The organism is Pseudofrankia inefficax, from assembly GCF_000166135.1.
GTDB classification, from domain to species: domain Bacteria; phylum Actinomycetota; class Actinomycetes; order Frankiales; family Frankiaceae; genus Pseudofrankia; species Pseudofrankia inefficax.
Map to the genome: position 1 here is coordinate 1035289 of NC_014666.1, position 230686 is coordinate 1265974.

The 230686-nt window shown below is 71.6% G+C and carries 175 protein-coding genes, 1 tRNA gene, 3 rRNA genes and 1 pseudogene (2 of these 180 running past the window's edge); 107 read left to right on the forward strand and 73 right to left on the reverse strand.

Annotated features, from left to right (window positions below):
• Positions 1-732, reverse strand: the 5' end (the start) of a protein-coding gene (locus FRAEUI1C_RS04145; RefSeq protein ID WP_013422025.1) for a PDDEXK-like endonuclease domain-containing protein. It extends 4413 nt beyond the left edge of the window; 732 of the gene's 5145 nt are visible here — the first part of the coding sequence; the start codon lies at positions 730-732; the stop codon falls past the left edge of the window.
• A gap of 313 nt (positions 733-1045) precedes the next feature.
• On the opposite strand from FRAEUI1C_RS04145, the gene FRAEUI1C_RS04150 reads away from it, so the two are divergent.
• The 3 genes from FRAEUI1C_RS04150 (at position 1046) to FRAEUI1C_RS04160 (ending at position 10655) form a co-directional block, all read left to right on the forward strand.
• Entirely contained in the window at positions 1046-4624 is a 3579-nt protein-coding gene (locus FRAEUI1C_RS04150; protein WP_049807106.1) for a UvrD-helicase domain-containing protein, read from the forward strand.
• Positions 4625-4932: 308 nt separating this feature from the next.
• Positions 4933-9036, forward strand: a complete 4104-nt coding sequence (locus FRAEUI1C_RS04155; protein WP_013422027.1) for an alpha-(1->3)-arabinofuranosyltransferase domain-containing protein — start codon at positions 4933-4935, stop codon at positions 9034-9036.
• Positions 9033-10655, forward strand: a complete 1623-nt coding sequence (locus FRAEUI1C_RS04160) for an SMP-30/gluconolactonase/LRE family protein (protein ID WP_013422028.1) — start codon at positions 9033-9035, stop codon at positions 10653-10655. Before FRAEUI1C_RS04155 ends, FRAEUI1C_RS04160 begins: the two co-directional genes overlap by 4 nt.
• A 30-nt stretch (positions 10656-10685) precedes the next feature.
• On the opposite strand, the gene FRAEUI1C_RS04165 is transcribed toward FRAEUI1C_RS04160, so the two are convergent.
• The 3 genes from FRAEUI1C_RS04165 to FRAEUI1C_RS04175 form a co-directional block, all read right to left on the reverse strand.
• Positions 10686-11534 (reverse strand): class I SAM-dependent methyltransferase, encoded by an 849-nt coding sequence (locus FRAEUI1C_RS04165; RefSeq protein ID WP_157734810.1) that lies wholly within the window; start codon positions 11532-11534, stop codon positions 10686-10688.
• A 95-nt stretch (positions 11535-11629) separates the two neighbouring features.
• A complete protein-coding gene (aat, locus tag FRAEUI1C_RS04170; RefSeq protein ID WP_013422030.1) occupies positions 11630-12421 on the reverse strand; it encodes a leucyl/phenylalanyl-tRNA--protein transferase in 792 nt (263 codons plus the stop codon).
• On the reverse strand, positions 12418-14703 hold the full coding sequence (locus FRAEUI1C_RS04175) for a putative bifunctional diguanylate cyclase/phosphodiesterase (RefSeq protein ID WP_013422031.1): 2286 nt from the start codon (positions 14701-14703) through the stop codon (positions 12418-12420). The genes aat and FRAEUI1C_RS04175 overlap by 4 nt, the downstream gene beginning before the upstream one ends.
• Positions 14704-15339: 636 nt before the next feature.
• Between FRAEUI1C_RS04175 and FRAEUI1C_RS04180 the strand changes: the two genes are divergently transcribed.
• The 6 genes from FRAEUI1C_RS04180 (at position 15340) to FRAEUI1C_RS04205 (ending at position 23428) form a co-directional block, all read left to right on the forward strand.
• On the forward strand, positions 15340-16212 hold the full coding sequence (locus FRAEUI1C_RS04180) for an LLM class F420-dependent oxidoreductase (RefSeq protein ID WP_013422032.1): 873 nt from the start codon (positions 15340-15342) through the stop codon (positions 16210-16212).
• 254 nt (positions 16213-16466) lie between these two features.
• On the forward strand, positions 16467-17894 hold the full coding sequence (locus FRAEUI1C_RS04185) for an MFS transporter (protein WP_232425292.1): 1428 nt from the start codon (positions 16467-16469) through the stop codon (positions 17892-17894).
• 249 nt (positions 17895-18143) lie between these two features.
• The gene (locus tag FRAEUI1C_RS04190) at positions 18144-19049 is read left to right on the forward strand and encodes a response regulator transcription factor (RefSeq protein ID WP_013422034.1); all 906 of its coding nucleotides are present in this window, start codon (positions 18144-18146) and stop codon (positions 19047-19049) included.
• A 7-nt stretch (positions 19050-19056) separates the two neighbouring features.
• Positions 19057-20475: a sensor histidine kinase gene (locus FRAEUI1C_RS04195; RefSeq protein ID WP_013422035.1), complete on the forward strand. Its 1419-nt coding sequence runs from the start codon at positions 19057-19059 to the stop codon at positions 20473-20475.
• Positions 20476-20661: 186 nt separating this feature from the next.
• A complete protein-coding gene (locus tag FRAEUI1C_RS04200) occupies positions 20662-22299 on the forward strand; it encodes an esterase-like activity of phytase family protein (protein ID WP_013422036.1) in 1638 nt (545 codons plus the stop codon).
• Positions 22300-22405: 106 nt separating this feature from the next.
• Positions 22406-23428, forward strand: coding sequence for a TAXI family TRAP transporter solute-binding subunit (locus FRAEUI1C_RS04205; RefSeq protein WP_013422037.1), 1023 nt, complete (start codon positions 22406-22408; stop codon positions 23426-23428).
• A gap of 24 nt (positions 23429-23452) precedes the next feature.
• Here FRAEUI1C_RS04205 and FRAEUI1C_RS04210 read toward each other — a convergent pair whose 3' ends face one another.
• The 5 genes from FRAEUI1C_RS04210 to FRAEUI1C_RS04230 all read right to left on the reverse strand — a co-directional run bounded on the left by FRAEUI1C_RS04210 (position 23453) and on the right by FRAEUI1C_RS04230 (position 32817).
• Complete coding sequence (locus FRAEUI1C_RS04210) at positions 23453-24703, reverse strand: multidrug effflux MFS transporter (RefSeq protein ID WP_013422038.1); 1251 nt, start codon at positions 24701-24703, stop codon at positions 23453-23455.
• Between the two features lie 342 nt (positions 24704-25045).
• Positions 25046-26266, reverse strand: a complete 1221-nt coding sequence (locus FRAEUI1C_RS38060; protein ID WP_013422039.1) for a hypothetical protein — start codon at positions 26264-26266, stop codon at positions 25046-25048.
• Positions 26263-29610 (reverse strand): AAA family ATPase, encoded by a 3348-nt coding sequence (locus FRAEUI1C_RS04220; protein ID WP_013422040.1) that lies wholly within the window; start codon positions 29608-29610, stop codon positions 26263-26265. The genes FRAEUI1C_RS38060 and FRAEUI1C_RS04220 overlap by 4 nt, the downstream gene beginning before the upstream one ends.
• A 107-nt stretch (positions 29611-29717) precedes the next feature.
• A complete protein-coding gene (locus FRAEUI1C_RS04225) occupies positions 29718-30902 on the reverse strand; it encodes an exonuclease SbcCD subunit D (RefSeq protein WP_013422041.1) in 1185 nt (394 codons plus the stop codon).
• Positions 30903-30987: 85 nt separating this feature from the next.
• The gene (locus tag FRAEUI1C_RS04230; RefSeq protein WP_013422042.1) at positions 30988-32817 is read right to left on the reverse strand and encodes an ATP-binding protein; all 1830 of its coding nucleotides are present in this window, start codon (positions 32815-32817) and stop codon (positions 30988-30990) included.
• Between the two features lie 297 nt (positions 32818-33114).
• On the opposite strand from FRAEUI1C_RS04230, the gene FRAEUI1C_RS04235 reads away from it, so the two are divergent.
• Positions 33115-34896, forward strand: a complete 1782-nt coding sequence (locus tag FRAEUI1C_RS04235) for an N-acyl-D-amino-acid deacylase family protein (RefSeq protein ID WP_013422043.1) — start codon at positions 33115-33117, stop codon at positions 34894-34896.
• Positions 34897-35064: 168 nt separating this feature from the next.
• Here the strand turns inward: FRAEUI1C_RS04235 and FRAEUI1C_RS04240 are convergent, their stop codons facing one another.
• Positions 35065-36072: a polysaccharide deacetylase family protein gene (locus FRAEUI1C_RS04240; RefSeq protein WP_071587927.1), complete on the reverse strand. Its 1008-nt coding sequence runs from the start codon at positions 36070-36072 to the stop codon at positions 35065-35067.
• Positions 36073-36253: 181 nt separating this feature from the next.
• Here FRAEUI1C_RS04240 and FRAEUI1C_RS04245 point away from each other — a divergent pair, with 181 nt between their 5' ends.
• The gene (locus FRAEUI1C_RS04245; protein WP_013422045.1) at positions 36254-36571 is read left to right on the forward strand and encodes a PadR family transcriptional regulator; all 318 of its coding nucleotides are present in this window, start codon (positions 36254-36256) and stop codon (positions 36569-36571) included.
• The gene (locus FRAEUI1C_RS04250) at positions 36568-37470 is read left to right on the forward strand and encodes a hypothetical protein (protein ID WP_013422046.1); all 903 of its coding nucleotides are present in this window, start codon (positions 36568-36570) and stop codon (positions 37468-37470) included. Before FRAEUI1C_RS04245 ends, FRAEUI1C_RS04250 begins: the two co-directional genes overlap by 4 nt.
• A gap of 152 nt (positions 37471-37622) precedes the next feature.
• On the opposite strand, the gene FRAEUI1C_RS04255 is transcribed toward FRAEUI1C_RS04250, so the two are convergent.
• The 8 genes from FRAEUI1C_RS04255 to FRAEUI1C_RS04290 form a co-directional block, all read right to left on the reverse strand.
• Positions 37623-38810, reverse strand: coding sequence for an NAD(P)/FAD-dependent oxidoreductase (locus FRAEUI1C_RS04255; protein ID WP_013422047.1), 1188 nt, complete (start codon positions 38808-38810; stop codon positions 37623-37625).
• Between the two features lie 49 nt (positions 38811-38859).
• Positions 38860-39519 (reverse strand): peroxiredoxin, encoded by a 660-nt coding sequence (locus FRAEUI1C_RS04260; protein WP_013422048.1) that lies wholly within the window; start codon positions 39517-39519, stop codon positions 38860-38862.
• Positions 39520-39610: 91 nt separating this feature from the next.
• The gene (locus tag FRAEUI1C_RS04265; RefSeq protein WP_013422049.1) at positions 39611-41596 is read right to left on the reverse strand and encodes a BTAD domain-containing putative transcriptional regulator; all 1986 of its coding nucleotides are present in this window, start codon (positions 41594-41596) and stop codon (positions 39611-39613) included.
• A 129-nt stretch (positions 41597-41725) separates the two neighbouring features.
• Positions 41726-42283 (reverse strand): hypothetical protein, encoded by a 558-nt coding sequence (locus FRAEUI1C_RS04270; protein WP_013422050.1) that lies wholly within the window; start codon positions 42281-42283, stop codon positions 41726-41728.
• Between the two features lie 181 nt (positions 42284-42464).
• On the reverse strand, positions 42465-43052 hold the full coding sequence (locus FRAEUI1C_RS04275; RefSeq protein ID WP_013422051.1) for a hypothetical protein: 588 nt from the start codon (positions 43050-43052) through the stop codon (positions 42465-42467).
• 261 nt (positions 43053-43313) lie between these two features.
• Entirely contained in the window at positions 43314-43766 is a 453-nt protein-coding gene (locus FRAEUI1C_RS04280; protein ID WP_013422052.1) for a group III truncated hemoglobin, read from the reverse strand.
• Positions 43766-44200 (reverse strand): hypothetical protein, encoded by a 435-nt coding sequence (locus FRAEUI1C_RS04285; protein WP_013422053.1) that lies wholly within the window; start codon positions 44198-44200, stop codon positions 43766-43768. The genes FRAEUI1C_RS04280 and FRAEUI1C_RS04285 overlap by 1 nt, the downstream gene beginning before the upstream one ends.
• Complete coding sequence (locus FRAEUI1C_RS04290) at positions 44193-44906, reverse strand: helix-turn-helix transcriptional regulator (protein ID WP_063748047.1); 714 nt, start codon at positions 44904-44906, stop codon at positions 44193-44195. The genes FRAEUI1C_RS04285 and FRAEUI1C_RS04290 overlap by 8 nt, the downstream gene beginning before the upstream one ends.
• Positions 44907-46363: 1457 nt before the next feature.
• Between FRAEUI1C_RS04290 and FRAEUI1C_RS04295 the strand changes: the two genes are divergently transcribed.
• From FRAEUI1C_RS04295 to FRAEUI1C_RS40075, 4 genes are all read left to right on the forward strand, one after another.
• The gene (locus FRAEUI1C_RS04295; protein ID WP_013422055.1) at positions 46364-47305 is read left to right on the forward strand and encodes a hypothetical protein; all 942 of its coding nucleotides are present in this window, start codon (positions 46364-46366) and stop codon (positions 47303-47305) included.
• A gap of 182 nt (positions 47306-47487) precedes the next feature.
• On the forward strand, positions 47488-48528 hold the full coding sequence (locus FRAEUI1C_RS04300; RefSeq protein ID WP_013422056.1) for a replication-relaxation family protein: 1041 nt from the start codon (positions 47488-47490) through the stop codon (positions 48526-48528).
• A gap of 1339 nt (positions 48529-49867) precedes the next feature.
• Positions 49868-50524 carry a hypothetical protein gene (locus FRAEUI1C_RS39305; RefSeq protein ID WP_157734811.1) on the forward strand — a complete coding sequence of 219 codons (657 nt, stop codon included), beginning with the start codon at positions 49868-49870 and terminating at the stop codon, positions 50522-50524.
• Between the two features lie 795 nt (positions 50525-51319).
• On the forward strand, positions 51320-51832 hold the full coding sequence (locus FRAEUI1C_RS40075) for a hypothetical protein (protein ID WP_049806812.1): 513 nt from the start codon (positions 51320-51322) through the stop codon (positions 51830-51832).
• A 382-nt stretch (positions 51833-52214) separates the two neighbouring features.
• On the opposite strand, the gene FRAEUI1C_RS04315 is transcribed toward FRAEUI1C_RS40075, so the two are convergent.
• Positions 52215-53810, reverse strand: coding sequence for a toll/interleukin-1 receptor domain-containing protein (locus tag FRAEUI1C_RS04315; RefSeq protein ID WP_013422059.1), 1596 nt, complete (start codon positions 53808-53810; stop codon positions 52215-52217).
• Between the two features lie 419 nt (positions 53811-54229).
• Here FRAEUI1C_RS04315 and FRAEUI1C_RS04320 point away from each other — a divergent pair, with 419 nt between their 5' ends.
• From FRAEUI1C_RS04320 to FRAEUI1C_RS04330, 3 genes are all read left to right on the forward strand, one after another.
• The gene (locus tag FRAEUI1C_RS04320; protein WP_013422060.1) at positions 54230-54565 is read left to right on the forward strand and encodes a trypco2 family protein; all 336 of its coding nucleotides are present in this window, start codon (positions 54230-54232) and stop codon (positions 54563-54565) included.
• 3 nt (positions 54566-54568) lie between these two features.
• The gene (locus FRAEUI1C_RS04325) at positions 54569-58402 is read left to right on the forward strand and encodes a trypsin-like peptidase domain-containing protein (RefSeq protein WP_013422061.1); all 3834 of its coding nucleotides are present in this window, start codon (positions 54569-54571) and stop codon (positions 58400-58402) included.
• Between the two features lie 151 nt (positions 58403-58553).
• Positions 58554-59750 (forward strand): MFS transporter, encoded by a 1197-nt coding sequence (locus FRAEUI1C_RS04330; protein ID WP_013422063.1) that lies wholly within the window; start codon positions 58554-58556, stop codon positions 59748-59750.
• 95 nt (positions 59751-59845) lie between these two features.
• Here the strand turns inward: FRAEUI1C_RS04330 and FRAEUI1C_RS04335 are convergent, their stop codons facing one another.
• The 4 genes from FRAEUI1C_RS04335 to FRAEUI1C_RS04350 form a co-directional block, all read right to left on the reverse strand.
• Complete coding sequence (locus FRAEUI1C_RS04335) at positions 59846-60505, reverse strand: class I SAM-dependent methyltransferase (RefSeq protein WP_041260125.1); 660 nt, start codon at positions 60503-60505, stop codon at positions 59846-59848.
• A gap of 120 nt (positions 60506-60625) precedes the next feature.
• A complete protein-coding gene (locus FRAEUI1C_RS04340; protein ID WP_013422065.1) occupies positions 60626-61051 on the reverse strand; it encodes an SRPBCC family protein in 426 nt (141 codons plus the stop codon).
• A complete protein-coding gene (locus tag FRAEUI1C_RS04345; protein ID WP_013422066.1) occupies positions 61044-61406 on the reverse strand; it encodes an ArsR/SmtB family transcription factor in 363 nt (120 codons plus the stop codon). The genes FRAEUI1C_RS04340 and FRAEUI1C_RS04345 overlap by 8 nt, the downstream gene beginning before the upstream one ends.
• Positions 61403-61975 carry a TIGR03086 family metal-binding protein gene (locus FRAEUI1C_RS04350; RefSeq protein ID WP_013422067.1) on the reverse strand — a complete coding sequence of 191 codons (573 nt, stop codon included), beginning with the start codon at positions 61973-61975 and terminating at the stop codon, positions 61403-61405. The genes FRAEUI1C_RS04345 and FRAEUI1C_RS04350 overlap by 4 nt, the downstream gene beginning before the upstream one ends.
• Before the next feature lie 138 nt (positions 61976-62113).
• On the opposite strand from FRAEUI1C_RS04350, the gene FRAEUI1C_RS04355 reads away from it, so the two are divergent.
• Positions 62114-62302, forward strand: a complete 189-nt coding sequence (locus FRAEUI1C_RS04355; protein WP_013422068.1) for a hypothetical protein — start codon at positions 62114-62116, stop codon at positions 62300-62302.
• Positions 62303-62756: 454 nt separating this feature from the next.
• Here FRAEUI1C_RS04355 and FRAEUI1C_RS04360 read toward each other — a convergent pair whose 3' ends face one another.
• Together FRAEUI1C_RS04360 and FRAEUI1C_RS39310 are read right to left on the reverse strand one after the other, a co-directional pair.
• Positions 62757-63185, reverse strand: coding sequence for an ester cyclase (locus tag FRAEUI1C_RS04360; protein ID WP_013422069.1), 429 nt, complete (start codon positions 63183-63185; stop codon positions 62757-62759).
• Between the two features lie 697 nt (positions 63186-63882).
• Complete coding sequence (locus tag FRAEUI1C_RS39310) at positions 63883-64167, reverse strand: DUF6042 family protein (protein ID WP_269724409.1); 285 nt, start codon at positions 64165-64167, stop codon at positions 63883-63885.
• Between the two features lie 28 nt (positions 64168-64195).
• Here FRAEUI1C_RS39310 and FRAEUI1C_RS04370 point away from each other — a divergent pair, with 28 nt between their 5' ends.
• Positions 64196-64420, forward strand: a complete 225-nt coding sequence (locus FRAEUI1C_RS04370; protein WP_041258840.1) for a hypothetical protein — start codon at positions 64196-64198, stop codon at positions 64418-64420.
• 665 nt (positions 64421-65085) lie between these two features.
• Complete coding sequence (locus FRAEUI1C_RS04380; protein WP_013422071.1) at positions 65086-65595, forward strand: hypothetical protein; 510 nt, start codon at positions 65086-65088, stop codon at positions 65593-65595.
• A gap of 64 nt (positions 65596-65659) precedes the next feature.
• On the opposite strand, the gene FRAEUI1C_RS04385 is transcribed toward FRAEUI1C_RS04380, so the two are convergent.
• The 3 genes from FRAEUI1C_RS04385 to FRAEUI1C_RS04395 all read right to left on the reverse strand — a co-directional run bounded on the left by FRAEUI1C_RS04385 (position 65660) and on the right by FRAEUI1C_RS04395 (position 68469).
• On the reverse strand, positions 65660-66466 hold the full coding sequence (locus tag FRAEUI1C_RS04385) for a DNA-directed RNA polymerase subunit alpha C-terminal domain-containing protein (protein WP_041258845.1): 807 nt from the start codon (positions 66464-66466) through the stop codon (positions 65660-65662).
• 123 nt (positions 66467-66589) lie between these two features.
• Positions 66590-67117, reverse strand: coding sequence for an NUDIX domain-containing protein (locus FRAEUI1C_RS04390; RefSeq protein ID WP_013422073.1), 528 nt, complete (start codon positions 67115-67117; stop codon positions 66590-66592).
• Positions 67114-68469, reverse strand: a complete 1356-nt coding sequence (locus FRAEUI1C_RS04395) for an NsdA family TPR-like regulatory protein (RefSeq protein ID WP_013422074.1) — start codon at positions 68467-68469, stop codon at positions 67114-67116. Before FRAEUI1C_RS04395 ends, FRAEUI1C_RS04390 begins: the two co-directional genes overlap by 4 nt.
• A gap of 233 nt (positions 68470-68702) precedes the next feature.
• Between FRAEUI1C_RS04395 and FRAEUI1C_RS04400 the strand changes: the two genes are divergently transcribed.
• The 3 genes from FRAEUI1C_RS04400 to fxlM all read left to right on the forward strand — a co-directional run bounded on the left by FRAEUI1C_RS04400 (position 68703) and on the right by fxlM (position 71216).
• Positions 68703-69119, forward strand: a complete 417-nt coding sequence (locus FRAEUI1C_RS04400; protein WP_013422075.1) for a serine integrase family protein — start codon at positions 68703-68705, stop codon at positions 69117-69119.
• Between the two features lie 101 nt (positions 69120-69220).
• Positions 69221-69796, forward strand: coding sequence for an ATP-binding protein (locus tag FRAEUI1C_RS04405; RefSeq protein ID WP_232425293.1), 576 nt, complete (start codon positions 69221-69223; stop codon positions 69794-69796).
• Between the two features lie 184 nt (positions 69797-69980).
• Positions 69981-71216, forward strand: a complete 1236-nt coding sequence (gene fxlM, locus FRAEUI1C_RS04410; protein ID WP_269724410.1) for a methyltransferase, FxLD system — start codon at positions 69981-69983, stop codon at positions 71214-71216.
• A 20-nt stretch (positions 71217-71236) separates the two neighbouring features.
• Here the strand turns inward: fxlM and FRAEUI1C_RS04415 are convergent, their stop codons facing one another.
• A complete protein-coding gene (locus FRAEUI1C_RS04415) occupies positions 71237-72508 on the reverse strand; it encodes a lanthionine synthetase C family protein (RefSeq protein ID WP_013422078.1) in 1272 nt (423 codons plus the stop codon).
• Positions 72505-75309 carry a lantibiotic dehydratase gene (locus FRAEUI1C_RS04420; RefSeq protein ID WP_013422079.1) on the reverse strand — a complete coding sequence of 935 codons (2805 nt, stop codon included), beginning with the start codon at positions 75307-75309 and terminating at the stop codon, positions 72505-72507. The genes FRAEUI1C_RS04415 and FRAEUI1C_RS04420 overlap by 4 nt, the downstream gene beginning before the upstream one ends.
• A gap of 763 nt (positions 75310-76072) precedes the next feature.
• Between FRAEUI1C_RS04420 and FRAEUI1C_RS04430 the strand changes: the two genes are divergently transcribed.
• The 7 genes from FRAEUI1C_RS04430 to FRAEUI1C_RS04460 all read left to right on the forward strand — a co-directional run bounded on the left by FRAEUI1C_RS04430 (position 76073) and on the right by FRAEUI1C_RS04460 (position 83473).
• Positions 76073-76924, forward strand: a complete 852-nt coding sequence (locus FRAEUI1C_RS04430) for an SAM-dependent methyltransferase (protein ID WP_013422080.1) — start codon at positions 76073-76075, stop codon at positions 76922-76924.
• A gap of 54 nt (positions 76925-76978) precedes the next feature.
• Complete coding sequence (locus FRAEUI1C_RS04435; protein ID WP_013422081.1) at positions 76979-77845, forward strand: SAM-dependent methyltransferase; 867 nt, start codon at positions 76979-76981, stop codon at positions 77843-77845.
• Positions 77846-77936: 91 nt separating this feature from the next.
• A complete protein-coding gene (locus FRAEUI1C_RS04440) occupies positions 77937-78389 on the forward strand; it encodes a hypothetical protein (RefSeq protein WP_049806816.1) in 453 nt (150 codons plus the stop codon).
• Complete coding sequence (locus FRAEUI1C_RS04445) at positions 78386-79315, forward strand: thiopeptide-type bacteriocin biosynthesis protein (RefSeq protein ID WP_013422083.1); 930 nt, start codon at positions 78386-78388, stop codon at positions 79313-79315. Before FRAEUI1C_RS04440 ends, FRAEUI1C_RS04445 begins: the two co-directional genes overlap by 4 nt.
• 1044 nt (positions 79316-80359) lie before the next feature.
• Complete coding sequence (locus FRAEUI1C_RS04450; RefSeq protein WP_232425294.1) at positions 80360-80758, forward strand: hypothetical protein; 399 nt, start codon at positions 80360-80362, stop codon at positions 80756-80758.
• Positions 80752-81687: a hypothetical protein gene (locus FRAEUI1C_RS38910; protein WP_013422085.1), complete on the forward strand. Its 936-nt coding sequence runs from the start codon at positions 80752-80754 to the stop codon at positions 81685-81687. Before FRAEUI1C_RS04450 ends, FRAEUI1C_RS38910 begins: the two co-directional genes overlap by 7 nt.
• A gap of 973 nt (positions 81688-82660) precedes the next feature.
• Positions 82661-83473, forward strand: coding sequence for a hypothetical protein (locus tag FRAEUI1C_RS04460; protein ID WP_013422086.1), 813 nt, complete (start codon positions 82661-82663; stop codon positions 83471-83473).
• 1122 nt (positions 83474-84595) lie between these two features.
• On the opposite strand, the gene FRAEUI1C_RS04465 is transcribed toward FRAEUI1C_RS04460, so the two are convergent.
• The 3 genes from FRAEUI1C_RS04465 to FRAEUI1C_RS37115 all read right to left on the reverse strand — a co-directional run bounded on the left by FRAEUI1C_RS04465 (position 84596) and on the right by FRAEUI1C_RS37115 (position 86151).
• The gene (locus FRAEUI1C_RS04465) at positions 84596-84943 is read right to left on the reverse strand and encodes a hypothetical protein (RefSeq protein WP_013422087.1); all 348 of its coding nucleotides are present in this window, start codon (positions 84941-84943) and stop codon (positions 84596-84598) included.
• 224 nt (positions 84944-85167) lie between these two features.
• On the reverse strand, positions 85168-85872 hold the full coding sequence (locus FRAEUI1C_RS39315; RefSeq protein ID WP_157734814.1) for a hypothetical protein: 705 nt from the start codon (positions 85870-85872) through the stop codon (positions 85168-85170).
• Positions 85873-85956: 84 nt separating this feature from the next.
• A complete protein-coding gene (locus FRAEUI1C_RS37115; RefSeq protein WP_013422088.1) occupies positions 85957-86151 on the reverse strand; it encodes a hypothetical protein in 195 nt (64 codons plus the stop codon).
• A gap of 346 nt (positions 86152-86497) precedes the next feature.
• Here FRAEUI1C_RS37115 and FRAEUI1C_RS04475 point away from each other — a divergent pair, with 346 nt between their 5' ends.
• Together FRAEUI1C_RS04475 and FRAEUI1C_RS04480 are read left to right on the forward strand one after the other, a co-directional pair.
• Entirely contained in the window at positions 86498-86761 is a 264-nt protein-coding gene (locus tag FRAEUI1C_RS04475; protein WP_049806817.1) for a hypothetical protein, read from the forward strand.
• A gap of 530 nt (positions 86762-87291) precedes the next feature.
• Positions 87292-88488 (forward strand): DUF6236 family protein, encoded by a 1197-nt coding sequence (locus tag FRAEUI1C_RS04480; RefSeq protein ID WP_013422089.1) that lies wholly within the window; start codon positions 87292-87294, stop codon positions 88486-88488.
• Positions 88489-89094: 606 nt separating this feature from the next.
• Here FRAEUI1C_RS04480 and FRAEUI1C_RS35920 read toward each other — a convergent pair.
• The 3 genes from FRAEUI1C_RS35920 to FRAEUI1C_RS04495 all read right to left on the reverse strand — a co-directional run bounded on the left by FRAEUI1C_RS35920 (position 89095) and on the right by FRAEUI1C_RS04495 (position 91236).
• Positions 89095-89499, reverse strand: coding sequence for a hypothetical protein (locus tag FRAEUI1C_RS35920; RefSeq protein ID WP_049806818.1), 405 nt, complete (start codon positions 89497-89499; stop codon positions 89095-89097).
• 164 nt (positions 89500-89663) lie between these two features.
• Positions 89664-90611, reverse strand: coding sequence for a hypothetical protein (locus FRAEUI1C_RS04490; RefSeq protein ID WP_157734815.1), 948 nt, complete (start codon positions 90609-90611; stop codon positions 89664-89666).
• Positions 90612-90888: 277 nt separating this feature from the next.
• Entirely contained in the window at positions 90889-91236 is a 348-nt protein-coding gene (locus FRAEUI1C_RS04495) for a P-loop NTPase family protein (protein WP_157734816.1), read from the reverse strand.
• Positions 91237-91543: 307 nt separating this feature from the next.
• On the opposite strand from FRAEUI1C_RS04495, the gene FRAEUI1C_RS04500 reads away from it, so the two are divergent.
• Positions 91544-93220 carry a hypothetical protein gene (locus FRAEUI1C_RS04500; RefSeq protein ID WP_157734817.1) on the forward strand — a complete coding sequence of 559 codons (1677 nt, stop codon included), beginning with the start codon at positions 91544-91546 and terminating at the stop codon, positions 93218-93220.
• A gap of 72 nt (positions 93221-93292) precedes the next feature.
• Complete coding sequence (locus tag FRAEUI1C_RS04505; protein ID WP_013422093.1) at positions 93293-93514, forward strand: hypothetical protein; 222 nt, start codon at positions 93293-93295, stop codon at positions 93512-93514.
• Between the two features lie 32 nt (positions 93515-93546).
• On the opposite strand, the gene FRAEUI1C_RS04510 is transcribed toward FRAEUI1C_RS04505, so the two are convergent.
• The 3 genes from FRAEUI1C_RS04510 to FRAEUI1C_RS04520 all read right to left on the reverse strand — a co-directional run bounded on the left by FRAEUI1C_RS04510 (position 93547) and on the right by FRAEUI1C_RS04520 (position 96396).
• A complete protein-coding gene (locus FRAEUI1C_RS04510; protein WP_157734818.1) occupies positions 93547-94302 on the reverse strand; it encodes an ankyrin repeat domain-containing protein in 756 nt (251 codons plus the stop codon).
• Positions 94303-94779: 477 nt separating this feature from the next.
• Complete coding sequence (locus FRAEUI1C_RS04515; RefSeq protein WP_013422095.1) at positions 94780-94980, reverse strand: hypothetical protein; 201 nt, start codon at positions 94978-94980, stop codon at positions 94780-94782.
• A gap of 822 nt (positions 94981-95802) precedes the next feature.
• Entirely contained in the window at positions 95803-96396 is a 594-nt protein-coding gene (locus FRAEUI1C_RS04520) for a YceI family protein (RefSeq protein WP_013422096.1), read from the reverse strand.
• Positions 96397-96497: 101 nt separating this feature from the next.
• Between FRAEUI1C_RS04520 and FRAEUI1C_RS04525 the strand changes: the two genes are divergently transcribed.
• Entirely contained in the window at positions 96498-96872 is a 375-nt protein-coding gene (locus FRAEUI1C_RS04525) for a winged helix-turn-helix transcriptional regulator (protein ID WP_013422097.1), read from the forward strand.
• 166 nt (positions 96873-97038) lie between these two features.
• On the opposite strand, the gene FRAEUI1C_RS04530 is transcribed toward FRAEUI1C_RS04525, so the two are convergent.
• Complete coding sequence (locus FRAEUI1C_RS04530; protein WP_013422098.1) at positions 97039-97722, reverse strand: SDR family NAD(P)-dependent oxidoreductase; 684 nt, start codon at positions 97720-97722, stop codon at positions 97039-97041.
• Positions 97723-97849: 127 nt separating this feature from the next.
• Between FRAEUI1C_RS04530 and FRAEUI1C_RS04535 the strand changes: the two genes are divergently transcribed.
• A complete protein-coding gene (locus FRAEUI1C_RS04535) occupies positions 97850-98554 on the forward strand; it encodes a TetR/AcrR family transcriptional regulator (RefSeq protein WP_013422099.1) in 705 nt (234 codons plus the stop codon).
• 615 nt (positions 98555-99169) lie between these two features.
• Here FRAEUI1C_RS04535 and FRAEUI1C_RS04540 read toward each other — a convergent pair.
• On the reverse strand, positions 99170-99943 hold the full coding sequence (locus tag FRAEUI1C_RS04540) for an SAM-dependent methyltransferase (RefSeq protein WP_049806820.1): 774 nt from the start codon (positions 99941-99943) through the stop codon (positions 99170-99172).
• A gap of 461 nt (positions 99944-100404) precedes the next feature.
• Here FRAEUI1C_RS04540 and FRAEUI1C_RS04545 point away from each other — a divergent pair, with 461 nt between their 5' ends.
• From FRAEUI1C_RS04545 to FRAEUI1C_RS42275, 3 genes are all read left to right on the forward strand, one after another.
• Positions 100405-101265, forward strand: a complete 861-nt coding sequence (locus tag FRAEUI1C_RS04545) for a Sco1979 family transcriptional regulator (RefSeq protein WP_013422101.1) — start codon at positions 100405-100407, stop codon at positions 101263-101265.
• A gap of 237 nt (positions 101266-101502) precedes the next feature.
• The gene (locus FRAEUI1C_RS04550) at positions 101503-102036 is read left to right on the forward strand and encodes an NHL repeat-containing protein (protein ID WP_013422102.1); all 534 of its coding nucleotides are present in this window, start codon (positions 101503-101505) and stop codon (positions 102034-102036) included.
• A 457-nt stretch (positions 102037-102493) separates the two neighbouring features.
• On the forward strand, positions 102494-103129 hold the full coding sequence (locus FRAEUI1C_RS42275; RefSeq protein WP_497006518.1) for a DUF6941 family protein: 636 nt from the start codon (positions 102494-102496) through the stop codon (positions 103127-103129).
• On the opposite strand, the gene FRAEUI1C_RS39320 is transcribed toward FRAEUI1C_RS42275, so the two are convergent.
• Positions 103122-103472 (reverse strand): hypothetical protein, encoded by a 351-nt coding sequence (locus tag FRAEUI1C_RS39320; protein ID WP_013422104.1) that lies wholly within the window; start codon positions 103470-103472, stop codon positions 103122-103124. The two genes, FRAEUI1C_RS42275 and FRAEUI1C_RS39320, sit on opposite strands and share 8 nt — an antisense overlap.
• Before the next feature lie 542 nt (positions 103473-104014).
• Positions 104015-104848 (reverse strand): SAM-dependent methyltransferase, encoded by an 834-nt coding sequence (locus FRAEUI1C_RS04555; RefSeq protein ID WP_071587984.1) that lies wholly within the window; start codon positions 104846-104848, stop codon positions 104015-104017.
• A 391-nt stretch (positions 104849-105239) separates the two neighbouring features.
• Between FRAEUI1C_RS04555 and FRAEUI1C_RS04560 the strand changes: the two genes are divergently transcribed.
• A complete protein-coding gene (locus tag FRAEUI1C_RS04560) occupies positions 105240-105914 on the forward strand; it encodes a response regulator (RefSeq protein ID WP_049807109.1) in 675 nt (224 codons plus the stop codon).
• A gap of 1428 nt (positions 105915-107342) precedes the next feature.
• On the opposite strand, the gene FRAEUI1C_RS04565 is transcribed toward FRAEUI1C_RS04560, so the two are convergent.
• A complete protein-coding gene (locus FRAEUI1C_RS04565) occupies positions 107343-107681 on the reverse strand; it encodes a MerR family transcriptional regulator (protein ID WP_013422109.1) in 339 nt (112 codons plus the stop codon).
• A gap of 151 nt (positions 107682-107832) precedes the next feature.
• Here FRAEUI1C_RS04565 and FRAEUI1C_RS04570 point away from each other — a divergent pair, with 151 nt between their 5' ends.
• Together FRAEUI1C_RS04570 and FRAEUI1C_RS40740 are read left to right on the forward strand one after the other, a co-directional pair.
• The gene (locus tag FRAEUI1C_RS04570; RefSeq protein ID WP_013422110.1) at positions 107833-108264 is read left to right on the forward strand and encodes an Hsp20/alpha crystallin family protein; all 432 of its coding nucleotides are present in this window, start codon (positions 107833-107835) and stop codon (positions 108262-108264) included.
• A gap of 500 nt (positions 108265-108764) precedes the next feature.
• Complete coding sequence (locus FRAEUI1C_RS40740) at positions 108765-108929, forward strand: universal stress protein (protein WP_269724390.1); 165 nt, start codon at positions 108765-108767, stop codon at positions 108927-108929.
• 248 nt (positions 108930-109177) lie between these two features.
• Here the strand turns inward: FRAEUI1C_RS40740 and FRAEUI1C_RS04580 are convergent, their stop codons facing one another.
• Positions 109178-110512, reverse strand: a complete 1335-nt coding sequence (locus tag FRAEUI1C_RS04580; protein WP_013422111.1) for an EAL domain-containing protein — start codon at positions 110510-110512, stop codon at positions 109178-109180.
• Between the two features lie 2307 nt (positions 110513-112819).
• On the opposite strand from FRAEUI1C_RS04580, the gene FRAEUI1C_RS04585 reads away from it, so the two are divergent.
• Together FRAEUI1C_RS04585 and FRAEUI1C_RS41815 are read left to right on the forward strand one after the other, a co-directional pair.
• On the forward strand, positions 112820-113200 hold the full coding sequence (locus FRAEUI1C_RS04585) for a hypothetical protein (protein ID WP_013422112.1): 381 nt from the start codon (positions 112820-112822) through the stop codon (positions 113198-113200).
• Positions 113201-113325: 125 nt separating this feature from the next.
• A pseudogene (locus FRAEUI1C_RS41815) lies at positions 113326-114489 on the forward strand (recombinase family protein); the annotation flags it as partial.
• A 620-nt stretch (positions 114490-115109) separates the two neighbouring features.
• Here FRAEUI1C_RS41815 and FRAEUI1C_RS04600 read toward each other — a convergent pair.
• Positions 115110-115181: transfer RNA gene (locus FRAEUI1C_RS04600), tRNA-Arg, on the reverse strand.
• Between the two features lie 118 nt (positions 115182-115299).
• Here FRAEUI1C_RS04600 and FRAEUI1C_RS04605 point away from each other — a divergent pair.
• From FRAEUI1C_RS04605 to FRAEUI1C_RS04710, 22 genes are all read left to right on the forward strand, one after another.
• Positions 115300-115686: a response regulator gene (locus FRAEUI1C_RS04605; RefSeq protein ID WP_013422114.1), complete on the forward strand. Its 387-nt coding sequence runs from the start codon at positions 115300-115302 to the stop codon at positions 115684-115686.
• Between the two features lie 254 nt (positions 115687-115940).
• Complete coding sequence (argS, locus tag FRAEUI1C_RS04610) at positions 115941-117617, forward strand: arginine--tRNA ligase (protein WP_013422115.1); 1677 nt, start codon at positions 115941-115943, stop codon at positions 117615-117617.
• Positions 117618-117690: 73 nt separating this feature from the next.
• A complete protein-coding gene (lysA, locus tag FRAEUI1C_RS04615; RefSeq protein ID WP_013422116.1) occupies positions 117691-119100 on the forward strand; it encodes a diaminopimelate decarboxylase in 1410 nt (469 codons plus the stop codon).
• The gene (locus FRAEUI1C_RS04620; RefSeq protein WP_013422117.1) at positions 119097-120380 is read left to right on the forward strand and encodes a homoserine dehydrogenase; all 1284 of its coding nucleotides are present in this window, start codon (positions 119097-119099) and stop codon (positions 120378-120380) included. The genes lysA and FRAEUI1C_RS04620 overlap by 4 nt, the downstream gene beginning before the upstream one ends.
• Entirely contained in the window at positions 120377-121561 is a 1185-nt protein-coding gene (thrC, locus tag FRAEUI1C_RS04625; RefSeq protein ID WP_013422118.1) for a threonine synthase, read from the forward strand. Before FRAEUI1C_RS04620 ends, thrC begins: the two co-directional genes overlap by 4 nt.
• Before the next feature lie 70 nt (positions 121562-121631).
• Positions 121632-122843, forward strand: coding sequence for a homoserine kinase (locus FRAEUI1C_RS04630; RefSeq protein WP_013422119.1), 1212 nt, complete (start codon positions 121632-121634; stop codon positions 122841-122843).
• 846 nt (positions 122844-123689) lie between these two features.
• Positions 123690-125855 (forward strand): transcription termination factor Rho, encoded by a 2166-nt coding sequence (rho, locus tag FRAEUI1C_RS04635; RefSeq protein ID WP_013422120.1) that lies wholly within the window; start codon positions 123690-123692, stop codon positions 125853-125855.
• 214 nt (positions 125856-126069) lie between these two features.
• Complete coding sequence (rpmE, locus tag FRAEUI1C_RS04640; protein WP_013422121.1) at positions 126070-126306, forward strand: 50S ribosomal protein L31; 237 nt, start codon at positions 126070-126072, stop codon at positions 126304-126306.
• A gap of 87 nt (positions 126307-126393) precedes the next feature.
• Positions 126394-127476, forward strand: a complete 1083-nt coding sequence (gene prfA / locus FRAEUI1C_RS04645; protein WP_013422122.1) for a peptide chain release factor 1 — start codon at positions 126394-126396, stop codon at positions 127474-127476.
• A complete protein-coding gene (prmC, locus tag FRAEUI1C_RS04650) occupies positions 127424-128398 on the forward strand; it encodes a peptide chain release factor N(5)-glutamine methyltransferase (RefSeq protein ID WP_013422123.1) in 975 nt (324 codons plus the stop codon). Before prfA ends, prmC begins: the two co-directional genes overlap by 53 nt.
• Before the next feature lie 208 nt (positions 128399-128606).
• Complete coding sequence (locus FRAEUI1C_RS04655) at positions 128607-129263, forward strand: L-threonylcarbamoyladenylate synthase (protein WP_013422124.1); 657 nt, start codon at positions 128607-128609, stop codon at positions 129261-129263.
• 12 nt (positions 129264-129275) lie between these two features.
• Entirely contained in the window at positions 129276-130421 is a 1146-nt protein-coding gene (locus tag FRAEUI1C_RS04660; RefSeq protein ID WP_013422125.1) for an MraY family glycosyltransferase, read from the forward strand.
• A 133-nt stretch (positions 130422-130554) separates the two neighbouring features.
• Positions 130555-131082: a Cg1360 family ATP-synthase-associated protein gene (locus tag FRAEUI1C_RS04665; RefSeq protein WP_013422126.1), complete on the forward strand. Its 528-nt coding sequence runs from the start codon at positions 130555-130557 to the stop codon at positions 131080-131082.
• A 10-nt stretch (positions 131083-131092) separates the two neighbouring features.
• Positions 131093-131425, forward strand: coding sequence for an AtpZ/AtpI family protein (locus FRAEUI1C_RS40745; protein WP_013422127.1), 333 nt, complete (start codon positions 131093-131095; stop codon positions 131423-131425).
• Between the two features lie 759 nt (positions 131426-132184).
• On the forward strand, positions 132185-133075 hold the full coding sequence (gene atpB / locus FRAEUI1C_RS04675; RefSeq protein ID WP_013422128.1) for a F0F1 ATP synthase subunit A: 891 nt from the start codon (positions 132185-132187) through the stop codon (positions 133073-133075).
• Positions 133076-133140: 65 nt separating this feature from the next.
• On the forward strand, positions 133141-133395 hold the full coding sequence (locus tag FRAEUI1C_RS04680) for an ATP synthase subunit C-like protein (protein WP_013422129.1): 255 nt from the start codon (positions 133141-133143) through the stop codon (positions 133393-133395).
• 3 nt (positions 133396-133398) lie between these two features.
• Positions 133399-133983 carry a F0F1 ATP synthase subunit B gene (locus FRAEUI1C_RS04685; protein ID WP_013422130.1) on the forward strand — a complete coding sequence of 195 codons (585 nt, stop codon included), beginning with the start codon at positions 133399-133401 and terminating at the stop codon, positions 133981-133983.
• Between the two features lie 2 nt (positions 133984-133985).
• On the forward strand, positions 133986-134834 hold the full coding sequence (locus FRAEUI1C_RS04690) for a F0F1 ATP synthase subunit delta (RefSeq protein ID WP_013422131.1): 849 nt from the start codon (positions 133986-133988) through the stop codon (positions 134832-134834).
• Positions 134835-135058: 224 nt separating this feature from the next.
• A complete protein-coding gene (gene atpA, locus FRAEUI1C_RS04695; RefSeq protein WP_013422132.1) occupies positions 135059-136717 on the forward strand; it encodes a F0F1 ATP synthase subunit alpha in 1659 nt (552 codons plus the stop codon).
• A 4-nt stretch (positions 136718-136721) separates the two neighbouring features.
• Positions 136722-137618: a F0F1 ATP synthase subunit gamma gene (locus tag FRAEUI1C_RS04700; protein ID WP_013422133.1), complete on the forward strand. Its 897-nt coding sequence runs from the start codon at positions 136722-136724 to the stop codon at positions 137616-137618.
• 437 nt (positions 137619-138055) lie between these two features.
• Positions 138056-139495: a F0F1 ATP synthase subunit beta gene (gene atpD, locus FRAEUI1C_RS04705; RefSeq protein WP_013422134.1), complete on the forward strand. Its 1440-nt coding sequence runs from the start codon at positions 138056-138058 to the stop codon at positions 139493-139495.
• Entirely contained in the window at positions 139495-139758 is a 264-nt protein-coding gene (locus tag FRAEUI1C_RS04710) for a F0F1 ATP synthase subunit epsilon (RefSeq protein ID WP_013422135.1), read from the forward strand. The genes atpD and FRAEUI1C_RS04710 overlap by 1 nt, the downstream gene beginning before the upstream one ends.
• Positions 139759-140048: 290 nt before the next feature.
• Here the strand turns inward: FRAEUI1C_RS04710 and FRAEUI1C_RS04715 are convergent, their stop codons facing one another.
• The 3 genes from FRAEUI1C_RS04715 to FRAEUI1C_RS04725 all read right to left on the reverse strand — a co-directional run bounded on the left by FRAEUI1C_RS04715 (position 140049) and on the right by FRAEUI1C_RS04725 (position 142509).
• A complete protein-coding gene (locus FRAEUI1C_RS04715; RefSeq protein ID WP_013422136.1) occupies positions 140049-140621 on the reverse strand; it encodes a cob(I)yrinic acid a,c-diamide adenosyltransferase in 573 nt (190 codons plus the stop codon).
• Between the two features lie 95 nt (positions 140622-140716).
• A complete protein-coding gene (locus FRAEUI1C_RS04720; protein ID WP_013422137.1) occupies positions 140717-141538 on the reverse strand; it encodes a protein phosphatase 2C domain-containing protein in 822 nt (273 codons plus the stop codon).
• Between the two features lie 11 nt (positions 141539-141549).
• Positions 141550-142509: a hypothetical protein gene (locus FRAEUI1C_RS04725; protein WP_041260143.1), complete on the reverse strand. Its 960-nt coding sequence runs from the start codon at positions 142507-142509 to the stop codon at positions 141550-141552.
• Between the two features lie 61 nt (positions 142510-142570).
• Between FRAEUI1C_RS04725 and FRAEUI1C_RS04730 the strand changes: the two genes are divergently transcribed.
• Positions 142571-143029 (forward strand): NUDIX hydrolase, encoded by a 459-nt coding sequence (locus tag FRAEUI1C_RS04730; protein ID WP_041258869.1) that lies wholly within the window; start codon positions 142571-142573, stop codon positions 143027-143029.
• A gap of 20 nt (positions 143030-143049) precedes the next feature.
• On the opposite strand, the gene FRAEUI1C_RS04735 is transcribed toward FRAEUI1C_RS04730, so the two are convergent.
• The 3 genes from FRAEUI1C_RS04735 to FRAEUI1C_RS04745 form a co-directional block, all read right to left on the reverse strand.
• Entirely contained in the window at positions 143050-145113 is a 2064-nt protein-coding gene (locus FRAEUI1C_RS04735) for a protein meaA (RefSeq protein WP_013422140.1), read from the reverse strand.
• A 190-nt stretch (positions 145114-145303) separates the two neighbouring features.
• Positions 145304-145966 (reverse strand): endonuclease NucS, encoded by a 663-nt coding sequence (gene nucS, locus FRAEUI1C_RS04740; RefSeq protein WP_013422141.1) that lies wholly within the window; start codon positions 145964-145966, stop codon positions 145304-145306.
• Between the two features lie 141 nt (positions 145967-146107).
• Positions 146108-146617: an HD domain-containing protein gene (locus FRAEUI1C_RS04745; RefSeq protein ID WP_049806823.1), complete on the reverse strand. Its 510-nt coding sequence runs from the start codon at positions 146615-146617 to the stop codon at positions 146108-146110.
• A 227-nt stretch (positions 146618-146844) separates the two neighbouring features.
• Here FRAEUI1C_RS04745 and murA point away from each other — a divergent pair, with 227 nt between their 5' ends.
• Both murA and FRAEUI1C_RS04755 read left to right on the forward strand, forming a co-directional pair.
• Positions 146845-148119: a UDP-N-acetylglucosamine 1-carboxyvinyltransferase gene (gene murA / locus FRAEUI1C_RS04750; RefSeq protein WP_232425295.1), complete on the forward strand. Its 1275-nt coding sequence runs from the start codon at positions 146845-146847 to the stop codon at positions 148117-148119.
• Between the two features lie 354 nt (positions 148120-148473).
• Complete coding sequence (locus FRAEUI1C_RS04755; protein WP_157734821.1) at positions 148474-149160, forward strand: hypothetical protein; 687 nt, start codon at positions 148474-148476, stop codon at positions 149158-149160.
• 20 nt (positions 149161-149180) lie between these two features.
• Here the strand turns inward: FRAEUI1C_RS04755 and FRAEUI1C_RS04760 are convergent, their stop codons facing one another.
• Positions 149181-149654 (reverse strand): hypothetical protein, encoded by a 474-nt coding sequence (locus tag FRAEUI1C_RS04760; protein WP_013422145.1) that lies wholly within the window; start codon positions 149652-149654, stop codon positions 149181-149183.
• 127 nt (positions 149655-149781) lie between these two features.
• On the reverse strand, positions 149782-151554 hold the full coding sequence (locus FRAEUI1C_RS04765; protein WP_013422146.1) for a 3-hydroxyacyl-CoA dehydrogenase family protein: 1773 nt from the start codon (positions 151552-151554) through the stop codon (positions 149782-149784).
• Between the two features lie 499 nt (positions 151555-152053).
• Between FRAEUI1C_RS04765 and FRAEUI1C_RS04770 the strand changes: the two genes are divergently transcribed.
• Positions 152054-152587, forward strand: coding sequence for a YkvA family protein (locus FRAEUI1C_RS04770; RefSeq protein WP_013422147.1), 534 nt, complete (start codon positions 152054-152056; stop codon positions 152585-152587).
• An 82-nt stretch (positions 152588-152669) separates the two neighbouring features.
• On the forward strand, positions 152670-152981 hold the full coding sequence (locus FRAEUI1C_RS04775; RefSeq protein WP_013422148.1) for an Rv1322 family protein: 312 nt from the start codon (positions 152670-152672) through the stop codon (positions 152979-152981).
• Positions 152982-153138: 157 nt separating this feature from the next.
• Here the strand turns inward: FRAEUI1C_RS04775 and FRAEUI1C_RS04780 are convergent, their stop codons facing one another.
• Both FRAEUI1C_RS04780 and ccrA read right to left on the reverse strand, forming a co-directional pair.
• Positions 153139-153822, reverse strand: a complete 684-nt coding sequence (locus tag FRAEUI1C_RS04780; protein WP_041258876.1) for a F0F1 ATP synthase subunit B family protein — start codon at positions 153820-153822, stop codon at positions 153139-153141.
• Between the two features lie 191 nt (positions 153823-154013).
• Complete coding sequence (gene ccrA / locus FRAEUI1C_RS04785; RefSeq protein WP_013422150.1) at positions 154014-155363, reverse strand: crotonyl-CoA carboxylase/reductase; 1350 nt, start codon at positions 155361-155363, stop codon at positions 154014-154016.
• A gap of 668 nt (positions 155364-156031) precedes the next feature.
• On the opposite strand from ccrA, the gene FRAEUI1C_RS04790 reads away from it, so the two are divergent.
• From FRAEUI1C_RS04790 to FRAEUI1C_RS04810, 5 genes are all read left to right on the forward strand, one after another.
• Complete coding sequence (locus FRAEUI1C_RS04790; protein ID WP_013422151.1) at positions 156032-156589, forward strand: SigE family RNA polymerase sigma factor; 558 nt, start codon at positions 156032-156034, stop codon at positions 156587-156589.
• The gene (locus FRAEUI1C_RS04795; protein ID WP_013422152.1) at positions 156586-157566 is read left to right on the forward strand and encodes an FG-GAP repeat domain-containing protein; all 981 of its coding nucleotides are present in this window, start codon (positions 156586-156588) and stop codon (positions 157564-157566) included. The genes FRAEUI1C_RS04790 and FRAEUI1C_RS04795 overlap by 4 nt, the downstream gene beginning before the upstream one ends.
• Before the next feature lie 270 nt (positions 157567-157836).
• Positions 157837-159027 carry an acetyl-CoA C-acetyltransferase gene (locus FRAEUI1C_RS04800; RefSeq protein ID WP_013422153.1) on the forward strand — a complete coding sequence of 397 codons (1191 nt, stop codon included), beginning with the start codon at positions 157837-157839 and terminating at the stop codon, positions 159025-159027.
• A 5-nt stretch (positions 159028-159032) separates the two neighbouring features.
• A complete protein-coding gene (gene meaB / locus FRAEUI1C_RS04805; protein WP_157734822.1) occupies positions 159033-160073 on the forward strand; it encodes a methylmalonyl Co-A mutase-associated GTPase MeaB in 1041 nt (346 codons plus the stop codon).
• Positions 160070-160564: a cupin domain-containing protein gene (locus tag FRAEUI1C_RS04810; protein ID WP_013422155.1), complete on the forward strand. Its 495-nt coding sequence runs from the start codon at positions 160070-160072 to the stop codon at positions 160562-160564. The genes meaB and FRAEUI1C_RS04810 overlap by 4 nt, the downstream gene beginning before the upstream one ends.
• A gap of 16 nt (positions 160565-160580) precedes the next feature.
• On the opposite strand, the gene FRAEUI1C_RS04815 is transcribed toward FRAEUI1C_RS04810, so the two are convergent.
• Positions 160581-162218, reverse strand: coding sequence for an ATP-binding response regulator (locus tag FRAEUI1C_RS04815; RefSeq protein WP_013422156.1), 1638 nt, complete (start codon positions 162216-162218; stop codon positions 160581-160583).
• 352 nt (positions 162219-162570) lie between these two features.
• Between FRAEUI1C_RS04815 and FRAEUI1C_RS04820 the strand changes: the two genes are divergently transcribed.
• Together FRAEUI1C_RS04820 and FRAEUI1C_RS04825 are read left to right on the forward strand one after the other, a co-directional pair.
• Positions 162571-162876: an MTH1187 family thiamine-binding protein gene (locus FRAEUI1C_RS04820; protein WP_013422157.1), complete on the forward strand. Its 306-nt coding sequence runs from the start codon at positions 162571-162573 to the stop codon at positions 162874-162876.
• Between the two features lie 91 nt (positions 162877-162967).
• A complete protein-coding gene (locus FRAEUI1C_RS04825) occupies positions 162968-164002 on the forward strand; it encodes a tetratricopeptide repeat protein (protein ID WP_013422158.1) in 1035 nt (344 codons plus the stop codon).
• Between the two features lie 62 nt (positions 164003-164064).
• Here the strand turns inward: FRAEUI1C_RS04825 and glgB are convergent, their stop codons facing one another.
• From glgB to FRAEUI1C_RS04845, 4 genes are all read right to left on the reverse strand, one after another.
• A complete protein-coding gene (gene glgB, locus FRAEUI1C_RS04830) occupies positions 164065-166347 on the reverse strand; it encodes a 1,4-alpha-glucan branching protein GlgB (protein ID WP_013422159.1) in 2283 nt (760 codons plus the stop codon).
• Positions 166348-166442: 95 nt separating this feature from the next.
• A complete protein-coding gene (locus FRAEUI1C_RS04835; protein WP_013422160.1) occupies positions 166443-167840 on the reverse strand; it encodes a maltokinase N-terminal cap-like domain-containing protein in 1398 nt (465 codons plus the stop codon).
• Positions 167841-168393: 553 nt separating this feature from the next.
• Positions 168394-170085, reverse strand: a complete 1692-nt coding sequence (gene treS, locus FRAEUI1C_RS04840; protein WP_198318709.1) for a maltose alpha-D-glucosyltransferase — start codon at positions 170083-170085, stop codon at positions 168394-168396.
• A gap of 59 nt (positions 170086-170144) precedes the next feature.
• The gene (locus FRAEUI1C_RS04845) at positions 170145-172130 is read right to left on the reverse strand and encodes an alpha-1,4-glucan--maltose-1-phosphate maltosyltransferase (RefSeq protein ID WP_013422162.1); all 1986 of its coding nucleotides are present in this window, start codon (positions 172128-172130) and stop codon (positions 170145-170147) included.
• A gap of 962 nt (positions 172131-173092) precedes the next feature.
• On the opposite strand from FRAEUI1C_RS04845, the gene FRAEUI1C_RS04850 reads away from it, so the two are divergent.
• The 10 genes from FRAEUI1C_RS04850 (at position 173093) to FRAEUI1C_RS04895 (ending at position 189536) form a co-directional block, all read left to right on the forward strand.
• The gene (locus tag FRAEUI1C_RS04850) at positions 173093-173668 is read left to right on the forward strand and encodes a TerD family protein (RefSeq protein ID WP_013422163.1); all 576 of its coding nucleotides are present in this window, start codon (positions 173093-173095) and stop codon (positions 173666-173668) included.
• Positions 173669-174062: 394 nt separating this feature from the next.
• Positions 174063-175184: a DUF475 domain-containing protein gene (locus FRAEUI1C_RS04855; RefSeq protein ID WP_013422164.1), complete on the forward strand. Its 1122-nt coding sequence runs from the start codon at positions 174063-174065 to the stop codon at positions 175182-175184.
• Between the two features lie 304 nt (positions 175185-175488).
• Entirely contained in the window at positions 175489-176163 is a 675-nt protein-coding gene (locus FRAEUI1C_RS04860; RefSeq protein WP_013422165.1) for a TerD family protein, read from the forward strand.
• Complete coding sequence (locus FRAEUI1C_RS04865; protein ID WP_013422166.1) at positions 176160-177260, forward strand: co-chaperone GrpE; 1101 nt, start codon at positions 176160-176162, stop codon at positions 177258-177260. Before FRAEUI1C_RS04860 ends, FRAEUI1C_RS04865 begins: the two co-directional genes overlap by 4 nt.
• A 187-nt stretch (positions 177261-177447) precedes the next feature.
• The gene (locus FRAEUI1C_RS04870; RefSeq protein WP_013422167.1) at positions 177448-179334 is read left to right on the forward strand and encodes an Hsp70 family protein; all 1887 of its coding nucleotides are present in this window, start codon (positions 177448-177450) and stop codon (positions 179332-179334) included.
• Positions 179335-179544: 210 nt separating this feature from the next.
• A complete protein-coding gene (locus tag FRAEUI1C_RS04875; protein ID WP_013422168.1) occupies positions 179545-184068 on the forward strand; it encodes a zinc ribbon domain-containing protein in 4524 nt (1507 codons plus the stop codon).
• A 482-nt stretch (positions 184069-184550) separates the two neighbouring features.
• Complete coding sequence (locus FRAEUI1C_RS04880) at positions 184551-185744, forward strand: HpcH/HpaI aldolase/citrate lyase family protein (RefSeq protein ID WP_013422169.1); 1194 nt, start codon at positions 184551-184553, stop codon at positions 185742-185744.
• Positions 185745-186055: 311 nt separating this feature from the next.
• Positions 186056-187375: a phosphoribosyltransferase family protein gene (locus FRAEUI1C_RS04885; RefSeq protein WP_013422170.1), complete on the forward strand. Its 1320-nt coding sequence runs from the start codon at positions 186056-186058 to the stop codon at positions 187373-187375.
• Positions 187372-188694: a cysteine protease StiP family protein gene (locus FRAEUI1C_RS04890; protein WP_013422171.1), complete on the forward strand. Its 1323-nt coding sequence runs from the start codon at positions 187372-187374 to the stop codon at positions 188692-188694. Before FRAEUI1C_RS04885 ends, FRAEUI1C_RS04890 begins: the two co-directional genes overlap by 4 nt.
• Complete coding sequence (locus tag FRAEUI1C_RS04895; protein WP_013422172.1) at positions 188691-189536, forward strand: HAD family hydrolase; 846 nt, start codon at positions 188691-188693, stop codon at positions 189534-189536. Before FRAEUI1C_RS04890 ends, FRAEUI1C_RS04895 begins: the two co-directional genes overlap by 4 nt.
• A 432-nt stretch (positions 189537-189968) precedes the next feature.
• Here FRAEUI1C_RS04895 and FRAEUI1C_RS04900 read toward each other — a convergent pair whose 3' ends face one another.
• Positions 189969-191279 (reverse strand): HNH endonuclease signature motif containing protein, encoded by a 1311-nt coding sequence (locus FRAEUI1C_RS04900; protein WP_013422173.1) that lies wholly within the window; start codon positions 191277-191279, stop codon positions 189969-189971.
• Between the two features lie 1257 nt (positions 191280-192536).
• On the opposite strand from FRAEUI1C_RS04900, the gene acs reads away from it, so the two are divergent.
• Entirely contained in the window at positions 192537-194543 is a 2007-nt protein-coding gene (gene acs, locus FRAEUI1C_RS04905; RefSeq protein ID WP_013422174.1) for an acetate--CoA ligase, read from the forward strand.
• 219 nt (positions 194544-194762) lie between these two features.
• Entirely contained in the window at positions 194763-197318 is a 2556-nt protein-coding gene (gene glgP / locus FRAEUI1C_RS04910; RefSeq protein WP_013422175.1) for an alpha-glucan family phosphorylase, read from the forward strand.
• Between the two features lie 177 nt (positions 197319-197495).
• Here the strand turns inward: glgP and FRAEUI1C_RS04915 are convergent, their stop codons facing one another.
• Positions 197496-198449, reverse strand: a complete 954-nt coding sequence (locus FRAEUI1C_RS04915) for a pirin family protein (protein ID WP_013422176.1) — start codon at positions 198447-198449, stop codon at positions 197496-197498.
• A gap of 109 nt (positions 198450-198558) precedes the next feature.
• On the reverse strand, positions 198559-199335 hold the full coding sequence (locus FRAEUI1C_RS04920; protein ID WP_013422177.1) for an enoyl-CoA hydratase/isomerase family protein: 777 nt from the start codon (positions 199333-199335) through the stop codon (positions 198559-198561).
• Between the two features lie 219 nt (positions 199336-199554).
• Here FRAEUI1C_RS04920 and glgX point away from each other — a divergent pair, with 219 nt between their 5' ends.
• Entirely contained in the window at positions 199555-201939 is a 2385-nt protein-coding gene (glgX, locus tag FRAEUI1C_RS04925; protein ID WP_049806825.1) for a glycogen debranching protein GlgX, read from the forward strand.
• Between the two features lie 27 nt (positions 201940-201966).
• Here the strand turns inward: glgX and FRAEUI1C_RS04930 are convergent, their stop codons facing one another.
• Together FRAEUI1C_RS04930 and FRAEUI1C_RS04935 are read right to left on the reverse strand one after the other, a co-directional pair.
• Complete coding sequence (locus FRAEUI1C_RS04930; RefSeq protein WP_368411156.1) at positions 201967-203037, reverse strand: endonuclease/exonuclease/phosphatase family protein; 1071 nt, start codon at positions 203035-203037, stop codon at positions 201967-201969.
• A gap of 110 nt (positions 203038-203147) precedes the next feature.
• Positions 203148-204488, reverse strand: a complete 1341-nt coding sequence (locus FRAEUI1C_RS04935; protein WP_438270015.1) for an NsdA family TPR-like regulatory protein — start codon at positions 204486-204488, stop codon at positions 203148-203150.
• Between the two features lie 685 nt (positions 204489-205173).
• Here FRAEUI1C_RS04935 and FRAEUI1C_RS04940 point away from each other — a divergent pair.
• The 4 genes from FRAEUI1C_RS04940 to FRAEUI1C_RS04955 all read left to right on the forward strand — a co-directional run bounded on the left by FRAEUI1C_RS04940 (position 205174) and on the right by FRAEUI1C_RS04955 (position 208723).
• Positions 205174-205959, forward strand: a complete 786-nt coding sequence (locus tag FRAEUI1C_RS04940) for an electron transfer flavoprotein subunit beta/FixA family protein (RefSeq protein ID WP_013422181.1) — start codon at positions 205174-205176, stop codon at positions 205957-205959.
• Between the two features lie 15 nt (positions 205960-205974).
• Positions 205975-206934: an electron transfer flavoprotein subunit alpha/FixB family protein gene (locus FRAEUI1C_RS04945; RefSeq protein WP_013422182.1), complete on the forward strand. Its 960-nt coding sequence runs from the start codon at positions 205975-205977 to the stop codon at positions 206932-206934.
• Positions 206935-207189: 255 nt separating this feature from the next.
• A complete protein-coding gene (locus FRAEUI1C_RS04950; RefSeq protein ID WP_013422183.1) occupies positions 207190-207384 on the forward strand; it encodes a hypothetical protein in 195 nt (64 codons plus the stop codon).
• 115 nt (positions 207385-207499) lie between these two features.
• Positions 207500-208723: an ROK family protein gene (locus FRAEUI1C_RS04955; protein ID WP_013422184.1), complete on the forward strand. Its 1224-nt coding sequence runs from the start codon at positions 207500-207502 to the stop codon at positions 208721-208723.
• Between the two features lie 63 nt (positions 208724-208786).
• On the opposite strand, the gene FRAEUI1C_RS04960 is transcribed toward FRAEUI1C_RS04955, so the two are convergent.
• The 4 genes from FRAEUI1C_RS04960 to mftE form a co-directional block, all read right to left on the reverse strand.
• Positions 208787-208993, reverse strand: coding sequence for an RNA-binding S4 domain-containing protein (locus tag FRAEUI1C_RS04960; RefSeq protein ID WP_013422185.1), 207 nt, complete (start codon positions 208991-208993; stop codon positions 208787-208789).
• A gap of 79 nt (positions 208994-209072) precedes the next feature.
• Complete coding sequence (locus tag FRAEUI1C_RS04965) at positions 209073-209387, reverse strand: hypothetical protein (protein WP_013422186.1); 315 nt, start codon at positions 209385-209387, stop codon at positions 209073-209075.
• 74 nt (positions 209388-209461) lie between these two features.
• Entirely contained in the window at positions 209462-210376 is a 915-nt protein-coding gene (locus FRAEUI1C_RS04970; RefSeq protein WP_013422187.1) for an SDR family oxidoreductase, read from the reverse strand.
• Positions 210373-211122 carry a mycofactocin biosynthesis peptidyl-dipeptidase MftE gene (mftE, locus tag FRAEUI1C_RS04975; protein ID WP_049807112.1) on the reverse strand — a complete coding sequence of 250 codons (750 nt, stop codon included), beginning with the start codon at positions 211120-211122 and terminating at the stop codon, positions 210373-210375. The genes FRAEUI1C_RS04970 and mftE overlap by 4 nt, the downstream gene beginning before the upstream one ends.
• A 963-nt stretch (positions 211123-212085) precedes the next feature.
• On the opposite strand from mftE, the gene FRAEUI1C_RS04980 reads away from it, so the two are divergent.
• The 5 genes from FRAEUI1C_RS04980 (at position 212086) to FRAEUI1C_RS05000 (ending at position 222299) form a co-directional block, all read left to right on the forward strand.
• A 16S ribosomal RNA gene (locus tag FRAEUI1C_RS04980) occupies positions 212086-213591 on the forward strand.
• Between the two features lie 372 nt (positions 213592-213963).
• Positions 213964-217074 (forward strand): 23S ribosomal RNA (locus FRAEUI1C_RS04985).
• A gap of 109 nt (positions 217075-217183) precedes the next feature.
• Positions 217184-217300: ribosomal RNA gene (gene rrf, locus FRAEUI1C_RS04990) — 5S ribosomal RNA — on the forward strand.
• Together the 16S, 23S and 5S rRNA genes form the textbook arrangement of a ribosomal RNA operon.
• 967 nt (positions 217301-218267) lie before the next feature.
• Positions 218268-221528 carry a fused isobutyryl-CoA mutase/GTPase IcmF gene (icmF, locus tag FRAEUI1C_RS04995; protein ID WP_013422189.1) on the forward strand — a complete coding sequence of 1087 codons (3261 nt, stop codon included), beginning with the start codon at positions 218268-218270 and terminating at the stop codon, positions 221526-221528.
• Positions 221529-221792: 264 nt separating this feature from the next.
• Positions 221793-222299 (forward strand): MarR family winged helix-turn-helix transcriptional regulator, encoded by a 507-nt coding sequence (locus FRAEUI1C_RS05000; RefSeq protein WP_013422190.1) that lies wholly within the window; start codon positions 221793-221795, stop codon positions 222297-222299.
• Positions 222300-222324: 25 nt separating this feature from the next.
• Here the strand turns inward: FRAEUI1C_RS05000 and mftC are convergent, their stop codons facing one another.
• The 3 genes from mftC to mftA form a co-directional block, all read right to left on the reverse strand.
• Positions 222325-223485, reverse strand: a complete 1161-nt coding sequence (mftC, locus tag FRAEUI1C_RS05005) for a mycofactocin radical SAM maturase (RefSeq protein ID WP_013422191.1) — start codon at positions 223483-223485, stop codon at positions 222325-222327.
• Positions 223486-223556: 71 nt separating this feature from the next.
• Positions 223557-223835, reverse strand: coding sequence for a mycofactocin biosynthesis chaperone MftB (gene mftB / locus FRAEUI1C_RS05010; RefSeq protein ID WP_232425297.1), 279 nt, complete (start codon positions 223833-223835; stop codon positions 223557-223559).
• 94 nt (positions 223836-223929) lie between these two features.
• Positions 223930-224061 (reverse strand): mycofactocin precursor MftA, encoded by a 132-nt coding sequence (gene mftA / locus FRAEUI1C_RS37125; protein ID WP_013422193.1) that lies wholly within the window; start codon positions 224059-224061, stop codon positions 223930-223932.
• Between the two features lie 312 nt (positions 224062-224373).
• On the opposite strand from mftA, the gene mftF reads away from it, so the two are divergent.
• The 5 genes from mftF to ligA all read left to right on the forward strand — a co-directional run.
• Positions 224374-225906, forward strand: a complete 1533-nt coding sequence (gene mftF, locus FRAEUI1C_RS05015; protein ID WP_049806826.1) for a mycofactocin biosynthesis glycosyltransferase MftF — start codon at positions 224374-224376, stop codon at positions 225904-225906.
• Positions 225907-225938: 32 nt separating this feature from the next.
• A complete protein-coding gene (locus FRAEUI1C_RS05020; RefSeq protein ID WP_013422195.1) occupies positions 225939-227132 on the forward strand; it encodes a cysteine desulfurase family protein in 1194 nt (397 codons plus the stop codon).
• A gap of 66 nt (positions 227133-227198) precedes the next feature.
• Entirely contained in the window at positions 227199-228278 is a 1080-nt protein-coding gene (gene mnmA, locus FRAEUI1C_RS05025; protein WP_013422196.1) for a tRNA 2-thiouridine(34) synthase MnmA, read from the forward strand.
• Between the two features lie 66 nt (positions 228279-228344).
• Positions 228345-229568, forward strand: coding sequence for a methionine synthase (locus FRAEUI1C_RS05030; RefSeq protein WP_013422197.1), 1224 nt, complete (start codon positions 228345-228347; stop codon positions 229566-229568).
• On the forward strand, positions 229565-230686 hold the 5' portion of the coding sequence (gene ligA / locus FRAEUI1C_RS05035; protein ID WP_013422198.1) for an NAD-dependent DNA ligase LigA. The gene runs 1146 nt beyond the window's last position; 1122 of the gene's 2268 nt are visible here — the first part of the coding sequence; its start codon is at positions 229565-229567; the stop codon falls past the right edge of the window. The genes FRAEUI1C_RS05030 and ligA overlap by 4 nt, the downstream gene beginning before the upstream one ends.

Below are 230686 nucleotides of genomic sequence, written 5' to 3' on the forward strand. Positions count from 1 at the left end.
GATCGCCGAGCTCACCGGGTCGATCTCGACGGCCAGCCGGGTGGTCAGCAGGTGGCGCCGCAGCGTCCGGCCGTCCGGGGCGCGCCAGGACAGCAGGCCGGTGGCGAGCACCAGCTCCAGCCCGTCGCCCTCCTGGGCGAGCCGGCCGGCGACGCTGTGCAGCGTGCCGTGCAGGGTGCGCCTGTCGGCGTCGGCCCGGGCTCGGCCGGCCCAGATCTGCCAGGTCGGCAGCCAGTCCTGGTAGGCCTCCGGCACCTCCGGGCGGTCGACCAGGCGGACCGGCTCGGCGAACCCGTCGGTGACCGGCTGGCCGCCGGGGCGCAGCGGGATGCCGTCCGGCCAGACCCCGTCCGGCCAGCCGCCCGGGTCCCCGCCGGACCAGCGCAGCTGGTCGGGGGCTCGCGCGCTCGTCTCGCGCAGCGGCGGCGAGTCGGACGGGAGGTCACCCGGCTCGGGCAGCACCACCCAGCCGGCGAGCGCGTCCGGCAGCGGCGGCGGCGAGGGCAGCACGGCCGCGGCCGGCGCCTCCAGCACGACCTCGCCGGCCGTCGCGTGCTCGAACAGCGACAGGCCGCCGGGCAGCTCGGCGAGCCACAGGGCCAGCGGGTTGTCCTCGACCCGCGTCACCTGGTCAGCCTGGGACTGCGCCACCTCGTGCAGGAACCGCACCATCCGGTGACACCGGTTGGTAAGCATCGCGAAGCGTTCCCGCTCAGCCGCCGCCGTCTCCATCCACCCCTCCCGCCTGGATCCCCGAATCATCCTCTACGTCGCCGTCGTCCTCGCCGGCCACCGGGTCGGGCGGCCGTCCGGCGTGCCACCGGTGGGACGGCTTGGGTCGGTCTTGGCCGGCGCGGGCGGGCCGGCCGGCTGGCGTCGTCCTCGGGTGGCCCGGGCCGGGGGCGGGACCGTCGGCTGATCGAGGTCACGGGAGAATGGGGCCGCCCGGGTGGCGATGGCGCCGCGCGTGGGCGGGTGACCCCGGTCGGGCGGCGTGGTGGGAGGCGTGGCGGGCGTGGCGGATGACGGCGGCGAGCTGGACGGGATGCCCGCCGAGAGCGGCCCGGCGGGCGCTTCGTCGGCGCCGTTCTACGTCGACCTGCACGTGCACTCGAAGTACTCGCGGGCGTGCAGCCGCGACTGCGACCTGGAGCATCTGGCCTGGTGGGCGGCCCGCAAGGGGATCCGGGTCGTCGGAACAGGGGACTTCACCCACCCGGCGTGGGCCCAGGAGCTCGAGGACAAGCTGGTGGCGGCCGAGCCTGGGCTGTTCCGGCTGAGGCCCGACCTGGAGCAGGACGTGCTGCGGCGGCTGCCCGCGTCCTGCCGGACCGCGACCCGGTTCCTGCTGTCCACCGAGATCTCGACGATCTACAAGAAGGGCGACAGGACCCGGAAGGTCCACCATCTGCTCTACGCCCCGGACCGGGAGGCGGCCGGCCGGATCACCGCGGCCCTCGCCCGGATCGGCAACCTCGCCGCCGACGGCCGACCGATCCTCGGGCTCGACTCCCGGCACCTGCTCGAGATCACCCTCCAGTCCGACCCGGGCAGCTACCTCGTCCCCGCGCACGTCTGGACCCCGTGGTTCGCGGTCCTCGGCTCGAAGTCCGGGTTCGACGCCGTCGACGACTGCTACGACGACCTCGCGCACGAGGTCTTCGCCCTGGAGACCGGGCTGTCCGCCGACCCGGAGATGTTCTGGCGGATCTCCGGGCTCGACCGGTACCGGCTCGTGTCCAACTCGGACGCGCACTCGCCGCCCATGCTCGGCCGCGAGGCCACCGCGCTGTCCTGCGACCTGGACTATTTCGCGATCAAGGATGCGCTCCGGACCGGGGCCGGCTACACGGGGACCGTCGAGTTCTTCCCGGAGGAGGGGAAGTACCACCACGACGGCCACCGGGCCTGCGGCGTGCGCTTCACGCCCGAGGAGACCAAGGCGTCCGGCGGTGCCTGCCCGGCCTGTGGCAAGCCGCTGACCGTCGGCGTGCTGCACCGCGTCGACGCGCTCGCCGACCGGGAGACGCTCCACGTGCCGGCGACGGCCGGGCAGGTGCGCTCGTTCGTCGCGCTGCCGGAGATCGTCGGCGAGATCCTCGGGGTCGGGCCGAAGAGCAAGGCGGTGGCGACGCAGGTCGGCTCGCTCGTCGAACGGCTCGGCCCGGAGCTGGGCATCCTCGGCGACGTCGAGCTCGCCGCGATCGGTGAGGCAGGCTCGGCGGAGCTGGTCGAGGCGGTTGGCCGGCTGCGCCGTGGCGAGGTGCTGCGGGAGGCCGGCTTCGACGGCGAGTACGGCGTGATCCGGATGTTCGCCCCCGGCGAGCTCGGCGGCGAGGCGGCGACCCTGTTCGACCTGGCGCCGACCGTTCCGGCCGCGAAGCCCAGGCGAGCGGCCGTGCCAAGCCCGCGCCAGCCACCGAGTCCGGCCTCGGCTGAACGGGCCTCGTCTGAGCCGGCCTCGTCTGAGCCGGCCCTGGTCGAGCCAGCGGTGGCGGAGCCCGTCACGGTGAACCCCGCCGTGGCGGAGCCTGCCGGCGAGCCGGGGACGCTGGAGACGGCCGGGCTGGCCTCCGCCGGCGGGTCGGCGTCCGTCCTGGACGGCCTGGACGCCGACCAGCGCGCGGCGGCGGCCGTCACCGCTGGTCCGCTGGTGATCCTGGCCGGGCCCGGCACGGGCAAGACGCGGACGCTGGTACACGCGATCGCGCACCGGGTGCGGGAACGGGGCGTCCCGGCCGGGGAGTGCCTCGCCGTCACGTTCACCCGGCGGGCGGCCGACGAGCTGGTGGAACGCCTCGACCAGCTGCTCGCCGCGCCGCGGGCCGGTGGCGGGGACGGCCGGCCGGACCAGCGCGTCACGGCCACGACGTTCCACGGCCTTGGCCTGCTGGTCATCCGCGAGCAGCACATCCGGCTCGCCCGGGGCCCGCACGTCCAGGTCGCCGACGACGCGGTCCGGGCCGAGCTGCTGGCCGAGGCGCTCGGGGACGCCGCCGGCACGGTCGCCGCCCGGGCCGCGGCCGCGCGGCGGATCGGCGAGCTCAAGCGACGCCGTTCGCTGGGGGACCAGGTACGCGGCGACGAGCTGGCCGGCGTCCTCGCCCGCTACGACGCCGCGCTGCGCGAGCGCGACCTGGTGGACCTCGACGACCTGTTGGCGCTGCCGCTCGCCCTGCTGACCGCCGAGCCGGAGCTGGCCGAGGGCTACCGGCGCCGGTTCCGGCACGTCTGGGTCGACGAGTACCAGGACGTCGACGAGACCCAGTACCGGCTGCTGCGGGCACTGTGCCCGCCGGACGGGAACCTGACCGTGATCGGCGACCCGGACCAGGCGATCTACTCCTTCCGGGGCGCCGACGTCGGCTTCTTCCTGCGCTTCGAGCAGGACTTCCCGGCCGCCCGGAGTGCCGCGCTGACCCGCAACTACCGCTCGACCGGGACGATCGTCGCCGCGGCCCGGCGCGCTATCGCGCCGGCCAGCTTCGTCCCCGGCCGCGAGCTGGTCGCGGTCCACCCGGACGGCCCGGACGCGCCGCGGTCGCCGGCCGGGCAGCCGGCCCCGGCCGGGCCGGGCGGGGCGCCGGTGCTGGTACGGGCCTGCGCTAGCGAGGCGGAGGAGGCGCTCGCCGTCGTCGACACGATCGAGGCGGCCCTCGGTGGAACCTCCTTCCACGCGCTCGACAGCTTCGCACCCGCCCAGCTGGAGGCGGGCCGGCTCGCCGCCGGCGGCCACCTGTCGTTCGCCGACATCGCCGTGCTGTACCGGACCGCCCGGCAGGCCGAACCGGTCATGGCTGCGCTGGCCAGGCGCGGCTTCCCCTTCCAGCGGCGTTCGCACGGGCCGCTCGCCGACGCGCCTGGCGTCGCCGCGCTGCTCGCCGAGCTGCGGGCCGAGCGCCGGGACGGCGCGGCCCGCTCGGTGTCCGCCGCGCTGCGCGACGCGGCGGCCCGGGCCGCCGAGCGGGCCACCGCCCGCGGCACGGTGCTCGCCACGGTCCTGGGCGCGGGCCAGCCCGAGCGGCCTGGGCCGCCGCACGAGCAGACTGATCCGCCGGGCGCCTCGTCCGAGGCGGAGATCCGGCTGGGCGTCGAGCTGCTGGCGCCGGCCGCGGCCTCGGCGGGGGACGACCTGGCCGGGTTCCTCACGGCGGTCTCGCTGGCCACCGAGGCCGACACCCTCGACCCACGTGCCGACCGGATCTCGCTGCTCACCCTGCACGCCGCCAAGGGCCTGGAGTTCGGCCTGGTCCTCATCGTCGGCTGCGAGGACGGCCTGCTCCCGATGACCTGGGGCCGGCCGTCGCGCCTGGGCGACAGGGCCGAGCCCGGCCAGGCCGCGACGGCTGGACCGGACACGGCCGTCGACGGTCGGGCCGGCGCGGCGACCGATCCGGCCCGCGGCCCACTGGCCGAGGAACGGCGGCTGTTCTTCGTCGGAATCACCCGGGCCCGCGGCCGGCTCATCCTGAGCCATGTGACCGTCGGCGCCGGCGGCACCGTCAGGCGGGCCCCGTCGCCGTTCCTGGCCGACCTCGACCCGCGTCTGCTCGACCGCGTGACGGGCCGTCCCGGCCAGCTCCCGCGGCAACGGCCGGCCGGCAAACAACTCCGGCTGCTCTGACCTCGGCGAACGGGCCGGCGCAGGAAACTCACGTTACGGGTGGGTTGGCTCAACCCGTCCCCCACGAGGGCCGGGGCCGGCCTCCCCGACCGGGCCCGCGCGAGTCGCGCGAGGTATGAAGGTTGGCGACACCAGGGCGCATCCCCCCAAAGAGCCCGCGAACCGCCCGGAAGGGCGAACGAGATCTACGGAGTGCTGCGATCCTGAACCGACCGACCGGACCGTCGAGCGCCGCACCGTCGCGGGCCGGGCAGGACGCCCGCCCCGCCGGCGACGTCATGGTCGAACGGGTCCCAAGAGACGTACCGATGACTGAGCCCGCGATCGCGCCGGCCGACGGCGTCGAGGGCGAACCGCCGGCCGACCGGACGCCGCGGTGGCCGCTCGGGGCCATCGCTGCCGGCCTGGTCACGCTGTTCATGCTCCAGGCGCCCGGTCGCCTGGTCGCCGATACCAAGATGAACGTGCCGCTCGACCCGCTGCGGTTCATGGAGTGGGCGACCCACCTGTGGAACTCGTCGGCCGACTTCGGTTTCCTGCCGAACCAGTACATCGGCTACCTGTTCCCGATGGGCCCGTTCTTCCTGCTCGGGAAGGTCCTGGGCGTTCCCGCCTGGATCACCCAGCGGCTGTGGATGGCGCTGATCCTCACGGTCGCGGCCTGGGGCCTGGTCCGGCTCGCCGACGCGTTGCGGATCGGGCGGCCGTGGACCAGGGTCCTCGCGGGTGTCGCGTACGCCCTCTCGCCCGTGTTCATCGGGAAGGTCGGCGCCTCGTCGGTCGCGCTGACCGGTGCGGCGATGCTGCCCTGGATCACGCTGCCGCTCGTGCTCGCGCTGCGCCCGGACGGCGCCGGCGGCATCGACACCGGCACCGCGGCCGGAACCGGTCCGGACGCCGAGGCCGCCGTGGCGCGCCGGCTGTCACCGCGCCGGGCCGCGGCGCTGTCGGGCCTGGCGATCGTCTGCACCGGCGGGGTCAACGCCAGCGTCACGCTGTGCGTCCTGGTCTGCCCCGCGGTCCTGCTGGTGTTCGCCGGCGGGTCGCGACGCGCCTGGGCGCTGCGCGGGTGGTGGGTGCTCGCCGTCTTCCTGGCGACCGCGTGGTGGCTGCTCGCCCTGATGACGCAGAGCCGTTACGGGCTGAACTTCCTGCCGTACACCGAGACCGCCGCGACCACGACGTCGCCGACGTCGGTCGCGGAGGCGCTGCGCGGCACCACGGACTGGCTGGCCTACCTGCGGGTGCCGGCGCCGTGGCTGCCGGCCGCCTCGGTGGACGTGACGAACCCGGTCGCCGTGGTCGGCTCCGCCGTGGCCACCGCCATCGGGCTGTGGGGGCTCGCGCGCCGGGACCTGCCCGCGCGGCGCTTCCTCGTCGTCAGCCTCGCCGCCGGCATCGTCGCCGTGTCGGCCGCCTACCCGGGCCAGCCGGGCAGCCCACTGGCCGACGGCGTCCGCCACCTGCTCTCCGGGCAACTGGCCTTCCTGCGCAACGTCTACAAGTTCGAGGCGGTCTCCCACGTTCCGCTGGCGCTGGGGATCGCGCACGCCCTGCACGTCGTGTGCGCGCCGCGCGGGCGGGCGAGGGCCGACGCCGTGCGCGAGGTCCCAGCCTGGCGCCGCCGCCTCGCCGCGGCCGGCGGCCGGCTGCGCCCGGCCGGGCTCGACGCCGCGCTGCCGCGGCTGCGCCCGCGTTCGGCCATCGCCGGGGTGCTGGTGCTCGCGGCCGTGGGGACAGGCGTCATGCCGGCCTTCGACGGCCAGATGTTCCAGGCCGGCACGTTCAAGGAGGTGCCCGGCTACTGGCACCAGGCGGCGGACTGGCTCGCGAGCAACCCGTCCGGCGGTACCACGCTGGTCCTGCCCGCCAAGCCGTTTGGGGAGTACGACTGGGGGCGCCCACTCGACGAGCCGATGGCCTTCCTGGCCAGCACCCCCTGGGCGGCCCGTTCGCTGATCCCGCTGGGGAACGCCGGGATGACCCGGTGGCTGGACGGCATCGAGCAGGAACTGGCCCTCGGGTCGGCCTCGGGGCTCGCCGACGCGCTCGCCCGCGAGGGCGTCGGCCAGGTCCTGATCCGCAACGACATCTCCGACGAGGACTGGGACAACCCGCCGTCGACGAGTGAGATCTACCGTGCGCTTGCCAACTCGGGCCTGCGCCGTGCCGCGACGTTCGGGCCGATGAAGACGGCCAGGCCGAGCGCCCGGGACCGACTGATCGCGGGGAAGGCGAAGCCCACCCAGAAGGTCCCCGCACTGGACGTCTGGGTTGTGCCGAACGGCGCCACCCAGGTCACCGCCTACCCGGCCGCCACCGCCATGGTCGTGTCCGGCGGTTCCGAGGCCACGGTGCAGATGGCCGCGCACGGGGTGCTCGGCACCGACCGCGCCGTGGTGCTCGCCAACGATCTCTCGGGCCTGCCCGGCGCCCCGGATGACACCACCGCGCCGTCGGGAGGCCTGGTCCCGCCCGTGCCGGCCAGCGACATCATCGGGCCCACAACGGCGTTGGTCACCACGGACACCTACACCCGCCGTGAGACCGACTACGGCGTGATCCACAACGCGAGCTCCTACCTGCTCGGCCCGGACGAGAACGCCGCGGGCGAGACCGGGCCGCCGCACCAGTGGCTGGACGAGCCGGCCGACGGTCACCAGACCGTCGCCGCCTACGAGAACGGGGTCCAGGTCCGGGCCTCCTCCTACGGGTCGAAGCTGGTCGCCAGACCAGACGTCTCACCCGCGCAGGCCGTCGACGGGCTGCCCTTCACCTCCTGGTCCGTCGTCGCCGACCCGTCGAAGGGCTCCGTCGGCGGCTGGATCGAGGTGGACGTCCCCAAGGCGACCTCGGTGCCGTACATCGACGTGCAGCTGCTGGAGGAGGGGTCCTGGCGTCCGGCGGTCCAGGCCCTGCGGGTGACGACGAGCACGGGTTCGGTCGTCACCCCCGTGCGCCCGGACGAGACGACCCAGCGCCTGGCCGTCCCCGCCGGGGCGAGCACGTCGTTCCGGGTCACGTTCGAGAAGGTCACCCAGAAGCCGGGCTCGACCTACGGCGCCGGCATCCGCGAGCTCAGCCTCCCCGGCGTGCAGATCCAGCGCTACGTCCAGACCCCGTCGGACGCCGCCGGCCTGTTCACCGCCGGCGTCGGGCAGGTCGCGTACGCGTTCGACCGCGAGGCGGTGGACGTCACCGAGCCGTTCGGCGGCTCGGAGGAGCTCAGCCTGCACCGCCGGTTCGACGTGCCGCGGCCGATGAGCTTCGCCGTCCTGGGCACCATGACGGGCGTTCCGTCCCTGACGGTCCAGTCGGCCGTCCCCGCTCCGGCGTTCCAGCTGCCGTGCGGGAAGGGCCCGGCGATGATCGTCGACGGGACCCGCTACGAGCTGCGGGTCGAGGGCCAGCAGTCCGACATCGCCGCCGCGAAACCGCTGGGGATCGGGGTCTGCACCCCGGACGGGACGATCCCGCTGTCGGCGGGCCAGCACGACCTTCAGCTCGACGAGGCGGGCACCGGCCTGCTGATGTCGTCGTTGACCCTCGTCGGCGCGGGTGGCCAGATCAGCGCGGACACGGCGCGCACCACGAAGGTCACCAGCTGGGGGTCCGAGCGCCGGACGGTCCAGATCGGGTCCGGCACGAGGGCGCTGCTGGCGGTCCACGAGAACGCCAACGCGTCGTGGACCGCGACGCTCAACGGGCAGAAGCTGACCCCGCTGCGGCTGGACGGCTGGCAGCAGGGGTGGATCGTGCCGGCCGGGTCCGGCGGCACCATCGTGATCGAGAACCTGCCCGGCTACTCCTACCGGACCAGGCTGCTCGTCGGTGGACTCCTGGCACTGCTCCTGCTCGCGCTGGTGCTCATACCCGCCCGCTGGCGGCTGCGGCGCTCGGTGGATCCCGACGGCTACCCGCGCTTCCTGAACCCGTGGGCGATGCCCGTGGTCGGGCGCCTGGCGCGGGTGCCCGGCTGGATCGCCGGTGGCCTGCTCGGGACGCTCGCCGTGTTCCTCGTCGCCGGCCCGGTCGCGCTCGCCGTCCCGGTCCTGGTGCTGGTCGGGCGGCGTTACCCGTGGGTGCTGGGAACGACCGGCCTGCTGTTCATGATCGCCTCGGGAGTGGGCGTCGCGGTGCGGTCGGACGCCGTTCCCACCTCGCACGCGGGCGCGTTCGGCCCGTTCGTCCAGACCTGCGGCGCGATCGCCCTGGCGGCCGTCGTGGCCGCTCTGGCGCTGCGCGGCGGTGCCCCACCCGGCGAGCCGGCGAACCCGGCTCCGCCGAGCGAGCCGGCGGATCCGATCCCGACGCAGGTGGCCGCGTCGCCGGAGGGCCCGCCGCCGGCCGCTCCCGTGGTCACCGACACGGCGGACGCGAGTGACACGCAGTGGATTCGGCGGCGAACGTGATCCAGACGACGTCGCGGCGCCGGGGCCTGACCCGCCGGCAGCTCATCGGCGCCGCCGGCCTCACGGTCGCGTCGGTCGGCGCGGTGGCGGCCTGCCACGAGCCGGGCAGCCCACCCGAGCCGCCGCCGAGCGGGGGGCCGCCGCTGACGACCGTGTTCGGCGCGCCGGGCTCGCTCGACGGGCTCAAGGGCTATCCGTCGACCGACCTCGTCGAGGTGCCCGAGCTCCGTTTCGGGGCCGGCCAGGCGGCCTTCATGTCGACCGTCGCGAGTGACGGCTCGGTCATCGTCGGCACCACCCCGTTCAGCGACGACCAGGCGCGCCCCACCAGCAACGACATGGAGATCGGGGTCTTCGCCCCGCCCACGCGGACGTTCACCCGGCTGGTCGTCCCGACGACCACGGGCCAGACCAGGACGGTGAGCACCGACCGGAACCTGCGGGGGATCGGCGGCGCCGACGTCAGCGACGTGCTCGCCGTCACCGACCCCGGGGGCGGCCAGCGGGTGCTCTTCGTCTCCGCGCTGCCGTTCCACGGCTGGGACTCCCGGACCTCGGGCCAGTACCCGTCGGTCGGCCAGCTCGTGCCGGGCCAGGACGGGTGGCGCTACGAACGGACGCTGTCCTGGACCGCCGACGAGCTCGCCGGCCGCGCCGAGCCGTGGACCGCGTCCCAGGCCTACCCCCAGGTCCCCCCGGCACCGCGGACGCCCCGGGGGCCCGTCTCGATCGCCCGACTTCCCCGCTCCGGGCACGTCGTGGTCGCCCAGTACTTCGGTGACCCCCGCGACGGCACCGACTCCGGCGCGCTGGCCGTGCTGGACCTGGACGGCCGGCTGAAGGCCTGGTGGCAGTACCCGCCGACGAAGCCGCTGGGCGTCCCGGTGGTGGTGAACCCCCGCGAGGTAGCGGCCGACCCGTCCAGCGAGCTGGACGACGAGCGGTTCGTGCTGATCAGCGACTGCCGGGACGGCGACCACAAGACCCAGCCGTTCCCGATCCAGGAGTTCTCGTACTCGGCGACGGCCGGCCAGATCGTGCCGCGCAGCGGGGCCGTGCGCGCGGCGCAGGACGGCTCCCGGATGGAGACCGCCTGCTTCGACGCGGCCGGGAACCTGTACGTGGCGCGGACGAAGGCCGACGGGCTGAGCGCGGCCACGATGGCCGTGTATCCCAAGCTGGGCAGCGAGCGCGGCCTGGTGCGCCGGGCGCCCGCCGTCGGCGACTGGACCCAGACCTTCGGCGTCGAGTGCGCCCCGGACTACCTGGTGTCCGGGACGGACCGCGGCGGCCTGGTACGCAGCCTGACCATCGACCCGGCGACGGGCGTCGTCCTCGCCGTCGCGGTCGGCGGGCTGCTGCAGGCGGTACGCCCGGCCGGCTCGGGCGCCCAGATGACGTTCACGGTGGCGGCCTCGGTCGACCTCGGCCTCGGCAAGCTGCGCGAGTCGTCGAAGCGGTACGTCGGGGTGCGCCGCGGCGCGGTCGACTCCGACCGCCGGCTGCTCTGGCTGCCGATCAACCAGCTGGTCCTCGACGGCATGAAGTGGCCCTACAAGCCGTTCGCGCTCGACCAGTGGCTGGCCCAGGTGGACCTGCGCACCCTGCTCGGTTCCTGAGCCCCGAGCAGGGTGACGCGCGGCGCCAGGCTACTTCTTGCGCAGGATCATCGCCAGGTTCCAGGTGACGATCTCACGCAGGCCCGGGATCCGCAGGATCGCCCGGCCCCAGTCGGGCAGGTAGCGCGGCATCGCGTCGACGATCTCGACGTCCATCCGGGTCTTCGCCCACGCCAGGGCGTCGGTGACGTAGACCGGGAAGAGGCTGCTGCCGTAGACGTTCTTCGGCGGGTGCCCGCGCAGGCGCTCGAACCGGGCCGCGGCGCGGTGGCCGCCGAGGTAGTGCCAGGGCGCGGTCTCGTGCCCGCCCCAGGGCGACAGCCACGAGGTGTAGCTCAGGAAGATCAGCCCGCCCGGCTTGGTGATCCGGACCAGCTCGCCGCACATCTTCCACGGGTCCGGCACGTGCTCCAGCACGTTGGACGTGTAGGTCAGGTCGATCGAGCCGGTGCGGAACGGCATCTCCAGCGCGCTGCCGCGGACCCGGCCCGGGACCTCGATGCCGGCCGCGCCCATCTCCGAGACGTCGGGCTCGACCCAGTAGTAGCTGGCACCGGCGGCCCTGAAGGCCGACCGGAAGTAGCCAGGGCCGCCGCCGACGTCGAGGACGAGCTTGCCGGCGATCGACGTGTAGCGCTCCAGCTGGCGGACCGAGTCGGCCGCGATCAGCGAGTAGAAGCCGGCCGGGTCCACCGGCTCCTTGCGGTGGGCCAGCAGGAGCTTGGCCGACCGCTGCAGCCCCCAGCCGGGGTAGGGCAGGGCGACGACCGGCGGGTCCTCCGGCGTGACCTGGGGCTTCAGCTCGGCGGCGGCGCCGGCCTCCTCGACCGGGGCGGCCGAAGCCGCGCCGGACCATGCAACGGGCACCGTCTCAGGCATGCGGGCGACGATAACACCGCTTCTGTGTACGGTTCCTGGCCGGTTACCCCAGGGCGCCGACATGATCGTCTCCGTGGTCGCCGCGCGGGAGGGCGTCAGCCGTCGGCGGCGGTGGCGGGCGCCAGCCGGCTGACGGGGAGCCGGTCGGTGACCAGCCGGACGTCGTCGTCCCGGACGGTGCGCAGGGCCGCGAGGTAGTCGGCGCGGGCGATCTCGACGGCGCCGAGGGTGCGCAGGTGGTCGGTGGCCAGCTGGACGTCGTGCAGCCGCCCGCCCGCGGCGGCGAACCGCGCGTCCAGGTCCAGCAGTGCCACCTTGGACGCGTCGGTGCGGGCGTGGAACATCGACTCACCGACGTAGACGCCGCCGACGAGGATGCCGAACACCCCGCCGGCGAGCTCGTCGCCGTCCCAGACCTCCAGGCTGTGCGCCCAGCCAAGCGCATGGAGCCGGGCGTAGCCGGCCCGCAGCTCGTCGGTGATCCAGACCTCGGTGCCGGTCCGCCGGCAGCGTTCGACCACCTCGTCGAACCGCAGGTCCAGCGTGGTCGTCCAGCCGCAGGACCGGACCCGCCGGCGCAGCGAGCGGCTCGCCCGCACCGCCCCGGCGGGGATCACGGCCCGCGGGTCGGGGCACCACCACGGCAGCTCGGACATCCGGTGGCGCCGGCGCAGCAGCTGCGCGAGCCGGGGCGGCACCCCGGGGGGCAGGTCCTCGCTCGGCGGGGGGAGCGGCCACGGGAAGACGCCGGCCCGGTACGCGCCGATCAGCGCCGCCGGAGTGGGCCCACCGCCGACCACGACCGGGCCGTCCGGCGGGCCCGTGGCCAGCGGCAGCGTGTCCCACCAGCTCGGGGCGGGCGGGCTCGGGCGCGCGGTCAGGCTCACCGGTGCGCGGCCGCCGGCCCACGGCCCGGGACGTCCGAGAGCAGCGGGGTGATGTCGACGGCCGGGCTCGGCTCGCCGATCAGGAAGCCCTGCGCCAGGTCGCAGCCGAACTCGCGCAGGAGGTCCAGCGCCCGCCCGGTCTCGACGCCCTCGGCCACCACCCGCAGCCCGAGCTGGTGCGCGAGGTCGATCGTCGAGCTGACGATCTTGCGGGCCACGTCGTCGCACTCCAGCCGGCTGACGAACGACCGGTCGAGCTTGAGCACGTCGACGGGGAAGTCGCCGCCCAGGTAGCCGAGCGTCGAGTAGCCGGTGCCGTAGTCGTCCAGCGCGATGCCGACGCCCTGGTCGTGCAGCTGGCGCAGGACGGCGGCGGCCCGGCTCCGGTCGAGCATCAGCGTCGTCTCGGTCAGCTCCAGCTCCAGGGCGTCGGCGGCCAGCCCGTGGCGGGCGAGCACGCCTTCGACGTGACGCGGGAACGTGGCGTCGAGCAGGTCGGTGGCGGAGATGTTCACCGCCGCGGTGACGTCCAGGCCGACCTCCCGCCAGCACGCCAGCTGGGTGCAGGCCCGCTCCAGCACCGCGGTGGTCAGCGAGCTCATCAGCCCCGCGTGCTCGGCCAGTGGCACGAACGACGCCGGGGTGAGCAGGCCGCGCTCTGGGTGCCGCCAGCGGGCCAGCGCCTCCACCGAACGGACCCGGCCGGTGGCGATCTCCACCTTCGGCTGATAGTGCGCCTCGATCTGGTGCTCCCCGATCCCGACCCGCAGCGACTCGGTCATGGTGAACTCAAGCAGCGGGTCGAGGGCTTCCCGGGGGTCGAAGTGCTCGACGCCGGTGTGGTGGCGCTTCGCCGTGTACATCGCGATGTCGGCCCGGGCGAGCAGCTCGTCGGCGTTCGCCGCCTGTTCCGGGTAGATGGCCGTGCCGATGCTGGCCGTGACCGCCACCGTCAGCACGTCGACCTGGAAGACGTCGGCCAGCGCGGCGCGCACCCGGTCGGCGACCAGCTGGGCGCCCACGCAGTCGGTCCGTTCCAGCAGCACGGCGAACTCGTCGCCGCCGAGCCGGGCCAGCGTGTCCCCGGGCCGCAGCGCCGTGGCGATCCGGGCGCTCACCTCGGCGAGCAGCTGGTCGCCGACCCGGTGGCCGAGCGAGTCGTTCACCAGCTTGAACCGGTCGAGGTCGAGCAGCAGCAGGGCGAGCGGGTGACCCGTGGTGTCGGCCGCGGCGATCGCCGCGCGCAGCCGTTCGTCCAGGCCGCGCCGGTTGAGCTGGTGGGTCAGGTGGTCGGTGTGGGCCTGTTCCTTGGACTCGGCCAGCCGCTGGACCTCCAGGATGCTGAACCCCGCGCGCCCGAGGCCGGTCACGAGCGTCGCGGCCGCGAGAACCACCGTGTACAGCGGCAGCCGCTCGGTCGCGCCCGCCACCAGGATGCCGATCGCGGTGAGCGTGAGGACCGACGGGACGATCATGACGGGCCAGCCGTTGGCCCGCACCCTGGGCGCCCGCGGCTGGCGCTGCCAGGCCGCGAAGGTCAGCATCAGCGCGGACAGCGCCCAGAAGGTGTCGGGCGGCCCGCCAGGGGAGAAGCCGCCGGAGCCCGTCGCGCTCGACGCCATCGTCGCGTCGGCGGCGACGAAGCACAGCAGGCCGCAGCCGAGCAGCCACCACACCCGCCCCGCCCGCCGGCCCAGCACGCCGAAGACGCTCACGACCATCAGCACCAGCAGCAGGTCCGCGAGCGGGTAGACCAGCGCGAGCACGACCTGGCCAGGGCTGAGCGCCGGGTCGTGGTGCTCGACCGCCTCCTTGAGCGCGCCGGCGAGCGCGGCGAACCCGAGCAGCCCGATGGCGCTGTCGAACAGCACGCTCAGCGGCAGCCGCAGCACCCGGTGGCGCAGCAGGAGCAGGACCGAGGCGTAGCAGGCGGGGTAGAAGGCCAGCCAGCCGACGTCGGCGACCGAGGGGGACATCGCCACCTGCTGGCCGGCGCGCAGGTGCTCGGTGAGGCTGTACGCCAGCGTCGCGGCGCCGTAGCAGGCGAGGCCGCCGCCGAGGACGGCCCAGGGCAGCCGGTCGCCCCGGACGAGGACCGCCCGCGCGACGCAGAACCCGGCGGCGGCCAGGGTGAACGTGTCGCGCAGCGGCCACGCGACCGCCGTCAGGGTGGAGGACCCGGCGAAGGAGGCGACGGCCAGCAGCCCGACCGCGAGGACCATGAGGAGCTGGGCGACCCGGATCAGCCGGTACCGGCGCGACGGGGGCCCGACGGGAATCATTCGGGGTGCCCGCCGTCGTCCGTGCTCCGGTCGCGCCGACAGCCGGCGCGCCGCGGACAGCGCGGGTTGGGTGCGCCGGGCCGGCGGCCCGTCCCGGAGGCACCGGACCTCGGGCCGGCGCCCGACACGTGGCGCTGGACCTGCTGGCGGACCCGGTTCGACATGCCCTAATTGTCGCCCATTCCGATTCGTTCCAAGCCGCTGGTGTTTCTCTGGCGACGCCGGTCTGTGCCGGTGTTGGGATCGGCCTTCTTCGGCTGAACCGGGCGTCCTTCAGCCGTCGCGCCGGGCGTCGTCGCGTCGCCGCATCGGTCGCGCCCGAGGCATAGGTTGGGAGCGGAGACCACGTAACGCGGCCGGACCGTTCCGTCTCGACACCCGCCTCACCACGACACCTGCCTCGCAGGACGTCCGGCGTGCCGCGGCACCGCCGCGCGACGACGCCCGTCGTCGCGACACAGCGCGGTGTGGGCGGTGCGGACCGCCGGCCCCGGCGCGTGGGAATTCCGCGGCTTGTTCATGGTGTTCTTTGCCGAGTACCCCGAGTAACCGATTTCGTTTTGCTTGTGAGTACTTGGTGAGGTGCGTTACTCAACCAGCGACTTAGGTCGCAACCGATGGGAAGGGCCACGCGCGGTGCGAATTGGACTCCAGATTCCCGACTTCACCTGGCCCGGCGGCCCGGCGCGCCTCGGCGCCGACCTCGCCGAGATCGCCAGGACGGCCGACGCGGCCGGCTTCGACAAGCTCGCCGTGATGGATCACTTCTTCCAGATCGCGTTCGTCGGCCCGCCGGAGAACGACATGCTCGAGGCCTACACCACGCTGGGCTACCTGGCCGCGATCACCGAGCGGGTCAAGCTGCTCACCCTGGTGACCGGCGCCGTCTACCGGCATCCGGGCGTGCTGGCGAAGACGATCACGACGCTGGACGTGCTGTCCGGGGGCCGGGCCTGGCTCGGCGTCGGCGCTGCCTGGAACGACGAGGAGTCCGTGGCCCTCGGCATCCCGTTCCCACCGGTCGCCGAGCGGTTCGAGCGGCTGGAGGAGACCCTCCAGATCTGCCTGAAGATGTGGTCGGACGACGACAGCCCCTACACCGGCACGCACTTCCAGCTGACCCGGCCGCTGAACTCCCCGCAGAACCTCACCCGCCCGCACCCGCCGATCATGATCGGGGGTGGCGGCGAGAAGAAGACGCTGCGGCTGGTGGCCAAGTACGCCCAGGCCTGCAACCTGTTCGCCGGTCCCGACCTGGCCCACAAGCTGGACGTCCTGCGCGAGCACTGCGAGCGCGAGGGCCGGGACTACGACGAGATCACCAAGACCTCCTACTTCGAGTTCGACCCGGGCGAGGACGGCAAGAACGTCGGTGCGATCCTCGCCGAGCTGGAGCGGCTCGCGTCCCTCGGGATCCAGGAGGTCATCGGCCGGGTCGTCGACGTCTCGAAGATCCGCCCCCTGGAGATCGTCGGCTCCCAGGTGATCCCGCAGGTCGCCGATCTCTAGGGCGTAGCGGCCGGAACGGGCGCTAAGCGCCCGCCGGCCGCTCCGCCGCTTCGGGCGCCAAGCGCCCTCACCAAGCTGGTTCGAGGTGGGCGACGAGAGCGGGGGCGGCGCTGGTCCAGGGTCGGGATCTTGGCCGAGTTTTGGTCAGGTGCTCGTCTGCCTGGTGCCGGTCCGCTCGGTTACGTGGCTGGTTTGGTGGGGGACGTGGCCGGAAGGGACGGTTCCGCGGCGCAGGGGTCCGGCATGCTGGAATCGTGACCTCGGTGCCCGGAGAGACCCAGGAAGCGCGGGACCAGCAGCCGCGGGCGCCGGCGTCGGCGGAGCTGGCCGGCGGGTGGCGGGGCCGGCTGCCGCATCGGGCCTGGCTGGTGGCCGCGGTGACGTTCGTGGCGCTGGTCGGCGCCGCGGGCTTCCGGGCGGTGCCCAGCGTCTTCATCCTTCCGCTGCAGGACGAGTTCGGCTGGTCCCGGGCGACCATCTCGTCGGCCGTGTCGGTCAACCTCGTGCTGTACGGCCTGACCGCTCCGTTCGCCGCCGCGCTGATGGAGCGGTTCGGCATCCGGCGGGTGGTTTCGGTCGCGCTGCTGCTCGTCGCCACCGGCAGCGGGCTGACGGTGTTCATGACGTCCACCTGGCAGCTGATCGCCTGCTGGGGTGTGCTGGTCGGGCTCGGTACCGGCTCGATGGCGCTCGTGTTCGCCGCGACCGTGGCCGGCCGCTGGTTCGAGCGGCGGCGCGGCCTCGTCGTCGGCGTGCTCACGGCGGGTGGCGCGACCGGGCAGCTGATCTTCCTGCCGGGCCTGGCCGCGCTCGTCGACCGGTACGGCTGGCGGACGGCGGCGCTGGTGGTGACGGTGGCCGCCGCCGCCGTCGTGCCGCTCGTGCTGGTCGGCATCCGGGACTATCCCGGCGACGTCGGTCTTCGGCCCTACGGCGCCCGGCCGGAACCGGACGGGGCCCAGCTGGCCGCCGTCCGCCCGCCGGACGGAGCGCGTGAGGCCTCGGCCGCCGCGGCGGCGGGCGCGGCGGTGTCCGGGCTTCTCGGGGTGCTGCGCGACCGGGCGTTCTGGGCACTCGCCGGCGGTTTCTTCATCTGCGGCCTCAGTACCAACGGGCTGGTGGGCACCCACTTCGTCCCGGCCGCGCACGACCACGGGCTGCCCGAGGTCACGGCGGCCAGCCTGCTCGCCGTCGTCGGCGTGTTCGACATCGTCGGGACGGTCGCCTCGGGCTGGCTCACCGACCGCTTCGACAGCCGCCACCTGCTCGTCATGTACTACGCGCTGCGTGGCTGTGGGCTCGCCGGGCTCCCGTTGCTGCTCTCGTCCCGGCTGCACCCGAGCATGATCGCCTTTGTCGTCGTCTACGGGCTGGACTGGGTGGCGACGGTGCCGCCGACGATCTCGCTGTGCCGGTCGGCGTTCGGGGAGCGCGCGCCGGTGGTGTTCGGCTGGGTGTTCGCGTCCCACCAGCTCGGCGCGGCGGTCGCGGCCATCGCGGCCGGCTGGGTGCGCGGCGCGACCGGCACCTACACCGCGGCCTGGTACGGCGCGGCCTTCCTGTGCCTGCTGGCGGCCTTCCTGTCGGCGACCGTCCCCGACTCCCGCTCGACCTCCACCCCTGGCCGCCGGCGCGGGCGCCGGATCGCCGTCGACGCGCCGCTGCCCGCCCCCGGTACCTAGCCGACAGGCCTGGTGGAGCAGTTGCCGGTGTGTGGCGGCGCCCGGTGGGCAGGTAATCCTGGGTTCGCCCCGATCTGGGCCGGTTGCCGGCTTGCGGTGGGGCGCGATCTGTGGGAGATCCAGAGCGGACCGGGCCGGAGTGCTAGCTTGTCGGGCGAGACGGGCGGCGCGACGGTGGGCCGGTCGGTGGGGTGATGCCAGGAGGTTGACCGCGCCACGACGGCGCGTCGCAGCCGGACGGGAGTGCCCATGCGGCTGTTGATCGTGGAGGACGACGACCGGGTCGCCGCGGCCCTGTCGGGCGTGCTGGGCCGCCACGGCTTCGACATCGTGCGAGCCAGGACGGCCGCCCGCGCGCTGGACCTGATGCACACCCGGCCCGACCTGGTGCTGCTCGACCTGGGCCTGCCCGACCGGGACGGCTTCGAGGTGTGCAGCCGGATCCGCAAGGTCTCCAACACTCCGGTGATCATGGTGACGGCGCGTTCCGACCTGTCGGCGCGCATCCATGGCCTCTACCTCGGGGCCGACGACTACATCGTCAAGCCCTACGACCTGCGGGAGCTGATCGCCCGCATCCACGCGGTCGTCCGCCGCTCCCGGCCCGACCCGCTCGCCTCCGCCGACGGCGAGGCCGGTGCGCCGGCCGCTGGCGGAGGCCGGGCCGACGGGCTCGCGGGAGAGAACGCCGGCGACGTCCCCGGCGCCGCGGCGGTCGGCCGGGTGGTCGAGACCCGTGGCCTGCGCATCCACCTGGACGGCCGCGAGGTGACGGCAGGGGACGGGCGGGTCCTCGCGCTGACCCGCAAGGAGTTCGACCTGCTCGCCGAGCTGGCCCGGGCGCCGGGTGTGGTGTTCCGGCGGGAGCAGCTGATCAGCGAGGTGTGGGGCTCGTCGGTCCAGTCGGCCTCGCGCACCCTGGAGGTGCACGTCGCGTCGCTGCGGGCGAAGCTCGGCGATCCGTTCGTCGTCCAGACGGTGCGCGGGGTCGGGTATCGGCTCTCGGCGGCGGGGGCTCCCGCGCCGCCGCCGCTCGGCGGCGACGGTGCCGCGGTGGGCGACGCGGCCGCGGTGCATGACGGCGCGGACGACGACGGCGTGGACGCGAGCGTGACCGAGCTCGCCACCGCGGCGAAACGACGACGGCGAGCCTGAGCGAGCGGTGCGTGCCCGGCTGCTCGTGATCCTCCTGGCGCTGATGGCGACGGCGTTGGTCGTGCTCGGCGTGCCACTCGCGCGCAGCATGGCCGAGGGCCTGCAGCAGGACATGTTCTTCGACCGGCTCGGTGACACGAGCCGGTTCGCCGGTCTGGCCGGCCAGAACCCCGGTCCGGACGGCAACCGGACGCTGACCGACGAGCTGGTGCGCTACGACCAGGTGTACGGCATCACGGCCGTCGTCTACGGCCGCGACTCCTCCGTCCGGGCCGCGTCCCGCCAGACCGTCCCGGCCACCGACCCGCGGGTGCGCCAGCAGCTGAACGCGGCGCTGCGCGGGCGCGGCGGCGAGGATCCCGCGCAGATCTGGCCCTGGCAGGACCGGCCGCTGGTGATCGCCGAGCCGGTGCTGTCCGGCGGCGACGTGATCGGTGCCGCGCTGACCGTCTCACCGACCGGCCGGCTGCGCGGCGAGGAGCTGCGCCGCTGGCTGCTGCTCGGGCTGGGGGAGCTGGCGGCGCTGCTGCTGTGCGTCGCGGTCGCGCTGCGGCTGACCCGCTGGGTGCTGGCCCCGATCAACAGCCTGGACGCGGTGACGCACGCCATCGCCACGGGCCAGCTGTCGACCCGCGTCTCCGAGCGGGTCGGACCGCCGGAGCTGCGCCGGCTGGCGACGGCGTTCAACGAGATGGCCGACCACGTCCAGGAGGTCATCTCCCAGCAGCGGGCGTTCGTCGCGGACGCGTCCCACCAGCTGCGCAACCCGCTGTCCGCGCTGCTGCTGCGGATCGAGAACATCGGCCTGGGCCTGCCGGCCGAATGGCTCGACGAGCTGGAGGAGACCCGGACGGAGGGACGGCGGCTGACCGAGGTGCTGGACGAGCTGCTCGCGCTGGCCCAGGCCGAGCACGCGGCGGCCCGCCCGGCGGCGTTCGACGTGGTCGCGATGACCAGGGAGCGGCTCGCCGCCTGGCGGCTGGTCGCGGCGACCCGGCAGATCGCGCTCGCCCAGGCCGGGCTGTCCGAGGCGATGGGCTACGCCGACCGGACGGCGCTCGGCAGCGCGCTGGACGCCGTCGTCGACAACGCGATCAAGTTCTCGCCGACGGCGTCGACCGTCGAGGTGATCGTCACCCGGGCCGCCGACGCGATCCGGATCGTCCTCCGCGACCAGGGTCCCGGCGTCGCGGAGGACGAGCTGCCCGTCGTCGGTCGCCGGTTCTGGCGAAGTCCCCGCAACGTGAACGTCGGCGGCTCCGGCCTGGGTCTCAGCATCGCCAGCACGCTGCTGGGCGCCTCCGGTGGCGCCCTCTCGGTGGCCCTCGCCGAGCCCACCGGCCTCGCGGTGACACTGAGCGTGCCGCGGCGCCCGGCCGCTGACCTCGCCACGCCGCCCCAGCCGGCCAAGGTGCCGGCCTCCTGAGCCGGCCGCCTCAGCCCGCGCCCTGAGCCGGCCACCTGAGCCGGCCTCCGGGCGGTCGCCGCGGGGAGACTCGTGGGGCCGGGTTCACTGCCGCTCCATGTCCGCGACCGGAGACCGCCATCGGCGCGATGAAGGCTGCCCTACGGCGTGCCGCCCGGCACGCGTCGGGGACATTTGGGGGTCCTTGTGAACCGCCTTCGCATCATCTCGGCCGCGGCCGGGGCGATCGCCCTCACGCTGCTGGGCGCGGGAACCGCCCAGGCCGGCGGGCGTGGCCCAGCTCTGTCGGCCCGTGGCGACAGCTACGGCGTCCAGAGCGGCGGCACGCTCACCGTCCACGGCGGCGCCGGCGTGCTCCGCAACGACAGCGGCAGCCCACTGACGATCGTCGCGAACACCCGGCCGGCGAACGGCACGGTCTCGCTGCGCCGCGACGGCACGTTCGACTACAAGCCGAACGCCGGCTTCACCGGCACGGACACCTTCACCTACACGATCAGCGACGCCGTCCAGGAATGGGACACGACGCTGAAGCCGCTGGCGACGATCGGCGGAGTGACGATCACGGGTGGCGCCTACGGCTCGTCGCTCTACCCCGCGCCAGGCCAGAAGAACGAGTTCTACGGCCTCACCGACCGCGGCCCCAACGTCGACGGGCCGAACGGCACCAAGGTCGAGCCGATCACGACGTTCGACCCGGCGATCGGCCTGTTCAGGTTCGCGGCCGACGGCACGGCGCAGCTGCTGCGCTCCATCCCGCTCAGGGCCGGCGACGGGACCCCGTACAACGGTCAGGTCAACTGCGAGGCCAACACCGGTGAGACCGTCACCGACCTCAACGGCACCGCGCTGCCGTGCAGCGCGACCGGGTACGACTCCGAGGGCCTGGTCGCGCTGCCTGACGGGACGTTCTGGGTCTCCGACGAGTACGGCCCGTACATCACGCATTTCGACCGTAACGGCAAGCAGATCGGCCGGATCTCGCCGTTCGACGGCTCGCTGCCGAGTGAGCTGAAGTTCCGGGTCCCGAACAAGGGCATGGAGGGCCTGACGATCACCCCCGACGGCTCGACGCTCGTGGGCGTCATGCAGTCGGCCCTGCAGACCCCCGACCTGACCGCCAAGCCGGCGAACGTGCCGACCCTGCGCATCGTGACCTACAACCTGCGGACCAGGGCCACCCACGAGTACCTCTACCTGCTCGACGACCCGGCGACCACGGGCAGCGCCGTCAGCGAGATCACCGCGTTGTCGAACAGCACGTTCCTCGTCGACGAGCGAGACGGGAAGGTCGAGCCCGGCGCCTTCAAGAAGCTCTTCAAGATCGACCTGGCCGGCGCCACCGACGTCGGCCCGCACTCGACCGTCGCGGGCGCGACCTATGACGCGGCCAAGGGCGGCCTGCTCGTCGGCACGGCCCAGCGCAGCATCGACGCCACGGTCGGCAAGGCCACCACCGCCGAGGCGGTCACGACGCTCGCCGGCGTCGGCGTCACCCCGGTGGCCAAGGCGCTTGACGTCGACCTCGGCGGCCTGGTCAGCACCCTCGACCCGACCGGCGGCTTCTTCGGCCACGACAAGGTCGAGGGCGTCGCGACCACCGACCACGGCAGAACCGTCGTCGTCAGCAACGACAGCGACTTCGGCATCTCGGGCCTGACGCAGACCGCGACCACGCCGTTCACCCTGCAGGCCAAGATCCTCCCGAACGGCCAGCAGGACGACGGCGGCTTCCTCGCGATCGACACCACCAGGCTGACCGGCACCTACACCAGCACCGCGACGGTCACCATCAAGGTCACGAGCGGCAAGCCGACCAGGTAGGACCCCGCCGGCCCGGGCGAGCTTCCCTCGCCCGGGCCGCGCGGCCGCCGGGCGAGACGGGATCGCGCACCCGGCAAACCTGGACAGCGGGTATGGTCGGGCGGTCATGCGGCGGTTGCGACGCCCGAGCCCGGGCGGCTGGTGGTCGCGCCGCCGTCTGCTCGTCGGCCTGTCGGCGGCCCTCGTGGTGATCGTGGCCATCACCCTCGGGTCCGTGGCCGTGACCCGCAACGGCCAGCAGCGCCAGTACCGTCACGGCACGATCGTCATCCTGACCGGCGCGACCAAGGGCATCTACTACTCCTACGGCGTCGCGCTCGCTGCCGCGATCAACCACCGGCTCGCCGGTGTCGACGCCGAGGCGATGGCGACCACCGCGTCCGTCGACAATGTCCGGCAGGTCGCGTTGTCGCCCAACGTGTTCGCCTTTACGGCGGCCGACGCGGCCTCCGCCGCGGTCGCCGGGCGCGCCCCGTTCGACCGGCCCGAGCCGATCCGGGCGCTGGCCCGGATCTACGACGACTACATGCACCTGGTCGTCCGCGCCGACGGCCCGATCCACACCCTGGCCGACCTGCGGGGCCGGCGCGTCTCGATCGGCTCCGACGGCTCCGGCACCGAGCTCATCTCCGAGCGGATGCTCTCCGTCGCGGGCATCCCGGAGAAGTCGATGACCGTCAGCCGGCTCGGTATCAACGAATCGGTGGCCGCGCTGGAGAACGGTGACCTCGACGCGTTCTTCTGGTCGGGCGGCCTGCCGACCGGCGGGATCACCGACCTGGCCGACGCCACCTCGATCCGCCTGGTCCCGCTCGGCTCGCTGGCCGCGCAGCTGCATGCCCGGTCCGACCCCGCGTACCGCCCCGGCACCATCCTCGCCGACACCTACCGGCTGGCCGGCCCGCCGACCGACACGACCACCGTCGCCGTCCCCGACCTGCTGGTCACCCGGGCCGACACCGACCCTGGCCTCGTCGAGGAGGTCACCCGCGTCCTGTTCGACGCCCGGGCCGAGATCGCCGCGCAGATCCCGGTCGCCAACGCGCTGGACCGTCGCAGCGCCATCGCGACCTTCCCGATCCCGCTGGCCGAGGGCGCCCTGCGGTACTACCGCTCCACCAAGACCTGAGCCACGCCGGCCCGCGCCCGCGCCTCACGAGGCCGAGCGGCCGAGCCCGCCCGCGGGCAGGACCGGCGGCGCGGGGTCGGCCTCCACGGCCTCCTGGGCCGGGACCCGGGCGACGGCGTGGCGGACCAGCAGCGCGGCCGACGCGGTCGCGGCCATCGTCGCGGCCATCGTCAGCGTGGTCACCCCGCCCAGGGAGACCAGCGGGCCGATCAGGCCGCCGAGGCCGAACTGGGACAGGCCCAGCAGGCCGGACACCGCGCCGGCCCGAGTGCCGTGCTTCTCCATCGCCAGCGCGGTCGTGTTCGGCATGATCATCGAAACCGAGGCGACGGTGATCCCCAGCAGTGCCAGCAGCACGGCCAGGGGCAGCCGCAGCGAGGCGGCGAGCGTCATCGCCCAGGTGCTGGCCACCGCGATCGCGAGCCCGATCGAGAGCATCCGGGCCGGCCCGAGCCGCCCGACCAGCAGCATGTTCAGCCGGCTCGCGGCCGCGAGCCCGAGCGCATTGGCCGCGAAGACGAACGAGAACCCCTGCGGCGACAGCCCGTGCCCGTTCTGCATCACGAACGGGCCCATGGAGATGTAGGTGAACAGCATGCCGCCGCCGAGGCCGAGCACGGCGGCGTAGCCGACGGCCCGCCGGTCGCGCAGCACGGTTACCAGCTGGCCGGCGGTGGCCCGGGCCCCGCTGTGCACCCGGCGCGCGGGCGGCAGCGTCTCGGAGATCCCCAACGCCGCGGCCGCGAGCAGGGCGCAGCCGATGAGCGTCAACGCGAGAAAGAGCCCTCGCCACGACGTCACGTGCATCAGCTGCCCCCCGAGCAGCGGCGCCACCACCGGCGCCATCGCCATGACCAGCAGCAGCAGCGAGAACACCCGGGCCGCGGCCGCGGTGTCGAACAGGTCCCGTACGACGGCCCGGGCCACCACGACACCCGCGCCCCCGGCCAGCCCCTGCACCAGCCGCAGCCCGGCCAGCGTCCCGACATCCGGCGCGAACGCGCACGCGACCGACATCACAGCCCAGCAGGCGACACCGGCCAGCAGCGGCCGGCGCCGCCCGAACGCGTCGCTGACGGGCCCGGCGACCAGCTGCCCGACGGCGAGCCCGACCATGCAGGACGTCATCGTCAACTGCCCGAGCGACGCGCTGACGCCCAGGTCCCGGGTCAGGGCGGGCAGGGCCGGCAGGTAGAGGTCCATCGACAGCGGCCCGAACGCGGTCAGCGCGCCGAGGATGACCAGGGTGCGCAGCGGGACGGTACGGTCGGCCATTCTGGGCACCCTTCGGCGCGGGCTGGAATGGTTGGGCGTCTCAGCCTCACCCGCCCCGCGCGTCCCCGCGACCCGTTCCCGCCCGCACCGCGTTCGCCCCAATCGCGCCCGCCGCCGGCACCACGCCCACGCCGACGCCCAGGCAGCCGGCGACGCCGGCACCGCGGCGGCCGCCAAGTCGGCACCGCGGCGGCCAAGCCGACGGTCCGTGATCGCCGTCTTGGCCCTCGACTGGTCGCAATCAGCCGCTCGTAACGACCAGTTCAGGGCGAAAACGACGATCATGAGCCGTCAGCCGTCAGCCGTCAGCCGTCAGCCGTCAGCCACCAGCCGCCAGCCGCGTCAGCCGGTCGGCGCGCCCAGGGCGGCGCGGCGCAGCGAGCGGTAGAGGAGCTGGTGGTCGCCCAGGCGGCGGCGCAGGGATCGTTCGAGGCCGGCGATCGGGTAGAGGTTCTGCGGGGCTCGGCCGTCCTTGAACTCGTGCGAGGCGAAGCGCGGCAGCACCACCTGGCTGAGGTCGGCCAGCCCGATCGCGTCGGCCGCGGGCAGGCTCGCCGGGCACTCGACCCGGGCGACCCCGGCCCAGGGCGCCCCGGGCCGGCTCGGTAGGCGCAGGTACCAGGTGAAGCGGTCCCAGTTGGTGCCCATCATGAAGACCGGTGTGCGTTCGCCCGGTTCGAGCCGGCCGACCACCTCATGCTGGGGTGCTTCCAGGTACCGCGAGTGGTGCGTCTTGATGAACCCGAGCGTGCGTGGCATGTGCGTCCTGCCCCGCAACGGCCCGTCGACGACAAGCAGGGCGCTCCGATCCTGGGCCGCGTCGCCGGGCTGGTCCGTCGGGTGCTCGGCGAGCCGCTGCCGGGGCCACGGCCCGGTCGGCCCGGCCGCGAACGGGTCGCCCGGTCTCTCGGTGTCGGAAGGCCACGTCGGCACGTCGGCGAAGGAGCCATCCGGTGCCGGCCCGGCGCCGCCGTCCGGGCCGGGCCACGCTTGTCCGCCCGCGCCCGCGCCCGTGGCGTGGCCATGGCGCGCGCCGGCGGCGGTGGCGATCTCCAAGGTCGTCATGGCCTGTTGGATGGCGAGGTTCAGGCCGTTGGGGCCGTCGTCGGTGACCGGCCTGAACCGGTAGGTGCCACCCTGCGTGGCGATGTCACCGGCGTGGCGCGCCGGGGTGAACAGGCCACGTTCCACCCGCGCGGTCAGCAGATGGGCCCCGAGCGCGCAGCTGCAGACGACGCCGCTGGCGAACGACGCGCAGACCGCCGGGACGGCCGAGGTCGCCCGGGTGTCGGCCGGCGCCAGGTCATCGATCCAGCCGCGGGCGTCCTCCCGGCGGACCCCGTCGACGAACAACACCGCCTCGGGCGCCGCGACGAGCCGGCCCCGAGCGGCCGGGAGTGGCACCGGCCGCCACGCGGACGGAGCCTCCTCGACCCCGGCCTCGATCTTCGCCGTCGACTCCTTGAAGCCGTCGTCGGCGACAGAGGTGCCGTAGCTCGGGTCCCAGGGGTCGATGCTGAACCGCATCCCACCCGTGGCCGCGACCGCCGCGGGGGTGCTCATGCCGTCTCCCGGACGACGGTGGACGTGCGTTCGTCGCGGCTCACGGCGAACCGGACGGGGACCCGTTCGGCCAGTGCCTGGACGTGGGTCACGATCCCGACCATCCGGCCACCGCCGACACCGCCTCCGCCCGCGAGGTTCTCCAGCGTGCTCGCGACGGTGTCGAGGGTCGCGTCGTCGAGGGTGCCGAAGCCCTCGTCCAGGAAGATCGAGTCGAGCCGGGCGGCGCCGGTCGCGGCCATCGTCGTGAGCTGGGCGGACAGCGCCAGCGCGAGCGCGAGGCTCGCCTGGAAGGTCTCGCCGCCGGAAAGCGTGCGCACCGGGCGCTGGGAGTCGGCGTCGGCGTGGTCGATGACGATGAAGTCCCCGTCGTCGTGGGTGAGCTCGAACTGGCCGTTGGACAGCTCCAGGAGCGTCCGCGACGCGTCCTCGACGAGCAGGTCGAGCGCGGCGGCCACCAGCCAGCGCTGGAAGCGGTCCGAACGCAGCAGCACGCCGAGCTGGTGGGCGACCTGCTCGGCCTCGCGGGTCTTCACGAGCTCGGCGCGCACCCCGGCGGCCTCGGCGCGCCGCTCGGCGACCCGGTCCCGCTGCGCGCGGGCCCGTTCGAGCGCCGCCGACGCGGCCCGCGCCGCCGTCTCGCTGACGAGGCCGTCCGTCGGGATGCCGTGCGCGGTGAGCAGCTCGACCAGGGCCTGGGCCGTCTCGTCCCTGGCCTGCCCGGCGTGGGTGACGGCGTCACCGAGGGCGGGCAGCCGCCCGTCCCGGGCGGTCGCCTCGGTGGCCGCCCAGCGGGTGAGCGCCGTCCAGTCGGCCAACAGGTCCTGGCCGCCGAGCGCCGGTGCGCCGAGCGCGACGACGGTGTCCCGGGTGCTGGCGAACGCCGACTGGGCGGCGCGCAGCGCGTCCTGGGCGGCGTGCAGCGCGGCGTCGGCGGCGTCAGCCTCGGCCCGGGCGGCGCGCAGGCCCTCGTCGGCGGCCTTGGCGTTCTCGGCGAGCCGGTCCAGCTCGGTGAGCGTGGCCGTCACGTCCGCGGCCGAGGGCAGCCCGGTGAGGACCGCGCGCAGCTGGGTGACCCGGGTGTTGAGCGATTCCAGCCGGTTCGCGGCGGTGCGCTCGTCGTGCAGGGCCGCCACCTGGTCGCGTTCCGCCCGCTCCGCGGTGCTCGCGGCCTGGGCGTGGGCGGCGGTCGCGGCGCTCAGCGCGTCGCGGGCGGCGGCGTCGCGGGCCGCGGCCGCGCCCAGCTCGGCGGATCGCCGCCCGGCGAGCTCGCCGGCCCAGCCGACGAGCCGGGCCCAGCTCGCGGCCAGGTCGACGCCGAGGCCGTCCCCGCCCTCGGCCGGTTCGCCGTCGACCAGGCCGGGCGCGCCCAGGCCGACCAGCGGGTCCCGGGCTTCGACCAGCTGGGCGCGAGCCCGGGAGCCGGCCGTCACCAGGGCGGCCGCGGCGCGGCCGGCGGCGTCCGCGTCGACCCGGGTGGCCGCCAGCTCGCGCGCCGCCCTGGCCGCGACCTGCTCGCACCGGGTGAGCTCGGCGAGCCGCGCGGCCACACCGGCGGCGTCCTGGCCCGCGAGCGAGCGGTGCAGCTCGTCGGCCCGGTCCACCAGGTTCCGCTGGCGCAGGCGGGTCTCGTACTCGGCGCGGCCCGCGTCCGCGGCCCGCCGCTCCCGCGCTTCGAGGTCCTTGGCGGCGCGGTCCAGCGCGGATCGCGCGGCGGCGAGCGCCACCGGCTGGCCCACGGCCGCGGGCAGCGTGGCGACCGCCTGCTCACATACCGGGCAGGGCTCGCCCGCGACGAGGTGGGGACGCAGCGCGGCCGCCAGGTCGGCGGTCTGTGCCCGCTCCAGCGCGGCCGCCGCCGCGTCGCGGGCGTGGCGGGCCGCCTCGACGCCGGCCACCGCCGCGTCCAGCCCGCGCCGGGCGTCGGCGTGCGCGGTGTCGGCCGCGACCCGGGCCGGCGCGAGGCGGGCGAGCTCGTCGTGACCGTCGCGGGCGCGTTCCAGGGCCGCCCGGTTCGGTGCCGCGTCGAGGGCGGCTCTGGCGTCGATGTCGGCCTGCTCCGCGGCTCGCCGCAGCGCGCCGGACTCGGCGGCGGCGCGCTGGGCGGCGCGCAGCCGCGAGGCCAGCTCGACGACGCCCTGTGGGGTGCGGACCGCGGCCAGCCGGTCGCGCTCGGCGCGCAGCCGCGCGACCTCGTCGGCGACGGCCTGCGCCGCGCGGGCCGCCTCGTCGCGAGCGGCGACGCCCGCGTCCCGGGCCGCCCGGGTATCGGTGACGGCCGCGGTGAGCCGGTCGAGGGTGGTCCGCGCGGCGGCATGGGTCGCCTGTGCCCCCGGCTGGGCCGCCTCCAGCTTGCCCAGCTCGGCGTGGTCGCGGCGGGCCTGCTCCAGCGGGGCGCGGTCGGGGGCCGCCGCCAGGGCCGAGCGGGCCGCGCTGTCGACCCGCTCGGCGGCCAGGCGGGCCGCGGCCACCGTGGCGGCGGCCGCGGCGGTGGCGGCCAGCCTGGCCGTCAGCGTGACCACATCAGCCGGCATCCGGACCGTCGCGAGCAGGTCCCGCTCGCGCTGGACACGGGACAGCTCTGTCGTCGCACGCTCGGCGGCCGCGGCCTTGGTGGTGATCTCGCCGAGCGCGGCGTCGACGCGGGTCACCACCTCGGCCAACGTCTCCACCCGGGCGGCGGCGGTCCGCGCGGCCTCCTCGGTGGCGTCCTCGTAACCGGCGAGCTGCTTGTCCAGCGCCTCGACGCCGTGCTGGCTCGTCTTGGCCTGCTCGTTCGCCGCGGCCCGGATCTCGTCGTAGACGCCGAGGCCGAGCAGCCTGGTGAGGATCTTCTGCCGGTCGGCCGGCTTGGCGTGCAGGAACTCGGCGAACTCGCCCTGCGGGAGCACGACGCAGGCGCAGAAGTGCTCGAAGCTGAGCCCCAGCAGGGTCTCGACCGCCCGGCTCACCTCGGAGTCCGCCGCCACGACCTCGGTCGGCGCTCCGGGCGCGGCCAGGCCGGCGGGGTCGGCCAGCCGCTCCAGCCGGGCGTTGCGGACCGTCACGCTGCCGTTGCCGAGCCGGCGTAGCTCCCGGGCGACGACATACCGGTTGCCGGCCGCGTCGAAGACCAGCCGGACGGTGCCCCGGGCGACCGTCGGGGCCAGCGCCAGCGAGACCAGGCCGCGATGGTTCCACCGCGGCACGGACCCGAACAGCGCGAACGTCATCGCGTCGAAGACCGTCGACTTCCCCGACCCGGTCGGCCCGACGAGCGCGAAGTAGTCGGCGTCCGCGAAGTCCACCGTCGCCGCGTCCCGGAACGAGCCGAACCCGGCCATCTCCAGCAGCACCGGCCGCATCAGCCCACCACCCCGTGAAGAACAGAACCTCCCGGCCAGGAACCACCCAGCGAGCCCCGTTCGCGGCGGAGGGCCGCGCCCGGACGCCGCGAACCAATCAACACGGCCTAACCATCCCGCTCGGCTCCGACAATTTCGTCGTGCAGCCGGGCGAACAGCCGCTCGACCCGGTCGTCGGCCACGTTCTGGCTGCCCAGGTACTCGTGGAACAGCTCGCCCGGGCCGCGCTGGCCGGTGGACGGGCGGCTCGGCCGGTCGCCGGCGGCGGCGGCCGCCGCGGCGGCGGCGAACTCGGGGTCGATCCGGACCTCGAGGGCGTTCGGAAGGACCTCCTGGACCTGTTCGCGCAGCCCGGCCCGAGCCGGCTCACGCACCCAGACCCGCAGGTAGGCGTCGCCGTACTCGGCGGCCCCGTCGGCCAGCTCGGCCACCGTCCCGCGCACGGTCCGCAGCCGCCGGCCGGTCGTCACCGGAATGTCGACGCCGCTCGCGGGCGTGCCCGGCGAGGCGGTGACGACGCGGACGACGGGGGTGTTGTCCTGCTCGCCGAAGTCGACCGCGAGCGGTGAGCCGCAGTACTCGACCGGGCAGGGCGCCGGCAGCGTCTGGCGGCGGTGCAGGTGGCCGAGCGCGACGTAGTGCGCGTCGGCGGGGAACGCGGTCGCCGGCACGTAGTAGTCGAAGATCGACTGCGCCAGCCGTTCGCCGCCGCCGAGCTGCCCGCCGGTGACGGTCAGATGCGCGAGGACCAGGTTCACGGCCTCGTCCGAGAACCCGGACCGCAGTGCGGTGAGCAGGTCGCGGACCACCTGGTCGTAGCGGGCCGCGTTCTGGGCCGGGGTCTGGGTGACGAGCTCGGCGGCCCGGATCGCGAAGCGCTGCGAGAGGAACGGCAGCACCGCCACCCGGACCGGTTCGCCGGTGCCGCGGGCGTTGAACGCGATCACGCCGCCCTTGTCCGCCCGCCGGGGCGTGCCGACCATCGTGATCCCGGCCGCCCCCATCAGCGGCCGGTAGGCCTCGAACGAGCGTGGATGGTCGTGGTTCCCGGCGATCACGATGACCTCGGCGCCGGTGCGCTGGAAACCGAGCAGCGTCTGGACGGCGAGCCGCTGGGCCTCGGCCGACGGCGCGGCCGAGTCGTACACGTCGCCCGCGACCAGCACCGCGTCGACCTCGTTGTCCCGGGCGATGCCGACGACCTCCCGCAGCACCGCCTCCTGGTCGTCGAGCCGGCTGCGGCCCTTGAGCGACTTCCCGATATGCCAGTCGGACGTGTGCAGGAACTTCATGGCGACCGGTCCTTCGTGGCGCGGCTCAGAACGGTGCTAGTCAGAACGGTGCTAGTCAGAACGGTGCTAGTCGGATCGGTGCTGGTCAGAACGGCGGCGGGTCGTCGTCGGGGTCGGGCAGCAGGGTGAACGGGTCGGGCCGGGGCGGTGTCGCCGGGCTCGCCGATCCGGTCACCGCCGGGGCGGCGCCACCGTCCGCGCTCTCCGAGGGCCGGGTCGCCCACGCGGGGAAGGGGAAGGTGACCGCCAGCGGTACCGGGATCTCCGGCTGCGTGACGAACATCGTCCCAGGTTTCGCCAGTGTCGCCCTGGCCCGCTGCCCGGGCGGCAGGAAGCCGTACTCCGGCCGGGACGCCTCCGCCGGGTCCAGTCGGCCGACCACCCTGATCGCGCTGTTGGCGATGATCCGGCGCTCCACCTCGCTCGCCGTCTGCTGCGCGCCGACCAGGATGATGCCGAGCGACCGGCCGCGTTCCGCGATGTCGAGCAGCACCTCCTTGATGGGGCTCGTCCCGTCGCGGGGCGCGTACTTGTTCAGCTCGTCCAGCATCGTGAACAGCAGGCCGCCCGGCCCGGCCTCCTCCTTGCGCCGGGTCTCCGCGGCCAGCACGACGCCGACGACGAACCGCTGGGCCCGTTCGGGCAGGTTGTGCAGGTCGACGACCGTCACCTGGTGGTCGGCGGTGCTCACCCGCCGGCCCGGCGCGTCCGGGATGTCGGCCCGGATCAGCGGCCGCAGCGCCCGCAGCGACGAGCGCAGCCGGCGCACGAACGCGTTCACCGTTCCGGCGCCGGTCGCCGGACCGGCCCAGCGGGAGCGGGCGTCCTCGTCGTTGACGCGCTCGATGATGAAGTCGACGAGGTTCTCGTACGTCTTGAGGACCTCGCCCTCCAGCTTGACCGCCCCGTCGACGCCGTACGGGACGACGTCCTGGCGCAGCCGGTTCGTCACCTGGTGCACGACCATCGTGTACTGCTGGCGGTCGTCCTCCGCGTCGGCGAAGACGTAGGGGAGCAGCTCGCCCTGGCAGAACTCCAGCGGGGTCCACCAGAAGGCGCTCACCCCCGAGGTGCGGCTCGCGACGTTGGGCCGGCCGGTCGTGTCCCCGGGCAGCGGCGGGGCGAAGAAGCCGGCGGACGCGAACGGCTCGGCCGGCAGCCCGAGCCGGTCGTAGACGTTGCGGATCTCGTCGGTCAGCCGGTTGTTCGCGTGGTCGAGGAAGAGCAGGTCCTCGCCCTTGACCGAGAAGACCAGCGCCTTCGCGTTCACGGCGGCCCGGCCGAGCACCCCGCACCGGAAGATCGAGTAGAGCAGGAACAGCGCGAAGCTCGTCTTCGTCGCGACGCCGGAGATCCCGCTGATCGAGACGTGCGCGCCGCGGGTGCCGTCGAGGAACTCCAGGTTGACGTAGATCGGCGTGCCGTCCCGGCCGAGGCCGACGGGGACGCGCCGGTCCATCTGGTCGAAGTACAGCGCGGTCGCCCGTTCGTCACCGGTCGCGCGGCGCACCAGCGCGCCGGGCCGCGGCGGGACGTAGATCTCCGGCTCGACCCGGGTCGTCGTCACCTCGGCGATCTCCTGCACCTGCGCGGGCAGCACGCCGTCGGCGATCAGGAAGACGTCCGAGTCGAAGCTCGCGCCCTCGTGCCGCGCCTCCACCTGGGTCACGACGCCGGCCGTCATCACCGGACCGATGCCGGGGACCTGGCGGACCGTGACGACGACGTCGTCGAGCTGCAGGTAGCTGTCCTCGTCGAGCGCGACGTGGAACAGCAGCGGGGTGGCCTCCTCGGTGCCCATCACCCGCCCGACCGGCGGGCTCGTCAGCGTGCCCGGGCTGGCCGGCGCGGCGGCGCCAGGCGCGGTCCCGTTCGGCGTGACGCCGCCCCGACCGCCGGTCTCTGTCACCGTCACCGGGACCGCACCTCCACCCTGCTAGCTGGCGACGCCCTGCTCGGGCCGCACCGGCCGAATTATCCGGCTCGCGGGAAGGCGCGCCCGATCTGCCTCGCTTCGGCGTGTCTCGGGCGCCCGGCGCGGGGTCGGCACACCCTATGTCGCGTTCGCTCCCTGCTGTCTGGCGTGACGGGTCGGGCCGCGGCCGCCGAATGACTTCCGTTTGCCCTGTGACGCGGGTCATACTGCGGATAATGTATAAATCCGCGCCGTGACGCCGCTGCGTCGCCGACCGGGCCGAATGAGGGATGCCGGATGCTGGATTCGAAGATCGTCGGCGGCCTGGTCGTGGATGGCACCGGGGCCGCGCCGTTCCGGGCCGACGTCGGCATCAAGGACGGGATGATCGTCGACGTCCGCAGGACCGGGGAGTTACCCGGTTCGAGCGGCATCGAGACCGAAGCCGTCGAGACCATCGACGCGACCGGGAAGCACGTCCTGCCAGGCTTCGTCGACATCCACACCCACTACGACGGCCAGGTCACCTGGGACACCCTGCTTGAGCCGTCCAGCGGCCATGGCGTGACGACGGTGGTCTCGGGCAACTGCGGCGTCGGCTTCGCCCCGGTGACGCCCGGCCGCGAGGAATGGCTGATCAAGCTGATGGAGGGCGTCGAGGACATCCCCGGCACGGCGCTCACCGAGGGGATGACCTGGGGCTGGGAGTCTTTCCCCGGCTATCTGGACCGGCTCGCCGACCGGGGGCTGGCCGTCGACTTCGGCGTCCAGATCGGGCACGGCCCGCTGCGCGCCTACGTCATGGGCGACCGGGGTGCCCGCAACGAGCCGGCCACGCCCGACGACATCGAGGCGATGGCGCGCCTCGTCCAGGAGGCCGTCGAGGCCGGGGCACTCGGCTTCTCCACCTCGCGGACGCTCGCCCACCGGGCCATCGGCGGCGAGCCCGTCCCGGGCACCTTCGCCGCCGAGGACGAGCTCTTCGGCCTCGGCCGGGCGATGGCCCGGGGCGGCCGGGCGGTCTTCGAGCTCGCCCCGACGGGCGCCGCGGGGGAGGACATCCTTGCGCCAGCCCGGGAGCTGGACTGGATGCGCCGGCTTGCCGAGGAGATCGACCGGCCGGTCTCGTATGCCCTGTTGCAGGTGGACGCCGCGCCCAACCTGTGGCGTGAGCTCATGGAGACCTCCGCCGCCGCGTTCGAGGCCGGTGCACCCCTCTACCCGCAGGTGGCCGCCCGCCCCTTCGGCCTGCTGATCGGATTCGCCGGCCTGCACGCCTTCTCCCATCGGCAGACGTTCCGCTCGCTGAGCCACCTCACGCCACGAGAACGCGGCTTCGAGCTGGCCAGGCCCGCGGTCCGGACGGCGATCCTCGCCGAGCAGGACCTGCCCGTCGACCGGTCGGTGCAGTTCGACGGCATCAAGGACCTGATCGCGGTCGCCCTCGACCGGCTCTACGCGATCGGCGACCCGCCCGACTACGAGCCGACCCGCGAGCGCACCGTCGCGGCCATCGCCGAGCAGCGCGGAGTGCCCGGCCTGGAAGCCCTCTACGACCTGATGCTGGAGTCCGCGGCCGGAACCGATCACCCGGCGACGTCGATGCTGATGATCCCGTTCTTCAACTACTCGGACGCCAACCACGACGCCATCCGCGAGATGCTCACCCACCCGGCGGGCGTCTCGGGCCTCTCCGACGGCGGCGCCCACTGCGGCACGATCTGCGACGCGTCCTACCCGACATTCCTGCTCACCCACTGGGCCCGCGACCGTACCCGGGGTGAGCGGCTCCCGCTCGAGTTCCTGGTCAAGAAGCAGAGCGCGGACACGGCGGCCCTGTTCGGCCTCGGCGACCGGGGCGTCGTGGAGGCGGGCAAGCGCGCCGACCTGAACGTCGTCGACCTCGACCGCCTGACCCTGCACACCCCCCGGATGGCATACGACCTGCCCGCCGGCGGCCGGCGCCTCATCCAGGACGCCTCGGGCTACGACCTCACGATGGTCGCCGGCACCGTCACCCGCCGGGGCGGCAAGGACACCGGAGCCCGCCCCGGCCGCCTCCTGCGCGGCGCCCGCTGACCGCGCGTCGCCCGACGACGACCTAGCCACCTCCGCCAGGGCTCGCCCGGTTCGGCCTCCCATGATCGCCGTTTCGACCCTCCGGTGGTCGTATCTGGCGCTGTTCCGTAGCCACCCGAGGGCGAAAACGGCGATCAAGGCGGCGGGCAGACGTCGACGGTCACGGCGCTACGCCAGCAGGCTGGCGAGGGTGACGAAGCCGTAGCCGCGGTCGCGCAGGGCCTTGATGATCTCAGGAAGCGCGTCCGCGTCGAGCGTCGAGTGGTCCCGCGGGTGCGAGCCCAGGTGCATCAGGACGATCTCGCCCGGTGTCAGCGCGGCCACCACCCGACTGGTGACCGACTCCGCGCTACCCCCGCCCGAGGTGCCCTGCCACCCGAGGGTGTCGACCGTCCAACGGACTGTGACGTAGCCGAGCGTGTTCACGGCTGCGATGGTCCGCTGGTCGCGGTCGCCGAACGGGAACCGGAACAGCGGCCGCGGGTCGCCGCCGGTCGCCACCCGGATGTCGTGCTCGGCGCCGAGGACCTGGTCGCGGATCGCCGAGTCGGTCAGCGTCGTGAAGGACGGGTGGGTGGCCGAGTAGTTGCCCAGCCGGAAACCGCCGACCGCGATGTTCCGTGCCTGCGCCGGATAGTCGTCGGCGAAGTCCCCGGTGAGAAAGAACGTCGCCGGCACGTGTTCGCGCGTCAGCGTCGCGAGGATCTGCCCGACGCCGTCGGCGTTCGCCCCGGCGTCGAAGGTAAGCGCGACGACCTTGCGGTCCGTGGGAATCCGGTCCCAGTCCCGCCCGAACAGCCGTCCCGGTATACCGGCGCCGGGCGTCGGCGGTGGGCCGATCGGTGGCACCGGAACCGGCGGCAGCGAGACCGTCGGCAAGGAAACCGTCGGCAAGGAAACGGTCGGCAGGGAGACCGCCGCCATCGCCGCGGGCAGCGCCGTCGCGGTCGGGGTCGGGACCTGGGACGGCGGTTCGGTGGCCGGGGCCTGCGGGGTCGGGGCGACCGGCGAGGCCTCGGCGACGACCGGGCCGGGGGAGAGCACCCGGTCGGTGGACCGGGTGGGCGAGGTTCCGGCGGCCCACGGCCGGCCGGACCCGTTCTCGCAGGCGGCGACGGTGACCACCGCCAGGCCCACGAGCACGCCGAGGGTGGCGGCGCGACGTCTGCGTCTCACGGTGGATCTGACGTCGCCCCGCTGGGGCGGGTTGCCCGGCCTCCGGCGCGTCGCCTCCCGCGTGTCGAGCCCGCCCGGCCCGCCATCCGCGAGGCGAGCGCCCCCCTGCTCGCCCGGGTCGGGCGTTGACGGCCGCGCCGACGTCTTCTACGTTTCACGTAGTACGTGAGACGGAGGGCATATGAGGCGCAGGGATGACGTGGGCTGGGCGGATCCGGCGGTGCTGATCCTGACCAGCCTGGCCGACGGGCCGAAACACGGGTACGCCATGACGGCGGACATCGCCGAGCAGGCCGGGGTGACGCTCGGGCCCGGCACCCTGTACGGGGCGCTTTCTCGGCTGGAGGAACGCGGGTTCATCCAGGCGATGCCGGGCGAGCAGCGGCGCCGGCCCTATCGGATCACCGCGGCGGGCGCGACGGTGCTGCGCGAGCGGCTGACGGCGATGCGGTCGCTGGCCAGGACGGGCCTGTCCCGGCTCGACGCGGTAACGGCGTGAACGCGCCCCGGCGGGTCGCCCTGCTGGTGCTCTCCTGCTATCCGCCGTCGTTTCGCGAACGGTACGGAGCGGAGGTCCGCGGTCTGCTGGAGGACACCGAGGTCCGCACCCGGACCGTTCTCGACCTGATCGTGAATGGCGCTCGCGCGTGGAGTCGTGCCGTCGTCGCGACCGACGGCACGGAGCGGGTTCGCCGGCGGCTGCAGGCGACAATCGCCACCACCTGGGTCTGTTGGTGCGCGGGATTCCTGGTGACGCCGGCCGTCAACCGGGCGTTGCTGGATCCGGAACCCGCGCACGTGCCGTCGGGTGTCATCCCGTTGTTGAACACTTCCCTGGTCGCCATCGCGGTGAGCGCCGCGCTGATCCTGATCGCCTCGATTCCCCTGCTGCGGGTCTTCCTGCTGGCCGCCCGCCGGGGTGAATGGCCGATCGTCCGGCCGTTGCTGATCGCGGCAGTCGCGGTCGTCGTGGATCTGCTGGGTCTTGCCGGGCTCGTCGCCTGGCGGCGGACGTATCCGCCGATCGCGCAGAACCCGCACTTCTCAGGCCTGTTCGTCGGTGCGCTGGTTGTCTGGACGCTTGGCTTCGTCTGCGCGCTGGTCGCGGCCGGCGTGGGCCCGGCGCTCGCCACCACCCGAGCCGCGCCGCCAGCCAGTGCGCTGCGCCTGCCCGGACTACTGGCCGTTCCGGTCGCCGCCCTGCTGATCGTCGCGACCGCGGCGTCCACGGCAGCGGTGGTCCTGATGCTGCGGACCGCCCATGGCGAGGGCGTCGGCGTCGTCGGGCTCGCCTTCGTCGGCCTGGCGCTGGTGACTGCCATCGGTGCCTCGGCCGGGGCTCTTACCACCGCGTGCCGGGGTTTGCGTCCCGCGCTTCGGGCGTACGGCGCGTCCTGAGGCCGCCAGCCGCTCCATCGTGATCACTTGATGGACCTGGCTGTGCGGTTCCGGTACGTCGGCGCCGTGTGCCGGAACCTGGCCCGCGACCGCCCGGCCGGCCAACCCAGTGCCCCCAGCCACTGGGTTGGCCGGCCACGCGGCGCGGGCCGTTACGGAACCGGCTCGGCCGATCCCGGCACGAGCGTGGTCCAGCCGCGGCCGAACCATCGCTGGATCCGGCTGGACCCGAATTCCGCCTTGTCAGCCGCATACAGCGCCGACGGGTCGTCGAAGCTCCCACGAGGCTTTTCCCCCGCACGGAAGGTGACATCGACACGCGCCACCCGATGGCCGCCGAACTCGATGTAGCAGACCCCTCGTCCGTCATAGGCCGACGGATCCCCGTGACCGCGGTACCGCGCGATGATCTCCTCGGCCACGACGGCGGCCTGGCCCTCGGCGAAGACCCCTGCCTTGGGCGTGCCGACGCTCGTGACGTCGCCGACCGCGTACACGTTCGCGAACCGCGTCTCGAGGGTGCGCGGGTCGACCGGGACCCAGCCGTCGACGCACATCCCCGAGTCCCGCACGACCGCCGGTGCCCGGTGCACCGGTACGCCGAGGAAGAGGTCGAAGGGCAGCTCGTCACCGTCCGAGAGCAACGCGACCTTCCGTCCTGGGTCGAGCGCGCGCACCAGCCGTTCCGGATGCCAGGCGATCCCGCGTTCCGCGAACGCCGCCAACAGCGCCTTCGACGCCGCCGGCGACGGCGGGATGGGAACGCCCAACGGCATCACCAGCGCGACCTCGCTCGACTCACGCAGGCCACGGCTGACCAGGAGGTCGTGGACGAGCAACGCGGTCTCGCTGGGAGCCGGCGGGCACTTGAACGGTGTCGAGGTGACGGCGACGACCACCCGACCACCGTCGAAGCTGTCGAGCACCCTTCGCGTGGCGAACGCGCCGGCCACGGTGTAGAACTCGTGGCCGGCCTCGACGAGGCCCGGCGTCGCCGACGGCTGCAGGTCGGCGCCGAGCGCCACCACCAGGATGTCGCCCTCGAACGGGCCGGCGTCCGTCTCGACCCGCCGAGCCTCGGGGTCGATCGCGCGGACCGTGGTCCGCACGAAACGCACGCCGGGCCTGACCAGGTCGCGATACGGATGCGTCACCGCCTCCTCGGTGGTGCGCCCGAACATCACGTCGAGCTTGGAGAAGCCGAACACGAAGCCGTCCGCCTGGTCGATCAGGACGATCTCGATCTCGTCGCCCAGCTCCTCGGACAGCCGTGCCGTGAGTTCCAGGCCACCGAACCCGGCTCCCAGCACCAGCACGCGCGTTCTTCCGCTGACGGTCATGATCGCTGTTCCGCGTTCACTGAGCTCCGGCCGTGACCGTGCCGGCCGGTCAGGCGCTGGGCTGGGGGACGATGCGCAGGTAGGGCTTCGGTGCCTGCCAGGTGCCGAAGAGTTCCTTGGCCTGCTCGTTGTTGACCGAGCCGGCGATGACGACGTCTTCGCCCTGCTTCCAGTTCACCGGGGTGGCGACCTTGTGCTTGGCGGTGAGCTGCAGGGAGTCGATGACCCGCAGGACCTCGTCGAAGTTGCGGCCGGTCGTCATCGGGTAGACGAGGATCAGTTTGATCTTCTTGTCGGGGCCGATCACGAACACGTTGCGCACGGTCTGGTTGTCGGCCGCGGTGCGGTCCGACGGGTCACCGGAGACGTCGGCGCCGAGCATGCCGTAGGCCTTGGAGATCGTGAAGTCGGAGTCGCCGATCAGGGGGTAGTTCGGCGCGGTGCCCTGGGTCTCGGCGATGTCCTTGGCCCAGTCCTCGTGCAGCTCGACCGGGTCCACGGACAGGCCGATGATCTTCACGCCGCGGCGGTCGAACTCGGGCTTGATCGAGGCGACGTAGCCGAGCTCGGTGGTGCAGATCGGCGTGAAGTTCTTGGGGTGCGAGAAGAGCACCGCCCACGAGTCACCAATCCACTCATGGAAGCTGATCGCCCCCTCGGTGGTCGCGGCCACGAAGTCAGGCGCGGTGTCGCCAATCGTCAGAGTCATCGGTATCTCCGTCATCTCACGGCCCGGCGCCAGCCGCCGGTTCCTGGGGACACGGACGACACTACGAACGGGCCGTTCCCTGGGCGTTCCCTCACGCCAGGCCGGCCGCCAGCCGCCGCGACCGGGCCGCCCAGAACGGCTGCTCGGCCTTCTCGTACAGCGCCGCCGCGGCCTCGAAGCGGGCTTGTGCCAGCGTCTGGTCGCCGTCGGCGGTCGCGGCGCTGCCGTCGGCGGACGCTGCCATCGCGCGGAAGGCGGTGCTTTCGAAGGACGCCGCGGTCCTCGCCGCGGCGGCGGCGAAGGCGGCCGCGCCCGCGCTGTCACCGATCCGCGCGAACGTCTCGGCGCCGATCGGGTTCAGCAACGCGCCGCAGGTCGCGCACTCGCCGTACCGTTCCGCGGTGCGCTGCGCGGCGCGCACCGCCCGCAGCGCGCCGTCCGGATCACCCCGCTCCAGTGCCGCGAGCGCCGCGGTCGCGTGCAGCCGGGCCCAGGCGTGCCGCGAGAGCGGGGTCACCGCGGCGATGGCGGCGGCCCGCTTGAGCCGCGGCGCGACCTGGTCGAGCTCGCCGGTACACACGGCGAGCTCAGCGAGGCGAAGCCACGGCAGCGCGACCGACCGGCTGCCCATGGGCGCGTACAGCTCACAGCTGCGTTCCAGGCAGGCGGCGGCCTCGTCCCAATGGCCTCGCAGCAGGAGCGACTCGCCGAGCAGGCACCAGGCGAAAGCCTGCGCGCCGACCGCGTCGGCGCGTTCCGCGAGCACCAGCGTCTGGCGCGCGTAGTCGTCGACGTCGCCCGCGAACTTGTCGCTGTAGAGCTGGTTCTGCCCGATGCAGTGGTTGATCTCGTAGAACCGGCTGACGCGGTCGCCCAGATCGTCGGAGGCGATCCGGTGGATCTGGTCCTGCAGCCCCGAGCGCCAGGTGCCCTCGATGTGCGAGATGATCGCGAGCGCCTCCAGCGCATCGGTGACGTCGTCCCGCTCGCCGTGCGTGACCGCGAGCTCGTGCGCCCGCGTGGCCAGCCGCCGTGCCGTCTCGAGGTCGCCCCGCTCCCAGCTGATGTTCGCGCGCAGGCAGACCAGCCGGCCCTGTTCGGCCGCGTCCGGGCCGAGCCTGTCTGCGGCGTCGAGATGCGGCTCGGCCGAGTCGGGCAGGTGCAGCATCAGCAACGCGGTGGCGATCTTGCGGTGCAGCCGCCCGGCCGTCGCCGTGTCCGCCGACGCCATCAGCGCCTGCTCGTAGGCCTTGGCGGTCGCGTCGGCGTCTCCCGACTGAGCGCGCAGGTCGCCGACCCGCTCCCACAGGGCGACGGGCAGCTCGGGCGCGGAGACCTGGTCCATCCGGATTTCCTCGTACAGACGCTGCGTGCGCGCGCTCGGCTCGGTGCCCAGCTCGGCGGCGAGCGACTCGCGCAGCCGGTCGTACTGGCGCCGCGCGTCCTCGCGTCGCCCGGCCAGCGCGTACAGCCGCATCAGCCACGCCTGGTTGTCCTCGTGCGATGGGTCGGCGGCGACCAGCCGAGCCACCGCGTGCGCGGCCTTCGCGAGCTCGCCGCGAGCCTCCATGAGCCCGGCGAGCTCCGCGGCGAGCGCGGTCCAGTCGGCGAGCAGCTCGTCCCGGGGGCCGTCGGCCCATTCCTCGTAGACGTCCTCGGGCAGCAGACCGTCGCGATGGAGCTCCATGGCCTGGACGTAGGCGTCCGCGTCCTGCGCCCGGCGCGCCGCGGCGGCGGCCGTCCAGTAGTCGTCCACGTCGACGCGCAGGTGATCCGCCGGGAGCGCGAGGAGGTCGCCGATCGAGACGATGAGATCCGCTCCGTCCGCGCCCTCCCCGGCGAGCGCCCGCCGCGCCTCGAGCAACGCCTTGCGCAGGTTCGCGGCCGCGGCCGCGGCGTCGAGGTCGGGCCAGAGCTGGTCCATCACCTTTTCGCGCCGCAGACGATGTCCCGGTGCCAGCGCCAGGAGCTTGACCAGCGCGGCCGGCTTACGGCGAGACCACGAGCTGTCCGGGACGACCCGGTCGCCCACCGCGACCCGGAACCGTCCGAACAGCTCAATCCCAAGCTCCTGCACCCCACACCCCCACCTGGCTCACCCGTCATCGTGCCAGGAGTCGCCGCGCGCGCCGATGGCTGGCGCAGGGGGTGGGCCGGCCCGGTCCGGCCTGGGAGTCAAGATCAGTGGTCGGGCTCCGAGTCGTCGCTACGGCGTAGCGTCCTGTGCGGCTATCTCGGCCTTTATCCGCACGAAGTGCTGCTCGAACCCGTCGCGCCGCCCGTACGAGGCGACATAGAGCAGGACGAGCGCGGCCACGTACATTGCGCCCGAGGCGCCGACCATGCTCCAGCCATACCAGGGCTGTCCGCGCTCGTTCGCCGAGGCGAGCGGAACCACGAGCGCGGCGACGCCCAACGCCAGGTAGATATTGGCCAGCATTGCGTTGAGATTGCTGAACCTGCCCTGAGGGAACTCGCCGCGGATGCTCTCCCAGTCTCCTCGATCGTCCTCCAGGAAAACCTTGATGTATGCCCCGATCCGGGAGCTCTTCTCGGCGCCGTAGTAGGTGTAGATGATCGACGCGGCGAGCAGGACCAGAATTGTGGACGTCAGGGCGGTCCACAGGAAGTTTTTCGCCAGAGACGTGACCAGGCCCAGGATCGTCGCTTCGGCGGTGGCTATCTGCATGGCGACCGTGGTCCGGTTGGACTGCCAGGCAATGATCTCCGCCCGAAGCGCTTCGTACTGAACCTGTCTCTCCACAGTTCCCCTCGGCCGGTCGGGGCGGACCCGGAGGCCGCGCCAGGGTCAGTTCCTCACCATGATCGCTGTTTCACGCTCTGGTGGCTACGAAACGGCCCTGGCTACGAGGATTCGAGGGCTGAACCGGCGATCGTTCGGCCGCGGGGAGGGGTTGCGGCACGGGCCGACCGCGACGGGCCGGCTAGGTGGCAGGCTGCGGAGTGGGCTTGTGGCCGAAGGTGAGTTCCTCGGCCGGGCCGGTGCGCCGTAGGTGTAGCAGACCGAGGCTGGTCAGCAGCAGCATCACGCCACCGAGCACGAAGCTGGCGATCGCGGCGATGAGCGCGATCTGGCCGAGCTTCCAGAACCCGTAGGCCTCCAGCAGCAGGCCCCGCAGTGTCTCGCCCCGGAACAGCGTCTCCACCTGGCCGGCGAGCTTGGCGTTGTTCGGGTCTGCCTGGGCCTTCTGGCTGACCTGCGCATAGGTCTGTCCGCCGGCGGCCTCGCTCAGGTGCACCTTGATGAAGTGGTCCGCATAGGCTTCGGCCTGCGGGCCGGTGACCAACTGCTGGCCGGCGTATTTGTTCAGGTACGGCCCGATGCGCGGGTCGGCCAGCGCCTTACTGCCCTTGGCTGGGAAATAGATCTGCTCGGCGGCCAGTTGGTTGCGCACGTTGTCGTTCGCGAAACTGTGACCCCACAGCAGCAGCCCGCCCGCGATGAACAGCACCACCGCGACGACGAGCCCGCCCGTCGACAGCAGAAAATCGAATGTCCTGCGACGCATCATGCCCTGCCTTCTGGGTCCGCCGGCGGCGCCGGCCGCTACTGAGACAGATTCTCAGCACGACGGGCATCCCGATCAGGAGCGACCGGCCCTGATCCGACGTATCCGTTGGCCTACGACGGCCGGTAACACCCGGCCGCTCGCGCTGGTGCGTTCGGCCCGCGGACCGGGGGACCGATCGGCCCGCGGCGACAGGCCTCGTTATTCGCCAGTGATCCGATCCAGGTCCTGATTGGGGACGGAATTCGACCCGGACGGTGTCCGTCAGGAGCGCTCAGCCTGGCGGGGATGACGCGAGATGGTGACGAGCTCGCTGGCCGGCTCGCCGGCGAGGCGTCGGCACAGCGAGCCCGCGATGCGGGTGGCCTGTAGCTTGGCCCGTTCGGCGCGTTCGCCCTGGTACAGGTCGTCGATCGTGCCGGCCCACAGCTCGAGCCAGCGGGCGAAATGTTGCGGGCCCAGCGGGGCTTTTGCGTGAATCGCGGCGTGGACGTGCAGCGCGTTCCGGTGGTAGGCGCCGGCCTGAAAGAGGACGGTTTCCCAGAAGTCGCACATGATTGGCAGGTGTGCGGCCAGGTCGAGACGCGCGACGTCGATAAAGATCGGGCCGAGCAGCGGGTCGGCGAACGCCCTGCCGTAGAACGCGGTGATCAGCGCGGCGATGTCGTCTCGGCCCGTGATGTCCCGGACCGGCCCTTGCTCCGTGCTGGCGGTCATCAGAGAAGAACTTGGGCGAGCAGGACCCCGAGAATCGGCAGCAGGATCACTTTGACGGCCTCCAGGACGATGTAGGCGACGTGCCGGTGGGAAGGTGGCGGCGGGTTTCCCGCGATGATCTGCTCGGCCCGCCGGTCGAGCGCGGGGCGCAGGACCGCGAGCTGGACGGCGAGAACGCCGAGGACCGCGGCGGTCACCCCCCACGCCGGGGCAGTCGGTGTGTGAAGGGCCAGGGCGACGAGAAGGACGGCGGCCAGGACGACCTCCAGCCGGTTGACCGCGCGGAACACCAACCGGCCGATGCCCAGGCCCAACGGGATCGTGATGCCCGGCGCGCGGAACTTCAGCGGCGCCTCGAGAAACGAGATCCCGGCTACGAGCCCGAACCAGACGAACGGGATGGCCACCTGAAGGACCACGGCGGTGTCACGCACGGGATCTCCCGCGAGCAGGTCCGGACGGCGTCGTCAGGTGCGCCACGCACAGGCCGGGCTCGGCGAAGGGCACGAGGCGGGTGTCGAGGGGCGGCGCCCCGAGGTGTTCCAGCGTTCCGCGCAGGAGTCCGAGGTGCAGGGTGCAGACCACGTCGGGATGAGCCTTGGCGACGCCAAGAAACGGGCAGGCGTGCAGCAAAAGGCGCTGGCCGCCGGGTTCGCCGTCGAGTTCCGGGTCGAAGCCCACCTCGGTGAACAACGCCATGACCTCCTGCAGGACGTCGCCAAGCGCTCGAAGCTCGCGGCCCGGCGGCCCGTCGACGTCGCGGGACCGCGCTGAGTAGCGTTCGTCGGCCCAGGCTCGGCCGGCTCGCTCCGCCCGCGCGGCCTTGTCCGCGGCGCTGTCGGCCAGGTTCGCCGCGAGCGCGCCGGCGAGCTGCTCGTAGGCGCCTCGGTCGTCGCCTGGGCTGGTGGACGTGTAGGTGACCCGCGGGCGACCGGGCGTCGAACGCGGCCGTGGCTCGGAGACGACGAGGCCGGCGGCGGCCAGCCGGTCCAGATGGAAGCGGACCGTCGACACGGCCAGGCCACTCTCCTGGGCGAGCTGGTGGGCGTCGAGCGGTCCCGGGGCCGCTCGCAGGAGACGGAGCAGGTCAAGGCGGCTGGCCACGGCCAGCGCGCCGTGGCGGCGGCTACGGTCGGCCACCGGATCGCTTTCCGGGCCGACGCGCGGGCCGCCACCATTCGGCGCAGGGCGCCCGCCGGAGTCGGCCGGGCCCGGGCGGCTGGTCATGCGCGCGCAGGGTGGCCGGCGACCAGCGGGGTGGCGGCGCCGCCCCCGCGCTCGTCGACACACGCCCGATCCAGGACGTCGACGCACGGCTCGACGATCACACGTGTCACGGCGCACTCCTCGATCGGCGGCCATCTCCCGACCGAGTTTACACGGCAAGCATCGTTTTTATTAGCGACTGCCCTCTGAGACCCACCCGCCGACGTGCGGTGTTGCCGACCCTGAACGGTGAAGGTGTCGTCTTGCCAGGTCTCCATGGGTGAAGGATCAAGATGGCGATGGATCCAGCCGATCGCCCTGCTCTGGCTGCACCGGTCCTACCTGGTCCGCTTCGCGCTCCATTTCGCGACCGAGTGCCCGCGGGGCGAGACGATCGTGATCGGGCCGCTCGGCGTCGCGCCCGAACTTTCGGCGGCGGCGTTCGCGGTGGGTCGTGGTCTTGGTGGGCGTCGTCAGCCGGGAGGGCCGCCGCTGGTCACATGCCCGGTCCGTCCGCCCATGAGGCGAACTCGACCGGCTGTCCAACACGAGGTCACGGCTGACGTGAACGACCGGACCCTCGAAGTGATCGTGTGGGGGCTGGTTGTTCCAGCAGCGGCTCGGCCGGCGGTGGCGACTGCCCGCTCCGAAGCGACGCAGGCTGCTGCGTGATAGCCACGCGCCTGGCAGGCCCAGCGGCGCCGAGACGCCAAATGAAACTGCGACAGTGACATTTCGAATTGCATTTCCGGGCGATCATGAGCCGTGGTTGCGCCATGCGGCCTGGGCTAGGCCGTTCCTCGTAGATCTTCAGGTCCGGCGCCGCGTCCGGCCGAGGCGCCCGGGCCGGATGTCTGCCGATCTTGGCCGCGCCGGTCGTTCGCCGGCACGTTCGTGCCCATGATCGCCGTTTCGGCCCTGTGGTGGTCGTGGAGACGCCCAGGTCACGACCATGCCAGGGCCAAAACGGCGATCAACCGCCGGCGGCCGAGGCCGCGGAGGGCGACGATCTCGGACGAGATCGGCTCAGGACGAGGCCGACACCTGACCGACCTGCGTCCTCGCCACTCGAAGATCCCCGGACACGCCAGACGCCGTCGCCGGCTGGGCTGTGCTCCGCAGGATGTCTGGTGACCGCGCCGCTCGAACCGATGGGCTGACCGCAAAGGTGGCTAGACGGTGATCAAGATCGCGACCGCCAACGAGGCCGCCGCTGGAATCGCGCCTACGACCTGGGCTTTCGTGGGTGCCCCCGGGGAGGCTCGGACAGCATCATCGCATATTCAGGCGAGGGCCGCCCTGGTCGTGTCGGCCCGTGTACCGGTGCCTATTACGCCGGGTAACGCGTCGGATCTGGTGGGTGCGCGGGCGGTCGGCGGGGGTGGCGTCTGATGGCCCGCGATGGTGCGACCGCGACGGGACAGCGGCCGGTCGGCGGTGATGTGACGGTCACCCTCGTCACGGTGATCATGGTTGTGGTTGTGGGCCTCACTTTCGCTTTTGGGTTCGGCAACGTGTTCCAGCTGGGGTTGCGGTTGGGGGTGCCGGTGTGGGTGGCGCCGCTGGTGGCTCCGGCGGTGGACCTGTCGGTGGTGGGCCTTTTGTTGGGGACGCGGCAGCTGGCGGTGCAGGGTGCGCCGGTGGAGTTGCTGCGTCCGGCGCGCAGGTTGCTGGTGTTTTCGAGCCTGGTGACGTTGGCGTTGAACGTCGCCGAGCCGGTGATCGCGGGGGAGTACGGGAAGGCGGCGTTCGACGCGGTCGGTCCGGCTTTGCTGTTCGGGTGGAGCGAGGTCGGCCCGGGGTTGTTGCGCGCGATGCGCCACCCTGGGCCGCTTCCCGCCGCCATGGCCGAGTCCGATCGGCGGCCGGTGGAGGTTGGCACACCGGCGCAGGCCGCTGTCGTGCCGGCGGTCCCGCCGGTTCGGGTGGTCCGGGAGGCGGCGCCGGTGGCGGCTGTGCCGGCGCAGCGCGCGCCGGACGGGTCCGGTCCGCTGGTGGATGGTGGGCTGTTGGAGCGGGCGCGGCGCGAGGATGCCCGTTACTGGGAGGAACACCGCCGGCCGATCTCCTCGGACGAGCTACGCCGACGGCTGAAGGTCGGCTCGAAACGCGCGCGGGCGCTGGTCAAGGAGCTACGCGCCGACGCCCACCGGGTCTTCGGCGAACACGCTGCGAGCGACCCGCCCTCGATCGCCACGGCTTCGTTCCCGCCACCTGCGCACAGCCAGCCCGCGGACGGGGACGCGGCGGAGATCGTCTCAGACGATCTCGACCTGGTGGACCTCGGTCCGGTCGAGCGGGCCACGTCCGGCCTGCTCGCCACGGTCGGGTAACGGGCCCCGCCGGAGGGGACAGGTACGCATCCCGCGTGCCAGCGGGCGGCGCATCCGGACACGGACCCGCGCCGGTCCGCTCACCCCGACCGGCCCCAGCTTCCCGTTCTTCCCCGCCTGTCTGTGCGATCCGCCCCACCCACCCTCACCTGCCTGACCAACCCATAAGGAGACCCCCACTCATGATCACGAATCCGCCGCAGCAGACCTACCTCGGCCGCCGTACCTACAACCGTCCCGCCGCCCGCGTCGTGTCCTCCGGTGAGCACCAACTGTGGCTGGCCCGCCACCTCACACCACGGGACCGCTGGATCGTCCGGATGATCCACGAACACCGGGTGTTGACGACCCACCAGATCGTCGAACTCGGCTGGGAGACCCGCCGCTCGGCGAACATCCGCCTCCTGGAGCTCTACCGCTGGCGGGTCCTCGACCGCTTCCAACCTTTGGCGGTCAGCGGCCTGTCGCCCATGCACTACGTCCTGGACGTCGCCGGCGCCGCGGTGCTGGCGCATGAGGACGGCCTGGACCCGAAGAAGATCGGCTACCAGCACGACCGGGCCATCGGTATCGCCCACTCCCTGCACCTGGCCCACCGGGTCGCGGTCAACGGGATGTTCACCCGGCTGATCCACCACGCCCGCCAGCCCCAGGCCCCCGGCCGGCTCACCGCCTGGTGGTCGGAGGAACGGTGCGCCCGGTCGTTCGGGGACATCGTGCGCCCGGATGCCTATGGCCGCTGGAAGCAGGGCCGCGGCGAGGTCGAGTGGTTCCTCGAGCTGGACTTCGGCACCGAGACGCTCCGCCGCCTCACCTTCAAGATCAACGCCTACGATCGGCTCGCGGAGGCTACCAACATCCACACGCCGATCCTGATCTGGACCACCACCGTGCGCCGCGAAGCGCGTCTGCGCGAGGTGCTCACTGAGGCGCTGCGCGGCCTCGACCATCCGGCGCGGGTGCCGATCGCGACGACCGCCGCGGACCTCGCCGAACCCGACGAGCACCTGGACGCCACCCTCACCCGCTGGCTGCCCCTCGCCCGACCCGGGACCGGGCGCCTCAGCCTGGTCCAGCTCGCCAGCCTCTGGCCTCCCACAGCCAGGCCCCTCACGAGACCGGACAGGACCGAAACCGATCTCGACGTCGAGCCGCCGAAACGGCTGCATCCACCCCAGCCCATGCCACCCACCGGGCTCGACGGCGAGCAGGTCGCGGCCTGAGGCCGTTCTCGCATCGCCGCTGATCGGTGAGCAGGGCGTATCGCCCGGCTCACCGATCAGCGGCACCCGTCTTCGGGGAGTGGCAGGTACCAGGGCCTGTCTCGCTCGCCGAAGGTCGCGCCGCAGGCGCGCACCACCGTGATCGGGCGGTTCCGCGCCGGGGGCCAGCGTTTCGGGCCTCGCCGGTCGCCGCATGGCGCCGTCGCGCGCTGCTATCGGTCGTCTTTGCACATGAAGTCGTCGCCGCCGCCCAAGACGGTGTTCCACATCGCCTGCAGGACTTCGTTGTTCGCCAGCTCGGCCGCCTCCGGAGACGAGTTCCAGGCCCTGGCTCGGTCGGCGTCGCTGTGCGCTTGGCGACGTCGCCGTTCCTCCCTCCGGCAGACCCGCCCACCGCCGGGCTTTGGCCCTGGCGTTCTCACTCTGCGACTGCCGGCGGCGCCGCTCTGTTGATCGTGATCCGGGCCCGGTCGCAGCCGAGTGGCTGGAGTACCGGCGACTCCGACCTGTCTCCGCTGGATCGTGGCGCCGCCCTAAGGCTGGCGGGAGCCTCGGCGCTGCAACGCCAGGTCGGTGTTCCCCGCCCCCAACCCCAGTTGATCACCGGGGCGCCCGGCCGGACCAAAGGATCACGCCGCGTCGATATCGTGGCGACGTGGGTAACACGGGCGGTCTGGTGCCGCTATGCATCGGCTTGCGCGATCCGAAGACGGCCGTACCGGTCAGGTCGACGATCTCGCTGGGGAGTCCACCGCCGCCCCCGGCCCAGCCCGCGTCTCCCCTGTCTGACCGAAACTTCGATTGGCGGGCCCGCCATGTCGACCCAAGGTGGCTGGGCTGGGAGACGAGCGACTGCGCCGCCGCGCTCGCGCCGGGTATCCACAGCACGGCCGAGCTGAACCGCTTCTTCGAGGGCGCGAAGCGACGCGACGAGCCCGCGCTGGTCGTCGCGATGCTCGGACGCGGCGACGTCGACACCGTCCGCAACGGCCCACCCACTGACATGCTCCCGACCGTCAATCTCACTGATGTCGTCTCGGTCCGTGGCCGGCTCCTTGGCAACGGTGCACAGCCGCGCCTGGCGCCGGGCCTGGGACACGCAGATCATGATCTCGGGACGCGGCTGAAGGACGACCGTCGTGGCGCGAGGTGGTGGTCCCTCGCGCTCGGCTCCGGGCCCGCCCAGTGGGCACGCAGAGGGACCAGCCCGGCGCCACCCCCTCAAGGGGATCTTGTTCCGCTGCTCCTCGGTCCTCTGGACGAGACGGTTGTCGGTGTCTGGGTCGCCCCTGACGGGAGCCAGCGGTGGTACATCGTCCCGTACGGCACGGACTGGAACATGCTGCTTGACTGGCTCATCGGCCACGCGTTGCCTGAGTTCGTGATCGGCGCGCTGCACCGCGCGCGTTCGCCGCTGCACGTCCACCCCGCCCTGCAGACACCGGCGGAGCTGGCGGCACAGAAGGCGCTGGATCAGATGTCTGCCAGGCACGCCGCGGAGAAGACCAGCCGACAGGCGGCGCTCACGCAGGCGCGAACCGCGGCCGAAGGGATCCGCGGTGGACTGCTGGACGGGACGGGCGCGGAACTAGAGGCCGCCGTCGGCAAGGTACTCGCAGACGCCGGTTTCACCGTCGTCGACCTTGACCGCTACCTCGGCGGCACGCTGTCGGCCGACCTGCTGGTCACCCGCGGTCCGGAGCGCCGCCTCGTCGAGGTCAAGTCTACGAGCGGAGCCGCGCCACAATCGCTCGCGGGCAAGCTCACCACGCACCTCCAGAAGTGGCCAGCCCTGCGACCGAACGAGCCAGTCGGCGGCGGCGTCCTGATCGTCAATCACGAACACGGGAAGCTGCCGGCCCAGAGATCTCCCAAGGTTTACACCGATCAAGCGTTCGTAGGCACGCTGCGATTTCCCGTCCTCGCCGCCCGAGACCTGTTCGACTGGTGGCGCGCAGGGAACTGGACAGCGATCCAGCAGGCCGTGCTCGCCTAACGCCGCGGCCAGCGATCCGGCCCACAGAAGCCAAGAAAGTCCTCCCGATACGACGCCCCTCGTGCCTTCGACCGGCGAGGACGGCTGGAGCGAGATCAGCCCGGCTGCGCTGGGAGCCGGTGGATGCGCGGGAGGGCTCGCCCCTGGCCCGTGGTGACAGTGCTGCGGCGACCCGGGGGCCCGCCTGGGCCGCCCCGAGGTCGCTGGGGAGGTTCGGTCGATGAACGCCGTGGGGACCGCGCGAACGTCGGAGGCCGAGGTCGGGTCGCGCCGGCCGCATGCTGCACCGGCTGTCGCGCAGCGATCGACGCACGGGACTCAGCCGGGACCGGCCTCCGAGCAACCGGTACCCGCACCGGCAGGCGAGGGTAAGTCATCGCGCGGCACCTTGCGGGAGGCTCCGGCCTGCCCGCTACCTCCATCGGCCGAGGAAGGTCGTCATCTCGTAGTGAAGATCATGGCCGCCCTCCCGGTTGCCGTCTGCCCGTCCGGGCGGAACGGGCCCCACCGGTCCTGGCGAGCGCGCGATTCCGGAGACACGGTCGTGCGAGTGGCGCAATACTTTTCTGGTACGGGTGGCGAGCCGGTTTGGCCCGGGAGACGAGGCGAATGGCAGGCAAACGATCCTATCCGCCGGGTGTCGTTGCAGCTCTCACCTCACTGTGTCGCGGATCCTGTTACTGGCCTGATTGCGCCGAGCCAGTAGTCATATTCATCAAAGGGATGCCGGTCACCAATCTTCAGACCGCACACATCGCGGCATTGAGCCCTGGCGGACCGCGCTATGACGCTCGCATGAGCATCGAGGAACGAAACGCGTTCGGGAACCTGATTCTCCTGTGCACGCCGCATCACAAGGTCGTCGACAAGACCAGCCCGGATGAGTATCCGGTCCAACTGCTCAGGAGCTGGAAGGCGCAGCGAGAAGCGGCGGGCCAGACCGCCCTGGCCGGTCTGCGCCAGGTGACCGAGGCGCGCCTGGAGGAGATGATCCTCGACGTGCTCCATCAGCGGGACCGGGAGCTGAACGCGGCCATTGCCCGCTTCGAGGAGGTCGACTCCCAAGCGGCGGCGGTGCTTCGGGACCTGCTGCGGCAACTTGAAGAGGCAAACCTGGCGAGTTCCGCCTTGAACCAGGACTCCGTCACGACCCTCGACCGAGCGGCGAGGAAGTTGCAGTCTTCCGTCAACCTGGACGTGGTCACCATGCTTGACCGGGCGGCGAGAAAGCTTGAAAAGCTTCCCTCGGTCGTCGACCAACTGACCTCGGCGGCCTGGGACCTACAGAACAAACTGCCCGACAGGTAGACGGCCAGCCGTCTCGCGCCTGGGAGGGTTTCCTACGGTGCGAGGGCCCCAGTCCACGACCGCTGCATGTCATGCCGGAGCAGGATCGCCAGCCGATGCCTCCGACCGGACCCGACGACCAGCAACGCGCAGCCTGACCTCGTCCCCTTCCGCTGGTGAACGTGCCGGCTCGGCACGTCGCCCAGCCGGCACGGCGGCCGGCGTGGTTCAGGGAGCGGGCTCGCGGAGGCATGGTGGTAGGGGCCGATGCCGGCCATCGCGGCTGGTCCGCTGGGCCTCGGCGCGACGGTGGCGACGCGCATTTCGGCAGACCTGACGCATTTGTGGAGGTTTGGTTGAGGTGACCTGAGCTGACCGGCAACCTCCGTGAAGCAATGGCTGATCAGAGTCTCCATAGTCGGACCGTGCTGTCGGTGCTGGCGCTGGCCAGGATTCGTCCGTCCGGGGCGAAAGCCACGGACTGCACCCCGTCGGTGTGGCCGGTGAGAGGCTCACCGAGTGCCTGTGAGCGGGCCGGGTCGGTCACGTCCCATAGTCGGAGCGTGTTGTCGATACTGGCGCTGGCCAGGGTTCGTCCGTCCGGGGCGAAGGCCACGGACCGCACGTCATCGGTGTGGCCGGTGAGCGGCTGACCGAGTGCCTGTGGGCGGGCCGGGTCGGTCACGTCCCATAGCCACACCGCCCTGTCGCCGCCGGCAGTCGCCAAGGCGCGCCCGTCTGGGGAGAAGGCTACGGACGACACCCAGGCCTTCTCCTCGGTGAGACGCGCGCCGAGCCGCCGTCGGCGGGTCGGTTCGGTCACGAGAAGCGTGCCGAGCCGTTGAGGGCGGGCCGGGTCGCTCAGGTCCCACAGCTGGGTCTTGTTGTCGTCGCCGGTGGCCAGGGTCTTGCCGTCCGGGGAGAACGCCACAGCCAACATGGGGGCCTTGTCGCTGGTGAGGGGTTTGCCGAGCCGCCGTCGCCCGGCGACGTCCCACAGTCGAACCGTCTTGTCGTCGCTGGCGGTCGCCAGGATCTGTCCGTCGGGCGAGAACGCCACCGACCAGACCCAATCGGAATGCCCGGTGAGGGGCTGGCCGAGCGGTCCGGGGTCGGCTGGGTCGGTGAGGTCCCACAGTTGCACCGTCGTGTCGTCGCTGGTGGTGGCCAAGGTCTGACCGTCTGGGGAGAACGCCACTGACAACAGCCGAGCGTTTCCGTCGAGGGGTTGGCCGAGCGGCTCGGGGTCGGCTGGGTCGGTGACGTTCCACAGCCGGACCGTTGTGTCGGCGCTGGCGGTGGCCAGGAGCTGCCCGTCTGGGGAAAAAGCCAAGGACTGCACTCCGGCGGTGTGGCCGGTGAGCGGATCGCCAAGTGGCCGTGGGCCGGCAGGATCTGCGGGAGCCGGCCGCCGGGTGGCGCGTCTGCCCTTGCTGCTGGACCAGGTCGCGTTGAGGGCGCGGGTCACGGCCGGGCTTTGCGTGGTCGGGAAGTCCGGTCGCCTGGCCGGCGGAGCCTCGCGCGGGGGCGTCGGGAAGCTCGGCGCCACAGGGGGCTTGATACGGCCATCGATCGCGCCACGGACGTGCTCAAGAAGCCGTCGGCGGGCGTCCTCCGGCGTCAGGCCGAACAGGTCAATGGACACGATCGTGCGAAGCAGACCGGGGCGCGGGCAGTCCTCAATGCGGATCGGTAGCAACTTTCGAGCGAACCCTCCCGGGTCGGCTACCTGCGCCGAGCGCCACTCCTGGGCGCCGTAGACCGAACCGAGGTAGGCGTCCGACAACACGGCGATTGTCCGCCGGGCCAACCGGATGCCCTGGTCCATCCGCGCCGCCCAGTCGGAACCCGCGACGAAGTCCCACGCCTGGATCAGAACGCTGTGTCCGGCGTCCTCCAGTTGCCAGGCCAGCCATTCGGCCCATGCTCGGTCCTTGCCCGTGTACGAGACGAAGAAGTCCCACCCTTCCGGATCAACGGGACCCCCCGTGAGCGTCACACCTCAATCTTCGCACTTCCCACTGTTCGCCCGGGATCGTCCTGTCCGGCGGTGGTGGACGATTCGGCAGCCACGCTGGCCGTATCTGAGTGAGGGCGAAGGGGCCGGAACCACGTCAAGCGAGCAGCGCCCCCACGTTTCGGCGGCGGTCCCGGACGCTCAGCGCACCGCATCAAAAGCGGCGGGCCGACATCGACCCTGGTGGCGCTCCGGCCGGGCCGCCGACGGGAGCGCCAGGTACCAGAGCCCGTCTCGTTCGTCGCGCCGTGGGCGTGCTTCGGCCTCCGCGAGATCCGCCCTGCGATCGTGTGCCGGCAGCGGATGCGTGGGGTGGTGCGGTCGTATTCTCTGGGCCAACGGGGCCGGGTCTTGCCTGCGCTGTGTGAGATGCCCCGCCGTGCGACGTGGGGAGGCCACGGGTGGGTGAGCGGAACGCCGGGTCGGTGGACGGCTTGGGGTTGGCGGACGCGATCGGGGTGCTCCGTGACGAGCTGTTGAAGGCTCGCGCGGCGGGTGCCGGCGCGGATATTCAGCTGCCGGTGGAGTCGATGACGGTGGAGTTGACGGTTACGGCGACGAGGTCCGCGGACGGTAAGGCGGGTTTCAAGGTCCCGGTGGTCGACCTTGAGTTGGGTGGGGGTGCCAGCCGGGAGCGCGGGACGCAACAGACGGTGACGGTGGTGTTCGGGGCGCCGGTGGATCGTGCGGGTAACTCGGTGAAGGTCGCCGCGGCCGATGACGTGTTGAAGGGGTAGCCGATGGCGATCGTGCCGCTGGCTGTCCGGGTGGTGGAGGTGATCGCCGATCGTGGTGCGGAGATGAGTCCTCGGTACCGGTACGGGTCGGGCTGCGTGGTGGCGGGCGGGTGGGTGCTGACGGCGGCGCACGTCGTGGCGGCGGCGCTCGGTGTCGTCGTGCGCACTTCTGACAAGGTGGTGCGTGCGGCGGCGCTGGATCCGAGGTTTATCGGGGATGTGGACGGGCCGGGCCCGGACCTCGCGCTGGTGAGTGTCGTGGGGCTGGACCTGCCGCCGATGGGCCTGGCCAAGGTGGACCGGGACAGTCCGACGGGTGATCCGGTGGAGCGGTGTCACGCGATCGGGTATCCGGCGTTTATGGAGCGGGCCGGGCCGGACGGTGTCCCGGTCCGGGACACCGTCGACGCGTTCGGCCACATTCCCGCGCTGTCGCTGCTGGCGGGCGGTCTGTTGTCGTTGCAGGTGTCCAGCACTCCCCGGCCGTTGCCGCCGGAGCGGGTCGCGGTGGGCGAATCGGAGTGGTCGGGGATGTCCGGCGGCCCGGTCGTCGCCGAGGGCTTTCTGGTCGGAGTGGTCACCGAGCATGCGCCGCGGGCGGGTTCCTCGGCCCTCACCCTGACCCCCCTGACCGCGTTGCAGGCCGATTCTGACCATCCGGGGTGGAGTCGCGGGGTCACCGAACCGGCCGGGTGGTGGGCGCGGCTGGGAGTGTCCGGTCCAGGCGCGCTGCGCTGGTTGCCAATCGGGCCGGTCGGGTCGGCGCGGCCGGCGTATCAGGCGACCGTGCGAGAGATCCACCGGCGGACGTCGCCGCTGGTCGGCCGGCAACGGGAGCTGGCCGACATCGCCTCCTTCGCGGTCGGATCCGAGGGCTACCGGTGTCTGGTCGGTGGGGCGTGGGCGGGCAAGACGTCGCTGCTCGCCGAGGCGGTGGTCGCGGCGCTGCCCCCGCAGGTCGACGTGGTCAGCTACTTCCTGTCCCGGCGGGAAGCCGACGCGGACAGCGCCCGGTTCCTGGCCGCCGTGGTCCCTCAGCTGGCGTACCTGGTGGGTGACCAGGAGCCGCCCACGGCGGATCTGCACCAGTTGCGGGCGCTGTGGCAGCGGGCGGTGGACCGTGCTGCCGCGCAGGACCGTCACCTGCTGCTCGTCGTCGACGGCCTCGACGAGGACCTGCGACCGCCTGGGCTGCCCAGCGTCGCCGCGGTGCTGCCGGCTGGGGTGGGCGGACGTGCCCACGTGCTGGTCGCGAGTCGGCCTTATCCTGCTCTCCCGGGCGACGTGCCGGTCGGCCATCCGCTGCCTGCCGTACAGCCGGTGGAGGTGGAGCCGTTTGCCGGCGCGCAGGAACTGGCCGCGCTGGCACGCCAGGAGATCGACGAGCTGACTCGCGACGATGAGACTGGACTGGCGGCCGACGTGTTGGGGCTGCTCGCGGCGGCGGCCGGGCCGTTGGCCATCGAAGACCTGACCGCCCTGGCTGAGGTGGCGCCGCGCTCGGCCGCCCTGACCCGCAAGGTGCGAAGGCTGCTGTCCGACCGGGCGGCCCGCAGCGTGCAGCCGGTCGGGCCAACCGGCGCCCGGCGCTGGCAGTTCGCCCACGAATCCCTGCTCGCCCACGCCCGCACCCACGACGATCTGGCCGACCCCGACTTCCGCCGCCGCATTGACCGGTGGGCCGATGGCTGGCGGGACGCCGGCTGGCCTGCCCCGACCGATGGCGGGGACGGGACACCGCGCTACCTGCTGGACTCCTACGCGTGCACGTTAGCCCGGCAGCCGCAGCGGTTGTCGGGACTGGCCGGCGATGCCGGCTGGGTCGTGGCGGCCATCGAGACGGCGGGCGCGGACTGGGTCCTGGCCGACCTGCGCCGGGCCGCCGCGGCAGACCCGACCCATCCGGCGGTCGCGGCGACCCTGGCGACCGTCACCGGCCAGGCCCACCAGCTGCGGCTCTCCCCACTACTGCACCAGCCTGGCTATGTGGCACGGCAGCTGTGCCTGCAAGCCGCGGAACTCGCCGAGGACCGCCTCGCCGCCGACCTGCGCACCCGGCTACGCGCCCAACCCGGCCCCGGCCTGGTACCGCTCTGGACTACACGCCGAGCCAGCCCCGCTCTGGCCGCCGAACTCGGCCGCCACGACGGCCCGGTGCGGACGATGACGGCGTTGCCCGACGGGCGGGTCGCCACCGCAGTCACGGGTGGGCGGCTGCTGGCCTGGGACCCGGCAGCGCCGGACGCCGACCCGACCGAACTGGGCCGCAACGGCCGCAGCGCGTTTCCGGCAGCAGTGCGGGCGATGGCAGTGCTGCCCGACGGCCGGCTCGCCACCGCGGGCACGGGTGGGCGGCTGCTGGCCTGGGACCCGGCAGCGCCGGGCACCCCCCCGACCGAGCTAGGCCGCCACGACCATGTGTCGGCGATGGCAGTGCTGCCCGACGGCCGGCTCGCCACCAACGAGTACTACGGACGCCTGCTGCTATGGGACCCGACCCAGCCCGACGCCGCCCCTACCCAGCTAGGCCGCCACGGCAACGCGGTAGCCGCGCTGCCCGACGGCCGGCTCGTCACAAGCGGCAGCCTCGTCGACGGGCAGTTGCTGGTGTGGGACCCGGCCACGCCGGGAACTGGCCCGATCGAACTGGGCTACGGCACGCTGCAGGCGCCAGTCGTGCTGCTCGACGGCAGGGTGGCGGCGCCAGGCTTCGATGGACGGCCGCTGCTCTGGGACCCCGCGGCGCCTGGTGCCGACCCTACTGAATTGGGCGGGGTCAACAACGCGATCAAGGTAGCCGCGGCGCTGCCCGACGGCCGGCTCGCCACCGGCAGCCACGACGGACGGGTGCTGGTGTGGGACCCGACCCTGCCCGGCACCGACCCGACGGAACTTGGCCGCCACGACGACGAGGTGCTGGCGATGGCCGTGCTGCCCGACGGCCGGCTCGCTACCGGCGGCGGCGACGGGCGGGTGCTGCTGTGGGACCCGACCCTGCCCGACATCGGCCCCACCGAATTGGGCCGCCACGACCAATGGGTGTTGGCGGTGACCACACTGCTAGACGGTCGGCTCGCCAGCGGCGGAGCCGACGGCCGCATACTGAGGTGGGACCCGGCCAGGCCCAGCGCGGGCCCGACTGAACTGGGTCACGGCGTGGTGCAGGCGGCGGCCGTGCTGCCCGACGGCAGGCTCGCCACCGGCAATCTCAACGGGCCTATGCTGCTATGGGAACCGGCGGCGCCGGGCGCCGGCCCGACCGAACTGGGTCGCGACGACACCAGTGTGCTGGCCATGGCAGTGCTACCCGACGGCCGGCTCGCCACCGGCGGCGGCGACCCGCGGGTGCTGCTGTGGGACCCGGCGACACCGGGTATCGACCCGACCGAACTGGGCCGCCACGACGGCCCGGTGCCGGCGATGTACACATTGGCAACGGGTAACGGCCCCCCGATCGAAGTGGGCCGCGGCAATATCTCGGTTGAGGCGGTGGCCGTCCTGCCCGACGGCAGGATTGTCACAGGCGGCACCGATGGGCAGGTGCTGCTCTGGGACCTGACCCAGCCCGAAGCGGGACCGATCGAACTGGGCCGCCACGACGGCCCGGTGAGGGCGGTGGCCGTGCTGCCCGACGGCAGGATCGTCACAGGCGGCACCGACCGGCGAGTGCTGCTCTGGGACCCGACGGCACCGGGCACCGAGATGGCCCAGCTGAGTTGCTCGGTGACCACACTGGCGACGGGGCCGCTAGGCCAAGACCGGTCCAGTCTGCTTGTCGTCGCGCACCAGGGCAGCGGCATCTCGTTCTGGTCTGTCATCGGCGACCAGGAGATATGAGCCTTGATTTCGCGCCGGCGCTGGCATCGCGACCTGACGGCGTGCGACTGTTCGGCGCTCCGGAGTCGACCGAGGCTAGCCGACAGCTGATGGGGTGCGTCGCGGTGCGCGAGGTCTACGCCGAGGGCGTCTTCCGCGCGCCGCGTGACCGATGACCGGGTCAGCGGCGGCGCCCGCGGCGCCGGCCGGGCAGATGTGGCCGCTGTACGCGGCCGGGTTCACCACCGCGTTCGGCGCGCATGGCATCGCCGCGAGCCTCGGCGCGGCCTCCGGGCACGCTGTCACCTCGCTTCTGGTGCTCGGTGGGCTGCTGGCCCTGTATGACGGGGCTGAGGTGCTGCTCAAACCGGTGTTCGGTGGTCTCGCTGACCGCGTCGGTGCCCGGCCGGTGCTGCTCGGTGGGCTGACGGCCTTTGCTCTGGCGTCTGCGCTGTATGCGGTGGCGGACAGTCCGGGCTGGCTGTGGGCCGCGCGTCTTGGCCAGGGCGCCGCGGCGTCGGCTTTCTCCCCGTCGGCCTCAGCGCTGGTCGCCCGGCTGAATCCGGCGGCGAAACACGGGCGGGCGTTCGGCTCCTACGGGTTCTACAAGTCGATCGGTTACACCCTGGGCCCGCTGCTGGGCGGGGTGCTGGTCTGGGCCGGGGGTATGCGACTGCTGTTCACGGTGCTGGCCTTGCTTGGCGTCACGGTCGCGCTGTGGGCGGCGCTGGCCGTGCCGGTCGTGGCGCCGCTACCCAGGTCCCGCCAGACCGTGGCGGATCTGGCCCGGCGGTTGGCTGACACGGACTTCCTCGCCCCGACCGCCGCGCTGGCCGGCGCGACAGCGGCTCTTTCCGTCGGGGTCGGTTTCCTGCCGGTCTCAGGCCGGGTGGCCGGGCTGGGCGCGCCGGCGACCGGGGCGGCCGTCTCTGTCCTCGCCGCGTGCGCGGCCGTCGTTCAGCCATGGGCAGGACGTGCCCTCGATCAGCGGCGCCTGACGACTCGTTCTGGTCTGGCCGCGGGCCTGGCGGTCACCGCCGCGGGTCTGGCCGGCGCGATGCTGCCCAGCCTCGCCGGCGTGCTTATCGGCGCCGCGGTGATCGGCGTGGGGGTAGGTCTGATCACCCCGCTGGGCTTCGCGGCGCTCGCCGCGAGCACCCCTACCGAACGCCTGGGCCAGACCATGGGCGCCGCCGAGCTCGGCCGCGAACTCGGCGACGCGGGCGGCCCGCTGCTCGTCGCCACCGTCGCCTCGATCACCACACTTACCTACGGCTTCGCGGCGCTCGCGGCCCTCCTCGCCGCCGGTGCGGCTCTCGCGTTCGTGCGCCGCGCCAGTGCGCCGGGCGAGTCCGGCTGGGGTGACTGACCGCTCCCACCTGGCCCCTTGTAGCCGTCGTACGTGCCCTGCCGGTGTCCGTTCTGCGCGGTCGAGCTCCAGAAGCTCCGGGGGTGGCGTGGGCGCTATCGGGGCAGGGTCTGGGTGATGCGCCATAGCCGCCGGGGTAGGGCGCCTTCCTCGAAGGCGTGCACCTCGTTCAGCGTCCAGCCGGTGGCGAGGTCGTCGATCAGCTCGCGCGCGAAAAAGTGGACGGCGAAACCGCCGTGCTCCCAGATGTCGTCGCCGTGGCTGGTCCCGGCCCGGTAGTGGGCGTCGCCGGTATGGCGCACGGTGTAGACGAAGACGCCGCCCGGTCGCAGCACCCGGCGCACCTGCGCGACCACCGCGTGGATCTCCGCGGTGGCCAGGGCCATGCTCAGCAGCATGTGTGCGAACACCGCGTCCACGGATCCGTCCCTCAGTGGCAATGGCTCGCGGACGTCATGGGCGGCCGTGACGATCCGCTCCGCCGTGCCCTGATTACCAGCAGCCGAGCGCAACTGCTCCAGGCCCACCACACTGAAATCGGTAGCCACCACGGTGAAGCCCGCGCGGGCGAAATACAGCGCGTCGCGGCCGTGGCCGGCGCCCAGCTCCAGCACCCTACGGCCGTCGGCCGCGCGGAACGCTTTGGCCGCGTGGACGGCCGGCTGCGATGGTTCCTGACCGTACATGGCGGGGTTCTCGCCGTAGGTCCGCTGCCAGTGCTCGCGCTGGGCCTCGGCCAACTCCCGCTCCGCCACCGCGGACGCCCTTCTCACCACCCAGCCAACGCTGGGCACCTTGGAGGCCAGCTTAGAGAGTCCCGCCATGTGCCGTCGTCGCGCCGTTCCTTACGCGGTCCGGGGCGGGCGGGCCGTCTGTTACTGCCAGGGGTCGGGGCCTGGGTCGTGGCCGGTGGCGGCGTGTTGGAGGCGGTCCAGGAAGTGGTTCCAGCCGGTGGCGTGGGCGGAGGTCTGGGTGTCGGGCAGGTTGCGGTGTTCGAGGCGCAGGCGGGTGCCGGTGGGGGTGGCGTTGAGCGTGAACTCGACCTCGGTGGTGCCGGGTGGTAGGTCGGTGCTGCCGGCGACGCCCCAGGTCACGACGATGCGGTGGGGCGGTTCGACGATCCGGTAGTGCCCGCGGACGGCGACGCCGTTGATGTCGAGGTGGAAGGTGCCGCCGGGGGTGGGGTCGAGGGTGGCGTGCTGGCCCATCCAGCGGATCATGTGGGCGGGGTCGGTGAGGTGGCGGAACACATCCTCGACGGGGGCGTCGATATCGATCTCGGTCGCGTAGAGGTCAGCCATCGCGGCGCCCCCCTGGCTCGGAAGCGTCCGGCGCGGGCTCGGTTGGCTGCTGCTCGGCGGGGCGTTCGAGGGCGGTTTTGAGTTGGCCGAGGTGGTGGGTCCAGAAGTCGTCGAGGAAGTTCTGGACGGCGGCGAAGCCGTCGGGGCGGACGAGGAAGAGGTGACGTGTGCCCTCGCGGCGCTCGTCGACCAGGCCGGCTTCGTGCAGCACCTTCAGGTGTCGGGAGACGGCCTGGGAGGTGATGGCGAGGTGACCGGCGATCTCGCCGACGGACCGGGGTGTGGTCGAGACCAGCCGCAGGATGTCGCGCCGGTTCGGTTCGGCGAGCGCTTTGAGGGCCACGTCGGGGTTCACGGCTGGCGGCCGAGGAATCCCACGAGCCGGTCGGTGACCGGGGCGGTCGCGGCCACCGGGAGCGCCGGCCCGATCGCGGTGCCGCGGAAGTCGTCGGTGATGGCCTGGCCGGCGAACGCGAGAACGTGGCTGGCCAGATCCTCGTCGAGGACTGTCGGCTGGCCGGTGGCGGTGGCGAGGTCCCAGCCATGCACGAGGATGTCGAGCGTGGTCAGCCCGGCGAGCGCCGGGCCGGGCATGTCTCCCAGCGGCGTCGTGTGCAGGCGGGTGAGCGTGTCACCGACGCGGGCCGCGGCCAGCAGCGCGGCGGACGCGGTCGCATACGCCGTCGCCGGGTCGTCGCCGACCAGGTCGGTGCCGGGCAGGCCACCGGGCGGCATCGGGTGGCGCGGCGCACTGTCGGTGAACAGGGCCTCGCCGAGCCACAGCGTGCCGACAAGGTGGTTGAGCAGCGTCCGGACGTCCCACTGGGTGCACGGCGTGGTCGCATCCAGCTGGTCGGGGCGCACGGTCTTGATGATGCCAGCGGTCGAGGTGACCGCACCGTCGAGCGCGTCGAAGATCTCCATACCGCGACTCCCATCTGCAATCATATTGTTGTGCAACCATACGTTAGCGCAACGGGTAGGTTGTGGATATCGCGGGTGGGGACGTCGCCGGCTGCCGGCCGGTCGGCCAGTCCAGGCCATGCAAGGAAGGGGACGATCATGGCGTACGACGAGGGGCTCGCCGTCCGCGTGCGCGACCTGCTGAGCGACATCGGTCCCATGGTCACGGAGAAGCAGATGTTCGGCGGTGGCGATCTTGGACGCTGCCTTCGTGGGTCAACCCGCGTTGAGTGGCTGGCCGGTTTCGAGCAGGGTTTTGAGGCCGGACAGGCGTGGACGCGGCGTTGAGCAACGAGACCGCGTGGGCGAGCCGGTAGGCCGAATCGGTGGCGGCGAGAGCCTGGCAGATCGCGGCGGCCCGCCACCGAGGCGGGCACCCGCGACCCGGTGACGCCCGTCAGCAGGGCCCCGACCTCGGTCTCGGTCAGGCCCACCAACCGCAGCCGCGTCACCGACGACTCCCGGGCCAGCGCCGGCCGCCACCGCGACACCCCTGACGGCCCACGGTCCAGATGCAGCCCCGCCAAGCCCTCATCCACGTCGGCGGACGCGACCAAAACCCAGCCGAGTGGCGCGGCGACGGACCTCGGGCCGAAAGATCCACTACACCTTCGGCGTTCGGTTCGGCGCATTCCAAAATTTCAGCGCCCGGCTCACGGCCCCGCCCGACGACGCGACACTCAGTGGGCATCAAAAGGGCAAATTCCAGCGATCAGTGCACCACCTGTTCGCCGACCGGCGCTCAGCGCGGCGGAGGCTTCAGCGCACCGAGCTGCAACAGCATCGCCAAGTCGTCGCGTACAGCCCAGCGTTCGGAGATCCGCCCGTCGACCAGCCGGTAGGCGAAGGCGACGTCTCTCCGGTAGGTCCCGCTCGGCACGTCGAAGCCTCGGAACGTTCCTCCGGGCCACTCGTGCTCCCGCACGCCGAACTGGACGACCAGGTCGCCCTCCGCGACGATGTGCGACTCCACCCAGCGAGCCGGATGCTGATCACGGCGGGCCCGCAGCAAGAACTGCCGCGTGCCCTCGATCCCCGTCGGCATGTTGGGTGCCAATGCATGGTTGACCATGTCGGGCGTGCACAACGCATCTAGCCGACCAAGATCGCCACTGCCGTTGCTCAGCTCGTCCAACTCGCGAACGACCGCCTTGTTGCGCTCTGTATCCACTCTGCCGAGTGTTCAGTAGTCCCCCGCCGAGCACAACGCGACCGCCCAGATGTCGCGGGCCGCGAGAGCGGGCCGAGAAGGGGCATCATCGGACGCTGGCGACGGTGGTCGGCACGGTGACGGTGCCCCCCGCTGCGCGATCCGAACGCGTGGCTTCGCCACGGCTGTTGCAGGAGTGGGAGAACGTCCCCCGCTGTTGAGTGCCGCGGCACTGCGCGCCCGGCTCGCTCGCGGCCGACGGTCCTCGTCTCCCTAGAACCGGCGCTAAGGCTCCGAACGAGACCGGCACGTCGGCGGCAATGATCAGACGCGCGAGCCCCGGCCCGACCGCGGTCGGATCCCAATAGCAGCCGGCGCGCTGGTGGGTCCGACGGCTGTTGCACGAGGCAGTCCTTCACCGGGTCGACGCCGCGATCGCGGTGGGTGTCGACCATCCGATCGAGCCGGCACTCGCCGCCGACGGGATCTCGGAGTGGCTCGACCTGCTGGTCGCGCTGCCCGGCGCCGCGATGCTGCGAGACGGGTCGACGATGCACCTGCACGCCACGGACGAGGGTCTCGGTGCCGATGGGGAGTGGATATCCGCGGCCCGCGGTCGCCGTATCCGGGGTGACAGCACAGAAGGCGACACCGCATCGCCCCCGCGACGCGTTTCGCCGGCTAAATGGCCTGGCATTACGGCCACGCGGCGGGTTGCTTACGGCACGGTTGGGTCGGGTGGTGCGTCGTCCGGGTTGGCTGCGGTCGTGGCCAGCTGGGCGACGAGGGCGGTGGTCGGAGCGAAGATGTGGGTGTGCGCGGCGTCGTAGCTGGCCCAGTCGATGGCGAGCACGAACCGGTCGTGGGCCCCAGCGCGGGCGAGGTCGGTGTCGCTGGAGGCGTAGGGCTCGTCGAGCAGGAGGAGCATCCTCTCCCGGACGTCGTAGACGTCGATCTCCCATCGGCGCGCGATCTGGGCGAGAGAGGTCTCGAGGCAGGTCAGGCGCTGGTCGCCCTCGGCGGGTCGCGAGTTGGAAGACCCCGATGTCGCGGGCCAGGTGCTCCAGTCGGGTGAGCATGACCGCGCGTTCGGCTTTCTCCCGAATCAGCTCCTCGGACAGCGCCGCCGGGAGTTCGCCGCCGTTCAGCGCGTCGAGGGCTTCTTGCTCGGCGTCGAGGGCTTGTTGTTCGGCGACGTAGGCGAGAGTGTCGTGCTCGGGTCGGGGGCCGTGGCTGGCGGCGCTGTTCCTCGATAGGTACGGCCGGGTCAGGGTCCACGCACGTCACGCTAGACCTTGTGTGAAGCCGTCGCCCCCTGGTTTGTCCCTGGATTTGTGAATCGGCTGGTGGGGCTTCGCCGAAGGCGAGCAACGAGCATCGCGCCGGGCGGCGCGCAGCCTCGATAGCGACGCGGCCCAACCTCTTGGCGACCAGAGCTGCCAGTCCGCGTCCGGGTGCTGTCCCTGGCCGGTTCGCCAGCGTTCGGCGGGCGTCGATCACTGATCGGCGCCATGAGACCGTCCGGATCCTCGTCGTCACTGATGAGGATCTCGCCGTTGGGGGCGCAGGCCCATCAGCGTGGGCTGCGGAGCCGCCCCCTGTTGGACCTGCTGTGGCGGCGGACGGTTGGGCGGTCCTGCGCCCGTATCAGGGGCGAGGGCGAAAACATCTTCTGGCCCCACACGTGGGCGGGCCGCCGGCGGGGGATGGCGGACGGTTCGGCGTCACGGTCGCCGTATCTGAGGTGAGGGCGCACAGGCCGCCACCGTGCCCCGAGTGGGCAGCGACGCCAGGTTTCCGGGCCGGTCGCGGACGGTCGGGTCGGCCGGTGTGCCGCATCGAAAGTGACGGGTCGACATCGGCCTGGCGGCGGTCCGCCCCGGACCGCCGACCGGCAGGGACAGAAGGGAAGGGCCGGGTTATGAACAGCGAGACCGCGGAGCTGGTCGAGGACATCACTGGCCGGGTGCAGCGTGCCGTGTGCGCGGGTGACTATCCGGCGATCGTGGGTTTGCAGGGTGAGCGGACGCTGGTCGTCAGCGACTACGACTACCTGTTCAACTGGGCGACGGCCCTGGAGTTCGAGATCCGGACTGCCGCACGGGCGCAGGCCAACGCCACCTATCGGTGGGTGTTCGCGGTCGCGCAGGTCTGGTTCAACGACGGGGAGACGATCCTGGCTCGGCCGCTGCATACCGCGCCGTTGCAGCCGGAGGAGACCGAGGTGATCAGCTGGATGAGCTACGACGCCGACGACGGCGTCGACTACGGCCGGGTCCTGTTCGCCCGCCGCCCCAACGGCCAGCCCGTCTTCGATGACGCCGAATACTTCGACACCCCGATGCACCCCCTCCACCGGCTTCCGGGCTCCGCGATGCACCGGCTGCTCATGGCCGGTATTCCCGACCTCGCCGCCGCCCTGCCACGCTAACCCCGGCCCGACGACGAACCGACGGTTTCGGCCCTGCGGTGATCCAACGGCGGTTGTTCCTGCGCTATCTAACCTGTCGGGCTAGCCGCGCGGCGGTCGAAGGGAGCGCGGGAAGGAACGGCTCCGAGGTCGCCAGGGCGGCCTGGTCGTGGGTCTCGTCGTAGGCGTCGAGAAGCTCGTCGGCGCCCGCGTAGAGGAGGATGTCCCTCACTACCGGGTCCGCTGCCGGGACCGGTTCGCCGTCGAGTGAGCCGAGGATCTTCTCGATCCGCTCGGCTGGGAGCCCGACCGCGGCCAGCCCACGCAGGAAGTCCCGGTAACGCGCCTGATGCTCGGGCCGCAGCCGGGACGCGAGGTCCTCGGGGAGGTCCTCGCTGGATGCGTCGGACTCGGGCGAGGCCAGATCGATCCGGAAGTTTGCCAGTGCCGGATCGGCCAGGGCGGCGCGGATCTCCGCGAGCACGCGCGGGCCCAGGCCGCGGAACTCCCGAAGCACCTCGTCCGGGAGCGCGGCCACCTCCTGGGCGAACAGGAACGGCGCCCGCTTCAGGATGTTCGCCGTCCGGACCGACAGCAGCGCGTACAACGCCGAAACCGGCGCCCGCTCGGCCGGCAACTCATGCAGCCCCCAGCCAGGTACCTGACCAGCCCGCAGGACCTCGCGGACCTGGTCCGCGAACTGGCTCTGACCGAGCACGAGGACTTCACGCGCCCGCACCAGGCCATACAACGTCACCTCGTCGCCGGCCCGGTCCGCGTACTGCTCCCGAATCACCGACAAGCACGACCGGCTGTGCAGGAACTGCGGCGCGACGACCATCAACGCCTCCCGCGCCGACCGGCCCGCCCACCCGGCCGCGGAATCCGTCATGTGAAACAGCCGACGATCAGACCCAACGGTTCCCGGGCTCATACAGGAACACCTCCAGATCTTCAGGACGCACGCCAGATTCGGGACATAGACCCGGGGCTCTGGGGCACTTGATGGCTGAGGTCAGACGTGGCCGTCCTGAAGGTATGAGGCCACGCCACGTTCGAGTGCGGTGAGGGCGGCTTGGGCGCGGCGCCATACGTAGGGGCGCAGTAGCCGCGCGGCTTCGTTCGGTGCGCAGAAGCGGACGGCGGCGAGTTCTGGGTCGCAGGGATGGAGCGCGTGGGCTCGGTCGGCGGGCAGAGTGCCGCCGTCGAAGACGAAGGCCAACAGGTCGTCCCAGGGGCCGTGTGGGGAGACCCAGTCCACGCACAGCAGTTCGCCCACGGGTAGGTCGAGGTCCAGTTCTTCTTTCAGTTCGCGGCGCAGCGCGTCACGGGGTGGTTCGTTGGCTTCGGCCATGCCGCCGGGGAGGTCCCAGTCGGGTTTGTAGGTCGGGTCGACTAGCAGGATGCGTCCGTTTTCGTCGCGGACGAGGGCGTCTGCGGAGACTCGTTTGCGGGCTTGTCGGGCGTTGCCGTCGGCGAGGCGGGCGAACTCAGCGGCGTCCCGGCCCCGTTGGCTGCCCTCCCACTCCTGCGCGGTGCTCATGCCAGCTGGCCGGCTGGCAGCGCCGTGGCGACGCGGCCGAGGAGATCGTCGACGACCGGTAGGCCGAGGTGCGGTTCGAGTCGGCGGCCCAGCGTCCGCAGGTGGTCGACGACGCGGTCGGAGTCCAGACGCGTCGCGGCGTCGAGCACGCGGTTACCGGCCTCGCAGGTCGCGTCGAGGTCGCCGCGCCCGAGGTGGACGGTCGCGAGGGTGAGGTTGGTGAAAGCGCGGCTTCGGACTCGGTCTGGTGTGCGCAACTCCAGGACGCGCAGGGCCTCGCGTTCGGCCGCCGTCCAGTCGTTGAGATCGCGCAGGCAGATCGCGGCTTCGGCGGCGAGCGCCGCTTCGTCGAATGGGCTCAGCCATTCGTCGCCGGTGGGGATCGCGCGAGCCAGTTCTTGTTCGGCGTCCCGCAACGCGGCAAGGCTGGCGGCCGATGAGCCCGCCAGGGCGTTTCCTCGGGCCGTCATCACGTGCAACCGGCTTCGCAGCGCCCCGCACTGCGGATCATCCGGCGTCAGCGCGAGTCCCGCCATGGCGAGGCGGACGGCGTCGTCCGGGCGGTCATTTTCCAAGGCTAGCTGGCTCTGGCTGACGAGGGTTTGTGCGCTGAGTGCCTGGTCGCCGGCCGCGGTAGCGAGGCCGAACGCCTGGACGAAGTGCTGGGCGGCGAGGTCGCCGCGGTTGTCGTCGTAGGCTAGCCATCCCGCCATGTCCGTCAGCGACGCCGCGGCTGAGAAGATCGCCGATGGTGGGTATTGGTCGCCGACCAGGTGCGGAGCGACCTCCGTCTGGAGGAACCTGACGACCACGGGGTACAGCCGGCCGCTACCGAGTTGGCGATCGGCGGCCCGGAAGGCGAGCGCAGCGGACCGGATCATATCGAGTGTTCCTCCGGCCACGGGGACCGGCCGCGACGGCTCGGCGCTGGCCACCATGACCGCCGCCGGCGTCGATCTCGGTTGCCCGGGGAGGTCGAACCACAGCAGGCGTGGCGGTATGCGCAGCGTGCGTGCCCAGTGCGCCAGCCGGTCGAGATCGCGGACAGGTGGCCCGGTCTCGATCCTGCTGACCTGAGCCTGCGTCATGCTGAGCCACCGGGCCAGCCGCTCCTGGCTGATGATCCGGGGATGGTGGGGGTTCAGGCGATAAGCCACGGAGACCCGCCCGATGTGTTGGGCAGTGAACGCATCCCGCAGGTGGTCGGTGTGCCAGAACTGCTCCGGCACTGCGGGCGCGGTGTCAGGCGCTAGCCGGCTTTGACGGTCGCATCGGGCGCACACGGGGTTGGTGTTGTCGCGTGCCAGCCGATTCCCGCACGAGCGGCAGTAGCGGCTCGACGCGGTGTCCATGATGGTGCCCTGCTCCTCGTTGCGACCGTCCGGGTGCGATTCGCCTGCAGTGTAAATCCATGGCGCCCTGACGGGTGTGGGTTTAGTCGCGCCGCGTATGAGGGTCATACATGAACCGGCATAGCCCGTCTCGTCTGGTCTGCGCACGCTTACGGCACGCTCTCGGGGCCGAGCCGAGGACGACTCCTCGGCCTCGGGCGCTAGCCAGCGGCCGAACCCGGACGGAGGTAGCTGTGGACACCGGGCCGATCCCGAACCATCCGACGAGCGAACCAGTACGAACGGTGTACGGCTACATCAGCGTCGAACACACCGACGAAGCCGTCATCGAACGTCTGCGCACCCGGCTCACCGAGCACGCCCGCGCGGTAGGCATGAGCCTCACCGAGATTTTCATCGATCGCTGCGTACCCCCGGGGCGTGTCGTGCGACCTGGCCTCAACGTTCTGCTCGACACCATCCTGCGATCGGGTGGTGATGTCCTCGTGATCGAGGTCGATCACCTTTCCTCGCTGCCTGCGGTGCGCCGAGCGATCGAGGTCGAGATCGAGGTGCTCGGAGCGCGCCTCCATACCGCCACCGCCCCCAAGGCTGGCGAACATCAGGTTGGGCCGCAGACGCGGCCCGTTGCGCGTCGGACGATCGCATGAGCCTCCCGCGAACGGCGCCTCCACGGTCCGTGCCCCGTAAGCCGGTGACGAGTACGGGCTTCCATGCGCCTGCCGGGCGGCCCGCGACCGAGCTTGTCGCGGTGGCTCGATTGTCGCCGTGCGACGCGGCGGTACCCGTGGTCCGTGCGCAGGCCGTCGCGACGCTGACGGCCTGGTCGGTCGACAGCCAGGCGGTCGAGGTCGCCGAGTTGGTCGTGTCCGAGCTGGTGACCAATTCCGTGCGCGCTAGCCGTCCCCGGGACGAGTTCGTCGCGGTCCGGCTGTCCACCACCAGCGGTTGCGTGCTGGTCGAGGTGTGGAGTCGACCCGACACCACCTTGCCCACGGCGCAGCACCCAGACGGGGACAGCGAATCGGGCCGAGGCCTGTGCCTCGTCGAGGCGCTCACCGACCGGTGGGGCTCCTACCGTGCGACCTCGGGCGGGATTGTCGTCTGGGCACAGTTCCCCGGCGCTGTGGTGCCTGTGCAGCGCCTCCACGACGAGCAACCGCTGCCCGCGCGTACCGCGCGACCAGTACCGGAACCGAGGGTCGCTCCGGCGCGCGCACCCGGCCTGCCAGACATCACCTTCAGTACCGATCCCGCGGTCCTGGCACGGACTGCCGAGCGCCTGCGTGCGCTCGATGCCTGGCACCACCACCCAGTCCCGTGTTGACCGGCCCGTGGCGAATGCCGGCCGTAGCCTTCCTTGCCGAGCATGACGACAGTCTGGAGGCCGGCTGGGCCGCGCTCTATCTGCCTGCCACACCTCACTTGGGAGCTCGCGGTGATGGGGGCAAGCGTGACACGAGAGAAACGGTCAGTGACCGACGAACTACGCTGAGAGGGTGATCCTAGAGGTGGGAACTGCCGACGCAGACAGACTGAGAAACGCGATGGTCGACGGCCTGCGGCCGTGGGGCGCGGCGCTGAGCGGCCCGGTAGACGCGGCGATGCGGACCGTGCCACGGCACGTGTTCGTGCCCGGCGTCTCGCTGGAACGCGCCTATGGGCCGGACCCGGTGGTGACCCATCGCGACGGCGAGGGAGTGCCGGTCAGCTCGGCCTCCGCCCCGGGCACGGTCGCCGGGATGCTTGAAAAGCTCGACGTGCGTCCTGGCCAGCGGGTTCTGGAAATCGGTGCTGGGACTGGGTACAACGCGGCGCTGCTCGCCCAGCTGGTTGGCCCGACGGGTTCTGTGACCACGATCGAGTACGACGAGGCCGTGGCGTCCGCTGCGCGTGCCGCGTTGAGCGGCCTGGGCGTGGCTGTGACGGTGGTGCACGGGGACGGCATGCTCGGCGCGCCTGGACAGCCGACGTTCGACCGGATCGTGGTCACCGCGGGTGCCTGGGATATCCCGCGTGCCTGGTGGCAGCAGTTGGCCGAGGACGGGCGTCTGGTGGTGCCGCTGCGGATACTCGGACTGACCCGGACGGTGGTCTTCGAGCGGGCCGGGGCGGTGCTGCGTAGCCGATCGGTCATGGAGGACGGGTTCATGCCGATGCGCGGCGTCGGTGCGGTTCGTGAGCAGAACATCTCGGTCGGTCCCGGCCCGGACCTGGTGGTCCGGCTCGATGACGAGCGCGCGGTGGATGCCTCGGCGCTGCAGGACGCGTTGGATCATCCTGCGGCGGTGTGCTGGACCGGTGTCGCGGTTGCGTGGGGTTGGACGGAGCATCTCGATTTCTGGCTGGCCACGCTGGAGGGCTTCTGTCGACTCTTGGTGTCGCGGGCTGCGGTCGATGACGGCCGGCTGATGACGCCGAAGGGCCCGTGGGGAAGCATGGGCCTTGTCGAGGGTGGGACGTTGGCGTATCTGACGACGCGTCCGGGTCCGACCGAGGACGCCGCGATGCCGACCTATGAGATCGGTGCCTGCGGCTACGGGCCGCGGGGCGCCGATCTGGCGGCCCGGCTCGCCGAGCGGGTACGCGACTGGGATCGTGATGGTGGCCAGGGTGTCCAGTTGTGGATCGAGGCGCACCCCGGGAGCGCCGGACGTCCTGAGGTGTCGGGCGTGCTGCTCGCGGTCGACAAGCGCGACAGCCGGGTTCTTGTCCTCGTAGCGGAACAGGCAGCCGCCGCGGTCTGACCGGCGGTGTCGGGGCCGTGTTAGGACAAGAGCAGCAGGGCGTCCCAGGCCGTGTGCAGGTCATGGGAAACGGGGAACGCGGCGTGCTCGGCGAGCGCGAGCGCCGTTCCGGCAGCGCCGGTGAGGAAACCGGGCCGGTCGGTGGCCGTGCTGCCGGCGACGTGTGCGAAGCAGAAACGGTGCGTCGGGTCGAACGCGTCGGCAACTGCGGTCGCCGCTTGCCTGGCAAGAACTGGGTGGTGCATGGCATGGGCGGTGCGTAGGACACCGGCGTGCCCATGGCACAGCGTCGGCCCGTCGACATCCCAGCGGCCCGGCCGGTCCGCGAGCGCGCGCAGCGCGTCGCGCGTGGCGTCCTGCGTCGTGGATTCCTGGCCGGCCTGGCCGGCGAGCGTGAGCGCGCGGCTGATGCCAGGGATGCCGTAGCACCAGGCGTCGGCGCGTCCGACTGGCGGGTCGGCGCGGCCGGCATCGAGTTCGTCGCCGGTGATATGCGGCGGCCAGGTCCCTGTTCGTTCGTCGCGCCAGCGCAGCAGCCAGGCGGCGGCCTGGGTGATGGCGTCGCGCTGCCCCGGGACGGTGCATCCGGCCTGGTGCCCGATGGCGAGTAGCGCGAGCGGTCCCGCGATGCCGTGGGCCATGCCGGTGGTCGCCGCGCCGGAAGGATGCGCGTTGACGGCGGCTGGGTGGCGGTCTGCGGGCAGCCACCAGCCGGGCCGGCTTCCGGCCGGTTGGTTGATCAGTCGGGCGAGCGTCGTCAGGGCAGCCAGGAGACCGGGTTCGGCGGCAGCGTGTCCTGACTGGTGGGCGGCGAGCAGGACCCGGCCTGCCCCGGCGAGGCCGGTGATGACGTCGTAGATGTGCCAGGGCGTGCTCACCGACCCGTGGACGAGGGCCGCGCGGTGGTGCTCGGCGAGGGCGACGGCCTGTGCGGACAGCCAATGAGTGGCTCTGGTGGTGCTCGTGGCGTAGCTGGCCGGGTCTGGGAGATAAGGAACGCCGATGATCAGCGACGCGGCAAGGCCAGCGCCAGCGTGGAAGACCCCGAGGTGGTTTGCGTCTCGCGGCGTCTGGCGGGCTGCGTGAGTCCAATGGTCCGCCGCCGCCGAGGTGAAATCTGGGTGGAGAACTGCCAGCCGGGCGTGTAGCAGCGCAGTTCCAGGCAGGCCGTCGGCAAGACTGCCAGCGGCCCCGGCCGCGAGAGCCTCCGTCACGGTCTCGGGACGTAGCAGCCGTTCGGCGACGGCGAGGCATTGCCGCTCCGCGTCGCCCCTCAGCGCGTCGTCGGTCATCGTGACGCCGTCTCGCGGGCGAGGAGGCCGGCCGCCAGAGCCCTGGCGATGCGTTCTTGGGCGGTGTCGCCGAGGAGCCGGTTGGCATGCATGTGGATCACAGAGGAGGCGCAGTCCGCGCGCCGCCCGGCAGCCAGACGGTCGTGATAGGCGCGCAGCGCGTCTGACTGCCTCTCCCACGCGGGGTGAGACAAAGGGAGGGCGATTGTGCCGTCGCGGACCGCGTCGGTTACGAGGCGGCGCAGCTCGGCGAGACGGCGGTGGGAGGCCCGGTCGAGGCGAGGGCGGCCGAGCGCGGCGGGATCACCGTCGGCGACGGTGCGCGCCACCGTCGCTGCGGTCAGCGCGGCCACGACGAGCCGCTGGTCGGGCTCATCGGTCGCGGCCAACGCCGCGAGCACCAGGTCGCTGTCGACCGCAAAAACCTCCTCGGCTGCCTCGATCGTCGACGGGCCGCCGTAGCGCTCGATCTCCTGGTCGTAGGGCTCGACGCTGAATCCCCGGGCGAGGGCGTCCGCCACCAGTCGCGCCCCCCATTCGGAGACCGCGGGCAGCAGCTGGCCGCCGAGTATTGCCGGCGCGCCGTGGAATCGGACCCGCAGATGAGGGCCGATGGCCGGGCTGCGGTAGCGCAGCCAGAACCAGCGGTCGAACAGTCCCCGCAGGCCCGGGAGGAGCGCCGCGAGGCCGGTGAGGATCTCGTCATGCTGATCTGTCGGTGCGCCGATCGTGAGCGACAGCCAGGGGCCGCCCGGCAGGTGAAGCCCTGCGCCGGCCGGCCGGGGTAGCGCGCTGATCGGACGAGGTGGGGCTGGCAGCGGTTTCGTGGCGGCGAGCGGGATGACGAGTTCGAGCAGATGGCGGCCGGAGGGGCCGGTGACGACGTCCTGGATGGTGCCGTCGCCGCCGGGCTGTTCGGTGACGGCACGAAGCCCGCGCCGTACGTAGCGGCGTAGCAGCTCCGCGTCCCGCGGGTCGTCGAGGTCGAGGGGGAGCTGTCGTTCGCCATCGTCGGTGACGACCACATTGGGCAGGGGTGGGACAGTGGACAGCCGCCAGGAGGTCAGCTGCGCCGCCCACACCGACGGTTCGCTGGCGGCGTCCGTCAGCAGCCTCGGCAAGCGCCACCGGGCGGGCGCGACAATCGTCGACCGGTACCGCACCCGTGGCTGGAAAGCGGTGTCACGTAGCGACCCCCAGGAAAACAGGCACCACGGCCGGGATCCTGATCGGCCCAGCAACGCCAGGAGCCGGGCCTCCGCCGGTAGGTAACGCGGCCCGATCCGGGAGTTCAGTACCGGCACGACCTGACACCCGCGTTCCTGTGACCACAGGGTGAGGCGGTCAGTGTCGGCCACGACCAGCAAGTCGTCGAGTCGCAGATCACCGTGTCGGGTAGGGACCCCGACAGGGATACGAAGCTGGGCCACACCGGTCGGAGGGGCGACCGTCGCAAGCACCGGAATGCGGGGGCGGACTACGACTTCGGCGACGAGCGCGCCCGCCGGAGGGTCGGGAACCCGCGGCTGGCTGCCCGGCAGCAGTGAGGTGAACCGGCCGGCGCTCGACCCGGCGTCCTGGGTGCCACCGACGTAGAGCGCGAGGTGTAGCCGGCCGGCCGCCAGGTCCTGTTCCGAGGAGGCGAGCACGCGGGCGTACGCCTCCGCACCCGGCGGCGGTGGCTCGGCGCCGGGCGCCCCGAGCGCGGCAATGGTCGCCTCGTCCAGGACAACCTCAGCCTGGCCGCGAACGGTTGCGTCGCCGAGGACAGCGGCGAGGACCGCGAGGCGTTCCGGAGATGCCTGCGCTGACTGGATGCTGGTCTCGATGCCTTCGTCGCCCAGGCCGAGGACCGGGTCGACGACCTCCAGGAACGGGACGAACCGGCCGTGCCCCCAGCGTTCGACGAAATGGGCGTGGTAAGCGGCGAGCGTCGGCATCGCGCAGCTCATCGTCCACAGCACGCTGACGGCCTCGGCGGCGTCCTGAAGCAGCCTGCGCGGCACGGTGATGGCCGCGTCGGCGGCGACGTCCACACACAGCGGGTTGTCCTGGCCGCAGACGTGGGCGGAGGACTCTCGCGCGGAGGTGAGAGCCGCGAGCCGACGTGCTGACCCCAGCGGGAGTTCGTCAGCGGCGCGCAGCTGGTCCCGCAGACCCGCCAACGGTCCGTCGACGTCGCAGCCGTCGGGCAGCCGGCCGAGCAGGTGCCGGATTGGATCGTCTCCCAGATCGTCGGGCAGCAGGTCGGTCAGCAGGAACCCTTGGCGAGTCATCTCGACGACCATGCCGCGCATCACGGCTTCCGGGACGGCCGGCCAGCGGTCAATCACTGCGGCCCTGATGGCGTCGTAGCCGGCCCCCTGCTCGCAGGAACGCAGGACGAGGGTGGTCGCCGCGGTCGCTCGGATGGACACGAGTTCCGGCGCGCCGGAACCGAGCGCCGGCCGCTCTCGCTCGAACCGCTGGCCGCGGCGGCGGACCAGGTTGTTCGTCGTCAACGTGAGTCGCTCGACGACGCCGGGAGCGTCCAACAGTTTCTCGGCGAGGACGGTCAGCGAAACCGGGCTCGGGGCGCTGCGAGAGCGATGATCGCCGCCGAGACGCAGCGCGCAGCCACGTTCGGCGACGACCACCGTCTGGACGCCCGCGAACACGGCTCGCGGAGTCGGGCGTAGCCGCGCGCGACGGTCGAAGGCGCGGACCGTTGCCGCGAGGCGGCCGTCGCCGCATGCGCCGAGGACCGAGGGAACGGCCGTCCGTGAGGTAAGCGTGATCCCCTCGGCCAGGACCGGGTCCAAGACCCCGCCTTCCCCATCACCGCCACCCGCCGGAAGCATCGGGATGCGCGCCAACACCGCGGCGCCCGGCAAAGGCGCGAACAGCCGTGAACGCACTGGTGGTCCCGCTAGTCGCAGTTCCTGCACGTGGCCGAGCAACCCACACTCGGGCAGGTGGCGGAGCAGCCGTCGTCCGTGCAGTCCGTTGTCGTGTTCGAGTCGACGATGTCGGGTACCGGCGCCACCCGAGTACCGAGGTCGAACAAGTCCGCGGTGAGGCGGTCAAGAACTGCCGTGTCCTCTGACATGGGAACTCCCCTCATTTGGGCCGTCGCCGCCGGCGGCCAGGACGAAGTCAACTGGGCCGGCCCCCGGACCCCGTGGCGAGGGAGCGACAGCACCCAGTCAACTGTGACAGCCAGAAGGCACACCGATCCGCCAATCCGGCGTTTGCAGCTACTGAGCCCGGCCTGCGGTCAGGAAACCGCCCAAGACGGCCGGTCTAGTTCTGAAACACCCTGAGCGTCGGCTCTTCGGGAGAAAGATCGCCATACCAGAGATCGCATAGCAGGCATACATAACACGCATAGACAGCTCCGCGAGGAGTCCTAGTCTGCCCCGATAGCGGCGCGCGTGAACCAGGATGCGAGGGGGTGGAGGTGGTGAGGTCCGGGTTCGGCGGCGGCCTTCGACGGCATCAACGCCGGGACGGAGAAACCCCAGGACGCCACTGTCTCTTCGCTGCACGAACAACATCTGATACGGGCGGGGGACATCGGCAGCCATGACCTTGGACTATCCCGAGCGCCAGCTTGGTGGTATCGATCTGCGCACGGATGTGCCGCACTCCGCGCGCATGTACGACTACTATCTGGATGGGAAGAACAACTTTCCGCCAGATCGGAAAGCTGCTGAGCTTGTGTTGGCGGAGTTTCCGCAGGCGAGGACCGTCGCACGCCAGAACAGGGATTTCCTGCGCCGCGCTACCCGGTTCCTCGCCGCCCACGTGGGTATTCGACAGTTCCTCGACGTCGGTACCGGGATTCCGACATCGCCTAATCTCCACGAGGTCGCCCAGGCGGTTAGCCCGGCTGCGCGGGTCGTCTACGCGGACAATGATCCGATCGTGTTAGCCCATGCCCGCGCACTGCTGACGAGTCATCCGGAAGGCGCGACCGCCTACCTGGACGCGAACCTTCTCGACCCCGCGCGGATCCTCGGCTCCGACGAGGTTCGGGACACGTTGGACCTGACCCACCCGGTCGGCCTGTCGCTGATCGCGGTCCTGCATTTCCTGCCCGACGATGTCGACCCGCACGGCATCGTCGTGGCGCTGCTGGACGGCCTACCCGCGGGCAGCTATCTGACGCTCACCCACGCCACCGGCGACTTCGCCCGCGCCCAGGCCGACCAGGCCGCCGCCGTCTACCGGGCCCGCGGCATCCCCGCCCAGACGCGCAGCCGCGCCGAGGTCGAATGTTTCTTCGACGGCCTGGAACCGGTGGCCCCAGGTGTCACAGTGGCGCACCGCTGGCGCCCCGACGCCGCAGGTGCCGCTAAAGCGCCGGGCCGAGACGGCGGCACGTTGACGGACGCCGAGGTTTCCTGCTACGCGGGCGTCGGGCGTAAACCGTGATCCGCCCGCGCGGCTTAGTCCATTTCCTTTTCTTTCTGCTAGGGAGCGCACGTCATGCCCTCGGTCGACCCCGACGATCGGCTGCCGTGGCAGGCTTCCGAATTCATGTTCGGGCTGGGTGGGTTGGATGTGGGTCGGGCGCAGTCCGCCCGGATCTTCAACTATCTGCTGGGTGGGAAGGACAACTTCCCGGTCGACCGGGAAGTCGGTGACAGCGCGCTGTCGGTGTTTCCGAGCCTGGGCGTGCTGGCGTGGGAGAGCCAGGCGTTCATGCGCCGCGCGGTTGCCTATCTGGCCCGTGCGGGGTTTCGGCAGTTCCTGGAGATAGGCGTCGGCCTTCCCGTCCGCCGCAATCTGCATGACGTGGCTCAGCGGATCAACCCGGCCGCAACGGTCGTCTACGTCGATCACGACCCGATGGTGGTCCTGCATGCCCGCGCGTTGCTGACGTGTCGGCCGCCGGGCTGGACCGGCGTCGCGCAGGGCGACCTGCGTGACCCGTCGGGCATCCTCGCCCAGCCGGCGCTGGCGTGTTTCGCCCCTGACGAGCCGGTTGTCCTGAGCCTGATCGGGGTCCTGCCGTTCCTCGCCGACGCCCACGACCCGTACGGCGTGGTCGCGACGCTTCTCGCGGGGCTGCCGGCGGGCAGCGCGGTGATGCTGACGCATCTGACCGGCGACCAGGCGCCCGAACCCGTCGGCCAGTTGGTGGGCGTCTACGAGGCGGCGGGCATTCCTGTCCAGGCGCGTAGCCGTGCCGAGGTCGCCGGTTTCCTCGGCGGTCTGGAGTTGCTCGGCCCGGGTCTGGTCTCCTGCCAGCGCTGGCACCCGGCCCCGGCCGACCTCGCCGAGCTCACCGACCTCGTCGCTTCGCCGACCGACGGGGAGGTCAGCTGCTATGGCGTCGTCGCCCGCGCCTAGACGCCCGGCCTCCCGCGACGGAGGTACACGGACGGCCAGTCGACCTCCATCGACCGCGCGGCTGCGCGGCGACGATGGCGGGGCTGGCGGTGTGGCGCGGGTGCCCTGGCTGCGGCTGCCCGTGGGAACGGGCAGGTTACTGATCCGCCGCTGGCCCGGCCACACCGGCGATGACGGGCAGGACCCGGTCGCGGACCTGATCAGCGACGCCGCCGGCGTGACGTTCCGCCCGGTACGACCGGCGGAGGCGGCGCGAGCGGCGATCGCGCTCGCCCGCCTCGACCACGTGCGCCACGTGGTGATCTGCCCGGTCAACGGAGCGCCTGGGCAGATGGCGCTGGCGCTCGCGGTCGGTGATCTGCTCACCCCGCCGTCGCAGCGCGGGCTGCCGGCGACGGTGACCTGCGGGACCCAGCCGCCGCTGGACGGCGGCCTGATCACCGTCGAGCACGACGTGGTCCTGACGGCCCCGGGTGGGCGTAGCGACCGGGTCGTCTGGCAGATCTTCGTCACCCACCCGGGGTGTTCTGGAGGGGTCCTGTGATCGAGCGACCTGTGTCGGCGGTGTCAGTGGGGCGGATGGTCGACGCGGTGCGCGCGGCGCTGGCCGGTGGTGATCTGTGTGAGGTCGCGGCGACGCATGGTCTGACGGCCGACCGCCTTTCTGCGGCGATCGCGGCGTATCACGAGGCCGGCAGCGTGGCGTTGGCGCGGCCGGGGGACCGTTGGTACGCCAGCCGGCTGATGTTCCCCACCCAGGCCTATCCCGAGACAGTCATGGCCCAGGTCGTGGGCCCGGTCCTGGACAGCCTGGAGTCCTGGGGCACAACGGTCGACTGGTGGTTCCTGCGGCGGGAGAGCGACTGGCGGGTCCAGCTGCGCTACCCGGACCCGGCCGTCCTCGGGGAGTTCCTCCACGACCTCGGCAAGAGACGGCCGGTCGCGGCGACGCAGCCGCAGATCCACGAACCGGACGTGGCGGCGTTCGGCGGAATGACCGGGACCACGATCGCCTACGAGCTGTTCGTCGCGGACAGCCGCGGCATCCTCGACCACGCCCGGCGGATCGACCCGCCGCTGGGACGGCGCGACCTGGCGATCGCCCTCGGAGACCTGCTCCTTGCCGGGGCCGGCCTGACCTGGACAGCCCGGGGCGGGGTCTACGCCGGTCTCGCGGCCGGCTCGCCTCCCGGTGAGGCGGCGGGGCCGGCAGGGGCCGGGCCGGTGGGTGCCCACCTGTACTCGTTTGTGACCGACGCGGCCACCCGTGCGGCGATCAACGGGCGGTGGGCCGCCGCCGCCATGACCGCCGGGGAGCGCCTGGCCGACGCCGCCCACGACGGCCTGCTGACCCGCCCGATCACCGACATCCTCGCCGTCCTGCTCCGCGCTCACTGGGCCCGCCTCGGACTATCCGCCCCCGCCCGCGCGGACCTCATCCGCACCGCGACCGACGCCTACCACCAGTGACACCACTGCCGCGTCGACCCGACGATCCCTGGCCGTCGAGGTCGGGGGCGCCGCCGGTCCGAGCGGCACCGTGTTGGCGGGCGCGGCGTCAGCGACGGGCAACCGTGGAGGCGGGCGGCATCGTAATGGTGAGGATCAACCACACGACCGGAGGGGAGAACGAGAACCACGTCCCCTACGAACGCGACCTGACAGCCTTCAAGGTCACCCGCGCGGACGCCCTCCGGCGGCTGCCCATGACCTGTCCGGCGCGCCCGCGCAACGCTGCCGCCGGCACTCTGCGACCTGCTGCTCAAGTTGACGGTCGGTCACCAGTCGGCTTGCTCGGCTAACGGCGTGGTCGAGACGGCAGGAACTGCGAACATCGGGTGACTCGCCGTCCTTGGGGCATATCGACGGTCACTTAGGTGCCATCTGGGTTTTGCTCGTAAGCGAACGCCTTGACGGTGTGCGGGTGCCCGCGAGGCGCTATCCGGGCTACGGACGGGAACGGTCCGCTGCGCCGCACCTGAGCAGTGGTCCGAGACCCGTGCCGGCCGCGAGCCACCGTTGCCCGACAGCGGCGCCCATCTCGGCCCGACCGTGACGCCGGATCCGCTGTCTCGATCCCAGGTAGGCAGCCCGCACCGGACCTCAGCCTGCCGTGCGTGCAGACCAGTGCGGCTCGTGGCGGAGCCGCCCGCTTCCGATCATCCTCGGTGGTTACTTTTAGTCAAGAGGCGCTACAGTGCGGCGTATTCTAGGGGTGGGCTGCCTGGGTGTCGTCGTGACCTTTGTCGCCTTGTCGGGAAGCATGCCGGCCGCCGATAACGATGCCGTTCGGTGTGCGCGGTCGGCGATGGGGCGGTCATCATGGGTCACGCAGCGGCCGGTCGCAGTGGCCCTTACCGGCTGTGTATCGCTGTGGTGTGCGCGGTGGCGCTGCTCGCGGGCTGCGGCGGCGGATCGCATGCTGGGCCGCCCGCAGATTCCCCAGCCGCCGTCGGGTCCGCTGTGGCCGGTGGGCCTTCGGGGACGCCGAGCACGGCAGCCGACCAGCGGGCGGTGGACGAGGCGCTGGCCGCCTACCGTGCGATGTTCGAGGACTGGATCGCGGTCTCCGCCACGTCGGACTACCAGAATCCGCGGCTGACCGAGCATGTCAGCGGGCGGGCGCTGTCGCTGCTCTACCAGTCGGTGTACCTGGACAAGCAGCATGGCCTGGTCGTGAAGGGCCGGCCTGTGCTCGTGCCAAGCGTCACGGCGCTGGGCCCCGAGCCCGACCCGAGCCGGGCGACGATCGTCGACTGCGCCGACGACACGAACTGGCTGGACTACCGGCTGGACGGCCAGCTGCAGGACGACACTCCTGGCGGCCGGCACTTCGTCCAGGCACTCGCGCTACGGACAGACAGCACCTGGAAGATCGATCAGCTCGTCATCAAGGACCGCGGCACATGCTGACCGCCCGGCGCGTCGCCGCCCTGGTCGTCGTGCTGGTCGTGACGCTCGGACTCGGGGCTGGCCAGGCGCGGGCCGGCGGTCACTTCGACGGTTCGGCGAACTGCGACAACCAACTCCACGGCTGCGACCTATGGGCGTCCGTCGCCGGCGCCCCCCAAATGGCGGCCTCCGTCCCGACGGCCGCGGCGAAGGCCCCGTCAGGCGGGCAGGTCTGCCGCCCGCCGGGTGCGCAGGCGCCGGTGCCGTGCGTGGACCCGGAGTTCGGCTGGCTGGGTAGCGATGGCTGCTACTACAAGCCGGCCACGGACTTCACCCCCGCCACCACGATGCTCGCCGCCGTGACACCCGGCGTCGAAGGCGGCTGGTATGAGTGGAACTGCCTCGGGGTCAGCACAGGAGGCGGCGTCCGCTGGCTGCCGAACACCGCAGCCGACCAGTTCATCCCCGTCACCCCCCAGATCCTCGCCCAGCGGGCAGAACGCCGCCTCGGACTGCCGGTCCTGCGGATCGTGATGAACCCGGTGGCCGATCAGCTGGTGGGTCTGCCGACCTGGCTGTGGGTCGACACCGCCGGCTGGGCACCAGTGTCGGCGACGGCGACGGCGGGCGGGGTCGCGGTCACCGCGGTGGCCAGGCCGGTGTCGGTGACCTGGTCGATGGGGGATGGCGCGATCGTGACGTGTGCCGGCCCGGGGACGCCGTACACGCAAGGCCTGGACCCGAAAAGCGCGTCACCGGACTGCGGCTACACCTACCGCCACCGGTCTCTCGACGAGCTCGGTGGGACGTTCACGGTGACCGCGACGATTCGCTGGGATGCCTCCTGGGCCGGCGCCGGCCAAGGCGGGCAGTTCCCAGGGCTGACGACGGTGTCGGCGCGGCAGACCCGGGTCATTGATATTCCCGCGCTCACCACCGGTGGCGGCTGAGAAACCACCGCGGATCGCCCTGGCTGGGCGCGGCCCGTGCTCGGACTACCGGAACCGCCCCGGCGTGCCGACGGAATTTCAGCCGGTGTGGAGTAGTGCGCATCAGGTGCGTCCGGGCATGGCGAATTCCCCCCAACGCGTCAGCGGAGTTGGTGACCGCCGTAACCGTGGGAATCGCGGTTCGGCCGTCGTGAGATATTTTCTCCAGCGAACCGAGCGAACCGCTCGCCGTGTTCACCGCAGCGGGCAGGCCTGCCACGGCGGCGGCTCCTCGCCGCCCGAAGAACCCGCGGACGGGCTCCCGACACCGCGCTGTCGGGCTTGCACCCGCAAGCCTGCCATCGGCCGGACCGGCCGGGACAGCTGACCGTAACCCGCGGCGCCTAGCGATCTTGCCAGCGGTGAGTATCGGCTGGTCACGCGCCCTGCGTGGCTCGTCCTGGGACCGGCCCGTCGCATCGGCTCGGCGCCAACGGCCCCGAGCGGGCCAGCCTCGGCAACCCTCCACCCCATCGCACCCCCTGTCCGTTAGCCAATACGGTCGCCCGTTTGATGGGCTACCCCACGGGCCGGGGTTCCCGCAGGTCAGCGGCCCGCTGGCACTACCGGAGTACAGCCAGACTGGGTTAGCGACAGCGTTCCTTTATTAGTCGCGCCGGGGGGCGGGCGCGCTGGAGGCGCGGGTCCCGTGTGGTCGGGTGGCTGTTTCACTGCTCCACTCTCCCCATTTAAATCTCTTTGTGTATGACTGCCGATGCAGGAATCCGAACTCCATTTCCTTTCCCCTCCCCATTCTTTTCTCTCCCCCCGAAAAGGTCTCTGGCCTGCGGAAACGCGGCCGGAAGAATCATGGGAAATGCGCGAGAAGGGCGCCGATTGGTATTGAATTCCGCGCGCGCGGGAGGGACTATTAGATATCGGCGCGTCGCGCTCGGCGTGCGGCGCTAAATCCCTCTCTTGCATGGAGCCTTCCATGTCGCATTCCTTCATTCCGCCTGTCTTCTCTCGGGACATTCCTTCGACTGTTGCCGGTGAGGCGGCGACGGCTGAGGACATGGCGCGGGTCACTGAAGCGGACTGGGCTGAGATCGTCGGCCACGCCCGTCGGTACTGTCGGAAGATCGACGCCACCCGGTCACGGAAGCGTGCGGACGGTTCGGCCACGATCGCGCGAGACGGCTACGGGAGCTACGGCAGTGACGACGTGGCCGACGACGTCGCCCAGGACGCCGTCCTGATCTTCGCCCGCCGGCTCGGTGTGATCATGAGCCGGTGTGTGGTCGCGTCCGTCAACGTGGCCACCCGCGAACCCGACCAGTGGCAGTACCAGCCGAAGGTGGGGGAGATGTTCCTCGCGGATCGTGCCCTGATCCGGGCGTGGGCCGTGCCGGAAGCGGCCAAGCGCAACGGCTACCGCCCGGTCAAGCCCACGGACGCCACCTCGCCGGAAGTGGTCGACCAGCGTGCCCGGTATCTGGCCACCGTCACGTTCCTCGCGGGCATGTCCGAAGCGATCTTCGCGGAAGCGTGGGCCGACGGAAGCGACTTCCCGATTCTCAGCAAGGTCATGGACGTGGCGAGCCGCGCCGATGACCTCGGCCGGACCGGTGTGTTCTCGGGCGTGGCCCAGCAGATGTACGGCGGCAAATACGGCTCGGGACGTCCCGTGCGCAAGGTCCGGGACGCTGCCCGCGCGGAAGCACACGAACTCACCGAACGCTGTGACGCCATCCGCGACCGACTCACCTACCAAGAACAGCCCAAAGACCACCCCCCGACCGACTGACACCCCAGCACCGACCAGGGAGCCTCCGAGCACAGCTCGGAGGCTCCTCCCCTTTTCACCGTGCCGGGCTCCGCCGGCCGTGCCGGGCTCCGCCGGCCGTGCCGGGCTCCGCCGGCCGTGCCGGGCTCCGCCGGCCGTGCCGGGCTCCGCCGGCCGTGCCGGGCTCCGCCGGCCGTGCCGGGCTCCGCCGGCCGTGCCGGGCTCCGCCGGCCGTGCCGGGCTCCGCCGGCCGTGCCGGGCTCCGCCGGCCGTGCCGGGCTCCGCCGGCCGTGCCGGGCTCCGCCGGCCGTGCCGGGCTCCGCCGGCCGTGCCGGGCTCCGCCGGCCGTGCCGGGCTCCGCCGGCCGTGCCGGGCTCCGCCGGCCGTGCCGGGCTCCGCCGGCCGTGCCGGGCTCCGCCGGCCGTGCCGGGCTCCGCCGGCCGTGCCGGGCTCCGCCGGCCGTGCCGGGCTCCGCCGGCCGTGCCGGGCTCCGCCGGCCGTGCCGGGCTCCGCCGGCCGTGCCGGGCTCCGCCGGCCGTGCCGGGCTCCGCCGGCCGTGCCGGGCTCCGCCGGCCGTGCCGGGCTCCGCCGGCCGTGCCGGGCTCCGCCGGCCGTGCCGGGCTCCGCCGGCCGTGCCGGGCTCCGCCGGCCGTGCCGGGCTCCGCCGGCCGTGCCGGGCTCCGCCGGCCGTGCCGGGCTCCGCCGGCCGTGCCGGGCTCCGCCGGCCGTGCCGGGCTCCGCCGGCCGTGCCGGGCTCCGCCGGCCGTGCCGGGCTCCGCCGGCCGTGCCGGGCTCCGCCGGCCGTGCCGGGCTCCGCCGGCCGTGCCGGGCTCCGCCGGCCGTGCAGTTGCTGAGGCGGGGTGTGATGGCCCTGCTGCCGCGTGGTTTTTGCTTCGCCTGGCAGGTCGGCGCTGCTTCCTCCTCGCCGTCCTGCCTGCCCACCGGCCTTCTCGCTCGTCTTCCCACCTGCTTGTGCCTGATCGCGTCGTGGGCTGGGAAGATGGCGTTGCGCTGAGCCGCGCTGACCGGTAGTCCGTGCTGGGTCGGCATTGCGCCGTTCGTTGGATCCGTGCGGATGGTGCCCGGGTGGAGCCGTGTCTGCCGGTGGTGGCTTCCTGCCTACTTGTGAGCGGCACCGTGGACCTATGCGACCACCTGGCCGAGTTCGCGGGCGGGCAGCCGTGTGAGGTAGAGCCGCGTGGGGCGCATCGGCAGCCAGTGGATGATCGCCCAGTTCTCCTCTCGTTCGTGGAGCCGTAGGCCGGCGACGCCGAGGAGCGTCCCGTCGGAGAGGGTCGGTAGGAGGAGTTCGAGTACGTGCGTGAGTGTCGGGCCGCCTGCCCACTCGAACCGCGCCGTCGTGCCTGCGGTCCACCCGTCGGTCCAGTCGGACGAACCCAGCGAGGTACGCAGTTCCGCGGTGACGAGGCCGAGTAGCTCGTTGGCTGGGGTGCGGTCGCGGCCGAACGAACTCCATTCGGCTTCGGACATGAAGGGCCCGCAGAGAGGCGAGCTCGCTGCCTCGGGCTCGCCCCCGTCGGCTGCACGTAGCTCGGGACGCTCGTTCGCTGGCCGGGATGGGTCCTGTTCGTCATGTGGCATGGCGGCGACCATACGGCCACGGACGACCGAGCCCAGGGACCTATGGTCGAAGACTACGCCAGGGGCAACATTGTGGCATGTCCGCATTGCGCGCCGTGCCGCGTGCCTCCGATCTAGTCGGCGAGTGATGTCTCGGCCGTGGAGACTGCGATCATTGTTTGTAGCCAGCGGTGTGCCGTGACACTGGCGGCTTTGTTTCGAGCGGCTTGCTGTGCCTTTCTCAACGCCTGAGAATGGGCCAGTCCCTGCGATTTCTCGCGCTCGTAGACGGCTTTCTCGTGATCGTCGAGGTGGCGCTCGCATCCGGATGCCCATCGCCCTTCGATGCTCTGCACACGGTTGCGGCACGGCAGACCTGTTTGCGTCTCTTTACCGCACTGTGGCCGCTCCCCTTCTGGCAGGGGTGGCAGCGGCGGTGGCGAGATATCCTGCGGCCCGATCTGTGCGGCTGGATCGGGTCGTCCGAGGCGGTAGACGATATAGTCGTCGCACGGTTCGGGACGTGAGCCGGAAGCCATTGCTTCTGTGCGTCTCGCGAGAATCACGTGAGCTTCGGTCGCCGACGCGACTGCGCGGGGCGGGGCTAACTCCACTCCGGCCGCGGACACGGCGAGTGCCTCATGCGCGGCGCGGGCCTGGTCAAGAACCGGCCAGAAGCTTTGCTGTAGACGGCTGAACCGGAGGCCGGTGGTTGCTTCGAGGTGTTGGACGATGTCGCTTGATTCGGCGAGCAACGTGCGGAGCAGGACGATCAGGCGGTTCGCGTCGTCCCGGGTGCGGTCATCGTCGCTTTGGTCTACCGACGTATCTGTGGTCATAGATAGCTGTTCCCTGTGTCCGGGCCAATGGGGGCCGAGCTGATCTTCTCCCGTCGGCGTCCAGCGGGTGGAAGACTGGCGATGCTACAGAATCCCCACCGCCGCGAGCACACCGAGCGCCAGGCCCAGCGCGCCGCCGAACGCAGCCCCGCCGCGCAGGACGGCGGCAGGCAGGCTTGGAGCCATCGCGCGGCTGAGAATGCCAGCCACCAGAGCAACGATAACGGCCGTTGTCGCGCTCAGCGCGACAACGAGCACCTTCAGAAGAACTGTGTTCACGTCTATTCCCGCCCGGCGCCCCGTCCCCTGGCCCGGCGGGGCGCTGGAGGCAGCGCGAAGCGGACCCTACGATTTCCGGGAGCTGCGCTGCGGAGAAGGCGACTGAGAGGGAAGTGAGAGTGAGAGTGAGATGCGTGGCGGGTCGAGTGTGTGTGGCGACGGGCCCGGCGCGGCCAGGACCCGCTACGGGCCAAGGCTCCCAAACGCGGCGAACCACCAGAAGCGGGATTGCGCCGCGACTACCACCCTACTGGTCGCCTGGGTGCGAGCCACCGGCGGTCGAGCAGAGCGCCCGACGGCTGGCGTCGGCCACCTACCTCGCCGGCATGTCAGGTGCGATCTTTCCGTGTGGGGTGACGGCAGCGACTTCCCGATCCTGAGCAAGGTCATGGACGTGGCGAACCGGGCCGATGACCTCGGTCGGGCCGGTCTGTTCTCCGAGGCCGCCCGGCAGATGTACGGCGGCAAACGCGCATCCGGCCGGCCCATGCGCACGGTCCGCGACGGTGCCCTCGCCGAAGCCCGCGAACTGTCCGCCAGCTGCGACGCCGTCCGCGACGATCTCGCGCAGCGCAACCGACTCACCAAGCACACCCGGCCCGAGGACTAAACGCAGCCCTACCACCCCCACAGAACCTCTGAGCACCACGCTCGGAGGCTCCGCCCATCTCCCCGCCGTTTCAGCCCGTGCCCGCAGCGCCGGCCGTGCCGGCCACGGGGCGGCGCGGTGGCGTGCTGCCGTGCCGGGCGGTGCCGTGCCCGCAATGTCGGTCCGGCCCGCCCCGGCCTACCCGGCCCGCACCGGCCCGGCGGCCGGAGCTGCGGGTGTGGGTCGAGCGGTCGTGGGTGTGTCCGGTCGGCGGCCGGACCGGTCGGTGGGGTGACCGGGGCGGGTCCGGGTCCGGACCCGGACCTCGCGATCGGGCTGATGGTCCGATTCATGTCTCGGTGGACGGTCGGGGTTGGTTGCCGTGCGGTTGAGGGGGACCCGCGATGGGGGAGGCGGACCTGGCCAGCCGGGTGCCGGTCGCGCCGGGCCCTTGATCGCTCCGGTACTGGAGGAAGTACCGAAGAGTGCACGCACGGTTCCCCTGTGGATGGGATCATGGCGATGGGGAGACCAGTGTGACGAGGAGTGGCATGCGGGACATCGCGTTGTACTACCCATGGACGCGGGTCCGTGATGACACATGGCTGAAGGCCGCGGCGCTGTACTGGCCTCGGCTCGCGGTGCTGACCCCGTACGACTACCCGCGGGGGCAGGAGTCCGTGACCACCCGGGTGTTGCGCGACGAGCTGGACTTCCTCGTCGAGGCGAACCCGGCGCCGCGAGCCAACCAGCTCGCCGATGACTTCCTGGCACTGATCAGCCAGCAGGGTGACGCCCTGGTTCGACGCTACGGATGGTTGCGGGAGTTCCCCGGCGACCCGGGGAACGTTCTCGATCACTGCTTCGAGGAGAATCCGCTCGATGATGATCGAGTCGGATGGGTGCACCTCGGCAAGCTGCGCCCGGAGCTTGCCGATCGCCTGACCGCCACCGGACTCGGCGTTTTGAGCGACAACAGGTTCTGGGTCGGGCTGCACCCCCGACTCGCCCAGGTGTATCTGACCGCGCTCGCCGATCGAGTGGCGCGGGCCAACGACCTGGCCACGGTCACCGATCAGCCCTCCAGCTACGGGGCCCTCAATGGCTGGACCCTGGAGACGCTCGCCCGGGTGCTGCTCACCGACGACGCCGATGAACGTCCCGCTACCACGGTCGAGGACGTCGCCGCGATGTACGCGGCGGTAGCGATCGCCACGGTGGTCCCCGCAGGGCTCGGCGATGTCCCGGTCGAGCGGATCGTGCGGGCGCGCCGCACGCTCGCGGTCGAGTTCGACGCTTTCCGCGATCATGTGGAGACGTTGACCGACCAGCTTGGCGCGATGACGTCGAACGAGGGCCCGGAGTTCGTGCGGGCCCGGCTCAAGCTGCTCGTCGAACGTGACCTTCGCCGGTCGACCGCCGATCTGGAACGGGGACTGCGCCAGCTGGGCCTGGAACCGGCCCGCGCCGTGCTCGGGATGACGTCCCTGGAGCTCCCCGCCGCGGCTGCCGCCGTCGCCTCGGGTGCGGGTCTTCCCCTCGCCGCTGGACAGGCAGGGCTGGTCGCCGCCCAACTCATCGCCTCCAGCGCGCACGCCCACCAGCAAGCTCGCGACCAGCGCCGCGGCGCCGCCGGCTACCTGCTGGGACTACAGGAGGAACTGAACCCCACCAGCGTCGTAGACCGCGTCCGTCGCATGTTCCGTCGCGTGTCCGATCCGGCGCTGCCGGCGACCCGGAGCGCCTGAAGGCCCGATGACGTGGAAGGCCGGTCCCGAGGTTCATGCTGATCCGCCGCTGGCGGCGACGCGGCGCAGCGGCAGAGAGACGAGAACGCCGCGCAACGCGCGTCCCGGAGCGGGCGGGGCGCTGATCGTCCCCATCGGAGCGGGCCGGGTTTGTGTTTCGGGCGGACGGTCGGGGGCCCCGGACCGGCGTCTGTTGAGGGTGGGGACCGAGCGGCCGAAGCGGCTCGCCGGACGTCGAGCCGCGCAGCATCCGTGGGCGGGGCTGCGGGCCTCGGTCCTGGCAGTCATCGGCGTTTCTGCCCTTGTCAGGTGAGCGGTCTCTCTTGCCGGGAAACGGGCCACGCCCGCTGGCCGGGCCCTTCTGGAGGGCGTGCATAGCCGATTGTCTTGTCGCTGCGCACAGGCCTAGTACGGTCGAGTCGTTGATCGCTGGCATGCGCGGCAGGCGTCCTGGCGGACGCCTCGAAATCTTTTCAAGATTTTTCGCCGGGCGTCTGGAGGGCCGGGCGTGCGACCCGCTGGCACGAGCCCGCCGGTACCCGTGGACCGCTGGCAGCGATACCGGTCGAGTGTGGCTTGTGCTCGCGAGTAGCACCGGTCGGATGATCAGCTTTTTCTCTCTGGCTCGTCGGGGTCGAACCTCGTTCGGCGCGAACCGTCCGGGAGGAGGTAGTCGCCGCTGTCCGCGTCGTAGATGGGCTGACCGGAGCGCGAGGCTTCGGCGTGGAGTGTGGTCTCGCGGTCTTTGGATTCTCCGCCGGGAAGGAACGAGACTTCGTGTGGTACGTCTTCGCGTTGACCTGGGCACACCGCTTTCTTACCCTTGAGGAGCGGGAGGTGAATTTCGGAGAGCCACGGAGCGAGGTAGCCAAGGATGAAGCCGGTCTGAAGCTCCATCATGTCGTGGTCGTATCCACCGGCGCTGTTCCGATGGCCTTCGATGTCGAGGAACAGCCCCCGGCGGACCCCGGGTTGGGCTTCGGCTGCCTTCCGAACGAGTTCCAGCAGCATCCTCGCCGCGGTTTCGAAATCTTCACCAGGTCGCACCACGTGGTAGAGCGCTATTCCTGCGGATCCGGAACGGCGGGCCGAACCGTCGGGAGTCTCCTTGCCAGACAATGATGTAACCTCCGAGGCTCTCACGAGGGGGCGGAGTAGTCGACCTGTCCAGTGCGTCAATCGAAGATGTAGTGTTCGGCGGCGTCGTTGATGAGCCACTGGCACACCGAGTCCGGGAGTTCCCACGGCTTCGTGAGCATCTTCTTCCTGACGTCCACGAGGTTCACCCCGTCGGGCGGGGGTGGTATCGGACGATTCTGCCAGGTCCGATGACCGGGGTCGGCGAGTACCGCGAACACGCGGTCAACGTGGGAGGGGTAGTCCGGCAGGCCCCACCAGCGGCGGGCCCACACGGTGGCGAAAAGCGCCGGGCTGTAGAGCACCGAACGCGGGTCGTACTCGTCCATGGACTCCAACAGATAACCTGCGGCGCCCGCGACTTGGTTGTCGTAATCCTCAAGTTCGGTCTCGGTCGTGACGTTGTCTGGTACGTCACAGTCGGGATGCGTCCGCGCGTTGCTCAGCGTCTGAGCAACCACGTCGCGAAGGGTGGTCCCGATGATCAGCGTCCGGTTTGGGTTCGTGAACCAGCGATAAAGGTTGTAGAAGACCCTGTTCAACGGTGCTGGGTCGGCGTCTGCCACGTCGACCATCGTGTGAAGACCCTGCTCCCGCCGCCACCGCCGCAGCCGTTCCCGCACCTTGGCGGTGGTGTGGGTATTGATTCGATACATATCGACGTCAGACAAGGCGCCGATCGCGGAACCGGCGTGCCAGTCCTCGACCTTGGTGTTCCGCCACCACCTCGCCGTGATACCGACCGCCGCGACGTCCACCATCTGATCGACATCGTCAGGTGCGAGTCCGCGTTCGGCCAGTAACTCATGTAGATCATCCGGTGAGGGGCGACGGTCGTCCTCAGCCGCCTCGTCGCCGGCGTCCGCCGAGGCGCTGGCCGCCGGATGGGCGGGAACCCCGCCCGGCTCGGACGTGTCCTGTCCTTTCACCACGACCATCCCGCTCGCCGACTGTTCATGCTCCGCCTCGTAGCGTAACGCACCCAAGGGCGCGAACTACTCCAGATGCCTCCCACCTCGGAGAAGAATGGTCGATGAGCCGAGGAGGCTCCTGAGCCCGAACCTGCCCTCGGCGCGAACGTCACCACAAGGCGGCCCCGCCGGCTCCAGAACGCCGAGCAACGCCCAGAGCCGGTCCGCGTTCGGCGGACTCCAAGTGTTCTCCCAGAACCGCCGCGTGATCTACACGACGGCACCATCCTGAACCGCGCCTACGGGGCCAGGCCGCCGAACCGGGCGCGGCCTGAATCCGACATCCTCATGATCAGATCGAAGGTGGGTTACCAGGCCGGGTGCGGGCTGGGAGGGCTTCGGCGACGATGCGTGCCACGATCTCGTCCTGGCTCTCACTCGCACTGATGATCTTTTCGTCGAGGATGTTGAGCAGGTCATCGGGGACGTGCCAGTCGGCGAGCTCACGGGCGCCGTAGTCGCTGGCATCGGCCTTCGTCGCGTGCCGGCGCAGCGTCTCCTCCAACGACAGGGCGAAGTAGTAGGTGTGGGTCGGGCCTGAATGCGCGGCGATGACCGCCCGCTGTGCGTCGCCGTAGCGGGAGGCGTCGAGGATGCCTTCGAGGATCACGTCGTAGCCGGCCGCAAGGCACCGCCTCACGATCAGCGAGATCAGGTCGTACAGCTTGCGTACGGCAGTGCCCGCCGCGCGCGAAGTGCTCGACCGCTGGCGGCTCTGACACCAACTCCCGTCACATGAGGAACCGGCGCAGTCCCATTAGCGGGACACCGCGACCTGACCCGTCGAGCGCGGCGTCTGATGCGGCACGTGTGGCAACCGAACAGTCCGCCACGGTGCTGGCAGTCGGATGGAACTCGCGTAAGGTTGTGATCCTCCAGCGGCATTCAGCGGGTCGCGACAGCTCGTTCCGGCGAGCGCAAGTGGCTCCAACCTTGGATCGCCGAAGGTGGAGCAGATCGGACACAGAGGCGTAGAGGATCTTGGGGCGGCTTGGGTGAGCTTTATCCAATGGAAAGACAAAGATCCGAATCTTATCGAGCAAGCCATCAAGACTCTGCTACTCTCACTATTCCCTGGCGCAAGGCCGATCGACGGCCGGGGCGGAGATGATGGACGAGATCTCCGATGGGATTCCAGTGGCGGTCTTGTGATTTTCGAGATCAAGTCTTTTGCGCGCGTCCGTCTAACGGCTAGCCAGCGGAGAGAGGTCGAGCGCTCGCTGAAAAGGGCCGTCAAGCACAATCCAGTGCGTTGGATTCTCATTCTTCCGTTGGATCATTCGCCCAGCGAGGAGCGCTGGTTCGACAGGTTGAAGGAGCAGAACCGGGGCATCGAACTGGAGTGGTGGGGCCTCACGTGGCTCAATCTCTCCTTTGCTCCCAGAGATGATTTGAGGCGCCTCGTCGAGAGCGAGGATTATGAACTTCTGCGGCGCGCCCACGAAGTCGACATCGAAGGGCGAGTTCCAGCCAACCTAACGGCCTCTGTCGGCCGCCTCAATGTCTTGATGAACCGCACCCAGGAGCTTTCTCCCTACTGGCGAGCGGATTTCTCGACCGCGCCAGACGGCATCACTGTCACCTACAACGAGCGTTTTCCTGGCGCAGCTGACCTCGACCCGGTCCAGCTACGCGCCATCTTCAGATTTCCTACCTCCGATGGTCGGGCCGCTGCGGCGGAGCGTCGCCTGAAGGATGCGCTCGACTACGGCGGCGATATTGAGGTCGACGGCCGCTATGTGGAAAACTTCGAGATTATGTCCTCGCTCGCGAGCCGAGCGATGTTTGAGGCGCCGGGCCCCCTGGAACGGTTCGCGCTTTCCTCTCTCGACAGCCCGAAAGATCGAGGATTTACCCTGCAGATGGCCGTCGTGGCGACGACTGGCGAGGTCAAGTATCGCCTCCCCATGCAGGTCGACCAGCACACGGCTGGTGTCAGGGGCGTGAGGATCCGAGCGCGCGACGCAACAGAGAGCCTTGAGGCAGAGCTCAAGGTTGATCGCAAGGATCAGGGCGGCCGCCTGTCCGCTCGAATCACATGGCGAGGTGTCACAGGAAAATTCCCGTACAAAATACGTCCCGGGTTCGAGATCTTCACGCGTGTCGAGCGGGATGACCACATCGAGTTGAGAATAGACAACCAAAGCGTGGCCAGGCATCACGCCGGAACGGCTCGGTTCCTTGTCGAGGCACGGCTGTGCGCCGATATGATCGTCGCCCTGGAAAAGCTACAGGATCATTGTAAGCAGACCTTCCCGATCCCGGATGACATCACCTGGAAGGATGCTCACGATATCATCGCCGCCGCTCAAGTGCTGTCCGGACAGTCGATTCGGACCGGGCGAACCGGAATCGAGCTCTCCATAAAGCCCGGACACGTCGCGAGCTTCTTGAAGACTGCGAGGCCCCTCGGCATCACCCATCTCAGGGGAGAGATGATCTACGGCATCACGTGCGGCGGCCATCAAATGAATATCGGCCGAGTTTTCATCACGACTCCACGCGTTCGCTTGACGAATCTCGCCGAACTGGAGGCGATAGCAGACATCGCGTCCGAACCGGTTGCCCGCTACGTGTGCGTGGACGATGACAGCATCGATATGCAGCTCGTGGCGCCAAACTGATCGTCCGATTTGGCGCGGTCACCGTCTGCGGGCAGGCTCCCGTGGCGCCCGTTCACTGTTCAAGCATCCCACATGGGCACGAACCGTCACCAGACCCGCCGCTGCCCGACCAGCAGAGGCGCCAGCGCCGACGTTCGTGCGCCTTGCCACGTCGACGACGAGCAACTCGTCAACGGCGACTACTACATCGACCGCCGCCCGGCGCCGCTCGTCCCGCTGGTCGAGAACGGGGCGTTCCGCCGGGCGCTGTGGCTGCGCTCCGCCGAGCTCGTCGGCGTCAGCGCGACGGCGTGACCGCGCCGCCGCGCGGGCCACCTGGCGGCGGGTTATTCGTCTGGCTTTGATGAGCGTGCGCCCTGTTCCTGGAGCCAGGTGATGACGTTTTCCTGCCGGGTGCCCAGGCCTTTGGCGGTGTCCAGTGGCGTTCCCTGGGCGTAGTCGGGGACCCAGTGGAGATCGGCTCCACGGGTCAGCAGGTATTCCGCGGCGCGGCGCTGGCCGCCCGCACACGCGTGCCAGAACGCCTGCGACACCTTGTCGGCGGCTGGTTGATCGCCGAGCAGTTCATCGAGTCGACCGAGCATTCCCAGCGCGGCTGCCTCCCACGGCTGGCTGACCTCGGCGCCGCGGGCCACCATCAGCCTGGCGACGTGCCAGCAGGCGTACCCGACCGCGTTGGCCAGTGGAGTGCCGATCGATCCATCCGGCGCATTGATGTCCGCGCCCCCATCGATCAGTGCTGCTGCGACGTCGACGTCGTCGCTGCTGGCTGCATAGTGCAGTGGGGTTTCCCCGGGTTCCCCCGCCCGGTCGGTCGTCCGGGCGTTCGGATCGGCGCCCGCTTCGATCAGAAGACGGACGATCTCTGGGCCATTACGGAAGTAGCCGGGCCAGTCGGTGACTACCAGCAGCGGAGTACTCGTGCCCCCACGCCTGGCGAGGATCCGAGCTGACGCAAGACTCGGGTCCTCCGCGAGGAGCCGCCTGACCGCATCCACATCGCCACCGTGAACCGCGAGCACCAGCTCCGCCGCGATCGGGTCATCCTCGGGGATCAGCCTGCCCATCGGCTCCGCCGTCACGACTCCAGATCGTGGCATCTCCCACCCCCGCCGTCACACGCCACCCTCCCGCCGGTTTGAGGCAGCCGTCCCCGTGATCCGTCGGCCGCCGCGCGGTCGTGGTAGCGGGACCATTCCGGGAATAGTGGTCTAGGCGCGGGATCCCCTGCGTACTATGCGTCGCCTCGACCGTCGCGGGGGTGCCGGTGCCGGCGATGAGGGCCGTCGACCTGCCGGCGCCGAGGCGCCCGCCGTCGAACTACACCGGCTCGGACACCCTGCCGTGCATCGCCGAGGCGTGCCGGCGTCGCGACGAGACCGGCACGATTCCCAGTCTGAGCGCCCCGGTCTCAGCGGCGCGGACCTGTGCCGGAAGGTCTACGAGGACCCAGAAGAGCGGCGCCGTATGGCCAAGATCGTGCGGAACTGGCTGCCGAGGATGCCCTGTCTGAGTGGGCAGACCAGTGCTCCGAGCCCAGCGCGGCGACCGAGGAGTTTTTACAGCAAGCCCAGCTTCTCGGCGACCGTCAGCGTGACCGGCAGTACGAGGACGAACGCGGCGCCGCCCGCGAGGAACGCGGCCACGAGGTCGGCGCCACCGGCGTAGGCAAGGACGCCGGCCGTCTGGCCGCCGAGGGCAGCGAGCGCCGCGCACAACCCGACGGCGAGGACGCGCACGAGGACACGATCGGGGTTCACGTCTGGCTCCAGTCGTGCGCCCCGCCCCCTGGCCGGCGGAGCGCTGGAGGCAGCGCGAAGCGGACCTTGCGTGATCCCCGGGTTTGCCGTCGGCAGATGAGTTCGGTTCGTCGCGCCGCGCGGCTTCGGCCCGAGGCGGCCAGGGGAAGGACGCGCCGGACATGGGAAACCCCGAGTTCGGCGCCGGGCCACACGACAGACCAGGCACCGCACTGATCACTTTGCAGGCCGCCCGCGGCCGGCCTGTCGAGGCCGGTGGCCTCTCTGTGGCGAGATCGAATCCGTCGACTCCTCGCGGGCGGAAACACCCGCCGCGACCAGCCGGCTCCGCCCTGGGCAACGGCCCACCCTGTCCGTCGTCAATACCGGTCCGGACGTCCCGGCTGCCGATGTGGTCCGACTGCTCCAGCCCTTCCAACGTCTTGCCGCGGAGACGGAATCGGCCTTGGGCTCTCCATCGTGGACGCGGTCGCGACCGCACACGGCGCCCGGCCGACCGTCGAGCCACGGGCAGGCGGCGGGCTGGAAGTCACCGTGTCCTTTCCGCCGGCCAGCACGTAGCCACGCTGGTCACGCCGGGTGACGGCACGTTGGGCGCAGCCAGGGATGGGGCCGGCTAGCCACAAGGCCGTGATCAAGCTGGCTCTCCGAGCCCGCCAACCTCGCCGCGTGGCGACCCGCAAAGCCCGACACCACCACAGCTACCGGCGGCGCCTGCGGCCCGCCTCCTGCTGAGCGGACCGCGCGCGGCCCGCGGGTGAAGACGTGCGGTGAGCGGGTACCGGGCGTGTGGTCTGGATCTCCGCGCGGGTGTTGGCGTTGTCAGGGTGCGATGAACTGAAGGTCGAGGTCGATTTTGATCTTGTCGCTGAGGGCGAGTTTCCCGGCGCCGAGGGGCATGTTGAAGTCGATGCCGTAGTCGCTGCGGCGGATTTCGGTGGTGGCGGCGAAGCCGGCTCTGGTTCGGCCGTCTGCGGGGTGGACGTCGACGCCGTTGAACTCGACCGTGAGGGTCACTGGTTGGGTGGTCCCGTTGATGGTCAGTTCGCCGTCGACTTGGTAGCCGTCCTCGCTTTCGGTGACGGATAGTGACCGGTAGTACATGGTGGGGTGGTGTTCGACGTCGAAGAAGTCGGTGGAGCGTAGGTGGGCGTCTCGGTCGGGCTGGTTGGTGTTGACCGAGGCCATGTCGATGGTCGCGTCGATGGCGACGTCCGCGAGGGTCTCGCCGATGGTGAGTGTGCCGTTGAACAGGTCGAATCGGCCGCGGACGTTGGTCAGGCCGAGGTGGCGGACCTGGAAGTAGACCCCGGAGTGTGCGGGGTCGATGGGCCAGACGCCGGCAGACAGCGGCAGGGCGCTTCCTGTCGTGGGGAGTGCTGGCGTCGACGGGTTGGACACGGATGGAGTCGTCACGACCGACCTTCCTCGAAGAACATCATGGGTTACAAAAGGTTAGTTGCCGCCTAAAATATAGCAACAGTCGGCGGTGGGGTGGCTGTCGGTACCATCGGTGGATGGGGCCGGGCGAGCGGGACGGGGTGAGCTGTCATGCGCTCACGCCGGTCTTTGCGTTGCTCGGGAAGAGGTGGAGCGGTCTGATCATCGGCACGCTGTTGGCTGGGCCGGCGCGTTTCTCGGAGATCTCCAGGCTGGTGCCCGGTGTCAGCGAGCGGATGTTGTCGGGGCGGTTGAACGAACTCGTTGCGGCCGGTCTGGTGGCCCGTGAGGTGATCGAGGGCCCGCCGGTCGGCGTCCGGTACAGGCTCACGGTCCGCGGTGAGGCGCTGCGCCCCGCGCTGGCTGAACTTGAACGCTGGGCGACCGAACACCTGATCACCGACGCCGTCGACGTCCCGCCCAGCGATCGGACCGCGCCGGTGGAGATGTAGACGCTCGCGAACCAGCTGCTTGCGGACGGGCTCTCGGTAGCCCGGTCAGGATGTGCTGGAGTGCGAGTAGTCATCGGAGTAGGAACCGGCTGGCCTGATCGCGCCGCTGCCCCGCTGGGCTGCGGCGCGATCAGGCGTCGGCGAGTCGCGTCTAGCCGGTGTGGTGTCAGGGGCGGAACACGCGCTCGGCCTCGTCACGCTGGGTGGTGTGTAGCTCCCAGTAGAGCGGAGCGATCTGCTCGGGTTGGGCTGTCGGCAGGCCGGGGATGACGGAGACACCGATCGAGGAGTCGATGCCGACGTGCGCGGCCTGGATGCCGGTGTCGGCGTCGGCGAGTTCCTTGTGCAGGTTCATCGCCCAGTTGCGTAGCGCTGCGGCGGCGGCGTTGACGTTCGCGACCCGCGGGTCTGGCCAGATCGAGCCGGCGCCGGTCGTGTAGAGCAGGGTGCCGGCGCCGGTTTCGCGCATCGTGGGCAGGACCGCTTTCGTGGCGGCGATCGCGCCGTACAGCTGGAAGTTCATCTCGAACTCCACCTCCGACGGGTCGGTCTCGGCTGGGGCGGTCAACGTGGTGATCCCGAATGTTCCGACTGGGGAGTACTCCAGGACATCGATCCCGCCGAAGTGGGTGGCGGCCTCCTTGAGCGCTTGGGTGAGCCCGGCGCGGTCGAGCACGTTCGCGGGGAACGCGGCGGCGGTGATGCCCTCGGCGCCGAGCGTGTCGACGAGCTCGTCGAGCTTGGTGCGGTTGCGGGCGATCAGGGCGACGTCGAAGCCGTGGGAGCCGAAGGTGCGGGCGATGGCCAGGCCCAGCTGGGGTCCGGCTCCGACGATGGCGAGGACAGGCATGACGAACCTTCCGAGAGAGCGATGTGGATAGGCCTATCCGATTCGCAGATCTGGATAGGCCTTTCCGGTTTGCTCGGCCAGCGTAGCACGAACCGGATAGGCCTATCCGGTTCGCTAGGATGGGGGCATGAACCCCGGAGGTCAGCCGACTGGCGGCACCGCCGAGCCCCCCGGCCAGCCGTTGCGCAGCGACGCCGAGCGCAACCGGGAGCGGATCCTCGCCGCTGCGCGGAAGGTGTTCGGACGCGACGGCCTGCACGCCTCGATGGCCTCGGTAGCCCGCGAAGCGGGCGTGGGCATCGCGACCATGTTCCGCCGCTTCCCCACGAAGGAGGAACTGGTCGCCGCGGTGTTCGCCGACCGGATGGACGCCTACGTCGCCGCTGTCGCCGCTGCCCTGGATCACCCCGACCCTTGGGACGGGTTCGCCGGGTTCATCGAGACCGTCTGCGCCATGCAGGCCGCCGACCGCGGTTTTGCTGACATCCTGACCATGACCTTCCCTGCCGCCGAAGCCCTCGAAGCCCGCCGCGCCGAGGCCTACCACGGCTTCCTCGCCCTGATCGCCCGAGCGCACGACAGCGGACACCTGCGCGAGGACTTCACCAGCCGCGATCTCGTCCTGCTGCTCATGGCCAACGCCGGCGTCGTCAACGCCACCGCGGACGCCGCCCCCGACGCCTGGCGCCGCCTCGTCGCCCTCATGATCCAGTCGTTCCGAGCCCCCTCCCGCGGCCCGCTACCTGACCCACCCGCAGAAGCCGCGCTCTACCAGGCCATGCTCCTCGCGAGCCGCGGCATCAGCGCACCAGAAGCAGTACAAGGCAACTGATCACCTGGCCGAGCATGCCGCTGACCGGCCACGCGCAGAACGGCGAGCCGCGGGTCGCCGCCGCCGGCGACACCCACAGATGGCCTGGGTCGCGGGAGATCGGAGTGGTCCCGGTGGGTCCTTCCCACGCGGAGAGCCGGGCCAGGCAGCGCGGGCACCCCGCCAGCGGCTGGGACCGGCGGGTCCGGCTTGATGGGCGCGTGGCTATGACCGCGAAAAGTGACCGCGAATGCTCGCCGGTTTGAGCCGCAGTCGAGAACTCGGGACCATGATTAATGACTTGCGGGAAGTGACCGCGCTCCTGCGCAGGAACGCGCTCGACCGAGGTCGGTGGCCGGGATCTCATCGACCAGGCGGGTGCGTGCCCAGAGCGCGAGGCTTCCAGTCCTGCGCCCAGCGGAAGGTCGGCTCCGCCGACGGCGAACTCCCCAATGACCACGTGCAGCTCGTCAGTTGGCCGTGGCACCTGGGCCGGCTCGGTCTGGCATGCATGCGCCCTCTGGCTGGAGGCCGCCCCGCCGGGGGCGCCATGTCCGCCACCGGACAGACCTGCCGTCACGTTCGTACTCGCGGTGGAAGCGCATTCCCCGCTTGGCCCCGTGCGGGAAGGGCGTGTCAGGTGCGGGCGACTCCGCAGTAGCTGCCGACGGCGGTGGGGGTGGTGTCGGGTGCGGGTCGCCACAGCGAGGTGGAGACGACGCCCGGTGCGACGAGGTGCAGGCCGTCGAAGAACCGGGCGATCTGTTCGGGGGTGCGTGCGTAGTACGGGTCGCCGGCTTCCTCGCGGCGGCGGGAAGCCTCGCGGGCCGCGGCGGCGGCCTCGTCGGTGCGGCTCGTGCCGTCGTTGACGACGAGGTAGCTTCCGGCCGGCACGGCGTCGACGAGTCGTTTGACGATGCTGTGGGCCTCGTCGGTGTCGGCGACGTTGCCGAGGATGCCCAGCATCATCAGCGCGACCGGTCGGGTGAGGTCCAGGGTGCGGGCCGCGGCGGCCAGGATGGTGTCGGGGTCGTGGACGTCGGCGTCGACGTAGGCGGTCCTGCCGCCTGGTGTGCTGGTCAGCAGAGCGCGGGCGTGCATCAGGACCAGCGGGTCCTTGTCCACATAGACGATCCGGGCATCCGGGGCGACCAGCTGGGCTACCTCATGGGTGTTATCGGCGGTCGGCAGGCCGGTGCCGATATCGAGGAACCCGCGGATGCCCGCCTCACCGGCGAGGAACCGTACGGCTCGGCCGAGGAACGCACGCGACTCGCGGGCAATATCGATGATCTCCGGGTAGACGTCGCGGACCTGCTCGCCGACGGCCCGGTCGATGGGGTAGTTGTCTTTCCCGCCCAGCCAGTAGTTCCACACCCGCGCCGAGTGCGGGACGGACGTTTCGATCATGGGTGGCGGGCCGCTGTCAGGGTCAGGCGCGTTCGTCGTCACCGTGGCCTCTTTCAACGTGTCGTTTCCGTAGAGCCTAGACTCCCACACCTCCTCGGTCGCCACCGAGTGTCGCACACTGTTGACGCTCTCGTGACTCTCGGTTGGATTGCCGTGCGGCGTGGCGGGCCGCCGTTCGCGCCAGTACACAGCCGCCGTCAGCGGCTTTGCGGGCCACGGGTGCACGCACGGACCGGCGGGCCGTCACCAAGCGTTCAGCAAGCCCCTCGGCCCCGGCGGCTGGTGCTGATCCTCACTGTTTTCTCGCCGTCAACGAGGAGGCGTGAGCGCAATCAGGGCTGGGTTGCTGGTGACCCAGAAGGCTATGATGTGAACACACTGTCACTTTCAACATGTCCAGCGGTTCTAGCGGCTCCAGCGCGACGACGTCCCAACCAGCGAGCGGAAGCGGGGAACCAGGCGTGGCTGTTCCCCCGGGCAGCGGGCCGACCGTGCGCCGAATCCTCCTCGGCTCCCAGCTACGGCGGCTCCGGGAACGCAACGACATCAGCCGCGAGGACGCCGGCTACCACATCCGCGCCTCCGAATCGAAGATCAGCCGCCTGGAGCTCGGCCGGGTCGGATTCAAGAAACGCGACGTCGAGGACCTGCTCACCCTCTACCAGGTAACGGACCAGGCCGAACGCGCCCACGTTCTGACCCTGGTCCGCGAAGCCAACCAGCAGGGTTGGTGGCAGCCCTACGCCGATGTCCTTCCCTCCTGGTTCCAGCCCTACATCGACCTTGAGGAATCAGCCTCACTCATCCGGTCCTACGAGCTGCAGTTCATCCCCGGACTCCTGCAAACCGAGGAGTACGCCCGCGCCGTCATGTCCCGGCGACCAGGCGTGCCCAAAGACGTCATCGATGGGCGCGTCGAGGTACGGATGACCCGCCAGAAGCTGCTCACCCGACCCGACGGCCCACGGCTGTGGATGGTCATCGACGAAGCCGCGTTACGCCGCCGGATCGGCGGGCGACGCATCGCCCGGACGCAGATCGCGCATCTCCTCGCGCTCACCGACCATCCCACGCTGACCCTGCAGGTGACACCATTCACCGCCGGCAGCCACGCCGCCGACGGCGGCGCGTTCAGCATCCTGCGGTTCCCCGACCCCGACCTCACCGACCTCGTCTACCTGGAACGACTCACCGGCGCCTCGTACCTCGACAAACGCGACGACGTCGACGAATACACCATCGCCATGAACCAGCTCTGCCTCGACAGCGCCACCCCCGACCGCACCACCGGCATCCTCCACGAGATCACCAAAACCCTGTAGGCAGCGAGTCACCCACGCACCAACCCAACCGCCGTGCTCGCGCGCGGCTACCGCGACGGCTCGGCCTCGCAGCCCGACCCGCCGTCGTCGACGTCGGAACCAGCCACAGAGCGCGCTTACCAGACAGCCCGTCGCGGCAACCCGCGTCCACCTCACCGAGCTCGGGGTAGGCGTCGTCGGTGGTGTGGCCGATCTGGGCGACGACGGTGAGCATCCTGGCCGGTTCACCTTGTAGACGTGGGCATTGTCCGCGCAGTAGACGTCGCCGGTGGTGTCGACGGCGAACTGGCCGTCGAGCTCACCACCGGTCCGCTCGGCGCACTCGCCGCCCGCGACGGCCGACTCTACGGGACCGACCTCGAACACAACGAGATCAAGATGCTCAGTGCCGGTGGCCACGTCACCACCGTCGCCGGCACCGGCACACAGGGCGACACCGGCGACGGCGGACCCGCGACCGCCGCAGCCCTCGACCTCTCCAAAGGGCTCAACCGATACCAGGCCGGCCTGACCGTCGACGCAGCCGACCTGTTCCTCGCGGAGCCATCCCGAGCGCGTGTCCGCCGCGTCGACCGCACCGGCACCGTCACGACCGTCGCCGGCACCGGAATCGTGGGCGAGCCCACCGACACCGGTCCCGCACGTGCGACGCAGCTCGGTTTCCCCTACCAGGTCACCGCCGCACCCGACGGCTCCATCTTCATCGTCGACCTCTACGACATCCTCAGCGCCGGAACAACCGGGCTACTCGGGATTCTCGTCCACCACTGACTCAGCCGCGGAAGTATCACGCTAACGGCCAGGTAGACCGGGGACGAGCGGGCCTGGTCCCGGCCGGGTGCGCTCGGAGAGGTCGGCGGGCTGCCCGGGAGTCTGCCCGGACGCTGGCCGGCGTGCTGGCGGAGATCGGCGGCGTCGCGCGTGTGGCGTTCGGCGCGGGCGATCGGTCGCGACCTGCCACGTCGCGGTCGCGGCTCGGGTGTAGATCCGCGGGCACTTCCGCGGAGGGCGCCGGGTAGCTCCTGCAGACTGCCGACAACGTGGTCGACGACCGCCTCCCGCGGCGATCGTGAACCTCATGGTCACCGGAGGTGACGGTCTGATCGCGGCGAACGCCTCACAGCCACCGGTATCAGCCCTCCATCGGCACAGCAGAGCCAGCCCTTGCCGGTCGGCTGCGTCGCGCCCGCCGCGTGAGGAGATCAGGAGTAGCTCCGTGAAACTCACCATGATCCTCTGCGATGCGGCCCAGGTCGCGGGGGGCAAGCTGTACATCCTCGGCGGCGGCTGGAATCTCATCGGGCCGTCGCCTGCCCCGTCCGCCCTCGGCATCCTGATCGCGCTGCCCTGGGACCGTGCGAACGCACCGTGCACGCTCCGACTTAAGCTCCACGATCAGGACGGCGCACCGGCCATCCAGCCCAGGGCCGGCCGGCCCTCAGCCCGTACAGCTGGAAGCAATCATCGAGGCGGGCCGCCCCCCAGGCCTGGCCGAGGGCTCCCCCCTGCAGATCCCTCTCGCGATCACCGTGCCGCCACTGGCACTCACCGCGGGCACACGCTACCGATGGGAGGCCACCATCGCCGGCGAACCGGAACACGACGACTGGAACGTCAGCTTCCAGACCAGGCCAGCCACACCCCCACTCACCCCACGCGCCGGCGGACCGGACGACTGAATCACGAGCACCTCGCCACGACACAGACCACCACTGCGTTCCTGGCGCTCGGACAGGTAGGCGGCGATGGCGGCGAGCGGCGCGCTGAAGGCGACTTGGCCGTGGACGCCGTCGGCGGTATGGCCGGCGAGGGTGGGGGAGTTGGAGAAGGCCGGCGGTCGAGCGCATCCCGTCGGGCTACCTGATGTACGGCGCGGAGGCGGTGGAGCGGTTGGTGTTCATCTCCTCCGGGGTGCGTGTCTTTCTGACTTGGCGTCGCTGCTCGTCGCGCAGCCGGGGGCAACCGCGGCGGTAGGTAAGGCCCCTGTCGCTGAACACGGAATGCTCTTTCGCGCAGTTCGGGCACGTGAAAACGTAGTCGATGTATCCGTCAACCCGATAGTAGGAGCCATATCTTATCGCCTGGAAGCCCTCGGCGTACTCCGTGGTGAGATCGACGAGTTCCGCCCTGAACGACCGTTTGCAGCGGTCGCACGCCGTACGCCACTCCCACGGCGCCGATTCAGGTGGTGACGCTACGCCTCTCACCGATTCTCCATGTGTACGCTGCGCTTCCTCGCCCGCCCCAGCAGCTTAGTCGGGAGGGGACACTGCGAAAGACGGGCCCCGCCGACCGGCTCAGAACGCAGGCAATCCGCGCGTCGTCTCGCTGCCGAGCCCGCGCGCGGGGCGGGCCAAGACCGCATCCCTAGACGGGTCGGGCCGTGTCTCCCGAATCCCAATCCCCAGTCGGGTCCAGCCGGAACGCGAAAGGGCGGCCCGGATGATTTTTCTCCATGGCTTGCTCGACCGCCGCGATGAGCTGACTCACCCCGCCACGGTGCAGTACCTCAGCGGACGGCAGTACCGCCCACCACGCATTGCCGGTCTGCGCGCGACCAAAGCGAACAACCGGAGGTTCAGCCATGGCCGGATGCTACCGTTGCGCCGCCTAGTACACCTGGTGTCCGGCGCGTCACCGAGGCCGACATCAACGCGGCACGCGCGGCAGCCCTGCGGTCCCGGCCCGAGCACGACGACCTGTCCGCGCGCACCACGCAGCGTCCGGACGGCGGACCAGGTGCAGTGTGTCAGGGTTTGCGGGCGACGCCGCCGTAGAGCCATTCGGTGCGGGGGCTGTCGTCGTCGCCGGGGTGCCACTGCCAGGGCCGTACCAGGCCGGGCTCGACGAGTTCCAGGCCGTCGAAGAAGCTCGCGATCGTGGCGCGCGGCCGGAACCTCATGGGCGAGGTGGCGTTCTCGTAGGCCGCCTCGGTGCGGGCGACGCCCTCGGCCGGCGGGCCGTCGGTGGTCAAATGAGACAGGACCAGATAGGAGCCGGAGGGAACGGCGTCCAGGAACTCGGCGAGCAGACCGGCCGGATTCTCGCTGTCCCGGATGAAGTGGAACAGCGCGACCAGCAGGACGGCGACGGGCCGGGAGAAGTCCAGCAGCCCTGTCGCGTCGGGATGGGTGAGAATACCCGCGGGCTGCCGCGCGTCCGCCGTGATGATCGTCGTGGTGTGATCACTGGCCAGCAGCGCACGGCCATGCGTCGCGACGATCGGGTCGTTGTCGACGTAGACGACGTGCGGGGCCGTCACGACCTGCTTGGCGATCTCATGCACATTGCCCTGCGTGGGCAGGCCGGTGCCGATGTCGAGGAACTGGTCGATACCCGCGCTCGCGAGCCAGCGGGTCGCCCGCTGCAGGAAACGGCGGTTCTCCCAGACGACGTCATAGGTCACCGTGCGCCCCAGCGCGGCGTCTACTTTGGCCGCCGCCTCCCGGTCGACCTCGAAGTTGTCCTTGCCACCGAGGAAGTAGTCGTACATCCGCGCGGGCGTCGGCTGGTCAGTCCGCAGATCCACAGGCGCACTGCCCTGCTCACCAGATACCGCCGACTCGAAGTCCCAGCCTGTCATCATCCCGCCCGTCGAGAGCTCAGCCCGAACGGCCCCAGCGACCGCGGTGGCCATGTGAGCCATCTCGACGAACCACCGACCGACCGAGACACACCCACCGAGCGCGACGTTACTGCGCCACACACCACACAAGTCCGTCGGGCCTCACAAACCGACCACCACAAGCGCGGCGATACTCCACGCACGCCTCCGTCACCAGCCGCTCAGACTCCGGCGCTTGAACTGCGAGCCGTTGCCCACACCGACGGCTGATCGCGGCAGTGCATCGTCGGAGACTGGCACGCCGCCGCGCCGCACCCATGGGCGACCGGCCCTAGACCACCAGGACAGCACGCAGGCCACGCCGGCTGCCTCACCGGATTTCCGCAACCTCACAGGTATCGTGCCGATCATGGAGGGTGTGCGGGTGTTCCTCGTGGACGACCACGAAGTCGTCCGGCGAGGCATCCGGGAAACACTTCAGGACACCGGCGAGATCGAGGTCGTCGGCGAGGCGTCGACAGCCGCCGAGGCGCTGCGCCAGATCCCCACCGCCGCGCCGAACGTCGCCGTGCTCGACGCCCGACTGCAAGAAGGCAGCGGCATCGAGGTCTGTCGGGAGATCCGTGCGGACCATCCCGAGATCGGCTGCCTGATCCTCACCTCCTACGACGACGACGAGGCCCTCTTCTCGGCGATCACGGCCGGAGCGGCCGGCTACGTGCTCAAACAGATCGTCGGTGCCGATCTGGTTGGCGCGATCCACGCGGTCGCCGCGGGCCGTTCGCTCCTCGACCCGGCCGTCACGCGACGGGTCCTGCACCGGCTCCGCGAAGGTCCGGTACAGGACCCGCGCCTCGCCCCGCTGGGCGACCGGGAACGAGAGGTCTTCCACCTCCTCGGCGAAGGACTCAGCAACCGCCAGATCGCCGGCCGCCTCGGCCTGTCAGACAAGACCGTCAAGAACTACGTCTCCTCTATGCTGAGCAAACTCAGGCTGACCAGCCGCACCCAAGCCGCGATCCTCGCCACCAAAACAGACACACTCGCCTTGCCGACGCAGCCGCTCAGACCCGTCGGAGGGTGAGACCGGGAACTGGCCTGTGGATCGGGGCGGCCATCGCGTCCAGCAGCGGCCCGGCCAGGGCCGGTCTCGTCGACATCTCCCGGGCTAGCCGTAGCTGACGGCGTCCGAGCCGGGCTTCTGCCCGGCGGCGTGGTCAGGGCGCCAAGCGCCGCAGGACCGCGACGATCGTGAGCGCGGACAGCGTCAGGCCAGGGGCGCCTCGCGGCCGATCGTGGCGCTCAGGGCAGTGCCGGTTGTCAGGGCCACGACCAGTGCCACCGCGATTCGCGATGAAACCGGCGCCGCGAGCAACGCGACCATCTGTCGATCACCTGCTGGACGAGTCCGGCAGTTGAGAGCGGACAGCGGCGGTCCGCCGACTCCTGGCCGATTGGCGGGCCACCGCTGTGCACGCAGCGTAGCCGCCTTGGGGGAGGTTGTCGTGATCCGTCGTGCGTCGTGGTGGCGGGCGGGGTGCATGTCGAAGCGGGACGCTGTCCACGCGGCGGGTAGGTCGACAGGCGAGCAGAACCCCGGACGCCCACGGCCACAAACGGCCGGGCAGGCCGGGTTCCGGACGGGAACTCTCTGACTCGCATGGCAGGATAGGCGGCGGTGGCCCGCCGAGGTCGTCGAGTCCCTGCGGCGGGCCACCGTTACGACCGACAGGCGCTCGCGTCCGCGCCGAGCGATGGCTGGCTGTGGTCTCGCACGTACGGCTCCCGCGCGGTCGCCTGTGTCCGCCGATCGTGTGCGGGGCAGTGCCCCGTTGGGCTGGGCTCCGGTCGGTCGGTCGGCCGGTCGGGATCGCGGGTCGTGTCCGTGTCCGGTCGGGGTGCGGTTCGGTCTGAGGACCGACCTTTCCGAGTCCGGGTCCGGACCCGGACCGGGGGACCGCTTCGTGCTCGGGCGGACGGTCGGGGGCCCGGGGCCGGCGTTTGTCAAGGGCGGGGATCGAGCGGCTGGGTGTCAGCCACTGAGATGGCCGAAGCGGTCCGCCGGACGTCGGGCCGCGCAGCAGGCCGCCGATCTCGACGCCGAGTGCGAGGTCCGTGCAATGTGGCCGTTGCGGCAGTCCGCTCGACGCGATCTGCCAGGTATCGCCTTGGTCGCGGCTGACGAAGACCCGTGCGTCGGTGGCGACGAAGACCTCGCGCCCGTCGCTGGCCTCGACCGCGAACAGCTGTTCGGTCGGCAGGTTCCGGGCGGCCCGCCAGCCGAACCTCTCCGAGCAGCAGTTCGCTGCCACGGATCGCGTACGCGCTCTCGTAGGAGTCGAAGACGACGATGTGGCGTATGGCGTCGCGGATGGCGGTGCTGGTTGGCGCCGGCCCCCCCGAGCTCGCCGTGTACTACGGATGTGATCGATCCGGCGCGGGCGTTCAACCGGCGGGCGTGGTGTTCGGGGCCTCGTCGCGCCGGTGGGCTCTTGGGATCGGTGTTGCTGTCTCAGTCCGTGCGTCGACGGCGGGTCGGCCGGGGAGTCGGCGCAGCGTCCGGGGCTTGAGCCAGTTCGAGTTCGGCGCGCAGCCGCGCGTTCTCCGTTTCCAGCTGGAGGACCTTGGCGATTCCGGCGAGGTTCAGCCCGGCCGCGAGTAGATGCCCGATCCGTTCCAGCCGGGCCAGGTCGTCGCTGCTGTAGCGACGGGTCCCGCCGTCGGAGCGGGCTGGCTCCAGCAGCCCGCGCCGCTCGTACAGGCGCAGGCTTTGGGGGTCCATCCCGACCAGATCGGCGGCCACCGAGATCCCGTACACCCCTTGGGTCGGGTCGACATCAGATGGGCTCACGGGCGCCTCCTGCGACTTCGCCGGGACCGCCGGCCGGGGACTTGCCTCAGTCTGCCACCGGTGCTATACACAAATCTAGGTCAGCCACCACAGATAAGTGGATGACCTAACGCTCTGATCTGTAGATCGTGATCGTGGAGGTGGAGTTCCGATGTTGGTGCGCACCGACCCGTTCCGGGAGCTGGACCGGCTGAGCCAGCAGGTGTTCGGCACCCTGGGCACGGTGGCCCGCCCGTCCGGGATGCCGATCGATGCGTGGCGCGAGGGTGAGGAGTTCGTGGCGGAGTTCGATCTGCCCGGCGTGGACCCCGCCACCGTGGATCTGGACGTCGAACGCAACGTGCTGACCGTGCGGGCCGAACGCCCGGCGCTGAAGGGGAACGGCGAGGTCCTGGTCGCCGAGCGGCCCCGCGGTGTGTTCAGCCGCCAGCTGATCCTCGGCGACAACCTGGACACCGAGAAGATCACCGCCAGCTACCACGCCGGCGTGCTGACCCTGCGGATCCCGGTCGCAGAGAAGGCCAAGCCCCGGAAGATCGCGATCGAGACGTCCAGCGACGACCGCCAGGCCATCAACGCCTAACCCGGGGCGGGACCGATGACGACCCTCCAGGGGACGGCGCCGGTCCGGCCGGTCGAGGCGCAGCTGGCCGACCTGATCTGCGCCGACCCCGACCTGCTCCAGGCCGAGTTCGACGCGATCATCTCGGCCGGGTGGGACAACGACGCCCCACCAGACGGGCCAAGGCGGCCAGGGCGGCCACCCGCGCCGAGACCTGTCTGGCCACGACCACCGGCGAGGGCGGACCACGCCCGCCCGCACCCGCCCGAACAGCCGACAGCCCGACGGCTCCAACTGCGCGCCGGGCAGCGAGCACCGCCCCACAGCCCAACCCCCGACCGGACTGAAAGGCACGGCGAAGGGAGGCACAGCCACTAGCCACGATCCCAAACAATGATCATAGGCACGTCGTCTCGTGTGCCGGTCTGGCCCCGGTCACCCCGACCGGGGCCAGACCGGCGTCCCGACCGAACGGATCTGTTGGTCGCCGGATCAATGATCAGTGCTGCTCGACCGTCCCGGTGGCCCTCGGCGACCCGTTCACCGAGCTGAGGCACACGGCTACGGAGGTGGCAGCAGATCTGGTCGTGGTCGGTGCCTCCTCCAGCGCGGGACACCGCCTGGTCGGATCGATCGCGACCCGCCTGGTGAAGCTGGGGCTTTGGCCGGTGACCGTTGTCCCCTGACCTCGGGCGACCCCGGGTCGGCCGGGAACACGGGATGAGGCTGGGCCGGGCTGTGCTCAGGTCCGTCAGATCCCGCGTACATCCAGCGGGCGGCAAAGCGGTCGGACGTAGCCGCTGGACGCCGCGCGGCCACGCGGTCATAGCCCTGCTCGCCGATCTTCTGCGCCGAGCTGACCAGTAACCCGGCAACCGCATCCAGCCCCCGAACGTGACACCGGTCAACGCCCGCAGCGCGGGCGCACTGATGATCAAGTACTACAGGGCGCAGATCCGGGGGCATCTGGACTTCCAGGAGTGGGCTGTGGCCGTAGGGGACACTCTGACCGGGTGGTGCTCGGCGCTGGGCCGTGATGCGTTGCTGGCGCGGTGCCGCGCAGGGCGGATCGAACCGCGAGTGAATCTGGTTTGCCGAGCAGGTAGCCCTGCCCGAAAGTTATGCCGATCATGGCGATGGTATCCCGTTCCTGGGGGGTCTCGATCCCCTCCGCGATTACACTAGCGTTGATCGCGTCGGCCAGGCGGGCGATGCCCATTGCGAGTGCGCAGCGGACGGGATCGCGGTCGATTCCCCCGGTGAGGGCGTGGTCGATTTTGATGAGGTGCGGCCGAAGTTGGATGAGCTGCTCAAGGCCGGAGTATCCGGTTCCTGCGTCGTCGACGGCGATGCGTATGCCGCGGGAACGCAGGCGCTCGACGCCCCTGAGAGCGGCCGGGGTCTCGGTCCACCGTTCGTGTTCGGTCAACTCGATGATGAGGCGGTCTCGTTCCGGCAGGTCGCAGACCAACTGCGGGAGACGCTCGGAGACTGTGTCGGGCGAGGCGTTGATCGCGATTTTGACCGTGGGTGGGAGACTTGAGAATGCCTTGATGGCTTGCTGGGCGATGAGTGTCTCCAGGTCCACATGGAGATTGACGGTTCTGGCCTCCGCGAACCAGCCCTCGGTGTCGAGGGCATGCCCGAAACACGAAGGCGGGAAGCGAGACAACGCCTCGACCGCGACTGTCTCGCCGGTGGTCAGCCGGACCACGGGCTGATAGACAATGCGGGGTCCACCTGAGTCGATAAGGTCACTGATACAGCGCGAAATCCCGCTCCGCAGCTCCCACAGCTTACGGAGATCCAGCAGATAGTCCTTGAGGAAAGAAGCCATCAGAGACAGAAAGCGGCCCTCCCGCTGCGCCAGGCCCGGCATGGTCCGGTGGGACAGACAGTAAAGTATCCCGTAAGGCTTGCCCTCTGCGTCTGCCAGACTTGTCATTGCATATGATTCGATGTTTGAAGATCTGATCACGTCCCGTGGCGCCGCCCTGGGATCTCTACGAGCCTCGCCGGTGATAGCAGTCACCAGGCCGGTTTGGAGATCGCGAAAGAAACTTTTGTCGATACCGAATGTTACCCCCGGGGAAATACCGAAGCTCGCACCGTCCCCGGCAACAACCTGTGTGACGAGGCTGCTGTCCTGCCAGATCGACAGCCCCGCCATATCCATTTTCATATGAGAAGATAGGACACTTAGCAGCTCCTTTACTTTTTGGTCGGTTTCCTGTATTCCGCTGGGGGCTATAAACGACATTTTCGTCATGTGCTCACCCAAATTCGGAGGTAACTTGCTGCTCAGCTACGGGATGACTCCATCAACTCGTCCTACCCCAAGGTGAGGGAGGAGCCCTCGCGTCCTGCCTGCGCCGAGCGTGGATCTGTGGTCGGGTGGGACCAGCGGACAGCGCGACGGGCACCCGACGAACCTCACGACAACTCGGGATGTCGAAGGTTTGCCCGGAGATCGACGCGGGAACTGCGGTTGTCGCCATGGCAGGCGGCCCGCCGACAGTCACGCCTCAAGCGCTCGCGGCGGCCGGTGGACAGGCACGGTCGATCGGCGTGTTGATGCGGACGCTCGCCAGCCAAGCCGCGCGGCCGAGGGCGCCAGCTACGGCGACATCAGCCGAGTACTCGGGACCACCCCGGCAAGGAGCGCGCAAACGCTTCCCCGGACTGCGCGGCACCGGCCACCCGGCGGCAGTCACTGTTACCGGCCTGCCCGCGCCTCCCATGCGCGACAGGCCGGACACAACAACCACAGTTACTGCGCCACCTCCCGCCGCTTCCCGGGTGCGGGTCCTGCGTCGTGGATGTGTCCGGTCAGCGGCCAGACCGGTCGGCCACCCGACCGGTCCGGCCCCGGACCTCGCCGTCCGGAGTGACGGTCGGACTCGTGCCTCAGCGGACGGTCGGGTTGGAGTCCGCGCGGATGAGGAGAGAGGACGCGATGGGCCACCGCCCACGCGCGGTCAGGCGCGCACGGTGGTCATAGCCGGCTCTGGGAACGGCGACGATCGATGGCGTGTGCTGGGGATATTGACCTGGTTCGGCTTTCGCCGGGTGCCAGCGGAGGGCTAGCGGTCCGCGTGTTGGGCGCGGCTGCCAGCGATTGGCGTGCATTCCCTACCGCGTGCGTGCGTGGACACTTTTCACCGCTGGCATCGGGGCTAGTCCGGTCGGACTATTGATCGCTGGCATGGCGCAGCTGCATTGCGAGGGTCGTTCCAAATCTTTTCCAAGATTTTCTGCTGGGCGCCTAGGGGAGCCCGCGGTGCGGTCCGCTGGGCAGAAGCAAGGGCCGCCGGTGCGTGGACGGCGATGTGACAGCGTGGCAGCTCACAGGCCTGCTGTCAGGTCGGTGGGGGTCGCTGGCACGGGTCTGGCGGGCGGGGGCTGGGGCTGTGTGCATGGGCGTGCTGTGCGCGTCGCTGTCTGCACAGTGATCTTCGCTGGGCATGGTGTGCAAGATCGCGCTGTCTTTTCGCTGGCATCGATGTGGTGTCCTCAAGGCCCCGCCACCCGAAACCTTAGGGCCAACTGGAAAAGGACACCTCGCCGTGCTCGACGAAACGCTTTCCCTTTCCGCGCGAACCGCTGACCGGGCCGCGCGGGTTCCCCTCGCCCCGGGGCTCCCGCGGATACGCCACGCGAATCGCTATCCCGGTGCCGGAGCCGATCGGTCACCCGCGCCGGCCGCGTCGCGGCGCGCTCGGCGGCCCGGCGCGACGATGCCCGCCTGGCGGACCGTCCGATCGACGACCTCCCGGCGCGCGGTCATCGCCCAAGGGCCGGACCCCATCCCGGGCGGTCCGCAGCCGGACGACGGCATCGGGCCCGGTCGGTCTTCGGTCCGGGCGGCTTGGCGCGTCCGGCGATCACCATTCGATCGGACTAGTCCGCGGACATTCATGTCCGCTGTGAATGCACGTCAGAGCCTATTTCGATCTCCTAACCTGGCGCTCCGATGGGTATGCCCCGTTCCTACTATCCGGGACACGGAACCCCTGGTGCCCAGCGGTTCGCTGGGCACCAGCCCCGTAGCTTGCCGCACAACGGTCGGACAACTCTGGAGATCGGGTGGCGGAAAATGGGGGTCAAAACCGGGTTTCTTTTATAGCGGCTCCCCCAGCCGCGCGGAAGGAGGCCCGACCCGATGACCGACCCGACCCGCCCTGACCCCGACCGTTCCGCCGGCGAGCAGCCACGCCCCCGGCGCCCGCTATCCCCTGCGGCACAGCAGCCAGACCGTCCGCGCCTGGCCCCCGCGCCCTCGGCGCCGCCGCCCGTGGGCGGGGACGGGCAGGACGGGTCCGAGTCCGGACCCGGACCCTTTCCCGGTCTGTCCTCCGCCCCCGCCCTAAACGGGAATCCGGACCCGGACCTGGCGGTCGTATGCCCGCGGTCCATTCCCGGATCGGAGTATTTCCCGTGCTTGATGGGTTCCCTTCCCGACCGTCCGGGGGTTATTCTTGTCGTCAATGAGCCGGATACTGCCCCGTGCCCTGCTGGGAGCGGCTGCCCGATCCTGCCCCCTGCGTCGCCGTTTCCCGAGGCGCCCGGAGGCGCTATGACGGCCCCCGGCGCCCCGGCCGGCGGCGGGCCGCGGATCACCCGGCCCGACGACGATCACTCTGGCCGGATCGACCAAGCCGCCGCGACGGGCTCCGGCCCGGCCGGTGCCGGCCCGGAGGCGTCGGTGGGGGAGCGGCCCGACGGGCCGGACGCGCGGGTTCTCCCCTTGCGGCCTCGGTCGCGGGGCAGAGCGGGCGGGTCGGCCCGGGGGTGGGTGTTCCACGGCGAGGTCGAGACGATCACCGGCCCGGAAGCCGACCGGATCCGGGCGGAGTTGGCGGACGTGCTCCGTGATCTTCTGCTCTGGGCCGCCGGCCACGACGACGGCGGCACGGCGCAGGACGGCGGACCGGTCCAGGAAGGGGAGGCCGCATGATCGATCCCGGTGAGCTGTCCCGGGCGGCCGATCCCGGCCGTCCGGGGCTCGGCCCGGCGAGCCGGGCGACGGATCCGGCGCGTCCGGCGCTGTCGGACCTGGCGGTGTCGCCGTTCGCGTTGCCGATGGCCTTGTTGGAGCGGGAGGTCCGGGTCGCGTTCGCGGGGCGGACCTCGACCGAGGAGCAGCAGGACCCCCGCCAGTCGCTGATCCGCCAGCTCGGCCGGGCGAAGTCCGCGCTGCCGGAGACGTGGGTGATCGTCGCGCACTACTACGACGTCGAGTCCGGCCGCAAGGATCTCGAACAGCGGGGCCATGGGGCGGACGTGTCGCGGTTCGACATCCCGATCCCCCGGGACGGCGGCATCGATGATCTTCTCGCGGAGGCTTCGCATCCGAACCGCCGGTTCGATGTGGTGATCTGTGAGTCGATGTCGCGGATCGCCCGGCGGATGTACGAGACGCTCGCGATCGAGCGCCAGCTCGAAGCGGCCGGCGTCGCGCTGTTGGCGTGGAACGAGCCGATCAAGACCGACGGTCCGCGGGCGTCCGCGATCCTGCATCGGCGGATCAACCAGTCGGTCGCCGAGTACGAGGTCTGGCAGACCCTCGAAAGCTCGTGGGGTGGGCTGTGCACCCACGTCCGGGACGGCTGGAACATCGGGAAACCGCCCTACGGCTACCGGGCGAAGAGCGTGCGGCATCCGAACTCGGCGAAAGCGGACCGGGGGGCGACCAAGTCGCGGCTGGAACCGGACGGGGCGCGCGGGGAGACCGTCACGCAGATCGCCCACTGGCGTTACTACCGCAAGCTCGGCTACGGGGCGATCGCCGAGGCGCTCAACGCCGACCTCGAACGCTACCCACCCCCCGAACCGGTCGGCGGGGCCCACCGCGCCCGGGGTGCCTGGGGGAAGTCGACCGTCGCGGACCTGTTGCGCAACCCGAAGTACACCGGCTACCAGGTGTTCAACCGCCGCGCCAGCCGGTCACGGCACGGCGCGGTCAACGGGCCGGAGAAATGGGTGTGGTCCGAGCAGCCCGTCCACGAACCGCTGATCCCGAAGTGGATGTTCGACGAGTTCAACGCCCACCGCACCGAGCGGCGCGGCTCCCGCCAGACCAACACGCTGAACAGCCACCCCGCGACGAAGCGGACCTATGTGTTCCGGGGCATGGTCCACTGCACCTGTGGACGGCGGATGGCCGGGAACGTCCGCGAACCCGGCGCACCGGTCTGGTACATCTGCTGGCCCAAGGCGAACAACCGAGGCCGCGACGACAAACTCGACCAGCACCCGAAGACCGTCCGCATCCGCGAGGACGTCCTGGAGAAAGCGATCGGGGAGTTTTACGCCGAACGGGTCTTCGGCCGCAGCCGGATCACCCTGCTCACCGCGGAACTGGCGTCCTACGACGACCGCGCCGCCAACGAGCGTGCCGCCGAACGCGGCCGGCTCCAGAAGAAGATCGACGACCTGACGCGCCGGCAGGCCAACCTGCTGCGCCAAGCCCAGGACGGCGACCCCGACGACCCGTTCACCCAAGGGCTACGCGCCACGTACAACGACCTCGACGCGGAACGCAAGGTCACCCTCGCGAAGATCCAAGAACTAGACGAGGCCGACGACGCCGAACCCGAACGGCCCGGACCCGACAACCTCCAACTCCTCGACGCCCTACCGGAACTCGCCCTCAAGCTCCACCAGGCACCCGAAGCGTTGCAACGACGCCTCTACGAGATCACCCAACTCACCGTCCAACTCGATCACGAAAGGCAGGAAGTCAAGATGATGATCAAAATACCGGCCGTCGACCTCGACCAGGTCGCAACCCTCGCGGAAGGAGCCGCCAAGCCCCCCGCGCGCACGGCACCCACAAGAACTCTCTCTCGCGTGGATGCTGTACGTGCCCCCGGCAGGATTCGAACCTGCGCACCTGCCTCCGGAGGGCAGTGCTCTATCCCCTGAGCTACGGGGGCGTACTGGCTCGAGACTGCTTGGAGCGTGCGTCTCGCCGCCGGATCGCCTTGGCAACGAGGCATACCGTACCAGGTGCGATCGCCGGACCGGGGAGCGGGCTCGCCGTAAGCTTCCGCCGTGCACCTTGAACCCCCGCGTGTCCTGGTCGTCGACGACGACCCGACTCTGCGCCAGCTCGTGGTCGTGAACCTGGAGCTGGAGGGTTTCGAGGTTCATGAGGCGGTGGACGGCCAGGACTGTCTGGAACGGATCCACGAGATCGCTCCGGCCGTGGTGACGTTGGACATCATGATGCCCCGGGTCGACGGCTGGGAGGTCGCGAGCCGGCTGCGGGGGGACCCCGCGACCGCGGACATCAAGCTCATCGTGCTGACCGCCGCCACGCGCGAGGCGGACGTGCGCCGGGGCGCCCGGGTCGGAGTGGACTACTACCTGACCAAGCCGTTCGACCCGGACGACCTGATCGGCGTGGTGCAGCGTCTGGTCTCGGGCCAGCGGGTCTGAGCCCGCGCCGGAACGAACAGCAGGCCCCGCACCCAGCACTCGATCCCCAAACGCCGGCTCATGATCGGCGTTTGGGCCCTGGGATGGTCGTAAGTCGGGCTCCGCTACGACCAGCCCGGGGCCGAAATGGCGATCATGAAGGGCCGGTGTAGGCGCTCCTGGCTTCCGGTCGCGGGTCGGCGGCGGGGCGGACGCGAGATCCGGCCGGTTTTATGCCGGCGACTACTGTCCGACCGCGCCGATAGCATCGCGGCATGACTCCCGCCGACCTTGCCGACGTGATCGTGTCGGCCGTCCGCGCCGCGGTGACGGACGGTGCGATCGACGTCGCCGTCCCCGCGACGGTTCCGGTGGAGCGCCCGAAGAACCCGGAGCACGGCGACTACGCCTCCCCGGCGGCGCTCCAGCTCGCGAAGGCGGCCCGGCGCGCGCCGCGCGAGGTCGCCGAGCTGCTCGCCGACCGGCTGCGCAAGGACCCGGGAATCGCGACCGTCGACGTGGCCGGCCCCGGCTTCCTGAACATCAAGCTCGCCTCGGACGCGCTCGGTGAGCTCGCCCGCGCGATCGTGCGGGCGGGGGAGGCCTACGGCCGGGCCCCCCAACGCAAGGGCGTCCGGGTGAACGTCGAGTTCGTGTCGGCGAACCCGACCGGCCCGGTCACCCTCGCGTCCACCCGGTGGGCGGCGGTCGGTGACGCGCTGGTGCGCATCTTCGATGCCGCCGGGTACGACACGGCCAGCGAGTACTACGTCAACGACGCGGGCGTGCAGATCGCCAGGTTCGGCGCGTCGGTGCTCGCCGCCGCGAAGGGTGAGCCGACACCCGAGGACGGCTACCACGGTGCCTACGTGGCGGAGATCGCGGCGCGCCTGCTGGCCGACCACCCGGACCTGCTGGCCGGCGACGACGCGCAGGCGCTCGCCGTGGCGGCCCGCGACGGGCTCGCGCTCATGCTGACCGAGATCCGCTCGACGCTGGAGGGCTTCGGCGTCCACTTCGACGTGTGGAAGTCGGAGCTCTCGATGCACGAGGCCGGCGAGCTGGAGGCGGCGGTGGCCGACCTGCGGACGCACGGGCACGTCTACGACGCCGACGGCGCGGTCTTCCTGCGGACCACCGACTTCGGCGACGACAAGGACCGGCCGCTGATCAAGTCGGACGGCCAGCCGACCTATTTCTGCGCCGACGCCGCCTACTACCGGAACAAGCGCGGCCGGGGCTTCGACCGGCTCGTCCTGCTGCTCGGCGCCGACCATCACGGCTACATCGGCCGGCTTCAGGCCCTCGCGGCCTGTTTCGGCGACAACCCGGACGAGTCCCTCGACGTGATCATCGGCCAGCTGGTGACGCTGTCGCGCGGCGGCGAGCCGGTGAAGATGTCCAAGCGGGCCGGCAACTTCCTCACGCTGGCCGACCTGGTCGACGTCGTCGGCGTGGACGCGGCGCGGTACTCGCTGGTCCGCTCGTCGCTCGACTCGTCGCTCGACCTCGACCTCGACCTCATCGCGAAGCAGACGAACGACAACCCGGTGTTCTATGTGCAGTACGCGCACGCCAGGATCGCGTCGCTGCTGCGCAACGCCGCCGCGCTGGGGATCACCCCGGCGGACGGGCCGGGGGCGGTCCTCGACGGGATCGACGTGTCGCTGCTGGAGCATCCCCGGGAGGGTGACCTGCTGCGGGCGCTCGGCGAGCTGCCGACCGTGGTCGCGTCGGCCGCGTCGTTGCGGGCGCCGCACCGGGTAGCCCGTTACCTGGAGGAGCTGGCCGGGACCTACCACCGGTTCAACGACGCCTGCCGGGTCCTGCCGCGCGGGGACGAGGAGCCGACTCCGCTGACCGCAGCGCGGCTGCTGCTGGTCGAGGCCACCAAGGTGGTCCTCGCGAACGGGCTGCGGCTGCTCGGCGTCTCGGCCCCGGAACGCATGTGACCCCGAAGCGCTAGACCCGAATGTGACAGCTAGGCCCAACTGTGACTTCTGGGCCCGAATGGATGTGAATGTGATGTCGCAAGCCTCGGGCGCCTCGGCGACGACGCCGGTGGCGGTACCCGTGGCGCCGCTGGAGGAACAGGTGTGGCCGGCGACGGCCGCGCTCGACTCCGACGGGGTGCTGCGGGTCGGTGGCCTGCGGGTCGACGAGCTGGCCGACGAGTTCGGCACACCGGCCTTCTTCCTCGACGAGGACGACTTCCGGGCCCGCGCCCAGGCGTGGCGGGCCGGCTTCCCGGACGGGGACGTCTACTACGCCGGCAAGGCCTTCCTGTGCCGGGCGGTGGCCCGCTGGGTCGCGGACGAGGGCCTGAGCCTGGACGTCTGCACCGGTGGCGAGCTGGCCGTCGCAGCGTCGGTGGACTTCCCGCCGGCCCGGCTGCTGTTCCACGGCAACAACAAGTCCGTCGAGGAGCTGCGCCGGGCGGTCGCCTACGGTGTGGGCCGGATCGTGCTCGACTCCTTCGCCGAGATCGAGCGGCTCGCCACCGTGGCCCGCGCCGCCGGTGTCCGCCAGCGGGTGCTGATCCGCGTCACCCCGGGCGTCGAGGCGCACACCCACGAGTACATCGCCACCGGCCAGGAGGACCAGAAGTTCGGCTTCTCGCTGGCCAGCGGTGCCGCGCTTGACGCCATCGGCCGGGTGCTGGCCGCCACGGACGCGCTGGAGCTCGTCGGCCTGCACGCGCACATCGGCTCGCAGATCTTCGACACGGCCGGTTTCGGCCTGGCCGCCCACCGGATGGTCGGCCTGCTCGCCACCGTCCGCGACGCCCACGGCGTCGAGCTGCCCGAGCTCGACCTCGGCGGCGGCCTCGGCATCGCGTACACCGGCGAGGACGCGCCGCTGCCCGTCGCGGACGTCGCCGACCGGCTGCACACGATCGTCGGCAAGGAGTGCGCCAGCGCGGGGCTCGCGGTTCCGCGGCTGGCTGTCGAGCCGGGCCGGGCGATGGTCGGGCCGACCACGATCACCCTCTACCGGGTCGGCACCGTCAAGGAACTGCCAGGCCTGCGCACCTACGTCAGCGTCGACGGCGGCATGAGCGACAACATCCGCACCGCCCTCTACGACGCCCGCTACACCGCCCGGCTGGTCTCCCGGCCGGGCGCGGCCGAGCACCACGTCGTCACCCTGGTCGGGAAGCACTGCGAGTCCGGTGACGTGGTCGCGCACGACGTCTCGCTGCCCGCGGACGTCGCGCCAGGCGACCTGGTCGCCGTCCCCGCCACCGGTGCCTACCACCGCTCGATGGCCAGCAACTACAACCACGTCGGCCGCCCGCCGGTCGTCGCCGTCCGCGCCGGCGCCGCGCGGGTCGTCGTCCGGCGTGAGACGGAGGACGACCTGCTGCGCCTGGACGTCGACGATCCGGCCGGCGCGGGCGCCGCCGGGCCGAAACCGGGGGAGGCTGGCCGATGAAGATCGCGCTGCTGGGTTGTGGCGTCGTCGGCTCCGAGGTGGTGCGGCTGCTGGTCGAGCAGGCCGCCGACCTCACCGCCCGGGTCGGCGAGCCGCTGGAGCTCGCCGGCATCGCCGTGCGGCGGCTCGACCGCGACCGGGACGTGCCGGTCGGCCCCGAGCTGTTCACGACCGACGCCGCCGCGCTGGTCGGCCGCGACGACGTGGACATCGTCGTCGAGGTCGTCGGGGGCATCGAGCCGGTCCGCTCCTGGCTGCTCGCGGCCCTCGACGGGGGAAAGTCGGTCGTCAGCGCCAACAAGGCCTTGCTGGCCTCGGACGGCTCGACCCTGCATGACGCGGCCACGGCCGCCGACGTCGACCTGTACTACGAGGCAGCGGTCGCCGGGGCGATCCCGCTGCTGCGGCCGCTGCGCGAGAGCCTCGCCGGGGACAGGGTCCGCCGGGTGCTCGGCATCGTCAACGGCACCACGAACTTCATCCTGACCCGGATGGACGAGACCGGGGCGTCGTTCACCGACGCGCTGGAGGAGGCGACCGCCCTCGGATACGCCGAGGCCGACCCGACGGCCGACATCGACGGCTACGACGCCGCGGCCAAGGCGGCGATCCTCGCCCAGCTCGCGTTCCACACCCGGGTCACGCTCGCCGACGTGCACCGCGAGGGCATCGCCGCCGTCACCGCCGCCGACATCGCCAGCGCCAAGGCGATGGGCTGCACCGTGAAGGCACTGGCCATCGCCGAGCGCTCATCCGAGCGGCCCGGGGTCAGCGTCCGGGTGCATCCGGCGATGGTGCCGCGCTCGCACCCGCTGGCCAGCGTGCGTGAGGCGTTCAACGCGGTCTTCGTCGAGGCGGAGGCCGCCGGACAGCTGATGTTCTACGGCCGGGGCGCCGGCGGCTCGCCGACGGCGTCGGCGGTGCTCGGCGACCTCGTCGCGGTCGCCCGCAACCGCGTCGCCGGCCGGCGCGGCCCGGGGGAGTCGGCCTACGCCGACCTGCCCGTCCTGCCGATGGGTGAGACCATCACCAGCTACCACGTCAATCTCGACGTCACGGACAAGACCGGTGTCCTGGCCACGGTGGCCGGCGCGTTCGCCAACCACGGCGTGTCCATCCGCAGCGTGCGACAGGACGGCCGGGGCGACGATGCGAGCCTGGTGCTGGTGACCCACGCCGCCGCGGATGCCGCGCTGGCGGCGACAGTTGAGGACCTGCGGGGTCTGGACATCGTGCGCGCGGTGGCCGGGGTGCTGCGGGTCGAGGGAGGTGAGCCATGACCACCACGACCACGTCAGCCACGACCACGTCATCGGCGCGGCCGGTGGACGGGCACACGAACGGGAGCGCAGGAGTGGACATCGCGGGTGCGTCGAACCCGTTCGTCGGGCCGGGCCGCGCCGCGCCCCGAACCTGGCGCGGGATCATCGAGGAGTACCGCGACCGGCTGCCGCTGCCCGCGGACGCCCCGGTCATCACCCTGCTGGAGGGCGGCACCCCGCTCGTCCCCGCCGGCCACCTGTCCGAGGTCATCGGCTGCGACGTGCACCTGAAGGTCGAGGGCGCGAACCCGACCGGCTCCTTCAAGGACCGCGGCATGACGATGGCGATCAGCGCCGCGGCCGGCGAGGGCTCGAAGGCCGTCATCTGCGCGTCCACCGGCAACACCAGCGCCTCCGCGGCGGCCTACGCGGCCCGGGCCGGGATGATCTGCGCCGTCCTGGTCCCCAGCGGGAAGATCGCGCTGGGCAAGATGGCCCAGGCGCTCGTGCACGGGTCCCGGCTGCTGCAGCTCGACGGCTCGTTCGACGACTGCCTGCGGGTGGCCAGGGAACTGGCCGAGGCCTACCCGGTGACGCTGGTCAACTCGGTCAACCCGCTGCGGCTGGAGGGCCAGAAGACCGCGTCCTTCGAGATCGTCGAGGCGCTCGGGGCGGCCCCCGACATCCACTGCCTGCCGGTTGGGAACGCGGGCAACATCACCGCCTACTGGCGCGGCTACCTGGAGGCGGACAAGGAGGCCGGCACCGGCCGGCCGCGGATGTTCGGGTTCCAGGCGGCCGGCGCGGCCCCGATCGTGCGCGGCAGCGTCGTCACCTCGCCGCAGACGATCGCGACCGCGATCCGGATCGGCAACCCGGCCTCCTGGGACTTCGCCGTCGACGCGCGTGACTCGTCCGGCGGGCTGATCGACGCGGTGAACGACCGGCAGATCCTGGCCGCCTACCGGCTGCTCGCCCGCACCGAGGGCGTGTTCGTCGAGCCGTCCAGCGCCGCGAGCGTCGCCGGGCTGCTCGCCGCGCACGAGGCCGGCAAGATCGACCCGGGCCAGCGGATCGTCTGCACGGTCACCGGCAACGGTCTGAAGGACCCGGACTGGGCGATCAGCGGCGCGGCCAAGCCGGAGACGATCCGGCCGACCGTCGCCGGCGCGGCCGAGGCGCTCGGGCTGCGGCAGTGAGCCCTGCGCGTCGCGCGCCGGCCTCGCGGCCGCGAGCCCGCTTGGTCGGCGTGACGGGCGAGGCCCGGCCTTGACCGGGGTCTTCGGCCGCTCGTCCGTCAGTTCCGCGGCGGGCCCGGGTAGCACGACCGACCTGGGCCACGCGGCGTCCGGCGCGGGTCAGGCGGGCTCCGGGCCTGACGAGGACGGGCCCCGGGTCGGCGTCCGGGTCCGGGTGCCGGCGACGAGCGCGAACCTCGGCCCGGGCTTCGACGCCTACGGGCTGGCCCTCGGCTACTACGACGACGTCGAGGTGACCCTGCGCCGCCGTGGCCTCGCGGTCAACGTCACGGGGGCCGAGCAGGTCTCCGACGGCGAGGACAACCTGGTCGTGCGCGCGATCCGCGCCACGTTCGACGAGCTGGGCCGGCCGCAGCCGGGCCTGGACGTGCGCTGCGTCAACCGGATCCCGCACGGCCGCGGCCTCGGCTCGTCGGCCGCGGCGATCGTGGCCGGCGTGGCCGCGGCCTGGGCTCTCGACCCGGGCGCCTATCTGGCCGCCGAGACCGGTGGCTCCAGCTCGGGCGCACCCGCGGGCCTCTCCAGCGGGGCCGACGCGTTCGACCGGTCCGGCGCGCTGCGGGTGGCGACCGCGATCGAGGGCCACCCGGACAACGTCGCCGCCGCGCTGTTCGGCGGCTTCACCGCCGCCTGGACCGGACCTGACGGCGTGGCGGTCCACCGCGCCGAGCCGGTCGCCGAGCTGCGCCCGGTCGCGTTCGTACCGTCCGTGCGGACCTCGACGTCGGCCTCGCGCGGCCGGCTGCCCGAACTGCTGGCCCATGAGGACGCGGCCTTCTCGGCCGGGCGCGCCGGCCTGCTCGCCCTCGCGCTCACGCTGCCCGTCAGCGCCCCAGGTGGCCAAAATGCCCCCGGTGGCCGATCTGTCGCCGGCAACCACGGTGTCCCCGGCAACCACGGTGTCCCCAGCAACGACGGTGTCCCGGGTGACCCGACGGCGGCCGTCGCCGCGCGCGCTCGGCTGCTGATGGCGGCCACCGAGGACCGGCTGCACCAGCCCTACCGGCTGCCCGCCGTGCCCGAGTCGGCGGCTCTGGTGGAGCGGCTGCGGGCGGCCGGGGTGGCGAGCGTGCTGTCCGGCTCCGGCCCGACCGTGCTCGCTCTCGCCGTCGGTGGCGCGCAGGCCGCGACCGCGGTTGGCGTGCCCGCCCCTGGCTTCGCGGTCCTCCCGCTGGCCGTCGACCGTGACGGCCTCCGGGTCATCTCGGCCGGGAGCCGTTAGCCACCGCGGCTCCCGGGTGCGACAGCTGGGCCCCTCGGCCGGGCCGGGTCGGGGCCGCGGCAGGGAATAACCGGCTCGCGGCGGGCGCTGTCGTCTTCGCGACGATCTCCGGCAACTCGGCTGGGGGCAGCCTGCGCGCCGCTGGGCGACATGGCTCGGCACGGCGCGGTGGCCGGCGGCTGGCAACGATCTCGGTGACAGGCAGCTGCCCGGGGACATTGACCTGAACCGGCCTGTTTTGCGGCGTGACCTGGGTGACCTTCGACGACGATCGCGTCGACGTCGAAGACGGCGGGTACGGTGAAGAGGCGAGGACCGCGGTTTCGGGACGAGCTGTGTGACCCGAGGCGCGAGGGACGGCGATCGGCCCGCTGATGGCCGAAAGCGCGACCTTGGCGTCAGGACAACCCCAGGTTGTTGCCGAGGTGTCTCCGTCTGGATAGTCTGATGGCTGCACCCGCCGCGCCGCGGCGCGTGCTCGCCCCGCCGGTCTGGCTGGAGCTTTCTCTAGTCCGTCCTGGTACAGGATTCCGGTGCCTCGCGCCTCGCCGCCGTTGCCTCGGCTCGACACCGGCGATGTGGCGGGTGAGCCTGGTCGCTGACCTTTGGTCAGTCTTCCGGGTTGGCCCGCGATGTCTCCCGGGGGCGACGACCCCCGGATCCCCCGGGGATTCCGGGTTCGTTCGCGGCCGTCGGCCTCTGTGTCGTCGATGGGCGCGTCATTCGGCCCGGCCAGCGGCGATATCTCCCGTACCTGTCAGCCATGTAGGCGGTGGAGCCAGGTGACGGGGGTCCATACGCATCACCCGGCTCGAGAGGAGCCGGTTCCTTCAGGGAAGGAAAACCTTGAGCGACACCACCGACGTGCTGCCTGAGAGCGCACGTGAGTCAGCGGCGCCCGCACCGCTCCCCGTCAGCCAGCCGGCCGCGCTCGCGCCGACCGCGCCGGCTGCTCCGGTGCTGGTAGAGGGCGGGGCCGGCCAGGTGCCGGCGGACGACGCGACTCCAGGCTCGGCCACTCCGCGCCGTCGCCGTAGCGGTACCGGCCTTCAGGCCATGCTCCTGCCGGAGCTGCAGTCCATGGCGAGTTCGTTGGGGATTCAGGGCACCGGCCGGCTCCGGAAGGGGCAGCTGATCGCCGCTATCCAGAACGTGCAGAACGGCCTGGCGCCCATGGCGAACGGCGCCGGCGCCGAGCCCGAGGAGCAGGCCGCTGAGCCGGCCGCGCCTCGGGCCAGGAGCCGGCGCGTCACCCGCGGCATCGTCAGCCCCGAGCAGGCCGAGCTTGTCGAGGCGCCGGCCCGGGAAACCACCGAGCCGCCCGCCGCCGACCAGCCGGCCGCGGCGGCCCCCACCGGCAGCACCGGCACCACCAGCACTCCCCGTGCCCGCGAGGACCGCCGCGACCGTGGCGAGCGCGCGGACCGTGGCGAGCGCGCGGACCGAGGCGAGCGCCCGGACCGGAGCGAGCGCGCGGACCGTGGCGAGCGCCCGGAGCGTCCCGAGCGTGGCGACCGTCCCGAGCGTGGCGAGCGTGCCGACCGGGGCGAGCGTCCCGAGCGTGGCGAGCGTCCCGAACGGGGTGAGCGCCCTGAGCGCTCCAACGGCCGGCAGACCGACCGCCAGGGCTCGCGCCAGGACCGGCAGCAGTCCGATCGGTCGGACCGCCAGTCCGACCGCCCCGACCGGCAGTCGGACCGCCCGGACCGCCAGTCCGACCGCACGAACGACCGCCAGGGCACCCGCGCCGCTGCCCAGCAGCAGCCGGATGACGACGAGGACGGCAACCGGCGGCGTGGGCGGTTCCGTGAGCGCGGCCGCAACCGTGGCCGTGGCCAGGGCGGCACCACCGAGAACGAGCCGGTGGTGCGCGAGGACGACGTCCTCATCCCGGTCGCCGGCATCCTCGACGTCCTGGACAACTACGCCTTCGTCCGGACCAGCGGCTACCTGACCGGCCCGGCCGACGTCTACGTCAGCCTTGCCCAGGTCCGCCGGCACGGCCTGCGCCGCGGCGACGCCATCACCGGTGTCGTGCGCGCCCCGCAGGAGGGCGAGCCCCGCCGGGACAAGTACAACGCGCTCGTCCGCCTGGACACCATCAACGGGATGGACCCGGAGGAGGCCCGCGGCCGCCCCGAGTTCACCAAGCTGACCCCGCTCTACCCGCAGGACCGCCTGCGGATGGAGACCGAGCCGCACGTCATGACCACGCGGATCATCGACCTGGTGATGCCGATCGGCAAGGGCCAGCGCGCGCTCATCGTCAGCCCGCCCAAGGCCGGCAAGACGATGGTGCTGCAGTCGATCGCGAACGCGATCACCACGAACAACCCGGAAGTCCACCTCATGGTCGTGCTCGTCGACGAGCGGCCGGAGGAGGTCACCGACATGCAGCGGTCGGTGAAGGGCGAGGTCATCGCCTCGACCTTCGACCGGCCGCCGTCGGACCACACCAACGTCGCCGAACTGTCCATCGAGCGGGCCAAGCGGCTCGTGGAGCTGGGCCAGGACGTCGTGGTGCTGCTGGACTCGATCACCCGGCTCGGCCGTGCCTACAACCTGGCGGCGCCGGCGTCCGGCCGCATCCTGTCCGGTGGTGTCGACTCGACGGCGCTGTACCCGCCGAAGCGGTTCCTCGGCGCGGCCCGCAACATCGAGAACGGCGGCTCGCTGACGATCATCGCCACCGCCCTCGTCGAGACCGGCTCCACCATGGACACGGTCATCTTCGAGGAGTTCAAGGGCACCGGCAACGCCGAGCTCAAGCTCGACCGCAAGATCGCCGACAAGCGGATCTTCCCGGCGGTGGACGTGGACGCGTCCAGCACCCGTAAGGAGGAGATCCTGCTCGCACCCGACGAGCTGGCGATCATGCACAAGCTGCGCCGCGTGCTGCACACCCGTGAGCCCCAGCAGGCCATCGAGCTCCTGCTCGGCCAGCTCAAGCAGACGCGGACGAACTACGAGTTCCTGATGCAGATCGCGAAGACGACGCCGACCGCGGACTAGCGGACGCCGCTCGCCGGCCTGGCCCCGAGGTCCCGCCCGACGGGACCTCGGGACTAGGACGCGGGAGGCCGGTGTTACAGGGCTGGCGGCGGGCCGTGGGCGCGCCGTTGGCTCGGTCGAAGGTCTGGCAGACTTGGGCTGGTAACAGGCTCCGGTTCACGCCGTGGCGACACGCGACGGCGACCCGGCGGCCAACGTGAGAAGAGGGACCACCATGAGGGCTGACATCCACCCGACGTACGAGGACACGACCGTGGTGTGTTCGTGCGGGAGCACGTTCACCACGAAGAGCACCAAGGCGGGCGGCACGATCCACGCCGAGGTCTGCTCGCAGTGCCACCCGTTCTACACCGGCAAGCAGAAGATCCTGGACGTCGGCGGCCGAGTGGAGAAGTTCGAGCGCCGTTTCGGCAAGCGCCAGCCCGGCCAGAAGGCCACTGGCGTCAAGTAAGGCAGGCGCGCGGCGCTCGTCCGGGTCACGGGCGGGCGCCGCTTGCTTTGGTCCTGCCTTCCTACTTGTGCTGTGAAGAGGTAACTGATGGCTTCGGCGTTGGAGCGGATGCTCGACGAGCACGCCGTCATCGAGAAGCGGCTCGCCGACCCCGCGGTGCACAACGACGTCGGCGAGGCGCGTGCGCTGGGCCGCCGCTACGCCGAGCTGGCCCCGATCGTCGAGCTGGCCCGCGAGATCGAGCAGGCGAACGGCGACCTGGAGACGGCCCGGGAGCTGGCCGTCGAGGACCCGTCGTTCCGCGCCGAGGTGACCGACCTGGAGACGGCCATCCAGGACCGGCGCCAGCGGCTGCGCACGCTGCTCGCGCCGACCGACCCGGACGACGGCCGCGACGCGATCCTTGAGGTCAAGGCGGGCGCCGGCGGCGAGGAGTCCGCGCTGTTCGCGGGCGACCTGCTCCGGATGTACCTGCGCTACGCCGAGCGGCGTGGCTGGAAGACCGAGATCCTCGAGGCCAACCCCAGCGACCTGGGCGGCTACCGGGACGTCAGCGTCGCCGTGAAGTACCGCGGCCAGGTTCCCCCCGGCCAGCCGGGCGTGTACGGCCGGCTGCGGTTCGAAGGCGGCGTGCACCGCGTGCAGCGGGTGCCGGTCACCGAGTCGGCCGGGCGGATCCACACCTCCGCCGCCGGTGTGCTGGTGATGCCGGAGGCGGAGGAGGTCGACGTCCAGATCGACCCGAACGACCTGCGCATCGACGTGTTCCGGTCGTCGGGGCCTGGTGGCCAGAGCGTCAACACGACCGACTCCGCGGTCCGCATCACCCACGTGCCGACGGGTGTCGTCGTCTCCTGCCAGAACGAGAAGAGCCAGCTGCAGAACAAGGAGTCGGCGCTGCGCATCCTGCGGGCCCGGCTGCTGACGGTGGCCCGGGAGAAGGCCGAGTCGGAGAAGTCGGCGGCCCGGGCGAGCCAGGTCCGCACGATGGACCGCTCCGACAAGGTGCGTACGTACAACTTCCCGGAGAACCGGATCGCCGACCACCGGGTGAACTACAAGGCGCACAACCTGGAAGCGGTCCTCGACGGCGATCTGGACGACGTGCTCGACGCCCTTGCCGCCGCCGACCTCCAGGCACGCCTGGCCGGGGACTCCGACGGCGACTGACCGGCTGCTGACGGCCGAGCTCGCGGCGGCGACCCGCCGGCTGGAGGCGGCCGGCGTCGCGAGCCCGCGGACGGACGCCCAACTGCTGGCGGCGCACGTGCTCGGGGTGCCCCGCGGCCGGCTCCCGCTGGTCCGGGAGGTCCCGGCCGACGTGCTCGACCGGTTCTGGGACCTGGTGGGCCGCCGGGCCGGCCGGGCGCCGTTGCAGCACCTGACCGGTGAGGCCTACTTCCGCCACCTCACGCTCGCCGTCGGCCCAGGGGTCTTCGTGCCCCGGCCCGAGACGGAGGCGGTGGTCGGCTGGGCCATCGACACCCTCGCGGCCGAGGCGTCCTCGATGCCGGCCGAGCGCCCCGGCCCGGTCTGTGTGGACCTGTGCGCGGGGTCGGGCGCGATCGCGCTGGCGCTGGCCGACGAGGTTGCCGGGGCCGAGGTACACGCCGTCGAGGCCGACCCTGCCGCGCTCACCTACCTGCGCCGCAACGTCGCCGCCACCGGCCCGCCGGTGCGGGTCCACGCCGCTGACGTGCTGGGCATCCCCACCGGGTATGGCCCCGTCGGCGCCTGGGCTCAGGTGCCCGTGCTGGACGGGCTCGCGGGGCTGGTCGGGCGGGTCGACGCGGTGGTCTCGAACCCGCCGTACCTGCCCGATGCGGACCGGGCCGTCGTGGAGCCCGAGGTCGGCCGCCACGACCCGCCCTGGGCGTTGTGGGGTGGCGGCGGTGACGGCCTGGCCGGTCCGCGCGCGGTGGCCGCCGCGGCCGCGGCCCTGCTGCGGCCGGGTGGCCTGTTCGCGATGGAGCACGCCGACGGGCAGGGCGCGGCCATCCGCGCGCTGCTGGCCGCGGCCGGTGGCTGGAGCGAGATCGCCACCCGCCGCGATCTCGCTGGTAGGGACCGGTTTGTCACGGCGCGTCGGTAGGGATTCCGGATCCCGCCGGCCCGGCGAAAGCCCACGGGTGATGGCGCGGGCCACCCACGGGGAACGGGGCCGTCCGGGCGAGGCAGTAGGTTGGGCGCGTACGTAGCGCTTCCGAGATCCGCGGCGCGCGTCGCCGGGCGGGCCCGGCCGAGCCGAGCGCGGGGCCTCGTGGCGGTCGCGGTGACGGAATGGCTGTGAGGGACGAACGATGCGGCGGTTCGACTGCACGGACCCGGCGGCTCGCCAGGCCGGCCTGGAGGCGGCCGCGAGCGCGGTCGGCCGGGGCGACCTGGTCGTCCTGCCCACGGACACGGTGTACGGCCTCGGCGCCGACGCCTTCGACGCCTCGGCGGTGCGGGCCCTGCTCGCGACCAAGAACCGGGGCAGGAACATGCCGGTCCCGGTGCTCATCGGCTCCTGGCGCACGCTGGACGGCCTGGTCAGCCACGTCTCGATGCCGGTGCGCGAGCTCACCCGGGCGTTCTGGCCGGGCGGCCTGACCGTCATCGTGCGCCAAGCGCCGTCGCTGCGCTGGGACCTCGGCGAGAGCCGTGGCACGGTCGCGGTGCGCATGCCGCTGCACCCGGTCGCGATCGACCTCCTCGGCCGGACCGGCCCGATGGCCGTCTCGAGTGCCAACCTCAGCGGCCAGCCGGCCGCGACCACGGCGGACGAGGCGGTCGCCCAGCTTGGTGAGCAGGTCGACGTCTACCTGGACGCGGGCCCCGCGACCCACGGCGTGGCGTCGACCATCGTCGACTGCACCACCGACGTTCCCCGGGTCGTCCGGCTCGGCGCCATCGATCTTCCGACGCTGCGCTCGGTGCTCCCGCTGGTCGAGGCACCCTCGGAGGTCCCCTCGTGACGGGGCGGACCCGTGCGTGAGTACCTGCTCGTCTTCGTCGTCGCCGCGGCCGTCACGTTCCTCGCGACGCCCGTCGCCCGGGCGCTGGCGCTGCGCATCGGCGCGGTCGCCGGCGTGCGCGACCGGGACGTGCACGCCAAGCCGACGGCGCGCCTCGGCGGCGTGGCGATGCTCGCGGGCCTCTACGCGGGGCTCGGGGTCGCCGACCGGCTGCCGTTCCTGTCCCAGGTGTCGCGTGACTGGTCGGAACCGCGCGCGGTCCTGGTCGCCGCGACGCTGATCTGCCTGCTCGGGGTCGCCGACGACAAGTGGGAGCTGGACTCGCTGACCAAGCTCGCCGGGCAGATGGTGGCCGCGGCGGTGATGGTCCAGCTCGGGGTGCAGTTCACGTTCGCGATCAACTGGAACAGCGAGACGACGCTCAGCCTCGGCCCCGAGACCGCCGTCCCCATCTCGATCCTGGCCGTCGTCGTGCTGATCAACGCGATCAACTTCATCGACGGCCTGGACGGCCTCGCGGCGGGCGTCACCGCGATCGCCGCCGGGGCGACGTTCTACTACGCCTACCGGCTCGCCGTGGTCGACGGCTTCTCCCGGGCGGCGCCCGCGGCCCTGCTGGCGGCGGTGACCGCGGGGGTGTGCGTCGGCTTCCTGCCGCACAACTTCAACCCGGCCCGGCTGTTCATGGGCGACTCGGGCTCGATGCTGATCGGCCTGCTGTCGGCGTCCTCGATGATCTCGGTGACCGGCCAGGTCGCCTACGGCGGCTACGCCGGGCCGTCCCGCTCGCTGCCGTCCCTCATCCCGCTGGCGATCCCGCTCGCCGTGCTGGCGGTGCCGTTCCTCGACCTGGGGCTGGCGGTCATCCGGCGGACCAGGGCCGGCCGGTCGCCGTTCGCGCCGGACAAGATGCACCTGCACCACCGGATGCTGGAGATCGGGAAGTCGCAGATCCGGGCTGTGCTGTTCATGTACTTCTGGGCGGCGCTGGTCGGTTTCGGCGGGGTGGCCGCGTCGTTCTCGTCCGCGCCGCTGCCGATCCTGCTCGCGACCCTGGGACTGGGCCTGCTGGGCCTGGTCGCGCTGCTCCTGCTCGGCCAGCGCGCCGCCCGCCGAGCCGCCGCGACCGCGCCGGTCAGCACCTCCACCTCGGTCTGACGGGTTCGCGGCGACCGGTCTGGCCGGCTCGGCCGAGGCTGACGCCGGTCCTGGCCGTTACCGTGGGACGAGGGCCGACGACGGACGGGCTGTGACGAACGGACGATGACGAGCCGACGGATGGGGAGCACGGGTGGCGAAGGGAACGGGTGACCAGGCGCTGATCGGGATGCCGGTGCTGCGGCTGGGCCTGGTGATCAGTGCCGTGATCGCCGTCCCGGCGATCGCGCTCGGCGCCGCGCTGTTCGGCGGGGCGGGAGCAGCGGGGGCGCTGGTCGGCATCGCCGTCGTCGCCGGATTCTTCTCGATGGGCAAGCTCGCCGTCGCGTTGGTCGCCCGCCGGGCGCCGCACCTGCTGCTGCCGGCCGCGCTCGGGACGTACACCGGCCAGATCGGGCTACTCGGCATCCTGCTGATCTCGCTGGACGGGGTCGAGGCCATCCACCTGCTGACGCTCGCCTGGACGGTCTTCGTCGGCGTCTTCGGCTGGATGGGCGCCGAGCTCTGGGTCGCGACGCACACCAGGGTGCCCTTCTTCGACCCGGCCGCCTTCGCCGCCCGTCAGGCGGCGCTGGCCCAGGCCGGTCGGCCCGCGAGCGCCGACCAGAGCCCCGCCGCCTCGGCCCCAGTCGCCGCGGAGCGACGCGCGGCGGGCCGGTGACCGGGGCATCATGACGAAAGACGAGGTCCCGGGCGGTAAGCAGGAGGCCGACGCCGGCCCGCCCCGCTCGGACGGGCCGGACCAGCCCGGCTCACCCACCGGTCAGGGGCCCCACTCCGGCCGCGGCCCGGGCCGGCCACGGCGGCCGGCGGACATGGACAGCAACCCGGGCCTGGCCTGGAACGTGGTCGGGACGCTGGGCGCAGGCATCGCCTTCTGGGGTTTCGTCGGCTGGGGCATCGACCGGCTCACCCACCTGCACCACGTGTTCCTGCCGATCGGCATCGTTCTCGGCCTGGCCGCCGCGATCTATCTGGTCATCTACCAGGCGCTGCGCCGCTAGCCGGCCTCTCGCGACCTGCGACAGGCGTGTCGTAGCCATGTTGCGAACAGTAATCATTTGGGGGGACTGTCCGTCGCGGCATCGCTGACCGTAGCTGCTCGATCGGGTGCTCGCCGCGTTCGGCTGGCCGGGTGCCGGCCGGTCTGGTCGCCCGGCGTGCTCGGTCGGGTGCGTTACGCCAAGACGGGCACAACAGAACGAAACGTGTCGGCAACGTGTAGATGAACCCGACGCGGGGCGGATCGCAGCGCGTGCCGCGTAGGCGAAGGTGTGGATAGTATTCGCGGTACCGGGCGCCGACGCCGTCGGCCCCCGGTGGAGACGAGTCCCCGCTGGGCCGCGCCGAGCGACCGAGGGATGCGCGAACGAACGGTGTTCGCGCCTCTGGAGGTCTTCAGACGTGACATCAGCCAACGGGTGGGCGATCATGCGATGGTCGCGGTTCCGGTGGTCAGTGTGACACGGTCGAACGGTCGCGCGATCACCATGTTGGTCGCGTGTCTGTCCGCCGAGGTCGACTGACCGCCGGCCGCGTCAGCGGCAGGTTCGGTCGCGATCCCGGCGGCTCCGGTGACACGGTCGACGGATGCCAATCAGCAACTGGTCGCCTGTTCTTCCGCTTCTGTGACATCGTGTGCCCGAGCTTCGGTCACGATGAGTACATCCTGGGCGGTCGGGCGGAGTGCACCGATAGGGTGGGATCCCTTTCCACCGGGGCGAGCCCGCGTCGCCTGGTGACAGTGCGTAGGAATTTGGATCATGGAGGTGTGTTGCGTGCCCGTCCTCGCCCATGGTGACGAGGGCTTCCAGGGTCCCACCACTGCGGTGTTCAACCCGCCGCACTGGTTTGACGCGCACCTGGGTCCGATCGACCTTTACCTGAACAAGGCCACCGCGCTGGTCATCTTCGCGGCGCTCTTCGTCGGCGTCCTGTTCTGGCTGGCCTACCGCCGCGCCTCGGTCGTTCCGCGTGGCCTGCAGAACTTCGTGGAGTCGATCTACGACTTCATCGACACCCAGATCGCCCGGGACATCATCGGCAAGTCCGGTGCGCGCTACACGCCGTACCTGGTCGTGCTCTTCTGCTTCGTCCTGGTCTGCAACGTTCTGTCCATCATCCCGGTGGCCCAGTTCCCGGCGACCTCGCGCATCGCGATCCCGATGATCCTGGCGCTCATCACCTGGGTGATGTTCAACTTCGCCGGCATCAAGGCCAACGGGGCCGGCGCGTACTTCAAGGAGATGCTCGACCCGGCGCCGAACGCCCCCTTCGGGATTCGGCTCATCCTCGCGCCGATCGAGCTTCTCTCGACGATCATCGTGCGGCCGTTCACGCTGGCGGTCCGGTTGTTCGCCAACATGTTCGCCGGCCACATGCTGCTGCTGATCTTCTCGACGGGCGCCGAGTACCTGATCCAGCGCCCGCCGTACGTCTTCGGTGCGGTCTCGTTCCTCGTGACGATCATCATGACCGGGTTCGAGCTGGTCATCGACCTGCTGCAGGCGTACATCATCACCGTGCTCACCGCCGCCTACATCGGCGGAGCACTGGCCGCGCACGGCGGCGGCGACCACGACGAGGGCCACAGCCTCGAAGATCCCGGGCTGGCGCAGCCCGGCGTGCTGGCCCCGGCCGCGGCGCACTCCTGAGTTTTCGGACACCCCGACCGCACCGGCCGAGTCCCGGTGCCCGATTGGATAGGAACATCTCGACCATGGCGTTTGAAAGCACTGCCCCCCTCGTCCTGGCCGCGGCCGACAAGGTCACAGGCAGCCTGGGTGCGGTGGCCTACGGTCTCGCCGCCATCGGCCCCGGTATCGGCGTTGGCATCATCTTCGGTCTTGGCGTCCAGGCGATCGCCCGGCAGCCCGAGGCGGAGCAGGTCGCCTTCCGGTACATGCTCATCGGCTTCGCGCTGGTCGAGGCCCTTGCGCTGATCGGTTTCGTCGTTCCCTTCGTCTTCAGCTAGCCGATGACGCGCGTCGACGCCACATCAGTCATCCTGGCCGCCGCCGAGAAATCGAACGAGAACGTCCTGGTTCCGCCGCTTGGCGAACTCATCATCGGCACCATCTCGTTCGGCCTGCTGGTCGCCTTCTTCTTCTGGAAGGTCAAGCCGCAGGTCCAGAAGTACTACGCCGAGCGCACCGAGCGGATCGAGGGCGGCCTGGCTCGTGCCTCGTCCGCCCAGGCCGAGGCGCAGGCCGTGCTGGAGCAGTACCGCGCCCAGCTGGCCGACGCACGGGCTGAGGCGGCCCGCATCCGCGACGAGGCGGCCGTCCAGGGCCGTCAGATCGTGGCGGAGCTGCGGGCTCAGGCCGACCGCGAGGTCGCCGAGATCCGGGCCCGTGGCGAGGCACAGCTCGCCGCCGAGCGGTCGCAGATCGTCTCGCAGCTGCGTGGCGAGCTGGGCGGGGTCGCGCTGGAGCTGGCAACCAAGATCGTCGGCCACGAGCTGGCGCGTCCGGACGAGCACAGCCAGCTGATCGACGACTTCATCGCGTCGCTCGACGCCGGTGACGCGGCAGCCGCCGCGCCCGCCGGATCGGGGGGCTGACGGTGGAGGGACCCAGCCGGGCGGCTCTCGCCGCGGCGCGGGCCACGCTCGACGAGCTCACCGCGGTTCCGCCGGAAGGCGGGGCCGCGGCCCGTCAGTCGACCGTCGCGGCGGCCGGCCAGGTCGCGTCCGACCTGAGGGCCGTCGCCGACCTGCTCGGCACGGACCTCACGCTGCGGCGCGCGCTGCACGACCCGAGCGCCCCCTCGGCGGCCCGGGTCGGACTCGCCGACCGGCTGTTCGGCACCCGGATCGCCGCGCCGTCGCTCGCCGTCCTCAAGTCGGCGGTCGCCGGCCGCTGGTCGCGGGCGATCGACCTGCGGCTCGGGCTGATCGAGCTGGCGGTCGAGGCGCTCCTTGTGGACGCCGAGACCGCGGGCGCGCTGGACGAGGTCGAGGACGAGCTGTTCCGGTTCGGCCGGGTTCTCGACCGCAACCCGCGGCTCGCGCTCGCGCTGACCGACCCGGCCGCGCCGACGTCGGCCAAGGAGGCGCTCGTCCATCGGCTGCTGGCGGACAAGGCGCACCCGGTGACGGTGCGGCTGGCCACGCAGGCGGTCGCCGACCGTGAGTTCGGTGACCTGTCCCGTCGGCTGGAGGAGCTCAGCCGGATCGCCGCCGGGCGGCGTAACCGGGTGGTCGGGGTAGTGCGCACCGCGGTGCCGCTCGACGACGCCCAGTTCACCCGGCTGCGGGCCGCGCTGTCCCGCTACTTCGGCCGTGAGATCCAGCTGCAGGCCGACCTCGATCCGACGGTGCTCGGCGGTGTCGTGGTGCGCGTCGGCGACGAGGTGGTCGACGGCTCCGTGCTGCGCCGGCTCGCCGCCGCCCGCCAGGCTCTGACCCGGTAACGCGTGAACACGACGACTCGTGGCCCCGCCGTCGGCGCCCGCCGCAGGCGGCGTGGCCCTTGTCTCTGGTCCGCCCCGAATTCGATCGCTCCGGTCTCGACAAGGCCGGACCGTAACCAGCCGGCCTCGCCGAGGCCGGGCTGTGACCAGCCGGCCCTTCCGGGGCCGGACCTTGCCCATGCTCGGGCCGCACACTCCATGCCCAGCAATGAAGGACCGAAGCGATGACTGAGCTGACCATCAGGCCGGAGGAGATTCGCGACGCCCTCCGGGACTACGTCGAATCCTTCGAGGCCACCTCCGCCGACCGGGAGGAGGTCGGCCGCGTCATTCTGACCGGTGACGGGATCGCGCGGGTGGAAGGCCTCCCGCACGCGATGACCAACGAGCTGCTGGAGTTCCACGGCGGCGTGCTCGGCCTCGCCCTCAACCTCGAGGTCGGTGAGATCGGCTGCGTCATCCTCGGCGAGGGATCGCACATCGAGGAGGGCCAGGAGGTCCGCCGGACCGGGCGCATCCTGTCGGTGCCGGTCGGTGACGGGTACCTCGGCCGGGTCGTCGACCCGCTGGGGCGCCCGATCGACGGCCTCGGCCCGGTCGCCACCGAGGGCGAGCGTGCCCTGGAGCTCCAGGCCCCCACGGTCGTGCAGCGCCAGCCCGTCAAGGAGCCGCTGCAGACCGGCATCAAGGCCATCGACGCGATGACCGCGATCGGCCGTGGCCAGCGCCAGCTGATCATCGGTGACCGGCAGACCGGCAAGACCACGGTCGCCATCGACGCGATCATCAACCAGCGGGCCAACTGGGAGAGCGGCGACCCGAAGAAGCAGGTCAAGTGCGTCTACGTCGCCGTCGGCCAGAAGAAGTCGACCATTCGTGAGGTCGTCAACACGCTGGAAGAAGCCGGCGCGCTGGCGTACACCACGATCGTCGCGGCTCCGGCGGACGAGCCGGCCGGCTTCAAGTACATCGCTCCCTACAGCGGCTCGGCGATCGCCCAGCACTGGATGTACAACGGCCAGCACTCGCTGATCGTCTTCGACGACCTTTCCAAGCAGGCCGAGGCCTACCGGGCGATCTCGCTGCTGCTGCGCCGCCCGCCGGGCCGTGAGGCCTACCCGGGCGACGTCTTCTACCTGCACTCGCGCCTGCTGGAGCGTTGCGCCAAGCTCTCCGACGAGCTGGGCGGTGGCTCGCTGACCGGTCTTCCGATCATCGAGACCAAGGGCAGCGACATCTCGGCGTACATCCCGACGAACGTCATCTCCATCACCGACGGCCAGATCTTCCTGGAGTCGGACCTGTTCAACCAGGGTGTCCGCCCGGCCATCAACGTCGGTACGTCGGTCTCCCGGGTCGGCGGTTCCGCCCAGGTCAAGGCGGTGAAGTCGGTCGCCGGCCGGCTGCGCCTCGACCTGGCCCAGTACCGAGAGCTGGAGGCTTTCTCGGCCTTCGGCTCCGACCTGGACAAGGCGTCGCGCGACCAGCTGGCCCGTGGCTCCCGCCTCGTCGAGCTGCTCAAGCAGCCGCAGAACCAGCCGTACCCGGTCGACCGGCAGGTCGTCTCGCTCTGGGCCGGCACCACCGGCCAGCTCGACGAGGTGCCGGTCGGGGACGTCCGCCGGTTCGAGACGGAGTTCCTGGACTTCGTCGGCCGCTCGTACCCGGGCATCTACGAGGTCATCTCGGCGACGGGCAAGCTCGAGGACGCGACGACCGCCGACCTGGAGAAGGCGATCGACGCGTTCAAGGGCCAGTTCACGCTGAGTGGCGGCGAGCCGCTGGTCGTCAACGAGGCCGCGCCCGAGCCGCTGGCGCCGGGCGAGGTGCACCACGAGTCGATCACGGTGCACCACCCGAAGCCGACGGACGAAGAGGCCTGATCGGATGGCCGGCCAACTTCGCCAGTACCGGCGGCGCATCCGCACGGTCCAGTCGACGAAGAAGATCACCCGGGCGATGGAGCTGATCGCCGCGTCCCGGATCGTCAAGGCCCGGACGCGCGTGGCGGCCTCGCGGCCGTACGCGCAGGAGATCACCCGGGTGATCTCCGCGGTCGCCTCGCAGTCGACGATCAAGCACCCGCTCACCACCGAGCGGACCGGGGTCACCCGGGCCGCGGTGGTGGTCGTCACCTCCGACCGCGGCCTCGCCGGCGGTTACAGCTCCAACGCGATCCGGCGTGCCGGTGAGCTCATGGAGCTGCTGGACGACGAGGGCAAGTCGGTGGCGCTGTACGTGGTCGGCCGCAAGGGCGTCACGTACTACCGGTTCCGCAACCGGGCGATCGCCGGCGAGTTCACCGGCTTCACCGAGCAGCCCACGTACGCGGACGCGAAGGCGGTCGCGGACGAGCTGCTCGCGGCCTTCGCCGTGCCCGAGGCGGACGGCGGCGTGGGCGAGATCCACGTCGTCTACACCGAGTACGTCAGCGCGCTGACGCAGACCCCGGGCGCGCACCGGCTGCTGCCGATGAAGCTGACCGAGTCGGACGAACCGCCGGCGGGCGGCCCGCTGCCCGTCTACGAGTTCGAGCCGTCGGCGGAGGGGGTGCTCGACGCGCTGCTGCCCCGGTACGTCGAGAGCCGCCTGTACGTCGCGCTGCTGGAGGCGGCCGCCTCCGAGTCGGCGTCCCGCCAGCGGGCAATGAAGTCGGCGACGGACAACGCCACCGAGCTGATCCGCACCTACACCCGGCTGGCGAACCGCGCCCGCCAGGAGGCGATCACCCAGGAGATCTCGGAGATCGTCGGCGGCGCGAACGCACTCGCCGACGCCGGCTAGCCGGCCTCGCACCGCGATGAGGTCGCGGGGTGGGTGTCATTAGTCGGCGGGGTACGGCATCGTAGGTGGTACCAACCGCTACAGCGACGTCGAAGCTGGACGGGACGGTCGGCCGGAGGCCCGGACCGACCGCCCGGCCGCCGTCGCAGCACGCGGTACCACCGGCAGCCGAGCAGCCGGCGCGGTGCCGCCGCCGAAGCGGTCGCGGCACCGAAAGCGTGGCACCACCGCACCACCTGGCACCGCCCGAAAGACGCGCACCGCCACGAGACGTAACGACGAAGCACCGCGGAACTGAAGATCCTGCCTGAAGCCAAGGGTGGCCGAGGGCGCCAAGCCAGCCCCTATGGACCCGAACGGCAGCACGTGGGCCTCCGGGGGCGCGGAGAAGTCGCAGTACGCGCCCCTTCGGCGCTCTAGTGAAGATCGAGGACGCCATGACCGTCACCACCAGCTCGACCGCCCCGGCGGACGGCCGGGTCCCGGGGATCGGCCGGGTCGCCCGAGTCATCGGCCCGGTCGTCGACGTCGAGTTCGCTCCGGATGAGCTTCCGGAGATCTACTACGCGCTGCACGTCGAGCGCACGCTCGGCGACGAGACCGCCACGTTGACCCTTGAGGTCGCCCAGCACATCGGTGACAACACCGTGCGGGCCATCTCCATGCAGCAGACCGACGGCCTGGTCCGCGGCGCCCCGGTGACCGACACCGGCGCGCCGATCTCGGTACCGGTCGGCGACGCCACCAAGGGGCACGTGTTCAACGTGCTCGGCCGGCCGCTCGACGTCGAGTCCGTCGACGCGGAGACCACCTGGGCGATCCACCGCTCCGCCCCGCCGTTCGACCAGCTCGAGTCGAAGACCGAGATGTTCGAGACCGGCATCAAGGTCATCGACCTGCTGGCGCCGTACGTGCGCGGTGGGAAGATCGGCCTGTTCGGCGGCGCCGGCGTCGGCAAGACCGTCATCATCCAGGAGATGATCCGCCGGGTCGCCAAGGAGTTCGGTGGCGTCTCGGTGTTCGCGGGCGTCGGCGAGCGGACCCGCGAGGGCAACGACCTGTTCGAGGAGATGACCGAGGCCGGCGTCATCGAGGACACCGCCCTGGTGTTCGGCCAGATGGACGAGCCGCCGGGCACCCGGCTGCGGGTCGCCCTGGCCGCGCTGACCATGGCGGAGTACTTCCGCGACGTGAAGAAGCAGGACGTCCTGCTCTTCATCGACAACATCTTCCGGTTCACCCAGGCCGGCTCCGAGGTCTCCACGCTGCTCGGCCGTATGCCGTCTGCCGTGGGCTACCAGCCGACCCTGGCCGACGAGATGGGCGTGCTGCAGGAGCGGATCACCTCGACCCGAGGCCACTCCATCACCTCGCTGCAGGCCATCTACGTCCCCGCGGACGACCTGACCGACCCGGCGCCGGCGACGACGTTCACCCACCTCGACGCCCAGACCGTGCTCGACCGGGCCATCTCGGACCTCGGCATCTACCCGGCGGTCAGCCCGCTGGAGTCGACGTCGCGCATCCTGGACGCCCGGTACGTCGGCCAGGAGCACTACGACACCGCTCGTGAGGTGCAGCGAATCCTGCAGCGCTACAAGGACCTGCAGGACATCATCGCCATCCTCGGCATCGACGAGCTCTCCGAGGAGGACAAGGTCCTCGTTCGGCGGGCCCGGCGGATCCAGCGGTTCCTGTCGCAGCCGTTCTTCGTCGCCGAGCAGTTCACCGGCATCCCCGGCAAGTTCGTCCCGGTCGCCGAGACGATCGACTCGTTCAAGCGGCTCACCCAGGGCGAGTTCGACCACCTGCCGGAGCAGGCGTTCTTCATGTGCGGCGGGATCGAGGACGCGCAGAAGAACGCGGAGAACCTGTAATGCCGACCATGCGGGTCGCGGTCGTCTCTCCGGAGGAGAAGGTCTGGGAAGGCGAGGCGAACTTCGTCCTCGCCACGACGACCGACGGTGACCTCGGCGTCTGGCCCCGTCACGTCCCACTGTTGGGCGTGCTCAAGGACGGTGCCGACGTCAAGGTCGAGACCCCGGGTGGCGACCTGCTCTACACGGTTGGCGGCGGCTTCATCTCCGTCACCCACGACGGCGTCAGCATCCTCGCGGAAAGCGCCGCGCTGAAGGCCTGACGTCTCGTCGCTCGCTCCACGAAGCGGGGCACGTTCGGATCCCGAACGTGCCCCGCTTCGTCGTTCCCGCCGCCCGCCCGCCCGCGCCGCCCGCCGCGGCCGGGCCGCCGCCCGCCGGCCCCGGCGCAATGCCGAAGATCGCCGTTTCGGCCTTCTGGTGGTTGCGATCTGGGCTCTGCGACGACCATGCCAGGGCCCAAGCGGCGATCTTGACTGCCGGCGTGGGTTACGGTCGCCGCACGGCAGGGCCGGATCCTGAATGGCGGGCCGGGCCGGGCGTTCCGGGAGACTCAGGCGTTGCCGCCGGGCTTCCAGAGGACGTCGCCGCCGGGATTCGCGACGCGGCTGAGGATGAACAGCAGGTCTGACAGGCGGTTGAGGTATTGGGCCGTCAGGGGGTTCGTCCGCTCCCCGTCCACCGCGAGCAGCGCCCAGACGTTGCGTTCGGCGCGCCGGGCCACCGTGCGGGCCACGTGCAGCAGCGCGGCCGCCGCCGTCCCGCCGGGCAGGATGAACGAGTCCAGCTTCGGCAGGTCCTCGTTGAACGCGTCGCAGGCCGCCTCGAGCCGGTCGACGTAGGCCTGGGTGACCCGCAGCGGCGGGTACTTCGGGTCGGGCACGATCGGCGTCGCGAGATCCGCGCCGACGTCGAACAGGTCGTTCTGCACCTGCCGGAGCACGTCACGGACGTCGTCGCGCGGCGCCCCGAGGGCGAGCGCCACCCCGATGGCCGCGTTGGTCTCGTCCGTGTCCGCGTAGGCCGTCAGCCGCGGGTCGGTCTTCGACGTCCGGGACATGTCGCCGAGCGCCGTCGTCCCGTCGTCGCCGGTCCGGGTGTAAATCCGCGTCAGATGGACAGCCATACGCCTACCCTAGGGGCGCCACCGGTCCCGGCGCGTCGCCCAGGCATGGGTCACAGGCGCCGTCGCCGGGGGAGCGGTGAGACTCGGTCATCGGCTCAGATCTCGGCCCAGACCACGGTCGCGTCGTCATGGGCACCAAACCTGGGCGTCCGCACGCAGTCCGGGTCCGCGGCCTCGGCGGCCCGCAGGTCGGCCAGCAGCTGGGCCGCGCCCCCCGCGACGATCCGGTCCATCAGCCCGCGGGTGTCGCTTACGAGGCCAAAGGGCCACAGCGCACGAGCGAAGCCGTCGGACATCAGTACGACGTTCGTGCCGGGCGGCGCGGGGAACGAGTCGATCGCCGCGTGCCGCGCGGCCTCAGGCGCCGCCGCCAGGATCCACAGCCCGGCCGGCGAGTTGCGCTCCAGGCGTCGCTGCCGCAGCTGTACCCGGATCTCCCGGTAGACGGTCGCGGCGGCGACGCCGCTGTCCAGCCGGTCGCGGACCCACGCCAGCGCGGTGTCCTCGGCTCCCTCGAACTGGGGATCCATCACCTCGATCGGCTTGCCCTCGACGTCGATCAGCACCGTGCAGTCCCCAAGCGAGCAGACCTCCATCCGGTCATCCGCCCGGCGAACCAGCGAGATGGCCGCGGTAGGGAACTCCCGGCCGGTCAACCCGTGCGCCGCGCCCTGATCGCGCAGCTGGCCGATCAGGGACCGCATGACGTCCGAAAGGGGCCGCCCCGCCCAGGGGAGGTCGCGAAGGATCTCGCTCGCCGTGTGGCTGAGCCAGGCCGCCGGGCTGACGCCCGCGACCAGCGGGGGCTCGTCAAGCGGGGTCGCACCGTCGATCACCCAGAGACCATCGTCCCGGCTGCCGTAGGCATCCTCGTTGGCGCTCTTGAACGACCCGCTGATGGCCTCCCGCACCCGCATCCGCCGGCCCCTCACCACTCGATCTGTCCCCACCCCGTCACCAGAAGCATGACGCCAAGCAGGAGCACCACTATTCGGTGACGTCCCCGCGGAGTGTCGACCACCAGCAGGTGGAACGACCAGAACACCAGGAGCACGACGCCACCGGTAAGGGTCATCAGACCACCAGCCGCACGGGCCTGCTGCCCTGAGGCGATGTTGGCTGCGGTCGTGATGAGCGCGATGACAGCCGCCAACAGGCCCATGATCTCGAGGATCTGGCCACGGATGCGGCGTAGCTCGTCCGACGCTTCTTCTTGCCGGCGGCGTAGCTGCTCGGTCTCCTGGGCGTACTGGATGCGGTACCTGATCAGTTGGTACCCGCCGATCCGAATTCCGTACTCGGGGTCGGAGCCGTTCTCGCCGTCGATCGCGCGAGCGATGCTGGCCCGGGCGCCCCCGAAGTCGCCACGCAGGGCGCACAGCCGCGCCAGCGTGGCGTGGTAGCGAGGGTAGCGGGATGAGCTGATGGCGATCGCCTGACGGACGTGCCTGTCGGCGAAGAGAAGCAGGTCGCGATCCGGAGCTGCCTGCCGGTCCGCGTAGTCCGCGCTGATCTCCGCGGCCAGGTGCAGCACTCCCGGCACTCCCGGCAGCCTTTCCACGGCCAGTTCGGCGAACCGCATGGCCGCCTCAAGATTGATCAGATCGTCGTCCAGCGAGGCGTAGTACTCGGCCTGCATAAAGAAGAACATCGGGTGACGACCGAACTGGGCCTGGTATCGGTCGGTGTTGGCGCGATGTCGGCTGTAGTCTTTCCGCTGCCAGGCGCGAGCCTGCAGGCAATAGAAGGCGTTGAACCTGCTCTGCTCTGGAGCCGCGTCGTCCTCGACCAGCGTGCTCAGCTGATCGTCGGTCGGGCTCAGGTCGCGGAGCAGGCCGCGCGCCTGGCTGCCGTAGTCGGGATGTGTCTCGTCCGGCAGCGCGGCCATCGCCACGCCGAGCGGGCCATGGTCCACGTCGCCAGCGTAGCCAAATCGGTACGTTCGGCTCATGCATTCGGTCGGCGTTGCTGGGGTGGTACGGCGGGCGGACGGGCGAGTCCTCTGTATACGGCGCCGGGACGATGGCACCTGGCAGATCCCAGGGGGCGTACTGGAGGCCGGCGAACACATTCCGGCCGGGCTGCGGCGGGAAGTCCTGGAGGAGACGGGGCTCGCCGTCGAGCCCGTCCGGCTTACCGGCGTGTATCTGAATGTCGTGCGGAATGTCGTCGCGCTGGTCTTCGCGTGCCGGCTGGCCAGCGACGCGGGCGAGGCCAGCACCCAGACCGAGGAATCAGCCGAGATCAGCTGGCTGACGCTGGATGAAATTCGCCAGCGTTCTGTCCCCGCCTTCGCGATCCGAGTACTGGACGCCTGCGCGGACAACGCGGAAACGGCGATCCGCAGCCACGACGGCCTCAACCTGATCGCCGCCGGCCTCGAAGGCTCCATAGCCGACGCCTCCTGAGCCTGGCGGGGCGCGGGCGGCTAGGTCAGCCCGCCTGCCTCGCGGATGATGTCGACGAAGCCGGACATGATGTCGGTGAGGCCGTAGTCCTTCGGGGTGTACACGGCGGCCACGCCGGCGGCGCGTAGGGTCTCGGCGTCGCGGTCGGGGATGATGCCGCCGACGACGACCGGAAGGTCGGCGAGGCCCGCGGCGCGCAGGCCGTCGAGGACCTGGGGGACCAGCTCCAGGTGCGAGCCGGACAGGATCGACAGCCCGACGAGGTGGACGTCCTCCTGGACCGCGGCGGCGACGATCTGTTCGGGCGTCAGGCGGATGCCCTGGTAGACGACCTCGAAGCCGGTGTCGCGGGCGCGCACGGCGATCTGCTCGGCGCCGTTGGAGTGGCCATCGAGGCCTGGCTTGCCGATGAGGACCTTCAGCCGCCGGCCCAGCTCGTCGCCGGTCGCCGCCACGCGGGCCCGGACGGCCGCGAGCTCGTCGCCCTGGGAGCCGGCGCCGACCGTCGCGCCGACGGCCACGCCGGAGACGCCGGTGGGAGCGCGGTACTCGCCGAAGACCTCGCGCAGCACCCCCGACCACTCGCCGGTCGTCACCCCGGCGCGGGCGCAGACCAGCGTGGCGGGCACCAGGTTGGCCTCGGTCTTGGCGGCCTCGCGCAGCGCGAGGAGGGCCTCGTCGACGGCGGCCGGGTCGCGCCGCGCCTTCCAGCTGGCGAGCGACTTTCGGGCGGCCTCCTCGACGGCGGGGTCGACCGTCTGGATCGCGGTGTCCAGGTCGGCGAGCAGCGGGTTCGGCTCGGTCTCGGTGAAGCGGTTGACGCCGACGACGACGTCCTCGCCACTCTCGATCCTGGCGCGGCGCAGCGCCTGCGACCCGACCAGCTGCGACTTCATGTAGCCGGACTCGACGGCGGCCACCGCGCCGCCCATCGCCTGCACCCGGTCGATCTCGGCCTTCGCCGCCGCCACCAGCTCGCCGACGCGACGCTCGACGACGACCGAGCCGGTGAAGATGTCCTCGTACTCCAGCAGGTCGGTCTCGTAGGCGAGGATCTGCTGGATCCGCATCGACCACTGCTGGTCCCACGGCCGGGGCAGGCCTAGTGCCTCGTTCCATGCCGGCAGCTGAAGCGCCCGGCAGCGGGCGTCCTTCGACAGCGTGACGCCGAGCGCCTCCAGGACGATGCGGATGACGTTGTTCTCCGGCTGCGCCTCGGTCAGGCCCAGCGAGTTGACCTGCACCCCGTAGCGGAACCGGCGGTGCTTCGGGTTCTGCACGCCGTACCGGGTGCGCAGCAGGTCGTCCCAGAGCGCCACGAAGGCGCGCATCTTGCACAGCTCCTCGACGAACCGGACCCCGGCGTTGACGAAGAACGAGATACGGGCGCAGACCTCACCCAGCCGCTCGGCCGGCACCTGCCCGGACGCGACGACGGCGTCCAGCACCGCGATGACGGTGCAGATCGAGTAGGCCAGCTCCTGCACCGGCGTGGCCCCGGCCTCCTGCAGGTGGTAGCTGCAGATGTTGATCGGGTTCCACTTCGGGATCTCGGTGACCGTGTAGGCGATCAGGTCGGTGATCAGCCGCAGCGACGGGCCGGGCGGGAACACGTACGTCCCCCGGGACAGGTACTCCTTGATGATGTCGTTCTGGGTCGTCCCGTTCAGCAGGGCCGGGTCGGCCCCCTGTTCCTCGGCGACGACCTGGTAGAGCGCGAGCAGCCACATGGCCGTCGCGTTGATCGTCATCGAGGTGTTCATCTTCTCGACCGGGATCTGGTCGAACAGGGCGCGCATGTCGCCCAGATGGGCCACCGGGACCCCGACCTTGCCGACCTCGCCCCTGGCCAGCACGTGGTCCGGGTCATAGCCGGTCTGGGTCGGCAGGTCGAAGGCGACCGAGAGGCCGGTCTGGCCCTTGGCGAGGTTGCGGCGGTAGAGCGCGTTGCTCTCCGCCGGGCTGGAGTGGCCCGCGTAGGTCCGGATGATCCAGGGCCGGTCCCGTTCCTTGCGGGCCTCGGGCGCCGCTGTCCCGTTGGAGGGCGCTTCCGCTGCCGGCGGGGACCCGTGTTCTTCGGCCATTGCCAGCCGTCCCCTCGCCTTTGGGGAGGTCGGGCACGCACGCGCCGCCGCGACCCCCAGATCGTGGCCAACGGCGAAAGCGTACCGGCGCCACCCGGTCGCGCGCCCGCGAAGCGAACTGTCATCAAACGGTTCGACCAGCGTCAAGGGGCTGGATCTTGGTTGTTTTGGCCCCGGCCAGTCGGCTTGGTTAGAAAAGGGTGGGGATGGACGGCTCCAGGCCGCGAAGGGCGTCGTAGTCGACGGTCGCGCAGGACAGGCCGCGGTCGGATGCCAACAGGCGGGCCTGTGGGGTGATGGACTGCGCGGCCAGGATGCCGTGCACGGGGTGCGGGAGCGCGGGGTCGTCGGTCATCCGGGCGATGTACCGGGTCAGCTGCTCGACGCCGTCGATCTCGCCGCGCCGCTTGATCTCGACGGCGACCGTGGACCCGTCGCCGGCCCGGCAGAGCAGGTCGACAGGGCCGATCCCGGTCTCGTACTCGCGGCGCACCAGGGTCAGGTCCGGCCGGATCGCGTCGGGGCGGTCGGCCAGCAGCACCTGCAGGTGGGCCTCGACGCCGTCCTTGCGCAGCCCGGGGTCGATCCCGAGGTCGTGCGTGGAGTCGTGCACGATCTCCTCGATCGTGATGACGAGGGTCTCGGCGGCCTTGTTGGTGACCCGCCAGACGCCCTCGCCCTCCGCCAGCACGCAGGGGGGGCTCATCCAGTTCAGCGGCTTGTAGGCACGGCCGTCGGCGTGGATCGAGACCGAACCATCAGCCTTGATCAGCAAGAGCCGCACCGCGCTGGGAAGATGCGCGTTGAGCCGTCCGACGTAGTCCACGCTGCACCGAGCGATCACGAGGCGCACCCGGCCACGTTATCGCGCCGGTCGCCCACTACCCGGCGCAGGTACCGCCTTGGTCGCTGAAGGCCCGCCATCGCCCGATCTGGGCGGCCTTGGGCCTCTCCTGGAATCGGCGAGGCGCGGCTGGGGGCCTCCGGGGCCGTCTCAGCCGCTGCCGTGCCTGCCGGGCGGCGTCGCGGCCCGCTCGACCACCAGCTCGTCGAGCATCGCCCGCCGGGCGACGTAGCGACGGGTGAGCCGATCGGCCTCCTCGGCGGGCAGCCGGCCCAGCCGGACGGGGTCGCTGTTGTCGGCCATGTCGGCATGTTTCACGACGACGGCGGCCGGGTCGGCCGCGACGCGGGCCAGGTAGTCCCTGACTGGCTCCTCCGGCCGTTTGGTCAGCGCGTCGACCGTCGCGACGACCTGCGGTGAGTACCCACGCTCGGCCAGGTTCGCGAGGGTCACCGGGGTGTCCTCGACGACGTCGTGCAGGAGCGCGGCCAGCTGGGCGTGCACCGGGTCGACGCCGGCGGCTGCCGCGGTGCGCCCGACCGTCGCGCAGACCCGCAGCGGGTGCCCGATGTACTCCTCCCCGGCCTTGTCGAGCTGGCCGGCGTGCATCTCGGCCGCGAACGACTCCGTCGCGGCGATGCCTGGTTCAGGACGCACCATGGGCCTCACCGTAGCCGCGGCCGGTGAACGCCGGCCCAACCGGCCGGACGGTCCCGACCTGGTCCTGGAGGATGGGACTCTTCGACTCTGGCTTGGCGGGTCAATGCGCCGGGAAGGGGCGGGACATGCCGGAGGCTACGCGGGATGAGCCCGTATCGGGTGAAGGACAGCCGTTGCGATCCCGTGGGGGCGCAAGGGGATCCGCGCAGGCCCTAGCATCGCTTTCCGTGGAACGCTTCGTCGTGACCGGCGGATGTCAGCTGGCGGGTGAGGTCCTCATCCCGGGGGCGAAGAACTCGGTCCTGAAGCTCATGGCCGCGAGCCTGCTGGCGCCCGGGGTGACGACCCTGTCCGCGGTGCCCGAGATCCTCGACGTGGACGTCATGGCCGACGTGCTGACCACGCTCGGCGCCACCGTGCACCGTGACGTCGCCACGGGGACGATGACCATCGACACCCCGGTCACCCCGGGCGCGGCCGCCGATCCCGATCTGGTGCGCCGGATCCGGGCCTCGGTGGCCATCCTGGGCCCGCTCGTGGGCCGCTGCGGCGAGGCGCGGGTCGCGCTGCCCGGCGGCGACGCGATCGGCTCGCGGGCGCTGGACATGCACGTCAACGGCCTGCGCCGGCTCGGCGCGGTGGTCGACATCGAGGACGGGGTCCTGGTCGCCCGTTCGTCCGGCCGGCTGCAGGGCGCGGCCATCTGGCTGGACTTCCCGAGTGTCGGCGCGACCGAGAACCTGCTCATGGCGGGGGTTCTCGCGAAGGGGACGACGGTCGTCGACAACGCCGCGCGTGAGCCGGAGATCGCCGACCTGTGCCAGTTCCTGACCGAGATGGGCGCGCGGATCGAGGGCATCGGCGGTTCGACGCTGGTCATCGAGGGCGTCGACGAGCTGCGGCCCGCCACCCACGAGACGGTGCCGGACCGGATCGTCGCCGGCACCTACGCGATCGGCGCCGTCATGACCCGAGGCGACGTCTTCATCCGCAACGGCCGGGCCGAGCATCTCGGCATCGTGCTGGAGAAGCTGTCCGCCGCCGGAGCCATCGTCGACGTCGGCGGCGATGGGTTCCGGGTCTCGATGGACGACCGGCCCCGCTCCATCGACGTGGTGACGCTGCCCTACCCGGGGTTCCCGACCGACCTGCTGCCGCAGATCATCGCCCTGGAGGCGGTCAGCCAGGGTGTCTCGCTGATCACCGAGAACGTGTTCGACAGCCGCTTCGTGTTCTGCCGCGAGCTGCTGCGGCTGGGAGCGCAGCTGCGGACCGACGGGCACCATGTGGTGGTCCGCCCGGCCACCCAGCTCGTCGGCGCCTCGGTGTCCGCCTCGGACGTGCGGGCGGGCGCCGGCCTGGTGCTGGCCGGACTGGTCGCGGACGGCATCACCGAGGTCCACGAGGTGCATCACATCGACCGCGGCTACGCGGGCTTCGTGGAGAACCTGCGCGCGCTCGGCGCGGACATCCGCCGCGAGCGCGACGCCGTCGCCGCCTGACCGACGGCGGCCCCGTCACGCGCCCTGACCGACGGCGGCCTCGCCCGCCTGTGCGCCGCTCACCCGGCATACTGCATCCGTGCGAGCCGTATCACTGTTCGCCGGGCGCGGGACTGCCTGAGCTGGCTCGCGGGAACCACCGGTCGACTGGTGAGGCGGCGTCTCACACCGCTCGCGGTCAGGCGGTGCGCCTCACCGGCCGGGTTGCGGCGACAGCGCACCCCGGGGGCAGGATCATGCTCGACGCTGTGCGATCCTGCCTTCGAGTGCACGCCGGAGGCCCACGTCCCCCGGAGCGGGTGGGGGAAAGGTGCGCAGGCCGAACGGAGGCACGTGCTGGATATGGATGTACCGATGCCGGCGGGCTCTGGAGCTCGCGCCAGTGGCGTGCCCTGGAAGGCCTGGGTGGAGCAGCGGCGCCGGCCCGTGATCATCGGCGCTTTCGTCGCCGCGGCCCTCCTGGGCATCCTGATCGGCCTGCTGACCGCGCCCACCAGCAAGCAGGGGTCCGGCTCGGCCGCCCCGGCCGTCGTGGCGCCCGCTCGCGAGCCATCCCAGGCGCCTGCCCCCTGGGCGGCCAACCGGACTCCCGGGACGGCCGTCAACGTCACCCTCGACCAGAGCATGTCGCCGATCGTGCGAACGGCTCTCGCCTGGGCCGCCGCCGACGACGCTCTCGCCAGCGCGGGCCGCAAGACCTGGTCCGAGGTCTACCTCGCGGCGGGCTCGCCGGCCGCGGGCACCGCCAACGCGCAGGCGGCCACGAGCAGGGCCAGCCTGACGGACCAGTCCATCACGATCCCGCAGGGCCTGCTGTACGGCGCCATTCAGGGAACCGACGCGGCTTCTGACCAGTTCTGGGCGGTTGGCTTCGCCGACACCACGAGCACCGCGGTCACGATGAACCGGCTGCATGTCTGGGAGCGGGTCGGCAGCGATCCCTGGAAGGTCATCGCCAGCGGCGCGGGCGCCTGCGGCAAGGTTCCCCCGAGTATGACCGCTGTCTGGGGAAACCACCCGGAGATCTGCAACGCCTCCTGACCGAGCTCCCGCCCGGGGACTCACTGACCGAACGGCGCGATCTCGCCAGTCGTATAGAAGTTCTGGCCAATCGTGTAGCGCAGCTGGGTGCTCACCTGCCAGTTGTTCGTGACAGTTGAGCACCAGCCCCCACTGGGCGCGGTTCCGATGCCGCCGGTGACCCCCAGGTCGGTGCCGCCGTACACCGTTCCAGCGGTCATGAGCAGGTTGGCCTTGCCGTTGGCGATGTAGTTGGCGCCGCGCGCGACCTTCAGGCTGCCTTTCACCCAGGTCTCGATGGCGGCACCGTACTCAGCCGAACCCGTGCCGTTCAGACGCGGATAAATGCGTTCGACGAAGAAGTACCCCTGATTCGACAGGTCTGCGGCGCTGCAGGGCCCGGCCGCCTGCGCCATCGACGGAAAACCGATGAATGCGATTCCTAGTGTGAGCAGGGCGAGCGGAAAGACCACCAGGCGGCGACGGACCGAAGTGTTGACCTCGCTAAGGCGCATGAAAAGACGATAACGATCAGCCAGTAGCCGCCCGGTGACGATCCTCGCCCGTTGTTCGTCCGTTGTCTTTTCTGATCTGCCGTAAGCCGCCGACAGAGTTGTCCGCCGGATCGCGTCCCGGGCGCGACTAACGCCGGTGGTCGTGGAAGCCGCGGCCGGTCTTGCGGCCGAGATAACCGGCCGTCACGAGGTGCTCCAGCAGCGGCGCGGGCGCATAGCCGGGCTCGCGGAACTCCAGGTAAAGCGTCCGCTGGATGGCGAGCGTGACGTCGAGGCCGACGACGTCGGCCAGCTCGAACGGGCCCATCGGGTGCCCGCAGCCGACCTTCATCGCCGTGTCGATGTCCTCGACGCCCGCGTAGTGCGCCTCCAGCATCCGCACCGCGTCGTTCAGATACGGGAACAGCAGCGCGTTGACGATGAACCCGGCCCGGTCGGCGCAGATCACCGGGTGCTTGCGCGAGGCCCTGGCGACGGCGAGCACGGTCGCGACCACGTCCGGCGCGGTGAGCACGGTCGGCACGACCTCGACGAGCTTCATCGCCGGCGCCGGGTTGAACCAGTGCATGCCGATGACGTCGGCCGGACGGCCGGTCGCCGCCGCGCACTCCACCACCGGCAGCGACGAGGTGGTCGTCGCCAGCACCGCGCCCGGCTTCACCACCCGGTCGAGCTCGGCGAACAGCGCCTGCTTGACCGCGAGGTCCTCGACGACGGCCTCGATGACGAGGTCGGCGTCGGCGAGGTCGGCGAGCTCGGTCGTCCCGCGCAGCCGGGTCAGCGTGGCGTCCCGGTCGTCGGAGGTCATCCGGCCCTTCTCGACGGAACGCGCCAGCGACGACTCGACCTTCTTGCGGACCGCGGCCACCTTGTCGTCGGTCCGGGCCCGCACGACCACCTCGTAGCCCGACTTGGCGAGCACCTCGGCGATGCCGCTGGCCATCGTCCCGGTGCCGACGACGCCGACGGTGCGCACCGGCCGCTCGGTCGTGCCCGCGATGGTCACGGGGGGAGCGGGGTCGACGACCTCGGGCGAGTCGGGCCCGGCGTAGCTGTAGAAGCCACGGCCGGTCTTGCGGCCCAGCATGCCGGCGGTCACCAACTGCTTGAGCAGCGGTGCCGGGGCGTGCAGGTGGTCGCGAGAGGTGTGGTAGATCGAGTCGAGGATCGCGTACGCGGTGTCCAGGCCGATCAGGTCGAGCAGCGCGAGGGGGCCCATCGGGTGGCCACAGCCGAACCGCATCGCCGCGTCGATGTCCTCGCGGCTCGCGTAGTGCGCCTCGAGCATCCGGACCGCGTTGTTCAGGTAGCCGAACAGCAGCGCGTCGACGATGAACCCGGCCCGGTCGCCCGCCGTCACCGCGTTCTTGTCGACCCGTTCGACGAGTGCCGCGAGGTCGGCGAGCACCGCCGGGTCGGTGACGACCGTGCTGATGATCTCGACGAGGCCCATCACCGGCGCCGGGTTGAACCAGTGCGTCCCGACCACCCGGGCCGGGCGGCCGGTGGCGGCGGCGAGCCGGGTGACCGACAGCGAGCTGGTGTTCGTCGCGAAGATGGTCTCCGGCGGGCAGAGCCCGTCCAGCCGCGCGAACAGCGCCATCTTGGCGTCGAGGTCCTCGTCGATCGCCTCGATGACGAGTGACGCCCCGGCGGCGGCGGCCAGGTCGGTCCCGGCCTGGATCCGGGTGAGCAGCGCGTCGCGCTCGGCCGGGGTCAGCTTGCCGCCGGCCACCGCCCGGTCGGTCGAGTGCGCCAGGTGCCCGAGCCCGCGGCGCAGGCCCGCGTCGTCCTTCTCGACGCCGACCACCCCGATGCCCGCCCGCGCGAGGACCTCGGCGATGCCGGCGCCCATCGTGCCGAGCCCGACCACCGCGACCGTCGTCAGCTCACGACTCATGTCAGCTCCCTGTCGAAAGTGCCGCGCGCCGGTCCACCAGCTCTCCCACGGCCGGCGCGGGTCGGGTGTCACAAGCGTCTGCTGCTGGGCGGAATCCTCCCAGATTGGTGACGGACAAGCTCGTGATCGCGAGGTGGACTGTCGTACATCGGGCCCGGGGTCGGCTGGTGACAGCGAGTGTTGTCACGGGGGCGGGCGGTCCGCAATCGAAGGCCGCCGCCGGAGGGGTCATCCGGCTGACCTCTCCGATTTCGCCCCGGCCGGCGGGCCCGTTCTCGCCCTGATCGGCGGATCGGGCGATTGGGGCGGATTGGGGGCGTACGCGAGGACTGGATGACCACGTCGGTGGGGACTGTGCGGTCGTACGCCCGTTCTAGGATGGGTCGGCAGACGGGCGTCGGGCGCCGCCGCGGCGGCCCGCCGAGCGGACCTGGACGGGCGGAGCGCTCCCGGCGGGGCTCGTGGCGCTGGGAACCCGGACGGGAGGAAGGGTCGGCCGATGGTCTCCCTGGACAAGGACGCGGTACGAACGTTCGGCCGAGAGGTCGCTACCTTCCTGCCCGACCTGGTGCTCATGCTGCGCGGGGTCGTGGCCGACCCGCGGGTGCCGCAGTCGGCGAAGGTCGAGGCCGGGGCCGCGTTGGCCTACCTTGTCTCGCCGCGCAACTGGATCACCAACGTCATCCCGGTCATCGGGCAGCTCGACGACGTCGCGGTGGTCGCCTTCGCGTTCCGCCGGCTGGTCGTCGGCGCGGGTGAGCCGATCCTGCGCGAGCACTGGCGGGGGAGCGACCGGGCCTTCCACGCGCTCATCGGGGCGTCGTCGGCGCTCGCGAGCCCCGCCGGCGCGCTGCGCAAGGCGAAGCTCGCGACGACGCTGGCCGGCGCGGCCTTCGGCCGGGTCGGCTACCTGGGCGGGCGGTTCGGCCACTCGGACCGCGTCGTCGACGGCGAGGTCGTCGGCCGCGTCGACGAGGCGGCCCCGTCCGGCTCGTCGCGACGGACCGACGGCGGCGGCCGCTTCCGCAAGTGAGCGGCCGGCGTCCGGCCGGCCAGGAGACGTGGCGTTCCGGCGGCGGGGATGTGCCTACGGCCGCATCGGTCGAGACGCTGCCGTGAGCCCACGGCGCGGAGGGTCGGCCGGTCGGCCCCGGAAGGACCGGCACCGGGAGGACGAGCAGGAGTCCCGGCCGGGATGGCTCGTCGAGTCGGTCGTGATCAACGGCGAGGACTGGTCGCAGCGGCCGGTGACCGGAGCGGCGAGCGGTAAGTCCTACCGCTGCCCAGGCTGCGACCACGAGATCTCGCCGGGCGTCCCGCACATGGTGGTCTGGCCGAGCGGGCGCACCGACAGCCGGCGCCACTGGCACACGCCCTGCTGGGCACGCCGCCGCGCGGGAGGGCGCCCGTACCGGGCCCCCTACTGACGGGCGCCCGTGCCGCGGAGGCCGACCGCGCCGCGACCCAGCCCGGCCCTGTGCCCCTGCCTGGGTCCCAGCACCGAGACCAGCCCGATGCCCCACCCGGCCCCGGCGCGGGGCCGCGCCGGGCGTTCGGAGGATCGGGCTGCCTGGACGCGGCTGCCTAGATGCGGCTGCCGGCCTTCGAGCTGACGGCCTTCTGCTCTTCCGGGCCGGGCAGCTCGATGGCCGCAGTGGCGGCGGCGAGCTGGTTCTGCAGCGCGGACAGCTGCTGAGTGACCTGGTTACGCAGCGCGCCGAGCTGCTGGGTGACCTGGTCCCGCTGCCGCTCGAGCTCGGCCAGCCGATGCGCCGACTCGTCCTCGAGCTTGTGCGCCTTGGTCCGGGACGTGTCGATGATGTGCTCGGCCTCGCCGCGCGCGGTCGACACGATCCCGGCGGCCTGCTCGTCGGCCTCGCGCAGGGTCCGGTCCCTGGTGTGCTCGGCGTCGGAGACGATCCGCCGGGCCTCCTCGAGCTGCGAGTCGGCGTCCCGGGTCCGCTCGGACCGCACGGTGGCGGCCTCTTCCTCGGCCAGCATCAGGATCTGGGTGATCCGCCCGCCGAAGTCGTCCCAGGCCGGCCGGCCGGCCGCGAGGTCGTCGCGGACGCGCGCGGCCTCGGCCGCGGCCTCCGACGCCGCCGCCTCGGCGGCAGCGCGATGCGCCTCGGCCTCGCGGAGTTGTTCCATAAGCCAGGCGACATGAGAGTTCACCTGGTGGGGGTCATAGCCGCGGCGAACCAAGTCGAAGCCGGGAGAGCCTTCGACTTCGCCGCCCATTGGCAACATGTCAGAGTGCTCGGTCATAGCAGACCAGCAATCCAGACGGTCGCGTGCCTAGTCACGAGGGCAACCCTACCGCCCGGTGGAGCGCCTTCCACAGCACCCCCGCCGCAATGGTTTCCGGCCGGTTTCGGGCGCTCCGAAACCGGCCCACCTGCCCAGGGGCCGGTCCCGGACAGGTACGGACGGCATGCAATCCGTGGCCGCCGAGTCCGTCAGATGCCGCGGAACCGGTTGATCGCCGCGAGGTGGCGGTCCCGGAGCGCCTGGTCGCGGACACCGAGGCCCTCGGTGGGGGCCAGACACAGGACACCGACCTTTCCCTGGTGCACGTTGCGGTGCACGTCGTGGGCCGCCTGGCCGGTCTCGTCGAGCGGGTAGACCCGCGACAGCGTCGGGTGGATCAGACCGCGGGCGATCAGCCGGTTGGCCTCCCAGGCCTCGCGGTAGTTCGCGAAGTGCGAGCCGATGATTCGCTTGAGGTTCATCCACAGGTAACGGTTGTCGTAGCTGTGCATGAACCCGCTGGTCGACGCGCACGTCACGATCTGGCCGCCACGCCGGGCGACGTAGACAGACGCGCCGAACGTCTCCCGGCCGGGGTGCTCGAACACGATGTCCGGGTCCTCGCCGCCGGTCAGCTGGCGGATCCGCTTCCCCAGGCGCTGCCACTCCTTCGGGTCCTGGTTGTGCTCGTCCTTCCAGAACTGGTAGCCCTCGACATTGCGGTCGATGACCAGCTCGGCGCCCATAGACCGGCAGATGTCGGCCTTCTGCGGTGACGACACGACGCAGACCGGGATGGCACCGCCGCGCAGCGCCATCTGCGTCGCATACGAGCCCAGGCCGCCGGAGGCGCCCCAGATCAGCACGATGTCGCCCTGCTTCATGGCCGCGCCGTTGCGGGACACGAGCTGCCGGTAGGCCGTCGAGTTCACCAGGCCGGGGCTCGCCGCCTCCTCCCAGCTCAGGTGGTCGGGTTTCGGCATCAGCTGGTTGGCCTTCACCAGGGCGAGCTGGGCCAGGCCGCCGAAGTTCGTCTCGAATCCCCAGATGCGCTGCTCGGGGTCGAGCATCGTGTCGTTGTGGCCCTCGGGCCGCTCCAGCTCGACCGACAGGCAGTGGGCCACGACCTCGTCACCGGGCTTCCACGCGTGCACGCCCGGGCCGGTGCGCAGCACCACACCGGCCAGGTCGGAGCCGACCACGTGGTAGGGCAGGTCGTGCCGCTTCGCCTGCGGCGACGTCTTCCCGTAGCGCTCCAGGAAGCCGAACGTCGACATCGGCTCGAAGATCGACGTCCAGACGGTGTTGTAGTTGATCGCCGAGGCCATCACGGCGACCAGCGCCTCGCCCGGTCCCACCTCCGGGGTGGCGACCTCGTCAAGGTGCAGCGACCGGCGCGGGTCCTTGTCCCGGGAGGCCATGCCCTCGAACAGGCCGACCTCGTCCTTGCGGACGACCACCCCCCGGTAGGACTCGGGGACGGGCAGCCTGGCGAACTCCTTCTCGCGGGTCTCAGCAGGGGACCCTTCGGCGAGGATCGCGTCGAGGATGTCCTTCACGGGTCTACCTCCGGCGGTCGAGCGGCAGTCAGTCCTTCGAACGGCACGGCAAGTGTCATCGATAACCGCCATCGGAGTCGCGCTGTAGTGAGGTGATCGGCCAGAACGGGCGCGGAGCGCCCGCTGGCCGATCACCTGGTTCGGGCGCTGAGCGCCCTCCCTGACGCTGGATCGAGGTGGGGGTGAGGTGCGGGGGTGGAGCTGGTCCAGGGTCGGGACCTGGGGTGCGTTTCGCTCGGGGGGTTCCCGGTCGGCGGGCCGCGACGGCTGGGTGTCTGCGGGGTCGGTGCGCCCGCTGGTGGGCGATGGGGTTGGCGCTCGTACGGCCTGAACCTCGTGTGGGCTTGAACCTCGTGTGGGTCTGGACGTCGTGTGGGTCTGGACGTCGTGTGGGTCTGGACGTCGTGTGGGTCTGGACGTCGTGTGGGTCTGGACAGGGTGATGGCTTGGGCTTTTGGGGGGCTAAACCCGGGTCAAAGGCACCAAGGTGGGGTTGGTCGGGCTGAACTGGGGTGGGGAGGGTGCTCGGCGCCCGAACCAGGCCGGTCGGTCGGCGGTGGGGAGCGTCGTTTCTGGGCCATGCCGCTGACTAGCCGTGGCGCAAAGCGGTAGAACGGTGAAGACAACCCATACGGCCCGGTCGGCGTCAAAGAGTCGTGACCGCGCCCATGACAGTCGTGGAAGGGTGGCGGCCCGTGCCTGCGCGGAGCGACGCCGCCCGCAGTGCCGTGGCCCGAGACGCGGATCAGGCGCTGACCGCGCTCTACTCCGAGCACTACCGGTCGCTCGTCCGGCTGGCGGCCCTGCTGCTGGACGACATCGGTCTGTGCGAGGAGGTCGTGCAGGACGCCTACATCCGCGTCCATGCGGCCTGGGGACGCCTGCAGGACAAGGACAAGGCCCTCGCCTACCTACGACAGACCGTCGTCAACCTCGCCCGTTCCACGCTGCGGCGCCGCCTTGTGGCGCTCAAGCACGCTCCCAAGCCGATGCCCAACGCCGCCAGCGCCGAGGAGGGGGCCTACTCTCTCGTCGAACGCGCGGCGGTCGTGCAGGCCCTGCGAGAGTTGCCCCGCCGGCAGCGGGAGGCCGTCGTCCTGCGCTACTACGGGGACATGTCCGAGGCCGACGCCGCCGCCGTCATGGGATGCAGTGTCGGTTCCGTCAAGGCGTACACCTCCCGTGGCCTGGCGGCCCTGTCGACCAAGCTGGCGGACCTACGGTGAACACCCCTGAGCAGCGGGACGTGCTCGGCCCTGAGGAGCTGAGCCGGCTGCTGCATGCCGCTGTCGAGCCGCTGCGGCCGTCGCCGGAGGCCTACCAGCGGATTCAGGCCGGCGTCGAGCGCCGCGGCCGGTGGCGGGCGCCGCTCTTCGCGGCGGGCGGGGTCGTGCTCGCCGGCGTCGTCGCGCTGGCCGTGCTGCTGCTGCGGCCGTCGCAGCAGAACCACGTCATCGAGGTGCAGCCGCCGATCAGCCTCACGGTGGGCACCCAGGACGGCACCGCGAGCGGCCCGGGCCCGCACCCCACGAACTCGCCCAGCCACGGCGGGACGGGACCGAGCAGCTCGGCGTCGACCGGCCCCGGGACGAGCGACCCCACTACCGGTCACTCGACTTCCACCGGGTCCGTCAGTCCCTCCGCCAGTTCGCACGACCCCGGCAGCCCGACCCGGCCGACGCCCGTGGCGCGGCCCGCGAAGGCCGGCGACATCGACGGTGACGGCACGGTCGACTCGATCCGCCCCAGCGGCACCGGCGTCGTCGTGAGCCTCAGCCGCGGTGGCTCGGCCTCGGTGCCACTCCCAGCCGGCTCGACCCCCGGCGCGTCCACAGCCGTCGACCTGGACGGCGACGGCTTCGCCGAGCTGATCATCCAGACGGGCAGCAGCAACGGCGTCGCGACGTACGCGGTCGCGCGGTACCTCACCCCCAGGGACATCGAGCTGGTGCCGGCGCCGCCTCGGCAGATCGCGGCCGGCACGGACAACTCGGGCGAGGGGTGGGGCTTCTCCTGCGGCAGCAACGGCATCCAGTTCGTCGACGGGAAGTCGTCGGACGGCGGCCAGACCTACCAGGTCACGACCACCACGCTGAAGCCGACCTTCGACGGCTGGTCCCAGCAGGGCAGCCCCGCCACCAGCACGATGGCAGCGGCCGCCGCGACGCCCTCCTTCGCGGCCCGCTGCGGCTCGCTGGGATAACGCGATCGGGCCGAACGGGCGCTGAGCGCCCGCGGCCCGCTCCGCCTGGTTCGGGCGCCGAGCGCCCTCTCCAACGTGGCTCAGGGGTGGCGTTGGAGTGCCGGGGTGGGCGCCAATCCAGGGTCGGGCCACTGGCCAGGTCTCGCTCGCGGCGGGAAGTGTGGGCACGCCTGGTGGTGCTTGCCACGCTCCGGCGGCACGTTCCGCAAGATCACGTTAGTGTTGGGAGAAAGCTTTCCTGACTCGCAATCCCCTCTGCTGGAGGCAGCCATGCCTGGTTCGGTCATCGTGGCGGGCGCGCGGACCCCGATCGGCAAGCTCTCCGGGGCGCTCAAGGGCTTCTCCGCGGTCGAGCTGGGCGGGGTCGCGATCAAGGGCGCGCTGGAGCGGGCCGGGGTCGCCGGCGACGCCGTCCAGTACGTGATCTTCGGTCAGGTGATCCAGGCCGGTTCCATGCAGATGACGGCCCGCCAGGCCGCGGCGAAGGCGGGTATCCCGCTGAGCGTGCCCTCGATCACGATCAACAAGGTCTGTCTGTCTGGCCTGGACGCGATCGCGCTCGCCGACACCTACATCGCCAGCGGCGAGTTCGACATCATCGTCGCGGGCGGCATGGAGTCGATGACCAACACCCCGCACATGCTGCTCGGCGGCCGTGCCGGGACGCGGTACGGCTCCACCGAGCTGGTCGACGCGACCGAGTACGACGCGCTCACCGACGCCTTCGAGCGCATCGGCATGGGCCTGGCAACCGAGCGGTACAACGTGCCGCTGAACATCACCCGCGCGGAGCAGGACGAGTTCTCCGCCCTGTCGCACCAGCGGGCCGCGGCGGCCATCAAGAACGGCCTGTTCGAGGAGGAGATCGTCCCGGTCGAGGTGCCGCAGCGCAAGGGCGACCCGATCGTCGTCAGCCAGGACGAGGGCGTCCGCGGCGACACCACCGCGGAGACCCTCGCGAAGCTGCGCCCGGCCTTCACCAAGGACGGCACGATCACCGCGGGCTCGTCCTCGCAGATCTCCGACGGCGCCTGCGCCGTCCTCGTGATGAGCCGGGCCAAGGCCGAGGAGCTCGGCCTGCCGATCCTCGCCGAGATCGGCCACCACGGCTTCGTCGCCGGCCCGGACACCTCCCTGCAGTCGCAGCCGGCCAACGCCATCAAGGCCGCGCTGGACAAGGAGGGCCTGACCACCGCGGACGTCGACCTCTACGAGATCAACGAGGCCTTCGCGTCGGTCGGCATCCAGTCGATGCGCGAGCTGGGGATCACCTCCGACGTGGTCAACGTCAACGGCGGCGCGATCGCGCTCGGCCACCCGGTCGGCATGTCCGGCGCCCGGATCGCCCTCACCCTGGCCTACGAGCTGCGCCGGCGCGGCGGCGGCGTCGGCGCCGCCGGGCTGTGCGGCGGCGGCGGCCAGGGTGACGCGCTGATCCTGCGCGTGCCGGCCGCCTCCTGACCCACTTGCCCCGCCAGGTGGCCGCTCCCGTCCGGGGCGGGTACGCGAACCCGGAGGCGCTGGTCGCCGCGGCGGTCGAGGACCGGTCGCCGCGCGCGCTGGCTCGGCTGATCTCGCTGGTCGAGGACGGCTCGCCGTGGCTGCGGGAGATCGCCCGGCTGCTCGCGCCGCTGGCCGGGTCGGCGCAGGTCATCGGCGTCACCGGGGCGCCCGGGGTGGGCAAGTCGACGTCCACCTCGGCGCTGGTGAGCGCGCTGCGGGCCCAGGGACGCCGGGTGGGTGTGCTCGCCGTCGACCCGTCGTCGCCGTTCACCGGCGGCGCGCTGCTCGGCGACCGGGTCCGGATGACGGCCCACACCACCGACCCGGACGTCTACATCCGGTCGCTGGCCTCCCGGGGCCACCTGGGCGGCCTGTCGTGGGCGACACCGCAGGCGCTGCGGGTGCTCGACGCGGCCGGCTACGACGTCGTGCTCGTCGAGACGGTCGGGGTCGGCCAGGCCGAGGTGGACATCGCCTCGCTGGCCGACACCACCCTGGTGCTGCTCGCTCCCGGGATGGGCGACGGCATCCAGGCGGCCAAAGCCGGCATTCTGGAGATCGCGGACGTTCTCGTCGTCAACAAGGCCGACCGTCCCGGCGCCGACGACACCTACCGCGACCTGACGAACATGGTCCGCCTCTCCGGGCTGACCGGCTATGGCGGGCGCAACGCCGCGGTGGCCGGCGACGGGCGCTGGGTCCCGACGGTGGTCCGGACGGTCGCGGCCGCGGGAACGGGCGTCACCGAGGTGGTCGACGCCGTCGCGGCGCATCGGGCCTGGCTGGAGGCCAGCGGCGAGCTGACCCGCCGCCGGGCCAGGCGGGCCGCCGACGAGATCGAGCAGATCGCCCTCGCGGGGCTGCGGGCCCGGTTCGGCGAGACCCGCGGCTCCCGTCACCTCGGCGCGCTGGCCGACGAGGTCGTGGCCGGGCGGCTCGACCCCTGGACGGCGGCCGACGACCTGATCGCCGCGCTGACCGGCTCGCCGGAGCCGGACCGGTGACCGGTAGCCCCGAACACGCTCCCCGCCCCGGCTCGTCGGCCGCGGCGGGGACGCCGGAGCACCCGCTGATCGCCGCGCTCGGGCTGGCGGCGCACCCGGAGGGTGGCTGGTACCGGCGGACCTGGGCGAGCCCCGACGAGATCCCGGCGCACGGCGGCAGCCGCCCGGTCGCCACGTCGATCCTCTTCCTGCTTCAGCCCGGCGAGGTCTCCGCCTGGCATCGGGTCGCCTCGGCCGAGATCTGGCTCTGGCAGGGCGGCGGCCGGCTCACCCTGACGCTCGGCGGCACGGCGGCGGACCCCGTGCCCGGCGAGCGGATCACGCTGGGTCCCGACCCGGCCGGCGGCGACGCGCTGCAGGCCGTGGTCCCCGCCGGCCACTGGCAGACGGCGCGCCCGCTCGCGGGCGACGCGGTCCTGGTCGGCTGCGTGGTGGCTCCGGGCTTCGACTTCGCCGACTTCGAGCTCCACAGCCCGCACCCGGCGCCCTGACGCCCGGCCCCGCGGGTCAGGTCGGGTACTGCGTGGTGGCGGGGTACTGGGGCGCCGCCGGGTACTGGCCGTCGGGGTATTGGGCGTCGGGGTACTGGGCGTCCGGGTACTGAGGGTCCGGGTACTGGGCGCCGGCCGGCGGGCCGCCGTTGCGATGGGCCCCGTTCAGGTCCGTCGCGGCGCTGCCGGCGGCGCCCCTGACGGCGATGACGAGCGCGCCGGTGTCCATCGGCGAGGGGACCACGTCCCGAGCGCCGGCCTGGCGCAGGCGCAGTGCCTCCGCGGCGTCGTCGGCCGCGGAGAGGATCACGTTGGGCACCGCGCCGGCCTTGGGGTCGCCGGCCAGGTGGGCGAGCAGGTCGGACGCCGTGGTGTCCGGCAGCTGCTGGTCGATCATGATGAGGTCCGGCTGGGCGCGGTGGATGGCGTCGAGCGCGAGCGCGCCGCGCGGCACGCTGATCGTGTCGGCCCCGAACGCGCGGGCCAGCGTCTGGGTCACCTGGGCCCGGGTCGCCGGGTCACCGCTGACGTGCACGACCCGCATGCTCGCGCCGGTCGGGATCCGGCCGCCGATCCCCGGCGGGAACGGGTCCTGGTCCGGGTCGGGGTGCGGGTAGCGGACGTCCACGGCGTCGAGCACCACCGCGAAGACGCTGCCGACGCCGTACCGGCTCGCCGCCGTCAGCACGCCCCCCATCGCGGTGACCAGCGCGTGCGACAGCGCGAGCCCGAGCCCGCTGCCCTCGATCCGGGTCTGCTCGGCGCCGAGCCGCTCGAACGGGCGGAACAGCCGGGCCATCGCGTCCGGCGGCAGGCCCTGGCCGTCGTCCTCGACCTCGATGCGCAGCCGCCCGCCGGTGATCGGCACGATGCCGACCCGCACGGTGCCACCCTCGCGGCCGTACTTCAGCGCGTTGCCGACCAGGTTGAGCAGCACCTGCCACAGGCGGCGGCGGTCCGCGTCCGCGATCAGCGGCTCCGACGGGTGGATCACCCGGCGGATGCCGCGCCGCTGCGCGAGCGGCTCGACCAGCTCCACCACGCCCTCGACGATGTCCAGGACGTTGACCGGCGCCTTCGTGATGTCGCCACGGCCGGCGCGCAGCCGGGCCAGGTCCAGCACGTCGTCGATGATCGCCTGCATGTGCCGGCCGCCGGTGATGATCCGCTGGACGTCGTCCAGCAGGTTGTTCGGCAGCGGCTCCAGCTCCAGCAGCTGGGCGAAGCCGAGCATGGCGTTCAGCGGGGTGCGCAGCTCGTGACCGAGCCGGGCCATGAACTCGTCCTTGGCCCGGGAGTCCCGCGCGGCGATCACCCTGGCGTGGCGGTCGGTGACGTCGCGGGCGACGAGGGCCACCCAGCCGGCCCGGTCGGCCCGGATCGTCACGTCGAACGGCACCGGGTTGCCGGCCATGTCCAGCAGGTTCGCCGAGCCGCGCCACTCGCCGAAGCGGGCCAGCCCGTCCAGCACGGTCTCGGGTGACACGCGCGAGGCCGGCTCCACCACCTCGGCGAGCTCGCGCAGGCAGGTCACGCCGGCCAGCCGGTCGCCGAGGAAGGCGCGCGCCGCGGCGCCGATGTCGAGCAGACGTCCGTCGGCACCGACCACAACCACGAGGTCGTTCAGTGCGTCCAACAGCGTGCGGGTGCTCACCTGGTCCACATCCCGTCGGGCCGTCCGCGGCGTGGGGGCGCCGGGGCGGACAGGGGCGGTTCGGCCGGGTGGTGGCGCGAGTCAGGGCCCACCGAGCCACCTCGGTGGGTGTACGCCACCCGTGTCCGTCCCACGGCGGCCAATGGTAGGGCGTGCTGTCATCCGGTGTTGTGGCGGGTTTGCGTGGCACGGCCGGGCGTAGCGTCACCGTGGACCCGATGCGACCATTCGTTAGCACGGCGGGCTCGTCCCGGAGTTAACGTCACATGTCGAATCGGTTCCGAAGCCCGGGGTGTTCGCCGTCCGCGGGGTGGGCGCGGCAGCGCACCCGGGGCGTGATATTCCGTGAACCATGCTTGTCGCCTTCAGCGTGACCCCGATCGGCGTCGGCGAGGACGTCGGCGCTCTGGTGGCCGAGGCCGTCCGGGTGGTCCGGGCCAGCGGTCTGCCCAACGAGACCACATCGATGTTCACGACCATCGAGGGCGAGTGGGACGAGGTCATGGACGTCGTGCGCCGGGCGACCGAGGCGGTGGCCGCCGGCGGCGGGCGCGTCAGCCTCGTCCTGAAGGCCGACATCCGCCCCGGCGCCCACGACGCCCTGCATGCCAAGGTGGCAACCGTCGAGCGTTACCTGGAGTCCTCGGGCGAGTCCTGAGGCCGCTCCCGTTCGGTCGGGCGAACGGTTCCTGAGCGTTCGGGAAAACAGTCGTGTCCGGCTCGGCCCGGTCGCCGTGGGAGGTGTCACGATGGTGGGTATGCAACGTAGGCCTCCAGTCCCACCCGCGGCTGGTCGACAGGGCGCGCCCGGCGCCAGACCCCCGCGCGGGCAGTCCTCCCGCACCCAGGCCGGGCCGCTGCCGGACCGGCTCGGCGGGCTGCGGCTGGCCGGCGCGGTGCCGCTCGACCCGAAGCCGGCCGCGCCGCCCGCCGCCCGCCCGCCCGCTGGCCCGCCGGCCGGCGGCGCGGAGGGCGCCCCAGCCGGCCCTGTGATCATTGACGTCACCGAGGCGACCTTTGCCGACGAGGTCGTCAACCGGTCCCTGCAGGTCCCGGTGGTGCTCGACTTCTGGGCCGACTGGTGTGGCCCGTGCAAGCAGCTCAGCCCGATCCTGGAGCGCCTGGCCGAGGCCGACGGCGGCCGGTGGGTGCTGGCGAAGATCGACGTGGACGCGAACCCGGGCCTCGCCCAGGCCGCGCAGGTCCAGGGCATCCCGGCGGTGAAGGCGGTCGTCGGCGGCCGGATCATCGGTGAGTTCACCGGCGCGATGCCGGAGGCCGAGGTGCGCGGCTGGCTCGACCAGCTTCTCGACCTCGTCGCCGAGGCCTTCGGTGACCTGCCCGGCGCCGGTGGCGGCGGCCCCGCCCGCGACCCCAACCTGACCGCGGCCGACGAGGCGATCGAGCGCGGCGACCTGCCCGCGGCGGCCGCGGCGTACCGGGCCCGGCTCGGCGAGGCGCCGGCCGACCCGGAGGCGATCCTCGGCCTCGCCCGGGTCACCCTGCTGGAGCGGGTGAGCGGCGTCGACCCGGCGGACGTGCGCCGCCGCCTCACCGCCAACCCGGACGACGTCGACGCCGCGCTCGTCGCGGCCGATCTGATGATCGTGCACCAGGGCCAGATCGAGGACGCCTTCGGCCAGCTGGTCGCGCTGGTCCGGCGTACCGCCGGCGACGACCGGGAGAAGGTGCGCGCCCACCTCGTCGGCCTGTTCCAGGCCCTGGGCGACGCCGACCCGGCCGTCCCCCCGGCCCGCCGAGCCCTGGCCGCCGCGCTGTTCTAGACGAAGGGCCGGAACGGGCGCTGGGTGGCACCCGTTCCGGCCTCCTGGCCGTGCGCTGAGGGCTATTCCCCCTCGTAGGCGAACCAGAGGGTGGCGAGGGCTGGCAGGGTCAGCGGGGCCGAGGCCGGCTGGCCGTGGTGCGGCTCGGCGCTGGCCGTGACCTCGCCCAGGTTGCCCTGGCCGGCGCCGCCGTAGCTGCCCGCGTCGGTGTTGAGCACCTCGCGCCAGCGGCCGGTCCTGGGCAGGCCGAGCCGGTAGCCGTAGTGCGGGCTGCCGGAGAAGTTGGTGACGCAGGCCAGCATCGTGCTGCCGGCGCCGCCGGCCTGGGGCTCGCCAGGGTGCTCCCCGAAGCGCAGGAACGACAGGACGTTGTTCTCCGCGTCGTTCGCGTCGATCCAGCCGAAGCCGCTCGGGTCGTTGTCTTTTGCCCAGAGCGCGGGCGTCGCACGGTAGGCGCGGTTCAGATCGCCGACCAGGCTGAAGACGCCGCGGTGGCCCGGGTCGTCGAGATGGCCCCAGTCCAGGGTGGTCGCCTCGTCCCATTCCCGGTCCTGGCCGAACTCGCAGCCCATGAACAGCAGCTGCTTGCCCGGGTGAGCCCACATGTAGGCGTAGAGCGCGCGCAGGTTGGCCAGCTGCTGCCAGCGGTCGCCCGGCATCTTGCGCAGCAGCGAGCCCTTGCCGTGCACGACCTCGTCATGGCTGAACGGCAGCATGTAGTTCTCGGAGTAGGCGTAGACCATCGAGAACGTCACCTGGTGGTGGTGATACATCCGGTAGATGGGCGCCTTGGTCATGTAGTCGAGCGTGTCGTGCATCCAGCCCATGTTCCATTTGAAGCCGAAGCCCAGCCCGCCGAGATGGGTCGGCCGGGTGACTCCCGGCCAGGCCGTCGACTCCTCGGCGATCATCATCGCGCCCGGTGCCTTGCGGTACACCGTCGCGTTGACCTCCTGCAGGAACGACACCGCGTCGAGGTTCTCCCGGCCGCCGTGGATGTTCGGAATCCACTCGCCCGGCTTGCGGGAGTAGTCGAGGTAGAGCATCGAGGCGACGGCGTCGACCCGCAGGCCGTCGATGTGGAACTCCTCGAACCAGTACAGAGCGTTCGCGACCAGGAAGTTGCGCACCTCGGGCCGGCCGAAGTCGAAGACGAACGTGCCCCAGTCCGGGTGCTCGCCGCGGCGCGGGTCCCCGTGCTCGTAGAGCGCGGTGCCGTCGAACCTGCCGAGCGCCCAGTTGTCCCGAGGGAAGTGGGCGGGCACCCAGTCGACCAGCACGCCGATGCCGGCCTGGTGCAGCGCGTCGACCAGGTAGCGGAAGTCGTCGGGGCTGCCGAACCGGGACGTCGGCGCGTAGTAGGCCGACACCTGGTAGCCCCACGAGCCGCCGAACGGGTGCTCGGCGACCGGCAGGAGCTCGACGTGGGTGAACCCGGCCTCGCGCACGTAGTCGACCAGCTCGGTCGCCAGCTGCCGGTAGGACAGGCCACGCCGCCAGGAGCCCAGATGCACCTCGTAGACGGAGATCGGCGCGGCGTGCCACGCGGTGCCGGCCCGCTCGGCCATCCACGCCTCGTCCGACCAGACGTGGTCGGACTCGAACACGACGCTGGCCGTCGCGGGCGGCGTCTCGGTGTGGGTCGCCATCGGGTCGGCCTTCTGGCGCCACACGCCGTCGAAGCCGAGGATCTCGAACTTGTACCGGGTGCCCGCGTCGACGCCGGGCACGAACAGCTCCCAGATCCCGGTGTGGCCCAGCGAGCGCAGCGGGTAGGCCCGGCCGTCCCAGAAGTCGAAGTCGCCGACGACACGCACGCCTCGGGCGTTCGGCGCCCAGACGGCGAAGCTCACCCCGCTGACGACACCGCCGCCCGGCGTCGGGTAGTGGCGCACATGCGCGCCCAGCACCGTCCACAGCCGCTCGTGGCGCCCCTCGGCGATCAGGTGCAGGTCGACCTCGCCGACGGTCGGCAGGTAGCGGTAGGGATCGTCGACCAGGTAGGTGGAGTCGGGGTAGGTGACCTCCAGCCGGTAGTCGGGCACCTTGCCGATGGGCACCGCCACGCCGAAGACACCGCTGGAGTGCAGCCGGGTCGTCGGGTAGCGCTCGTCGCCGACGACGACCGTGACACTGACCGCGTCCGGGCGCAGCGCCCGCACGATCGTCCAGTCACCGGCCGGATGGGCTCCCAGGATGCCGTGGGGCTGGTGATGGCGCCCCCCCACCAGCCGGTCGAGCTCCCCGCGTGGCAGGTCGATGCCAGGCGGCGCGAGGACCGGCTGCTCGGCGAGCGCCGGGCCGTCCGTCGCTGGCCTCGGGCGACCGTCGTCAGTGTCGATCACTTCAGCTCCCACGCGTCTCTTCCGGTCTTCCGGCTGGTGTCACGATGTTTCCTCTCTTGCGTGCCCCCATTGGCCGCCCGGCCAACCTCGGCGCCTCAAGCGGCGGCGGATCCGGTCGGCAACGGTGGCTGGAGGGCGGTGAGCCGGCGGACGGCGCCGAGCGGGATCTCGACCCAGGACGGCCGGTGCCGGGCCTCGTAGAGCACCTCGTAGACGGCCTTGTCCAGCTCGTACGCCCGCAGCTCGACCGCGTGCGCGGCCAGGTCGAGGCCACTGGCGGCCTGGTAGCCGTCGAGGAAGGCCACCCGGTTGCGCTCGGCCCACTCGCGGGCCCGGTAGGCCAGGCCCGGCTCGTCGGCGCGCTCCAGCAGCATCGACTGGGCGGCGTAGTCGAACGAGCGCAGCATGCCCGCGATGTCGCGCAGCGGCGAGTCCAGCCGGCGGCGCTCGGGCACCGGCCGGGCCGGCTCGCCCTCGAAGTCGAACAGCACCCAGCCGTTCTCCGTGCGCAGCACCTGGCCGAGGTGCAGGTCGCCGTGGATCCGCTGGTAGGGCGCCGCGGCGGTCTCCGCGGCCAGGGCGTCGTAGGCGGCCCGGGCGCCCCCCTCGTGCGGGGCGAGCTCGGGGACGGCGGTGAGGGCGGCGTCGAGGCGGCCGTGCAGGCCGAGAGCGGTGGTGTGCAGCGACTCGGGGTCGACCGCGGCCGTCGGGAAGCAGCCAGCCAGCAGGGTGTGCACCTCGGCGGTCGCAGCGCCCAGCCGTTCGGACTCGCCCGCGAAGTCGCCACCGACCTCGTCGGGGGGCAGGTCGCCCTCGGCGTACAGGTCACGGACGCTGGTGATCGCGAGCTTCCAGCCCTCGGTGCCGCTGCGCAGGTACTCCTGCATGAAGGCGAAGGTGGTGTCGGCGTCCGAGCCGCCCTCGCCCGCGCCGGGCAGTTCGCCGTCGAGCCAGGCCAGCGGGCTGGCGACATGGCGGGTGCCGGCGGCGGCCAGCGCCCTGGTGACCTCCAGGTCCGGGTTGACGCCCGGCCAGAGGCGACGGAAGACCTTGAGGATGTACTCCTCGCCGTACACGATCGAGGTGTTCGACTGCTCGGCGCCGACCGAGTGCGCCGGCAGCTGGCTCAGCGGCGCGACGGCGTGCGCCGCCAGGGTGCCGTGGCGTTGGCCGGCGGAGAGGAAGTCGAGCAGCGCGGCGCTGCCGTCCGCGTCGTGCAGACCGTCGTAGACCAGCCCGGTCGACATCTCGCCGAGCAGGAAGCCCGAGTGGCCGTGCGGCGCGTCCGGCCGGATCACCAGCGGGACCTGGTAGAGGTCGCGCGGGCCGCCGTCGGAGTAGACGACCTCGACGATCAGGTGACGCAGGCGGTCGGAGACGGGGACGTCCTGGACGATGCCCACCCGCGCGTCGGCGCGGCCCTTGCCCGCGAACCAGCGTTGCCTGGGCAGCCAGTCCGCCAACAGGGTCGTGAGCTCGGAATGGTCTCGCACGGTCGACCTCCCTCTGGCCGGCGGCTGTGCGATCATGATCTACATCTCGCACGGCCGGAGGCCTGTAGTTGACGCTGGGCCAAGGAGTGCGCTTCGAGAGGCTGCCGGCGGCTGGGTACGCGTCTCGATCACGCAGCCGGAGGGCCGTTGTCCCCGGATCCGGAGGCGTTATCCCCTCGCGGGTCGTCGGATGTGGCGGTGTTCAGTTGAGTAGTTCCCCTGGGACGCGGGCCAAGACGAGCGACCGGGCCAGGCCGTCGGATCCCGGCCCGCCCCCTGGTCACCCACCCCGGCCTCTCCGGCGCCGAAGCGCCGGAGCACATATGCCGCGGCCCATCGGGATAGGGCCTAAGGCCTGTCTCCGATGGGCCGGTCGGCGAACCGACACGTCTCTGCGGCTGCCGTCAACCTAACGGACATGTCATCCGGTAGATAGCACTTGTCCATCCGATTTGCCAGAGATGGCGGGGCGCCCGTCCGCCCGTGGGCGGGCGCCCCCATACGAACACGCGGCGGCCCGGCCGGGCGTGCCCGGCGGGCGCTCGGCGTCCGTTCAGCGCTGGAATTCACCCGCGGCGGACAGCGCGAACCAGTAGTGGCCGTGACCCGGGAGGGTGAGCAGGTAGGGCAGCTCGCCGATAGGCGGGAAATGCACCCGGCCGAGCAGCTCCACCGGGACCATTCCCTCGAACCGGCGCAGGTCCAGCTCGACCGGCTGGGCGAACCGGGAGAGGTTCGCGACGCACAGCACCCGGTCGTCGCCGAGAGTCCGCACATACGCGAACACCGACGGGTTCGACGCGGCCAGCTCCTCGAAGTCGCCGAGCCCGAAGACGGCGTGGCGTTTGCGCACCTCGATCATGCGCTTCGTCCAGGACAGGAACGACGTCGACAGCCGCTGGCCCGCCTCGACGTTGAGGCCCTGGTACCCGTACACCGGGTCCATGATCGGCGGCAGGTAGAGCCGAGCCGGGTCGGCGGCGGAGAAGCCGCCGTTGCGGTCCGGCGACCACTGCATCGGGGTCCGCACACCGTCCCGGTCGCCCAGGTAGATGTTGTCGCCCATACCGATCTCGTCGCCGTAGTACAGCACCGGCGAGCCCGGCAGCGACAGCAGCAACGAGGTGAACAGCTCCATCTGGTCGCGGCTGTTGTCCAGCAGCGGGGCCAGCCGGCGGCGGATGCCGATGTTCGCCTTCATACGCGGGTCCTGCGCGTACTCGGAGTACATGTAGTCGCGTTCCTCGTCGGTCACCATCTCAAGGGTGAGCTCGTCGTGGTTACGCAGGAAGATGCCCCACTGGCAGTTCGGCGGGATCGCCGGCGTCTGGGCGAGGATCTCCGAGATCGGGTAGCGCGACTCCCGGCGCACCGCCATGAAGATGCGCGGCATCAGCGGGAAGTGGAACGCCATGTGGCACTCGTCGTCGTTGCCGAAGTACTCGACGACGTCCGACGGCCACTGGTTCGCCTCGGCGAGCATGACGCGGTCGGCGTACTTGGCGTCGATCTCCTTGCGGACCCGGCGCAGGTACTCGTGCGTCTCCGGCAGGTTCTCGCCGTTGGTGCCGTCCCGGACGTAGAGGTAGGGCACCGCGTCGAGACGGAACCCGTCGATGCCCAGGTCCAGCCAGAACCGCAGGACCTCCAGCATCGCGTCCTGGACGTCGGGATTGTCGAAGTTCAGGTCGGGCTGGTGGGAGAAGAACCGGTGCCAGTAGTACTGGCCGCGCACCGGATCCCACGTCCAGTTCGACTTCTCCGTGTCGACGAAGATGATCCGGGCGTCCGGGTAGCGGTCGTCGGTGTCGGACCAGACGTAGAAGTCGCCGTAGGGGCCGTCCGGCTCGGAGCGTGAGGCCTGGAACCAGGGGTGCTGGTCCGAGGTGTGGTTCATCACCAGGTCGGCGATGATCCGGATGCCGCGCTTGTGCGCCTCCTCGACCAGCGAGACGAAGTCGCCGAGATCCCCGAACTCCGGCAGGACCTGGAAGTAGTCGGAGATGTCGTAGCCGCCGTCCTTGAGTGGCGACTCGTAGATCGGCAGCAGCCACAGGCAGTCGACGCCCAGCCAGTGCAGGTAGTCCAGCTTGCCGATCAGCCCGCGGATGTCCCCGGTGCCGTCGCCGTTGGAGTCGGCGAAGCCACGGATGAGCACCTCGTAGAAGACCGCCCGCTTGTACCAGAGCGGGTCCTTGGTGAGCCGGTCACCGAGCAGCGGCTCGGCGCCCGTCTCGGGGCCCATCGGGAGATCCTTCCCGGACCCCGTGTTCTCGTCGACGTTCGTTGCCCCCCCGTCGTCTGTCATGACCGCCGTGCCAGCGTGAACACGTGGGCGGGCTCGACGAACGGGTCGAGTCGGACGTAGTTCTCCCGGCCCCAGGTGTAGGTGGCCCCGGTGATCTCGTCCCGGACGTCGAAGGTCTCCCACCACTCGAGGCCGAGGGCGGGCATATCAAGTCGCACGGTGGTCTCCCGAGCTGCATGCGGATCAAGGTTGACGACGACGATCACGACGTCGGCGTCCGGTCCGGTTCCGGACCGCTTCGAAAAGGCGATGATCTCATCGCCGTCCGAGTGATGGAGGTGCAGGTTGCGCAGCCAGTGCAGCGCCGGGTGGGCGCGCCGGATGGCGTTGAGCCTGCGCAGGTAGGGCGCCAGCGACGCGCCGTTGCGCTCGGCGGCGGCCCAGTCGCGGGGCCGGTACTGGTACTTCTCCGAGTCGAGGTACTCCTCGCTGCCCGGCCGGACCGGAACGCGCTCGTACAGCTCGTACCCCGCGTAGACGCCCCAGGTCGGCGACATCGTCGCCGCGAGCGCCGCCCGGATCCGGAACGCCGCCGGCCCGCCGTGCTGGAGGTACTCCGGCAGGATGTCCGGGGTGTTCACGAAGAAGTTCGGCCGCATGTAGTAGGCGGCCTCGACCAGTTCCCGGGCGTACTCCTCCAACTCCCACTTCACATTGCGCCAGGTGAAGTAGGTGTACGACTGGGTGAAACCGACCTTCGCCAGGGTGTGCATCATCGCGGGCCGGGTGAACGCCTCGGCGAGGAAGAGCACGTCCGGGTCCGTCGCCTTCACCTCCCGGATGAGCCATTCCCAGAACTCGACCGGCTTGGTATGCGGGTTGTCGACCCGAAAAATGCGCACACCGTGCGCGGTCCAGTGCCGAACGACCCGCAGGATCTCCTGGTAGATCCCCTCCGGGTCCGAATCGAAGTTCAGTGGATAGATATCCTGGTACTTCTTCGGGGGGTTCTCCGCGTACGCGATCGAGCCGTCCGAACGGACCGTGAACCATTCCGGGTGGCGTTTCGCCCACGGGTGGTCCGGGGCACACTGCAGGGCGAGGTCGAGCGCGACCTCCATGCCGAGCGAGCGGGCCCGCGCGACGAACAGGTCGAAGTCCTCGAGGGTGCCCAGGTCCGGGTGCACCGCGTCGTGGCCGCCGTGCTCGCTGCCGATCGCCCACGGCGAGCCCGGGTCCTCCGGACCGGGGGTCAGCGTGTTGTTCGGCCCCTTGCGGTTGACCTCGCCGATCGGGTGGACCGGCGGCAGGTACACCACGTCGAAACCCATGTCCGCGACGGCGGGCAGCCGCTCGGCGGCCGTCAGGAAGGTCCCGGAGCGCGGCGGGTCCAGCGAGGCGCCCTCCGACCGTGGGAAGAACTCGTACCAGCTGCCGTAGAGGGCCCGCTGCCGGTCGACCCACACCCGGTGCAGCGGGGAGCGGGTCACCAGCTCACGCAGCGGGTAGCGGGCCAGCAGCTCGGTCAGCTCCGGGGCGCAGGCCGGGGTGATCCGCTGGTGCGGGTCGTCGACGTTGTCGTCGCGCAGCGCCGCCGCCGCGCGGGCGATGGCCGCCCGCTCGCGCTCGGGCACACCGGGCAGCGCGCGCAGCAACAGGCGCGCGCCGTCCTCGAAGTCGACGGCGAGCTCGTCGGCGCTCTGCCCGGCACCGACCTTCAGCTCGATGCCGTGCACCCAGGTCGCGACAGGGTCCGCCCAGGCCTCGATCCGGAAGCCCCAGAGCCCCTCCGTGGTGACCGTGAGGTCGGTTTCATAGCGGTCAGTTCCGATGCCCACCGGCCGCATCCGGGTGAACGGTGTGCCGAGCCCGTCAGGGCCAGACAGCGTCGCGTTCACCCCGATGAGGTCGTGACCTTCTCGAAACACAGTTGCGCCCACGGTGATGGTTTCCCCGATCACCGCGCGCGAGGGCCAGCGGCCACACGAGACGGCCGGCGTGACGTCAGAGATGACGACCCGGCCTACTGAACGTCCGTTCATCGCTGCGACCTTATCCAGACGAACCACGGGCTCAATGATCCGCCTCCGAGATGGCAAATGGCGATACCCCAACGTGAACTGCGTGAGACCACCGGACACCCCCATGTGGTGATCTGGTGGGGGTGACTCTGGGCGTGGGACGAGCGCCCGGCCGGTTGACCCGTGGTCGATGTTCCCAGGTTGGGTCTGGGAAACCGCGCGGGGCACAGTTGGTCGTCGACGACGCCGTCCGAAGCGGGGTCACGCTGCGGCTGACACCCGCCAGCGCGGGCCGCCGACCCGACGGGTCGTCGCTCCGAGCAGGCCGTTCACCTGGAATTGCCATGGACGCCCCCACCTTCGTGGGATCTGCCGGTGTCTGGCCGCGAATCCGAACGGTCGGGCGGCACCCGCGACCGCCGCCCCGGCGTCCGGACGCCGCCGCGCCGGGCGCCCGCCGGGCACGGCGGCGTCCCGGGCCGGACCTCTCCGGGCACCGGCGGCAGCGATCCGTGCGTGTCGGCCGGGTGACAGCACGGCGCGCGGCACCCCCGGGCGACCGGCGGGGCACGGCGGCGGGGCACGGCGGGGGCAATGACGGGGTACAGGGCGGGCCGGCCGCGACGGTGCGCCGCAAAGGAGTCCTTATGAGGACCTTCGCCGGGCCTGGACGGCGCCAGAAGCGGCAAGAATGTCGCGGTCCGGGCCAGGTTGCCGGCGCACGAAGGGGAGCGTGCGTCGCCGCGCGGCTCCCGGCGGCCCACGTTTCGCATTCGGAGCCGGGCGCGCCGCCCGCGTCGGGAACTCTGGGCACCGCATCATTCGTATGGCTCTTCAGAAGCCCCGGTGCATGTCGCCCGGACGGGCGAGCGCCCGGTCCGGCCGAGTATGGGCAGTAGGCTGCCGCTCGTACCGGCAGCGAGCCAGGGTGTGGGTGCTCGGGGCGCCGAAGCCCCGTCCGCACGGACAGCGGGAGGAAAACAGTGGGAGTCAGCCTCAGCAAGGGCGGCAACGTCTCGTTGTCGAAGGAGGCACCTGGCCTCACGAGCATCATGGTCGGTCTCGGCTGGGACGCTCGGACGACGACCGGTTCGGACTTCGACCTCGACGCGAGCGCGATTGCGTGCCGCGCCGACGGTCGGGTGGTCTCCGACCAGTACTTCGTCTTCTTCAACAATCTGCGTAGCCCGGATGGCGCGATCGAGCACCAGGGCGACAACCTCACCGGCGCCGGCGAGGGTGACGACGAGCAGGTGAAGGTCAACCTCGCCACCCTGCCGGCCGAGATCGACAAGATCGTGTTCCCGGTCTCGATCTACGACGCCGAGTCGCGGCAGCAGAGCTTCGGCCAGGTGCGCAACGCGTTCATTCGCATCGCGAACGAGGTCGGCGGCGCCGAGATCGCCCGGTACGACCTGTCCGAGGACGCCTCGACCGAGACCGCCATGATCTTCGGTGAGGTCTACCGGCACGGCGCCGACTGGAAGTTCCGCGCGGTCGGCCAGGGCTACGCGACCGGCCTGCGCGGCATCGCTCAGGACTACGGCGTCAACGTTTAACGGCAAAGCGGCCGGAATGGGCGCGTCGCGCCCGTTCCGGCCGTAGCTCGGTGCGGCCGGTCGGGTCGTATGGGTGGCCGGGCCGGTCGCCGCCGTGATTGTTCACATCTTGTCGGCCGCTTGTCAGCTTTGTCCCAGGTGGGGCTGGCTACGATGCGAGGGCCGCGCACCATCTACGAGCGTGTCGTCGGTCGTTTGTCTGGTGCGGCCTCGGTCCGCCGGAGCTTCCCACGGGCCGTGGGGAGCGGGCGGGCGGCCGGCAAGCCTTGTCGGGCGCGGCTGACGGCGGCGTCGATCAAGGCGGTGCGGTGGACTCCGGCGGACCGGAGCCGCAGCGCCACAGGCGCCGGCCGACCATCATCCCTTAGACCGGTCCGCGGAGGTGCAGGTCCTGGTGCACATCTTGCGGATCTTCGGCTGGTCGTTCGCCGTGACCGCCGTGGTCGTCGCTGGCGCCGGCGTGATCGGCGGAGGGCAGGCCGCGGCACTCGTCGCGATCCTGGCCGTCCTCGAGATCAGTCTGTCGTTCGACAACGCGGTCATCAACGCGACGATCCTCGGCCGGATGAGCGCCGCCTGGCAACGGATCTTCCTGACAGTCGGTGTGCTGATCGCCGTCTTCGGCATGCGGCTGATCTTCCCGATCGTGGTCGTCGCGCTGACGGCGCATCTGAGCCCCTACGACGTCTTCGACCTGGCGGTCAACCACTCCGACCAGTACGCGGACAAGCTGCACGCGGCCCATCCCGCGATCGCCGCGTTCGGCGGGATCTTCCTGTTCATGATCTTCCTGGACTTCATGTTCGACAACGAGCGTGACGTCCAGTGGCTGCGCTGGCTGGAAGAGCCGCTGCGCAAGGCCGGTGCCCTCGACGTCATCCCGGTCGTGCTCGGGCTGGTCGCGCTGCTGGTCGTCGGCGAGTGGTTCTCCGGCGGCCACACCGAGCAGGTCTTCGTCGCCGGCGTCGCCGGTCTCGCGACCTACCTGGCCGTCAGCGGCCTCGGCGAGTTCTTCGAGTCACGTGGGCTCGGCGCCGAGGAGGACGACGGCGACGAGCCGGCCACCGCTGGCACGGGCGGGGCCTCCAGCACTGCCCTCGCCACCGGCAAGGCCGCGTTCTTCCTCTTCCTCTACCTCGAGGTCCTGGACGCGAGCTTCTCGTTCGACGGCGTCGTCGGCGCGTTCGCGATCTCCCAGAACATCTTCATCATCGCCGCCGGTCTCGGCATCGGGGCGATGTACATCCGGTCACTGACCGTCTTCCTGGTACGCCAGGGGACGCTGTCGGAGTACGTGTTCCTCGAGCATGGCGCTCATTACGCGATCGGCGCCCTGGCGGTGATCCTCGCCGTCTCGATCGAGAACGACGTGCCCGAGATCGTCACTGGGCTGATCGGTGTCGCGTTCATCGGCCTCGCGTTGCTGACCTCGATCCGCCACCGCAGGAAGAACGCGGACCAGGACGGGAACTCCGACGAGAGCTCGGCACCCGAACCGGTCGGCGCCAGCTCGTGACCGAGCCGCGGCTGGGTCCCCGGCGCGAATGTTGGCCGGGCGGAGCCTGACCGGGACCAGACACGTTGTCTGGACAGGGCAGGTGGACGCGACCGGCGGTCCGCGCCGAGTTGGCCGCTGTGCAGAATGGTCGGCGGGATCGTCGGGGGTGTTTGGTGGTCGGCCCGGGGCGGCAGGTAAGGCCCCAGGCCGACCAGTGCTCGGGAAGCCGCGCCACCCCTACCGGGGGCCGGGTCGATGGTCCGAGGAGGCTCTCCCGGGCGCCCGGCTGGCGGCGGCGGACGACGACCGCGAAGGAGCGGACATGGCTTTCGACAACCCGAACCCAGGGGCCACCGGCGGGCCAGGCGGCGCGACGCCCGGGGTGTCCCTGAGCAAGGTCACCCTCACGAAGTCCGCGCCGAGCGTGTCGCTGTCGAAGCAGGGCGGCGGCGGTCGGCTGCACGTGAACCTGAACTGGCAGACGGGTGCCCCCCAGAAGGGCGGCTTCCTCAAGCGCGTGCTCGGTGGCACCGGCGGGATCGACCTCGACCTCGCCGCCCTCTACGAGCTCAGCGACGGCCAGAAGGGGGTCATCCAGGCCCTCGGCGACACGTTCGGATCCTTCGACGCCCCGCCGTTCGTCGTGCTCGACGCCGACGACCGCACCGGGTCCGCGGTCGGCGGCGAGAACCTGTACGTCAACCTGGCCCGGGCGGGGCAGATCCGCCGGGTACTGATCTTCGCGTTCATCTACGAGGGCGTCGCCTCGTTCGACCAGGCCAACGCGGTCGTGACGCTGACCCCCGCGCAGGGCGCGCCGATCGAGGTCCGCCTCGACGAGCAGGCCGGCGGTTCCCGAATGTGCGCCATCGCGCTGCTGACGAACAACGGCGCCGGCGACTTCACGGTCAGCCGGGAGGTCAAGTACGTCGGCGGCCACCGTCAGCTCGACGCCCTCTACAACTGGGGCCTCAACTGGACGCCGGGCCGCAAGTGACCGAACCACGCCGCAGGCGCGACCGGGCGGGTCGCTGGTTCCCCGGCTCCGACCCGCTCGGTCCTGGCCAGGGCGACGGCCCGGACGCCGGTGAGACCACCAGCCTTCCCGGGCTCTCCGGCGCGGGCGGCTCGCCGACGGCGCTGCCGACCGTGCCCGCCGGGGCGTTGCCCGGCATCATGACCCCGCCGGACGGCGTGCGCGGGGTTCCCGGCATGGTCGACGTCGCCCGCGGGCCCGCCCGGGGCGGGGAGCCCGACCCGGGCGGCCCGCCGCGTGGCACATCGGGGCTTCCCGGGGTCAGCGGCCGAGGCTCGATCGACAGCCTCCCGCCGTTCGTCGAGGCGGGGCCGTATGACTACGACGCCTACGTGGACGCGGCGACCGGCCCGGACTGGGCCGCCGCGCCGACCCGCGGGCCGGCCCCGCAGCCCGGCGGCGATCGGTCAGGCAACGACCGCCAGGGCAACGACCGGCAAGGCATCGATCGCCAGGCCGGCGACCGCCAGGCCGCCGAGCGCCAGAGCGCCGAGCGTCAGGTGGGCGATCGGCCGGGCAACGACCGGCAGGGCGGCGAGCGGGCCCTGGCGGGGGACACCGGCCCGGCCGCCGGCGGGCCGACCGGTCCGCGGGCCGCCGGTTCCGGCGACCTGGTCGAGGAGCTCGCCGCGGTGGGCCGCCGGCTCGACGAGCTGGCCCGGCTGCGCCGGCACGACGTGGAGCTCGTCGACCGGCTGCACGAGGAGAACGGCAAGCTGCGCCAGGGCGAGCTGACCGAGGCGATGGGCCCGCTGCTGCGTGGCCTGATCCGGCTGCACGACCAGATGTCCAGCCTCGGCGGGGACGACCCGCAGAGCGTCGCCGGCATCCTGCGCAAGCAGCTGCTGCAGGTGCTCGACATCTCCGCCGACGTGCGCCCCTACATCGCGGTGCCGGGCAGCCCCTTCGACCCGACCCGCCACCTCGCGCTACGCGGGATCGCCACCGACGACCCGGCCCGCGACCGCACGATCGCCCGCGGTGTCCGGCCCGGTTTCGTGCGTGGCTCCTCGACGGTCCTGCGCCCGGCCGAGGCCGAGGTGTACCGCAACCGTTGATGAGGCACGACGGGTCGATCCGGCTGAGGACGTACCGTGTCGCCCTGGTGGCCTGATGCGCCCGAAATGGGGGCGGTGGCGGCCGGCCGGGTAGCGCTAGGTACAAAACTCATGGGCAAACAGTCAGACCAGCGCGTCGCCGGTTGGCCGTGACAGAACACGGCCGGCGTCCGGGTGGGCGGCGGTGATGACAAACGCGGCGCCCGGGCGCCGCGTCGGAAGGGACGGTGGCGGCGTGGCAGACGGCCCGCACCTGGCCTCAAGCGACTCAGGCCCGCACGTGGCCTCAGGGAACGCAGGCCCGCACGTGGCCTCAGGAAACGCAGGCCCGCACGTGGCCTCGGGGAACGCAGGCCCGCAGGTGGCATCAGGGAGCGCGCAGCCGACCTCGGGCGACGGTGCCAAGGGCGCCAAGGTCTTCGGGATCGACCTGGGCACGACCTACTCGTGCATCGCGCGCCTGGACGAGTACGGCCGGCCGGACGTGATCCGCAACATCGAGTCGCAGCCGACCACCCCGAGCGTGGTGCTGTTCGACGAGGGCGCCGACAGCCAGGTCTCCTTCGTCGTCGGCACGCAGGCCAAGCGCCAGCTACGGATCCGGCCGGACGACGTGGCCAGCCTGGTCAAGCGGCACATGGGCACGTCCGACTGGCGGTTCGTCGCGCACGGCGTCGAGTACACCGCGGCCGCCGTCTCCAGCCTCGTCCTCAAGGCCCTGGCCGCCGACGCGGAGCGCGCCACCGGTGGGCCGGTGACCGACGTCGTCATCACGGTGCCGGCCTACTTCGGCGACGAGGAGCGCAAGGCGACCAAGCTGGCCGGCGAGCTCGCCGGGCTCACGGTCGTCGACATCATCAACGAGCCGACCGCCGCCGCCTTCGCCTACGGCTTCGCCCAGGACGGCGCGGCCGAGTCGACGGTGCTCGTCTACGACCTCGGTGGCGGAACCTTCGACACCACCGTGATCCGGCTGCGCGAGGGCGGCATCACCGTCGTCGCCACCGACGGCGACCACGAGCTGGGTGGCGCCGACTGGGACCTGGAGCTGGTCCGCCACCTTGCCCGCCGGTTCGTCGAGGCGCAGCCGGACGCCGGCGACCCGCTCGACGACGTCTACGACGAGCAGGAGCTGCTCACCTCGGCCGAGGACGCGAAGCTCGCCCTGTCCGGCCGGGAGAGCGTCGACGTGCTGGTCGTGCACGGTGGCCGGCGCACCAGCGTGACGGTGACCCGCTCGTCGTTCGAGGAGCTGACCAAGCCGCTGCTGGACCGCACGGTCGAGCTTACGGCGTCGGTCCTCGGCCGGGCGAAGGAGAAGGGTGTCGACCGGATCGACACCTGCCTGCTCGTCGGGGGCATGAGCAAGTCCCCCGCGGTCGCCCGCCGGCTCGCGGAGCAGTTCGGCCTCACCTGCAAGCTGATCGACCCGGACCTCGCGGTGGCCAAGGGTGCGGCCGTCTACGGCCAGAAGAAGGCGCTGGAGCGGGCCGTCCGCGAGGACCTGGTCAAGGCTGGGCGGATCGGCGCCGACGACGACCTGACCGCTGCCTCCGACGCAGACGTCGCCGCCGCGGCGGCCGAGCGGGCCGGTGAGGTCGGCCTGCCTGCCTCCGCCGTCGCGGACCTGGTGCGCACCACCGTCACCAACGTGACGTCCCGCGGCTTCGGCATCTTCGCCGAGGACCGGGGCCGGCCGGTAGCCGCGTTCCTCGCCCAGCAGAACGACCCGCTGCCCATCTCGGTCGCCAGGACCTTCTACACCGTCACCGACGACCAGACCGAGGTCGACATCCGGGTGTTCGAGCAGGGCACCGGGGTCGCGTCGCCGGTGATCGAGGACAACAAGGTCATCGTCGCCGGCGCGCTGCGCGGCATCCCGTCCGGCCACCAGCGCGGGACCCCCGTCGAGGTGACCTTCATCATGGGCCGCGACCAGACGATCGAGGTCCGGGCCACCCACCCCGGCACGGCCGACCCGCTGGTACTGCGGGTCACCGCCGGTGTGGGCAGCGAGGCGCTGCGCACCGCCGAGGCAGCGAAGGTCAACAAGCTCGTCGAACGCCGCGAATAGGCCGGAAGCGGCCGAACGGGCGCCAAGCGCCCGCGGCCGCTTCCGCCGACTCGGGCGCAGAGCGCCCTCCTCAACGCTGGATCGAGGCGGGCGGTGATGTTCGGGGTTGGCCGCGGTCCAGGGTCAGGATCTTGGTTGGGTTCGCGCATGGGTGCGCCCGTCCGCGATCTGTCTCGGACGGCACCGCGTTACGTGAGACGAGGGTGAGGCGTGAGCGCGGCTTTCGACGGCAGCGGTTACCGCCAGCGGGTGCTGGCGGTGCTGCGGGCGCGTTCCCCGCTGCGCATCGACGATCCGTTCCTCGTCGCCGACCTCGACCCCGAGGACAGCCACAGCGACGCCGAGGTGCAGGCTCGGCTCGCCCGCGTGCTCGGCTTCCTGCAGCGGGAGCGCGGCTCGGCGAAGTACGCCACGCTCGCCACCGAGCTGGTCCGCCGCCGGGCCGAGTGGGAGGCCCCGCTGCTCGACCCGGCGCAGCGTGACCGGGTCCGCGCGCTCGTCGTGGAGGCCCGCCGCGACGGCGAGACGGAGCGGCTCGCCAAGGTCGACGGGTACCTGGCCACGGTCCGGGAGAGGTTCGGCGGCATCCCGACCTCCCGGGTCGACGGGCTGCGCCGGCTGGCGGCCCAGGCCGGCGTGACCGGCGAGCGGTTCGACGTCCGGCTGGCGCGGGAACGGATCATCGAGGACGCCCCCGGCGCTCGGGTGGCTCCGTTGCCGGCCGACGCGCGTGGCCAGATCCGCGACCGGCTCGACGAGCTGCGCGCCCTGCGCCGCGGCGACCACGCCTCCACCGCCTCGCTGTGGGCCTTCCTCGGCGTCGCGCCGGAGTCGCCGCCGGCGCGGCTGGCCGCCGCCTACGAAGCGGTCGCCGCCGTGAACGCCCGCCGGCCGCACGACCGGGAGAAGACGGTCACCGCCGACCTGCTGGCGCTGGTCCGCGCCCGGCTGCTGGAGGCGGACCCCGCCGCGTACTCCGCCGGGCTGCTCGTGGACGCCGCCGACGAGCTGCGCGGGGCCGTCGAGGAGCACGTCCTGCTCGACGGCGAGATCACCGCTGTCGCGTTCGAGGGCCTGATGCGCCGGGCGCTGGCCACCGGGCGCGGGCTGAGCGCCACCCAGATCCGCACCGTCGTGCTCGGCCTCGCCCGCGACCTCGGGGTCCCGGTCAGCACGGGCGCGACGGTCGACTTCGTCGTCTGCCCCGGCTGTGCCCGCCCCGAGCCCGTCGGGGAGGTGCGGGTCTGCCGTTACTGCGACACCGACCTCTACATCGGCTGCCCCAGCTGCTCCCGGCTCACCGAGGCCGCGGCCGTCGTCTGCCGGCACTGCGGGCAGAGCGTCCGGCAGTCCAGGGACGCCACCGAGGCCGTCGCCGCGATCCGCCGGGCCCTCGACGAGGGGCGGCCGGCCCAGGCCGTCGAGCTCGTCGGCCGGGCCCGGCCGCTGCTGGTCGCGCTCGGCGGCCCGACCGGCGCCGTCGGCGAGGAGCTGGCCGCGCGGGCCGCGGCAGCGCTGGCGGCGGCGGAGGCCGGCTGGCGGGCGCTCGCCGACGACCGCGCGGCCGGCCGGGCCCAGGCCGCGCTGGACCGGGCCCGCTGGCTGGTCGCGCAGGCCGCCGACGTGCGCGGACCCGACGGCCGGGACGGCGCCGAGGTGCTCGGGGAGCTGACCGTCGCGCAGGCGATGATCCGCCGCCGGGTGGACGCGGCGCTCGGGCTGCCCCCGGCCCAGCGGGAGGCCGCGCTGGTCGCGGTGCTCGCGAGCGCGTCCGACAGCCCCGAGGCGCTCGCGGCGCTGGCCGCGCTGCCGCTCGCCGCGCCGGCCGACCTGGTCGCGGTGCCGACCGTCGCCACCGGGCCCACCGGCGCGGTGCTGCTGCGCTGGCGGTCCGCCGACACCGCAGCCCCGGTCTCGTTCCGGGTCGACCGGGTGGTCGCCGGCACGCTCGGCGTCCCGCCGACCCGGTCCGGCCTGGGCACGACAACGGTCGCCGAGCTGACCGACGCCGGCGCTCCGGCCTGGGTGCCGGTGTTCTACGAGGTGACGGCGTTCTCGGCCAGCCGTCGCTCGGCGCTCGCCCGGACGGCGCCGCTGGTGCTGACCCGTGAGGTCGAGCAACTGCGCGCGCAGCAAACCGCGGACGGCGTCCGGCTCACCTGGCGGCTCGACGGCCCGGTCCAGGTGGTCACCGTCGAGCGGGCCGTAGACGCCGTCGACGCCGTCGATCCGAGCGTCGTCCCGGAGGCCGACGAGGACGGCGACCCGGCGACCGGCGGCACCGTGCCGAGCGCGGCCCGCGTCGTCGACCGGTCCGTGCGGCACACCAGGGCCGGCGGCGGGACGCTGACCGACCCGGACGTCCAGCCCGGCGTCACCTACCGCTACCGGCTGTCGGTCGAATACGTCGCCGCCGACGGCATGCCGGCGCGCACGGCCGGGGTCGAGGTCTCGGTGGCGGTCGTGGCGCGGCCGCTGCCGGTCCTCGACCTGGCGGTCTCCTACTCCGCTGGCGGGACCATGCTGCGCTGGACGGCGCCGCCCGGCCCCGAGGTGCGGGTCTACGCGACCCCCGGGGTGCTGCCCGACATGGGCGCGCCGCCCGGCGGCCGGTTCGGACCCCCGCCGGCGGCACCGGTGGGACCGTTCGGGCCGGAGAACGTCGACCTGCCGCTGGAGGCGCTCACGGGCCCGGTCCGGCTTGTGGGTACCAGCCGCCGTGGCCGGCTACTGGACCCGGCGGCGGTCGGCCCGGTCGTGTACACCCCGGTCAGCGTGCTCGGCGGTCGCGGCGTCATCGGCCGCCCGGTCCAGCACATCGCCCCGGGCGGCGTCACCGAGCTGCGCGCCGAGGACCGTGGCGACGAGCTGGTGCTGTTCTTCCGGCTGGCGCCGGGCCTGACCGAGGCGCGGGTGCTGTGGCGGCGGGACCGCACCCCGACCGGGCCGGACGACCCGACCGCCTCTGCCGCGACCGTGACCGTCGCCGGCCTCCAGCCGCGCGGCGGCGGCTGGCGGTTGTCCGCGCCGCGCGACGGCTGGCCCTACTACGTCGCCTGCTTCCCGGTGTTCCGCGTCGGCGGGCAGCCGAGGGCCGCCGCCGCGGGCGCCGAGGTGGTCGTGCGGGCCCCGGCCAGGCCACGTGTCGACGCCGGCACGGCTCCGCCCCTGGCGGCCGCAGCGGCCGGACCGCTGGCCGCTCCCGAGCCGTCCTACCTCGCGCCGGTCCCCGCTGGCCCGGCGACCTCCGCGATCCCGGTCGCCGTGCCGACCGGCGCCCTGCCGATGCCACCGCCAGGCCTGGCCCAGCGGCCGGTCCCGTCGGCGGCACCGCTGGCCGGCCCGCCATTGACGGGGCCGCCGATCACGGGCTCACCGCTGGTGGGGCCGCCGCTGACGGGGTCGCCGCTGGTCGGCCCGCCGGTGACCGGGCTGCCGCCTCGGATGGGCGTCCCGGCGGCGGCGCCGCCAGCCGGCCCGCCGGCCATGCCGCTCGCGGCGCCGCTGGGCGGGCCCCTGCCGGCCGGCGCCCTGCCGCCTCCGGCGGTCACCGGGCCGGTCCCGGTCGTGGTCCCGTCGGCGCAGCAGCTCCCACCCCCCGGATTTCCCACGGGTACCGGCCCGAACCCGCTCCCCACGGCCACCGTCGGGCCGGACCGGCAGCCGGAGCGGCCGTTGCCGCCGATGGTGAATCCACCGACCGGCGCCGGCCTGCCCATCGTCGGTCAGGTGGGTGGCCCGCCCCGGCCCGGCCCCGCGTCGGCCGTCGTGCCGCCCATGCCCACCGTGCCGCCCATGCCCACCGTGCCGCCCATGTCGACCGTGCCGCCCATGTCGACCGGGCTGCCCATGTCGACCGGGCCACTGCCCAGCGCGCCAGGACCGGAGGAGGAGATCCCGAGCGGCCCCGGCTGGTTCCGCCCGGCGATGCCCGTCCCTGTGGTCGCCTTCCAGCCGTTCCCGGCCGTCCCGCCGGGCGAGCCCGGCGGGGAGCCTGCGTGGACCCCGTCGGTACCGGGTGACGCCGGCTCGGACCCCGCGGGCCCAGCGGGCCGGCTCCCGGCGCTTGGCGTGCCCGCCGGGCCGGACTCGCGCGCTGGCTGGACGCTGCCCGCGACCCATACCGACCTCTTCGCCCCCGCTGGCCAGGACGGCACCGCCGGGTTCGGCGCGCGGACCTGGCCGCCCGGGCTGGCCACGGTCCCCGGCGCCGCTGGCGGCACGCCGCCCGGCGGCGACGACGCCGGCCAGCCGGGTGCCGCCGGTGCTGCCGGTGCTGCCGGTCGGCCGGGCCGGTCCGGCCGGTCCGACTCGGCGGACGGCCTGCTGGAGGACCTGGACGACGAGGCTGACGAGGCCGACGAGCACGCCGACGACGATCGGTTCGACGACGACCTGGACGACGACGAGGCCGGCTCGGGCGAGCCCCGGGTGTCCTACTTCTCGACCCGGGCGGGCTGGCGTCGGCGCGTCCTTCGGGTGCGGGTCCGCACCGACGGCGCGGTGCCCGAGCTCGTGCTGGTCGCCCGGCCGGGGACGGTGCCGCCCGCCACTCTCGGCGAGGGCCAGGCGCTCGCCCGGCTCGCGCCGTGCGCCGAGCGAGCCACCAGGACGATGGACGTCCGGCTCGAGGGCGCCCTGCTGCCGTGGGGCATCCGGCTGCTGCCCGCGTCCGGAGAGGGCGGCGACCTCACGGTTGACCACCCGCCGGACGACGCGCTCGTCATTCGCTGAGCCGCGCTGTTCGCCGGATGGATGGCGAAATGTCATCCGCGCGAGCCGGATCGGGATGCGCGACGTATTCGACCGATCGGTCTTCAGTAATGTCCGCGCTCCGGCCCGGCTCCGGGTGAACCGAAGATGGCCGCCAAACAAGCCGGCGGCGGAGCACGGGTGGACCCTCCGGCCCGCGAGGCCGGGCCTGAGCCCGCTGTAGCCCAGCGTGTGACCCCTATTACTACACGTGTGTAGCAGTAGGTGAGCGGTTGATCCTCGTCCGGATCCGTGTTCACACTGGCGTAGATCGCGTGGGACGTGGACATTACAAGAAAATGTCGTGATGGCGTCAGTGACCCGTTTCCCGGCGGTCTTCGTCATTGTGGGGGTACGTTCCCCGCGTCGGGCGTTGCCCCAGGTCCGGCGGCGATCGGGGGTGAAGCCGGGCCGGCCCCGGGCGCGCAGCGTCAAGCCCGTCGAGCCTTGAAGGAGCCGCTCTGGTGCGACACTTCGCCTTCCTCGACCCGGCGGCTCGTGACGCGTTGTTCCACTGCCCGCCGAAGGAGATCAGCCGCGACGACGACCGCCGGCTGGTCGCCACGGCCCTCGGCGCGACGCTGTACGCACCCGGGACCCGGCCGAAGCTCGCCGACGACGTGCGCCGCCAGTCGGCGGCCGGCGTCGCGTCGATGGTCCTCTGCCTGGAGGACGCGATCTCCGACGGCGACGTGCCGGCGGCCGAGGCGAACGTGGTGCGCGCGCTCAACGAACTGGGTGAGAACCCGCCGACCGTCGGCGACAGCCCGGGCCTGATCTTCGTCCGGGTCCGCTCGGCCGAGCAGATCCCGGCCCTGGTCGCGGGCCTCACGCCGGCCGCCGCCGACGTGCTCGCCGGCTTCGTCCTGCCGAAGTTCGTCGAGGACTCGGGCGAGGTGTCGATGGCCGCCGTGCTGCAGGCCTGCGACCGCCTGGGCCGGCAGCTGTGGGCGATGCCGGTGCTGGAGAGCCCCGAGGTGATCCACCGGGAGACCAGGCTGGAGACGCTGCTGGGGGTGCGCCGGCTGGTCGACAAGCACGCCGACCACGTCCTCGCCGTCCGGCTGGGCGCGACCGACCTGTCTGGCCTCTACGGGCTGCGCCGCGACCGCGACCTGACCATCTACGACATCGCCGTGGTCCGCGACTGCATCGCCGACATCGTCAACGTCTGCGCCCGCGGCGGCGACCACGTCGTCACCGGCCCGGTGTGGGAGTACTTCGCCCAGCCGGAGCGGTTGTTCGTCAGCTCGCTGCGAGTCACCCCGTTCGCCACCGCCGACCTCGCCGACCCGGTCGTCCAGGGCCCCGCGATGCGCCGCGACCTGGTCTCGGCCGACCTGGACCGGCTGATCAAGGAGGTCGTGCTCGACAAGGCGAACGGCCTGATCGGCAAGACCGTGATCCACCCCAGCCACGTCGCGGCCGTGCACGCGCTCTACGTCGTCACCCATGAGGAGTACGAGGACGCGCTCACGGTCGCCGACGGCGAGACCGGCGGGGTCCGGCGCAGCAGCTACGCCAACAAGATGAACGAGCTGCGCCCGCACCGGCGGTGGGCCCAGACCGTGCTGCGCCGCGCCGAGGCCTTCGGCGTCCTGAAGGCGGGCCACACCTTCGTCGACGTCCTGGCGGCCAGCCAGGCGGTGATGTCGTGAGCCCGCGCGCAGCGGGAAGTATGAGCGGTCCTGTTTCCGGCCTGCTGGCGTCCGAGGGGCCGGCGTGAGCCCGCGCACAGCGGGATCGATGAGCGAGCCTCTTTCCGGCCTGCTGGCGTCCGGGAACCTGGCGTGAGCCCGCGCACAGCGGGATCGATGAGCGAGCCTCTTTCCGGCCTGCTGGCGTCCGGGAACCTGGCGTGAGCCCGCTCGCAGCGGGATCCACGAGCGGGCCCGTTTCCGGTCTCCTGGTGTCCGGGGTGCCGGCGTCCGACCGGCCCGCGTCGCGGGGACCCGCGCAGGGGAGTGGTGTGGACGACGACTGGCTGTGGGAGGCGCTCGGGCTCGTCGCCGAGGTGACCGAGGACGCCACCGGTGGCGGGCTGCGCGGCCTGGTCGGGCTCGCGCTGCGGCGCAACCCGCGCCGCGCGCACCTGCTGGTAAGCCGGGTGCTCGGCAAGCACCTGCCGGTCCCGCCGGCGGTCGCGCTCGAGGCAGGGGCGGCGCTCGCCGCCAGAGCCCGGGCCGGCTCCGCCGCCGCCCAGGCGTCCCTGGCCAGCGGCGAGACCGTGTTCGTGCTCGGCTACTGCGAGACGGCGACCGCGCTCGGGCACGCCGTCGCGGACGGGATGCCGGGCGCCGACTACCTGCACACCACCCGCCGGGCCGTGGCCGGGATGCGCTCCGAGCTGGAGCTCGCCGAGGCGCACTCGCACGCCGTCCACCACTGGCTGCTGCCCGCCGATCGGCGCCTGCTGACCGACCCGCGCCCCCTGTTGCTCGTCGACGACGAGCTGTCCACCGGCAACACCGCGATCGGGACGATCCGGGCCCTGCACGCGCTCGCCCCCCGGCCCGCCTACACGGTCGCCGCGTTGCTGGACGCCCGGCCGGCCCCGGCGCGGGCGGCCTTCGACCGGCTCGCCGACGAGCTGGGCGTGCCGGTCGACGTCGTCTCGCTGGTCTCGGCGACCGTCCAGGTGCCCGCGGACGTCGCCGAGCGGGCCAGCGCGATCCGCGCGCGGTTCGCCGCTCCCAGCCCGGAGAACGAAGCCGACGCCGCGCGTGGCCGGGTGAGCTGGGTGCGGCCGCCATGGCCGGCCGAGCTGCCCGACGGCGGGCGCCACGGCTGGACGCCCGCGCACGGCCGGCTGCTCGACGAGGTCGTCGACGCGGCGGGCGCCTCGATCGCCGCCCGGCTTACCGCCCCGGCCGGACGGACCCTCGTGCTGGGCACCGAGGAGCTCATGTACACGCCGATGCGACTGGCGGCGGCCCTCGCCGGGGTGACCGGCGGCGACGTGCGCTACCAGTCGACGACGCGCTCGCCGGTGCACCCGCTGGACGTCCCCGGCTACGCGATCCGCACCGCGCTGGAATTCCCCGCGCCCGACGACCCGAGCCGGGTCAGCCAGGTCTACAACGTCGGGCCCGCCCGTCACGGCGGCGCCACGGACAGCTCGGCCGCCGGCCGCTATGACGACATCGTGGTGGTCGTCGACGGCGGGGTCGACGCCGCGGCCGACCGCGGTGACGGCCCGGCCCTGGCTGGGCTGGTCGAGGCGTTGCGCACCCACGCGCCGGTCACAGTCCTCACCCTGCCGTCGTTCGTCCCGGAAGGCGCCCGATGACCGCGACCACTCAGCCTGCCGCGACCACTCAGCCTGCCGCGGCGACCCAGCCTCCCGCGACGACTCAGCCTGCCCCGGCGACCCAGCCTCCCGCGACCACTCAGCCGGCCGCGGCGACCGGACGCCACCCCGGCCCGGTCCCGGTGGACGCCCCGGCGGAGGCCGGCCTGCCGGGCACGATCGGCTCCGGCTCCTACGACCCGGCCGACGTCACCTTCCTGCTCAAGGACCTCTCCGCCGCCGACCTCGAACGGGCGACCGAGGACCGCGAGGAGGACATGCAGCGCGGCCGGCACTACTCGGAGGACCTGCCGGTCGAGTACCAGCCGGACGAGAGCTACCTGGCGCTGTACCACCAGGCGCTGGAGCGCTCGGCGACCCGGGTGGCGCTGGCGGTGGGGCTGGTCTGTGAGCTGGTCCGGGTGGCCAAGCCCGCGCCGGTGCTCGTCTCGATCGCCCGTGCCGGCACTCCGATCGGCATCCTGATGCGCCGCTGGTACGCCTACAGCCTCGGGCTGGACGTGCCGCACTACGCCATCTCGGTGATCAAGGACCGGGGCATCGACCTGAACGCCGTCCGGTACCTCACCGAGCGCCACGACCCGGCCGCCCTCCAGTTCGTCGACGGCTGGACGGGCAAGGGCGTGATGACCCGCGTCCTGGCCGAGGCGGCACCGGGCCTCGGCCTGGACGACACGATGGCCGTCCTCGCCGACCCGGCCCGCTGCGTCTCCCTCTACGGCACCCGCGACGACTTCCTGATCCCGAGCGCCTGCCTGAACTCGACCGTCTCCGGCCTGGTCAGCCGTACGGTGCTGAACGCCGAGCACATCGGCCCGGCCGACTTCCACGGCGCCAAGTACTACCGCGACCTGGAGCCGCACGACCTGTCCCGCCACTTCATCGAGACGGTCGTCGCCCGGTTCCCGGAGGTCGCCGCCGAGGTGGCCGCGACCTGGCCCGAGCTGTGGTCGTCCGACCGGACCCCGACGTGGGCCGGCTGGGCCGCCGTCGAGCGGATCGCCGAGCGCTACGAGATCCCGGACGTCGCCATGGTCAAGCCGGGGGTCGGCGAGGCCACCCGGGTGCTGCTGCGCCGGGTGCCGTGGCGGGTCCTGGTGGCCCCGGACCGGGTCGAGGAGCTGCCGCATGTGCTGGCGCTGGCCGAGGCTCGCGGCGTGCCGGTCGAGGAGATGCCAGGCCTGCCGTTCTCCTGCGTCGGTCTGGTCCGCCCCGTGCGGGCCGACGGCGAGGCACCCGTGTTCCACACCCCGCAGTCGCGCTGGCGCCCCTCCGACGTAGCGGAGGGCGGCCAGTGACGCCGGCCCCGGCCGCGCGCTGGCTGGTGGCCTGTGATCTCGACCAGACGCTGATCTTCTCCCGCCGCTCGTTCCGGCTGCCGCCGGGCGTGGCCGAACCGGACCTGGTCCTCGTGGAGCGGCTGAACGGGGAGCCGGCGGCGTTCATGACCGCGCCGGCCTTCGCGGGCGTCGCCGAGCTTGCCCGGCGAGCGGTCCTGGTGCCGGTGACGACTCGCACGCTGGGCCAGTACCGCCGGGTCGACCTGGGAGTGACGCCGCCGTTCGCGGTCGCCGCCAACGGCGGCCACGTGCTCGTCGACGGCGAGCCTGATCCGGGCTGGGCGGCCGCCGTCGCCGCCCGGCTGCGCGACGCGGCGCCGCTCGCCGAGGTGCTCGTCCTCGCCGAGCGGCTCGCCACCGGCGGCTGGTGCCGGCTGACCCGCGTCGCCGACGACCTCTTCGTCTACCTCGTCGCCCACGAGCGCGACGGCATCCCCGACCTGGCAGCGGTCACCGCCGAGCTCGCCGCCGCGGGGTGGACGGTCTCGGTCCAGGGCCGCAAGGTCTACTTCGTGCCCGCGACGCTCACCAAGCAGGCGGCCCTCGCCGAGGTGGCCCGCCGCGCCCACACCGACCGGACCGCCGCCGCCGGCGACTCGCTCCTCGACGCGCCGATGCTCGCCGCCGCCGACGTCGCGGTGCGCCCGGCCCACGGTGAGCTGCACGACCGTGCCTGGGATGCCCCCAACCTGCGCGTCACCGCCGCCGCGGGCATCCTGGGCGGCGCGGAGATCGTCGGCCAGCTCGTCACCGTCGTCACGGACGCCATGGCCTTTCCCGCGGGCCGCCCTGCTGGTTAGGGGTGGCGGTCCGGGGATTGTCTCGTGTGATGCGGACGGCGATGGCCTGGCCGCGGGCCGCCCTGCTGGTTAGGGGTGGCGGTCCGGGGATTGTCTCGTGTGATGCGGACGGCGATGGCCTGGCCGCGGGCCGCCCTGCTGGTTAGGGGTGGCGGTCCGGGGATTGTCTCGTGTGATGCGGACGGCGATGGCCTGGCCGCGAGCTGCCCTGCCGGCCAGGGGTAGCGGTCCGGGGATTGTCTCGTGCAGCGCGGTCCCGATGGCCTGTGCGGTCGGATGCGGGGCGAGCCTGAACGAGCATCGCGTCGCGGGCTCCTGGTAGAGGTCTTCAGGAGAAATGCCTTCGCCGTCACATGAGGTCGAGGACGGGTTCGCGCGAAAGCGCGCGGCGAGGCCTTCGCGATGGGGCCTAGCCGGGCCTAGGCCCGCCGTTCAGAATGGACACCGAGTACCAGAGTGTCCTCTCTGGGTGGGGATAGTAGATCGGGCCGCCGCGGGGTTTACATGCCCGCTCGCGGGCGCGGGAATCGGGGTGTTGGATTCTTCCTCGTTGACGGTCGTATCTGTGGTGAAAACCCGGCGGGTAGGGCTGGTCCAGACAAAGACGCCTGGTTTGGATTGTTCGAGCGTCCATTGGCCTCCGTGTTTGGCACGGTGGTGGTGCCGGCAGAGAAGGCCCAAGTTGTCCAGGGCGGTGGCACCTCCCTCTGCATGGGCTGTGACGTGGTCGATGTCGGTCCGGGTCGCAGGCATACCGCAGCCGGGGAAAACACAGCGGGTCTGTTGGTGGCGCACGAGGCGGGCGAGTGCGGGGGTGGGCACTCGGCGGTGACCCAGGTCCAGGACCGTGCCGGTCTCGGGGTCGGTGAGAACGCGGCGCCATCGGGCGTCGGCGGCGAGCGCCCGACCGACCTCCGCGGGGATCGGCCCGAATCCCGCGAGCTCCACAGGGTTCTGGTCGAGCCCAGCCAGGGTCCCGACGGGGGCGATGACCTGGAGCTCGACGGTGACGTGTTCGCGGCGGTTGCCCAGGAGCAGCGCGGTGAGGACGTCGGCGCGGCGCGCGTCGATCGGACGGGTGTCGCCGTGGTGGGGGTCGCCGTTGGCGAGGGTGCCGGAGTGGACGATCTTGTTGATCCGGTCGTAGATCGCCTGGGCGTCCTCGGCGGTGAGCACCGCCGTCAGCTGGGCCATGCCGTCGTGGAGAGCCTGGATGCTGACCGTGCGTTCGGCGTGAGCCCGCTGGCGGCGTTTCGCGGCGGCCTCCGGATCGAGACGGCCGACGAGCCGATGGATCTTCCGTCGCCACCGCGGCGGGGATGCCAGCCGGCTGCCGGCGAGCATCGCGGCCTCGACGGTGGCTCGCTGCCCGGCGGTGAGGCATGCCGTGAGCTGATGCAGTGCGGCGAGTCGGGTGTGATCGAGCATGCCGGCGGTCAGCTCGGCGAGCGCGGCTGGGAGTTCGTGAGCGATCTCCCAGGCAGTCGCCAGCCGGCTCGACATCGTCCGTGGCGACTGCGCCAGTTCCGCCGCCAGTTCGTCGGCAGCGAACGACGAGTACGGGTCACCCGTCTCGTCTCCGGGATCGGTCGGGCGCAGTCGGGCGAGATGCACGTGGGTGTGGATCGTCAGCCCCTCCAACCGGGAGGTCAATCGAGCCAACCGGGCTGCCAGCGCCAACGTCGCCGATGCGTCGCAGCCAGCCAGCCCGGCGAGTGCTTCGTCGAACACCGCGTCAACCACGTCCAGTCGCTCCGTCGGATCCGCGTCGGGCCCGCGCGAGCGAGAGTGCTCAGGAAGCCGTCCGGGCGGCCATGGGCCGACGGGCGAATCGTGCACTGGCAGTTCGGCGAGAAGTGGCCTGTCTGGCGACACGGAACCAGACGACGTGGCGACGGGCCAAGCAGTAACGGTCGGCGTCATCACGGCTGCGTCCTAACGGGCTGGGTCGCTGCGGACTGCGTCAAAGGGTAGAAAGGAAATGGCTGCGTTACTCGAGCTGCGTAAAATTGCCGAGTCGACGGCTGCGTCACGACGGGTGTCGGCCGCAGTCGGTGCCCGGCTCGGGCATGCGTTCATGATACCGCCGGGCCGAGAATGTGCAAGCGGCGAGAATGGAGTTGAACGCTTATCGCGTCGCTCCGCAAAAACTTTCTGAAACACCCCGAAAATAGAATTCATCAAATCGGTGGTCGGTGCCGCCGGCATCGAGAACCATGCGGCACCCAGCGGCTCGAAGAACCCGCTTCAGCTCTGAGGCGCCGAGCCATCGCCGAACTCGGCGAAGAGGGAGTCGCCACGCTCAGTGCGGACAGCGCGGCGCTGTCGTGCGAGCCTGGATGGATTCGCGCGGTCTGGAGAGGCTGCGCCCCTGGCCGCGCCGCCCTGCGCTGGCCGCGCCGCCCCTGGCCGTGCCGCCCTGCGCTGGCCGCGCCGCCCCTGGCCGTGCCGCCCTGCTCCGGCCACGTCGCGCAGCCCTGCCCACGCCGCGCAGCCCTGCCCACGCCGCGCAGCCCTGCCCACGCCGCGCGGCCCCCTGTTCTGGTCGCACCCCGAGCCCCGGCAGCGCCGCCCTGCTCTGGTCGCGCCCCCAGCCCCGGCAGCGCCGCCCAGCCCAGGGCACTCCGCCCTGCCGCGAGCGCTCCGCCCTGCTCAGGCCATGCCACGAGCCCCGGCCGCGCGGCGGGGGCTCAGGTCGCCACGCTGAGTCCAGATGACGGTGGCCGTCCGGCGCGCCGGACGCGGCGTCTGGCTGCGACGGCGATCGACGTCTCGTTCCGGTTCGTGGTAGACCCGGACCTGTGCCCCGGCTCACGGGGTAGGCAGCGGCTTTGGCAGTGCTGGCCCGCGAGTGCCTGTCGCCGTCACACGCAGAGCCGTGCCCGGTCCGAGCCCAGGCGCCGTCACACCCAGACCAGCCGCGACCCAGACCGGGCGCGCAGAGCCGGCCACGGGCCCGAACGCTGGGCCGCCGACCCCCTCGACGCCGTAGGAGGACGCATGACCACCACCGACGAGACCAGGAGTCCCGGCGCGCTCGAGGCCGAGCTGGAGCGGATGCTCGCGGTGGAGACCTTCGACCCGCCGGCGGGCTTCACCCGGCGCGGCCCGATCGACGCCGATGTCGCGGCCGCCGCGGCCGACCCGGTGGCGTTCTGGGCCGACAAGGCCCGCGAGCTGCTTACCTGGGACAAGCCGTTCACCAAGGTCCTCAACGAGGAGAACCCGCCGTTCTACAAGTGGTTCGAGGACGGCGAGCTGAATCTCTCGGCGAACTGCCTGGACCGGCACGTCGACGCGGGCAACGGGGACCGGGTGGCCTTCCACTGGGCCGGCGAGGAGGGCGAGCGGCTGGCCGTCACCTACGCCGACCTGCTGGCCGAGACCCAGCGGCTCGCGAACGGGCTGCGCTCGCTCGGCGTCGGCCGGGGTGACGTCGTCGGGATCTTCCTGCCGATGATCCCGCAGGTCGCGGCCGCGATGCTGGCCTGTGCCCGGATCGGCGCGGTCCACAACGTCGTGTTCGGCGGGTTCGCGGCGACGGCGGTCAAGGAGCGGATGGAGGTCTCCGACGCCAAGGTGCTCATCACCGTCGACGGCGCCCGCCGCAAGGGCCGCACGGCGCCGGTGAAGTCCGCGGTGGACGCGGAGATGGGCGAGCTGGCGAGCCTGGAGCACATCATCGTCGTCGAGGCGGTCGGCGCGGCCGGGCTCGGCGGCCAGCGGGCGCCGATGAAGGCCGGCCGCGACGTCTGGTACGCCGACCTGCTCGCCGCCGCCGACCCGGTCTGCCCGGCGGAGCCGATGCCGGCCGAGGCGCCGCTGTTCATCCTCTACAGCTCGGGCTCGACGGCGAAGCCGAAGGGCATCCTGCACACCACCGGCGGCTATCTGCTCGGCGCCACCTACACCTACCGCGCGGTCTTCGACCTGGACCCGGCGACGGACGTCTACTGGTGCTCGGCCGACGTCGGCTGGATCACCGGTCACTCCTACATCGTCTACGGCCCGCTCGCCAACGGCGCCACCAGCGTGATGTACGAGGGCGCGCCGGACTACCCGGACTACGACGTCTGGTGGAAGCTGATCGACGAGTACAAGGTGACCGTCTTCTACACGGCGCCGACGGCGATCCGCGCGTGCATCAAGTGGGGAGCGGAGTACCCGGACCGCCACGACCTGTCCTCGCTGCGCCTGCTCGGGACCGTGGGCGAGCCGATCAACCCGAAGGCCTGGCTCTGGTACCACAAGGTGATCGGCGGCGAGCGCTGCCCGATCGTCGACACCTGGTGGCAGACCGAGACGGGCGCGATCATGATCTCGCCGATCCCGGGTGTGACGTCGACCAAGCCGGGCTCGGCGACCAGGCCGCTGCCGGGCTACAGCCCGGCGCTGGTGACCGAGGACGGCCAGCCGCTCAGCGAGGGCGTCGGCGTGCTCGTGGTGACCAAGCCGTGGCCGTCGATGCTGCGCACCCTCTACAAGGACGACGAGCGGTTCGTCGAGACGTACTTCTCCCGGTTCGGCCCGACGACCTACCTGGTCGGTGACGCGGCCCGGCTGGACGCCGACGGCTACTTCTGGATCATCGGCCGGATCGACGACGTCATCAACGTCTCGGGGCACCGGCTGTCGACCGCGGAGGTGGAGTCGGCGATCGTCGCGCACGAGGCCGTCGCCGAGGCCGCCGTCGTCGCCCAGGCGGACGAGCAGACCGGCCAGGCGATTGTCGCGTTCGTGACACTCTCCGGTGGCCGGATCGGGGACGACGCGACGGTGGCCGAGCTGCGCGAGCACGTCGCCGCCAGGATCGGCAAGCTCGCCCGCCCGAAGCGGATCATCTGGGCCGACGACCTGCCGAAGACCCGGTCCGGCAAGATCATGCGACGGCTGCTGCGGGACGTCGCGGAGGGCCGCGCGCTCGGGGACGTCACGACACTGCGCGATCCGGCCGTCATGGCGGCCCTCGCGACCAAGGTGGCCGAGGCCGGTCCCGACGACCAGTAAGGCGCAAACGGCGCCCGAGCCGCCGCCACCGCAAGATCAACTGCTCTAGGACAACCTGGCAGCGGCTCGATGGTGGAATTGACGACGTGTGGGAAACGGGCTCGATACGGCGCAATCGTGCCCATTTCCGCGCGTGTGCACAGGGTTTTTCCTGTTGGTAACCCGGTGGTGCGACCCGGGTGCTGCCAGTTCACGGGCGGTGTCTAGGCTGCCGTTTCCGTGAGAGCACTCCGACGGTTCACCGTCCGCGCGCAGCTTCCCGAGCAGCTTGCTCCGCTCGCCGACCTGGTGATGAACCTCCGCTGGTCCTGGCACCCGGAGACGCTGGACCTTTTCGAGTCCGTCGACCCCGAGCTGTGGCGGTCGACGAAGGGCGATCCGGTCCGGCTTCTCGGCGAGGTCGACCACAGCCGGCTTGTGACCCTGGCCGGGGACAGACGTTTTGTCCGTCGGCTGACCGACGCGGCCGACGAGCTCCAGGAGTACCTGAGCGCCGAGTTCTGGTACCAGAAGCAGAACCTGCCGGGCGCGCCCAGCGCGATCGGTTACTTCTCGCCTGAGTTCGGCATCACCGAGGTGCTGCCGCAGTACTCCGGCGGGCTCGGCATCCTGGCCGGTGACCATCTGAAGACCGCGAGCGACCTCGGCGTGCCGATCATCGGCGTGGGGCTGCTCTACCGGGCCGGCTACTTCGTCCAGTCGCTGTCCCGCGACGGCTGGCAGCAGGAGCGCTACCCGGGCATCGACCCGCACGGCCTCCCGATCACCCAGCTGACCGACGCCGACGGCGTCCCGCAGAAGATCACGGTCGGCCTGCCCGAGGGCCGCACCCTGCACGCGCAGATCTGGAAGGCCCAGGTCGGCCGGGTTCCGCTGCTGCTGATGGACTCGGACGTCGAGGACAACCAGCCGGCCGAGCGGGGCGTCACCGACCGCCTCTACGGCGGCGGCACCGACCACCGGCTGCTGCAGGAGATGCTCCTGGGCATCGGCGGCGTGCGGGCCCTGCGGGTGTTCTCGCGGGTCACCGGCGCGCCGGCGCCGGAGGTCTACCACACGAACGAGGGCCACGCCGGCTTCCTCGGCCTGGAGCGGATCCGGGAGCTGACCGCGACCGGGCTCAGCTTCGACGAGGCGCTCGAGGCCACCCGGTCGGGCACCCTGTTCACCACCCACACCCCGGTCCCGGCCGGCATCGACCGGTTCCCGAAGGACATGGTGTCCCGCCACTTCGGCGGGGAGTGCGCCTGGGACGGCGTGCCGGTCGAGCGGGTGTTGGAGCTCGGCGCCGAGCCGGACCCCAACGTGTTCAACATGGCGCACATGGGCCTGCGCCTGGCCCAGCGCTCCAACGGCGTGAGCAAGCTGCACGGCATCGTCAGCCGGGAGATGTTCAACGGCCTGTGGCCGGGCTTCGACCCGACCGACGTGCCGATCGGCTCGGTCACCAACGGCGTGCACGCCCCGACGTGGGTCGCCCGCACGCTCATCGAGCTCGCCGACCGTGAGCCCGAGCCGGCCCTGCTGTCGCCCGACGGCCGCGGCTTCGCCAAGATCGACAAGATCTCCGACGAGGCGCTGTTCGCCACCCGCCGGGAGCTGCGCGAAGGGCTGGTCGCCGAGGTCCGGCGCCGGGTCCGCGCCTCCTGGCTGGAGCGCGGCGCCGCCTCCGGCGAGCTGGACTGGGTCGAGGGTGTCTTCGACCCGGAGGTCCTGACCGTCGGCTTCGCCCGCCGGGTGCCGTCCTACAAGCGGCTGACCCTGATGCTGCACGACCGGGACCGGCTGACCCGGCTGCTGCTGCACGCGGACCGGCCGATCCAGATGGTCATCGCCGGCAAGGCGCACCCCGCTGACGACGGCGGCAAGCAGCTCGTCCAGCAGATCGTCCAGTTCACCGACGACCCGGTGGTCCGCCACCGGATCGTCTTCCTGCCGGACTACGACATCGGCATGGCCCGCTTCCTGTACGCCGGCTGCGACGTCTGGCTGAACAACCCGCTGCGGCCGCTGGAGGCCTGCGGCACGTCCGGGATGAAGTCCGCGCTGAACGGCGGCCTGAACCTCTCGATCCGGGACGGCTGGTGGGACGAGCTGTTCGACGGCCAGAACGGCTGGGCGATCCCCACCGCCGACGGTGTCGAGGACCCGGACCGCCGGGACGCCATCGAGGCCGCCGCGCTCTACGACCTGCTGGAGAACGCGGTCGCCGCCCGGTTCTACGACCGGTCCGACGGCCTGCCGCACCGCTGGACGGCCATGGTCCGGCACACCCTCTCGACGCTGGGGCCGAAGGTGCTCGCCACCCGGATGGTCGAGGAGTACGTCGAGAAGTACTACGTCCCGGCCGGCGTCTCGGCCCGGGCCGCGGCGGCCGGCGCCTACGGCGGTGCCCGCGAGCTCTCGGCCTGGAAGCACAAGGTCCGCTCCGGCTGGAGCGGCGTGCGGGTCGTCAACGTCGACTCGTCCGGGCTCGGTGACACCCCGCAGGTGGGCCAGGACCTGGTCGTGCGGGCCACCATCGAGCTCGGTGGCCTGGACCCGTCCGACGTGGTGGTGCGGGTGTCCTACGGCCGCGTCGACGAGACCGACCGGCTGCTCGACCCGGTGACGGCCGACCTGCACCCGGCCGGCGACGCCGAGGGCGGTGGCCACCGCTTCGAGGGCACCATCCCGCTGTCGCGGACCGGGCCGTTCGGCTACACGGTGAGCGTGCTGCCCGCGCACGGCCTGCTCGCGACCCCGGCCGAGGTCGGCCTCATCGCCGTGCCGTAGCCCAGGCGCTGTTACCAGAGACGCTGTGGACCGGGCGCTGTGACCAGGCTCCGTGGTCTACGGCGCCGGTAGACAAGACGAGGCGTGCGTCGCCCCCGGTCCGGCCCGATGAGGGCCGGGCCGGGGGCTTCCGCGTCTGCCGCCGACCGCACGTCCCTGCGGTCGGATCGCGCCGGCCTACCGCCAGGGCGGCGCCGGGGCCGGGACGCGGCCGAGTTCGGAGGCGACCGGGCCGAACCGCTCGTCGCGGGCCTCCCACTGCTCGAACGACGTGGTGAGCTCGGCGCGGGTGCGCGCCACGAAGTTCCACCACATGACGATCGGCTCGCCGAACGGGACGCCGCCGAGCACCAGCGCGCGGGCCGGCTCGCGCACGTCGAGCGTCACCTCCGCGCGGCCGGCGCCGAGGTAGGCCAGCTGCCCCGGCCGGGCCACCACCTCGCCGGCCGGGCCGTTCGCGACCAGCACCGCGCCCTCGGTCACGACCAGGGCGTACTCGAAGTCGGGCCGCAGCGGAAGCACGGTCCGCCCCGGCCGCAGCACCAGGTCGGCGCCCATCAGCTCACTGTCCCGGCGCGCCGGCGACGCCGCGCCCGCGAGCTCGCCGACCAGCACGGTGGCCACCGCGGCGCCGATCTCGGCGCGCGGCAGCTCGCCGTGGTGCTCGAACGCGGCCGGGCCGTCCCGGGTCGCCGCGGGCTGCGCCACCCACAGCTGCACGCCGTGCAGCGGGCCGCGGTAGTCGGTGCCCTCCTCGGCGTGGACGACGCCATGGCCGGCCGTCATCAGGTTGAGCTGGCCCGGCCTGACGAGCTGCTCGGAGCCGAGGCTGTCGCGATGGCGGACCTCCCCGGCCATCAGCCAGGTGACGGTGTGCAGCCCGGTGTGCGGGTGCGGGCCGATGTCGATGCCACGCGCCCCCGCGTCCGGCCCGACCGCGAGCGGGCCCATGTGGTCGACGAAGCACCAGGCTCCGACGGTCCGCCGGGTCCGGATCGGCAGCGTCCGGCGTACCGGGATCGCACCGACGGTCTGCGCGCGGCCGTCGGTGAGCCGCACCTGCGGCGGCGGGTCCGTGCTCGCCCCGGGCTGGCCCACCAGGGTGTCCGCGCCGGTGACCGGGCCGCTCATCGTCCCCGCCTGCCCTTCTCGTCCCCGCCCCTGGACCTGCCAGCCCGGGAGGCGCTCGTTGCAGATGCAACCATCGGGCTGCTCCGGTGCTTCCGGGCCGGCGCCGCGGTCAGTGGCCGGTGAACTTCGCCTTGCCGGGGCCGTTCTCCTGGAAGGACTCCATGCCGACCTTCTGGTCCTGCGTGCCGAAGAGGCCGACGAACAGCCCGTTCTCCAGCCGCAGCGCCTCCGACAGGCCCATCTCCAGCCCGTCGTCGATCGCCCGCTTCGCCGCGGCGAGGGCCAGCGCCGGGCCGTCGACGAACCGCTTCGCCCGCCGGATCGCCTCGTCGTAGACCTCTGCCGCCGGGACGACCACGTCGGCCAGGCCGATCTCCAGTGCCTCCTGGGCGCGCACCTGCCGGCCGGAGAACACCAGCTCCTTCGCCCTGGACGGGCCGACCAGCCTGGGCAGCCGCTGGGTGCCGCCCGCGCCAGGGATCACGCCGAGCAGGATCTCCGGCTGCCCGACCTTGGCGTTGTCCGCGAAGATCCGGAAGTCGGCGCACAGGGCCAGCTCCAGCCCGCCGCCGAGCGCGTAGCCGGTGACCGCGGCGAAGACCGGCTTCGGGATGCGCGCCACGAGCTCGAACGTCTGGGTGAGGTCCGTCGCCCACCCGGACATGGCGGCGACGTCCATGGGAGCCATCTCCTTGATGTCGGCGCCCGCCGCGAACACCCGCTCGCCGCCGTAGAGGACGACCGCGCGGATGTCGTCGCGCCGGGACGCCTCCAGCGCCACGGCGCGCAGCTCCGCCGTGAGCTCAGCGTTCAGCGCGTTCACCTTCGGCCGATCCAGCCGGATCGTCCCCACACCGTCCGCAACCTCTAGCCGTACGACCGCCACCGGCCGACCTCCTCATCCCGCCATCACCCGTGCCCGTCGTGCGGGCCCGCTCGTGGAACATCGCACCCCGTCGCGGCACCTGCCGGCCGCCTCCGGGTGACGGATCTCACGATCTCATCGAGTACGCCGTCGAGCGCGGGCCCTGTGGATGGCACATTGCTGTCCACAGCCAAGCCGTTCACCCGGAGGCGATCAGTCTGTTCCACTAGCGTCGCCGATGTGTCGTACACGTTCGACTCAGGTCTCGTGCGCCCGGACCCGGCGCTGCCCCTCGTGCTGCCCGGTGCGCCGGTCCCGCTCGGCGTCACGCCCGACGCCGGTGGCGTGAACGTCGCCGTCGTCGCGCCGGGGGCCGATGCCGTCGAGCTGTGCCTGCTGGATCCGGAGCAAGGCGAGGTTCGCTATCGGCTGCCCGAGCGGTCTGGCGGCGTCTGGCACGGCTACGTCCGCGGCGTCCGGCCCGGTCAGCGGTACGGCCTGCGCGCCCATGGGCCGTACGACCCGGCCCGCGGCCTGCGCTACAACCCGGCGAAGCTGCTGCTGGACCCGTACGCCCGTCGCGTCGAGGGCACGCTGGTCCCGGACCAGGCGATCTTCGGCTACGCCGACGGCGACCCGTACGGCTACCTCGCGGACGGGACCGACTCGGCGCCCTACGTCCCGGTCGGCGTCGTCACCCCCGTGCCGAGCACCGTCGCGGCCCGCGCGGTGCCCGCCGCCCGGCGCGGCGGCGCACCGACGGTCACCGACCCGACCCGCAACCGGCCCCACACCCCCTGGCCCGACACGGTGATCTACGAGCTGCACGTCCGCGGCTTCACGAAGCTGCACCCGGCCCTGCCGCGGCACCTGCGGGGCACCTACGCGGGCCTGGCCCACCCGGCCGTCGTCGAGCACCTGGTCGGGCTCGGGGTGACCGCCGTCGAGCTGTTGCCGGTGCACGCGTTCGTCTCCGAGCCGGTCCTCACCGAACGCGGGCTCAGCAACTTCTGGGGCTACAACTCGCTGGGCTTCTTCGCCCCGCACCCCGGCTACGCGGCCACCGACGACCCGGTCTCCGAGTTCCGCGCCATGGTCGCCGCGCTGCACGACGCCGGTCTGGAGGTACTGCTGGACGTCGTCTACAACCACACCGCCGAACAGGACGAGCGCGGCCCGACGCTGTCGATGCGCGGCCTCGACAACCCGGTCTACTACCGGCTGGAGCCGACCGACGCCCGCCGCTACCGGGACGTCACCGGCTGCGGCAACACCCTGAACGTCACCTCGCCGCACGTGGTCCGGCTGATCTGCGACTCGCTGCGCTACTGGGTGACGGAGATGGGCGTCGACGGGTTCCGCTTCGACCTGGCCGCGGCGCTGGCCCGCAACCCGGACGCGTTCGACCCCGACGCCCCGGTGCTGACCGCGATCGGCCAGGACCCGGTGCTCGCGCGGACGAAGCTGATCGCCGAGCCCTGGGACGTCGGCTGGGGCGGCTACCAGGTGGGCGCGTTCCCGCCGCCGTGGGCCGAGTGGAACGACCGGTTCCGCGCGACCGTCCGGGACACCTGGACGGCCCGGGCGGCGAGCGCCGCCGACCTCGGCTACCGGATCACCGCGTCGTCCGACCTGTTCGACCACGCCGGCCGCTCGCCGAGCGCGTCGGTCAACTTCGTCACCGCGCACGACGGCTTCACTCTCGCAGACCTGGTCTCGTACGAGCACAAGCACAACGAGGCGAACCTGGAGGACAACCGCGACGGCGAGGGCCACAACCGCTCGTCCAACCACGGCGCCGAGGGGCCGACCGACGACCCCGCGATCCTGGAACGCCGCCGCCGGGTCCGCCGGGCGATGCTGGGCACGCTCCTGCTGTCGGCCGGGGTGCCGATGCTGGTCGCCGGTGACGAGTTCGGCCGCTCCCAGGGCGGCAACAACAACGCCTACTGCCAGGACAACCCGGTCTCCTGGCTCGGCTGGCCGCGGCGCAGGGCCGGCCGCGGCAGGTGGCCCCGGCGCTCGGACCGCCCGGCCGACGACGAGCCCGGTCCACGGACCGGCGGCGAGGCGGCCACCGTCCCCAGGACCGGCGCGGCCGACCAGCGGAGCACGCGCTCCCCGGCGCCCGACCCGGCCGGCGACGACCCCGGCCTGCCCGACCTGGTCGCCTGCCTGCTGGCGCTGCGCCGCGCCTCGCCCGCGCTGCGCCGGCCGCGCTTCTTCCACGGCGGCCAGTCGACAGTCGCGCATCGGGCCGACATGACCTGGTTCCTCGCCGACGGCTCCCAGATGTCCGACGCCGACTGGAACGCGCCGGACCCGGCCACCGTCGTCGCGTTCATCGCGGGGGACAGCCTCGACTGGCTCGGCCCGGACGGGACGCCGGCCAGCGGCGACAGCCTCCTGCTCGTCCTGCACCCCGGCGGTGCGGACATGGACGTCCGCCTGCCCGGCGACCCGTGGGCCACCCGGTACGACCTGCTCCTCGACTCGACCGCCGCCGACCTCGACGGCGCCCGCGCGGCCATCGGCGACCCGCGCCGCCCACTGGCGACCTACCCGGCCGGCGCGATCCTGAGCGCCCCCTGGTCGTCGCTCCTGGTCCTGCGCGCCCAGCGTTGACGCGGCGCGACCGCCCGGCCGGCGCGGCTACGGCCGACGGAGCGCCAGGTTGGCGATGACGGGAAGGTGGTCGCTGCCGTCGTTGCCGCCGCGGTGGTAGCCGGTGATCGCGAACGCCGGTGAGGCGAGCACGTGGTCGATCCGGATGACCGGCGGCAGGGTCAGGTCGGCCGGCCAGGTGGGCTGCCACCCGGCGCCGGTGACGTCATGGGCGTCCCTGACCCCGGAGTCCAGCAGGTGGCGGAACGGGCGATGATCCCGGGTCGCGTTGAAGTCGCCGGCCAGCACGACCGGCAGCGGTGAGCTCCGCACGTCGGCGGCGAGCTGGTCCAGCTGGGCGCGCCAACGCTTCGTGTAGGCCGTGGTCGTCGGCGAGATCGTGTGGACGGCGAACAGCTCGAACCGCTGGCCGTCGCCGACCGTGACCGTCATCCGGGCCATCGGCTCCCCGCCGACCACGGGCGCGCGCACGGCCGACAGCGGGAACCGGGAGAAGACGGCGTACCCGAACGCCCCCAGGTCCTGGTGGACCACGCGGTATGGGTAGGGCTTCAGCGCGCCGGAGCCGTCGATGCCGGCGAACGTCAGCGGGGAGACCTCCTCCAGCACGACGATGTCCGGGTGCTGGGCCGCGATCTGCGGGGCGAGATCCTGAGCCCGCGCGTTCGAGTACTGGAGATTCGCGGCGAGCAGGCGGACCGAGACGGCGCCCGCTGGGACATCGTCGGGGCTGCTCGGCCAGAGCTCCGGCACCGTCCAGAACAGGTGCAGCCCGATCAGCGGCACGGCGGCGAGCATCAGCAGGTTGCGCCGCAGCCCGAAGCCGACCGCCGCGGCGGCGTACGCGGGCAGGTACACCAGTGGCGTCAGCGCGTTCACCACCGAGTACGGGTAGGCCAACGCGTCGTCGAGGTGCGTCAGCCGGCCCAGCGCGAGCAGCGCCAGGACGGCCAGCACGAGCCACGTCAGCCAGCCGAGCACCGTGCGGCCCGCGGGCGGGCGCCGAACGTCGTGCTCGCCGCCGAGCGCGGTCCCGTCGGCGGTCCGGTCGTTCGCCAGGTCGGCCGCCGTCTTGCCGGGGCTCTCCCCCGAAGTCACCACGTGACCAGAGTGCCCGTTTCGCGCGCCTGCATCACCCTCGGCCCCCCCGCCGCGCCGAGGAGATCACCGTCACACCCGTCCGCCCCGAGGTGACTCGGGCCGGACGCCTAGTCGAGCGGGCCTGGCCTGCGCGACGTCGGGAAGCGGTCGACGATCTGCGCCGCGTCGGCGCGCCATTCCTGGACGTCCGCCGACGTGGCCCGGTACGGCGCGAAGGCGGTGTCCAGCTCGCGCAGCTTGTCGGTGACCCGGACCGACGACACCGGCCCGGCGAACTCGACGGCACGCTGGCCGGCCTCCAGCGCGGCCTCCAGGTCGGGGGACTGGCCGCGCAGGTAGGCGATCGCGAGGTCCGCCTCGGCGTAGCTGCGGGTCCTGGCGCGGCTGGAGTCCTGCAGCACCCGCGCCTCGACCAGGTACTCGGCGGCCCGCTCCGGCCGGTCCAGCAGCAGGTAGCAGTGGCCGACGCACTCGGCGACGTCGCCCGCGTTGTAGTGCGCGGCCCAGGCCGGCTCGTCGGCATCCGCGCCGCGTCCGATGGCCCGCTCCATCGCGTTCAGCGCGCCGACGCAGCCCGCCTCGTCCTTCGCCTGCGCGCAGGCCCAGGCGTGTTTGTCGTACAGCATCGCCTCGACCGTCGGCGCGGCCCTGCGGTGCGCGCGGTCGACGGCCGCCCGCGCCATCGACAGGCCCTGGCGCTCGTAGCCGAGCCGAGCGGCCTGGTCGCTCATGGCAGCCAGCACCCGCCCGGCCAGCTGGGCGTCGTCGGCGTGCTCGGCGAGGCTGAGCGCCTGGATGTAGTAGCGCTGGGCGAGAGCCTGCCGGTCGCTGTCCTGCGCGAGCCAGCCGCCGAACTGGGTGAGCTCGGCGAGCGCACCGCACAGGTCGGCGTCCGGGTTGTCGCGCATCGCGGCCCGGGTGCGGTCGTGCAGGAAGGTCACCACCTGGGACCGGATCTCCCCGCTGCCGAACCGCGCGTCCAGCCGGCGGAAGGTCTCCGTCATGTCTCTGATCATGGCGGCGCTGCTGGTCGAGACCTCCGTGCTCAGCTGCATGGCCCGCCGGACGACGCCGGTGATGCTCGACAGCACCGGCTCGGCGAACGCGCTGGCGACGAAGGCCGGCCCGTCCTGGAGCATGTCGCGACGTCGCATGTCCCTGCCCGTGAGCCCGGCCAGTGTCCTGACGGTCTCGACCGGGGCGTCGGCGACGTTCAGTCCAAGGTCCTCGCGCCCGTAGTGCTCGCCGCGCCAGCCGAGGTCGGCCGGCAGCACCGGGTAGCCCACCAGCGCCGACACCTCGGCGGCCGCCAGCTCGGCCACCATCGGGTCCCGGGGCCGCATCCCCCGCCGCCAGTGCCCCACGGTCGTGCGCGCCAGACCGAGCTCGATCCGCCGGTGGTGGCGGGCCCGGCTGTTGACCTGCTTCGCGAACCGGGTGTCCGACATACCCGTCTCACGGAGCAGGCGGTCGAACACGGTTGATGCTGCAGGGTCGTTGGCAGGCGTGGAGCTGGACATCGAACCCCCGGGATCGAATCCTGTCACTGAAAGTGGGAGAGCCGTCGCCTGGCGCATATCCAGGGCCAGAAAGTAGTGGACTCGTGACTTCTCTCCGAGAGAGTGTGCATAGTCCCAGGCGAATGCACAGGCTCGGGTAGCCGCGTGTCGTGGTTCCTGCTCGGTTCTGTGACGACAACGCCCCTCTGGCTGCCCCACAAACGGACATCCAGTCGCGAAAGGTGCACTTATTGAGCGCGGCCCCGGTCGCCCGCAGGTGCCGTCCGGTGCGGCCCAGCCGGGGCGCCGGGACTGGCACTGAGGTGTGTAAGACCGCTCACCTTGGCGGTCACCGCGACCCCTGAACCGGTAAAGCGGGATTAGGCACTCGTGTGCGTCAGCGGGTCGGGCCCGATCGCGATCGGCCACCCGAAATCGGCCCGCCACACCCCGACCGACCGGCCGCCGCCCGGCCGGGTGGGTCGCCGGGAGGGCGGGAGTGCCCATCTGGTAAGGCATTGTGAGTTATGCGGCTAGCGTCACGCCGCCGATCATCGGGCATGTCGCGGCGACCGATGACACCATGTCAAGAGCACTGGACACCTGATTGTGTTGGCTACGGAGGCCCCAAGGCGTGAACATCGTCGTTACCGTCAAGCAGGTTCCTGATACCTGGGCGGAGAAGAAGCTCGACGCCGCGGACAAGACGGTCGACCGCGTCAGCGTCGACAACGTCATGAACGAGATGGACGAGTACGGGGTCGAAGAGGCCCTCAAGATCAAGGAAGCGCACGGCGGTGAGGTGACCGTCGTCACGATGGGCCCGGCGAAGGCCGTCGAGACGATCCGCAAGGCCCTCTCGATGGGCGCGGACAAGGCGGTTCACCTGACCGACGACTCGCTGCACGGCTCGGACGCGCTGCAGACGTCCGCCGCGCTGGCGAAGGTCATCGCGACGCTCAACCCGGATCTCGTCATCACGGCGACCGAGGCCTCTGACGCGCGCGGTGGCGTGATGGGTGCGCTTCTGGCCGAGCGGCTCGGGCTCCCGCAGCTCACCCAGGCCCGCAAGGTGACTGTCGACCCGGGTGCCAGCAAGGTCACCGTCGAGCGGCTGGCCGACAACGGCTACGCCCTCGTCGAGGCGAGCCTGCCGGCCGTCGTCGGCGTCGTCGAGAAGATCAACCAGCCGCGGTACCCCTCCTTCAAGGGCATCATGGCCGCGAAGAAGAAGCCGCTGACCACGCTCTCGGCCGGTGACGCCGGCCTGGACGGTGGGTCGGTCGGTCTCGCGGCCGCGGGCTCGACGGTCGTCGACGCCAAGCCGGCGCCGCCGCGGCAGAGCGGCACGATCGTCAAGGACGAGGGTGACGGCGGAACGAAGATCGCCGACTTCCTCGCGGCGCAGAAGCTCATCTGAGGGGTATCGAGAGAAATGGCAGAGGTTCTCGTTCTCGTCGAGCATGCCGACGGTGAGCCGAAAAAGGTCACCGGCGAGCTGCTGACGCTGGCCCGCTCGCTCGGTGAGCCGGCCGCGGTGTTCGCCGGCGGCGCCGGCACCTACGCGAAGGCCAAGGCATACCTGGCCGAGTACGGCGCCGCCAAGGTCTACGTCGTCGAATCCGACGACGTGGCCGACTACGTCGCGGCCCCGGTCGCCGAGGTGCTCGCCAAGCTGGTCGTCGACGCCACGCCGACGGCGGTGCTGGTCGCCGCGACGTCCGACTCCCGCGAGGTGGCGGCGCGCGTGGCCGCGAAGACCGACTCCGGCCTGATCTGGGACGCGGTCGCGGTCGACGCGGACCTGACCGCCACCCAGGGCGTCTTCGGTGGCTCCACGATCGTACATTCCAAGATCACCAAGGGCACCCCGGTGATCGTGGTCCGCCCGAACTCGACCGCCCCGGTCGCCGCCCCCGGCTCGCCCGCCGAGGTCACCGTCGACATCGCGATCTCCGACGCCGCCAAGGGCGCGAAGATCGTCGACCGGGTGGCCGAGGCCAAGTCCGGCCGGCCGGACCTCACCGAGGCGCAGGTTGTCGTCTCCGGTGGTCGCGGCCTCGGTGCCGCCGAGCACTTCGCCCTGGTGGAGAAGCTCGCCGACACCCTCGGCGCCGCGGTCGGCGCCTCCCGCGCCGCGACCGACGCCGGCTGGTACCCGCACCAGAACCAGGTCGGCCAGACCGGCAAGACCGTGTCGCCGCAGCTCTACATCGCGGTCGGCATCTCCGGCGCCATTCAGCACCGGGCCGGCATGCAGACCTCGAAGACCATCGTCGCCATCAACAAGGACCCCGAGGCGCCGATCTTCGAGTTCGCCGACTACGGCCTGGTGGGCGACCTGTTCAACGTCGTCCCGCAGCTGACCGACGAGGTCGAGAAGCGCAAGGGCTGATCGCTGGGCCTGTCCCGACGGCCGGGTGACCACTCCGCGAAGGGGTGGGACCCGGCCGTCCTGCTGTCCGGAGTGCCCCGGAGCCGCCGCGAGCCCCCGGGGCCCGGCTCGCGGGATTCGGGAAATCGGGGTCGGCGGGCGGTGCCGGCGGCGATGATGGAGCGATCGAACGCCACCGCGGCACGTGGCATCCGGCCCAACCCGCGGGCGACGCCGTCGTCGCGTATGTGCGTTCCCCATCCGCGGAGGTGGGCCGTGCGGACCTTCGATCTCGACGCCTTCGACGCCTTCGACCCACACGAACGGCCCGGCGAGCAGCTCCTGCCCTGGGAGATGTGGGAACGGGAGCGGCCGTGGCGTGAGGACTCCACTCCCGTCGCCGGGACCCGGTCGGTGCCACCACCTGGCGCCGCCGGGGAGCCGCGATCAGGCCCGATCGCGCCTGCGTAGTGGCCAGATGGTCAAAGATTGCCGTCGGCAACCTCGGTGGATCCGCCAAGATGCGCGATGATGACGCCTCGGCGCTATCCGGATCCAGGACCGAGGAAGAGGACGACTGAGCACGATGGCGGCGGACGGTAATACGGGCACGTATAGGGTGACGAGCTCCACCGAGCGGGTGACGGTGACCTCTGGCCCGGTGACCACCACGACGACCACCAGGGTCACGATGACGGCCGAGGGACTCGGCGCGGGACGTCATCGCGCGGCTCTGGCGCTCGACATCGGCGGTACCAAGCTCGCCGCTGGAGTCGTCGACGCCACGGGCTCCGTACTCGGCCGGGCCCGGCGGCCGATGCCGAAGACCCTCGATCCCGAGGTGACGTTCGCGGCGGCCGTCGACTGCCTGCACGCCGCCCTCGGCGACGCCGGCCTCGGTGGCCGGTACGACTACGCGGGCCTCGCCGGTCTCGGTGTCGGCTGCGGTGGGCCGATGCAGTGGCCCTCCGGCGAGGTCTCGCCCCTGAACATCCCGTCCTGGCGCGACTTCCCCCTGCGGGCCCGGCTGCGGGACGCGTTCGGCGAGATCGGGGTGCTCGTGCACAACGACGCGGTCGCGCTGGCCGTGGGCGAGCACTGGACCGGCACCGGGCGCGACGCCCGCAACCTGCTCGCGCTGACCGTCTCCACCGGCGTCGGCGGCGGTCTGATTCTCGACGGCCGGCTCTTCCACGGCCGGTCCGGCAACGCCGGGCATGTCGGCCATCTCGTCGTCGACCCGGCCGGGCCCGACTGCGTCTGTGGCGGTGTGGGCTGCCTCGAGGCGATCGCCTCCGGTCCGCGCACGGTCGCCTGGGCCCTGGACGAGGGCTGGCGGCCGGAACCGGCCGCGTCCGGCTCGGCTGCCCCGGGCGCTTCGGCCGCGGCCACCGGCGACCCGCCGGCTGGTCCGGACTCGGCCGAGGCCGGCGGGGCTCGGGCCGGCGCGGTCGGGAGCGGCGCCGAAGGGGACGGGAAGCCGGCCGCCGACGGCTACGCCCTCGCGGCCTCGGCCGCCGCCGGAGACAAGATCGCGCGGGCGGCGCTCACCCGGGCTGGTGACGCGGTCGGCGTCGGGCTGGCGTCGTGCGCGGCGACCTTCGACCTCGACCTGATCACCGTCGCCGGGGGATTCTCCCAGTCCGGCCCGATCTTCTGGGACGCGCTGCGGGCCGCCTTCGACCGGCACGCCGGCATGGAGTTCGCCCGCGCCGTCCGGGTCGAGCCCAGCTCGGCCCCGGCCGACGTCGCCCTGCGCGGTGCCGCTGCCTTCATCCTCGCCCCCGACCGGTACGCCTGGGTCGGCTGACCCGGTCGCGGGCCGGTGCCAGCCGAGGACCTCGGGCCAGGAGGCGGAGCGTGACCGGCGCGATCAGCCCACCCGGACGGACCGGTCAGCGAGGGTGACGACGTCGCCGCGGCTCAGCTGGCGGCCGCGGCGGGTCTCGACCTCGTTGTTCACCTTCACGAGGCCCTCGGCCAGGAGCGGCTTGAGGTCGCCGCCCGACTCGACCAGGTCCGCCAGCTTGAGAAACTGGCCCAGCCTGATCATCTCGTCCCTGATCTTGATCTCGCGCACCGCACCAGCATGCCGTACCCGGCCCGCGGCCGGCGGTCGCGGTTCATGGACCGGGCTGAATCAACCGGCTGGGCCTGGATCAACCGCCTGCTGGGCGATGGCTCGACAGGTGGCGGAAGGGCCACGCGTGCGGCGCGCGGCGCAGGAGATCGGCTGGCGGGTCGGGGAGCCGGGCGGCAGGGCCGGCGAACCGCGCGATCACGACCACCCGGTCGTCGGAGGCGTCGAAGACCTCGACCCGCAGGCAGCCGGGCTGCGTGAGCAACGCGGGCACCGCGCGCTCCCGTACCCACCCGAGCAGCTCCGGCAGCCGAGCCGGCGCCGCCCGGACCTCCCACATCAACGTGTCATGTGGGCGGGTCTCGGCGTGCCCGGTCTCATTCGTGCCCGTCATGGGGTGAGCCCGCTCACCTGGCCGGGTCCAATGGTCATGGGTCCTTCTTCCACTCCCGGCGCGTCTGCGCAGGATCAACCGGTGAAGCCGCCGTCGACGGGGATGACCGCGCCGGTCAGGCCGCCTGCGGCGGGGGAGCAGAGGAACGCCGCCGCGGCGGCGACCTCGGTGGGGTCGAGCAGGCGGCGCAGGTAGGCGTGCTGGGCGAACTCGCCGGGATCCGTGAGGCCGTACACGGTCGCGGTTTCGGCGAGCATCGTCGTGTCCATCGAGCCCGGGCAGACGACGTTGGCCGTCACGGTCGTGCCCGCCAGATCAGCCGCGATGCTGCGGACCAGACCAATCACCCCGTGTTTCGACGCCGCGTAGGCGGCAAGGCGGGCGAGCGGGCGGGTACCGGCCGCCGAGCTCACCGCGACGAATCGTCCAGCGGGGGCGCGCAGCAGCGCCGGAATGGTCGCGCGGGCGGTGGTGAGAACGCCGGTCAGATTGACGTCGATCAGCAGCCGCCACGCCTCGTCGTCGGTCTCCCAGCCAGGGGGCCCGCCGGCGATCACCCCGGCCGCGGCGACGACCGCGTCCAGCCGGCCGAACCGGCTCAGCGCCAGGCGTACGGCGGCATCCAGTTCGGCCTGGATCCGGACATCGGCGCGCACCGCCACCGCTGCTCGGCAACCGGCGGCGGTCTCCTCCAGCTGCGCCCGGGTCGCGAACGGATAGGGACGCATGCCGTCGGCAGCCGCGGGGCCCGGCGCGTCTGCGGTGTCGGCGTCAGCCGGCGCGCCGGTGTTCTTGTGGCCGGCGGGCCTGGTTTCGGTGCCGCTGCCGTCCACCGCGATGTCGACGAGGACGAGCCGGTAGCCGGCGGCGTCGAGTGCCCTGGCCACGGCCGCGCCGAGGCCGCGTGCCGCTCCAGTGATCAGAGCGACGGGCGGGCCGTCGGCCGGTTCTTGGCCCGCCGCCTGGTCGGGGGTGCTCGGCGCCGTCATCGGTCCCTCCGTGTGTCGGGGTGCCTGGAGCTCGGGCGCGCCGCGGGCCAGGACTCGATGGTGCTGACCGCGTCGGAGACGAGGGCGTCCAGCAACGCCACGCCTTCCGCGGCGCTCGCCCCTGTCGGGTCGCCGAGCACGCCGGACGGGCTGAGGGGCAGGACACCACGCTCAACCAGATCGGGGAGCGCCGGGCTCGGCCCGCGAGTCGCCGCGTCCGGACGGACCAGCTCCGGCGCCAGGTGCAGCATCAAGGATGTCTCCGCTCGACCCGCGTGCAGGTCGCCGACGGCGCCCGGGACGCCCACGGCGGAGGCGACCGCCGCCCGCGGCGCCCAGACGAGCACCCGTCGGCCCTCCGCGGTGAGCAGCCGGACCGCCCCCCGCAACGCGGTCGCGTTCCCGCCGTGGCCGTTGACCAGCACCATGCCGGCGGCCGTGTCGTCCGCGGACCGCACGAGCTCGATGAGCGCCATTTCTAGGGCGGCCGTGCCGAGAGAGAGGGTGCCGGGGAAGCCGGCATGTTCGCCGCTCGCGCCATAGCCGAGGGGTGGCGCGACCAATGCCCCCGGCAGCCGTGCCGCCACCGCCGCCGCGACGGCCACCGCGATCCGGGTGTCGGTGTCCAACGGAAGATGCGGCCCGTGTTGCTCGGTGCTGCCCAGGGGAAGCAGGACGATCGGGAGCGGGCCGTCGATCTCGGGCCAGCGCAGCTCGCCGAGCTGGCGGGAGGGCGAGTTGGTCATCCCTGCCAGCATGCCGCGAGCACGGGTCTGGTGCGCTGTCGCGTCGATCCGGCGTCCGCCGACTCCGGGTCGTCGCCGCCACCGAGAGGGGAGCTCGCCCCGGCCGGCGCACCGCCGGTGGCGTCGCCCGACGCTCCGGACGGAGCCCGCGGCGACCGCCGGGCCAGGGGAGTGGCGGGCGTCACGGCCGGCTCCTCGACATGCGCCGCGAGTCTGTGTACAGTTAGCGACCGCTGCTCCTTACGGCGCACTGCGCTGGCAGGGCTCGGATCGGCACGGCAGTCGGGTGGTGACACCCCCGGTGGCGGATCGATCGAAGCTCAGGAGTATGGTTCTGACGAAGCCCCGGTAGTGAGGCCCGCAAAGCGGGCCATCGCCTTCCGTTGGGCAAACTCAGCACTTGGAGACGCCTCCAGCCGTTTGGGCTGGATTTGGCTTCTTCGTTGCGGATAGAGCAAGAAGTGGCGGTCGCCGACGCAAGTCGGGGCGATTTGACACCTAGCAAGAAGGCTCGCTAACCTCAAAAGCGAAAGTTCGGGCGGCTCTCCAGAAGAGCCACGAACTTCCGCCGAAGTAGCTGGCGGGCTGGTGAGAGCGCAAAACACCTCACACCGAGGAAATTTGACAGACTCTCACCGGAAACAGTACGGTAACACCGAACACGAACCGCCAGAGCGATCTGGGGGTCACGGTTCAGAGCGATACCCGGTGAGCCCGGGTCACTTCGTGAAAGCCGCGAGAGCGGCGGCAGCGAGCGTGTCCGCTCCTTGAGAACTCAACAGCGTGCCATAGAAGTCAGTGCCATATAACCCCGTCTGTGGGTGGCGCTGGTCTGGGCTCTCCTTTTGGGGGGTTTGGGTTGGTGTTGTCTGCAGGTGGTTTTGTAATTCCTTTGGCATATGACGGGATTTTCTACGATCTCGTTTTTTATGTCAGGGCATCTCCCATCGGGGAGTTCAAGCATCGATGGAGAGTTTGATCCTGGCTCAGGACGAACGCTGGCGGCGTGCTTAACACATGCAAGTCGAGCGGACCTTCGGGTCAGCGGCGAACGGGTGAGTAACACGTGGGCAACCTGCCCCAGACTTTGGAATAACTCCGGGAAACCGGGGCTAATGCCGAATATTCACATCTTCGGGCATCTGGTGGTGTGGAAAGATTTATCGGTCTGGGATGGGCCCGCGGCCTATCAGCTTGTTGGTGGGGTGACGGCCTACCAAGGCGACGACGGGTAGCCGGCCTGAGAGGGCGACCGGCCACACTGGGACTGAGACACGGCCCAGACTCCTACGGGAGGCAGCAGTGGGGAATATTGCGCAATGGGCGAAAGCCTGACGCAGCGACGCCGCGTGAGGGATGACGGCCTTCGGGTTGTAAACCTCTTTCAGCAGGGACGAAGCGAAAGTGACGGTACCTGCAGAAGAAGCACCGGCCAACTACGTGCCAGCAGCCGCGGTAATACGTAGGGTGCAAGCGTTGTCCGGAATTATTGGGCGTAAAGAGCTCGTAGGCGGCTTGTCGCGTCGGCTGTGAAAACCCGGGGCTCAACCCCGGGCCTGCAGTCGATACGGGCAGGCTAGAGTCCGGTAGGGGAGACTGGAATTCCTGGTGTAGCGGTGAAATGCGCAGATATCAGGAGGAACACCGGTGGCGAAGGCGGGTCTCTGGGCCGGAACTGACGCTAAGGAGCGAAAGCGTGGGGAGCGAACAGGATTAGATACCCTGGTAGTCCACGCCGTAAACGTTGGGCGCTAGGTGTGGGGGACCTTCCACGGCCTCCGTGCCGCAGCTAACGCATTAAGCGCCCCGCCTGGGGAGTACGGCCGCAAGGCTAAAACTCAAAGGAATTGACGGGGGCCCGCACAAGCGGCGGAGCATGTGGCTTAATTCGATGCAACGCGAAGAACCTTACCAGGGCTTGACATGCGGGGAAATCCTCCAGAGATGGGGGGTCCTTCGGGGTCCCGCACAGGTGGTGCATGGCTGTCGTCAGCTCGTGTCGTGAGATGTTGGGTTAAGTCCCGCAACGAGCGCAACCCTTGTCCTATGTTGCCAGCGGTTCGGCCGGGGACTCATAGGAGACTGCCGGGGTCAACTCGGAGGAAGGTGGGGATGACGTCAAGTCATCATGCCCCTTACGTCCTGGGCTGCACACATGCTACAATGGCCGGTACAATGGGCTGCGATACCGCGAGGTGGAGCGAATCCCAAAAAGCCGGTCTCAGTTCGGATCGGGGTCTGCAACTCGACCCCGTGAAGTCGGAGTCGCTAGTAATCGCAGATCAGCATTGCTGCGGTGAATACGTTCCCGGGCCTTGTACACACCGCCCGTCACGTCATGAAAGTCGGTAACACCCGAAGCCGGTGGCCCAACCCTTGTGGAGGGAGCCGTCGAAGGTGGGACCGGCGATTAGGACGAAGTCGTAACAAGGTAGCCGTACCGGAAGGTGCGGCTGGATCACCTCCTTTCTAAGGAGCGCATGCCGTTTCCGGATGTTCATGCCGGACGGTTGCTCACTGGCGTGGAATGCTGACTTCGAGATGCTGCCTGTTCTGGGTGGCTGGTGGCTAGTACTCCTTGTTTCTGCGGTTTGCCGTGGGGGTGGGGGTGGAACGGGCCGGTCGTCTGGTGGGTGGTGTCGTGTGGTGCGCTGTTGGGTCCTGAGGGAGCGGAAGCTTCTTCGGCGGCCATCTGCCCCCATGTCCTCAGGTTTGAGGGTGTGGGGGCTGGTTGCGGTACGGACCAGTCACTCTGTGAAACTGCCCTTTGGGGTGTGTCCGGGTTTGTGGTTGGGGTCGTCCGTTCTTTGAGAACTGCACAGTGGACGCGAGCATCTTTGTGGCCAAGTTAGTAAGGGCGCACGGTGGATGCCTTGGCACCAGGAGCCGATGAAGGACGTGGGAGGCTGCGATATGCCTCGGGGAGCTGTCAACCGAGCTGTGATCCGAGGATTTCCGAATGGGGGAACCCGGCAGGATGCTAAGTCCTGTCACCACCATCTGAATATATAGGGTGGTTGGAGGGAACGCGGGGAAGTGAAACATCTCATTACCCGCAGGAAGAGAAAACAACCGTGATTCCGCGAGTAGTGGTGAGCGAAAGCGGATCTAGGCTAAACCTGTGTCGTGTGATAGCCGGCAGGCGTTGCGGCATAGGGGTCGTGGGATTTTCCGGGGAAGGCTGCCGCTTTCCCAGAGAGTGATAAAACAGGTTGTTAGTCGAAGGACTTGCGAATGGTCCGCCACAGAAGGTAACAGCCCTGTAGGCGAAAACAGTCTGTCTCTCGGAATTTTTCCCAAGTAGCACCGAGCCCGTGAAATTCGGTGTGAATCTGGCGGGACCACCCGCTAAGCCTAAATACTCCCTGGTGACCGATAGCGGACTAGTACCGTGAGGGAAAGGTGAAAAGTACCCCGGGAGGGGAGTGAAATAGTACCTGAAACCGTGTGCCTACAATCCGTCGGAGCTGGGTCTTCGGGCCTGGTGACGGCGTGCCTTTTGAAGAATGAGCCTGCGAGTTTGCGGTGTGTGGCGAGGTTAACCCGTTGTGGGGTAGCCGTAGCGAAAGCGAGTCCGAATAGGGCGTTTGAGTCGCATGTCTAAGACCCGAAGCCGGGTGATCTACCCATGGCCAGGTTGAAGCGCGGGTAAGACCGTGTGGAGGACCGAACCCACCAGTGTTGAAAAACTGGGGGATGAGCTGTGGGTAGGGGTGAAAGGCCAATCAAACCCGGTGATAGCTGGTTCTCCCCGAAATGCATTTAGGTGCAGCGTCGTGTGTTTCGTGCCGGAGGTAGAGCACTGGATGGGCTAGGGGGCCGACAAGCTTACTGAACTCAGCCAAACTCCGAATGCCGGTACGTGAAGCGCGGCAGTGAGACTGCGGGCGATAAGGTTCGTAGTCGAGAGGGATACAGCCCAGATCGCCAGCTAAGGCCCCTAAGCGTACGCTAAGTGGAAAAGGATGTGGAGTCGCACAGACAACCAGGAGGTTGGCTTAGAAGCAGCCACCCTTTAAAGAGTGCGTAATAGCTCACTGGTCAAGTGATTCCGCGCCGATAATGTAGCGGGGCTCAAGCGTACCGCCGAAGCTGCGGCATTCGCACGTGTAGCCTAGCTGCCTCCTTGTGGGGTGGTTCAGGTGTGTGGATGGGTAGGGGAGCGTCGTGTGGCGTGTGAAGCGGCCGAGTGATCGAGTCGTGGATGCCACGCGAGTGAGAATGCAGGCATGAGTAGCGAATGACGGGTGAGAATCCCGTCCGCCGGATGACCAAGGGTTCCTGGGGCAGGTTCGTCCGCCCAGGGTGAGTCGGGGCCTAAGGCGAGGCCGACAGGCGTAGTCGATGGATAACGGGTTGATATTCCCGTACCGGCGCTGGTGCGCCAATGCTGAATCTTCCTGTACTAACCTCCCGCGATGGTCCTTTCGGGGATCGGAGTGGTTGGGATCTTGGGGGGTAGTAGGCAAGCGATGGGGTGACGCAGGAGGGTAGTCCATCCCGGGCGGTGGTTGTCCCGGGGTAAGCGTGTAGGACGACGTGTAGGCAAATCCGCATGTCATAGGTCTGAGACGTGATGCCGAGCCGATTGTGGCGAAGTGGATGATCCCATGCTGTCGAGAAAAGCCTCTAGCGAGTGCCAGGGCCGCCCGTACCCGAAACCGACACAGGTGGTCAGGTAGAGAATACCGAGGCGATCGAGTGAACTGTGGTTAAGGAACTCGGCAAAATGCCCCCGTAACTTCGGGAGAAGGGGGGCCACCACCGGTGAGAGAACATGCTTCTGGAGCTGGTGTGGGCCGCAGAGACCAGGGGAAAGCGACTGTTTACTAAAAACACAGCTCCGTGCGAAGCCGTAAGGCGATGTATACGGAGTGACGCCTGCCCGGTGCTGGAACGTTAAGGGGACGGGTTAGCTCTTCGGGGCGAAGCTCAGAACTTAAGCGCCAGTAAACGGCGGTGGTAACTATAACCATCCTAAGGTAGCGAAATTCCTTGTCGGGTAAGTTCCGACCTGCACGAATGGCGTAACGACTTTCCTGCTGTCTCAACCACAGACTCGGCGAAATTGCACTACGAGTAAAGATGCTCGTTACGCGCGGCAGGACGGAAAGACCCCGGGACCTTTACTGCAGCTTGATATTGGTGTTCGGTCCGGCTTGTGTAGGATAGGTGGGAGACTGTGAAGCAGCCACGCCAGTGGTTGTGGAGTCATTGTTGAAATACCACTCTGGTCGTGCTGGATGTCTAACCTAGGCCCGTGATCCGGGTCAGGGACAGTGTCAGGTGGGTAGTTTAACTGGGGCGGTTGCCTCCTAAAGAGTAACGGAGGCGCCCAAAGGTTCCCTCAGCCTGGTTGGCAATCAGGTGTCGAGTGCAAGTGCACAAGGGAGCTTGACTGTGAGACCGACGGGTCGAGCAGGTGCGAAAGCAGGGACTAGTGATCCGGCGGTGGCTTGTGGAAGCGCCGTCGCTCAACGGATAAAAGGTACCCCGGGGATAACAGGCTGATCTTGCCCAAGAGTCCATATCGACGGCAAGGTTTGGCACCTCGATGTCGGCTCGTCGCATCCTGGGGCTGGAGTAGGTCCCAAGGGTTGGGCTGTTCGCCCATTAAAGCGGTACGCGAGCTGGGTTTAGAACGTCGTGAGACAGTTCGGTCCCTATCCGCCGCGCGCGTAGGAGTCTTGAGAAGGGCTGTCCCTAGTACGAGAGGACCGGGACGGACGAACCTCTGGTGTGCCAGTTGTTCTGCCAAGAGCATGGCTGGTTGGCTACGTTCGGAAGGGATAACCGCTGAAAGCATCTAAGCGGGAAGCTCGCTTCGAGATGAGGTCTCCCACAGGGTCAACCTGGTAAGGCCCCCGAGAGATGATCGGGTTGATAGGCCAGAAGTGGAAGCACTGCGAGGTGTGGAGCTGACTGGTACTAATAGGCCGAGGGCTTGTCCTACAAAGATGCTACGCGTCCACTGTGCGGTTCCTGAGGAACGGCAGACCACCCCCGACCCCCTGCTTCTGTGGGGTGTGGTTGGGGTGAGGTGCCGATAACTCAACAGTTTTTCGGTGGTTTTAGCGGGGAGGGTACGCCCGGTCCCATTCCGAACCCGGAAGCTAAGTTCCCCAGCGCCGATGGTACTGCCCGGGAGACCGGGTGGGAGAGTAGGACACCGCCGAAATACCCTTCGGGAACGCCCCCACACCACCGGTGCGGGGGCGTTCCCCATTTCCCGGCCTTTCCCGGAGTGACCGGCACACGGCGACACGGTCCTCGGGCGAGACGGACCCCGCGTCCCGCGCAACGTGCAAGGCCCCCGGCGGCCCGCCCAACCCGATCTCCGCGCACTGCGGAACGAAACGGGTCGCGCGCCTCCACTAGAACAGGCCCGCTCGTTGCGTTCCGCGAGACCGGGAGCGCGCGCCACCGACCCGAAGCGCCCGAGGTCCACAGCAACGGTGGTAGGCCACCACGCAGCGAGAGAACCCCGATCTTCGCCTTCGACCAGCCTCGCTGGCCGACCAAGTCATACGCAGTGGCCGCCGAACTGTGGCGATCCACCGCCACCAGGACGGACTCGAGCAGGCCGGCCGCAGCTGGCCGGATGGGTTCCCGGCTCGTGCCGCACTCCTACCGTCGCACGGCACTGGTGGACGGCAGTGGACGGCACTCGAACCGATCGACCCGCTGTTGGCACAGACCACTCCAACAGCTCCGAGCCAGCCGGTCAGCTCGCCAAGTCATGCTTCGCGGCGGCGATAGGTCACGAACCACCGCCACCAGGTATGACACCGCCCCAGCCCCTACCACCAGATCGCGTGCGACCACCGTCGGCTCGCCTGCCGCGCTGACGAACAGGAAGCTCTGCCCCCAGCACTGGCACCTGGCCTGGGACCCGGACAGCAACGGGCGGACACGTGACTGGGTGTTCCGCGCGGAACACGCAAAGACTCGTGGCCCCCGGTCCGGGCCGGCGATCTTCGCGTTCCGCGGAACGGGCCCGTGATGACCGCCGTGGTGATCGGCGGGGCGGGTGCTGTGAGACACATGGCGGCGGTCCGGTGGCGTCCGATAGATGGACGTCCTACTATCGGGTAGCCAAGCAGGTCGCCTTGCCGCGGGGTGCGGTGTCTCGGAGGTGCATGTCGATGGGTGCGACGTCCGCTCTCCACACGCCGGTCTACCCGTTCCGCGCGGTGACCGCTGGCTCGCTGTTCGACGGCCACGATGCGGCGATCAACATCATGCGGCGGCTGCTGCAGGCGCAGGGGGCCGAGGTGATCCACCTTGGCCACGATCGGGGCGTTGAGCAGGTCGTGGCGGCCGCGGTCCAGGAGGACGTTCAGGCGGTCTTCGTGTCGTCCTACCAGGGCGGGCACGTCGAGTACTTCACGTACCTGGTGGAGCGGCTTCAGGAGCGCGGAGCGGGACACATCAGGGTCTACGGGGGCGGCGGCGGCGTCATCGTTCCCGAGGAGATCGAGCTGCTGCACGCGCGCGGAGTGGCCCGGATCTTCTCGCCGGCGGATGGCCAGCGGCTCGGCCTGCCGGCCATGATCAACCTGACGGTTCAGGAGAGCGACCGCGATCTCGCGGCGCTCACGCCGTCGAGGGACGCGGTGCTGGCCGGGGACGAGGCCTCGCTCGCGCGGGCGATCTCGGTGCTGGAGGCCGGCCGTGACCCGGAGTTCGCGGAGTGGCTGCGCGGTGCGGTCGCGGACCGGACGACCCCGGTGCTCGGCATCACCGGTACGGGTGGTTCTGGCAAGTCGTCGCTCACGGATGAGCTGATCCGGCGCTTCCGGCTCGACCAGGAGGACAAGCTGCGGATCGCGGTCATCGCGGTCGACCCGACTCGTCGTCGCGGTGGCGGTGCACTCCTCGGCGACCGGATCCGGATGAACGCTCTCGGCGATACCGCCGTCGGCGGACCGGTCTTCTTCCGTTCGCTGGCCACCAGGACGGCTGGCCAGGAGGTGCCCGAGCATCTCGCGGATGTGATCGCCGCGACCAAGGCGGCCGGCTATGACCTGGTCATCGTCGAGACCCCCGGCATCGGGCAGGGTGACGCGGCGATCGTGCCGTTCTGTGACGTGTCGCTCTATGTGATGACGCCTGAATACGGCGCCGCCTCCCAGCTTGAGAAGATCGACATGCTGGACTTCGCGGACGTGGTGGCCGTCAACAAGTTCGAGCGGCGGGGCGCCGAGGACGCGCGCCGCGATGTGGCCCGCCAGCTGGTCCGCAACCGTGAGGCGTTCGGCACCCCGTGGGAGGAGATGCCGGTCTTCGGTACCTCCGCGGCCCGTTTCAACGACGACGGCGTCACCGCGCTCTACCAGGAGCTCAAGAGTCTCCTTCGTGGGCACGGACTCCCGCTCGCCAGCGGAGCCCTGCCGACGGTCACGGTGCGCGCCTCCAGCGGGCTGACGACGGTCGTTCCACCGAAGCGGGTCCGTTACCTCGCCGAGGTCGCCGATGCCGTTCGCGACTACCACGCGCGGACCGAGCAGCAGGCCGAGGCCGCCCGTCGGCGGGAACACCTGACAACGGCCATCACGGCCTTGGAAGGCGCGACGGAGGGCGATTCGGCGACTAGCGCGCTGGCCGCGCTTCGGGACCAGGCAGAGGCCGCGCTTAGCCCGGAGATCCGCGAGCAGCTCGCGAACTGGCCGGCACTGGTTGCCGAGCGGTCTGGCGACGAGATGGTCTACCGCGTACGGGACAACGAGATCCGCACGCCGTTGACGAGGACGACGCTCTCCGGAACGAAGGTGCCGCGGGTCGCGGTGCCGAAGATTGACGATGACGGCCGCCTGGTCCGCTTCCTGCGCCGAGAGAACCTTCCGGGGCTCTTCCCGTTCACCGCCGGTGTGTTCCCGTTCAAGCGCGCCGGTGAGGCGCCAGCCCGGATGTTCGCCGGCGAAGGCGACCCGTTCCGGACGAACCGCCGCTTCCATTTCCTTTCCGAGGGCGCCGCCGCGACCCGGCTTTCCACGGCTTTTGACTCCGTCACGCTGTACGGCCGGGATCCCGACACCCGACCGGACATCTACGGCAAGGTCGGTACCTCCGGCGTCTCGATCGCGTCCCTTGACGACATGAAGGCGCTCTACGACGGCTTCGACCTGTGCTCGCCGACCACCAGCGTGTCGATGACGATCAACGGGCCGGCGCCCGCGATTCTCGCGATGTTCCTGAACACCGCGATCGACCAGCAGCTTGCGGCGTTCGTCGAGAAGGAAGGCCGTGAGCCCTCCGCTGCCGAAGCGGCCGCAGTTCGGGCACATGCGCTGACGACGGTCCGCGGCACGGTCCAGGCCGACATCCTCAAGGAGGACCAGGGCCAGAACACCTGCATCTTCTCGACCGAGTTCGCGCTGCGCTGCATGGCCGACCTGCAGGAGTGGTTCATCCAGAACGCGGTCCGCAACTTCTACTCGGTCTCGATCTCGGGGTACCACATCGCCGAGGCGGGGGCGAACCCGATCAGCCAGCTCGCCTTCACGCTGGCCAACGGCTTCACCTACGTCGAGGCCTACCTGGCCCGTGGCATGAAGATCGACGACTTCGCGCCGAACCTGTCGTTCTTCTTCTCCAACGGCATGGACGCCGAGTACAACGTCATCGGTCGGGTAGCCCGCCGGATCTGGGCCGTCGCCATGAAGGAGCGCTACGGAGCCGCCGAGCGCTCGCAGAAGCTGAAGTACCACGTGCAGACGTCCGGCCGGTCCCTGCACGCGCAGGAGATGAACTTCAACGACATCCGGACGACCCTGCAGGCGTTGTGCGCGATCTACGACAACTGCAACAGCCTGCACACGAACGCCTATGACGAGGCCGTCACGACGCCGACCGAGCAGTCGGTGCGTCGAGCCCTCGCCATCCAGATGATCATTGACCAGGAGTGGGGTCTCGCCGGCAACGAGAACCCTCTCCAGGGGTCGTACGTCATCGACGAGCTGACCGATCTGGTCGAGGAGGCCGTGCTCGCGGAGTTCGAGCGGATCTCCGAGCGTGGCGGCGTGCTCGGGGCGATGGAGACCGGCTACCAGCGTGGCCGCATCCAGGACGAGTCGATGCTCTACGAACACCGCAAGCACGACGGCTCGCTACCGATCATCGGGGTCAACACGTTCGTCGCCCCCGCCGGCACTGACGACGCGGCCACGACCCTCGAGCTCGCCCGCGCGACCGAGGACGAGAAGAAGTCGCAGCTGACCCGGGTCACCGATTTCCAGAGCCGGCACCAGATCGAGGCCCAGGCCGCGCTGCGCCACCTGCGCGACACCGCGTCCAGCGGCGGCAACACCTTCGCGGCTCTGATGGACGCCGTCCGGGTCTGCTCCCTCGGTCAGATCACCGACGCCTTCTTCGAGGTGGGCGGCCAGTACCGCCGCAACGTCTGACCCGGGCGGCCGAGCCGACCGACGGGCGGCGGCCCGCGTAGCGGCCCGGCCCCGCGGTCCGCGGGTGCGGCGGCGATCACATCTCAGGGCCGCGGCGGGCCCGATTCGACGGTGCGAGTGGGAATCAATCGTTCGATCGTGGCACTTGGACGCCGTGCCGTTTTGCCTTGACGTCCACACCTGAGATGCAATGGGCGCAAGTTACTACGCCGTAGCGTCGGCGGTGCCCCCGTCGACGCCCGCACCCGCCGGAGCGCCCCCACCGTGCCGCCTCGTAAACCCCTGCCTTTCGACCCGATCGCCGAGGCGCGGCGCCAGTGGACCGCGCACGGATGGGGGGAGACCGCGGACGGGATGGCCGCGATCACCTCGCTGATGCGCGCCCAGCAGATCGTGCTCGGCCGGGTCGACGAGGTGCTGCGGCCGTTCGAGCTGACGTTCGCCCGCTACGAGGTGCTCATGCTGCTGCTGTTCAGCCGGGAGGGCAGGCTGCCGCTGAACCGGATCGGTGTCCGCCTGCAGGTGCACCCGACCAGCGTCACCAGCGCCGTCGACCGGCTGGAGACGCGCGGCCATGTTCGCCGCATTCCGCACCCCACCGACCGCCGCGCGATCCTCGCCGAGATCACCGACGAGGGCCGCACGACGGCGCTGGCGGCCACCGAGAAGCTCAACGGCACCGTCTTTGCGGACCTTGGCCTGCCCGAGGGTGGTATCGACACCCTTGTCGGGCTGCTGAACGAGATGCGCCGCACCGCCGGCGACTTCTGATCCGTCGCGGGCGGGCGGCGCGCCCTCAGAGCACCGACAGGGGCAGCCGGCGGCGCTTGCTGTGGTCGTTGTCGATGATGGGCAGGCTGTGCGGGTCCACCGCGGTCAGCGCGGCCTCACCGTGGCCGAGGACGCATTCCGGGTCCGGGCCGTCCAAAGGCAGGCCGGTGAAGAACTTCGCCGCCATGCAGCCGCCCTGGCAGGCGTCGTAGTGACCGCATGAGGTGCAGGCGCCGGGGTTGTCGGGCTCGCGCAGCTCGGTGAACAGGGCCGAGGTCCGCCACACGTTCGCGAAGCCGCCGTCGTCGAGCACGCTGCCGGCCCGGAAATGGTCATGCAGGGCGAACGGGCAGGCGTATACGTCGCCGACCGGATCGATGAGGCAGACCACCCGGCCGGCGCCGCACAGGTTCAGACCGGGCAATGCCTGGCCGTAGGCGGCGAGGTGGAAGAACGAGTCGCCGGTGAGCACCTCGGGCCTGGCCAGCAGCCAGCCGTGCAGCTCGCGCTGCTGGTCTGCGGTCGGGTGCAGCCGAGCCCACGAGTCCTGGCCGCGGCCGGACGGGCGCAGTCGGGTGATCCGCAGCTCGGCCCCGTAGTCGGCGGCAAGGGCGGCGAAACTGTCGAGCTGGTCGACGTTGTGCCGGGTGACGACGACCGACAGCTTGAAGGCACCGAACCCGGCGGTCGCGAGGTGTTCCATCGAGCGGCGGGCCCGGTCGTAGGAGCCCAGGCCGCGAACCGGATCGTTGGTCATCGCGTCCGCGCCGTCGAGCGAGATCTGAATGTCGACGTAGTCCAGGTCGGCCAGCCGCCGGGCGTTGGACGCGTCGATCATCCCGCCGTTGGTGGAGAACTTCACGCCGACCCCGTGGTCGACCGAGTACTCCAGCACCTCGAAGAAGTCGGGGCGCGTCATCGGCTCGCCACCGCCGACGTTGACGTAGAAGACCTGCAGGTCGGCCAGCTGGTCGACGACCGAACGCATCTGCGCGGTGTCGAGCTCGCGCGGGTCGCGCCGGCCCGAGGACGACAGGCAGTGCACGCACTGCAGGTTGCAGGCGTAGGTCCACTCCCAGGTGAGGCAGATCGGTGCCTCGAGGCCGCGCAGCAGCGTCTGCTGCAGCGACGCGCTCGCCGGCGTCGGCGCGAGGCTCGGGGCTACGGCCAGGTCGGTGACGCTCACAATGGCCTCCGTCGGGCGAAAGCTGGCGGGGTTGTCTATGGGTGCTCGCGCGGCGGGCGAGCCCAGGTGGGTCAGCGGGGCTGGACGAAGCCGGTCTCGACGAGGCGCGCCAGCGCGCGCTCGACGGCGGGCCGCTTGGCTGCCGGCACGGCGGCCAGTGCGTCGCCCGCCGAGGGCGCGTCGCCGAGCGCGCGGACGACGGTGACCAGGTCGAGGTCCTTGAGCAGCGAGAGCCGGCGGGTGGCGTAGGAGTACGCCAGCGCGCCGAAGCGTTCCGGCCGCAGCGCCACCTTCGGATGCAGGCGGTAGGGCAGCGCCGGGTCGAACGTCACCCCGGATGCCTTGGCCACGGCATGCGCCGGTGTCGGGTGAGAGGACGCCGTGGGCGCGCCCTCAGGCGCGCCCACGGGTGTCAGGCCAGGAGTCATCTGGGACAGCGGCGATCTAGTAGACGCCGCACATGCCGTCGATCGAGACGTCCTCGACGAGGAGGTCCTCCACGATCGGCTCGGCCGGCGCGCCGGCCTCGAGGGTGCTGGCGGCCGCGATGTCCGTCGTCGGGGCGAGCGAGTCCATACCGTTCCTCCTGTGTGTTCATTGGCCAAGTGCGGGCCTTGGTGTTCTGCGGCCAGGTGCGGGCCGTGGTGTTCTGTGGCCAGGCGCAGGCCGTTGCCTCCTGTTGCCAGAAGCGGGCGGCTGTTGTCGGCGGCCGGCCGTGCGGGCACCGCGAGGCTCCACCTGGCCGCGTTGCGTGACGCGGTGTGGCGAGCCCTGGCGCCCGGCGCTGTCGGGGGCGTGGGTGGCGCGTCGTCGTCGACGGCCGGGGCGGAGGCCGCTGGGCCGGCGACGGGCCCGGCTCGCGCCGTACCCACGCCACCGGGGCCGGGCATGGTGCCAGGCCCGGCCGGGGCGCCGCCGCTACCAGCGGACTTCCATGTGCAGTGTGACCCGGAAACCACCGTTCTGTCGCGCGGAAAGGTGTTGTTGGGTGGTTCGCCATTGCGGCTGCTGACGTTGTCCGTCGCGGGAGGCTCCGTATGGGAGGCGCTTCTGGCCGGTCGGCCGGTCGGCCGGGCCGGGCCGGGCGCCGGGGCGCTCGCCCGCCGGCTCGTCGACGCGGGCCTGGCCTGGCCGGTGCCGCCGGCCCAGCCTGGCGGCCGGATGGCGACGGTTACGGCGGTGCTGCCGGTGCGAGACGGCGCGGCCGGGCTCGGCACGCTGATCGCGGCGCTGGCCCGCCGGTGCGCCGAGGTGATCGTCGTCGACGACGGTTCGACCGACGCGACGGGCGCGGTCGCGGCGGCCGCCGGAGCCCGGGTGCTGCGCCACGAACGCCCACGCGGCCCGGCCGCCGCCCGGCTCACGGGCGCGGCGGCCGCGACCACCCCTCTCGTGCTGTTCTGCGACGCCGACATCCAGCTCCCCGACGAGCTGGGTGCCGCGACCGGCCATGCGGGCTGGCTGGGTCTGTTGCTCGGGCACCTCGCCGACCCGGCCGTCGCGGCCGTCGCGCCACGGGTGGCGTCCCCCGTGCAGGTGGGGGCGCGGGCCGGGCTGCTGGCCAGATACGAGAGCGCCCGGTCGCCGCTGGACCTCGGGGCGCGGCCCGCGGCGGTCCGGCCGGGGTCGCGGGTGAGCTACGTGCCGACGGCGGTGCTGCTGGTCCGCCGGGAACTGGTCGGCTTCGACCCGGCGCTGCGGTACGGCGAGGACGTGGACCTCGTCTGGCGGCTGGTCGCGGCCGGGTGGTCGGTGCGTTACGAGCCGGCGGCGGTCGTTCATCACCGGCCGCGCGCTGACTGGTTTGGCTGGGCCAGGCAGCGGTTCGGTTACGGCTCCTCGGCCGGTCCGCTGGCCGTCCGCCACGCCGGCCCGCTGCGTCCGGCGAGCCCTGCCGCGCTCGCCGGGGCCGGGGCCGTCGCGCTCGCCGCCGCCCCCGCGGGCGCGGCACGGCGAGCCGTCGTCGGGGCTGTCGGCGTGGCGACCGCTGGTCGTGGCGTGCTCACCGCGTCCCGACTGTCCCGCCGGCTGGCCGCGGCGCCGAGACCGGGACGCCTCGCCTGGGTGATGGTGCTCGCCGGGCGCCGTTACGCCGTCGAGGCCGCCGCTGACAACATCCGCCGCGGCTGGTGGCCGCTGCTGGCGAGCAGCCGGGCGGGGCGACGGGTGTTCGCCGCGGCCGTCGTCATCCCCGCCGGCCGCGACTGGTGGATCACTCGCCCGCCGGTCGGGCTCGGGCCCTACGTGCTGGTGCGGATGCTGGACGACGCCGCCTACAGTGCCGGTGTCTGGTGGGGCTGTGCCCGTGCCCGGACGGCTCGCCCGCTGCTCCCGCCTGGGCCGCCCTGGGCTGGGCGGGTGGCCGCCGCCCTGCGCCCCAGGCGAAGCACGGGCGCGAGGGCCGGCGGCCAACGGGGGTGAGCGGGGCGGGCCCGCGGCTAACCTGTTGAGCTGTGAACTATCTCGACCATGCGGCGACGACGCCGATGCGGCCGGAGGCGCTCGCCGCGTTCATGGCGGCGCACGCGGTCGCGGGCAATCCGTCGTCGCTGCATGCCGGCGGCCGCCAGGCCCGCCGGGCGGTCGAGGAGTCCCGCGAGGCGCTCGCCGGCGTGCTCGGCTGCCGGCCCTCCGAGCTGATCTTCACCGGTGGCGGGACGGAAAGCGACAACCTCGCCCTGAAGGGCCTGTACTGGGCCCGCCGGGCGGCCGACCCGCGCCGGCGCCGGGTGCTCGTCAGCGCGGTGGAGCATCACGCCGTGCTGGACCCGGCGCACTGGCTGGAGCAGTCGCAGGACGCCGTCCTGGAGCTGCTGCCGGTCGACGAGACCGGGCTCGTGTCCCCGCGTACCCTCGCCGCCGCGCTCTGCGCCGGCGACGGGCCGGACGACGTCGCGGTGGTCTCGGTGATGTGGGCGAACAACGAGGTCGGCACCGTGCAGCCGGTCGCAGAGCTGGCGGAGCTCAGCCACGCCCACGGGGTGCCGTTCCACACCGACGCCGTGCAGGCGTTCGGGCAGGTGCCGCTGGGGTTCACCGACAGCGGCGTCGACGCGATGACGGTCACCGCCCACAAGATCGGCGGGCCGGTCGGTATCGGCGCGCTGCTGCTGCGCCGCGGCCTGACCGTCACCCCGCTCACCCACGGCGGCGGGCAGGAGCGGGACGTCCGGTCCGGCACGCTGGACGCCGCCGGCGCAGCCGCGTTCGCCGCCGCCGCGCAGGCCGCCGCGAGCGGCCTCCCGGCCGAGGCCGCTCGGCTCGCTTCGCTGCGCGACGAGCTGGTCCGCCAGGTGCTGGCCGCGGTGCCGACGGCGGTGCTCAACGGCGCCCCGCCCGGTCCCGGCCGGCTGCCCGGCAACGCCCACCTGAGCTTCCCCGGCTGCGAGGGCGACTCGCTGCTCATGCTGCTCGACGCCCGGGGCATCGAGTGCTCGACCGGCTCGGCCTGCACCTCCGGGGTGGCTCGCCCGTCGCACGTGCTGCTGGCGATGGGCGCCGGCGAGCCGAGCGCCCGCGGCTCCCTGCGGTTCTCGCTGGGGCACACGTCGACGGCCGCGGACGTCGAGGCCGTCGTCGCCGCGATCGCCCCGGTCGTCGACCGGGCCAGCCGCGCGGGCGAGCTCGCCGGCCTCGGCGGGACCTAGGGCACGGGTCAGGCATTCTGGAGGGGACAGCATTCTCGAGGGGCGAAGCGCACAGGGGGTGGCGTGATGCGGGTGCTCGCCGCGATGTCGGGCGGGGTGGACTCGGCGGTCGCCGCCGCGCGTGCCGTCGACGCCGGGCACGAGGTCACCGGCGTGCACCTGGCGCTGTCCCGCTCGCCGGACGCCGAGCGCACCGGCGCCAGGGGCTGCTGCACGGTCGAGGACGCCCGTGACGCCCGCCGCGCCGCCGACGTGCTGGGCATCCCGTTCTACGTCTGGGACCTGGCCGACCGGTTCGAGACCGACGTGATCGCGGACTTCGTCGCCGCGTATGCCGCCGGTGAGACGCCGAACCCGTGCGTGCGCTGCAACGAGCGGATCAAGTTCTCCGCCGTGCTGGGCCGGGCGCTCGCGCTCGGCTTCGACGCCGTCGTCACGGGGCACCACGCCCGGCTGTCCGCCGACGGCGTGCTGCGCCGCTCGGTCGACCCGGCCAAGGACCAGTCCTACGTGCTCGGCACGCTGCGCCCCGAGCAGCTGCGCCGGGCGATCTTCCCGCTGGGCGATTCCACGAAGGCGCAGGTGCGGGCCGAGGCCGCCGCCCGTGGCCTGGGCGTCGCCGACAAGCCGGACAGCCACGACATCTGCTTCGTCCCGTCGGGTGACACCGGCGCCTGGCTGCGCGACCGGCTGGGAGCCAAGCCGGGGCCGATCGTCGACGCGGCGACCGGGGAGACCCTCGGCGCGCACGACGGGACCTTCGCGTTCACCGTCGGCCAGCGGCGCGGGCTGCGCCTCGGCCGCCCGGCGCCGGACGGCCGGCCCCGCTACGTCCTGGACATCTCGCCGGTGACGTCGACCGTGACCGTCGGCCCGGCCGAGTCGCTGGACGTGTGGCGGCTGGTCGCGGACGCGGGCGTGTGGGCGGCGCCCGAAGGGGTCGACGTCGAGTGCCTCGCCCAGGTCCGTGCGCACGGCGACGCTGTGCCGGCTGTCGCGCGGGCCGACGGGGGCGAGCTGTCGATCGAGCTGCGCGCTCCGGTCCGTGGCACGGCCGCCGGCCAGGCCGTCGTTCTCTATGACGGCGACCGGGTTCTCGGCGGCGGTCACATCCTGCGCACGATGGCCGAGCGCGCCCTGGCGTAGGCGCGCGGCGCGCGCCCGGCGCGCGCTGACCCCCGGAGGACATCCGGCTGGAATAGCTTTGATCGCGTGACAACAAGTGGTGAGTCGGGATGGACGTCCCTGTGGCCGGCGGGGGCCGCCACAGGAGTCGGATCGCTGCCGGGAAACGACCCGCTGATCGCGGCGAAGCTGGTGTTCGACGAGTTCCCCGACCTGCCGCATCTGGTGGAGCTGCCGGGCCGCGGGCCGGGCGGGGACATGCTCGGCCGGGCCGCGGCGATCGCGGCCGAGCTGCCGGTGGACCTGCAGCCGTCCGGTTGGCGCCTGGTGGCGCGGCCCGGGCTGGACTACCGGCGGGCGCGCGGCATGGTCGAGCAGGACCTCGACGCGATCGAGGAGGCCGCCGACGGGTATGTCGGCCCCCTGAAGATCGCGGTCGCCGGGCCGTGGACGCTCGCGGCCGGCGTCGAGCTGACCCGCGGCCACAAGGCCCTGTCCGACCATGGCGCGACCCGTGACCTGGCCGAGTCGCTGGCCGTCGGCCTGGACGACCTGCTGACGACGATCGCGCGGCGGGTGCCCGGTGCCCGGCTGCTCGTCCAGCTCGACGAGCCGTCCCTGCCGGCGGTGCTCGCGGGCCGGATTCGTACCCCGAGCGGGTTCTCGGTGCTCCGGGTCGTCAAGGAGGAGCTGGCCGGCGAGCGGCTCGGGCTGGTCCTGGCGAAGGCCGCCGCCGCGAACCACGTGGCCGGGGTGGGGGTGCACTGCTGCGCGCCCGACGTGCCGCTGGCGCTGCTGCGCCGGGCCGGCGCGCAGTTCGTCGGCCTGGACGCGACCCTCCTCAGCGAGGCCGACGACGACTCCATCGGCGAGGCCGTGGAGTCCGGGCTGCGGCTGATGATGGGGGTCGTCCCGTCGACCGACCGGATCGACACGGTGGCGCCACCGTCCCCGTCGGCGGCCCTCGCGGCGGACGCGAAGATCGGGACCGGGCCGCGCCGGCCCGTCGCCGCGGCGCGCGGCAGGTCGAGCGAGCGGATCGCGTGGGCCACCGATCGTGACGAGGCGCCGGACAGCCAGGAGCGCGGCCCGGCCGCCGGTGGCGGCTGGTCGGATCTGTCGGACCCGGGTCGTACGGTCGACCCAGTCCGGTCGCTGTGGCGCCGGCTGGGATTTCGGCCCGAACAGCTCGGGGAGGTGGTCGCCGTGACTCCCACCTGTGGACTCGCCGGCGCGAGTGAGCGGTACGCGCGCCTGGCGATGCGGCACTGCCGGGCCGCGGCCCGGGTGCTCGTGGAGTCACCCGAATGAGCGGCCCCACGCCGGACGAGACGGCGACCGCCGACGAGGCCGAGCTCGCGGCCGCGGGCGTCCAGGCCGGGGCCGAGGAGGTGCCCGCGGACGCGCGGGCCCGGGCCGCGGAGCTCGCCCGGGTGCTCGACGAGCACGCCTACCGCTACTACGTGCTGGCCGCGCCGACCGTCTCGGACGCCGAGTACGACGTGCTCTACCGCGAGCTCGTCGCGCTGGAGGAGCGTTACCCGGCCCTGCGCACCCCGGACTCGCCGACCCAGAAGGTCACCGAGACCCCGTCCGAGCTGTTCGAGCCGGTCACCCACCTGGAACGGCTTCTCTCGCTGGACAACGCCTTCGACGAGGACGAGTTCCAGGCCTGGGCGGCCAGGGCCACGAAGGAGACCTCGGTCGCGGCCTGGCTCTGCGAGCTGAAGATCGACGGGCTCGCGGTCGACCTGGTTTACGAGGACGGCGTGCTGGTCCGCGCCGCGACCCGGGGCGACGGCCGGGTGGGGGAGGACATCACCGCCAACATCCGCACGCTGCGCAGCGTCCCGGCGCGGCTGCGCGGGCCGAACGTCCCGGCGCTGCTGGAGGTGCGTGGGGAGGTCTTCTTCCCGGTCGCCGCGTTCGTGGCGCTCAACGAGTCACTGGTCGCCGACGGGAAGAAGCCGTACGCCAACCCACGCAACACCGCGGCCGGCTCGCTGCGGCAGAAGGACCCGCAGGTGACGGCGTCCCGAGGCCTGGCGATGTACGTGCACGGCCTGGGCGCCCGCCGCGGGTTCGACCCGCCCTCGCAGTCGGCGGCCTACGAGGCGCTCGCCGAGCTGGGGCTGCCGATCTCCCCGCGCTACCGGGTGGTCGGCGACGTCGACGCCGTGCTGGCCTACATCCGCGAGTGGGGCGAGCACCGCCACGACGTCGAGCACGAGATCGACGGCGTGGTGGTCAAGGTCGACGACCTGGCCACCCAGGGCCGGCTCGGCGCCACCTCCAAGGCGCCCCGGTGGGCGATCGCCTACAAGTACCCGCCGGAGGAGGTGACCACCCGGCTGAAATCGATCGAGGTGAACGTCGGCCGGACCGGCCGGGTGACCCCGTTCGGCGTGCTGGAGCCCGTCACGGTGGCC

Coding starts and splice junctions, on each gene's coding strand:
- FRAEUI1C_RS04280 (WP_013422052.1), bottom strand. CDS start 43,766: ATGACCGCCAGCACGGAGCAAGGGCCGGTCCGGGACATCACGGGCCGA.
- FRAEUI1C_RS04845 (WP_013422162.1), bottom strand. CDS start 172,130: ATGAACGGACGTTCAGTAGGCCGGGTCGTCATCTCTGACGTCACGCCG.
- FRAEUI1C_RS04770 (WP_013422147.1), top strand. CDS start 152,054: ATGGTCTCCCTGGACAAGGACGCGGTACGAACGTTCGGCCGAGAGGTC.
- FRAEUI1C_RS04580 (WP_013422111.1), bottom strand. CDS start 110,512: ATGACGAAAATGTCGTTTATAGCCCCCAGCGGAATACAGGAAACCGAC.
- FRAEUI1C_RS04860 (WP_013422165.1), top strand. CDS start 175,489: ATGGCTTTCGACAACCCGAACCCAGGGGCCACCGGCGGGCCAGGCGGC.
- FRAEUI1C_RS04225 (WP_013422041.1), bottom strand. CDS start 30,902: ATGAAGTTCCTGCACACGTCCGACTGGCATATCGGGAAGTCGCTCAAG.
- FRAEUI1C_RS04965 (WP_013422186.1), bottom strand. CDS start 209,387: ATGACGGGCACGAATGAGACCGGGCACGCCGAGACCCGCCCACATGAC.
- atpA (WP_013422132.1), top strand. CDS start 135,059: ATGACTGAGCTGACCATCAGGCCGGAGGAGATTCGCGACGCCCTCCGG.
- FRAEUI1C_RS04435 (WP_013422081.1), top strand. CDS start 76,979: ATGCCCTCGGTCGACCCCGACGATCGGCTGCCGTGGCAGGCTTCCGAA.
- FRAEUI1C_RS04165 (WP_157734810.1), bottom strand. CDS start 11,534: ATGCCTGAGACGGTGCCCGTTGCATGGTCCGGCGCGGCTTCGGCCGCC.
- FRAEUI1C_RS04380 (WP_013422071.1), top strand. CDS start 65,086: ATGAACAGCGAGACCGCGGAGCTGGTCGAGGACATCACTGGCCGGGTG.
- FRAEUI1C_RS04710 (WP_013422135.1), top strand. CDS start 139,495: ATGCCGACCATGCGGGTCGCGGTCGTCTCTCCGGAGGAGAAGGTCTGG.
- FRAEUI1C_RS04620 (WP_013422117.1), top strand. CDS start 119,097: ATGAAGATCGCGCTGCTGGGTTGTGGCGTCGTCGGCTCCGAGGTGGTG.
- FRAEUI1C_RS04505 (WP_013422093.1), top strand. CDS start 93,293: ATGGGCACGAACCGTCACCAGACCCGCCGCTGCCCGACCAGCAGAGGC.
- mftA (WP_013422193.1), bottom strand. CDS start 224,061: ATGGACTCGCTCGCCCCGACGACGGACATCGCGGCCGCCAGCACCCTC.
- FRAEUI1C_RS04715 (WP_013422136.1), bottom strand. CDS start 140,621: ATGGCTGTCCATCTGACGCGGATTTACACCCGGACCGGCGACGACGGG.
- FRAEUI1C_RS04915 (WP_013422176.1), bottom strand. CDS start 198,449: ATGAGCGGCCCGGTCACCGGCGCGGACACCCTGGTGGGCCAGCCCGGG.
- FRAEUI1C_RS04820 (WP_013422157.1), top strand. CDS start 162,571: ATGCTTGTCGCCTTCAGCGTGACCCCGATCGGCGTCGGCGAGGACGTC.
- FRAEUI1C_RS04725 (WP_041260143.1), bottom strand. CDS start 142,509: ATGGCCGCGCTGCCGGACGAGACACATCCCGACTACGGCAGCCAGGCG.
- FRAEUI1C_RS04720 (WP_013422137.1), bottom strand. CDS start 141,538: ATGCGGGTGCGGGAGGCCATCAGCGGGTCGTTCAAGAGCGCCAACGAG.
- FRAEUI1C_RS39315 (WP_157734814.1), bottom strand. CDS start 85,872: ATGACCACAGATACGTCGGTAGACCAAAGCGACGATGACCGCACCCGG.
- FRAEUI1C_RS04480 (WP_013422089.1), top strand. CDS start 87,292: ATGCGGGACATCGCGTTGTACTACCCATGGACGCGGGTCCGTGATGAC.
- FRAEUI1C_RS04935 (WP_438270015.1), bottom strand. CDS start 204,488: ATGTCGGACACCCGGTTCGCGAAGCAGGTCAACAGCCGGGCCCGCCAC.
- FRAEUI1C_RS04190 (WP_013422034.1), top strand. CDS start 18,144: ATGCGGCTGTTGATCGTGGAGGACGACGACCGGGTCGCCGCGGCCCTG.
- FRAEUI1C_RS04745 (WP_049806823.1), bottom strand. CDS start 146,617: ATGGTGCGTCCTGAACCAGGCATCGCCGCGACGGAGTCGTTCGCGGCC.
- FRAEUI1C_RS04210 (WP_013422038.1), bottom strand. CDS start 24,703: ATGGCCGACCGTACCGTCCCGCTGCGCACCCTGGTCATCCTCGGCGCG.
- FRAEUI1C_RS04655 (WP_013422124.1), top strand. CDS start 128,607: ATGCGGCGGTTCGACTGCACGGACCCGGCGGCTCGCCAGGCCGGCCTG.
- FRAEUI1C_RS04355 (WP_013422068.1), top strand. CDS start 62,114: ATGGCGTACGACGAGGGGCTCGCCGTCCGCGTGCGCGACCTGCTGAGC.
- FRAEUI1C_RS04430 (WP_013422080.1), top strand. CDS start 76,073: ATGACCTTGGACTATCCCGAGCGCCAGCTTGGTGGTATCGATCTGCGC.
- FRAEUI1C_RS38910 (WP_013422085.1), top strand. CDS start 80,752: ATGCTGACCGCCCGGCGCGTCGCCGCCCTGGTCGTCGTGCTGGTCGTG.
- FRAEUI1C_RS04560 (WP_049807109.1), top strand. CDS start 105,240: ATGGAGGGTGTGCGGGTGTTCCTCGTGGACGACCACGAAGTCGTCCGG.
- FRAEUI1C_RS04680 (WP_013422129.1), top strand. CDS start 133,141: ATGGCGTTTGAAAGCACTGCCCCCCTCGTCCTGGCCGCGGCCGACAAG.
- FRAEUI1C_RS04330 (WP_013422063.1), top strand. CDS start 58,554: ATGACCGGGTCAGCGGCGGCGCCCGCGGCGCCGGCCGGGCAGATGTGG.
- FRAEUI1C_RS04555 (WP_071587984.1), bottom strand. CDS start 104,848: ATGACAGGCTGGGACTTCGAGTCGGCGGTATCTGGTGAGCAGGGCAGT.
- FRAEUI1C_RS04585 (WP_013422112.1), top strand. CDS start 112,820: ATGACGGCCCCCGGCGCCCCGGCCGGCGGCGGGCCGCGGATCACCCGG.
- treS (WP_198318709.1), bottom strand. CDS start 170,085: ATGGGCCCCGAGACGGGCGCCGAGCCGCTGCTCGGTGACCGGCTCACC.
- FRAEUI1C_RS04350 (WP_013422067.1), bottom strand. CDS start 61,975: ATGGAGATCTTCGACGCGCTCGACGGTGCGGTCACCTCGACCGCTGGC.
- FRAEUI1C_RS04325 (WP_013422061.1), top strand. CDS start 54,569: ATGGCGATCGTGCCGCTGGCTGTCCGGGTGGTGGAGGTGATCGCCGAT.
- FRAEUI1C_RS04295 (WP_013422055.1), top strand. CDS start 46,364: ATGGCCCGCGATGGTGCGACCGCGACGGGACAGCGGCCGGTCGGCGGT.
- FRAEUI1C_RS04765 (WP_013422146.1), bottom strand. CDS start 151,554: ATGAGTCGTGAGCTGACGACGGTCGCGGTGGTCGGGCTCGGCACGATG.
- FRAEUI1C_RS04760 (WP_013422145.1), bottom strand. CDS start 149,654: ATGCGCCTTAGCGAGGTCAACACTTCGGTCCGTCGCCGCCTGGTGGTC.
- FRAEUI1C_RS04870 (WP_013422167.1), top strand. CDS start 177,448: ATGACAAACGCGGCGCCCGGGCGCCGCGTCGGAAGGGACGGTGGCGGC.
- prfA (WP_013422122.1), top strand. CDS start 126,394: ATGGCTTCGGCGTTGGAGCGGATGCTCGACGAGCACGCCGTCATCGAG.
- FRAEUI1C_RS04460 (WP_013422086.1), top strand. CDS start 82,661: ATGTCGCATTCCTTCATTCCGCCTGTCTTCTCTCGGGACATTCCTTCG.
- FRAEUI1C_RS04275 (WP_013422051.1), bottom strand. CDS start 43,052: ATGATGCGTCGCAGGACATTCGATTTTCTGCTGTCGACGGGCGGGCTC.
- FRAEUI1C_RS04735 (WP_013422140.1), bottom strand. CDS start 145,113: ATGGCCGAAGAACACGGGTCCCCGCCGGCAGCGGAAGCGCCCTCCAAC.
- FRAEUI1C_RS04300 (WP_013422056.1), top strand. CDS start 47,488: ATGATCACGAATCCGCCGCAGCAGACCTACCTCGGCCGCCGTACCTAC.
- FRAEUI1C_RS04260 (WP_013422048.1), bottom strand. CDS start 39,519: ATGACTCTGACGATTGGCGACACCGCGCCTGACTTCGTGGCCGCGACC.
- FRAEUI1C_RS42275 (WP_497006518.1), top strand. CDS start 102,494: ATGATCCTCTGCGATGCGGCCCAGGTCGCGGGGGGCAAGCTGTACATC.
- lysA (WP_013422116.1), top strand. CDS start 117,691: ATGTCGCAAGCCTCGGGCGCCTCGGCGACGACGCCGGTGGCGGTACCC.
- FRAEUI1C_RS04730 (WP_041258869.1), top strand. CDS start 142,571: ATGCATTCGGTCGGCGTTGCTGGGGTGGTACGGCGGGCGGACGGGCGA.
- FRAEUI1C_RS04235 (WP_013422043.1), top strand. CDS start 33,115: ATGCTGGATTCGAAGATCGTCGGCGGCCTGGTCGTGGATGGCACCGGG.
- FRAEUI1C_RS04570 (WP_013422110.1), top strand. CDS start 107,833: ATGTTGGTGCGCACCGACCCGTTCCGGGAGCTGGACCGGCTGAGCCAG.
- FRAEUI1C_RS04700 (WP_013422133.1), top strand. CDS start 136,722: ATGGCCGGCCAACTTCGCCAGTACCGGCGGCGCATCCGCACGGTCCAG.
- FRAEUI1C_RS04175 (WP_013422031.1), bottom strand. CDS start 14,703: ATGATTCCCGTCGGGCCCCCGTCGCGCCGGTACCGGCTGATCCGGGTC.
- FRAEUI1C_RS04685 (WP_013422130.1), top strand. CDS start 133,399: ATGACGCGCGTCGACGCCACATCAGTCATCCTGGCCGCCGCCGAGAAA.
- FRAEUI1C_RS04825 (WP_013422158.1), top strand. CDS start 162,968: ATGGTGGGTATGCAACGTAGGCCTCCAGTCCCACCCGCGGCTGGTCGA.
- FRAEUI1C_RS04530 (WP_013422098.1), bottom strand. CDS start 97,722: ATGCCTGTCCTCGCCATCGTCGGAGCCGGACCCCAGCTGGGCCTGGCC.
- FRAEUI1C_RS04155 (WP_013422027.1), top strand. CDS start 4,933: ATGACTGAGCCCGCGATCGCGCCGGCCGACGGCGTCGAGGGCGAACCG.
- FRAEUI1C_RS04465 (WP_013422087.1), bottom strand. CDS start 84,943: ATGTCCGAAGCCGAATGGAGTTCGTTCGGCCGCGACCGCACCCCAGCC.
- mftF (WP_049806826.1), top strand. CDS start 224,374: ATGGTGCCAGGCCCGGCCGGGGCGCCGCCGCTACCAGCGGACTTCCAT.
- atpD (WP_013422134.1), top strand. CDS start 138,056: ATGACCGTCACCACCAGCTCGACCGCCCCGGCGGACGGCCGGGTCCCG.
- FRAEUI1C_RS04385 (WP_041258845.1), bottom strand. CDS start 66,466: ATGACGGATTCCGCGGCCGGGTGGGCGGGCCGGTCGGCGCGGGAGGCG.
- FRAEUI1C_RS40075 (WP_049806812.1), top strand. CDS start 51,320: ATGAGCATCGAGGAACGAAACGCGTTCGGGAACCTGATTCTCCTGTGC.
- FRAEUI1C_RS04415 (WP_013422078.1), bottom strand. CDS start 72,508: ATGACCGACGACGCGCTGAGGGGCGACGCGGAGCGGCAATGCCTCGCC.
- FRAEUI1C_RS04525 (WP_013422097.1), top strand. CDS start 96,498: ATGGGGCCGGGCGAGCGGGACGGGGTGAGCTGTCATGCGCTCACGCCG.
- FRAEUI1C_RS39305 (WP_157734811.1), top strand. CDS start 49,868: ATGCTGCTTGACTGGCTCATCGGCCACGCGTTGCCTGAGTTCGTGATC.
- FRAEUI1C_RS04790 (WP_013422151.1), top strand. CDS start 156,032: ATGACAGTCGTGGAAGGGTGGCGGCCCGTGCCTGCGCGGAGCGACGCC.
- mnmA (WP_013422196.1), top strand. CDS start 227,199: ATGCGGGTGCTCGCCGCGATGTCGGGCGGGGTGGACTCGGCGGTCGCC.
- thrC (WP_013422118.1), top strand. CDS start 120,377: ATGACCACCACGACCACGTCAGCCACGACCACGTCATCGGCGCGGCCG.
- FRAEUI1C_RS04205 (WP_013422037.1), top strand. CDS start 22,406: ATGCGGCGGTTGCGACGCCCGAGCCCGGGCGGCTGGTGGTCGCGCCGC.
- argS (WP_013422115.1), top strand. CDS start 115,941: ATGACTCCCGCCGACCTTGCCGACGTGATCGTGTCGGCCGTCCGCGCC.
- FRAEUI1C_RS04955 (WP_013422184.1), top strand. CDS start 207,500: ATGGCGGCGGACGGTAATACGGGCACGTATAGGGTGACGAGCTCCACC.
- FRAEUI1C_RS04255 (WP_013422047.1), bottom strand. CDS start 38,810: ATGACCGTCAGCGGAAGAACGCGCGTGCTGGTGCTGGGAGCCGGGTTC.
- FRAEUI1C_RS04395 (WP_013422074.1), bottom strand. CDS start 68,469: ATGGACACCGCGTCGAGCCGCTACTGCCGCTCGTGCGGGAATCGGCTG.
- FRAEUI1C_RS04340 (WP_013422065.1), bottom strand. CDS start 61,051: ATGGCTGACCTCTACGCGACCGAGATCGATATCGACGCCCCCGTCGAG.
- FRAEUI1C_RS04970 (WP_013422187.1), bottom strand. CDS start 210,376: ATGACGGCGCCGAGCACCCCCGACCAGGCGGCGGGCCAAGAACCGGCC.
- FRAEUI1C_RS04755 (WP_157734821.1), top strand. CDS start 148,474: ATGCCGGCGGGCTCTGGAGCTCGCGCCAGTGGCGTGCCCTGGAAGGCC.
- FRAEUI1C_RS04390 (WP_013422073.1), bottom strand. CDS start 67,117: ATGAGCACCGCGCAGGAGTGGGAGGGCAGCCAACGGGGCCGGGACGCC.
- FRAEUI1C_RS04535 (WP_013422099.1), top strand. CDS start 97,850: ATGAACCCCGGAGGTCAGCCGACTGGCGGCACCGCCGAGCCCCCCGGC.
- FRAEUI1C_RS04945 (WP_013422182.1), top strand. CDS start 205,975: ATGGCAGAGGTTCTCGTTCTCGTCGAGCATGCCGACGGTGAGCCGAAA.
- icmF (WP_013422189.1), top strand. CDS start 218,268: ATGGGTGCGACGTCCGCTCTCCACACGCCGGTCTACCCGTTCCGCGCG.
- FRAEUI1C_RS04540 (WP_049806820.1), bottom strand. CDS start 99,943: ATGATCGAAACGTCCGTCCCGCACTCGGCGCGGGTGTGGAACTACTGG.
- FRAEUI1C_RS04220 (WP_013422040.1), bottom strand. CDS start 29,610: ATGCGGCCGGTGCTGCTGGAGATGGCCGGGTTCGGCTCGTTCCGGGAC.
- FRAEUI1C_RS04800 (WP_013422153.1), top strand. CDS start 157,837: ATGCCTGGTTCGGTCATCGTGGCGGGCGCGCGGACCCCGATCGGCAAG.
- acs (WP_013422174.1), top strand. CDS start 192,537: ATGACCACCACCGACGAGACCAGGAGTCCCGGCGCGCTCGAGGCCGAG.
- FRAEUI1C_RS04890 (WP_013422171.1), top strand. CDS start 187,372: ATGACCGCGACCACTCAGCCTGCCGCGACCACTCAGCCTGCCGCGGCG.
- FRAEUI1C_RS35920 (WP_049806818.1), bottom strand. CDS start 89,499: ATGCTGCTGGAACTCGTTCGGAAGGCAGCCGAAGCCCAACCCGGGGTC.
- FRAEUI1C_RS40745 (WP_013422127.1), top strand. CDS start 131,093: ATGACGAAAGACGAGGTCCCGGGCGGTAAGCAGGAGGCCGACGCCGGC.
- FRAEUI1C_RS38060 (WP_013422039.1), bottom strand. CDS start 26,266: ATGAGCACCCCCGCGGCGGTCGCGGCCACGGGTGGGATGCGGTTCAGC.
- rpmE (WP_013422121.1), top strand. CDS start 126,070: ATGAGGGCTGACATCCACCCGACGTACGAGGACACGACCGTGGTGTGT.
- mftE (WP_049807112.1), bottom strand. CDS start 211,122: ATGACCAACTCGCCCTCCCGCCAGCTCGGCGAGCTGCGCTGGCCCGAG.
- FRAEUI1C_RS04780 (WP_041258876.1), bottom strand. CDS start 153,822: ATGACCGAGCACTCTGACATGTTGCCAATGGGCGGCGAAGTCGAAGGC.
- atpB (WP_013422128.1), top strand. CDS start 132,185: ATGGAGGTGTGTTGCGTGCCCGTCCTCGCCCATGGTGACGAGGGCTTC.
- FRAEUI1C_RS04150 (WP_049807106.1), top strand. CDS start 1,046: ATGCCCGCCGAGAGCGGCCCGGCGGGCGCTTCGTCGGCGCCGTTCTAC.
- FRAEUI1C_RS04245 (WP_013422045.1), top strand. CDS start 36,254: ATGAGGCGCAGGGATGACGTGGGCTGGGCGGATCCGGCGGTGCTGATC.